Below are 228,649 nucleotides of genomic sequence, written 5' to 3' on the forward strand. Positions count from 1 at the left end.
ATAAAAGGTATGGCAACACGTAAGGTCACTCTCTCACTCGACAGTGGTGCGCTCGAGTTCGCCGAGCGGGCCGCGAAGGCACACGGGATCTCGGTCTCGTCGTGGTTGTCCAAAGCGGCCCGCAGGGAGGCCGTGCGCACCGGATACACCCCGCAGCGCGCCCCGGTCGAACCGTCCGCCGAATCGGACGAGGCCGAGCTGACCGCCGCGGAGAAGGATCTGCGTGCACAGGGGTGAAGTCTGGACGTACCACCCCCCGACCGAACCGGCACGGCAGCGCACCGTCGTCCTGCTGTCCTCGGACGGGGTGAACGAATCCGAGCGGCCGTGGCTGCTCGGCACCGAACTGCTGGACCGTGATCCGCAGGACATCCTCGGTGTCGCCGTCGACGCGCGGTACTGGGTCTCCACGCTGAACCTCACGCGCCTGTACCGGCCGTGGTTCGACGAGAAGATCGCGGAGATCGACCAAGAGGTCCAGGAGCGCATCGACATCGCGTTGCGCGCCGCGCTCGATCTCTAGCGCACGACCACCTCGGGCGCCGCGTGCAGTTTGCCGTCGGGGCCCGAGAGGCACGACGCGTTGCCCGCGCGTGCGGCGAGGAACTCGTTGAGGCAGTTCGCGATCTGCGCGTGGCCGTTGGCGTTGGGGTGGAAGGACTCCTGCAGCGCGTGGCTCGCGCGGTCGACCTGGCCGAGGTCGCGCAACTGCAGGGTCAGCCTGCTGAACCACTCGTTCGCCGGTTCGCTGCTGCACGCCTCGTGCCCGGCGCCGGCTCGCGAGAGGTCGAGGAATCGCGCGCTGGTCGCCCTCGAGGCCTGTTTGAGCCCGTCCGACAGGACGGAGACGCCGTCACGGCGCATCCACTCCAGATCCTCGGTGCGGAACGGGCAGCCGTTCAGGCTGCGCAGCGCCTCCGGGATCTGCGGGCCGACAGGCGAGGCGTACGACATCAGCACGAGCTGGTAGTCCGCCGGGACGTAACCCGCCTGCGCCAGCACCTTCTTGACGTCGGCGACCGCGTTGGTCACCTTCGGCACCATGGCGTCCACTTTGGACTTCCAGGTGGTGCGAAGCGCCGCGCTGCACGGCGGGTTCTGCGGCGAGAACCACGCCTTGAAGCATTCGTTGACCTGAGCGGAGAACTTCGGCTCGTCGTTCGCGCCGACCGCGATCACCACCGCGGCGACCCGGTGATCCTTGATCAGGTTCGCGAGTTGCTGCGCTTGCGACGGCTCCGTCCACTGCTTGGCATCGCCCAAGGCGATCTGTTCCGAGGGCGCTCCCGAACACGCGAGGTTCACGCGGGCGGTGACGTCCGGGATCTTGATCTGCTCGACGAAGGCGTTGGGGGAGCGGTGACACCAATTGCCGCCCTGCCCGTTGGTGGTGGGCGTGTAGTCGCCCGCGCCCTCACCGGAAACGGTGCTGTCGCCGATGGAGACGACCGTCAGCGGCCCCGTCCCCGGCGGTCCTTGGCGCGGGGACGGCTGCCCTGGGCGGCTTTCCGACCCGGTAAAGGCAATGAACCCGACGAGAACCACCACGAACGTGAGCGCGAGAGCACCCCACCACCACCGGAAACGTCGCATCGTCACCGGATTCTACGGACCCCGTGGCCCGAGAGGGTGATCATGGCGGTGTGACGGTCGCGATGCCCGGTCAGCCCGCCTCCGTCAGATCCGTTCCGGCAGCCAGGTCCGTCACGATGTCGAGCACGCCGGGCAGCGCGGGTTTGTCGTTCTCCGGCGACCAGGCCGCCACCGTCCGGGCGGTGTCGCCCGTCAGCGGGACGAACACCACCCCGCTCCGGCGCAGGCTGCGCGAAGACCGGGCCAGCCTGGTCACGCCGATACCCGCGGCGACGAGACCGAGCAGTCCTTGTACGGTCGCGGCCCGCTGGACGACGCGCGGCGTGAAGCCCGCCGCCTGGAATTCGCCGTCGTAGCGGCGATGCCAGGGCTCCCAGGAACTTCGTGGCGTGAGCACCCACGACTCGTCCGCCAGGTCCGAGAGCTTCAGTTCGGTCGCGGCGGCGAGCCGATGTCCCTCCGGGAGGACGGCGCAGACCTTCTCGATGATCAGGGTGCGGGTCTCGAAGCCCTCGATCAGCGGAGGCCGCGTGAAGATCAGGTCGTAGCGGCCGCTGCCGAGTCCGTCGACGAGCGGCGCGATCTGGGTGTCGTCGGTGGTGAGGGTGAGATCGGGGAGACGCTCGCGGACCGCGCGCACCACCGGCGGGAGCAGATAGTTGGCCGTGGTGGTGAGGAAACCGAGATGCAGCGTGCCGAGTTCGCCGCGCACCGCCCGGTCCAGTACCGCCAGCGCCTCGTCGTTGCGAGCCAGGACCGCTCGGGCCTCCGGCAAAAACAGCGAGCCGATCTCGGTGAGCCGGGTTCCGCGGCTGTCGCGTCGCAACAGTTTCGCGCCGAGAACCCGTTCCAGCACGGTGATCTGCTGCGAAAGGGACTGCTGGGCGATGTGCAGGCGCCGTGCGGCCTTGGTGAAGCTCGCGTCCTCGGCGACGGCGACGAAATAGCGCAACTGCCGCAACTCGGGGGTCACAGGCTCTGACTGTAGCCGCACCAGGGAACCGGTGTTGGCGGTACAGGCGCGGCCTTCGCAGGATGGGTCGCAGGAACTTCACTGGAGGAAACAGGAATGACGAAGGAAACCGACGGCCGCGTCTGGCTGATCACCGGCTGCTCGTCCGGGTTCGGCAGGCACCTCGTCCTGGCCGCGCTCGACGCGGGTGACCGCGTGATGGCCACGGCGCGCCGTCCGGAGACGCTGGCGGAACTGGAAGCCCTCGGCCAGGGCCGGGTGCGCACCGCGGCGCTCGACGTCACCGACCCGGCACAGATCGAGGCCGCCGTGCAGGCGACGCTCGCCGAGTTCGGCCGGATCGACGTCCTGGTCAACAACGCCGGCCACGGTTCGGTCGGCGCGGTCGAGGAACTGACCATGGCCGAGCTGCGGTCGCTGATGGACGTGATGTTCTTCGGCGCCGTCGAGGTGACGAAAGCGGTCTTGCCGCATCTTCGGGCGCAGGAAAGCGGTGCGATCGTGCAGATGAGCTCGATGGGCGGTCAGCAGAGCCCGCCCGGCTTCGGGGCTTACTGCTCGGCGAAGTTCGCGCTGGAGGCGATGTCGGAGTCCCTGGCCGCTGAAGTCGCACCGTTCGGCGTGAACGTGCTGATCGTGGAGCCCGGCGCGTTCCGGACCGAGTTCGGCGGCAGCCGGTTGCACCGCTCCCGGGTGATCGACGCCTATCGCGAATCCACGGGCGAAATCCGGGATTTCGTCGAAGGGATGGACGGTTCGCAGCCCGGCGACCCGGCGAAGGCCGCCGCCGCGATCCTGAAGGTGCTGGACAGCGACGACGCTCCGCTCCGGCTCGCGCTCGGCGACGACGCTGTCGACGGGCTGCGCGCCACGCACGAGGCGAGGGCGGCGGAGCTGGCCGCCTGGGAAGAGCTGAGCCGCTCCACCGCCCTCTGGATCAGCCGAGCCAGCGCTGGATCGCGACGTCGAGCAGCTTCCGCGCGTGGTCGGACACGTCGGCCCAGGCGATGATCCCGTCCGGGCGCACTAAGAGACTCGGCTGTGCGACATCGGGATCCGCCACGCAGGCGACTCGGTCGTCCATTCCGGCGGCCGCGTCGGAGTAGCGCCCGTCGGCCGAGCGGTCCACGAGTACGAAGCGGCCGTCGTGAGCGTGGTCGGCGAGCCTGGTCCCCGACGCGAGTTCGACGTCCCCGGCGATCGAGCCGATCGGGTCAGAGGAGTCGTCGGCCACGTCGTACCGCTGCAAGATCCCCGAGGAGAGCGCGATCATGCGGTTGGTCGCGCCGGGGACCGCGAAGAGTTCGTCGCCGACGACCTCGCGCAGCCGGGCGGTCCGTTCGTCGCCGCGCATGAGCGCGACCTGTGCCCGGGTCCAGTCCAGGACCCACGCGCCGATCGGGTGCCGCTCGTCGTGGTAGGTGTCGAGCAGCCCCGCCGGGGCGTGGCCCTGGACGGTCGCGGCGAGCTTCCAGCCGAGGTTGACCGCGTCGCCGATGCCGAGGTTCAGGCCCTGTGCGCTGAACGGCGAGTGCACGTGGGCGGCGTCGCCTGCAAGGAGCACCCGGCCGCGGCGGTAGGCCCGTGCCTGTCGTGCGTTGTCCGACCATCGCGTCGCCCGCCCCCGCAGGCCCGTGATCGTGACCGGGACGCCGGTGACGTCCCGTACCGCGTTCTGCAGTTCGTCGACGGTCACGGGAGCGTTCTTGTCCTCGGGTTGGGGCGCGAACCTGGCGACGAGGATGCGCCCCGGCACCGGGCCGTAGGTGTAGATGCCGCGAGGCGTCCAGTTCCACCCGCGGCGCAGTTCGCTCGGGTCGTCGAAATCGGCGATGGCCTGATAGCCCACCAGTTCCGGGTCCGTGCCCACGAAGTCGACACCGAGCCGTTTGCGGACGACGCTTCGGCCGCCGTCGGCGGCGACGACCCATCCGGCCCCGAAGTCGCCCGCGCTGGTCTCGACGACCACATCGGCATCGTCGTCGAGACCGGCGCCGGTGCTCCGTAGATCCCGCACCTCGACGCCGCGACGGATTTCGACGCCCAGCCGGGCGCAGTGATCGCCGAGCAGCAGTTCGAGATCGTGCTGCGGCACCAGGATCCCGTTGGCCGCGGCCGTATGCGCGGCCAGCACCGGATCGTCCTGGTCGACGAGGCCGTGCTGGAACATGATCCCCGCGAAGTGCCCGAGGACGGGGAACCGCCGGGAGGCCTGGCCCGCCGCGTCGGTCAGTTCGCGCACGGTCCGGTTCGAGCGGCCGCCGGTGAAGCCCTTGGCCTCGGCCAGCCGACGGCGCTGCACGTCCTCCGCGGCGGGCAGGAGGCCGCGCCTGTCGAGGATCTCGGCACTGGCGACGTTGATCGAACCGGATTTGATCGTCGGATCCGGTTCCGCGAGCCGCTCCAGCACGGTCGTCCGCACGCCTCGCAAGGCGAGCTCGCTCGCGAGGTATAGGCCGGTGGGCCCCGCTCCGACCACGATCACGTCGGTCCGCTCCATGATGACTCCAAGCTTTACTCAGTAAACTTACTCGGTAAGGTTACTGAGTAAAGGTACGCTTGTCACATGGCGAAGCGAGGAGATCGGGGCGGTTCGAAGACGCGGGCGCATATCGCCGAGGTCGCGACAGGACTGTTCGTGGAGCGTGGCTTCGACGACGTCACGGTCGCCGAGGTGGCCGCCGCCGCCGGCGTTTCGAAGGTGACGGTGTTTTCGCATTTCGAGCGCAAAGAGGATCTCGCGCTCGATCGGCTGCCCGACGCCGTCGGTATCGCGCGGGCGACGATCCGGGACCGGCCGGACGGCGTGGGTGTCGTCGAGGCGTTCCGGCGGATGACCCTCGCGCTCGCGGAAGAGCGGCATCCGTTGTCGGGGCTGAGCGAGGCGGGCGAGCCGCTCGCGCGCACCGTCGCCGGGTCGCGCGCGCTCGTTTCGCGGTTGCGCGAGTTCGAGCACGAGATCGAGGCCGAGGTGGCCGACGAGCTCGAAAGCGACGGCCGGTTCTCGGGTGACGGTGAGCTGGCCGCAGCGCTGATCGTCGCCGCGTACCGCACCGTCGCCGTGGCCACGACGCGGCGACGCCTCGCCGGGGACGATCTCACCGAAGTCGCCGCCGTCCATTGCGAACGGTTGAACACGGCCTTCGGCGCGCTGGCCAAGGCTTTGTGATGCCCTGAGGGCGGGCTTAACCGTCCATTCTGGACGCGAGAATCGCCGCTCCGGGACCGGAAAGTTCGTCCAGCGCCACGTCCCGGCCGGCGATCGACAGCAGGACCGCCTCGCCGGGGCCGCGGACTTCCGGTCCGGATCCGGCCGACCAGTCCAGGTCCGTGGCGACGAGCCGGAGTCCGCGTGCGCGCTTGCCCGCCTTGGCCGGCGGCGCGTAGCGGGCGAAAGCCAGCGCGTGACGCAACCTCTCCGGCGGCACTTCGCGGGGAAACCCCAAAGCCGCAACCCGTCGCGCACTGTCCACTCCGAACACAAGGTCGGTGCGTCCCAGCGTCCGGAGGAACGCGGCGAAGTCCACCCGCTCGTCCCTGGCGAGTCGCGCGACCGTGTTCATCGGCGGCCTCCTGTGGTCATTCGTAGCCGAGCCACCCGCAAACGTAGTAGTTCGTGTCCTCGTTCCGCTCGACGTACCAGGAATAGACGACGTCGCCCGCGAATTCGCCGCCGCGCGCGTTCCGCTGGGTGACCTTGGCCTGGACCGTCACGAACTCCTGTCCTGACGGGACGGAGTACGGCAGCATCTCCCAGCGCTGGACGTAATGCCCGTGGAGTTCGAAGCCGAGCAGCGTCGACCGCAGGCGCGGGCAGGTCCCGCTGCGCAAGGCGGTCATGTCGTGATTGGCCAGCCCGTTCATGTAGACCTGGAACACACGGTCGATCGCGGCGGGTTCGAGGCCCGGCGCGGATGACGTGGACGGCGCTGTCGGCGTTGTCGGTGCCGGCGTCGTCACGGTGAGGGTCCGGGTCTCCGGCGGGGGAGACGCTTCGGGTGGGAGGTCGGAGCGCGAGATCGGGAAGCCGCCGCGGCACGCGGACAGCGCGATGCCGAGGCCGATCAGGAGCACGCACGCGCGGGCACGCGAAGTCGAAGGTCTCACGGTGGCGACGCTAAGCGGCGTTCATGAAATTCGCATGAAAGGCTTTGGGCGGTCGGCCCAAGTGTGTGAAGGCCCCCTTCACTGTGCTAGATGCCAGGGTTCCGGCGAAGTCGCATAAGCGCTGATCAATGCCACTCCTGGAGATTCTGGCTGGACCTCCGAACGGGGCAGATGTCAGGAGCTTGACCGTCTATTGTCCATAAAGGACACCAATCGACAGGTGAATGTCCGTTTGATGCATATCTGCCCGGTTTTCGAGTGGGTCGTGAGTGTTTTGTGTCGTTAGAACGACACAAAACACTCACGACCCCCTCGTAAAACGCTCAAATCGGGCACGATCACCTCGGAATTGTCCCCTATGGACAGTCGAGAGGGGTGTGAGGCCACTATGACGAGCCCCCTTCGTCACCGCTTGACCAGCGGATGGCGACTTTGCCGGGTCCCTGGCGCTAGACGCAATGAAGGGGGCCTTTCACGTACTTGGGATGGTGTGGCTCAGCAGTTCTCCAGGAAATGGCGCAGCACCCGCGTGCCGAACCGCAGACCCTCCACCGGGACCCGCTCGTCCACGCCGTGCGCCATCGCCCGGTACGGGAAGCCTTCCGGCAGCAGCAGAGGGGCGAAGCCGTAGCAGTCGATCCCGAGAGGACTGAACGCCTTCGCGTCCGTTCCGCCGCCCATGCAGTACGGGACGACGACGGCTTCGGGGTCCTCCGACCGCAAAGCGTCGGCCATCGCGTCGAACCACGGCGAATCCACCGGAGCCTGGACCGGCGGCTGGTGCGCGACGAACTCGCGCGTGACGCCTTCGCCGAGCATCGCGTCGATCTCGGCGAGCAGCTCCGGTTCGGCGCCGGGGAGGACGCGGACGTCCACCTGTGCCTCGGCCGAAGTCGGGATCACGTTCACCTTGTAGCCGGCGTCGAGCATGGTCGGCGTCGTGCTGTTGCGGACCGTCGGCACCACCAGCGCCCCGGCGGGCCCGAGTCGCGCGATCGTTCCGTCCACATCGGACAGATCGACCGGGACGCCGAGCGCTTCCCCGGTGCGTTCGAGGAAGGCTTGGACGGTCGGGGTCAGCTGCACCGGCCAGCGGTGCGCGGCGATCTTGCCGAGCGCCGTGACCAGCCGGGTGACCGCGTTCTCGTCGTTGGGCCGCGAGCCGTGCCCCGCGCGACCCTTGGCCGTCAAACGCAGGTGCGCGGTGCCGCGCTCGGCCGTCGCCACCGGATAGAGCCGCACGATCCGCCCGTCGGCGGCGGGGACGTGGTAGGTGTACGCGCCCGACTCGCTGATCGCGGCCGCGCAGCCGTCGAACAGGTCCCGGTGCGCCGCGGCGAGCCAGTGCGCGCCGTACTCGCCCTTGTCCTCCTCGTCGGCCACGAACGCCAGGACGATGTCCCGCCGCGGCCGGACGCCGGTGGCGAGGGCGGCGAGCACCATCGCGCAGAAGTCCTTCATGTCGACGGCACCGCGGCCCCAGAGGAACCCGTCGCGGATCTCGCCGGAGAACGGGTCCACCGACCAGTCGGCGGCGTCCGCCGGGACGACGTCGAGATGCCCCTGCACGAGAAGCGCGGGCAGGCTCTGATCGGTGCCCGGAACCCGGGCGATCACGTTCGCGCGGCGGGGCGCGGACTCGATGATCTTCGAGTCGATCCCGAGCCCCGACAGCAGCGATGCCACGTACTCGGCGGCCTCGCGCTCGCCCTCGGAGTCCCCGTTGCCCCGGTTCGTGGTGTCGAACCGGATCAACCGCGAACAGACTTCGACTACGTCCAACTCAGCCATAGATACCCTGCACCGCCCCGGCCGCGATCGCCGTGACGATCTTGAACGCCTTCATCGCTTCGGTCATGTCCGGCGCGTCGAAGCCGACCCGCCGCACACCGATCTGTTCCACCGTCGGGATCACCGCCGCGGCCTGCGCGAGATGGCTCGCGTCGAACTCGACCTCGATCCGGTGCGGAGTGGTGTACCGCTCGACCCGGCCCGCCCGGTTCATCGAGTCCGCCGCGGCCGACGACAGCAGTTCGGCCGTCCTGGCGGGCGGCAGGCAGATCGCGGCGTAGCGGCTGACGCACTCCTTCACCGTGACCAGTTCGGCTTCGGGCGCGTAGTCCTGGGCGTCGTCGCAGGCCTTGTCGTCACCGGAAACGACGAGCACCGGGACGCCGTACTCGGCGGCCATCGCCGCGTTGAGCCTGCCTTCGCTGGCGGGGACGTCGTCGAGCCAGACGCCGGTGATCTGATTCTCCAGGTACGTGTGGGACAGGACGCCGTCGAAACCCGCGCCGGCGTGGTAGCCGAGGAAGACGACGCCGTCCACGCCACTGTCGATCCCCTGCATCATCGAGAGCGGCTTGTGCCTGCCGGTGAGCATGCGCGCCCGGCCGTCGAGGTCTTCGAGCAGCAGGTTCCGTTGCGAGGAATGCGCCTCGTTGACCAGCACGTCGGTGGCGCCGGAGTCGTACAGGCCCGCGATGGTGGCGTTGACGTCACCGGTGAACAGGCGGCGGAATCGTTGCCACTGCTCGGTGCCGGGGATGACGTCGTCGGTCCAGGTGACGCCGGTGGCGCCCTCCATGTCCGCCGAGATCATGATGCGCATGCGGGGCACCCTAGCCGAGGCTCTTTGCCCTCGCCGCCGGGATCAGGGCCAGGATCCGGACCGCGGGTAGACCGCCCAGGCACGCTCCCAGGCCGCGGCCCGCTGCCGGTCGAGCACCAGCCGGACGACCCGCTGCACCAGGACGAGCGCGGCGACCACCGCGAACCAGAGCCACAGGCCGACGAGCACGGAATCGAACACGGCCGTCGACGCGGTCCTCGGTGCGGTGGTGAGCTCACCGCGGGCGTCGATCCAGATCGGCATGGCCGATCCGGCGGGGCTGCCCGGCGCCGCGAGGACGCCGCCGGTGTGCCGGGCGCCGCGCGAGTCGGTCCAGGTCGCCTCGGTGGTGGCGGTGTCGGTCCCGACGCTCTCGCTGTCGACGATGCGGACGGGAGCCGCCTTCAGCAGATACGCCGTTGCGGGTGTGCGCCCGGTCGAGTCGGCGGCGGCCGCGGCGACCTGCCTGCCGTGGTTGGCCGAGCCGACGGCGGCCGCGACCGGGATGGCGAGCAGCGCCGCGAGGATCACGAGCTTGAGAAGAAGGGCTTCGAACCGGTCGGAGCCACGAGCCAGCGAATTGTGACCAGGGAAGAGCCGTCGCCGGAAGCGGGCGATCGGACCACTGGACCCGTGCACGAGGAACCCCATTCCCTCAGACCGCGAAATACCTCCATCCTCGATTCTCGTTCACCGGGGCGCCGCTGTCGCGGTATGGGGACACAGAACACTCTGTGAACCCGTACACAACCTTTTATTCGTTTTGCCCGTCCGGGTTCTCCCGCTACCGTCTTCGGCATGGGGATTTTCTTCACTCTGTGATTCTCGCCTTCGACGCGGCCCTGGCGTAGAGCCTTCGCTCCGCCGGGTCGCGTCCTTCCTCGTTGCTCTTCTTCCCCGCGAGAATCAGGAGGACGCCCCTGTGCGTACCCCGCATCGAAATCCGGGAACACAACTCGTGCTCTCCGGTGTCACCAAACGCTTCGACGACCACGTCGTGCTCGACCAGATCTCCTTCACCGTCAAACCGGGGGAGAAGGCGGGCGTCATCGGCGACAACGGCTCGGGCAAGTCCACCCTGCTCAGGCTGATCGCCGGCCGCGACCGGGCGGACAACGGCATCGTGACCGTCACCGCGCCCGGTGGCGTCGGCTATCTCCCGCAGACGCTGGACCTGCCCGAAACCGCCACGGTGGGTGACGCGATCGACCTCGCGCTGGCCGACATCCGGGAGCTCGAATCCCGGCTGCGGACGGCCGAGAAGTCGCTCGAAACCGCCGAGGACCTGGCCGCGTACGGCGACCTCATGACCGCTTACGAAGCTCGCGGCGGTTACGAGGCCGACGCCAGGGTGGAGGTCGCCCTGCACGGGCTCGGGCAGCCGGGCCTCGATCGCGGCCGCGCGCTGGGCAGCCTCTCCGGTGGCCAGCGGTCCCGGCTGGCGCTCGCGGCCACCCTGGCCGCGTCGCCCGAACTCCTGTTGCTGGACGAGCCGACCAACGATCTCGACGACGACGCCGTCGCCTGGCTGGAGAACCATCTCCGCGGGCATCGCGGCCGGATCGTCGCGATCACCCACGACCGGATGTTCCTCAGCCGGGTCACGACGACCATCCTGGAGGTCGACGCCGACCGAAAGACCGTGCAACGGCACGGCGACGGGTACTCGGGTTACCTCGCGGCGAAGGAGGCCGCGCGGGCCCGATGGGTCCGGGAATACGAGGAGTGGCGGCTGGAGAAATCCCGCTACGAACGGATGGCGGACGTCAACATCGACCGGTTCTCGGCGATCCCGCGCAAGGCCCCGGCCGCCTTCAGCGGGGCGGGCGCGTTCCGGGCCCGCTCCCGGGCGCACGGGGCGATGAGCAGGATCCGGTCGGCTCGCGAGCGGATCCAGCGCCTGGAGGCGAACCCGGTATCGCCTCCGCCGGAGCCGCTCCGGTTCACCGCGCGGATCGCCGCGGGGGAGACGGAGGCGGGCCAGTACGTGGTGAAAGCGGACGACGTGTCGGTCGACGGCCGTCTGCCGCGGACGTCGCTCAGCGTGCTGCCCGGCGAACGGGTCCTCGTGACCGGTCCCAACGGGGCGGGCAAGACGACCTTGATGCGCGTGCTGGCCGGCGAGCTCGCGCCGTCGACGGGATCGGCGGAGCGGGCGGGCCGGGTCGGGTTCCTGCACCAGAACGGCGGGCTCGCCGCCGACGCACGGACAGTCCTCATGGTCTTCGCCGGGGACGGTGACGAGGACGAGGCGGCCGAGAGGTTGCTGTCGCTGGGCCTGTTCCGGGCGCCGGATCTGCGCAAGCCGGTCCGGGAGCTGTCCATCGGGCAGCGGCGCAGGCTGGAACTGGCCAGATTGGTGACCGCCAGGACCGATCTGCTGCTGCTCGACGAGCCGACCAACCACCTCTCCCCGGATCTCGTGGAGGAGATGGAGCAGGCGCTCGCGACGTATTCCGGCGCGCTCGTGGTCGTCACCCACGACCGGCGGATGCGGCGGACGTTCGAGGGCAGGCGGTTGGAGCTGGTCACTTCAGCGACGTGAGCGGTCCGTCCACTTTGGCCGGATTGAGGCAGCTGTTCAGCCCGTCCACGAGCGAGCAGAGTCCTGGCCCGCGCTTGAGCCGGTAGCCCGGCGGCACGCCACCCGCGGTCACCAGATCCTGGTACGCGGGAACGGCGTCCGTGGGGCGCCGGGTCAGCGCGGGATCGGCCAGAGCGTCCACTGTGTACAGTCCGAACCGGGCGCGGTAGCTGCCCCATTCGTAGTTGTCGGTGAGGCTCCAGTAGTTGTAGCCGATGAGGTTCATCCCGTCGGCCTTCGCCCGCTGGAGCCAGTACACGGTGTCGCGTACGTGATCGCCGCGCGTGTAGCCGGCGTCGCGGAGCTTCCCGTTGTCGGTCGCCATTCCGTTCTCGACGATGTAGAGGGGCAGACGGGGGAACCGGTTGTGGTAGCTGCGCAGCGCGTAGTAAATGCCTTCTGGCTGGAGCTTCACGTCCCAGAACTTGTCGCCGGCGGCCGCGAACACCGTCCAGTTGTCGATGCTGAGGCCGTAGTAGTAGTCGATGCCGATGAAGTCGAGCTTGTCCTTGACCTGGTCGAGGAAGAACCAGTCGGCCATCCCGTTGACCCCGGTGATGTAGGCCTGGTTGCTGGTGACCTTCGAGGTCGGGTCGAGTTCGTGGATGAGGTCGTAGGCCCGGCGGTGCGCCTGGACGACGTTGGACTGGGCCGCGAAGTACCGCGTGGCGTCCAGGGCGCCGACCTTCTGCTCGTTCCGGAGGAAGATGAGCGGCTCGTTGAACGTCACCCAGAGGACGTCCTGCCCGGCGTAGCGCTGGACGATCTTCCGGCTGAACTCCAGCCACGCGCCGGCCGTCCGCTTCTCGGCCCAGCCGCCCTGGTCGAGCGCCCAGCCCGGGTAGACCCAATGGTTGAGCGTGATCATCGGCGTCATGCCCGCGGCGCGGACCTGCCGGAACACGTCGTCGTAGAAGGCCAGTCCGGTCTCGTCCCACCGGCCGGGCGAAGGTTCGACACGCGCCCACTCGACACCGAAGCGATAGGTGTTGACGCCGAGACGGGCCGCGAGGCGGATGTCGTCGGCGTAGCGGTGCCGGAAGTCCACGGAGTCGCGGTACTCGTCGACGCCGTCCTTGCCGGCGGAGCGGTCCACGAACCGCTTCCAGTTGCTGTCCGGGGCGTTGCCCTCGGACTGGTAACCCGACGACGCGACACCCCAGTAGAAGTCCCGGGACCAGTCGTCATCCTGCGATGCGGACGCGTTCACGGCCGAAAGTGTCGCGCATAGTGAGACGGCGACCACCGAGGACAACACCCGGCGTAACCTTCTCCGATGCTCCGGCCACTTCGTCGATCGTTCACCCTCGTCCGCCATCTTCCGGACGCTAACGTGGGTGAACGGCGTAAACAAGCGGCCGTCCGGGGACTTCGACGATGACGTTGGGGAGATGATCGACTTGACCGGCAGCACGGTCCGCCATGCCGTCTATCTGCCGCCTTTCGGCCCGTTCGGTGAGCCGGGAGTGCTCGTCGACCTCGCCGTGCGCGCCGAGGCGGCGGGCTGGGACGGGTTCTTCCTGTGGGACCACGTGGTCGCGGACACCATGCCCATCGCGGATCCCTGGACGACGCTCGGCGCCATCGCGCACGCGACCAGCAGGCTGTTGTTCGGCCCGATGATCACGCCGCCCGCCCGGCGCCGTCCGTGGGTGGTCGCGCGGCACGCGTCGACCGTCAGCCGCCTTTCCGGTGGTCGGCTGATCCTCGGCACCGGCCTGGGTTCGGACGAATCCGGTGACTTCAGCCGATTCGGTGAACAGACCGACCTGCTGACCCGGTCGGCGATGTTCGACGAAGGCCTCGACGTCATCCGCGCGATCTGGTCCGGCAGGCGGTTCGACCACGACGGCGCGCACTACCAGGTCGCGCTCGCCGAGGCGCCGCCCGAGCCGTTCCCGATCCCGATCTGGGTGGCGAGCTCCACCGACAACCCGCGCGTCGTCCGGCGGGCGGCGCTGTGCGACGGGATCTTCCCGAACCCGGAGGACCACACGCCGACCGCCGAGGAGATCGCCGAGACCCACCACGCGCTCGGTCTCGCCGGGCTGGAACCGGGCCGTCCCTTCGACGTCGCCGTGGCAGGCAACGCGAGCCCGGCGTGGGAAGAGCCGATCAAGGTCGATCTACCGGCGCTGGGGCAGGCCGGGATGACGTGGTGGATGGAGTCGCTGATGCATCTCGACCCGCTGGAGCTGTCGCAGAAGATCGTGGACGCCGGTCCGCCTCGGTGGTGAGCGGCCGCTCTGCCTCGTGAGTGGTAGGGCGGTTCTAACGACCCAAAAACACTCACGAGGCGGCACCTGCGACCGAACCGCCGCTCCCGTAGCCGGCCTGGGCGAAGGCTCCTTTCGTCGCATCAGACTCGGTGAGGGGAGCCTTCACCCCGCACCACTCCGCTAGTGCCTACTGACGCAGGTTGGATCAGCCGCAGCCGCGCTCCGCGTAGGTACTTGACGCCGCAGCCCTTTGCTCGCCCCCTGTACTTGGCCGCGCGTGAAGGGGCCCTTCACGCGCGGCCGTCGTGACTGTTGGTGCAGATGGGGCGTATGTGGCGATCATCGCGTCCGTGAAGGCCTCCTTGAGGGATCCAGAGTCCCTCAAGGAGGCCTTCACGGACTGGCCGGGTAAGCGCGTCTGTCCATAGTGGACTGGCGCTGCGCCGTCCGTAGGATTCCGTTGCTCCGAACGACTTCATCGCCCTTGCGGTCCCGCTCGCCTTTGATAGCGTCACCGCGGGCGTCCTGCGAACCAGTGACGCGCGGGGGAGGGGGCGAATGGTGGACGAGCCCGACGGGCATCACGCGATGCGGCTGGAAACCGGGGTCGCGCTGATCAACGCGTTGACCGGGGACCACGTCCACGGCAGGCCGAAACCCGCGCTCGGTGGCCACGATCTCGTCCGCGTCGCCACCGAAACGCTCGGCAACGGGCAGATCGACCTGCTGACCGCGGAGCGGTTGCGGAATCTGGCGTCGCGGCTGCGGGAGATCATCGAGTCGTTGTCCCGGCGGGAACACGACGAGGCGGCGGGGCTGCTCAACCGGATGCTCGAAGACAGCAAGGCGCGCCCGTCCCTGCAACGCCACGGCGACGAGTCCTGGCACCTGCATTTCCATGGTCCCGAAGCCGACCTCGTCCAGCAGTGGGCGGCCGGGCTCGCGGTGTCGGTGGCCGCGGCGTTCGGCGAGCACATCCCGCATCGCGTCGGGTTGTGCGCGGCGCCGCGCTGCGATCAGGTGTACATCGACGCGAGCCAGGCGCAGATCAAGCGGTTCTGCGGGCTCGCCTGCCAGAACCGGGTGAAAGCCGCCGCGTATCGCGCCCGCCGGTCAGGATCGTGAGCCGCGCGGTGTCGCGTCGACGTACCACTCGCGGTTGAACACGAGGCCGAAGAGCGGCGCCGGGAGCCGGGTCACGACACGCATCAGCGGCGCCAGCCTGCCGCTTCCCTTCACCTGTGAGGAATGCGCGGCGATCGCGGCCTGTTTCTGACGCGCGAAACGCCGGACGTCGAAGGTGTGCGTGATCTCCGAGCGGGCGCTGTACGCGCGGAGAAGCGCGTCGACGTCGTAGCGGAAGGGGATCCGCGCCAGGCGCACGATCCTCACCAGGCGTGCGACGACGTCGCGGGGGATCGTCGCCTCCAGCAGCCGGACGTCGCCGGCGAGTTCCACCGCGCGCTTGCCGACCTCGTGCACCTTGACGTGGTCGCGGTGGCCGTAGCCGCCGTTGCGGTCGTAGCTCAGCAGGACGGACGCCTTCTCCTCGCGCAGGATCGCCACGAGCCGCGCCGCAGCCTCGTCCGTGCTCGCGCGCACGAACCGGACCCAGCCCGGCGGATCCGGGTAGAGGATCGCGCCATGACCACTGCCCGCGTAGCCGAGATGGACCACTCGCTCGACGCCCAGCACCTTCGCGCTCGCTTCGAGTTCGGCCCGGCGTGCCGCGTCGGCGCCCAGCATGTCGATGGTGGCGACCACGAGGACCACCCGGTGGCCGTCCGCGGCGGCGCGGGCGAGGGTGCCGCCGGTCAGCAGGGCTTCGTCGTCGGGGTGGGCGTGGAAGGCCACGATCGTCGTCACGCTCCGAGCATGCCCGAGGTCGTCGGAACCGTCGGTGGTCGGCTCTTGACCGTCCGTCGACCCTGTGGGTAATCTTCCCTTTACTTTCCAATAGTAAGGAAAGTTTCCTATTTAACTCCGCCGCCCTGACCGTCGGCGCGCCAACGTCGGTGCCGTCGACGCGAGAGGAGAAGCCGAATGCGTTGGGACAAGATCCGTCTCCGGGTGACGGCCGCACTGGCCGCCGGGCTGCTGGCCCCGGTCGCCGCCGCGAACACCTCGATGGCGACCGAGACCGCGGCAGAACCCGCAACGCAGGCCGCCGCCGCGCTGCCGCCGGGCAGTCCGGCGGCGATCAACGGACAGCTGAAGGTCTGTGGCCTCCAGCTCTGCAACTCCGCCGGCAAGCCGATCCAGCTCCGGGGCATGAGCACCCACGGGATCCAGTGGTTCAGCCAGTGCGTGAAGACCGCTTCGCTCGACGCGCTGGCCAACGACTGGAAGGCCGATGTCCTCCGGATCTCCATGTACATCCAGGAAGGCGGCTACGAGACCAACCCGCGCAAGTTCACCGACATGGTGCACGGGTACATCGAAGAGGCCACCAAACGCGGGATGTACGCCCTGGTCGACTGGCACCAGCTCACGCCGGGCGACCCGAACGCGAACCTCAGCCGCGCCAAGACGTTCTTCACCGAGATCGCCCAGCGGCACAAGGACAAGACCAATATCATCTACGACATCGCCAACGAGCCCAACAACGTCAGCTGGGACCGCGTCCGCAGCTACGCGGAGCAGATGATCCCGGTCATCCGCGCCCAGGACTCCGACGGTGTCGTGCTGGTGGGCACCCACGGCTGGGGCTCGCTCGGTATCTCCGACGGCCGCAACGAGACCGACATCATCAACAACCCTGTGCGTGCCAGCAACTTCATGTACACGTTCCATTTCTACGCGGCGTCGCACAAAACGGAGTACTTCAACGCACTGAGCCGCGCCGCGAGCAAGATCCCGCTGTTCGTGACCGAGTTCGGCACCCAGACCGCCAGCGGTGACGGTGGCAACGACTTCACGAACTCCCAGAAGTACCTGGACTTCCTGGCGTCGAAGAAGATCAGCTGGACCAACTGGAACTTCTCCGACGACAGCCGTTCGGGCGCGGTGTTCAAGCCAGGCACCTGCTCGGGCAGCTCGTTCACCGGCACGGCTCCGCTGAAGCCCGCCGGTGTCTGGATCCGGGACCGCATCCGCACCGCGGACAACTTCCCGACCTCCTGATCCCGGCAGCACGCACGTCAGGAAAGGGTCGTTCAGGACGAAAACGTCTTGAACGACCCTTTCCTGACACTTCAGCCGAGCGGTTCGAAGTCCAGCGTGGCGAGGCGGTCCGGGTCGGCGAGGATGTCGATCGCCGCGATCTTCCCGCCCGCGACGGTGAACGCGAAGACCGTCGTCGGCACGCCGTCCTTGGTGACGACCATCCCGGCCGCGCCGTTGACCAGCGCGGGCCGCAGCTCCCCGCCCTCGCCCGCGGCCCGGAACATGAGGGCCTGGCTCGCGATCTTGGCCGCCCCGCGCACGAAGCGCGACGTCCCCGCCGGAGCGGCGCCGCCCTCGGCGCGCAGGATGACATCCGGGTCGAGCACCGAAACGAGGGCGTCGAAATCGCCGCCCCGCGCGGCGGCGAAGAACGCGTCGACGACTTCCCTCTGACGGCCCAGATCCGCGTCCGGGACCGTCGGCGAACCCTGCAGACGACGGCGTGCGCGGCTGGCGAGCTGCCGCGTCGCCGCGGAAGACCGGCCCACGATCGGTGCGATCTCGTCGAACGGCAGGGCGAACATGTCGTGCAGGACGAACGCCAGCCGCTCGGCGGGGTCCAGCGTGTCGAGCACGACCAGCAGCGCCAGTCCGACCGAATCCGCCAGCAGGGCCTGGTGTTCCGGGTCGATCCCGCCCGCACGGCCGATGATCGGGTCTGGGAGCTGGGCGCCCACCGGCTCTTCCGGCCGGGACTTGCGCGAGCGCAGCATGTCGAGACAGATCCGGCCGACGACGGTGGTCAGCCAGCCGCCGAGGTTGTCCACCTCGCCGGAATCCGACCGGCTCAGGCGCAGCCAAGCCTCCTGCACCGCGTCGTCCGCCTCGCTCAGCGAACCGAGCATCCGGTACGCCACCGCCCTCAAATGCGTCCGGTGCCCTTCGAAACGCCGCGCCAGCCAGTCGTGTTCGTCCACGGTCCCCATCCTTCATCGCTCGGTCGTAACCCTGACGCGTGGGGGAACGGAGATGTGACAGGCCTTCAGCCGCGGGTGCCCGCCTGGATCGCCGGGGTCCGCATCGCCTTCGCCGCCGCGCCCACGTGCGAACCGAGCGTCAGGACCACGGCGATGCCGACGACGGCGAGATAGACCCCGATCGTCTCGTCCGGCACCGGGCTCCCGGTCCTGGCGACGCTGTACGGGACGACGGTGACGACGGCGGAGAGCGAGCCGAACAGGACACCGACCGCCACCAGGACGGTGCCTTCGGTGCCGACGAGCCGCAGGACCTGCGACGGTGTCGAACCGATGAGCCGTTGTTGCCCGAACTCGCGGCGGCGTCCGATTAGCGCGGCGACGACGGTGTTCACCAGCATCACGGCGGCGAACAGCGCGATCATGCCGACCACGACGTAGTTCAGAGTCTCGATGCTGCTCGCGATCGTCGCGGGCGCGGTGCCCACCGAGTTCTCGATGGCCTGCATGTACAGCGTCCCGGTCGCGATGCCGGTGAACAGGATGATCGGCACCAGCACCCCGGCCAGCCGGCGGCCGCGGACCCGCAGGTGCGCTGCCGTGAGATGACCGCTGACGCCCGCGCGCCGCAGCGGAGCGGCCAGCACCGCGGCGATCGGGCCGAGTAACGCGGGAGAGAGGAGCGCGAAACCGATCGCGGCGAGGATCGCGCCCTGGCCGCCGATCGCCATCAACGCGGGCTCCGTTCCGGTGAACGCGGTCATCGTCAGCACGCCGCATCCGAGCCCGGTGGCCAGGGCGATCGTGGCGCCGATCATCCGGAGCCGGCTGGTCGGCCGGGTGTCGATCCCTGCCTCGCGAACAGCCTCGTTGGCTCCGCGCCGGGCCACTTGCCGTGCGGAAACCGTCGCGGCGACGAGTGCGGCGAGAAGGGTGATGCCGGTGCCCATGGACACCGCGATCGGGCCGAACTGTGCTTCGAGCCCGGCTGGTACGCGGCCGGTGTCACCGAGCAGGGTGACCAGCCACCGCCCGGCGAAGACCGAGGGCACGAGGGCCGCGGCCGCGGCGAGGACGGCGACGACCGCCGCCTCGCCCACGATCATCCGTCCGATCTGCGACGGGGTCGCGCCGGCGCTCTTCAGCAACGCCATCTCCCGGGCGCGCTGCCGGATGAGCAGGGAGAGCGTGGAAAGCGTCGCGAACAGGACGATCACCAAGCCCCAGCCGCCGACGACACTCGCCATGATCAGCAAGGTCTTCGCGGTCTCGGGATCGGCGGTCGCCCGAGTGTCCAAAAGGGACGCGAACGTCATCAGGATCGTGGCGCCGAGGAACATCGCGACGAAGCTCGCGACGAATCCGGTGGGACGGCGGCGGAGTGACGAGAACGCCAGCTTGGTCGCGATCATGGAAGGTCCTCCCCAGGCTTTGCCGTCAGGTTAGGGAGCACGGACGGCACCGGACAGGGGACAGGCCCCCGGACGCGGGGTAGGGGCGGCCCTACCGCCGCGGGTAGCCGCCGTCGACCTCCTTCACCGGTTTGTGGGGGAAGCGGCGTTCGGCGTAGGCCTTGGCCGGGGAACCTTCCCGCACGTACAGCGTCTCCACCTTGTCCTGCAAGGGTTTCACCACGGTTCCGAGGAAGCCGCGCCGGTCTTCGAGGTAAGGCCCGAGCACGTCCTCGCCCGCCGGGCAGACCGCCATGCAGTACGCGGCCTTGTAGTTCGGCTTGAACGCGAGGCTCTGCCACATCGACACGTTCTCCGAATCGCTCACCCTGGACCGGAAGTCGGCGGCGTCCTCGTTGTCGGCCACGGTCTGCGCCCAGTCGGTGAAGCCGCTCATGAACTCGCGGTAGTTGTGCGTCGAACAGGCGAGGAAGTCGAACTCGCCGGTCTTGGAGATCGCGCCGATCGGGCAGGCAGCGACACACAGCTTGCACTCCAGGCAAGGGTTGTAGTCGATCGCCTCGCCGTAGGTGGACACCTCGGCGTCGACCAGCAGGGTCGCCAGCAGCACGAAGTTGCCGAATTTCGGGTGGATGACGTTGCGATGCAGCCCCATGGCGCCGAGTCCGGCCGCGACGGCGACCGTCTTGTGCGCGACGACCCAGATCCGGCCGGGGTAGCGCTCCATCTCCATCGGGAACGTCGCCGACGGGTTGATCGCGCGGTACCCGGCGTCCTGCAGCGTCCGGACGATCGTGTGCCCCGCTTCGTTGATGATCTCGCCGCCGCGGTGGAACTCCTGGTTGGCGACACTGCGGGCGGGGGAGCGGACGTCGTCGCGGTTCATCCGCACCACGAGCGAGACGAGAGTTTTGGTGCCGGGCAGCGCGCGCTGGACGTGCTCGCGTTCGCCCGCGAGATCCGGGTGGTCGAGCGAGACGGCGGCCGCGTCGTCGGCGCCGGCGGCGAGGCAGATCTCCTTGAGCCAGGCGGCGTCGATGACCGGCGACGGTTTGTCCCGCGGTTTGGCGAGCACCGCCTGTACCGACGGATGATCGGCCAGCTTCTTGGGGAGCCGGTCGGTCACAACGCCTCCAGGATGGTCGCGTTGGCCTGGCCGCCGCCTTCGCACATGGCCTGCAGGCCGTAGCGGGCGCCGTGGTGGTGGAGCGCGTTGACCAGCGTGCCCATAAGCCTGGTCCCGCTCGCGCCGAGCGGATGGCCGAGCGCGATCGCGCCGCCGTGGACGTTGACCTTGGCCGGGTCGGCGCCGGTTTCCTGCTGCCATGCCAGCACGACACTGGCGAAGGCCTCGTTGATCTCGAACAGATCGATGTCCGCCAGGCTCAGCCCCGCGCGCCGCAGCACCTTCTCCGTCGCCGGGATGACGCCGGTGAGCATGAGCAGGGGGTCGGATCCGGTGACGGCGAAACTGTGCAGGCGGGCGCGCGGGCGGAGGCCCAGCCGGGCGGCGGTCTCGCTGGAGGTGATGAGCACGGCGGAGGCGCCGTCGTTGATCGGGCTGCTGTTGCCCGCGGTCACCGACCAGTCGATCTGCGGGAAGCGCGCGGCCACGTCCGCGTCCTGGAACGCCGGGCGCAGTCTGGCGAGGGTTTCGAGGTCGGTGCCCGGCCGGACCGACTCGTCGGTGGACACCCGGCCCGACGGCGTCTCGATCGGCACGATCTGGCTCGCGAATCGCCCGAGTTCGTGTGCCCGCGCCGCCTTCCGGTGCGAGGACATCGCGAACTCGTCCATCGCTTCCCGGCTGAGTGACCATTTCGCGGCGATGAGTTCGGCGCTGATCCCTTGGGGCACCAGGCCTTCCGGATAACGCTCCGCGACGCCGGGGCCGAGCGGATCGGTGCCCGGCAGCACGTTGGACCACATCGGGACCCGGCTCATGGACTCGACGCCGCAGGCGATGACGACGTCGTACGCGCCGGCCATCACCCCTTGCGCGGCGAAGTGCACCGCCTGCTGGCTGCTCCCGCATTGCCGGTCGACGGTGGTGGCGGGCACGGATTCCGGCAGTCCGGCGGCGAGCGCCGCCCACCGCGTGACGTTCTGGGCCTGTTCGCCGACCTGGTCGACCGCGCCGCCGATGACGTCGTCGATCAGTTCGGGGTCGAGCCCGTTGCGCTCGACGAGCGCCCGCAACGTGTGGGCGAGCAACTGGACCGGGTGGATCTCATGCAGGGCGCCACCGGGCTTGCCCTTGCCGATCGGGGTACGGACGGCGTCGACGATGACCGCGTCGTGCACGGCTGCCTCCAGTAGTGAGTTGGGATCTCCAACTTACTGTGACACCGAGTGGGTTGGAAATCAAGACTCACCGGGTTTATGCTGGTCGCATGACCGAAGGACCGAGGGACTGCTCGATCGCCAACGCGATGGAGGTGATCGGGGAGCGCTGGAGCCTGCTCGCGCTGCGTGAGGTGTTCTTCGGGGCGCGGCGGTTCGACCAGATCGTCCGCAACACCGGGGCGAGCCGGGACATCCTGACCGCACGGCTGCGGAAGCTCGTCGAGACGGGAATCCTCGAGAAGCGGCTCTACGAGGAGCATCCGCCTCGCTACGAGTACGTGCTCACCGAGGCGGGGCACGCGCTCAACCACGTGCTGCTGAACCTGATGGCGTGGGGCGACACTTATGTCACCGAGGGGCCGCCGCCGACGGTGTGGCGGCATTCGTGCGGTGAGGTGCTCGCGCCGGAGACCGTGTGCGCGCACTGCCATGAACCGGTGCGGGAGAAGGACATGACGCTGGTGCGGAGCACGCGCCGCTCTTGAGCGCCTCGTGAGCGGTAAGTGCGGTTAGGACGAACCCGTATTTACTCAAGGGGGCGTCGGTCTCGAAGCTGGGCGACAGCTGGATCTCCCCGCTCCCAGGCTCTGCCACGGCCAAAGGACGACGTCAAGACCGGTAGTAGGCAAATACAGGTCCACCAGAACCCGTCCTCGCCGCTCACGAGGGCTGGGGCTAGCCGCGGGTCTGCCACTCCCGCGCGATCATCCGCATGAGCGCCGGGTAGATGATCAGGTACCGGAACGGCTTGATGAATCCCATGTACACCTGGCCGAACAGGCCGTTCGGTTTGACCAGCACCGCCATCTGACCGCGGTATCCGCCCTGCCCGTCTTCGACCCACGCGATGTGCATGACGCCGTGCATGGTCCGGTTCGCCATTTCGGCGGCGAACTCGTCTTCGAGCCGGTAGAGCGGGGTGAACGGCAACCAGTCCTCATCCGGGCCGGTGGGTGTGTCGCGGAGTTCTGGCGGCAGCTTGCCGCGGAGCGATCCCACCCGGGTGTCGAGGCCGGAACTCCGCTTGTCCAGCCCGAGCAGTCCGCCGAGCTTCCATCGCAGCGCCCACAACGCCCGGACGGGGAGTGGTGACCCGTCCGGGAAGTTCCCCGACGAGAACTGCTTCACCAGCTTGCCGAAGTCGTCCGGCCCGCCGGGTGTTCCGAGCGCCCAGACGTCTTCGAGGTCGAAGTCCCCGGCGATCTCGTGGATCCGCCACGAGCGGGTGGTGTGGGCCGTTTCCGCGAGTTTCATGCCGTCACCACGAATCCGACAGTCATCGTCGTAGTTCCTCCCAGTGCTTCCGCCATCTGTACGGTAGCGTATATATCGTCTTCGTGGTGCTGGAGTGACGGGAGATACGGTGATCCCATGGCCGCCGAAACCCGGACCCCGCCGAGCGCCTGGATTGACGCGGGGCTGACCGCCCTCGCCGCCGGAGGTCCCGACGCGGTCCGCGTCGAAGTGCTCGCGAAAGCCTTGGGTGTCACCAAAGGCGGCTTCTACGGTCATTTCGCCGATCGGGGCACGCTGCTGCAGGAAATGCTCGCCACCTGGGAACGGATGAGCACCGAGCTGCTGTTCGAAAGCGTCGAGAGCGAAGGCGGTGACGCCAGGGCGAAGATCCGACGCGCGGGGCTGCTCGCCGGCGAGCGTCTGCTGCCGATCGACCTCGCCATCCGGGACTGGGCGCGGCGCGACGCGGCGGTCGCCGACCGGCTCCGGCGGGTCGACAACCAGCGGATGGACTACCTGCGTTCCCTCATGCGCGAGATCTTCACCGACGAGGACGAGGTCGAAGCCCGCTGCCTGCTCGCGTTCTCGCTCCTGATCGGCAAGCATTTCATGGCCGCGGACCACGACGGCCGGTCGCGGGAGGAGGTCACCGAGCTGGCCGGGGCACTGCTTCTGGGCGGCGGACCCGGTCATGGAATTTGAGACGGGGCAACGGCTCCTCGCTTTCCTGCGCGAGCTTCAAGCGGTGGAGGTCGCGGAATCGAGGTGGGAGCTCGGCGGCTCGGGCTGGCATGCCGTCGTGGACGTCGAGCCGCGCCGATGGCTCGGGCTGGCGTTCGAGGCATTGGACCCCGTGACCGGCAAGTGCGCCACCTACGACATCGACACCGACCTCTACGACCTGACGCGGGACGATCAGCGCGAGTTCGCGCAGGAGATCGAGCGCGACATCATCGAGTTCCTCGACAACCTGAGAAAGGGAGCGGTGCTGCGGGGAAACGCCGGGTCGAAGTTCGTGGTCGTCTTTCCCATGGACGGGGCCTACATCCGCGTCGTCCAAGGTCGCTTCATGGGAAGCGCGTCCACGCACCCTGATCTCACCGCGGCGCTGGCCGGCGGTGACTACGTCCCGCTCAGTCGTCTTCATCCTCGGGAGTAGTCGGGACCTGCTTCCGTGCGACGTAGATGAGCAGCCCGATGATCACCACGGGGCCGACGAAGATCAGGATCTCGTCCCAGCCGCCCTGGTGCATCATCACCACCCGCGCCGCGATGCTCATGAGCCGGAGACCAGCGCGATCCCGAGCGCGGTGTAGCCGATCATCAGCGCCAGCATCGGGTACTGGCCCACCTTGACGTAGTTCGCGCGCAGCACGCCGACGGAACGGTCATGTGCCGAGGTTACGGCCAGCACGTGCCCGGCGACGATTCCGGCGATCTGCACCAGCGCGATCACGCCGGTCGACAGGACCGTGTAGTCGATCGCGCGGCCGAGGCCCTGCTGCCCTGAGAACACGGCGAACGAGAAGTAATGCGCGACCGTGTAACCGACCATGATCGGGATCAACGACGGCGCGAACGCGGGATACGGATCGAATCCGCGGCGCAGGTATGGCCTGGTCAGGCTGATCGCGCCCGCGTAGGCGCCGTAGGTGAGCGCGATACAGACCGCGAGACCGGCGGAGCCGCCGAGGACCCCGGCATCGAGCGACGTCCAGAACGGGAGCCGGGTCAGGCCGTCGAACGCCGTCGAGCCGAGCACCACCAGCACCAGCGCGGTCAGCCACGGCGCGGGGGAGATGGTGAGCAGGCCGTCCAGCGGATTCCGGACCACCAGACGTCCGTCGGCACGCCTGCCGAACGGGGAGAGGGCCGCGACCAGGCGCGCGTAGACCTCGAAAGCGTCACCGCGGTCGAACCAGCGCGGACCGAAGACCACACCGAACGCGATGTGTATAACGGCATACACGGTGCCGAAAAGAGCGATCGCGCGCGGCGAATCCGGGTGCGGGAACACCAGTTCCAGCCACAAAAACGCCAAGAGGCCGACGATCGCGGGCAGGTAGCCGAGCCGGTCCGGGAGTTCGCGGTGCCGGGACGGGATGAGCGACGCGACCGTCCTCAGTGGATTCAACCGCCGCCAGACCGGGCCGAACAGGAGCGAAAGCGGAACGAGCCCGACCCAGAACCAGACGTAGAACCAGGCGGGGGCCGGGTTGTCGGCCGAGCTGTCGGGACCGGCCCACGCCATCGCCAGAAACCCGGCGAACAACACCACCCCGAGCGCGCCCGACGCGACCCGCGAGAACGCGCTGTCGATGAACCGTTGCAGGCCAACGGGAAGAGGCCGCCCTGCGTCGGCGCCGCGCAGTTTGGGCTCCTTCCAGAGCGCGGTGAGTGCGAAGAACGAGACCACGACGGCCGCGGCTCCCGCGTAGAGCGCGAGCCAGAGCGGGACCGGCAGGTCGGACCGGCCGCCGAGCCCGTGCGCCAGGATCATCCGCTCACCCGGAGCTTGGTCACCGCCGCGCCGCTCTTGTGCAGTTCCACCTCGAAGATCCCGTCGATGTTCGCGGTGAAGGCGACCGTCCCCGGAGCGCCGGGGGAGAGCTGAGTGGCCTTGTCATAGCCGTGGACGTGGAGTTCGTCCGGCTGGTCGGATGTGACCTCGAGCGCGACGTTCTCGCCGGTGCGCACCGCGACCTCCTCGGGGCCCGCCGTGCGCTTGCCCTCGGTGATCGAGAACTTGACGGTCCGGGTGCCGGTGGCCGGCTCCGGGCCGGTCGTTCCCGAGCAGCCGGTCACGGCCAACAGTGCGGCCACGGTGATCCCGCCGATCCTCCGCATCGAGGTCCCTCCAAGTCGTACGCCCCGGCTTGCCCGGCCGGGACCTTGCGCCTATCGTGTTACCCCAAGGTAACAGTTACTCAGGTTAGCAGGAAGGCGAGAACGGTGTTCATGGCTCAGGAGAGCCCGCCTGCCGGCGGAGCGCAATTCGGGCAGATCGTCATCGCGGGCCTGATGTTCACGGCGGTCTTCCTGCCCTTGGCTCTTTTCGTGCTTCGCGAGCGCGCGGGGAAGCGGACGGTCTTCGGTCGCGTGGCGGACTGGATGGCCGGGCTCACCGGTCTGCCGCGCTGGGCGGCACTGCCGATGTTCGTCGCCTTCCTGTCCGGGATGTCGGCACTGATCGGCGTCTACTGGGACGTGCCGATCCACATGGAGCTCGGCCGCGACGAAGGCCCGCTCGCGAACCCGTCGCACTATCCGATCTACTTCGGACTGATGGGCATCTTCGCCAGTGGCGTGCTCAGCGCGACCCTGGCCACGAAGGATCTGCCCAAGCGCACGTTCAAGATCGGCCCGCACTGGCGGGCGCCGATGGGGTCCATCCAGATGATGGCGACCGGGCTGGTCGGCATCGCGGGCTTCCCGCTCGACGACGTCTGGCACCGTCTGTTCGGCCAGGACGTCACCGAATGGGGGCCGACGCACGTCCTGATGATCGGCGGCGGCGTGTGCGTCGTGCTGGGCCTGCAACTGCTGCTCGGCGAGGCGCGCCAGGTCGGTGCGACCGGACCGGTCGTGCGCCTGCTCGGCCCCGTCCTCGCCGGTGCCTGGATGATGGGCGCTTCGGCGTTCCTCATGGAGTTCGATCTCGGCGTCCCGCAGTTCCCGATGCTGTCGCAGGTCGTGCTCGTCGGCCTGATCGGCGCCTGGACGCTGACCTACGGCCGGCTGTCCTGGGGTCCCGGCGGCGCGCTGATCGTCCTCGCGGTCTTCCTCGCCTCCCGCGCTTCGTTCGCCGTCATCCCGCTGTTCGCCGACCTGCACGTGGCGTCGCTGCTGCCGTACGTCGCCGAAGCGGTGATCATCGAGGTCGTCGCCTTCGCGATGCGGAACCGGCAGGGTTACCCGTTCGCCGCCGTCGCCGGTCTGCTCGTGGGGACGGCCGGGATGCTCGCCGAGGCGGCGTTCACCCATTGGCTGATGCCGAATCCCTGGCCCACGGCACATCTGCCGCTGTTCGTCCTGTTCGGGACCGGCGCGGCGCTCGCGGGCGCGTTCATCGGGGTCTGGCAGTACCAGCGAGTGGAGGAGACGGCGACGCGGGTGCCCGTGGCCGGCCCCCGGCACTCGGTCGGGCTCGTCGGCGCGCTGGGTGCGGTCGCGCTGATGTCAGCGGTCGCCGTCCCGGCCGATCCGGAACCGGGGTTCACTGCGGACGTCCGGCTGACCGAGGCCGCGACCGGGCTGCCGATCTCGAACCCGCACGGCGGCGGCACGCCTCGTTGGGTCGACGCGACCGTCACGCTCTCGCGGCCCGACCTGGCCGACGACGCCGTGTGGCTGAACGGTTTCGCTTGGCAGGGTGGCGATTTCTTCACCGCGCCGCTGGAGAAGATCGGCGACGGGGTGTACCGCACGGCCCAGCCGCTGCCGGTGTTCGGCCAGTGGAAGACCGGGATCCGCGTGCACGTCCCGAACCGGGTGATGGGGCTCGCCCCGATCTACGCGCCCGCCGACCCGGCCGCGAACGCGCCGTCGATCGACGCGACGTCCGGCACGCGTCCGTTCATGTCGGAGATCGAGTTCCTGCAACGGGAGCGGAAGTCGGAGACACCCGCGGTGCTGTGGACGGTCGCGTACGTGACCGTCGGGCTCATCTTCGCCGGGATGTGGGCGCTGTTCGCGTGGCTCTACGCGGCCGCGGCCACCGCGCGGCGGCGTGAGGTCTCCGTCGGCTGACGTCCCCGCGTTTCGTCCTCTGAACGCGGTACTTGCGCGTGCAACGACCGCATCCAGAGGACGAAACGCTTTGCTCGCACTTCGTCGCACGTATCGATTGGGCATCATCGCGCGCAAGACTTCTGCAAGCCCGCTTCCCTTGAATACCCAGGACACTGCACGTGTCGCCGTTTCACGCGCCGAAATGGTGACGCACCGCAATGTCGGCAAGACGTAAAGTAGCTGTCGACCACGCGACGACATCCGCCGTGCACGATCGGTATTGGCGAGTCATTGCGCGGTTACCGCGACATGTGGTTACTTTTCCGCCTTGGGGGTTGGGTTACAGCGAGTTTCGATGGGGTGGTCTTCGTGCGCACAGAGCGTTTTCCGAGGCGACGGCGTGGTCTTCGCGTGGTCGCCGTCCTCGCCGCTTCGGCGGTCGCGACGGTGCCTTTCGTGCCCGCCGCGGCGGCACAGCAGCAGGGCAAGGTTCTCCGGGTGGCGCTCACGACCGGCATCGACCACCTGAACCCCTTCACCGCCCAGCTGGCGGCGTCGACCCAGGTCGGCCGGTTCAACTACGAGTTCCTGACCCTGCCTTCGGCCGAGGACACCCAGCCCACGGGCGGGATCGCGGAGTCGTGGAAGACGTCGGACGACAAGCTCACGTGGACCTTCGTCATCCGTCAGGGGATGAAGTGGTCCGACGGCAAGCCGATCACCGCGCAGGACCCCGCGTACACCTTCCAGCGGATGCTCGACGATGAGAACGCCCGCACCGCGAACGGCAGCTACGTCACCAACTTCGCCTCGGTGTCGGCGCCGGACGACAAGACGCTCGTCATCAAGACCAAGGCCCCGCAGTCGAGCATGACCTCGCTCGACGTACCGATCGTGCCCAAGCACATCTGGGAGCCGATCAAGGATCTCAACGCCCCGTCGACCGACGACATGGCCGTGGTCGGCGTCGGCAGCGGGCCGTACCTGCTGACCGAGTACAAGAAGAACGAGTTCGTGAAGTTCAAGGCGAACAAGGACTACTGGCGCGGCGCGCCCAAGGTCGACGAACTGCAGCTGCTGCAGTTCAAGGACGCCGAGGCCGCGGTCAACGCGTTGAAGCAGGGCGAGGTCGACGTCATCAACCGCCTCACGCCGACGCAGTTCGACGCGCTCAAGGGCGAGAAGAACATCACCACGAACAAGGCGCCGGGCCGCCGGTACAACGAGCTCATCATCAACTTCGGCGTCAAGAACGTGCTCGACCAGCCGATCGGTGACGGGAACCCGATCCTGAAGGATCTCCGCGTCCGCAAGGCGATCGCGCAGGCCGTCGACACCAACACCATCGTCGAAAAGGTGATGAACGGCTACGGCCAGGCCGGGACCGGCGTCGTGCCGGCGATCTACAAGGCCTACACCTGGACCCCGTCCGACGCCGAGAAGACCAAGTTCGACATCGCGGCCGCGAACGCCACGCTCGACCAGGCCGGCTACGCCAAGGGAGCGGACGGCATCCGCGTCGCCCCCGGCGGCGCGAAGCTGGAGTTCCGCCTCGCTGGGCACGCGAACCGGCCGTTCGACCAGCGTGTCGCGCAGTTCGTCACCGGCTGGCTCAAGGACGCCGGCATCGGCGTCAAGCAGGAACTCGTCTCCGACGACGAACTGGACGACCGCACCACGGCGGGCAACTACGACCTCGCGATCTCCGGCTACGGCACCTCGCCCGACCCGGATTACGCGCTGAGCCTGAACACCTGTGCCGGCCGCCCGAACGCGGAGGGCAACGGCGGCAGCTCGGCGACGTTCTTCTGCGACCCGCGCTACGAAGACCTGTACAAGAAGCAGCTGACCGAGTTCGACCCGGCCAAGCGCGCCGAGCTCGTCAAGCAGGCGCAGGCCGTGCTGGCGGGCGAGTACGTCGACGTCGTCCTGGACTACGACAACGTGCTCGAGGCCTACCGCTCGGACAAGTTCTCCTCGTTCACCAAGCAGCCGCAGCCCGACGGCGCGATCCTCGAGCAGTCCGGCTACTGGGGCGTCTACGGCGCCACCCCGGCCGACGCGGCCACTGCCGGCTCTGAGGAGAGCAGCAACACCGGATTGTGGATCGGCATCGGCGCGGTCGTGCTCGTGGTGCTCGTCGGCGGCGGTGTGCTGCTCGGGCGGCGCGGCAAGTCGGCCGAGGACCGGGAGTAAGAGCAGCGTTGACCGAAGCACTCAGTTCCCTCGACCAGTCCTCGGCGCTCGTCGATCCCGACGAGCGCCGGAGCGGGACCGGCACGGCCCGGTTCGTGCTCTCCAAGATCGGCGGCGCGCTGGCGAGTCTCGCCCTCGTCGTCGTGCTGGGGTTCTTCCTGTTCCGGACGCTGCCCGGTGATCCCGTGCGGTTCATGGTCCGCGACCGGCCGACCGACCCGAAGATGATGGCGGAGCTGCGCGCGCAGATGGGCGTGGACAAGCCTCTGCTGCAACAGTTCTGGGATTACGTCGTCGGCCTGCTCCAGGGCGACATGGGCGTCTCGTACCTGCAGCGGCGCCCCGTCTTCGACATGATCGGCGAGCGGTTGTGGCCGACGATCCTGCTCGTCGGCAGCGCGACGGTGCTCGCGGTCGCGCTCGGCCTGTGGCTCGGCATCCGCGCGGGCTGGCGCCGGGGGAGCGGGTTCGACAAGGCGCAGACCGGGATCGCGCTGACCCTGTGGTCGGTTCCGCAGTTCTGGCTCGGGCTCATGCTGCTCGTGGCGACCGACGGGCTCTTTCCCAGCCGGGGCATGCATTCCCCGGACGTCGCGCCCGGCTTCTTCAGCGAGGGGCTCGACGTCCTCCATCATCTGGTGCTGCCGTGCGTGACCCTGCTGGTGGTGTTCTACGCGCAGTACATGCTGGTCATGCGGTCGTCGCTGATCGGCGAGATGAACTCGGACTACCTCACCACCGCCAGGGCCAAGGGCCTGCGCGACGACCTGGTGCGCAAGCGGCACGCCGTGCCCAACGCCCTGCTGCCGACGGTGACGCTGGTCTTCATGCAGTTCGGCATGGTCGTCTCGGGCGCGGTCTCGGTCGAGGCCGTGTTCAGCTGGCCGGGGCTCGGGCAATTGCTCTACGAAGCGCTCCGCGGACCTGATCTGCCTGTCCTGCAAGGAGTCTTCGTCACCCTCGCCGGTGCGGTGGTGCTGATGAACCTGCTCGCGGAGTTGCTCTACCGCGTGCTCGACCCCAGGGTGCGGACGGCATGACCACAGCGGAAAAACCCGGTTCGATCGTCTGGCGCCGCCGCCGCGAGGCCGTGGCGAAGCGCTGGCACGAGTTCACGACGAACAAGGCGGGCGTCTTCGGGCTGGCCTTCCTCGGCATCCTCACCGCGCTGGCCATCCTCGCGCCGGTGATCTCGGACGAGTCCGGCCTCGACGTCACCAAGGCCCACGGCGGTTCGCTGAACCCGCCCAGCGGGGAATTCTGGCTGGGCACCGACATCGACGGCCGTTCGGTGCTGCTGATGACGTTCTGGGGTGCGCGGATCTCGCTGCTCGTCGGGTTCTCGGCGGCTTTCCTCTCGGTGCTGATCGGTACGATCATCGGGATCGCCGCCGCGCATTTCGGTGGCTGGCTGTCCGGGTTGCTGCTGCGGTTCACGGACTTCTTCCTGGTACTGCCGTCGCTCGTCCTCGCCGTGGCACTGGCGTCGGTGCTGGAACAGGGCGCGATGACGGTGATCGTCGCCATCGGTGTCACCGCCTGGCCGAGCACCGCCCGGCTGGTCCGCGCGCAGACACTGACGATCGAAGGCCGTCCGTACATCGAGCGCGCGAAGGCGCTCGGCGGCGGTCACCTGCACATCGTCGGCAAGCACGTGCTGCCCGGCGTCATGCCGCTCGTGCTGGCCAACACCACGCTCGTCGTGGGCAACGCGGTCATCGCGGACGCGACGCTGGCGTTTCTCGGTGTCGGCAATCCGAACACCGTCTCCTGGGGAGCCATGCTGCAGACCGCGCTGAACAACGGCGCGATCAGCAAGGGCGCCTGGTGGAACCTGCTGCCGCCGGGACTCGCGATCGTCGTGGTCGTCCTCGCCTTCACCCTCGTCGGACGCGCGCTGGAGACCGTGCTGAACCCGCGCCTGAAGGGACAGCACTCATGAGCCCCTTGCTGGAACTGAAGAACCTCGGCGTCACCTACGCCACCGGGAGCGGCGAGGTCGCCGCCGTCCGCGGCGTCGACCTCGTGCTCGAACCCGGCGACACCCTCGGCGTCGCCGGGGAGTCGGGGTCGGGGAAGTCGACGGTCGCGATGAGCGTGCTGCGGCTGCTCCCGCGTTCGGCGAAGGTCAGCGGCGAGATCCTGCTGGACGGCGAAGACGTCGCGGCGATGAAGTGGGGCAGGCTGCGCGCGGTGCGCTGGGCCGCGGCCTCGGTCGTGTTCCAGGGCGCGATGCACGCGCTCAACCCGGTGCGGAAGATCGGCGAGCAGATCGCGGAGCCGATCCGGCTGCACCCGCCCGGCGGCGAGGCGCTGTCGGACGGTGAGATTCAGGCCAAGGTCAAGGAACTGCTCGAACAGGTCGACCTGCCGCCCGGCCGGGCCGGGGCGTACCCGCACGAACTGTCCGGTGGGCAGAAGCAGCGCGTCATGATCGCGATGGCGCTGGCCTGCTCGCCGCGGCTGATCATCGCGGACGAGCCGACGACCGCGCTCGACGTCGTCGTCCAGGCCCAGGTGCTCGACCTGCTGGGCAGGCTGGTCGCCGAACAGGGGATCGGGCTGATCATGATCAGTCACGACCTGTCGGTGCTCGCCGCGACCTGCCGCCGGATCGCGGTGATGTACGACGGCGAGATCGTCGAGGAGCGGCCGAGCGCCGAGTTGATGAGCGCGCCGCACCACGAGCACAGCAAGGCGCTGGCGGCCGCGTTCCCGACCGTCGGCGATCCGGCGTCGCGGTTCGCGCCCGCGACCAGTACACCGCTGCCGCCCGAACCGGAACGCAGCGCCGACCAGCCCGCCCTGCTGGAGGCCGAAGACCTGCGCGTCAGCTTCCGCGATCGCAGCGGCAAGCGCATCGACGCCGTCGCCGGGGTGAGCCTGCAGGTGCGGAAGGACGAGATCGTCGCGCTCGTCGGCCAGTCCGGCTCCGGCAAGACGACGCTGGCCCGGACGCTGCTCGGGCTGCAGAAGCCCGATTCCGGAACGGTGCGCTACGACGGCAAACCGGTCCCGCTCGGCGGCGCCGGGCTCAAGGCGTACCGGCGGCAGGTCCAGCTCGTGCTGCAGGACCCGACGAGCGCGCTGAACCCGAACCACACGGTGTACGAGGCCGTCGCGGAAGGCCCGCGCATCCACGGAATGGGCGCGAACGAGCACGAGATCGTCGTCAAGGCGCTGGAAGCGGCCGAACTGCGGCCCGCGGAGAAGTTCCTCGACCGGCTCCCGCACGAGCTGTCCGGCGGGCAGCGGCAGCGGGTCGTCATCGCGGGCGCGCTCGCGCTGGACCCCGGCGTGATCGTGGCTGACGAGCCGGTGGCGTCACTCGACGCGTCGGTGCGAGGGGAGATCCTCGCGCTGTTGCTGCGCCTGCGGCGTGAACTCGGCCTCGCCGGGCTCGTGATCACCCACGACCTCGGGCTGGCCTGGAACATCGCCGACCGGGCCGCCGTGATGTACCGAGGAGAGCTGGTGGAGGTCGGCACGGTGGAGGAGGTCCTGCTGGACCCGAAGCACGACTACACGAAGTCGCTGCTCGCCGCGTTGCCCGGTGGAACCGCGCGGGAAACCCCCATTGCCGCGCACTCGCACAGGCGCGGTGTGTAACCTCCAATCTCGAAATGGCGACCACGACAGACCCCCAGCAGACGCCCTCGGCCGGTTCCCTCGGCGAGCGGCTACGGGTGCCTTCCCGGTTCCCGTACCGCACCATCGCGATGGGGACCATCGGCAGCACGCTGCTGATGCTGGCGGCGCTCGGCGCCGGTGGCATCCTCATTCGTGACCCGATCCTGGGGCACGGGCCACTGTCGTGGATCCGCTACGGCCACGGCCGCATCCTCGCCAACACGATGCTGTACACGGGCTTCGCGCTGATCATCTGGGCGTGGGTCCGGCTGGGCCGCTACGCGCTCGCCGGCCGGATCGGCAGCCGCCCGATCGTCATCGCCGCCGCCTGCTGGATGGCGCCGCTGCTGGTGTCGCCGCCGCTGTTCACCCGAGACGTCTTCTCGTACCTCGCGCAGGGCGCGCAGCTGCTCAATGGTCTCGACCCGTACGCCAACGGCCCGGCCGAGCTGGCCGTGCTGCCGGACGTCGTGCAGAACGTCCACCCGCTGTGGCAGACCACGCCCGCGCCGTACGGCCCGCTGTTCCTGCTGGTCGCCAAGGGGATCGTCTCGGTCACCGGCAACGACATGATCGCCGGTGTCATCGCGACCCGGCTGGTGCTGATGATCGGCCTGGCCGGGATGCTGTGGTCGCTGCCGCGGCTGGTCAAGCACCTCGGCGGCAAACTGCCGATCACCCTGTGGCTCGCCATCGCCAGCCCGATGACGGTGATCCACCTCGTCGGCGGTCCGCACAACGACCTGCTGATGCTGGGCTTCCTCACCGTGGGCGTGCTGGCCGCGCTGGAGCGCAAGCACGTCGTCGCGATCGTCCTGGTCACCATCGGCATGCTGATCAAGCCGACCGCGGCGTGGGCGCTGCCGTTCCTGGTCTGGGTGTGGGCGAACCACCTGCCCGGCGACCGGAAGGTGGTCAACTTCTTCCGCGCGGGCGCCGCGTCGGTCGGGATCTTCCTGCCGGTGTTCGTCGCGGGCACCTGGCTCTCGCTCGGCTCGGTCAACCTGGGCTGGCTGACCGGCCTCAAGGCGCCGACGCTGATCGCGAACTGGATGAACTTCCCGACCGGGATCGGCGAGATCTTCTACTCGCTGGTGAACCTGGTGATCGACGTCGAGGTCTCGCCGTTCGTCACGGTGTTCCGGGCGATCGCGATGGTCGGCCTGTTCGTCTTCGCCGGCTGGCAGTGGTGGCTGGCGCGCGACGGCGGTTACCCGGCGATCCACCGGATGGCGATCGTCCTGCTGGCGGGTGCGATCGTCCCGCCGCCCTCGCTGCCGTGGTACCTGACCTGGGGTTTCGTGGTCCTGTCGGCCTTCGAATGGCGTCGCCGGAACCTGGCGGTCGTCGTCGCGGTTTCGGTGTTCGTGACGCTGGTCTACTACCCGACGGGGGAGCAGGCGCTGTACGACTGGTGGTTCATGGCCGGTGTCGTCGCGGCGAGCGTGTACGCAGCCGCTTCGCTGCTTCGGCCGGATCCGCTGGGGATCATCGCGGCCTGGCGGGGGAAGCCGGTGGAGCAGTTCCTGCCGGCCGAGGCTCCTCGGTCGTCCTGATTTTTGGTACATGAAGGCCCCCTTCCTTGCGCTAGACGCAAGGAAGGGGGCCTTCATGTACTGAGGCAAGGATTTTCGCTGCGGCCACCAAAGTGTATAACGACCTATACGGCGTGGCGAAGGCCGTGTTGCCGTAAAGCGGCAACACGGCCAAAAAAGCTCAGGAAGAGCGCCATCCGCTCCAGGAGTGGACGAGCGTGGTGACCACGGCGTGCGGAGCAGGCTGCGCTTCGTACTGCGGGTACTTCTCCCGCAGCAGCCGCACCGACAGGGCCTGCTCGTCGGGATCCGTCAGCACCCGGGCGACGCCGTCCGCCCGGGCCCACCACAGCTCGGCCCAGTCCTCGTCGTAGCGGTCGGTCAGGAAACTGACGGCGGGGTTCTCCGCGATGTTCTTCAGCCGCCGCAACGCCGTCGTGCTCTTCGGCTTGTGATCGATCGCGAAGGCCACCGAGTCACCTTCGACGACGAACGTCACCGGCACGAGATGGGGGACGCCGTCCGCGCCGGCCGTCGCCAGTCGCGCGATCCGCTCGCCTTCGAACCGTGACCGGCCTTCGGCAGGCGTCATCCGCATGCCATGACGGTACCTAGCCCGAGCGGCGCACGCGGAGCACGTTGTCCGACCGCGTTCCGTGCTGTCCCTCCGGACCGGGGAAGTCGTGCGTGATCAGGTCCTGCCGCTCCACGGTCCATTCGCCGTCGGCCAGGGCCAGCGCTTCGAGGACCTCGGCGGTCGTCGGGAAATGGACGTCCTTGTGCGGCGGTTCGTCCATCCACGTCGGCCAGCCCGCGTGGCCGGCGACCACGAGGGTGCCACCCGGCGCGACGGCCTCGGCGGCACGGCGGAGCGCCTTGTCCCGCTCGCCGTCCTCCGCGACGGGCGAGTGGAAGAACTGGGCGGAGACGAGGTCGAAACGGCCTTCCGGGAACGATTTCGCCAGGTCGTGGCGCTCCCAGGTGATGCCCTCGGCGCCGGCCTCGGCCGCGTGGGCGGCGGCGCGTTCGAGTGCGACGTCGGAGATGTCGACGGCGGTGACGCGCCAGCCCTGCTGGGTGAGCCAGATGGCGTCACCGCCCTCGCCGCAGCCGAGGTCGAGCGCGGTGCCCGGCGTGAGGGCGGCGACCTCGTTCACCAGGATCGGGTTCGCCTTCCCGCTCCAGACCTGGTCCTTGTCCCGGTAGAAGTCTTCCCAGAACTGCTGTGTCGAATCCATGACCGCAAGATGCCCGCGGTCCGACCGGCTTCGCAAGTTCCGTTGCCGTTATGGCAAAACTTGGAGCGTTCCGGCGTCGGCGTCGAGGGTTGCCCGCGGTCCGAGGGGGATGGTCGGCGACGCCGGAACGTGTCCGACGCCGAAGTCCCACGCGATGGGCACGCCGAGCGGTCCGAGCCGGTCGAGCATCAGGGCGCGGATCTCCTCGGGATCGCCGCAGGACTTCCACGAACCGAGCACGAAGCTCCGGACACCGTCGAGCCAGCCGGAACGCAGCAGCTGGGTGAGCATCCGGTCGATCCGGTAGAGGCTCTCGGTGACGTCCTCCAGCAGCACGATCGACTCACACGCCGAGCCCTGTTCCGGTGCGCCGAGACCGGCCGTCAGCAGGGCGAGGTTGCCGCCGATGAGCGTCCCGGTCGCAGTGCCCGGCATCAGCGGTGACGACGTCGGCGAGGTGATCAGCCGCACGCTTTCCGGCTCGAACAGCGAAAGCCGCAGGTGTTCGGCGGCCACCGCGTCGAACAGGGTGGTCGCGGGCATGGGGGAGAACAGCGTCTCCAGTCCCAAGTGGACGTTCACCGCCCGGTGCAGCGCGGTGACGTCGCTCGACCCGGCGAACATCTTGGGTCCGGCCGCCTTCAGCGCCGCCCAGTCGATCAGGTCGAGCATGCGTTGCGAGCCGTAGCCGCCGCGGGCGGCGAGGACGCAGGTCACTCCCGGGTCCAGCCAGGCCCGGGTGAACTCGGCGGCCCGGGCTTCGTCGGAAGCAGACAGGTAACCGGCGGAGGTCGCGCGGACGCATTCGCCGACGTGGACCTCGACGCCCCAGCCGCGGAGCACCGGCAGCGCCTTCTCGACGAGGTCCGGCGGGACCGGGCCCGCCGGGGCGACCAAGGCGATCGTGTCGCCCGGTCGCGTCTTCGGTGGCCTCACCGGCTCAGCCGGAGCTTCGGCACGCCGGGTGTCTCGAAGCCGAAGACCTGACCGTAGAACGACAACTCCGCTTCGAGCGCGGCCACGATCGTCTCCGCCTTCCGGAACCCGTGCTGCTCGCCCTCGAACCGCAGGTACGCGTGCTCGATGCCGCGTCCGGCCAGCCCGGCGACGAAGCGGTCCGCCTGCTCGGGTGGGCAGATCTCGTCCTCCAGCCCCTGCAGGAACAGCAGGGGACCGGCGAGAGTGCCCGCGTTGTTGATCGGTGACCGGTCGCGGTAGCGCTGCTCGGTCTCCGGCAGCGGCCCGATCAACCTGTCGAGGTAGCGAGACTCGAAGTCGTGTGTTTCGCCGCCGTCGCCGGTCCACTGGGTGAGGTCGAGGATCGGATACATGACGGTGCCCGCGCGATAGGTCGTCGTGGTGGTCAAGGACGCGGCGGAGGTGTAGCCGCCCGCGCTGCCGCCGCGGATCGCGAGCCTGTCGCCGTCGACGGTGCCTTCGGCGGCGAGGGCTTCGGCGACGGTGACACAGTCGGCGACGTCGACGACGCCCCACTGCTCCCGCAGCCGTTCGCGGTAGGCGCGCCCGTAGCCGGTCGAGCCGCCGTAGTTCACCGTGACGACGGCGATCCCGCGGCTGGTGAAGTAGGCGATCTCGTGATCGAGCACCGCGCTGTCCCGGCCGGTGGGACCGCCGTGCGGATACACGAACAGCGGTGGCAGTTCCCCGTCCGGTGCGGCGAAGTCGGGGTTCGCGGGGAGGTAGAGGAAGGCAGGGATCCGGTCGCCGTCGTCGGTCTTGAAGATCCGCTCGACGGGCGTCGACAGGTAAGCGGGCGAAGGCGGTTCGGGTGCCGAAGCGAGTTCGGTCACCGTCCCACCGGCGAGATCGACTTTCACGACGGCGGCTTCGCGCTTCGGGCCCGCCGCGACGCCGACGACGCAGCCTTCGTGGACGGCCAAACCGTTGGTGGACCACGCGGTCAGGTCGGCGGCGGCCGCCACCGGGGTCAGTTCCCGCGTCGCCTCGTCGAGGACGGCGAGCCTGCCCGAGGCGATGACGGCGAAGCGGCCGTCTCCGAGCGGCGTGAACCAGCGGGCGCCGAGTTTCCACTGCGCACCGCCGATCTCCTGTTCGGCCGGGGCCAGGTTCGTGATGCCGCCGTCGAGTCCGACCCGGTGCAGGTTCCACCAGCCGTGCGGGTCGAGCAGGGCCAGCAGGCTGTCCGCCGACTCCCAGTCGACCTGGCAGACGGAGACGTCGGCCGCGCCGGCGAGCACGCTGTGCGGCCCGAAGGTCCCGTCTTCGCGGAGTTCGGCGACGCACAGTTCGGTGCCGTCCCAAGGCATCGCGGGGTGGTTCCAGCCGAGCCACGCCGCATGCTTCCCGTCGGGCGAGAGCTGCGGCGCGGTGAGGAAGTGATGGCTGGCGGTCAGCACGCGTTCCGGGCCGCCGTCGAGGGGCACCGCGATGAGGTCGCGGGCGATGTCGACGCGCCGGGGTCCGGTGCTGCGTTCGCGGACGAGCCACACTTCGCCGGGCCGGCCGGGCCGGAGGTCGCTGTAGCGGATCTGGTGCCGCGTCGCCGGTTCCGGGGTCAGTGGCGTCGTCTCGCCGGTGGTCAGGTCGCGACGGTAGACGCGCTGATCCGTCCAGTGGGTGAAGACGAGGACGTCGCCGAGGACGAGCCAGGGACGGCCGCCGTATTCGTGGACCCGGTTCCGGACGTTCCAGGGAGCGGGAAGGACGTCTTCGACCGTGCCGTCGGCGCGGGACCGCACGAGGGTCACGCGGCCGCCTTCACCTGTTCTCGCTTCGGCCCACCAGACCTCGTTTCCCGCCGTTCCGAGCCATTGCGCGCTGACTCCCGAGGCCGCGACGTCGGCGGCCGACAGGGGAGACGTCCAGGTGCCGTAAGGGGCGATCTCAACCACAGGGGAAGCCTAGGTTCGGCCCTTTGCCTATGACGGCTCGGGGCGCAGCGGTTTCGCCCTTGGCTGAACCGTGGGGCGGCGGATGCCGATCATGGGGCCGTGGCCTAGGGTCAAAGGTGCCATGTCTCGCGTAATCCACGTCTTCCGCCAGCCCGACCGGTTCGTCGCAGGAACCGTCGGTGAGCCCGGCGACCGCACGTTCTACCTCCAGGCGTCCGAGGACGTCCGCACGATCAGTGTGACGATCGAAAAACAGCAGGTCGTGGTCTTGGCCGAGAGGCTCAGCTCGCTGCTGGAAGAGGTCGCCAGCCGGTTCGGCGCGGACGTACCGGACGACGCGCCCGACGAGCTCCTCGACGTCGACCCCCTGACCGTCCCGGTCGAGGAGGAGTTCCGCGTCGGCACGATGGGGCTCGGCTGGGACGCCGACAGCAGCGCCGTCGTCATCGAACTGCTCGCCATGACGGAAGGCGAGGTGGACGAAACGGTCGTTCTGGACGACACCGAAGAGGGGCCGGACGCCGTCCGCGTCTTCCTGACCCCCGGCGCGGCGCGCGCCTTCGCGGAACGGGCGGACCGGGTGGTCAACGCCGGGCGCAAACCGTGCCCGCTGTGCGCGGAACCGCTCGACCCGGCGGGCCACATCTGCCCGCGCCAGAACGGGTACCGGCGCGACGTCGACGTCCTCGAGGACTGACGAGGTGACGGAGACTTCGCGGGACCTGGTGACGCGCGGCAAGATCGACGTCGAAGGCAGGCTCGTCGACGCCTCCAACGTCACGCTGTTCTGCACGATCGAGCTCGACGGCGTCACCGGCGATGTCGTGTACAAGCCGGTTTCCGGTGAGCGGCCGCTGTGGGACTTCCCGGACGGGACGCTCGCCGGCCGTGAGGTCGCGACGGCGATGATCGCCGACGCCTCCGGGCTCGGCGCGATCCCGCGGACGGTGCTGCGCGACGGTCCGTTCGGGCCCGGCATGGTGCAGCTGTGGATCGAGACCACCGACGAGGAACTGGTCGACGTCCGGTCCCCGGACAGCGTGCCGGACGATTGGCGCGTCGTGCTGCACGCGCACGATCGCGACGGCGAACCCGCGGTGCTCGCGCACGCGAACCGGCAGGGGATGCGGGAACTGGCCGTACTCGACATCGTGGTCAACAACACCGACCGCAAGGGCGGCCACGTGCTCGCCGGCGCCGACGGCCGTGTCTACGGCGTGGACCACGGGATCTGCCTGCACACCGACCCGAAGCTGCGGACGGTGCTCTGGGGCTGGATCGGCGAGCGGCTGACCGAAGACGAGATCGGCAAACTGCGTGGCTTGCGCGAGAAGCTGGACGGCGAACTCGGTGACGCGCTCGGCGAGCATCTCACCGGGTTCGAGATCCGCGCGCTGGCCGAGCGCACCGAACTGCTCCTGGCCGAGGCTGTGTTCCCGGAGCCGGGCGACGACTGGCGTGCCATCCCGTGGCCGTTGTTCTGATCGACGACGAGGCGCGTGCGCGGCTGATCAAGCGGTTCGGTGAACAGGTCGCGGTGTGGTGCGACGGGTTGCCCGCCGTCGTGGCGCGGCTGGCGGCGCGGTGGGGGCTCACGGTGGTCGACGCGAAACCGGGTAACACCGGGCGGACCCTGATCTGTGCCGGGGACGACGGGGTCAAGAAGGTCCTCAAGCTGACGCCGGATCACGCGATCGCCGCGTCGGAGGCCGCCGCGCTGCGGGCGTGGGACGGCTGCTCGCGTGTCGTGCAGGTGCTCGACCTCGAACTCGCCGACGGGGCGATTCTGATGGAGGGCATCAACCCTGGCACGCAGCTGCTGGAAGCGGGGGCGGACGTCCCGTGGGCCGAGGTCGGTGACCTGCTGGTCCAGATCCATGCGGTGGCCCCGCCACCGGAGTTCTCGACGCTGGAAGACCGTGTCGTCTTCATGTACGACCTCGCCGAGCGTGGGCTGCGGGGTTCGGTGGCCGAAGCGACGCTCTCGCTGGAGACGCTCGATCGGGCGAGGCGGCGGGCGCTCGCGCTGGCGACCGGCGGGGGAGGGAACGCGATCGTGCACGGCGATCTGCATCCGGGCAACGTCCTTGACGGGGGGCCCGGGAGGGGCGCGGTCGCGATCGACCCGCGGCCGAGTGTCGGTGATCCGTGGTTCGATCTGGCCGACTGGGTCACGTTGCCGATGCGCGACGGCGGAACGCTCGAAGACGGTTTCGACGCGATCGCGCCGTATCTGCCGGGTTTCGACGCCGAACGGGTACGCGCGTGGTGCGTCGCGCTCGCGCCGCTGTTCGTGATGCGCCCGCTGGAGCGGGGCGAGCGGACCCCGTTCATCGACGCGATGCTGCGGATGGCCGCCTGACCGGCGTGGCGGGGAGACGCCGACCCCTGGGCGCCGCTAGCGTCGGGCGCCGTGCGCTCCCATTCGTACGACGACGTGCTGTCCGGCCCGCGCAAGCGGAAGATCCCCGAGGTGCCCGCGGAACCGGGGCTCGTGGTCGAAGACCCCGCCAGCGGCTACTGCGGCGCCGTGGTGAAGATCGAGTACGGCAACGTCGTCCTCGAAGACCGCCATGGCAAGCACCGCGTGTTCCCGCTCAACCCCGCGGGTTTCCTGCTCGAAGGCAAACCGGTCACGCTGGTGCCGGCGAAGGCGGCCCCGAAGACCCCCGCCCGCCGGATCTCCGCGTCCGGGTCGGTGCAGGTCCAGGGACTCAAGGCCCGGGTCGCACGCGATTCGCGGATCTGGGTGGAGGGCAAGCACGACGCCGAACTCGTCGAGCGGGTCTGGGGACACGACCTGCGCGTCGAAGGCGTGGTCGTGGAACCACTCGATGGTGTGGACGTGCTGTCCGACCGTATCGACGAGTTCGGCACCGGCCCAGGACGGCGGCTCGGCGTGCTGGTGGACCACCTGGTCGCGGGCAGCAAGGAGTCCCGGATCGTCGACGCCGTCCGCGACGAGAACGTGCTGATCACCGGTCATCCGTACATCGACATCTGGGAGGCGGTGAAGCCGTCGGTGGTCGGTATCCGCGCCTGGCCGAAGATCCCGCGCGGCACGGAGTGGAAAGAGGGCGTCTGCGACGCGCTGGGCTGGGGCGAGCCATGGGAGGGCTGGCAGCGGATCCTGGCGGCCGTCGGCAGCTACCGGGATTTGGAAACGCCGCTGATCGGAGCGGTGGAACGGCTCATCGACTTCGTCTCCGACCCCGGCGAAGAGTCCTGAATGACCGATTTGCGCGAGGTCACTCAAGGTCACGCGTCGGTCACGTCGGTTTCGCTTCTTCGGTATGAATCGACGCGATCTGGGAGCATGAACGCATGACAGGCGCTCTCATCTGGCTGATCGCCGGCATCCTCTTGATCATCGCCGAGTTGCTCTCGGGTGATCTGTTCCTGCTCATGGTCGGCATCGGAGCCCTGTTCGGGGCGGGCTCGGCCGCCTTGACCGGCAACCCGTTCATCGACGTCGCGGTGTTCGCCGTCGTTTCGGTCGGGATGCTCGCACTCGTCCGGCCGGCCCTCAAGCGCCGGTTCCTCTCGGGGCCGGACATCAAGACCAACACCGACGCGCTGATCGGCGCGCGAGCGGTAGTAGTGTCCACTGTGGACGTCGAAAGCGGCCAGGTGAAGCTGGCGGGCGACGTCTGGTCGGCACGATGCATGACCGACGGGGAACCGATCGCCCCGGGGACATCGGTGACGGTGGTCGAGATCTCGGGCGCCACGGCGGTCGTTTCGGCCGCGCTGTGAGCCGGACAGGTTTCTACGTAAGGGGAAGGTAGTTGTCAGAGACAGTGGTGTTCATCGTCGTCGGACTGCTCGCGTTGTTCGTGGTCGTCGTCGTGGTCAAGGCGATCATGGTGGTGCCACAGGCGCAGTCAGCCGTGATCGAACGGCTGGGCCGGTTCCGGACGGTGGCTTCTCCCGGCCTGACGTTTCTGGTGCCCTTCCTGGACAAGGTGCGGGCGCGGATCGACCTCCGCGAGCAGGTCGTCTCCTTCCCGCCCCAGCCCGTGATCACCGAGGACAACCTGACCGTGTCGATCGACACGGTCGTGTACTTCCAGGTCACCGACTCGCGGGCCGCGGTCTACGAGATCTCGAACTACATCGTCGGTGTCGAGCAGCTGACCACCACGACGCTGCGTAACGTCGTCGGTGGCATGAGCCTCGAGCAGACGCTGACCTCGCGTGACTCGATCAACAGCCAGCTGCGCGGGGTGCTCGACGAGGCCACCGGCCGCTGGGGCATCCGCGTCGCCCGCGTCGAACTGAAGGCGATCGACCCGCCGCCCTCCATCCAGGATTCGATGGAGAAGCAGATGCGCGCCGACCGTGAGAAGCGCGCGATGATCCTGACCGCCGAAGGTCAGCGGGAATCGGCGATCAAGACCGCCGAAGGTCAGAAGCAGAGCCAGATCCTCGCGGCCGAAGGTGCCAAGCAGGCCGCGATCCTGAGCGCGGAGGCCGAGCGGCAGTCGCGGATCCTGCGGGCGCAGGGTGAACGTGCCGCCCGGTACCTGCAGGCGCAGGGGCAGGCGAAGGCCATCGAGAAGGTCTTCGCGGCGATCAAGGCCGGGCGCCCGACGCCCGAGGTTTTGGCGTACCAGTACCTGCAGACCCTGCCGCAGATGGCGCAGGGCGACGCGAACAAGGTCTGGATGATCCCGAGCGACTACGGCAAGGCCCTGGAAGGCTTCGCCCGCGCGCTCGGCGCCCCCGGCGACGACGGCGTGTTCCGCTACGAGCCGCCGAAGGAAGACCCCGTCGAGAAGCCGGACCTGGAGGACGAAGAGGTCCAGGGCTGGTTCGACACCTCCAGCGACCCGAAGGTCGCCGAGGCCGTCGCGGCCGCGGAAGCCGTGGCGCGCAAGGAAGTTCCGGCGCTGGGCGTCGCGACGCCGCGGCAGGAGCCGCCCGCTCCGCGTCAGGTCCCGAAGGCCGCTCCGGCTCCCGAGCCGGAGGCTGCTCCGGAGCCTCCGCAGGCCCCGCCGCCTTCGCGGCTGCCGCAGCCGCAGCCGCCCGCGGGTCCGCAGGGTGGTCCGTACCAGGGTCCGCCGTCGCAGGGGCCGGGCAGCGGGCCGTTCCCGCAGCAGGGTCCGTTCGGCGGTCCGCAGGGTGGTCCGCCGCCGCAGCGCTGAGCCGTTTCGACGTGAGAGAGGGTCGTCCCGTTCGGGGCGGCCCTCTCTCGTGTTCTCACGGGAGCTCGGCGAGTCCGTGAAGGCCTCCTTCACTACCCTCAGGGTAGGTAAGGAGGCCTTCACGGACTTGGTCCACGGGCGCTGGACCCCGGTCTGGAGAACCGTCCGGTGTTCCGCTGGACGAACCCCGAGGAAGCACCGTTCAGTTCCTGAGGAACTCGAGCGTCCGGTACTCGTCGACCACCGACGTGAGTTCGGCGATGCGGGCCTGCCCTGCGTCGATGAGCCGTTGCCCCGCGCGCGACCACTGCTCGAGATCGGGGGACATCGGCGGGATCTCGGCCAGGATCTCCGCGCTTTCGGCGAGGCTGAGCCCGACCCGCTGGGCGGCGACCGCGAGGCGGATCCGGCAGATGGCGTCGACCGTGAAGCGGCGTGCGTTGCCCGCGGTGCGCTCGGCGGTGATGACGCGGTAGCGCTCGTAGTACCGGACGGCGTTGGCCGAGACCCCGGCCTTGCCGGCGACCTCGCCGATGGTCAGGTGTGCACCGAGTGTCGTTGTCGTCATGCCGCGCTCCGTACCGTCGTGGGTTCCGCTGTCGGGGTGGTGGGCCGGGTCCGCAGCCTGACCACCAGGGCGAGCGCCATGACCGCGAGCACGCCGACGAGAGTCAGACGATACGCGTCGACGATCTCTCCGGTGAGCGCCGGCGAAACGTTCACCGCGGCGAGCCCCTGTCCTCCGGTGGCACCCGCGATCAGCCCGGTGAACACCGCGCTCACCGCCGCGGTGCCGACCGCGCTCGCGATGGTGCTGGCCAGCGGGAGGATCGCGGAACCGGACGCGAGATCCGGGCCCCGCAGGTCGCGGCCCGCGCTCACGATGGTGGGCATCATGATCGCTCCGGTGCCCGTACCTTGGAGTACGCCCAAGATCGCCAGCACCGTGTACGACGTGTCCGGCGCGAGGACGAGGACGGTCAGCGCGGTCGAGGCGACCGCCAGGCTCAGCCCGGTCCCGACGACGATCCGCGGGCCGAAGCGTTCCAGAAGGCGGGCGGCGAACTGGATGGCGATGCCCATCCCGATCGTGCCCGGAACCATCATCGCCGCGCTGATCAGGGCCGAGTCGCCGCGGATCACCTGGATGTAGGCCGGCATCAGCAGCATCGAACCGAAGTACGGCCCGGCGTACAGGACGAGAATGGCGGCGTTGCGCCCGAACGTCCGGTCGCGCAGGAGCCGGACGTTCAGCAGCGGTGCGCGATGGTGCCACGAACGGCGCGTGAACACCGCCATGAGCGCCAGCCCGACGGCGACGATCGCCCCCCGGAACTCGAGGCCTGCCGTCTCTTCGCTGAATCCGTATGCCACCGCGACGACACCGGGGACGAGCAGCAGACCACCGGCCACGTCGATCGGAGTGCGTTCCGCCGACGGGACGTCGGCGGGCACCCAGCGGAGCACCCCCGCGACGGCGAGCAGGGCGGGCGGAACGGTGATGAAGAACAGCGCCCGCCAAGACAGCGCGTCGAGCAGGATCCCGCCGAGCATCGGGCCGAGGATCGGCCCGATCAGCAAGGGAAGTCCGGTGATCGTGGTCATCCGGCTCCGGCGTTCCGGGGCCACCGCGCCGAAGCCGATGGTCATCCCCAAGGGGTTGATCAGGCCGCCGGCGAGACCTTGCGCGACCCGTGCGGCGATCAGCCAGCCCAGATCACCGGCCGCACCGGCGGCCACGGACGCCACCGCGAACACGAGCAGCGCGGCCAGATAGACCCGGCGCGCTCCCCACCGTTGCGCGAAGGTCGCCGCGAGCGGCATCGCCGCGACCATGCCGAGCGCGTAGCCGGTCGCGATCCACTGGATCGTGGTGAGCGACGCGGAGAAGGTGGTCATGAACCGCGGCAGCGCGACGGCGACGATCGTGGTGTCGAGAACGGCCATCAGCCCGCCGAGCGCGATCACCGCCGCGATGCGCAGCTCCCGTCCGGTCAGGCGGTTCATGACGCACTCACTTGAGCCGCGACGCGTCCGGTGCGCAGGGTGCGGGCCCACCAGCCCAGTTCGGTCATCGTGGCGGCCAGCGCGCCTCGTTCGCCTTCGGTTCCTTCGTAGCCGTTCGGGCCGAGACGGGTCCACGGAGCGTTCAGCAGGACCGCGTCGCGGATGGTGGTGGCGCGCAGTTCGGGGAAGATCAGCCGCAGTTGCTCGATCGCGCGGATGCCGCCCGATCCCGCGCCGTAGCCGACGAACGCGACGGGCTTGTACGCCCATTCGGTGAAGTGCCAGTCGATCGCGTTCTTCAGCGCCGCGGGGAAGCTGTGGTTGTACTCGGGGGTGACGACGAGGAAGGCGTCCGCGTCGCGCAGCCTGTCGCTGATCACCGTCTCGGTGCCGCCGGGCCGCGTTCCCTGCAACGGGAGGTCGATGTCGGCGAGGTCGATCGGATCGACCTCCACACCGTCGATCGTGGCGAGTTCGGTCAGCAGCCAGCCCGTGATGGCGTCGGCGAAGCGTTCGTGCCGGACGCTGCCGATGATGACGGCGAGGCGGATGGGGGACCGCGTGGTGGTTTCTGTGCTCATGGCGACGACGCTAAAAGTTCGTCCATAGGCGAACTCAAGCCGTTGCGGCGCTGGTCACGAACCCTGGACCTCTATCTATGTCGAGGTTGTACGGGCGCCGATGTGATAGGTCTTGGCTCATGGATGACTTCGGCGATGACCCCGATGACCTGGCGGAATGGGGCCTGCATTGCTTTTGTCTCGGTGCGCGCAGTACCCCACATCATGTTGTGAAGATGGACGACAATGGCCGCCTCCTCTTCCGTGCACGCCTGGGCGTCAGTCGTACCGAGCTGCGGCACTACGGAATCGATCCGTCGGACAGCCAGATCGCACTGTTGCGGGCTTATCACCTCATAACCGTCGAGGGCGATCGGCTGGTGACGACGTTTCCCGTACTCGGATCCGACGAGACAGCCGGATTGCGCACCCGGATGGCCGGGCTCGCCGAGGCGGTCGCGTCCGAGATCGCCGTCGATGTATCCGGCCTGGCCGCCGTATTGGCCGGCCAGGGACTGGCAGGCTGTGTTTACGGAGTGCTCTTCGGCTACGTGATCGACGGCCTCATCTGGGACCGTCTCCGGTCTGACGGCCTCCTCCCTTCTGGTGAGCTGAGTGTCGAGCGCCCCTACTGGAACGGTGCCTTTTGGGCGGTCTACCCGCCACGTGAAGGCGCGATGGGGACCAACGAGATCGAGGAATCCGGAGTCAGGTTGACGATGGTCTGGACCGACGAGACGGTGCGGTCCTTGAACCGGCTGGCCGATGCTCCGGCTCTGCGGTCGGCCTTGCGCGTGGTTTCTCGTGGAAGCCTTCCGAGGGCAGCGCTCGCGGTCGAGGGTGGGGATGTGTGGACGCTCGTCGACGACGAAGGGAGGCCGACGATTCCGATCATCAGGCGACGGGACTCCGATCCTGTCCACGGGACCGGTCTGCGGATCGCGGAGAAGGTCGTCTCCGCGTTGCTACGGGATCTGCCAGAGGCTGGTGTGGTCGCGTCGGCGCACGAGCTGATCTGGAGTCTCATGGACGCCTTGGAGGCGGCCGGAATGGTCCGGCGGCCGGGGACGTTCGACGATCCCGCCGCGGGTCTCGACTCTCTCGGTGTCCAGATGTTCCTCTCCGTCGAGGGCGCCGAAGTTTGACATGTAGGAAATCTCCTACGTATAGTCGGGCTATGAACATCGACCGCATCCAATTCCTCGCCGTGCCGGTCTCCGACCTGACCGAGGCGCGGGACTTCTACCTCGGCAAGCTCGGCTTCGACCTGCTCGTCGACGTCAGCGGCCCGCACGGTCCGTTCGTCATGGTCGGCCCCAAGGGGGCGGACACCGGGCTCGTCCTCGTCGATCGCGCGGTCGGCGGGCTGGATCACGACACGCGCGTGCATTTCCAGCTGACCACCACGGACGTCGATGCCGACATCGCGGAGCTCCGCGCCCAAGGCGTCGAAGTCGGCGACGCGGAGGAGATGCCGTGGGGGCGGGTGACGTCCCTGAAGGATCCTGATGGCAACGCGATGGGGCTGCTCGAAGCTTCGGGCTACGGGAACTGGCCGCGCTAGTGCCGGTCAACGACGACGTCTTCGCCGCGCTCGCCAATCCGGCCCGGCGTGAAGTGCTGGGCATCCTCCTCGACGGTCCGCGGGCGGCGGGGGAGATCGCCGAACGGTTCGACATGCGACGGCCGAGCCTGTCGGAACACCTTCGGGTGCTCCGTGAGGCCGGGCTCGTCCGGGAGGAGAGGCAGGGCCGCAATCGCGTCTACTCTCTGGACGCCGCGCCGCTGCGAGAGGTCTCCGACTGGCTTTCGCCGTACGAGCGGTACTGGCGCGGCAAGCTGGGGAACCTGCGCGACCTGCTGGACGAGGAGGACTTCTGAACGACGACGATCCGACGGCCGTTCACGTCGACCAGTTCCTGGCGCATCCGCCGCGCAAGGTGTGGCGCGCGTTGACCGAACCGCAACTGCTGGAACGCTGGCTTCGGATGCCGAACGACATCAAGCCCGTTGTGGGACACCGGTTCGAGCTCCTCGCGGATCCTGTTCCCGCCGCGGGTTTCGCGGGCGGCCCGGTCGCCTGCGAGGTATTGGCCGTGGAGCCGGAGCGGCTGCTCAGCATCAGCTGGGGTCCGGAGTGGACGGTCAGCTGGCGGCTCGAACCGGAGGGGCGCGGGACTCGGCTGTTCCTCAGTCACGAGGGCTTCGACCCGGACGACGACTTCCAACGTATGTCGCGCCGGATCATGGGCGGCGGCTGGCGGACCGGGGTGCCGAAGGCCCTGGCGCGCGTGTTGGACGAGATGCCCGACTAGGCGCTCGACAACGGGTCTAGGATCCCCGCTGTGACGGACGAGAAACCGCTCCGAGCCGATGCCCGCCGTAACCGCACACGGGTGTTGGAGGCCGCGGAGCGCGTCTTCGCGGCCAAAGGCACCAGCGCGCCCACCGAAGAGGTCGCCCGCGAAGCAGGCGTCGGCGTCGGTACGGTGTTCCGGCACTTTCCGACGAAAGAAGCGCTGCTGGAAGCGGTGCTCTTCGCGCGCCTACACCGCTTCGTCGACGAAGCGGAGGCCACGGTGGCCGCCGACTCGTCCGACCCGGGCGCCGCGTTCTTCGGCTTCCTGACCGGCTGGATCGAGATGTCCGGCGCCAAGAACGCCTACTTCGAAGCCCTGTCGGCGGCCGGCGTCAGCGTGCCGTCGGCAGGGTCGGTCATCGGTGTCCGCCTGAAGGACGCGCTCGGCGTGCTGCTCCGCCGGGCGCAGGACACCGGCGACGTCCGCAAGGACCTCGGCGTCGAAGAACTGATCGCGGTCATCATCGGAACCGCGAAGGCGGCGGAGCATGCCGGAACCGAATTCCGGGCCCGGACGATCTGCATCCTCTTCGACGGGCTTCGGCCGCGTCAGGTGTAGGGGTCCATCGTCGGCCGCTTCGGCATGAGCGCGTCGCCCGAGGACTCGCCCCGCAGCCTGCGCTTGATCCACGGGACGGCGTGCTCCTTGCCCCACTGCAGGTTTTCGGTTCGCCGCGCCTGCGGGCTCAGCGACGGCCGCGGCCCGAGCGTGGCGGGCGTCAGCTTGTGCGGCTCGCCGAGCGCGTCGAGCACGGCGATGGCGATCTCGTTGTGCCCCAACGAGTTCAGGTGCAGACGATCCGGCGCCCAGAGTCGCCTGTCCCGCAACTGGCGCATCGCCCACATGTCCACCAGAAGCGCTCCATGGCGTGCGGCGATCCCGCGGACGTGCTCGTTGTAGATCGCGACGCGGCCCCGGATCCTGCGGAACAACGCGTCTTCGACCCCGTCGACACCGGTGAACAGGACGACCCGTGCCCCGGTGGCGACCACCTTGCCGACCGCGACGTCGTAATCCTCGATGAGAGCGTCGATGTCGACCTTCGGCCGCATCAGGTCGTTGCCGCCGGCGTAGAGCGTCACGAGATCCGGGTTCAGCGCGAGCGCCGGGTCCAGCTGCTCCGTGAGGACCTGACCGAGGAGCTTGCCGCGGATCGCGAGGTTGGCGTAGCGGAAGTCCTGGTGGTTCGCCGCGAGCGTGCCCGCGACGCGGTCGGCCCAGCCGCGGACGCCGTTGGGGGACGACGGGTCCTCGTCGCCGACACCCTCGGTGAAGGAATCACCGAGACAAACTAAGCGGTTGGTCATGCCTCGATGTTACCGGCGCGGCGCCACGTGACGACCGACACCTACAGGCGAGGTGGTGATGCGCAGCGACGCCTGAGCGGCGTCGAGGGTCCGCGCGCATTCGGCGATCGAATCGGCGACCGCGGTGACATAGGCGACCCGGCCCCACACCGTCCCTTTCGGCGGCGGGGACATCACGGCGCCGGGCTGGGCGATGGTGACCGCTTGGTCCAGGTTCGACGGCAGGATCGCCGGATCGAAGCGGATCGCCGCGATGGTGGTGTCGTCCCGGTCGACGTAACAGAACCGGATCCCGGCCACTCGCCGCCGGGTGGGCCGGGTGTCCAGCTCGTGACCGCAGGCCGCCGCGGCGGCGAGGAGACCGGGGTCGATGCCGGTCGCCAGCTCGCCGAGGTAGGGGATCAGGTCGCCGCCGAGCCTGCCGTTGACCTCGATGAGTTTCGGGCCCGTCCCGGTCAGCATGTACTCGGTATGCGTCCAGCCGTCGCGGAAACCCAGCGCGGTATGCGTGGCTTGCAGGATCGAGGTGAACGCGGTGTCGGTGAGCAAGGGATCGTCCGCGTCCACGTAGTGGCCGACCTCTTCGGCGTAAGGCGGGAAACCGACCACCTTGCGGGCGAGGAAGAGCGGCGTGACCTTGCCGTCCGCGACGACGGAATCGATGCTGACCTCCTCGCCGGTCACGCACTGCTCGACCAGGACCGGATGGTCACTGGCGTAGACCACCGGATCGGGAGCCTTGGTGTCGCGGGTGAAGGCGAACATCTCGCGGAGCCGCTCCGGGCTGTCGACCCGGACCACACCGAGGCTGGCGCCGAGGCCGCGCGGTTTGAGGATGGCCGGGTAGCCCACCTCTTCCGCCGCGGCCAGCGCCTGCGCGAGGGTGCCCACCTTGACCGACCGCGGCTGGGGAACACCGGCCTCGGCCAGCGCGGCGCGGGTCTGCGCCTTGTCCCGGAGCCGCCAGATCATCGCCGGGTCGCCGCACCGCAGCCCGAGCGCTTCGGCGACGTGGGCGGTGGCGTGGATGCGGCCCTCGTCCCAGCACAGCACTCCGTCGAACGGCCCGGCGTCGTTCAGCCGGACCGCCTCGCGGGCCATGGCGGGACCGTCGATGGTGCTGGACAGCACGGTCCAGCCGGTGATGTACTCCCGTTCCCAGGTCGGCTCCGCGGTGTGGAACAGGTGCACCCGGAACCGGGTACTGATCGATCGCAGCAGGTACTCCCGGAACACCTGCCAGCCGGTCGCGATCAGCAGCAGTCGTGGTCGCTCACTGGACATGGAACCCCTTCTCTCGTACGCGTTCCTCCTCCGTGACGGCGATCCGGCCCACCGCGCGGCGCAGGGTCGGCGGCGCCATCAGCGAGGTCACGATCGCCACCAGCACGATGATCGTGTAGGTGGCGGTGGTCAGTACGCCGAGCCGCAGGCCGACGATCGCGACGATCACCTGGATGACGCCGCGTGCGTTGAGCCCGCTGCCGAGCGCCAGCCCCTCCCAGTGGCTGAGCCCGCCCACCCTGGCCCCGAGGTAGGCGCCGGCGAACTTGCCGAGGACGGCGACCACCAGCACCAGTAAGGCCGAGCCGAGCACGGCGGGGTCGCGCAGCGCCGTGAGGTCCATCCGCAGCCCGGCGGTGGCGAAGTAGATCGGGGTGAGCACGGCCAGCACGATCGTGCGCAACGGGGCCAGCCGCGCGAGGTCGACGTGTTTGGACGACCCGATCAGGATGCCGCACAACAACGTCCCCAGCACCGGTTCCATGCCCATCGCGTGGGTGCCCGCGGCGGCCAGCAGGAGCAGGACAACGACGGTGGCGATGCCTGGCCCCTGCTCGGACGAACGGCTCGCCAGGCGCAGCGACGCGTTGACCAGCGGCCGTCCGGCGACGACGGTGAGGACCAAGACCACCAGCAGACCGGCGATCGAGAACGCCACCTGACCGGCGACCAGCCCGGTGACGGCCAGCGCCGACACCACCGAGAGCAGCAGCCAGCCGACGATGTCGTCCACGGCCGCGGCGCTGACGATCAGCTGGCCGATGTCGCGATGCAGCAGCCGCATCTCCAGCAGGGTCTTCGCGATCACCGGGATCGCACTCACGCCCATGGACACGCCGAGGAACAACGCGAACACGGCCCGGTCGGTTCCGGCCGGGATCAGCGAGGTGGGCAGCACGAAGCCGAGCCCGATGCCGAGTCCCAACGGCACCAGCAGGCCGCCCGCGCTGGTCCAGGCGGCTGGTCCGCCCTTGCGGCGCACTAGCTTCAGATCCATGTGCATCCCGGTGATCCCGACCAGCAGCAGGACACCGAGCTGCCCGACGGCGTCGAGCAGATTGAGCTGGGTGGCGTCGTGCGGCAGCAACCAGGCCGACAGACCTGGCGCCAGATGCGCGAGCACCGACGGTCCGATGAGGACACCGGCGGTCAGCTCGCCGACCACCGCCGGCATCTTCAGCCGGATGGCGAGCCGTCCGAGGGCGAAGGCGAGCCCGAGCAGCAGTCCCAGCTGGAGCAGGAACAGCAGCATGCCGTGCGCGCTGATGGGAGCGACGGGGTCAGCCATCGACGTAGTACCAGTTCTCCGGGCTGATCATGCCGAACGGATTGACCGGTTCGAAGCCGCGCAGGGAGCGGGCGACCTCGAACAACCGGATCGGGAAGTTGGGGTTGAAGACGACCGGAACCTGCTCGGCGATGTAGTCCTGGTACTCGTAGAGGACTTCCGGATCGTCGGTGGTGACCGTGCGCTCGATCAGCTCGTCGGCCACCGGGTCGTGGTAGTGGCCGAAGTTGCCGCCCGCGTCGGTCCTGAACAGGATCTCGCCGGTCGGGTGGTGGTAGACCCAGCCGCCGTTCCAGCAGCACATCTCCCAGGTACACGGGGTCTCGTCGGTGGGGTAGCAGGGCGCGTCCTCCGCGACCAGGATCGAGCCGTAGACCTCTTCGAGCCGCAGCTCGATACCCGCGGCGGCGGCGTCACGTTGGTACTGGGTCATCAGCCGGGTCAGCGCCGGCCGTCCTTCCACGTAACGCAGCCGGAAGCTCAGCTTCGTACCGAGCGGGATCCCTTCGCCCGCGAGCTCCGGGTCGACGCACACCGCGGGCGTGACGCTGGTGTCCCAGCCGTTTTCGGTCAGCAGTTTCCTGGCCCGTCCGGGATCGAAGGGCAGCGGCCACGCTCCGCCGCGCTGCGGCGGCGACACCAGGTCGGTCGCCGGAAGCATCGGCATCGGCCCGTTCTGGCGGTAGGCGTAACCCTGGTAGATGTCCCGGACCGCGGCGTCCTGGTCGAGCGTGCACTGCAGCGCCTGGCGGAGGTAGGTCTGGGCGAACATCTTCCCGACCACGGTGGGATTGTTGAAGTTCAGGCTGGTGTACCGGATGCAGTACGCCACCTGCGGCACCATCGTGTAATGCTCGGCCAACGGGTTGACGCCGCCCTTGGTGGGATCGTCGGTGTGCCCGGTGGCGAAGCTCAGCGGCAGGTACCCCACCTGGACCGCGTCCTCGCCGTCCGGCCCGTTCTCCAGCCTGCGGTACTCCTCTTCGTCGGAGGAGAACGGGATCTGCCGGAATTCGTCGAGATACGGCTTGTTCGGGCCGGAGTAGTGCTCGTTGGGCACGAACGTCACGACCCCGTCCAGGGTGTAGCTCTTCAACCGCCACGGCCCGCTCACGACACTCCACACAGGACTGTCGGCCCAGCGGGTGCGGTGCTCGTTGCCCTCGTCGATGATGTCACCCTGCTCGGCCATCAGGTAGTCGTAGACCGCCTCGACGTCGGCGAGGTCGCCGGAGGCGTTCGCCGGGCCCGCCGCGGTGCGATCCCACGCCTTCGGCAGCGGGATGATCAGGCTGAGCTGGTTCATCAGGACCCAGCGCCGGGAATAGACCTTGTCGAAGGTGAAGTAACAGGTGTCCTCGGACAGCTTGCCGTAGTCCGTGCAGTTGTCGGGGAAATAGCCGGGGGTGTATTCGCCGTACCGTTCGCCCTTGACCTTGAGCAGGTTCACCCAGAACAACACGTTGTCGGCGCACAACGTCTCGCCGTTCGACCATTTCCACGGTTTGATCTTGACCGTGACGGTCAGCCCGTCCTCGCTCCACACCGGAGGCTCGCCGATACTGGAGGCGTAGTCGACCTCCGGTGTGCCGTCGCTGCCGAAGAAGTACAGGGTGCGGTACATGAGGGCCTGGAACTCCAGGACGTTGCGCATGCCCATGCGTTCCGCCGGGGTGAACGGGAAGATCACCGCCGGCGGGAAGCCGGGCGCGCAGGCCCAGGTGACCGTGCCGCCGCGGCGGGGCTCGCCTTCGCGGACCGACGGCATCGCGCTGGTGCGGGTCATCGCCGTCACCGGATCTCTTGCAGGCGGGAGACGCCGACGGACTGATGCGGGCCGTAGCGCTGCCACACCTCGTCGAGCTGGATCCGGCCGTCGTCGAGAATCCGCGGGATGCTCGTGCAATGGCCGGAGATCACCTCGCCGCTCTCCAAGACCATGCAGTACGCGAAGTCGAGTTTCCCGTCGGGGCCGCAGGTCCCGGTCAGCGAACCGTGGCGGGCCTTGCCGCCGGAGAACTCGCCCCAGATCAGGTCGCCGTTCTGCCGGTAGACCGCCACCCGGTCTTCGCTGCCGTCGTCGGTGCCGTCGACGGCGACCGGGCTGAACCGCCGTCCTTCGTAGTTGATCATGATGGCTCGCGGCGCCTTTCTGTGGAGGGGAGGGGTTCGCGGAGCTCCAACGCGCAGCATTTGGCCGCTCCACCGGCCTTCAGGAGTTCGGACAGGTCGACGGCGATCGGAGTGAAACCGGCCGCTCGAAGGCTTTCGGTGAGATGGACGGCGGACTGGGGGAGCAGCACGTGCTCGCCGTCGGAGATCGCGTTGAGGCCGAAGGCGGCGGCGTCCGCCTCGTCGGCCAGGATCGCGTCCGGATACAGCTCCCGGAGCACTGCCTGGCTGTCCGGCGAGAAGGCGCCGGGGTAGTACATGATCTCCTCGTGGTCGAGCACCGCCAGTGCCGTGTCCAGGTGGTAGAAGTACGGGTCGACCAGGTGCAAGGTGACCACCGGCAGCCCGAAATGGTCCGCTGCCTCGACATGCGCGCGATGGTCGGTGCGAAAGCCGGTGCCCGCGAGGATCCGGGCACCGGTGGGCAGCATGTCGCCCTCGCCCTCGTTGACGAACCCGGCCTGCCGGACCGGATAGCCGTGCTCGGCGAACCAGGCCTGATACGCGGGTTCCTCGCCGGACCGTTGCGGGTGGCGGTACCTGGCCGCCAGTACCCGCCCGTCGATCACGGTGGCCGCGTTGGCGGCGAACACCATGTCGGGCAGGCCGGGCCGGGGCGGCACGACGTCGACCCGGTGGCCGAGCGAGACCAGCCGGGTCCGCAACCGGTCCCATTGCACGAGCGCCAGCGGGGCGTCGGTCGGTTTGTCCGGCTCCATCCACGGGTTGATGGAGTAGCTGACCTCGAAATGTTCCGGCGGGCACATCAGGAACCGCCGCGGACGGGCTGTTCTCACCGGTCACCTTCCAAGGTGACGGTGATCTTCCCGGCCAGCTCGGTCATCAGCCCGTAAGCGTCCTCTTTGGACGTTCCGGTGGTGCCGAGGAAGCCGAAGATGGTGTTGCCGTCGGGCGGCCTGAGGATCACGTCGCCGGGGCGGGCGGTGATCTGCTGGAGGAAGACCCGATCGGACTCGGTCACCTCGGGCGGCACCTCGATGTTCTCGACGACGCCGCCCTCGCAGATCAGGCACATCGCGGTGATATGCGTCCCGGTCGGCCAGTAGTGGCGGACGGGCGGTTTGACGCCCCGGCCGACGTCGACCACGGACCGGATCGGGTCGTAGTCCGCGGTGATCCTGGCGATGGTGTCCAATCCGCCGCCGCCCACCCTGGCCGCGATCTCCAGTAGATGCGGTTTGCCCTCGTGGTAGCGCACTTCCGCGTGCATCACGCTGCGCCGGAGGCCCTGTGCGCGGGCGGCCGCCTTGACCGCGTGATGCACCCTGGCCAGTTCCTCGGCGGGCAGGGAGGTCGGCGCGTGGTGCACGTCGTCGTCGAAACTCCTGCCCTCCGCGGTGATCCGGTCGACGACCGAGCCGAGGTAGACTTCGTCGTCCCAGGCGAGCGCCTCCATCAGGTACTCGGGTCCGTCCAGAAAGGACTCGACGAGCAACCCGATCGGGCCGAGGTCGACGTCGTCCGCCTCGGCGTTGATCCAGAACATGTTCCGCAGGCCCTCACTCGCCGTGGCGAAGTCCCGCGCCATTTCCTGCGGACCGTCCACCCGGTAGACCAGATGGCTCCCGGCGCCCAGGGTGGGCTTGAGGATGACCGGATAGCCGAACTCGGCGCCCGCCGCCAGCGCGTCGTCGAGTTCGGTGACGTACCGGAAGGCGGGGATCGGCACGCCGGCCCGTTCGTAAGCCTGGCGCATCAGCAGTTTGTTGCGGCTGTTGCGTGCCCCGTCGACGCCGATGCCCGGCAGCCCGAGCGCCTCGGCCACTGAGGCGACCGCGATCACCGCCGCCTCGGAGAAGGTGATCACCCCGTCGAAATGCTCGGTGGCGTGCCATTCCTCGGCGCAGGCGATCATCTCGTCGATCTTCTTCGAGCCGACGAGCCGGTAGTGGTCGGCGGGCCAGAAATCGGCCGTCCCCTCACCGTTCATCACGTACAGATCGACGCCGAACGCCTGCACCTGCCGATAGCGGGAGTGGTAGTAGGTCAGGTACTGACGGGTCTCGATGGTCAGCAGCTTCATGGCCAGCCTCCTCGGGCAGCCGCGGGAGTCGGAACACGGGAACAGAAGTGGGCGTTTCGGCCGTGAGGGACAGGTCGGCCCCGGCCGCGGCCGCCGCGCCCGCCGCGTCGATCAGGATCGGGGCGGCGCCCGCCAGCAACGTGCGCGCCTCGAGCATCAGGTCGCCCGCGGCGATCGCCGAGCCGGCGGCCAGGTCACGCAGCCGGTTCAGGTGGGTGAGCACCGTTTCGGCGGCCCGATTCATGCTGTAGCCGGGCAACTCGTAGCAACCACGGAACCGCTGCACCATGGCCGCGGCGCGCCGCCGCCCGTCCGGAGTCACCGGCACCGCGCCGGAAAGCCCGCGAGCCGTCTCCGAGATCGCCTCCGACAGCCCGTTCCACGGGGTGCTCAGCCGCCGGTACCCGTTGTCGCGCAGGCCTTCCCGGGTGAAGCCGGTGCGCGACAACTCCGGCGCGGTATACGCCAGATGGAACCGGACGAGGTCGCGCGGGACCTCGGCGAGCAGGTCGCCGGTCCAGATCAGATGGTCGCGGCTGGTGGAGAACTTCTCGCCGGCCAGGTCGTAGAACTCGTTGCAGACGTTGGCCGACGGCGTGACGTACCGGTCGCCGTGGGCCAGCAGGAACACGAGATCCATCAGGCCCCAGTGGTAGACGTTGTCGTAACCGTGGAAGTAGACGACGTCGGCCTCGTGTTCGGCGCGCCAGTGCTCGTCGAGCGGCAGCGTGGTGTCGCCGACCGACCACCAGGTGCTGTACATGACCGCGGGCATCGCCTCGATCCACGGGTACAGCATCTGCCCGGGGGTCTCCGGGAACGGCGCGGGAATTCCCCACGCCGCCGGGATCGTCACGGGAACGTCGGGCAGCGGCTTGGCCAGCAACTCCCCGATGAGCTGCATCGCGTGCGGCCGCCACCGTCCTGCCTGCGCGGTGTAGTAGGCGGTCAACCGGTCCCGGTACTCCTCCATCGGCAGCACCAGGATCTCCGTGTCGCGGTAGGCGACCGGGTCGTCCGGGTCCATTGTGGAGTGCGGGTCGAGCAGCTCGTCGTAGTTGTTCGGGTGCCCGCAGGCCTCGCACACCCCGCCGCTGCTGCCGGCCAGGCACACCGGGCAGGTTCCGCTGACCAGTCCGTCGAACAGGTAGGTCCCCGAACGCGTCGCGACCGGCAGCCGCACCGTCCGCTTCCGGAACCGGCCCGCGTCGTACAGCGCGGTGACGAACTCGAGCACCGCGCGCCGGTACACGTCGTCGATCGGCGGGAGACCGGTCGTCGAGATGCCCATCGCGGAGAGCGAACGGGCGATCGCCTCGGTCGACCCGGCGCACAGTTCCCTCGGGGTGGTGCCCGACCGGCGCGCGGTGGTGACCACATAACTCTGACTGTCGTCGGTGCAGGTCGTGTAGATCACCGAGGCGCCGGTGGCCCGCAGATACCGGGCGTACACGTCGCCCGCCAGGTACGGCCCGGCCATATGTCCGATGTGCAGGTCGCCGTTGGACGTCGGCGTCGCGGCGACCACGATGGTCGTGGACATCTACACGCCGGCCTCGTCGCGGGTGGTGAACCGCCCGGCCATGTCCTTGTCCCACCAGACCGCGTACATCCGGAACTCCTCGGATCCGCTGTTCACCACCTGATGGTGCGAGCGGGGTGGGAAATGCACGATGTCCCCGGCGGCGAACGGCGTCCGGTGCCCGTCGCAGACGATCTCCGCGGATCCGGTCATGGCGACCCAGATCTCGTACTCGTGGTGGCTGTGCGCCCCGGATTCGGCGCCGGGCGGCACCACGCACCAGGAGCCCTCGAAGGGCGCGTTCAGTTCCGGCCACGGCAGCAGCCGCGTGGCGGCCAGGCCGTTGTCCGGCTTGAGCCGCGCGCTGTCGAACTTGCGGATCTCCATCATGGTCACTGCGCTCCTTGGGTGGCGGCGAGCGGGCGGGCTTCGGTGACGGCTGGCAACGGCGGCATCCGGCGGTCGGCGAGCAGATCGGTGACGATTTCCGCCGCCCGCGCGGCCAGCACGCTGAGCAGCGAATCGGCGATGCCGTGGGTGGCCTCGTTCACCCCCTGCAGATGGCAGGTCCCGCTGAACGACGGCGGCAGGCTCATCCGGTAGCTGCGGTTGACGGTGATCTCGTCCACCCCGACCGCGGACGCGAGATCCTTGACGATCCCCGGCATCCGCTTGGTGAACCCGGTGCCGAGCAGCACCACGTCACAGCGCTGCGTGAACCGGCGGCCGGATTTGCGGTCGACGAGGGTGAGCACGATCTCGCGACCGTCCATCTCGGCGCCCGCCACGTCGACCATCGGGATCATCTCGATGCGCTCGGTGCCGGTGAGCCGTTCGATGTACATCTGGCGGTACAGCGTGTCGAGCATGTCCGGGGCGAGGCCGGCGTAGTTGGTCCGGTGCATCTCGCGCAGCAGCTGTGCCCTGGCCTCCGGCAGCGCCGAATGGAATTCGTCCACAAAGGACGGGTAGTACAGCTCGTTGGTGAACTTGCTCGCCTCGTAGGCGTTGAGGCCGATCGAGCGCATCACCATCGTGCACCGTGCCCCGGGGAACGTCTGGTGCGCCGTCCAGAGCATCTCGGCCGCGCTCTGCGCCCCGCCGACGACGACGATCCGGCGCGTCCGTTCGGGATCGAGTTCGCCGATCCTGGCCGCGAACTCGGTGCTGTGGATCATCAGCTCGCGCGGGATGGCCGAGAAAGTGTCCGGGATGTAAGGATCCCGCCCGGCCGCGACCACCAGATGACGACACACCACGGCACTGCCGTCGGCCATCTGGACCAGCCACTCGCCGGCCCCGTCCGCGACACCGAACGGCCGGACCGAGACACACCGCCGCCCGTAGTCGATCCGCACGTTCGGCAGGGATTTCGCCACCCAGCCCAGATATCCGGAGATCTCCATCCGGTACGGCGTGAAGCTGCCCAGGTTGATGAACTGGTCCAGCCGTCCCACCGAGTGCAGGTAGTTGACGAAACTGAAGGCGCTGCGCGGATTCCGCTGGGTGACCAGGTCCTTGAGGAAGGAGACCTGGCTCTGCGTCCACGGGATCAGCATGCCGCGCTGCCAGACGACGTCGTCCTGCTGCTCGACGATGAGCGTGTCCTTCGCGAGCTCCGCCTTCGCGAGCTCTTCGACGGCGACGCCGAGGGCGAGGCCGGACGGTCCCGCCCCGATCGCCAGCAGCTCTACTTCTTGAAATCGCACCGCAATCCTCCCCGGTTATCCGCGCCGTCCGGCGCCCGCGTTGCTCGTCGCGGCGGCCGCGACGAGGTCGATCAAGGCCGTCACCGTGTGGGCGGCGTGGTAGGCGCGCAGATCGAGCGTCACCGCCAGCCTGCTTTCCAGCCGGGAGAGGGCTTCCAGCGACGAGAGGCTGTCCCAGCCGTGCGTGGCGAGCGCCTCTCGGGCCAGCAGCTCGCCGATCGGCTTGCCCAGCACTTCGCTCAGCGTGTTCAGCACGACGGACGCCGTGTCATCCAGTTCGGTCATCACTCGTCTCCGGGGTAGGCGATCCAGGTGGGCAGGCAGGTCGGCGCGGTGGCGGGTACCACGGTGTACGTGCCGTCCTCGTCGGACGGGGTGAAGCCGGCCTTCTCCCAGAAGCCGTCGGCCACCTTGTTGCGCTCGCTCGGCACGTAGCGTCCGGCCACGGCGGTGGCCCCGGCCTCGCGGGCCCGCCGCACGATCCAGTCCGCGATCGCGAACTCGATGCCCCGGCCGAACACCCGGCAGCTCAGTACCAGGTTCAGCACCCACCACACCCGGCCGCGGCTCTCGATCCACGCGGCGCCGACGATTCCCTCGTCGCCGAACCGGTCCGACACCGCGAACGAGGCGACCAGCCGGTCCGGGTCGGCGCACATCGCGGTCGTCGCGCCCTCGTCGAACCGGATCCCGGTCAGGTTGAACTGGTTGGTGCGGGCGGAAAGCTGGGCGACCCGGCCGATCTCGAACGTGGTGACCGGATGCGCGATCAGCCGCGTCCGCAGCGCGTGCAGGTAGTCCTCCGAGGAGGCGAACCCGGTGGAGAAGCCGGTGCGCAACGCCCGCGAGCGGTACAGCGCCGGACGTTTCAGGTCGGTGTCCGTCAGCTCCGGTACGTCGAACCAGCCGGGGCGCAGCAGCGAGCGGACCAGGTGGGCGGGGTCGCCGTCGGCCGCCACCACGGCCATCCCGGGAAGTTCGGCGGCCACGTGCCCGCGTTCGAACGGGGAGTCGTCCATGAAGACGAACGCGTTCGCGGCCAGGTTGAGCGTCTCGGCGGCGTGCCGCAGGTTGTCCGCCTTGGCCGACCAGTTCACCGCGCGGACCGCGAAATCCTCGGGCCGCAGCAGCATCTCCGGATGGCGGGTCAGCACCTCGTCCACCGGCCCGGCGTCGTTCTTGCTGGCCAGCACGAGGATGACGCCTTGTTCGCGCAGACGGCGCACGGCTCGCTGAAGGTCCTGGTAGCAGTTCCCCGGGTACAACCCGCCGAGCTGCAGCCTCGCCTCGCCCGCCTCGCCGAGCACGCCACCCCACAGGGTGTTGTCCAGATCGACCGCGAGCACCTTGCGGGACAACCCGGATCGGGCCGCGGCCACCCTGGCGACCCGCCGCGCCAGCGTGAGCAGCGCGCCGTCGGTGTACGGCAGGTCGGCGTACCGGTGCAGCCGGTCGTCCCTGGCCGCGACCGCGACGTCGGCGAGTTCGCCCGCCAGGTCCACGACCGTGATCCGGCCGTCCTCCTCCGCGAGACCGAGGAGGTCCGCGTTGAGCCGGTGCCAGGCCCGCGCGGCCGCGGCCCGCGCCCGCCAACTGATCAGCGAATCGCGCAGCTCGGCCGGAACCGGCACGGTGTGCAGCACGAAGGTGCCCGGCGTACGCCGCAGGCAGGCCAGAATCGCTCCCCGGAACTCGGCGAACCGGGCCTCGATGAGCGCGGCCAGGCCTTCGGTGTCGACGGCGCTCCACTCGCGCGGCAGGAAGTACCGCTCGTCCATCAGGCAGGTGACGAGGTCGGGGGAGCCGTCGATCTCACCCGCGGCCAGCGTGAGGTCGAACGTGCCGTAGTCACCGAGGAGCAAGGTGGGCTGCGCGCCGACGGCGACCATCGCGGCGCGCAGCAGGGGTTCGAACGGGCCGATCGTGCAGGTGGCCAGCACGGTCACCTTGATCGGCCGGAGATCCGGCTCGACCGAGGGGAGATCGGCCAGGACGTGGCCCGCACGGCGCATCGGCGCGGGGTCCTCGACCTCCGAGAGGAGCTGTCTCACCCCCGGTGCCGGTGCCGTCCGGCCGTCCACCGCGGCTCGCAGGCCGTCGAGCAATTCCGTGAAATCGTTCATCGACCCCTGCCTAGACTCGGAAAATCGTGCAATACCAGCGCATGCCGATGGAGATTCCGGCGAGCGCGACGAGATCCCCGGAATTCAGTTCACCGCGATCGAGGTAGGTCCCGACCGCGATCAACTGGTCGGCCGCTCCCATATGGCCGTGTTCGGCGGCGAGATCGTGGTTCGTCTTCGCCAGTGGGATATCGATCAGGCCTGCCAGTTCGGCGATGCCGTCCGGATCGTTGATGTAGACGAACCGCGCGAGATCCGCCCGCCGCACGCCCGCCCGGCGGCAGGCCCGGTCGATCACCTCGACGACCCGCGTGTTGAGCTGCTCGCTGAAGTGCGCGAGCCGCCGGGGGTCCTTCCGGAAATGGGCCTGCACGCGTTCGGTCCCGCTCGGCGCGGTCGCGCTCGACCAGCCGGGCGGCGGTACCGGCGTGACACTGCCGCCGACGTCGGTGCGGAACCAGTCGCAGAAGTCGGAATCCGTGAACTGTTCGGTGGCCAGCCAGGTGACGCGGTCGTGGCCCCGGCGCAGGACCACCGAGACCGCGCCGTCGCTGTGCACCGCGTTGTTGACGTTCATCCGGTTGCGGTGGAATTCGCTGACCCGGTTGACGGCGGTGAAGAGCACCGTGCCGAGTTCCGGTTGCAGCGTCAGCTGTCCGGCGACGGCGCCGAGACCGGTGACCCCGCAGGCGCAGCCTTCGGTCAGCAGCATCGTCTGCCGCTCCCGGATCTTCAGCTCCCTCGCCAGTGCGGCGGAGGAGTCCCAGTACGGGTACTCCGCCAGCTCGGAATTGGCCACCACCACCAGATCGACGTCCGCGGGATCCACCGACGCCCTCGCCAGCGCGTGGCCGGCCGCCTCCGCCGCCAGCGCGGTCGAGGTCACGCCGTCCGCGGCGCGGTGGAAAGTCCGGTAACCCCAGCCGACGACGCGTTCCGGGTCGGCGACGTAGGAACCGGCGGTGCGTTCGACGTCCTGGTCTTCGCCGAACGCGTAACCGAAGCCGGCGATGCCGAATTCGGCGAGCGGTGCTGCCATTTCTTCTCCTCATACCGAGCCGGTCGGTTGCCTGGTCTTCCGATGGGAAATCATGAGCCGATTTCGAGGGCGTCCGTATTCGAAAAACGCCGAGCGTCATTCAAGAACCACCTGGCGTTCTCGGGCAATGGCGGCCGGTTGCCGGGGTGCGACCCGGCGCGATTTCCGAAACTGTTTCGGATCCCCGAGGAGTGGTGACCGGGAATATTGCCGCACGCTTCGCGCGCCGACAACTGCTCGATGTTCAACTGTGTCCCCGGTGCCCGGTTGAACACCGGTCGTATTCACTCGCGGTATCCGGGTTATGACTTCTGCGTGCCGACCCGCTGTTCCAGTTGTCGCGCGAACTCGATCCACTCGTTGGCGCACCGGCGGGCCAATGCGGCGAGGACGTACACGCTGTGTGGCGGGACGGTGTCGACGAGTTCGCGCCACTCCTCCTCGGCGATCACCCGGTGGACGAGCCAGCGCAGGGTCCGGGTGCCGGACTGGGCGAACCGCAGCGACGGATCGCGTTCGAGGTTCCGCAGGACCGCGTTGCGCTCCTGCGTCGAGAGACGTTCGGTGTGGTCGTGCGCGGGCGGGCCGGCGTCGCGGCGGTCGGCCACCGTCTCCCGGACGGTGCGAGGACGGCGTGGCGGTACCGGATCCTCGCCGCGCTGGATCCGCTCCCGCACGTCACGGACGGTGGCCGGGGCGATCCCCGCCGCCCGCGCGATCGAACGCAGGGACGCGTCGGGGAAGGCCGCGATCAGCCGGCTCGCGACGCGACGGCCATCGGTGCTGTCCAGCGGGCGGACCCTGCCGTCGCGACCGAGCCGGGCCGTCGTCCGCGGCAGCCCGTCGATCCGGCCGCGAACCGCGGCGACGGTCCGGGGACCGAGGCCCGCGGCCGCGGCGATGGCGCGATCCGACCAGTCCGGATGGGAGATGACGATGCGGGCGACCGCGGCCTCGCGGTCCGCGTAGGACAGCGGCAGGCCGTGCGCGACGTTGGCCTTGACCGCCAGCACGAACGCGTCTTCCTCGCTGCCGTCGAAGAAGACCACGTCGATGGTGCTCTGGCCGCGCAGGCGGGCCGCGCCGAGCCGGTGCATCCCGTCGATGATCCGCATCGTCGACCGGTGCACCAGGATCGGCGGCAGCGCCCGGTCCGGTTCGGCCAGCACCCGGATGTGCTCGGCGTCCTCACCGATCAGCCGCGGCGAGTCCGCCGGCCGCAACGCGGCCACCGGGACGGTGTAGGTGACCTGATCCGCCTTCGGATACCCGGTCGACGGTTCGTCTTGGTCATTCGAATCAGCCGAATGTTCCTGGCTCGAGGCGTGGTCAGCTTGCCCGGTCAATGGGCACCCCCGTCGGGTTGTGTACGGCAAACCTGCGACTTACTCTTCAATGAGTCCTAGGCGCCTGAACCGATTACCGAATATCGACTTCTTCGCTGTTTTCGGGCATGGTCGCCTCAGGCCGGAAAGTTCGATTTGTACGGCAGTGCGAGGATGTCGAATCAACGACCGCCGCGTCCCCTCTGAAATGTCCCCATTGGACCGGCGTCGTTCAACTCATGAACTGCGTGATCAAAGTTTCCCCTCCCCGCGCTCCTGGTCAGAGGGTATGTCGTCGGTCGACGGTGAACTAGGTGCTCAAGTGAGTCCCCAACCCCGGTGTATCGGCGTCCGAGCGGGGTGCGGTGTTCAACTGGATCAGGCGGCACGGTTGCGCGGGGAATGCGCTGTCCGGCGGCCGGGGGATTGTCTATTCGGCGGCCGCCTGAGCTGTTCGGCGGCCACGATGCAGCTATTTGGAGGGCCGAGGAAATGCCCAGTCTGACGCAGACCGAAGCGAAGGAGCGCGGCGTATTGCTGCGGATCCGGTCGTATCGGGTGGATCTCGATCTGACGACCGGCGACGAGACCTTTCGATCGACCACGAGAATCGTCTTCGACGCGAGCCCCGGTGCCACGTTCCTCGACGTGCGGCCCCGCGAACTGCGCTCGGTGATCCTCAACGGCCGGGAACTGGACCCGGCCGCACTCGACGACGGCCGGTTCCCGCTCGACGGCCTCGCCGAGGAGAACGAGCTCGTCGTGGTCGCGGACATGGCCTACTCGCGGGAATGCGAAGGGCTGCACCGGTACAGAGACCCTGCCGACGGCCGCGTCTACCTCTACGCCTACGTGTTCATCGACAACGCGCCGCGGATCTTCGCTTGCTTCGACCAGCCCGATCTCAAGGCGCCCTTCACCTTCGACGTCACGGTTCCGGACGACGACTGGCAGGTGCTCGGCAACGCGCCGTCGACCCGGCTCGGCCCGGGGCATTGGCGGCTGGCCGAGACCGCGCCTCTCGCGACCTATCTGACGACGCTGGCCGTCGGACCGTACGAGTCGTTCCACGCCGAGCACGGCGGAGTGCCGCTGGGCCTGCATTGCCGTGCCTCGTTGGCGGACGGGCTCAAGGCCGACGTCGAGGAGGTCTTCGAGATCACCGGGCAATGCCTCGACGAGTACCGGCGGCTGTTCGGCGTGCCCTACCCGTTCGAGAAGTTCGACCAGGTCTTCGTGCCGGAGTTCAGCGTGCTCTCGCTCGACCATCCCGGTTGTGTGCTGCTGCGCGAGCTGTACCTCTTCGGCTCCGCGGTGCCGCGGAGCGAACGGGAGACCAGGGCCGTGGTGATCGCGCACGGCCTGTCCCTGATGTGGCTCGCCGGTCTGGTCACCAACACCTGGTGGGACGATCTGTGGCTCGGGCAGGCCTTCGCCGACTACATGGCCCATCGGGTGACCAGTGACGTGACGAGGTTTTCCGGCCCGCTGACCACGTTCGCCGTCCGGCGCAAGGCCCAGGCCTACGTGGCAGATCAGCGGCCGTCGACCCATCCGGTGAGCCTGGCCGGACCGGACGTGCGGACGGTGCTGCTGGAACTGGACCGGATCTCCTACTTCAAGGGCTCATCGGTCCTGCGGCAGCTGGCGGCCCGGGTCGGTACCCCGGCACTGCGCGCGGGCCTGAGCACCTACTTCACCCGCCACGCGTACGGCACGGCGACGTTCACCGACTTCCTCACCGCGTTGAGCGAGGCCGCCGGAACGGATCTGACGGAATGGGCGCGGGTGTGGTTCTCCACCTGCGACGTCGGCACGCTGACCCCGGAGATCACGGTTTCCGGCGGGGTGATCACGGCGGCCGCCGTCCGTCAGGACGTCCCGGAAGGGCATCCGGTACCGCGGCCGCACACCCTGGACATCGGCTGCTACGGCGAGGAGTCCACGACGATCCGGGTCACGATCGACGGACCGCGAACCGGGCTGCCGCAACTGGTGGGCCGTCCGGTGCCGGAATTCCTGCTGCTCAACGACGGCGACCTGACCTACGCGAAGATCCGCTTCGACGATCGTTCCCGCGCCGCGCTGCCCGGGTTCCTTCCCCGGCTGTCCCCGGTCAACCGCGCGATGGTGTGGTGCGCGCTGCTGATGGCGGTGCAGGACGGCGTGTACCCGGCCGCGGATCACCTCGAGCTGGTGACCGGGATGCTCGCCGTCGAAACGGATCCGTCCATCGTCGTCGAGGTGCTGGAGCAGGCTCGTATCGACGTCGCCGACCGCTTCCTGCATCCGGAGCGGCGGCCCGCCGCGCTCGCCGCCGTCGCCGGTGCTCTTCGTGACCGGATCGCCGAGGTCGAGCCGTCCGACGAGATCTGGTTGTGCCTGTGCCGGGGACTCGTCGAGTTCAGCACGGACGTCGACGAGCTGCGTGGCTGGCTCGACGGCACCCGGCTGCCCGCGGGACTCGTCCTCGACGCGGATCTGGCCTGGCGCACCAGATACCGGCTCGCCGTGCTCGGCGCGCTCTCCGAGGACGAGATCGCCGCGGCCCACGCCGCGGATCCCAGCACCCGCGGCGAGCAGTTCGCGGCGAAATGCCGGGCGGCCAGGCCGGATCCGGCGGCCAAGGAGGCGGCGTGGGAGGTGATCGTCGGCGACACCGAGATGTCCAGCTACGGGCTCTGGGCGCTGGCAGAAGGATTCTGGCAACCGGAGCAGGCCGAGCTGACCGCCGGCTACGTCCCGCGGTTCTTCGCCGAGATGCCCGCGGCCGCCCGGTCACGCGGTGACCTCGTACTGGACGTGCTGGTGCGGTTCCTCTACCCGCGCTACGCCGCCTCGGCGGAGACCTTGCGGCTGGCCGACGAACTGCTGGCCCGCCCCGACGTCGAACTGCCGTTGCGCAGGCGGGTCGCGGATTTCACCGGCGACCTGCGCCGGGCCGTGGCCGCCCGGACCGGCGTCACCGGCTGAGCCGGGGAGGGAGGTCACCGTGCGGGTGGGAATCGTCGGCGGCGGTGTCGCGGGCGCGCTGCTCGCCTGGCGGCTGCGCCAGGCGGCGCCGCGGAGCACGATCGACGTGTACACCGCCCGGTCGACCGACGGCGACGCGACGAGCGCGTCCGGTGGGCTGGTCCGCGGCTTCCAGCGGCTGGAGCACGCCGGACGGCTGGCCGCGACCGGTCTCGCCGAACTACGTGCCAACCCGGCGTTGCGGGCGGCGTCGGACTACCGGGAGGTCGGCTCGGTGTACCTGGCGCTCTCCGGGGACGGGCTCGCCGACCCGGTCCGGGTGATCGAGGAAGCACTGCCCGGTTCGGCGACCTTGCTCACCGCGCCCGAACTGGCCGCCCGGTATCCGTTCCGTGGCCTGCCTTCCGGGGTGACCGCAGTGGTCGAACGGCACGCGGGATTCGTGTCGCCCGCCGGGCTGCGGGACGCCGTGCTGGGCTGGCTCACCGACCGCGGCGCCTCGGTCCGGCGGATGCCGGTGGTGACCGTGGACCCGGCCCCGGCGTTGCGGCTGGCCGACGGCGCGACCGCGGGTTACGACGCGGTCGTGGTGGCCGCCGGTCCGTGGACGCCCGCCCTGCTGGCGGCGAGCGGGCTGCCTGCCGGAGGGCTGCGCGTCAAACAGATCCAGTACACCGTCTACGAAGGAGGGCCCGCGGGGCTCGGCACGTTCGTGTGGGAGGGCACCGGAATGTGGGGCCGGCCGGCGGGCGACGCGGGGTTCCTGCTCGGACTGCCCAGTGACCACTGGGACGTCGACCCGGCCGGTCCGCGGCCGGACGTCGCGCTCATCGACCGGGTCGCGAGCGAGGCCCGGCGCCTCCTCGGCCATCCGCTCGCCGAGCACTGTCCACATCGGACGACCGTGTCGTCCGACTGCTATCACGATCCGCCCGGCCTCGAACTACGCGAGGTCGCGCCCGGCGTGTTCACCTTCACCGGAGGATCGGGCGGTGCGGCGAAGACCGTGGTCGCGGCGAGCCGGGTGGCGGCCGCCGAATTGCTCGGGTGAGCTGCCGTCCCCGTACTGGACCAGTTCCACCAGCAGACCGGCGGGCCTGGCCAGGTATGTGAAGGCGACCAGCATGCCGGGCCGCGCGCCGGCACAGGGCTCGCGGTCGACCGGGGTGAACCCCGCGCCGCGCAAGCGGTCCAGCTCCGGTTCGAGGTGATCGACCTCGATGGCGATGTGGTGCAGCCCTGGGCCGGACCTGGCCAGGTGGCCGTCGAGCGCCGAACCGGGGCCTGCGGGGGAGACCAGCTCGATCAGGGGGCGGCCGCCGGGGCCGGGTGGCTGCCAGAACTCGCACGCCACCCGATAGGCGGCGGCGACGCCACTGTCCAGTTTGGACATCCCGAGCGCGGTCATGGCGGGAAGTAGCCCCGCGGGTTCTCCGGTGACGAGTCCGATGTGGTCGATACCGAGCAACATGGCCCGAGATTAACGCCGCCTGCGGCGTTCTATCGAGAGATAAGGCGAAGGTGGCGTTTGCAGCATCGCAAACTGTCCACAAGGGACACTTTGCGACGACTTTCCGTCCGATTTATGCCCGTGTAGGTGAATCTGTGCGAGGGTCGTGAGTGAAAAATGCTGTTAGAACGATCATTGCCACTCACGACCCCCGCGTGAAGCGCCCAAACCGGACACTCTGACGAGAACTGGCGTCTCTTGTGGACAGTTGACGTCTTGGCTGCTCCCCGCCCAGTACCGCCTCCCGGCGTTCGATTCACCGTGCAGCTGACCGGGTCTTTTTCCGGCCGCCGCGCCGTACGATCCGATTCATGAAGAACAATCTTCCGGCGGAGGCCGAATTGAGAGCGGCCGTCGAACGGGAAATGGCCCCGGCGCGAGCCGATCTTGAGCATCTGGTCCGCATTCCCGGAATAGCCTTTCCCGAATTCGACCACGCGCAGGTGGACCGTTCCGCGGAGGCGGTGGCGACGGTGCTGCGCGGCTGCGGGCTGGAGACCGGCATCGTCCGGGCCGGCGGGCAACCGGCCGTCATCGGCCGCAAACCCGCGCCGCCCGGCGCGCCGACCGTGCTGCTCTACGCGCATCACGACGTCCAGCCGCCGGGAGACGAGGCGCTGTGGGACAGCGACCCGTTCGAGCCGGTGGAGCGCGACGGCCGGCTCTACGGCCGGGGCGCCGCGGACGACAAAGCCGGGCTCATGGCGCATGTCGTGGCGCTGCGGGCGCTCGGCGACGCCCTGCCGGTCGGGGTGGTGGTGTTCGTCGAAGGCGAGGAGGAGTACGGCTCGGCGTCGCTCTCCGAGCTGCTCCGGCTGCATCACGACAGGCTTCTCGCCGACGTCGTCGTGATCGCCGACTCGGCCAACTGGGACGTCGGGGTGCCCGCGCTGACGACTTCGCTGCGCGGGATCGTCAACTGCGTGGTCGAGGTGCGTACCCTGCGTGACCCGGTCCACAGTGGAATGTTCGGCGGCGCCGTGCCGGACGCGCTGACCACGCTCGTCCGGTTGCTGGCGACGCTGCACGAGGACGACGGCGACGTCGCGGTGGAAGGTCTCGCCATGGGGCCGGAGTCCACTGTGGAGCTTCCCGCCGAGCGGGTGCGGGCCGAGGCGGGGATGGTCGACGGCGTCCGGTTCACCGGCACCGGTTCGCTGGCGGATCGGTTGTGGACCAGGCCTTCGCTCTCGGTCCTGGGTGTCGACGCGCCGTCGGTTCTCGAGTCGGGCAACGCGCTGGTCCCGGCGGCCAGGGCGAAGATCAGCGCCCGGCTGGCCCCCGGCGACGACCCGGTCAAGGCGTTCGCCGCGCTCCGGGACCATCTGGAGGCTTACTGTCCTTGGGGCGCAGCCATCTCGGTCTCCCTGGACGGTGGCGGTGCGCCGTGTGTCATCGACACCACCGGATCACGGTATGGAACGGTCCGGTCCGCGTTGCGTACCGCGTGGGACGGGGTTTCGCCGGTCGAGATCGGGGTCGGTGGCTCGATTCCTGCCGTTTCGACGTTCCAGGCGGAGTTCCCGGACGCCACGATCGTGGTGACCGGCGTGGAGGATCCGCAGACCCGGGCACACGGTCCGAACGAGAGCCTGCACCTCGGCGAGTTCGCCCGGGTCTGCCTCGCCGAGGCGCTCATGCTGGCCGGGCTGAGCCGCCCTACCGGATGAGCGGGCCCAAATCGTGCCCCGCGGCGAACACCGACGTGTCGTAATCGTCGATCATCGACGAGACCGGGCCGTCGTATTTCGCCAGCCATTCGTCCGTGGCGTAGAGCGACTGGGATCGTTCGACCCGCTCTTCCTCGGACGGAAAGGCGCGCAGCAGGAAATAGCCGTTTTCGTTGTTCAAGGACGGGCCGTGCGCGAGGACCGTGATCCCCAGGCTGCGCATCAGCGGAATGGTGCCCTCCCGGCTGATCCGGTCGAATTCCGCCCGGGTGCCCGGCTTCACCTTGAACAGCCGGATCTCCAGCAACCATGATTCAGCGTTGTCCATCCTGCACCTCACCCTCGGTATTCCGGAAGGGCGAGTAGAGCACCGGAGAATGGTGGTCGTCAATTAACGGCGAAGCGAACGAGTCATCGTCACCGGCCAGGTTCCGGTTCCTCGGCCCGCTCGAATTCTTCGACGGCGGGCAATGGTCCTCGATCGGTGCGCCGAAGCAACGGGCACTGCTGGCCGTCCTGCTGATCAACGCCAATCGCGTGGTTTCGGCGGATCAGCTCATGGCGGAGCTGTGGGGTGAGCGGCCGCCGCCGAGTGCGGCCGGTCTGCTGGCGGGCTACGTCTGGCGGCTGCGCAACGGTCTCGGCGATCCGGGAGGCCGGATGCTGAGCACGAGGGCGCCCGGCTACCGGCTCGTGCTGCCCGCGGGCGCGACCGACGTCGACGAGTACGAGAAGCTCGTGACGGCGGGCCGGAAGAGACTCGCCGAAGGTGACTTGCCCGCCGCGGTCGCCGCATTGACCGAAGGGCTCGGGATGTGGCGCGGCACGCCGATGGCGGACGTGGCCATGGTCCCGTCCGTCCTCGCCGAGTCGGCGCGGCTGGAGGAGGCGCGCCTGGCCGTGGTGGAAGCGCGGATCGAGGCCGAGATCGGGCTCGGCGGACACGAGACTCTGCTGCCCGAACTGAAGCTGATGATCTCGCAGTTCCCGCTGCGTGAACGGCTGCACGCGCAGTTGATGATCGCGCTGTACCGCTCGGGCCAGCAGGCCGAAGCCCTTGGCGCGTACCGGGATCTGCGCGGACTGCTGGTCGAGGAGCTCGGTGTCGAGCCGAGCAAACCACTGCGGGAGCTGCAGGGCCGGATCCTGCGGGACGACCCGCTGCTGCTGGAGACGCCGCGGCGCGCGACACCGGCGACCGCGATCCTGCGGCCTGCCGTGCCGCGCACGCTTCCGCCCGACGTGCCCGCGTTCATCGGCCGGGAGCGGGAGCTTGCCTGGATCACCAGCCGGTTGGCGAGCGGGGAGCAGCGCTGCGCGGTGCACGGCATGGCGGGCACCGGCAAGACCGCGTTGGCGGTGCACGCCGCGCACCGGATGACCGGGTCCTTTCCGGACGGTCAGGTGTATCTGGGGCTCGGAGCGTCCGCGGCGCACGGTCCGGCGTCACCGGTGGACGCGGTCGGGCGGCTGCTCGCCGCGCTGGGCGTACCGGCCGCGGACATCCCGCCGGGGGAGGAAAGGGCGGGCGCGCTGCTGCGGACCGTGCTGGCAGACCGGCGAGTGGTCCTCGTCCTCGATGATGTCGCGGACTCCGCTCAGATCCGGCATCTGCTGCCCACCGCGCCGGGCTGCGCGGTGATCCTGACGAGCCGTCCGGCCTCCACCGCGGTGGACGGGGCGGGACTGCTTCGCCTCGGCAGGCTCCCGGCGACGGCCGCGACGGCGTTGATCCGCCGTTACGCCGGCGCCGCCCGGGTGGACGCGGATCTCGCCGCCACCGTCCGGCTCGCCGGGCTCTGCGACCATCTGCCGCTCGCCCTGCGGGCCGCCGCGACCCGGCTCGCGCGGCGTCCGGAGTGGACGGTCGGCGAGTTCGTTTCGAGGCTGGCCGATCCCGGGCGCCGGTTGGACCAGCTGACCTGCGACGGGCTCAGCGTCCACGCCGCGCTGCGGGCCGGTGTCCGTTTGCTGCGGCACTCCGCCGATCCGCTACCGACGCGCGTCCTCGGCAGGCTCGGGGTGCTGGACCTGCCGGTGGTCTCGACGGCGGTGCTCGCCGCCGCGCTCGACATTCCCGTCGCCTCGGCCGAATCGGCCGCGGAGCGGCTCGTCGACGCCGGGCTCGTCGAGACGTTGCGGATGGACCGGTATCGGGTGCCGGGGCTCGTGCGGCTGTTCGCACTCGGCGAGTACGTCACGGCGGACGAGGAACGCGCCGCGACGCACCGCGTCCTCGGGTACTACGAAGGCGCGGTGCGCGACCAGCTTTCCCGCCTCGCGGAGAACCGCGGGGCCGGCCTCGCTTGGTATCGCGAGGAATGCCTGACCTTGCGGGCGCTCGCCGCCCGTGCATCGGGCACCGAATTGCCCGGCCTGGTCAACAGGCTCTCCTCGGAGCTCAGCGGAGCATCGACCGGTCGGTGGGGGTGAGCATCAGCCGCTCGATCCGGTCCGGGAGGCGAGGCTCGACGTCGTCCCGCCACTCCGGGAGCGCGGCCAGCCGGGCGGTGTGCTCGGCGTAGGCGTCCTGCCCGGGGAACGACGCGAGCACGACGAGCACATGCTCACCCGTGCGAACCGGCAGACCGGTGAAGTCGTTCTCCGCGTACTCCGTCCGCAGCAAGGCGAGCGGTGTCGCGCCGGCCTTCGCCAGCAAGGGGAGAACGGTCTCGTCGAAGAACCGGACGAACTCTTCGTCCGGCGGCGAAGGAAGATAGTGGATCGTGGCCGTGACCACCGACGAAGCGGGCGTGTCCCGGACTGCCGGGTCGAGGCCGGGCAACACACCCTGGCGGACCGGTCGCAGCAGCAGCACGTCGTCCGTGTCGATCATGGTGGCGTTGGCCGCCGCCGAGTTGGCCTTCCAGGTCGGACCGGTGTAGAAGCTCGTCAGGGCCTGGAACCTCGCGGGCATGCCGGGGAAACCCCGCAGCCACACGAAATGGTCCGGGCGGTCGAGGTCGCGGAACTGCCCGAGGACACGCATCCCCGTGGCTTCCTGGGTCTCGACGAACTCCCGGTCGAACAGCTCGATCAACACCTCGCGCTGTCCCGGCCGAAGGGTGTACTGCCGCAGCTCGATAACGTCCGTCACCCGAAGAACCCTAAGGCATTCAGCCGGTCAGGCGTCGAGGATTCTGTCGAGGGTGATGGGGAGGTCGCGGACGCGGCGGCCGGTGGCGTGGTGAACGGCGTTGCCGAGGGCGGCGGCGATGCCGACGGTGCCCAGCTCGCCGATCCCGCGGACACCGAGGGGATTGAAGACGGTGTCGGGACGTTCGAGGAAGCGAACGTCGATCGGCGGGATGTCGGTGCCGACCGGGACGACGTAGTCGGCGAGGTTCGCGTTGGCGATGCGGCCGGTATCCGGTTCGACGTGGGTGTTCTCGAGGAAGGCCTGGCCGACGCCGAAGATGACGCCGCCGACGATCTGGCTCCGCGCGGTCTTCTCGTTGACGATGGTGCCGGCGTCGATGACCGTCGTCACGCGGCGCAGGCGGGGTTCCCCGGTCCAGCGATTGACCGCCACCTCGCAGAAGTGCGCACCGAACGAGGTGAAGGCGAACCGCTCCCGTTCCGGCCCGAGCGCCGAGGTTTCGGTGGCGTCGATCCCGGCGCGATCCGTGATGCCGAGCAGGGTGCCGAAAGCGATCCGCCGCTTGGGGCCCACGACGTCACCGCGTTCGTAGCGCACCTGATTCCGGTCCATGCCGTGGAACGGGGATCTTTCGTGCGTCACGGCGAGATCGAGCAGCGCGCGGGTCGCGGACAGTGCGGCCGCGTGGACGGCCGGGCCTGAGCTCGCCGTCCCCGCCGAGGCGAACGCGCCGGGGTTGTCGGCCAGCGCGGAGTCGCCGAGCGCGGAGCGGACGCGGCTCACCGGGATGCCGAGCGCGTCGGCGCCGATCATCGCCAGCACCGTCCACATCCCGGTGCCCAGATCCGAGGTCGCGGTGGACACCACCGCCGTGCCGTCGGCCTGCAGCCGGACCTTCCCCGTGGTGCGGTACCGCGCGGCCGGGTAGGCGGCGGTCGCCATTCCGGTGCCGATCAGCCATTCGCCGTCGACGACCGCCCTCGGGACCGGGGCCCGCCGGGACCAGCCGAACGCCTCCGCGCCGACGCGGTAGCACTCGTCGAGATGTTTGCCGGACCACGGCACGCCGCGTCCCGGGTAGGTGGTGGCGTAGTTGCGCAGGCGTAACTCGACCGGGTCGATGCCGAGCCGGACCGCCAGTTCGTCCATCGCGGTTTCCAGCGCGAACGAACCGGCCTCCGGACCGGGCGCCCGCATCGGTGTCTGGGGCGGGACGTCCAGGGTCACCAGCCGTTGCCCGACATGGATGTTGGGCGAGGCGTAGAAGTAACGCGAGGTGGTGTGCGGCGCCGCTTCGTAGAGGTACCCGTCGCCGCCACTCGAAAGGCCGGCGTAGGCGTCGTGCTTGACGGCGACGAGACGCCCGCCGCGGTCGGCGCCGAGGGAGACCGTCTGGGACATCGCCGAGCGGTGGCCGGTGACGCCGAAGGTCTGCTCCCTGGTGAGCACGATCCGGACCGGACGGCCGAGCGCCTTGGCCGCCGCGGCGGCGAGGACGGGATGCCCCCAGGTGAGGATCTTGTTGCCGAACCCGCCACCGACGTGCGGGCTGAGCAGGTGCACACGAGAAGGGTCGACGCCGACGGTCGCCGCGATCGTCCCGGCGGCCAGCTGCGGGGCCTGCGCACCGCAGTAGAGGGTGAGGTAGCCGTCGCGCCAGACCGCGATGGCGGCGTGGGGTTCCATCGCGCTGTGGTACTCGATCGGCTGGGTGTAGGTGGCGGTGACGACCACTTCGCTCGCGGTGAGGGCCTGGTCGATGGACGCGACACCGTCGGCGAGCAGATCAAGCAGCGGCGGCTCGCCGTTGACGTCCTCCGGCAGGGTGGCGCCGGGAATGCCGTCACGCAGCGACGTCCGCGGCCGGACACTCGCGTAGTCCACCCGGACCAGCGCGGCGGCGTCGCGGGCCTGCTCGAAGGTTTCGGCGACCACCAGGCCGATGATCTGCCCGTGGTAACGGACCTGGTCGTCCCGCAAAGGAAGCCAGTTGTAGCCGATGCCGGATTCGGCCCCGCCGAACAGCGGCAACGGGTCGGCGTGCGTGTACACGGCGAGGACGCCGGGGGAGCGGCGCGCGGCGGTCGTGTCGATGCCGCGGATGGTGCCGCGCCCGATCGTGCTCAGCACCAGGTAGCCGTTGGTGAGACCGTCGACCGGGTAGTCGGCGGAGTAGCGGGCGGCCCCGGTGACCTTGAGCCGTCCTTCGACGCGGGAAATCGAATTCATGGCCGGTCCGCCAGCTTCATCAGGGCACGGGTGACCGTGCGTTTCAGCAAAGGCACCTTGAAACCGTTGTGGGCCAGCGGACGGACTCCTTCGGTGGCCGCGGCGGCCTTTTCGACGACTTCGAGCCGCAACGGCCTGCCGCGCAGCGCCTCCTCGACCGCGGTCAACCGCCACGGCCGCGTGCCGACCCCGCCCGCGGCGAGTCGCACGTCCCGCACGACGCCGTCGCGGACCAGCACCGCGGCCGCGACCGACACGAGCGCGAACTCGTAGGAGGTCCTGTCCCGCACTTTGACGTAGGCCGACCGATCGGCCCAGCCGAGCCGGGGCACGGTCACCTCGGTCACGAGCTCACCCGGCCGGAGTTCGTTCTCGAGATGCGGCGTGGTGCCGGGCAGCCGGTAGAACCCGTCGAGCCGGACGTCGCGCGTTCCTCCCCGGCCGGTCAGCCGCACCGAGGCATCCAGCGCCACGAGGGCCACGGCGAGGTCACTCGGATGCGTGGACACACAGGAGTCGCTGGTGCCCAGGATGGCGTGCGAGCGGTTGGCGCCCGCGATCGCCGGGCAGCCGGAGCCGGGGGCTCGTTTGTTGCACGGCGTGGCGGTGTCCCGGAAGTAGCCGCATCTGCTGCGCTGCAACAGGTTGCCGCCGATGCTGGCCATGTTGCGCAGCTGAGGTGACGCACTGGCCAGCAGCGCCTCGGCGAGCACGGGATACCGCGCACCCACCAGCGGATGCGCGGCGACGTCGCTCATCCGCTCGAGCGCGGCGATGTGCAGCCCGTGCCGGTCCGTCCACACCCCGGTCAGCGGCAGGCGGTTGATGTCGACCACCCGGCTCGGTGTCAGCACTTCGAGCTTCATGAGGTCCACCAGCGTCGTGCCGCCCGCGAGATAGGCCGCGCCCGGCGCGCCGCCGCGGTCGAGCGCCTCGGCCACGCCGCGGGTGACCGTGAAGTCGTAGGGCCGCATCAGTCCGCCGCTCTCACGGCCCGGATCGCGTCGACGATGGGGCCGTACGCGCCGCAACGGCAGATGTTGCCGGACATGTGCTCCCGGATCTGCTCCGGCGAACGTGCCTGACCTTCCCGGAGGACGGCGACCGCCGACATGATCTGCCCGGAAGTACAGAAGCCGCACTGGAAACCGTCGTGGTCGAGGAACGCCTGCTGCACCGGATGCAACGCGGAGCCGCGCGCCAGCCCTTCGATGGTGGTGACCCGTCTGCCGGTGACGGAGCCCGCCAGCGTCAGGCAGGCCAGCACCCGCCGTCCGTCGACGTGCACCGTGCACGCCCCGCACTGGCCGCGGTCGCAGCCCTTCTTCGTCCCGGTCAACCCGAGCCTGTCGCGTACCGTGTCGAGCAACGTCACCCGTGGATCGAGCCGCAGCCGCTCCACGCGCTCGTTGACCCGCAACTCCACGTCGACGAGACCGTCTCCCCGGCCGTCCGGCTCCGCGCTCGCCGCGTCCGGTCCGCCGACGGCCAGCGCCGCGGACGCGGTCGCGGTCCGCGCGAGGAAGCCGCGCCGGGAGAGCCCGGCCTCGTTCGAGTCGTCACTGCTCACTGAACCCTCCAGAACTTGCTCGGCGGTCAGGAGATGGAGTCTCGTGGATCGCCTCCGGATCCGATATCGCTCAGGTGAGCAGGCGCCTCGGGTAGAGTCCGCGGCATGCTCGAGATCAGGCCGAACTGCGAGTGCTGCGATCGGGATCTGCCGCCCTCGGTGGACGCGCGGATCTGTACGTTCGAGTGCACCTTTTGCCCTGGCTGCGCGGAAGACCGCTTCGGCGGCGTCTGCCCCAACTGCGGTGGTGAACTCGTACGGCGCCCCGTGCGGCCGGCCGCTCTGCTCGAACGTCACCCGCCGTCGGCGCGGCGAGTGGTCAACGCGCACGCTTCCTGCACGCAGGCCTCGTGAGTGTTTTGGGTCGTTAGGGCCAAGGCTGTCTTAGGTATCTACTGAATGTGGGTGGCCGACGGACTGCACGGGGCGCTCTGGTCCTGGGTACTCACGAGGGTTCTAGGCGGTACATGAAGGCCCCCTTCCTTGCGCCTAGCGCAAGGAAGGGGGCCTTCATGTACTTGGGAAGGTGTGAAGGACCAGTCCCACGAGATGCTCGCTACTTGTGGTCCACCCGGATCCGCATCGAAGTACCGTGCTGCGAAAGCACCCGGATCGTGGTCCCGGTGGCCGGCAGGAGCACACCGGCGTTCGGCTGCTCGGGGAACAGGAACGTCCCGGTGTCGTCGAACAGCGGTACGGCGTCCTGCCCCCGGATGTAGCTGGGCTTTCCGTTGACGTGAAGCGTGAACGAGTCGGCCTTGCGGAGGGAGAACGGCATGTCGTAGCCGGCGATCCGGGATCGCCACGGCACACCCTCGATGTTGTAGATCGGCGCCGGATGCGCGTCGATCGGGAGGATCAGCCCGGAGCCGAGATGCTCACTGGTGTTGTTGTCCATTTCGGACGTGTCCCAATAGGACACCACGAGCCCGGTCTGATACGGGAAATGCTCGACGAACGCGGGCTTGCCCGGGAACCCGAAGTTGTAGGGACCCGTACGCAGATACCGCCCATAAGACTCGTAGGTACGGTTCGACGCGAGGTAGAAGTTGTCGAACGAGCGGGTCTCGGTGGCGCCCGCGGTCCGGAAGCCGTCGAGCTGCCAGCCGTTCGCGCCGTTTTCCGCTCCGTCGGTCAGCAGCGTCGCGCCGTCCGCGACGATCGAGATCTCGTCGGCGAAGAACCCGTTACGCGCCAGAGCGCCGTCGGTGCGGTACTGGAACCGGGCCAGAGCCTTCTTTCCCGCCACGGCATCGAGCGACACGGTCATGTCCACCCAGTTCCCGCCCGAGCTGCTGGACAACCCCGGCTGACCGCTGAAATCCCGCTGAAACGCTGCGCCACCGGCGAGTCCGTCCAGTGAGGACCACGTGACGCCGCCGTCGGTCGACACCTGCGTGTAGAGGAAGTCGAAATCCGGTTGGATGTCGAAACGGGCCTTCAACCCCAGCGACGCCGATGTCTTGCCCGTCAGGTCGATCGGCCGGGTCATGGTGGTGGACAGATTGTTGCCCTTGGTGCTCCACCACTGGTTCGGCCCGGCGAACGGCTGTCCATAGTGGAACGTCTTCTGCTTGTCGGGCAGCACGACCACGACACCTTGCGCCTTGGCAGAGTTGTATTCGTGCGGGCCGAGTTCGAGGGTGCGGGTCCGGCCCGCCACCACGACTTCGTAGTCGAGCCAGCCGAGCTGAAGTTTCGACCACGCGTCCAGATCGTTGATGCGCGTGCCGATGACCTCGCCGGGCCCGGAGACGCGTTGCTGCGCCATCGGCGACCACCAGCTGACGTTGTTGGCGCCGCCGTTGGTGTCGTACAGGTCGGGCAGCCCGAGGTCGTGCGCGAATTCGCGGCAGAACACGCTGATGCCGCCGTTTTCCGGCTGGATGGTGTAGTTGCCGACCCAGATTCCGCTGTCGCCGATCTGGGTCCCGCCCCGCCGGTTGCCCTGGGGTCCGGTGGTGGTGTCGGCGAACGCGTAGGCGCTGTGGCTGTAGATGGCGTCCTCGCCGTGGACCCGGTCCCCGTCGGCCTGATCGGCGCCGGCGTGCACGATCTGGAAGTGGTCGAGGTAGCCGTCCGGCTCGTTGAAGTCGCCGTCCCGGTCGAAGTCGTCACGGTCCCAAACGTCGAAGGTGGCGAGGTGGGCGCGGATCTGTTCCGGTGTCCGGCCGGCGGCGCGTTGTCCTTCGTACCAGGCGTTGGCGGCGTCGGTCACCAGGTCGAAGGCGTTGGCGCAGACGACGCCCGCGCACGGGAAACCGTTCGACCGCCCGTAACGGGCTTCGTTGAACGGCACCGTGGTCCAGTCGGTGACCATGCCCTCGACCGAAAACCGGCCGGAAGACTGCTTCCGGTAGTAGTTGGCGACCGAGTCGGCGCCGGGAGCGGTGGAGAAGTACAGGTCCTGGTAATGGCGGCGGTCGTAGTCCGGTTGCCAGATGGTGGTGTTGTCGACGCGCCGGTCGGGCTCGGGGATCTGGTCGCGACGCGGGCCGTCGAAGCGCACCGGGCCGGGAATGGCCGGGTCGGTGTCGACGTCGGGGTAGGACGGATGCCGCCGGTCGCCGAACTCGGCGAGCACCACGAAGATCCGGTCGGTCGACTCCCGCGCCAGCTCGACGTACTCGTCGACACCGCCGTGGCGCGTCTTCGTCACGGTGCTCGCGCCGCGTCGCTCGGCGACTTCCTTGCCCTTCAACACCTCCGCGAGGGCCTGCTGCCGCAGTTTCCGGCGCTGGACGTCGCCGGGGCCGGGCAGGTCGTCCCCGCCATGGGGTTCGGCGGTCACCGCGACCGTGGGTGCCGCGGTGGCGGCCGGGATGCCGGGTACGACGCCGGCGACGAGGACGACGGCGCACAGGCCGGCACAAAGTCTTCGTGACAAGGGATTCCCTCTCGAACGGACCGGAGGTCGTGAGTGGAGATTCGGGTGCCAACCTCCTTACCACGCACGCCCGGCCCGGCCAATCGAGCTCGGCGACCCCGCCGCGCTCGACGCGGGAACACCTTGCGCCACAAGCCGTTCCCGTGAACCATCGGGCTCCTTCGTTCAACTGGACCCGGAGCGGCAGTTGAACGGGCGAAGGCGCCGTTCGAATCCAAGGAGACTGACATGACCGAGAGCGGTCGCCGCTGGCGGATCGTCGTGGACCAGGACTCGTGCATGGGTTCCGGGGTGTGCGTGGGTGATCTTCCGCACCGGTTCCGGATCGTCGGCGACCGCTCGCAGCCGGTCGACGCCGAGATCGGAGCCGACGAGGAAGTGCTCGCCGCGGCCGATTCCTGCCCACGGGAGGCGATCCGCGTCGTGGACGTGGCGACCGGCGAGGTGCTGGCGCCCCTCGAATGACCCTGCCTCGAACAAGACACCGTGTCCGGCCCGCCGGACGCGTGGAGGACGTTGATGCAAAGCCGTCGAACGACGAACGTCGAAAGGCTCTCGGCCGACTTCGTCCAGGATTCCTACACGTTGTACGCGCGGTTGCGGGAAGCGGGCCCGCCCCGGCAAGTGATGATGCCGCACGGCATCAAGGTGTGGATGGTGACCCGCTACCACGACGCCCGCGCCCTGCTGGCGGACCCACGGATCAGCAAGGACGGGCGGCGGGTCAATGAGTTGTTCGCCCGGCACGCCGAGTCGCCCGACAAGGCGCCCGCGTCGGTCGACGACGAGCTCGCCGCGCATATGCTCAACAGTGACCCGCCGAACCACGTCAGATTGCGGAGACTGGTCGGCAAGGCCTTCACCGAACGCCGGGTGAAGCTCCTCCGGCCGCGGATCGAGGAGATCACCGAGGAACTGCTCGACAAGATGGCCGGTGCGCGGGAGGCGGAACTGATCGAGGATCTCGCCGCCCCGCTGACCATCACCGTGCTCGCCGAACTGCTCGGTGTTCCACCCGAGAACCGGAAGGTCTTCCGTACCTGGACGAACACGCTCGTCGGCGCCAATCACACGCCGGAGGAAGTGGCCACGGCTTCTGCCGCGGTCGCCAAGTTCACCGAAGACCTGATCGACGCGAAACTCGCGGACCCGGGCGAAGACATGTTCAGCGCCCTGGTCCAGGCGACCGAAGAAGGGGACAGGCTCAGCAAAGACGAACTGGTGGCGATGGTGTTCCTGCTCGTGGTGGCCGGGCACGACACCACGTTGAGCATGGTCGGCAACGGGGTGTACGCCTTGCTCCGCCATCCGGACCAGCTCGCCCGGTTGCGAGCGGATCCGTCGCTGCTGCCCGCCGCGGTCGAGGAACTGCTGCGCTACGAGGGTTCGGTCAGCCTGGCGACGTTCCGCTTCACCACCGACGACATCGCCCTCGACGGCGTGACCATTCCCGCCGGCGAGATCGTGGTGGTGGCACTGGGCTCGGCGAACCGGGACACGGAGAAGTTCGCGAACGCCGACAGCCTGGACATCACCCGCGGGCTCGGCAGCCATCTCGCCTTCGGGCACGGCATCCACTACTGCGCCGGCGCGCCGCTGGGCCGGTTGCAGGTCGAGATCGGCATCGGCAGGCTCCTGGAACGGTTTCCGGACCTGGCGCTGGCCGTCGAACCGGAACGGCTCCGCTGGAAGACCAGCACCATCATGCACGGCCTCGTCTCGCTGCCGGTTTCCCTGCACGGCTAGCTCGCGTCCGCACGCCCCGCCGCGAAAGCCCAAGGCCTTCGCCGCGGGGCGTGCTACCGTTTCCGCATGGGCGATTTCGATTTCCTCGTAGGATCGTGGAATGTCCACAACCGCCGCCTCGCCAAGCGATTGGCCGGCAGCGACGACTGGGTCGAATTCACCGCACCCGCGAAGTGTTGGAGCCTTTTCGAAGGAAAGGCGAATGTCGACGAGATCGTTTTCCCGGACGGCGTGCGGGGCCTGACCCTGCGCCTGTTCGACCCCGCGACCGAGAAGTGGTCGCTGAACTGGTCGAGCAGCGACACCGGGAGGCTCTTCCCGCCTGTCGTCGGCAGTTTCAGCGACGGCCGCGGGGTCTTCCACGGCGACGACACCGAGGGCGGCACCCCCGTGCGGGTCCGGTTCGTCTGGTCGGACATCACCGACGATTCGGCCCGCTGGGAACAGGCCTTCTCGGTCGACGGCGGCGAGACGTGGGAACTCAACTGGATCATGGATTTCCGGCGGGCCTGACGATCATATTTCCGTGAGCGGCGATTCGCGGTGTGCAATCGTCGCCGCGTGACCGGAGCGGTCGCGGTCTGCTTCTCTGGCCCGCATGCAGCAACGCATCGAAGCCTCTCAGCTGATTCCCGGACGCGGCGCACCGATCGTCGACGGCGTCGTGATCGTCGAGGGCGACAGGATCCGCTACGCCGGTCCGCGTGACGAGGCGCCGTCCACACCCGGCGCCGACGTCACCCGCGGGCATACCGTGATGCCCGGAATGTGGGACTGTCACGGGCATTTCATGGGCCTGCGCAGTGCGGACCTGCATGATCTGATGCACGAGCCGATCGCGTTGCGGTCGGCGCGGTGCGTGTCGGATCTGCGGGCCTGCCTCGACTCGGGCTTCACCTCCATTCGCGAGGTCGGCGGTCTCGGCATCCATCTGGCCCGCGCGGTCGCCGAGGGCACCATCGAAGGACCGACGATCTACAGCGCGGGCACGGCGTTGTCGACCACCGGCGGCCACGGTGACGTGCACGGATTCCCCGTCCCGTGGATCAACGACTTCGGGCATCTCGGCGGCGAACTGCGGCTCGCCGACGGCCCGGCCGAATGCGCGCGGGCCGCTCGCGAGCAGTTGCGCAACAACGCCAGACTCATCAAGGTCTTCGCCTCCGGTGGCGTTCTGTCCGAAGTGGACCATCCGCATCACCAGCAGTTCACCGACGCCGAACTGGCGGCGATCGTCGAGGTGGCCGGCCAGGCCGAGCGGGTGGTCGCGGCGCACTGCCACGGCAAGCCGGGCATCATGGCCGCGTTGAAGGCGGGGGTGCGCACCATCGAGCACGGCACCTACCTGGACGAGGAAGCCGCCGCGGCGATGCGCGAGACCGGCGCGATCCTGGTGCCGACCCGCGCGATCATGCATCTGCTCCTCACCAGCGACCTGGTTCCGCCTTATGCCAAGCGAAAGCTGGAAGAGGTGGCCGGGCGGCATCTCGACGCGATCGCGCTGGCCCGCGAGGCGGGCGTCACCATCGCGCTGGGCACCGACCTCGCGATGACCGGTCCCGACCGGCCGACGCAGTGGGGGAAGGGCGGCATCGAGTTGTCGCTGATGGTCAAGGGCGGCGCCACGCCGCTGGAGGCGATCGAGATGGCCACGGCCGTCGCGCCCGACACGCTCGGCCCGCAGGCGCCGCGCTCGGGGCAGCTGCTGGCCGGCTACGACGCCGACGTGCTCCTGCTGGACGCGGATCCGGTGCTGGACATCGGTGTCCTCGCCGATCCGGCGCACGTGACCGACGTCTGGAAGTCCGGCCGCCAGGTGAAAGGCGGCGAATCCGGGCAACAACAACGGCTTTAGAACCCGAGTACATCGAGAGAACAGCCGCGACGGCGATGGTCTCGGTGACGAAGCCCCGGCCCCATGGAGAAAATGCCCATGAGTGACACGATTGTCGATTTCGACGCCATCATCACGCGGTACGCGACCTTCACCTTCGACGACTCGACGCCCTTGCTCGACGCGGGCCTGGAATCACTGGCGTTGCTGCGTCTCGCGGTCGACGTGGCGGGTGACGACGACGCCGAGATCGACGCCACCCGGCTGGTCGATCTGCACACGGTCGCCGACTTGAAACGCTGGCTGGCCGATCTGGCCACCGTCGGCCAGGACGGGGGCGCGCGATGACGACACGCAGGCTCTTCGACTGGTTCGGCGACACGGTGGCGGGTTCCGGCTCCTCGACGGCGATCGAGGTCGCCGGGCTCACCTTGAGCTACGACGAACTGCGGGCCGCCGTGGAGCGGATGGCGGTACGTCTGGTTTCGGCGGCGGGCAGGCGGCCGGACCGCGTCGGGCTGCTGACGTCTCGCAGCCTCGCGAGCTACGTGGGTTACCTGGCGATCCAGCGGCTCGGTGCAGCCGTGGTGCCGCTCAACCAGGGCGCGCCGGTCGCCAGGAACCTGGTGATCACCAAGGACGCCGGCCTGGACGTGACGATCGTCGACGACACCTCCGCCAAGCAGTTGCCCGAGTACCCGCGGCAGTCGGGGATCCCGATCGTCGACCTGACCGGCGACCGGTGGCGGGCCCTGCTGGAGGGTGGCGAGCCGCTGCCCGAGATCGGTTCCGGCGACGGCGACGTCGCGTACATCATCTACACCTCCGGCTCGACGGGAAGCCCCAAGGGCGTGCCGGTCACGCACGGATGCGTCTCCTCGTTGCTGGAGGACAACATCCAGCGGTTCGGTTTCGCCGACGACTGCCGGGTTTCGCAGACCTTCGAACTCTTCTTCGACGGTTCGATCGTCGAGCTCTTCGCCACCTGGGGGACCGGCGCGACCCTGTGCGTCCCGCAGCACAGCGAGGTGTTCACACCGGTGCGCTTCGTGAACGAAAAACGACTCACCCACTGGCTTTCCGTGCCGTCGATCATCTCCTTCGCCCGCAGGCTGCGCGCGCTCGCCCCGGGCAGCATGCCGAATCTCCGCCGCGGCATGTTCGGCGGCGAGCCGCTGAACCTCGAACAGGTCGAGGTGTGGCGCGCGGCCGCCCCCAACGCGAAAATCCACAACTGTTACGGGCCGACGGAACTGACGGTCATCTGCACCGGTTACGAGGTGCCCGCCGAGCGCGCGGACTGGCCGGTCACCTCGAACCGGTCCATGCCGATCGGCGAGATCTTCCCGCATCTGGACTACGTCCTGCTCGACGAAGACCTGCGGGAGTGCTCGGACGGCGAGCTGTGCGTGCGCGGCCCGCAGCGTTTCCCCGGCTACCTGGACTCCGGCGACAACGCCGGGCGATTCCTGTCCTTCGACGGCGAGCGGGGTGCGGTCTACGACGGCTCCGAGCCGCTGACACCGGCGCACTGGTACCGCACCGGTGACCGGGTGCGCCGGGAGAGCGGCGAGCTGGTCCACCTCGGCCGCGTCGACGACCAGATCAAGGTCCGGGGCAACCGGGTCGAACTGGGCGAGATCGAATCGGCGCTGCGGCGGCATCCGTCGATCGCCGAGGTGGTCGTGGTGGCGCTCACGGCGGCCGACGGCGAGGTGGACCTGCACGCGGTCTACGCGGGCGATCCTGTGGACGAGAGCGAGTTCGTCCGGCTGCTCGACGAGCTCCCCGTCTACATGCGCCCGAGGGGCTACCACCAGCGCGACAGCATTCCGTTGGCCGCCAACGGGAAGGTCGACCGCAAGGGACTGACCGAAGAGATCCTGCCGATCGTCCGCCGATAACCGGAAAGGAATTCCGTTGAACGCTCCAGTCGCGACGGACACCGGCATGTTCCCGGCCAGTGCCCTCATGGAGATGCTCTGGTGGATCCACCAGAGGGCCAAGAACAAGTCCGTCTACAACCAGACCTGGCCGCTGAAGGCCGACCGGCCGCTGGACTTCGACGCTCTGCGGGTCGCCTGGCAGGCCGTGGTGGACCGATACGAGGCGATGCGCGCGAGCCTGCACCACCGCGATGGCGCGATCATGGTGTCCATTGTGGACCATGTCGAGGTCGAGCCGCAGCGGATCGAGATCGAAGATCCCGGTTCCGTTCCGGTGGAGCCCCTGCTCCGTTCGATCGCGGGGGAGATCCAGGAGCGTCCGCTCGCGCTGGACGTGGCCCCGGCGGCACGGCTGGTGGCGGTGACCGTCGGTGACCAGTACGAGCTGCTGGTCACCGTCCACCACGCCCTCGTCGACGGCTGGGGGATGCAGTTGCTGATGGACGACTTCGCCAAGGCCTACGCGGCCGCGGTGGCGGGCGAGGAGCCGGAATTCGGCGGCGAGCCCCAGGTGTCGTTCCGCGAGCACATCCTGGCCTCGAACGCCGCCCGCACCGACGGCCGCTGGGACGCGAGCCTGAAGTACTGGCGCGAGAAGCTCGACGGCGCGGTGACCACGACCCTGGTCGCGGACCGGCACACCTACACCGGCACCGGCAACAAGGGCGGGATGGTGCGGTTCGTCTTCAGCAAGGAGGCCGTCGACGGCATCGGAACCTTGGCGAAGCGGTACTTCACCACGCCGTTCAGCGTGCTGTTCGCCGCGCTGCAGACGGTGCTCGCGCGGGGCGGCGCCGGGCCGGAGGTCTGCACGGGCCTGGTCAGCGCCAACCGGATGACACCCCAGGACCAGGCACTGGTCGGGTATCTGGCCAACGTCCTGGTCACCAGGACCGTCGTCGAGGACGGCGATTCGTTCGGCACGGTGGTCGAGCGGGTCCGCGACGGCATGTGGGACAGCCTCGCGCACCAGACGGTGCCCTTCTCCCTGGTGTACGGCGCGCTCACCGAATCGGCGCAGGCGCGGCTACGGGACGCGATCCCGATCCTGGTCACCTGGTACGGGTCGATCGGGGTCGGGCTGCGGCTCGGCGACGTCGAACTGACGCTGCAACGCGCGCCGAACCGGGCCGCCCGCACCGACCTCGGGTTCGGGGTGTTCGACTTCGACGGCGAATACATCGTCGAGTCGGAGTACAACGTCGGCCGGTTCGACCATTCGACCGCGCGTCGTCTGTTCCAGGACATCGACCTGGTCCTCGCCGAGGGCGGCCTCGACCCGGAGCTGCCGGTGGGCACCATCGAGGTCGGGTCCCGGACGGCGCCCGCCTATCTGGAGCACACCATCACGACGGCGGATCTGGACACCACGGAGATGCCGGAATCCGCGTCGCTCGACCAGGTCCGCCGCGTTTGGACCGAAGTGCTCGGCACTGCGCCGACCGGAGCCGACGAGGACTTCTTCGCCACCGGCGGCCGGTCGCTGAAGGTCGTCCAGTTCGCGTCGGCCCTCGAATCCGAAAGCGGCGTGACGCTGGACATCACCGGATGGCTCACCGAGCCGACCCCGCGCAAGGCGGCCGAGCAACTCGACGGCGGCGCCGGCGTCGACGACGGGAGCACGCTGGTCGTCCTCCAGGACGGCGAAGGCCCGCATCTGCATCTGCTGCCCGGCGCGGGCGGCACCGTGCGGGACTACCGCGAGCTGGTGGCCGAACTGCCGTCGGACTGGCGGGTCACGGCGTCGCAGGAACGTGCTCCGCTGGACTCGATCCCGGCCATGGCCGCGAGATTCCGCGCCGATCTCGACGCCGAGGACCTGCGCCCCGACCTGCTCGGCGGCTGGTCGATGGGCGGGCAGATCGCGTTCGAGATGGCGGCCACCGGCCACGGGACCCCGCCACCGGTGGTGCTGCTCGACTCGACACCGCCGGTCGAGCACGACATTCCTCGCGATGTGCGGGACGCGGTGGTGTACGAAGTCTTCAGCGAGAACATGGCCGCGACCTTCGGCGCGACCCTCGACGGCACGCCCGCCAAGACCACGCCGGGGGATCCCGAACTGGCGATGCGGGCACTGGCCGCCAGGCTGGCCACGGCGAGCGGTCAGCCGGTTTCGGTGGCGATGCTCCTCGAGCGCTGGACGACGTTCAATCGGCACACCGACGCGGTCGGTTCGTACGTCAGCGAACGCCCGCTCGAAGCGCCGGCGCTGCTCGTCCGAGCGGAGCTGGCCGACCACCAGGTGGATCAGTGGACTGGCCGGTTCTCTGCGCCACCACGGTTGATCGAGGTCGAGGCCGACCACTACGGGATGCTCCGAGGCCCGGCGATCGCGGAGATCGCCCGCGCGATCGTGGGGCTCCGGACCACTACCACACCGTCAGCGTGATCTTGGAGGAGCTGTGTCCGAGCGACCCTCGACCGTGCCCGCCCCCACGACCGGGACCGGGTCGTCGCCGCGGCGCAACGAGTGGCTGCTGATCTCGTTCACCGGCACGACCAACACCGCCGACGCGGTGATGCGGGTGGCGCTTCCGTTGCTGGCGACCACGGTCACCGATTCACCGGCGTCCATCGCCGCCGTGGCGATGATGCTGACCCTGCCGTGGCTGGTCACCGCGCTGCACATCGGTGTGCTGGTGGACCGCAAGAACCGGCGGTCGCTGATGGTGGGTGCCGAATTCGCCAGGATGGCCGCCATGGCGGTGATGCTGGCCGCGGTCGCGGTGGACGTCGTGAACCTGCCGCTGATCCTTGCCGTGGCACTGGTACTGGGGGTCGCCGAGGTGGTCGCGCAGCTGTCCGCGATGTCGATCATCCCCTCGGTGACCCCGAAGAACCGATGGCAGGCGCTGAACGCGCGGCTCACCGCGACCGAGTACGTCACGTTCAGTTTCCTGGGCGCGCCGATCGGCGGATTCCTGGTGGCCGCCGGGTTCGCCGTCGCGCTGGGGGCGAGTGGCGCGGTGTACCTGTTCGGCGCGTTGCTGTTGACGCTGCTGGTCGGCGACTTCGCGGTGAAGCAGCCGAAGGAGCGCCGTCCGGCCAGGGCGGAGATCCGTGAGGGCCTGGTCTTCCTGTGGCGGCACCGGTTGCTGCGGACGATGGCGGCGCTGATCACGGGCATGGCCGGCTGCTGGGCCGCCTGGTATGCGCTGATCCCGGCGTACGCGGTCGGCGGGCCGCTCGGCCTCACCCCGGCGCAGTACGGGTTCCTGTTGACCAGCCTCGGCGCCGGCGGTGTGCTCGGCACGGTGCTGGTCGGCCCGGTCAACCGGCTGATCGGCAGGCGCTGGGCGATGTTCGTCGACATCGTCGGCACGGTGCTGATGGTCGGGGTCCCCGCGGTGATCCCCGCCGGTCCGGCCGCTGTCTGGCCGGTCGGGGTCGCCGCGTTCCTCGCCGGTGTCGGCGGGACGATGTGGACGGTGAACTCGCGGGTGATCAGCCAATCGCTGGTACCCAACGAACTACTGGGCCGGTTCGGCGCGGCGAGCAGACTGCTCTCCTGGGGGATGCTCCCGGTGTCCGCGGCCGTGGCGGGCGGTCTGGCCGAATTGTTCGGGTTCCAGATCGCGTTCGGGGTCTTCGCGGTGGTCTGTCTGCTGATGGTCTATCCGTTCCTGCGGGTGATCACCGCGGACGCGGTCGCCGAGGCCGACGCCCCCGCCGCGGAAGGCAGCGGGAAGTGATCGATCCACAAGGGACGATGTACGGCTGGTTCCTCGACACCGTACGGAGATTCCCCGATGCGACCGCGATCGAGGTCCAGGACCACGCTTTGAGTTACCGCGAACTCCGGCTGCTCGCCGAAAGGCTGGCGGCCGGGCTGGCGCGGGCGGCGGGTGGGCGTCCGCACGCGGTCGGCCTGCCCGCCACGCGCGGCCTGGCCACGTACGCCGGCTACCTCGCGGCGCTGCGGCTCGGCGCGATCGTCGTCCCGCTCAACCCGAAGTTCCCGCCTGAGCGCAACCGGGCCATGTGCGTGGCGGCCGGGGTCGACGTCGTGGTGGCCGATGACGTCGACGCGGCGGAGGTGGCGGATGGCACCGGTGCGGTCGCACTGCCCCTGCTCGGCAACTGGCCCGAGCAGCTGCCCGAACCGTGGAGCCCGCCCTACGAAGGCGATCCCGAAGCGGTGGCGTACCTGCTGTTCACCTCCGGGTCGACCGGGACACCCAAGGGCGTGCCGATCCGGCACCGGAACGTGGCCGGATATCTGGCGCACTGCGTCGAGCGGTACGCGGTCGAGCCCGGCTGCCGGCTGTCCCAGACGTTCGACCTGACCTTCGATCCGTCGGTGTTCGACCTGTTCGTCTCGTGGAGCACCGGCGCGACCTTGGTGGTGCCCGCCGAAGCGGAGGTGCTCACCCCGGCGCGGTTCGTCACCGGCAAGCGGATCACCCACTGGTACTCGGTTCCGTCCGTGGTGTCGCTCGCCGGGCGGTTGCGCGGACTGCGTGCCGGGGCGATGCCGGATCTGCGCTGGAGTGTCTTCGCCGGCGAGCAGCTCACCATGGATCAGGCCAGGGCCTGGGCCACGGCCGCGCCGAACAGTGTGGTGGAGAACGCGTACGGTCCCACCGAACTGACCGTCACGGTCACCGCGTACCGGCTGCCCGCCGATCCCGCGTCGTGGCCCGAGACGTCCAACGGCACCGTGCCGATCGGCCGGGTGCACGACGCGCTCGACGCGGTGCTGGTCACCGAAGACGGGCGCGCGGGCGAAGACGGCGAGCTGTGCGTCCGTGGCGGCCAGCGTTTCGACGGCTACCTCGACCCGGCGGACGATCACGGCCGTTTCTTCCGCGGCGAAACGTCCTTCGCCGTGGCCGACGGCGCGCCGCGGGCGGATGACTGGTACCGCACCGGCGACCGGGTCCGGCGGGAACACGGCGAGCTCGTCCACATCGGACGGTTGGACGATCAGGTGAAGATCCGTGGTTACCGCATCGAACTCGGCGAGATCGAGGCCGCGCTGCGGACACATCCGGGCGTGCGCGACGCGGCGGTGCTCGCCGTGCCGTCGCGGGGCGGGCCGACCGTACTGCACGCCCTGCACACCGGTGAGCCGGTCGACGCCGACGAGCTGACCGCCGCGGTCGCCCGGCGTCTTCCCGAGTACATGGTTCCGGCGTTCGTGCACCACGTGGACACTTTTCCCGTCAACGCGAGCGGGAAGATCGACCGGCGGCGGCTGGCCGCCGAGGCGCGGGACTCCGCTCGGGTGAGGTGGTCGGCGGATCGCGCGTGAAGGCCCCTTCCCTCGGCTCAGCCGAGGGAAGGGGCCTTCACGCGCTCCTCAGGTGGGGAGATCTGCGGTACCGAGTGGGGTTGCGTCTCGTGAGTGGTGAGGACGTGCCCTGCCGGTCCGTGAAGGCCTCCTTGCCTACTTTGAGGGTAGGGAAGGGGCCCTTCGCGGGCTTCTGCCTATCGGACGTGTCGCGAAAGCCACTTTCGGGACATCAGGCGTCTCGAAAGTGGCTTTCGCGACACGGGCGCCTGCGGCGAGGTGGTCGTCTCGAGTGAATGGCCGGGGCGAAGGGGGCCTTCACCGCATTAGGCGCGGCGAAGGGAGCCTTCAGCCCACCAGCGGCCCCGCCCACGGACACATTCGACTTACCCCTCGATAACCGTCCTCACCAGTCACGAGGGCCTTCACCCAGCGATTCGCCGGGCGAAGGTCGCGCACAGCGAGTCGATGTCCCGCAACGTTTCCGGCGTCAGATCCTCATCACCGAGTACCACCCCCAGCCGGGCCTCGGCCCGCTCGATGATCTCGACCAGCCTGAAGGAGTTGTAGTTGGGGAGGTCGCGCAGGCCGGTGGCGGCACGGACGGTGGATTCGTCGATCCGCAGCACCTCCTGGATCGCGGCGAGCACCGCCGCCCACGCGGCGAGCCGGGCGGCGATGGCGACGTCCTCGTGGAGCAGGCGGCCGAGGTCCGCCAGCACGGCCTCGGTCGGTGCGCCGTCAGGGGACCGGCGTGCGGCCACGAAGCTTTTCGAGGCCAACGTCAGCCAGGCTTGGACGTGCGCGTCGACCTCGGGGCTCGGCCGGTCGTGCCGGGCGAGCCAGGCGGCGTGCAGCAGCCGTGACCGGCCGAGCAACCAGATGTCGAGCACCAGATCTTCGCCGTGGTCCGCCGAAAGGTAGGCGTCGATCGCCGGGACGGCGTCCGCCATCGCCCGCGCGTTGGCGGTGAGCGCGTCCGGCGGTTCGGCGACCGGCTCGGTGGTGAACCGCAGCGCGGTGGCCGACGCCGGCAGGGCGTCCAGTTCGGCGGGGGAGAGCCGCCACACGCCGGGACGGCACGGGCCCCACGGGGTCTCGTCGTGGTAGGCGTCGACGACGGTGTCCGATGTGGACAGAAGAAACGTGTGCTCGGTGTGACGGCGGCCGGCGTACGGCGTCCACGCCAGGTCGTAGGCGTCGGCGATCACGTACAGCGGATCGGCCCCGCCGGCGAGCTCACGCAACCGGGCGCCGTCGACGCCCTCCCATCGGCCCGCGACCCGCAGGCCCAGTTGCTCGTGCGCGGCGGCCAGCCGATAGGACAGCGACGCGGCCACCCGTGGCCCTGGTTCGACGTCGAAACGCATTGGGGCGCCGAGAGCCAGGTGCGTGCCCTCCCCGCCGTGCCGGTCGGCCAGCACGGCGAGGTTGGCTTGCACACAGTCCAGTGCGTCCGCGCGGACGGTCTCCAGCAACGGAGACCAGACCCGGTCGTAGGTCTCGGCCACGGCGGTCACGATTCCCGCTCCCGGCCGAGGAACACGTCGATCTCCTTGGTGAGCCGCCCCAGGTGCCGTGGCTCGAACACCTCGTAGTGCCCGGCGTCCAGTTCCGCCGCCCGCAGGTCCGGCGCGAGTTCTTCCCATCGCCGCAGGGCGGCGGCCCGGCCGGAGATGCCGTCGTCGGCGTCCGCGCACATCAGCAGCAGTGCCCGGCCCGGGTATTCGCGTTCGGTGGCGTACTCGGCGAGTGCGTGCACCTGCGCCCGGAACGCGCGCTCCACCCGGGCGACGGTCTGTTCGTCCGGCCGCGGCCCGAGACCCGCCAGGATGAGCTTCCTGATCCGTTCGTCTTCGTCGGACGAGGCGTGCCGGGGCAGCGGCGAACTGTCCACGATCACCAGATCGGGCCGCTGCCCTTGGTCGGCCAGGCGCACGCACAGCTCCCAGCCCACGGTGCCGCCCAGCGACCAGCCGAAGACGAGGGCGGGGGAGCGGCCGTCGAGCGCGGCCAGCGCGGAGTCGGCCATCTCCGCGATGCTGTCCTCCGGCGTGTCCCCGGGTACCAGCCCGGCCGCCCGCACGGCGTAGACGCTGTAATGCTTGCCCAGGTGGGAAGCCAGCCGCAGATACGGGTTCAGGCCACCGCCCGCTCCGGGCAGCATCACGCACACCGGCCGGTCCTTGCGCCGCACCAGGGTGACCAGTCGTTCGCGTACCGGCGCGCTCATTGCCGCACCAGCGTCGCCAGGGTCGCGACGGTCGGCGAGCGGAAGAACTCGACCAACTGCACGGCCACCCCGTACCGCTCCTGCACCTGGCCCACGACGGTGAAGATGTTCAGCGAGTGCGCGCCGTACTCCAGCACCGGGCGGTCCCGCTCGACCTGGGGCACGTCGAGCACTTCGGCCCAGATCGCGGCCAGCTCCCGCTCCAGGTCGTCGGCGTACTCCGCGGTGGGAGCGGGCGACTCCGCGCGCCGCGCGCTCAGTTGCTCCGCCAGCGCCACCAGCGCCGCCCGGTCGGTCTTGCCGCTGCGGGAGGTCGGCACCGACTCGATGTCGACGATGTCCGCGGGCGCCATGTACGACGGCAGCCGTTCGGCGAGCACGGTCCGCACCCGCTCGTGGTCCGGTGTCACGCCCGGCTCGGGCAGGAGGAACAACAGCGGCCGCCGATCGATCCCGTCGCCGCGCACCGCCGCCACCGCCTGCCGGACGTCCGGCAGGCCGGCCGCCACGGCCTCCAGTTCACCGAGTTCGACCCGGTAGCCGCGGATCTTGACCTGCGTGTCGTTCCGGCCGAGGAAGATCAGGGCGCCGTGTTCGTCCCGCACCACGTGATCACCGGTGCGATAGACCGTCTCGCCCGGCGTGAACGTGCCGGGCTGGAACCGTTCGGCGGTGCGATCCGGGTCGTTGACGTAGCCCGCCGCGGGGGCGTGGCCGCCGAGCAGCAGCTCACCCGGCACCCCCGGCGGCGCGAGATGGCCGGTGCCGTCGACGACGTACGCCGTCACGTTCGGCAACGGGAGGCCGATCGGCACATGGCGTGCCCACGGCGGGTCGGCCGCGGTCAGCCGCCAAGTGGTCGCGGCGTTGGTTTCGGTCGGGCCGTAGTGATTGACCAGTGTGCACTGTGGATGGTCGCTGGTGAATGCGCGGATCTCGTCGTCCGCCAGCAACTGCTCGCCGGACACGCACAGGAACCGCAAAGCGGGGAGGTGTTCCCTCCTGGCGCGCACGGACAACACGAACGGACGCAGCGCCGCGACCGGGAGATAGAGGTGGGTCACCTCGGTGTCGACGACCCGGCGCACCAGTTCGGGGAAGTCGCGCCGGTCGGCGGGTTCCCTGGACACCACGGTCCCGCCCGCGAGCAGCGTCGGCAGGATCTCCTGGAACGACACGTCGAAACCGGCGGGCGCGTATTGCAGGAACCGGCTGTCCGCGGTCATGTCCAGCGCGGAGATCTGCCAGGCGGCGAGGTTGAGCAGTGGCCGGTGGCCCATGAGCACGCCCTTGGGCAGGCCGGTCGAGCCGGAAGTGAACATGACGTACACCGGGGCGTCGGCCGTCGCCGCGACCTCGGTGTCCACATCGGACTCGAAGTCGGCGGCCGGTGCGACCTCGACCCCGTGCAACGTGACGCCGGAGCCGATCACGACCCGGCAGCGGGACTGCCGCACCATGTACGACATCCGGTCGGCGGGCAGACTCGGTTCGAGCGGCAGGTAAGTGGCGCCACGCCGCAGAATCGCCAGGATCGACGTGACGGTCTCGGTGAGTGAGTCCAGCCGCAGCCCGACGACGTCCCCCGGGCCGACGCCCCGGCCCGCCAGCCCCGAGGCGATGCGCTCGGCGGTCAGGGAAAGTTCGGCATAGGTGAGCGTGCGGCCGGGTTCGGTGACCGCGACCGCTTCCGGGGTCCGGCGCGCGGTTTCGGTGAACCATTCGTACAGCGTCGGTGCCGGTACGTGCGCCGGATACCCGTCGTGACGTCTGCTCGGCACGGCCGAGGCGTCGTCGAACAGTTCGGCCAGGGTCAGGGAACCGTCGGTGACCGCGCGAGACAGGGCCGTGCGCAGCGATTTCAGGAGTCCATCGGCCACCGCGGGCGGGATCAGCGCGCTGTCGTATTCGAGCTCGAGCAGCCACCGGCCGTCGACCAGGGTGGCACCGAGCCAGAGGTCGAACTTGGCCGTGCCGTTGCCCGGCTCGTACGCGCCGACCACCGCGCCGGTCCCGGTCGCCGGATCGAACGTGTCCTGCATGGCGAGCATGCAGGAGAACAGGGGGTTGCGGTCACTCGGCCGGTCCGGCTGCACCTGCGCCACCAGCTGGTTGAACGGGACGTCCACCGCGGCGCGGCAGTGGTCCACCGCCGCGCGGACGGTCTTGTCGAGATGCTCGTCGACGGTGCGGGTCCAGTCGACGTCGACGGTGACCGGCAACGTGTTGACGAAGAAGCCGCACAGGTCGTACGACCCGATGGTGCGGCGCGCCGTGAACGGGCTGCCGATCAGCACCCGCGGCACTCCGCCGTGCCGCGCCAGCACCGTGCCGTACACGGCGGACAGCAGCACGAACGGGCTGACCCCGAGACGTTTGCAGGTGGCCTGGAACCGCTCGGATTCCGCCGCGCCGAGCGTCCAGGAGATCCGCTGCCCGGCGAATTCGGTCTGATGTGGACGGTCGGGGCGCGGGTACAGCACGAGGGGCGGGACTTCACGCAGGCTTTCCGCCCACGCGGTGACCTGGTCGGCCGTGCGTGTCGAGCCAGCCGCCCGGTTCTGGGCCTTGAGTTCCTTGACCAGTGCGGCTTCCCGGCTCACCCGCACCGTGTCGACGTCGATCGGGCCGGCGAGGGCGCGGTCGAGGTCGCGCACGATCGGGCCCATGGACACCCCGTCGCCGACGAGGTGGTGCCCGCAGATCAAGATCGCCGCGGCGCTGTCGTCGTTCGCGCGCACGAAGCCGAACCGGTGCACCGGCCCGGTCTCCAGATCGAACGGCGCCCGGCCGATGTCGCGGCCGAGCGCGGCGAGGGTCGCGGCGTACTCGGCGGGCGGCACGGAGACCGACTCCAAGGGCAGCTCGTCGGCGGTGGGCGGTGGGCGCAGCACGGCGTGCATCTCCGGATGCAGCCGGAAGACCTGGCGCAACGCCGGTTGGACGGTGACCAGGGCGACCAGCGCCCGGGTCACCGTCTCGGCCAGCGGGGCGACGCATTTGGCCGGATCGAGATCGAATTGGATGACCTGGTTGTAGATCTGCTTCGTCGGCACCAAGCTGTCCACCACCAGCAGTCCCTTCTGGGACTCGGTGAGCGGCAGGGTCGCCGTGTCGGCCAGCTGGAGTTCTGCTGTCATGCCGAGAGAGTCGCCGGATCCGATGTACCGGCGATGTTCCGGGGATGCAGCCGTGCTGTGCCGCGACCCACCACGGGGCGGTACACCGCCGGCGTATCGCGAACACATCGGTACTACATCGGCGGCGGCGAGCATCTTCCCCATGTCGACCAACAGCTTGCCCGTCACCGCGAGGCCCGCCGAAGACCTGGTGCCGCAGGAGGGCCGGGTGGTGCTCAAGATAGGCACGTCCTCGCTGATCACCGACGGCGGACTGGACCCGGTCAAGCTCGACAGGCTGTGCGAGACCGTCCACAGAGGAATCCTCGCGGGCCTGCGCCCGGTGCTGCTCGCTTCCGGGGCCATCGCGATCGGCCGGCACCTGCACCCCGCGCTGGCCGTGGACGATCCGGTGGCACTCCAGGTTTCCGCCGCGCTGGGCCAGTCGCAGCTCTATTCGGCCATCCACGCCGCGTTCGCCGAACGCGGTGTGCAGACCGGCCAGCTCCTGCTCACGCCGCCCGACCTCGTCGACGACGACCGGGGCGGCGGTGTCCGGCACACCCTGCACACGATGCTGGCGCTGGGCATGGTGCCGGTGGTCAACGAGAACGACGCGCTCGGCGTGCGCAACAACGACGTGCTCGCCGCGCTGCTCGGCGGTTGTCTCCAGGCCGAACTGCTCCTGTTGCTGACCAACGTGCCGGGGCTCTACGACAGCAACCCGAAACTGGCCTCGGGCGCCCGGCACATCCAGGAGGTCCCCGTGCTCACGGCCGAGACCGAGCGGCAGGCGGGCGGCGCGATCGGCGACGGCGGCACCGGCGGCATGCTGACGAAGCTCGGCGCCTGCTGGATCGCCACGTTCAGCGGCGTCCGCACCGTCATCGCGGAGAGCGCGGATCCCGACGTGCTGATCGCCGCGCACGGTGGCCGTCCCACCGGCACGGTGTTCCATCCGCGTGCGGTCACCGGCGCGACTCCCGGCATCGGAACGCTCTGGCGCGCGTTCCGGACCCCGCCGTCCGGGGCGCTTCACTGCACCCCGGCAGGCCTGGAAGCCGTCCTCCGCGGGGAGCCCGTATGCCAGCACCACGTCGCGGCGGTACACGGGGCCGCCGCGCCGGGCGACGTGGTCGACATCTGTGACCGGAAAGGACGCCCGCTCGCCCGCGGCCCGCTGAGCCGCGCGGTCGAACCCGGCGGCCCACCGACCGCGCCCGTCGTCGAAGGCGGCGACTACGTACAGATCATGGAGGATCTGCCATGTCAGTGACCGACGTCTGCCGCGCCGCGGCCGAGGCGTGGACCGAGCTCAAAGGGCTGACGACCGAACGGAAGAACGCGCTGCTGCTGGACATGGCCGGCGCGATCGAGGAGCACCGCGACCGGATCATCGCGGCGAACGAGGCGGATGTCGCCGCGGCCCGCGAAAACGGCGTCTCGGCGACGCTGGTCGACAGGCTGACCTTGACCGACCGGCGGATGGCCGGCCTGGTCTCGGCCATCCGGACCATCGCTGATCTGCCCGATCCGGTCGGCCAGGTGGTCGACGGCTGGACCAGGCCCAACGGCCTGCTCATCGAGCGGGTCCGCGAGCCGATCGGCGTGGTCGCGGTGATCTACGAGGCGCGCCCCAACGTCACCGCCGAGGTCGCCGCGCTCTGCGTGAAGTCGGGCAACTGCGCGGTCCTGCGCGGTTCCTCGATGGCCATGGCGACGAACACGGCGGTCATGGCCGCGCTGGACAGCGCGATCGCCCGGCACGACGCGGTACCCGCGGCCGCCGTCCAGCTGGTCACCGATCCGTCCCGCGATGCCGCCCAGGAACTGATGCGCGCCAAGGAGTTCGTCGATCTCCTGGTGCCGCGCGGCGGCCCGGAGCTGATCGCGTCGGTCGAACACCACGCCACGGTTCCCACGGTGATCGACGGTGCGGGCAACTGCCACGTCTACATCGATCGTTCGGCCGACCCGGCGATGGCCACCGCGGTCGCGATCAACGCCAAGACCTCCCGGCCCAGCGTCTGCAACGCCATGGAAACCCTGCTGGTCCACGACGAACTCGCCCAGGACTGGCTGCCCGGCGTACTCGACGAGCTGGCCGCCGCCGGCGTGGAGATCCGCGGTGACGCGACCGTGCGCGAGGTCTGGCCCAAAGCGGTGGCCGCGAGCGAGGAGGACTGGGGGACCGAGTATCTCGACCTGGTGCTGGCCGTGCGGGTGGTGCCGGACGTGGGCGCGGCGATCGCGCATATCGACCGATGGGGCACGTCCAACGCCGAGGCGATCGTCGCGCGCGACATCGACGTGGCGCGCCGGTTCGCCCGTGAAGTGGATTCCGGCAGCGTGTTCGTCAACACCTCGACCCGCTACTCCGACGGCGGCGAGTTCGGCTACGGCGTCGAGATCGGCGTGTCCACCCAGAAACTGCATATTCGCGGTCCGATCGGGCTGACCGCGCTGACCACCGTGAAGAACGTCGTCTGGGGTACCGGACAGACGAGGGTCGTGTAGGGGAGCGAGTCCAGTGTCCAGTGTCCGAACCGAGTCGCCGATCCGCCCGTCGTCCCTTGTGGACAGTACGGCGCAGGCGCTGTCCATCAAGTACAACAACCTGGTCTACGAGCTGAGCGCGGCCGGGCGGGACATCATCACGCTCTCGCTCGGCGAGGCGTTCTTCGGCCTGCCGCTGCCCCGCTTCGACGATCTGGCCGCGCACGGCCTGCATCACTACTCGCATTCGCGGGGCCTGCCGGAGCTGAGGCAGCGGCTGGCCGGGTACTGGGCCGATTTCGACGTCCCGGTCGACCCGGACACGGAGATCGTCGTCACCGCCGGTTCCAAGGTGGCGATCTACATGGTGCTGCTCGCGCTGCTGGAACCGGGGGACGAGGTGATCGTGCCGGAGCCGTTCTGGCTGAGCTACCCCGAACAGGTACGGCTCTGCCGTGGCGTCCCGGTGATGGTGCCGCACGACGTGAGCGTGTTCGACCTCGCTCGTTACGTCACGCCGCGGACCAGGGCCATCGTGATCAACAATCCGAACAACCCGTCCGGCCGGGTGCACACGGACGCCGAGCTGGAGTTCGTGCACGATCTGGCGGACGCGCGGGGCCTGGTGGTGATCGCCGACGAGGCGTACCACGAGTTCGTGCCGCCGGAGACCCCGTTCCGGGCCTGCGGTTCGTTCGACCCGGAACTGCGGCACACCGTCACGATCAATTCGATGTCCAAGAACTACGGGGTTTCCGGCTGGCGGATCGGTTATCTCATCGCACACCGCACGCTGGTCGATCAGGTGCTGAAGATCAACCAGCACCTGATCACCTGCGCGCCGACCATCCTGTCGTGGTACCTCGCCGAGCACTTCGACGACATCCTGGCCGTCACCCGGCCACAGATCCGCCGGGTCGTGGAGCTGCGCCGTGAGGTCGCCGGTCAGCTCGCCGACATCGGCATCGAGACCTTGCCGGGCTCGGCGACGTTCTATCTGTTCGCCTCGCTCGGCAGGTCCACTTTGGACTCCATGGAGTTCGCCACCCGGCTGCTGAGGGAAAGCTCCGTCAGCGTGGTGGCGGGCATCGCGTACGGCGATTCGTGCGACCGGCACATCCGCGTCTCCGTGGGCACGGAGTCGCCGTACCGGGTGGCGAGGGGTATCGCCGCGATCCGGGACCTGATCGACGCGACCACTTCTTGACAGCTCCCGGCGTCGTTCATACATTCATACAGCCAATGTCAATCTGTATGAATGACGCTGGGAGTTGGTCCGCATGCGACTCGGCAAGACCGCCGTCGTCCTCGGCGGCAGCGCCGCCGGACTCTGCACCGCGGGAGCGCTCGCCCCGTACTTCGACGAGGTGGTGGTGCTCGAACGCGACGAACTGCCCGCCGAGGCCGAACATCGGCGCGGGGTGCCGCAGAGCAAGCATCCGCATTTCCTGCTGAACTCGGGCCGTCGCGCGATCGGCGCGCTGTTCCCCGGCTTCGAGGACGACCTCATCGCGGCCGGCGGGCTGCATCTGATGCCGTCCATGGACGCGGCTTATCTCGACGGAAAGGGCTGGTCGGCGCGCAAACGCAGCGCGATGACAATGATCTACGGCTCCCGGATCCTCATCGAACGCGTGCTGCGCGACAAGGTCCGGGAGCTGCCGAACGTCATGATCCGCGACGGTGTCGCGGTGAGCGGCTTGACCACCCAGGATGGCGAAGTCACCGGGGTCACCCTCTCCGATCGCGACGAGCACATCGATGCCGACTTCGTGGTCGACGCGATGGGCCGTGGTTCCTCCGTCTCCGCCTGGCTGGTGGCGGCGGGCTGGCCCGAACCGGAAGTCCGGACGCTCGACGCCAAGGTCACCTACACCTCGCGCTGGTACGACCTGCCGTCACCCGAGGAACGGCCACCGTCCTGGTGGTGGCGGCATCTGGTGATCATGCCGACCCCGGACAAGGGCGCGCATCCGGACGAGCATGAGTTCCTGGTGAACTTCTTCCCGATCGAGGACAACCGGGTCATCGCGTGCATGGGCTCGTGGGGACTCGAAATGCCGCGCACCACCGAGGCGTTCGCCGAGTCCGCCCGCCGCGTGCGGGCGCCGTTGTTCGCGGCCGCGATGGACCGGTCCACCCCGACTTCCGAGGTGCATCTGACCCGCTCGACCGGGAACAAATGGCGCCGTTACGACCGGCTCCGCACCCCGCCGCGGCGCCTGGCGTTCGTCGGCGACTCGATCTGCGCGTTCAATCCGTTCTACGCGCAGGGCATCAGCTCCGCCGCGGGTTCGGCACTGCTGTTGCGCGAGCACCTCTCCCGTGCCGAGCGCCTGAGGCCCGAGTTCTCCGCACGGTTCCTGGCGGCGCAACGAAAGCTGCTCAACGTGCCGTGGAGCCTGGCGATGGCGAGGGATCAGGGCTACGCCTGCGCGGTGGGCACCGAGAAGGCGCCCGAGTGGAGGCGACGGCTGCTCGAAGCCGTATCCGGCCCGGCGTTCAGGCTCATCGTCGGTGCCGCCCGGGAAGACGACGTCGTCGACGAGCATTTCGCGAAGGTGTTCAACCTCGACGAATCGCTGCGCGACATGATGACGAACCCGCGGGTGATCGCGGGGCTCGTGCGCTACCGGATTCGGGCAGCGCTGGGGCGGCACCGGGTCCCGTTCGACTTCGACGCCCGGGCCGAACCGCCGGTCACGGACTACTCGCCGAAAGGCGCCGCGCAGCAGGCGGTCGCCCGGTGAGCGCGGTATGCGGGCCCGACGCGGAAGCCGTCACCCGCGGGCTCGGCTTCGACTGCCATGACGTCTCCCCGTGGCTCTCGGTCCGCGCACCGTGGGCGGAGGCGCACTGGACGATGCCGCTGCTGGAACTGCTCGTCCTCGGCGGAGCCGTGTTCGCGCTGGTGCACGCCGTCCGACGGCACCGCCAGGGCGACTCGACGAATCTGGCGTTGTGGTGCGCTTCGCTGGTCTACCTCTTCGTCATCGAACCGCCGCTGTACTTCCCGGAGTGGTTCGGCCTGGAGCGTCAGTACGGGTTCATCTTCGCCCACAACCGGTTCACCGTGCAGTTCATGTGGGATCGGCTGCCGCTCTACATCGTGGCGTTCTATCCGATGATCAGTCAGCTCGCCTACGAACTCGTCCGGTCGCTCGGGATCTTCCGCGCCCGCGGAGCCTTGATCGGGTCGGTGGCGGTCGCCTTCGCCTGCCAGATCTTCTATGAGGTCTTCGACCAACTCGGCCCGCGACTGAAATGGTGGGCCTGGAACGACGACAACCGGATCGTCAACCATCCGGCGCTGGATTCGGTCCCCATGACCAGCATGCTGCTCTTCGCGTCCGTGTCGATGGGCGCCATGACGTATCTGGTGGTGCGGTTGGCGGGCGGAGCGCGGCGAGGGTGGTCCCTGGCGGCACGCATCGGGCTGGCCGGGGTCCTCACCCCGCCGAGCATGGCGATCGCCGGGCTGCCGTCGAGCCTGCTCGACGGCAACGTGACCGCGCAGGCTTGGGTTCTCGCCGTCGAGCTGGCCCTGCTGTGGCTGGCCGGCATCTGGATCTTCGTCCGGCACGGACGTCCCGAAGAACCGTTGGCGCCCTTCGCCCGGTTCTATCCCGCTGTCTATCTGGGCGGGATGGCGGTGTTCTGGATAGGCGGCGTCATCGAAAACGGCACCTCGACCGGGAGTGGCCTGTACGCGCTGGCCTGCTTCGTGGCCGCCGGACTGATGCTGACCGCGCTGTACCGCGTTCGCCGCGCGGCACCTGCCACCGTCTGAGATTCTCCGTTCGGGGAAGATGAGCCGTATGGGGCACCACGGATGGCGGGGGAACCCGCCCGGAACCGAGCGCGAGGCGCGCCGCCGGATCGTCGAGGCGGCGACGGCTTGCATCGACCGGGTCGGTCTCGCCAAGACCAGCCTCTCGGACGTCGCCGCGGAAGCGGGCGTGACCCGGCAGACCGTCTATCGCTACTTCCCGAGCCTCGCGGACATCCTCAGCGCGGTCGCGCTGGACCGGGTCGAGGAGTTCGCCGGGCGGATGGAACGGCATCTGGCCACGTTCGCCGATCCCGCCGAAGTCGCCGTGGAGTCGGTGGTGTTCGGCGTCCGCGCGGTGCCCGACGAACCGTATCTGGGGTTGCTTCTGAAAGCGGGGGAAGCCGACGTCTTCACCGTCGCGGTGACTTCGGCGCAGTCGTTCGCGCTCGGCGCGCGGATCCTCCGGAACGTGCCGGTCGACTGGGCGGCGGTGGGCGTCACGACCGACGACGACTTCGAGGGGCTCGCCGAAATGCTGATGCGGCTGTTCCTGTCGTTCCTGCAGTACCCGTCGACGCCGGCGCACACCGACGAGCGGTTGCGTGCCATGGTCCGCCGCTGGCTCGGCCCCGCGCTGACCGCACGGCCGTGACAATCGAAGTCCGTGAAGTATCAACGCGAATGGTAGTTATTCACCGACAATAGCCGGGGTTCTTGTCTGACCTTCACGATGCTGCCACCCTCGCCGAAGACGATCATCGGCGAAAGGGGAGTGCATGGGGTGGTGGTGGCAAGCATTCTCGGCCGCCGCGCCGTGGTCGCTGCTCGTCGCCGCGGCCGGTGCGGGCGTCGCCGAATTCGTCGCGCGCCTGAGCGGAAAACGGCGCGGCCCGTTCGTGGTCGCCCTGGATTTCGCTTTGCTGGCAGCGCTTTCGGCGGTACTTCTGATCGTCTTCGTACCCGCGCCGACGGCGGCACGCGGTTCGTCGGTGAGTCTTCACCTGCTGGCGGACGTCCTGCCCGTCTTCAGCGACCGTCCGCAACTCGCCTTGTTCCAGTTGGCGGGCAACGTCTTCCTGTTGATGCCGCTCGCGATCCTGGTGCCGGTGCGCTTCGGCTGGGCGAAACCCGTGTCACGGATCGTCCTGTCGGCATTCCTGGTGTCCGTGTCGATCGAATGTCTTCAGGTCTGGCAGGACGCCGGCCGCGTGGGCTCGCTGGACGACGTCCTGTGCAACACGGCGGGTGCCGCGTTCGCGGCCTGGTGCGCCAGCCGGTGGCGTGGCCGGACGGCGACGGCGGGCAGTGTTCGCGTATGGCATCGGTCGGGGATCGAGGTTCGGCGTCCCGGTGTGGTGCACGCGCGCCGCGGGCAGCGGTTGATCGGCCGCGTGACCTTGAGCGACCTGCCGCCGCTGGCCGAAGGCGCGACCCTCGAGATCACCCTGTCCGAATCGGACGGTGGAGCACTTCTCGTTTCCGCGCAGGCGTCGGTGGCGGCGTGAACCGCGTGCGCTACCTCGGCCGGACGGCGGCGAGGACCGCGTCCAGGCTGGGAAGCCAGCGCTGCCGAGGGTCCGGCGCCGAGAGCCATTCGGCGTGGGCCTCGGCGCGCCCGGAGTCGGTGGGCAAGGGGAGCTGTGTGCCCCAGGCGAGTACTTCGACGTGCTGCGGCAGCGAGATCCGCGGGGGAATCAGGCCGTCGGTCTCCGCGAGGATGGCCACGCGTGGACCCTGCTGAGTCAGCACGGCCATGGCGGGACCTCCGCAGCCGGTGTCGGCGAGCCGGGAGAGGACTTGGGCACCGTTGATCTTGGGCAGCGTGACCGCGCAGATCCCGCCTTCCAGTACCAGGAACGGCTGCGGGCCCCGCCATTTCAGCGACCAGCCGAAGAGACGGCCGTAGAAGGCGTCGCCGCGGGGGCGGATCGAGCGTGACTCGACCGGGAGCACTTCGTGGTCCAGCGACATCGTCGGCGCCTTCCGAGCGGGGAGTGAGGACTCGGCACAGCCTAACGGCACTCAGTGCCACTAGCAAGTGGCTGCTACCGTCCCGCTATGACCGATTCGCCGCGCCGAGCGCCGGTGACCAGAGCCGGCGCAACCCCCGCGGGGAGGCGCAAACTGCGCCGTGCGCTCGCCGCGGCGGCCGTTGACCTGTTCGCGGCCAAGGGCTACGAGGCCACCACGGTGGACGAGATCGCGGCCGCCGCGGGAGTGGGCCGCCGGACGTTCTTCCGGTACTTCGACGCCAAGGACGACGTGCTCTTCGCCAACCACGACGAGATCGTGGCCGAGATGGAGGAGACGTTCGCCGCCGCGGACCCGGATCGTGATCCGGTGGAGGTGGCCTGTGAGGCCGTCGGTCTGGTCCTCGACTCCTACGCCGCCGAACTCGACGTGTCGCTCAAACGGTTCACCCTCACCCGAACGGTTCCGTCCCTGCGGGACAAGGAGGTCGCGACCGTCGACCGCTATCAGCGCGTGCTCGCCCGCTACCTGCGGGCGCGTTTCACCGAGCAGGGTGACGAGACGGCGAGCCTGAGGGCGGCGGTGGCCGCCGCGGCGATCGCGGCCGCGAACAACCACGTGCTGCGGAGCTGGCTGCGCAGTGGCGGGCAGGACGACATCGCCGCCAGCGCGGCGGAGGCCTTCGCGCTGGTGATCGACGCGTTCCGGGTCGAGGAGCCCGCGGCCGAAACGACGGTGGTGGCGGTGATGACCACGGCGACGCCGCTGCACGCCGTCATCGCCAAGGTCAACGCCGCCTTGAACGAGTCGTAGGTCTCATCTGGCACTCAGTGCCATCGGTAGGGTCGTACCTGATGATCGACCGTCAGCGGCTGTGGTTGGCCGCCCTGCGCTACACGGCCTACGCCGGAACGGATGCCCCGCCGAAGCGTTCGGCGGGGCTGCGCTGGCTGCGCGCTCTCGCGATCGTCGGTTGTGGACTGTGGGCGGGTTTCGTCACGTTCTCGACGGTTTCGGTGCCGGCGCCGGTGAAGACGTTCAACGTGCTCATCTCCGTGCTGCCGTGCCTGCTGGCGGTGCGCTCGCCGCTGTGGGGTTGGCGCCTGCTGATCGTCGGCATCATCAGCACTCCGCTGACCTTGCCCGGAATCGCCGGATCGTGGGGCTGGCCGTGGGCGCCGGGCTTCGCGCTCACCGCGGCCCTCGTCTTCTACCTGGTGGGGGAGAGCAACGATCAGCCGGAGCTCGCCTGGGCAGGGCTGATCTCGTTCGGTGCCGCCGCCCCGTTCCTCCGCGACTGGCGGGACGCGGCGTTGCTCGTGCTGCTGGGCGGGATCCTGTTCTTCCTCGGCAACACGGTGCGTCAGCGCAGGCTCGCCGAAGAAGAACGCGCGGCGCAGCAGGAACGCAGGCTCGCCGAGGAGACCCGGGCGGCTCTGCTGGAGGAGCGCGCGGGAATCGCGCGGGAGCTGCATGACGTGGTCGCGCACCACATGTCCGTGCTCGCGCTGCGCGCCGACTCGGCGCGATTCCGTTTCGCTGATCACGGCAAGGCCGATCGCGAAGCCGAAATCTGGCAGGAGTTCGCCGACCTCGCCGGGACCGCCCGCGAGGGCTTGACCGAGCTGCGCAGACTGCTCGGTGTGCTCCGGTCCGAGGAACACGCGCCGGCGATCGCTCCGCAGCCGGGATTGGGCAAGGTGGTCGAACTCGTCGAAGGGGTCAAGGCCGCAGGCACCGCTTGTGCGCTCGACCTGCGCGGCGACCTCGGCACCGTTCCGGTCGGGGTCGCGCTGTCGGTGTTCCGGATCGTGCAGGAGGCGCTCAGCAACGCGATCCAGCACGCGCCAGGGGCGGCGATCTCCGTCGAACTCACGGCCGATCCGGGGTCGGTCCGGCTGCGCATCGACAACGGCCCCGGCGACGGTCCGAAAAGGACAGAACAGGCACGAAGCGGGCACGGTCTGGTGGGGATGCGGGAGCGGGCCGCTATGCTCGCGGCTGATCTTGAGGCAGGGGAGCGCACGGACGGCGGTTTCCGCGTCGCCTTGACCGTTCCGCTCGATCGTGAGGGGCGTCCGGAACCGTGATCTCGGTGGTCATCGCCGACGACCAGACGATGGTCCGGCAGAGTTTCCGCGCGGTGCTCGACGCGCAGCCCGACATCCGGGTGGTCGGGGAGGCCGCGGAGGGGAACACCGCCGTCGCGCTGTGCATCGACCTCGGACCGGATGTCGTGCTGATGGACGTCCGCATGCCCGAACTCGACGGTCTCGAGGCGACCCGGCGGATCGTGGCGGGCAGGCCGGAGGTCCGCGTGCTGATCCTCACCACGTTCGACATCGACGAGTACGTGTTCGGCGGGCTGCGGGCGGGCGCCAGCGGGTTCCTCCTGAAGGACTCGCCCCTGGACGACCTGGTCACCGCCGTCCGGGTGGTGTCCGCGGGCAACGCGCTCTTCGCGCCGACCATCACCAGGCGACTGATCGGCGAGTTCACCCGCACACACGCCTCGGCGCACACTGGGCGTTCTCTCGTGACCGAGCTGACCGCGCGGGAGACGGAAGTGCTCAGGCTGATCGCGCGTGGCCTTTCCAACGCGGAGATCGCCGAAGCGCTGGTGATCGCCGAGCAGACCGCGAAATCCCACGTCAGCAGGGTTTTCGCGAAACTCGGCGTGCGCGATCGCGCGCAAGCGGTCATGGTCGCCTACGAAGCCGGGCTCGTCGTGCCGGGAAGCACGCCCTGATACCGGGGTAGGGGTCCGCGCGAGATCGGGTACCGGGGTAGTGGTGCCAAGACGGTTCCGCGGGGCGATGCCTTCCGGCCAGGGTTCGGGAGATCGTTCCGCCATGCATTCGTCAAAAGGGCCGCGCGCAGACCCGGCGTTGATCGTCGTCGGCGGAGCCATGGCCGTTTTCGTCGTGGTCGCGCTCGTCTGGTGGCTCTCGGATACGCCGCTCGGTGCCGATTCGGCGGTCTACCGGGCAGGCGGATTCGCCGTGGTGCACGGGGAAAGCCTGTATTCGCCGCTGCGCGCGCTCCCCGAATGGGCGCCGGAGCTCCCGTTCACGTATCCGCCGTTCGCCGCGCTGCTGTTCACCTCGCTGACCGCGTTGCCCGCTCAGCTGTCCTGGGGCCTGCTCGCGCTGGCCGCCGCACCGTCGCTGTACGTCGCGCTCCGGCCGTTCGCCCAGCGGGCCTACCTTCCGCTGCTGCTGCTCGGCGCTTTCGCGTTGCAACCGGTGTGGCAGACCGTCGGCCTCGGGCAGGTCAACCTCGTTCTCATGGCCGCCGTGGTCGCGGACATGGTCCTCCTGCGTGATTCGCGCTATCGGGGGATCGCCGTCGGGCTCGTCGCCGCCGTCAAACTGATCCCGCTGATCTTCCTCGTCCACCTCCTGGTGGTCAGGAGGACCGCGGACGCCGTCCGTGGGCTCGCCGCCTTTCTCTGCGCGACGACGTTCGCGATGGTCGTCCTTCCTTCGGACTCCGTCCGCTACTGGACTTCGGCGATCTTCAACGATCACTTCGCCGAGATGAAGGGCTGGGTGGGGAACCAGTCATGGCAAGGTTTCATCGCGCGGACCGTCCAGGAAGGACGGACGGCCACGGTGGTGATCGTGGTGTTCGGCGCGCTGTGCGCGGCCGCGGCGATGTGGCTGGTGCATCTGCTCCACCGCGAGGGGGACGATCGTGCGGCGTTGCTGGTCACGGCGGGTTGCTCCCTGCTGCTCAGCCCGATCTCCTGGACCCACCATTGGGTGTGGGTGGTGCCCACGCTCGGCCTTCTCGTCGCCAGGGGAGGGCGCAGGACGGCGCTCGTGGTCGCCGTCCTGTTCACCGGTTGGACGGTCGCCGTGGTCCCGAACGGGGGAGGAGCCGAACGCGACTGGAGCGTCGTGGAGGCCGTCATCGGCAACGCGTACCTGATCTCCGCCCTCGTCGCGGGGCTCGTCCCCCTCTTCAAATGTATAACGACCTATACAGTCGGGCGACGTAAAAGATTGCAACTACTCGGCAAGGCCGAGGAAAAAATCCTCGACGTCGGCGGCCAGTAGATCCGGAACCTCCATAGCTGCGAAGTGGCCGCCACGGTCGAATTCCGACCAGTGCCTGATGTCGAACAACCGATCGGCCAGTGGGCGGACGGACTGCGTGATGTCGTACGGGAGCACGGCGACGCCGAGCGGCACGCGGCAGGGGAGGTTCACCTTTCCGGCGTCGTGGTGCAGCCGTGCGGACGAAGCCGCGGTGGCGGTCAGCCAGTACAGCGAGACGTCGGTGAGCATGCGGTCGTCGTCGACCGGCGTGCGCGGGTCCGTCCACTGCGCGAAACGTTCGGCGATCCATGCCAGCTGGCCGACCGGCGAGTCGGTCAACGCGTAGCCGATGGTCTGCGGAGTGGCGACCTGCAGGGCCTGATACGGCGGGCGATTCGCCATGAGCCGCTTCACCTTGTCGAGGCGGGCTTCGTCCTCTTCGGACAGTTCGATGCCGGCTCCGGGATCCGGCCGGGTCGGCAGGTAGTTCACGTGCACGCCGACCACGTGCTCCGGTGCGACTGCGCCGAGCGCTGTCGAGATGCCCGAGCCGAAGTCGCCGCCTTGGGCGCCGTAGCGCTCGTAGCCGAGGCGGCGCATCAGCTCGGCCCAGGCCCGGGCGATGCGCTCGACGCTCCAGTCGCGTTCATGGGTCGGCCCCGAGAAGCCGTAACCCGGAATCGAGGGGATCACCAGGTGGAAATCGCGCTCCAGCGGCTCGATCATGCCCAGGAACTCGAGGAACGATCCGGGCCAGCCGTGGGTGAGGACCAGCGCGAGGGCGTCCGGGTTCTCCGATCGGATGTGTACGAAGTGGACGTTCTGGCCTTCGATCTCGGTGGTGAAGTGCGGCAGCTTGTTGAGTTCGGCTTCGTGGGCGCGCCAGTCGTAGCCGGTTCGCCAGTATTCGGCGAGTTCTCTGAGTCGGGCGAGCGGGAAGCCGTAGTCCGAGCCCGCGTCGGCGACCTCGTTGGGCCAGCGGGTGTGGGCGAGCCGGTCGGCGAGGTCGTCGAGGTCGGCCTGGGGGATGTCGATGTGGAAGGGCTTGATCACGGCGGATCTCCTCGGTTCGTTGGGTCGCTAAACGTTTGGTGACCCAACGATACCGCAATCGTTCGGGCGCCCAACGATTCGTTAGACTCGTCACATGGACGACCCCTCGGAACCGCGTGGCGGCTGGCGAACGCTGCCAAGCTGGCTGCTCACCCAGACCGCGAACCACGCGCATCGCCTGGTGACCGACGGGTTCTCCGCGGCCGACGCCCGCGGCTACCACTACCGCGTGCTGGCGACGCTGGACGAGTTCGGGCCTGCCAGCCAGGCGGCGCTGGGCCGCCGGAGCGGCATCCACGTGAGCGAGATGGTCGCGACGATCAACGAGCTGGCCGAGCGCGAACTGGTCGAGCGTGCCCCGGATCCGGCTGATCGGCGGCGCAACGTCGTCTCACTGACGACGGCGGGCAAGCGGCAGCTGCGACGGCTGGAGAAACAGCTGGCCGAACGCCAGGAAGAACTGCTGGCACCGCTTTCGTCCGACGAGCGGAAGCGGTTCACCGATCTGCTGTCGAAGTTGCTGGATCACCACGACCGGCGAAGCGGTGAGGCCGGCTAGGGTCCTGAGTTCTCTGGCCCCGGGGTGGCTGAAGGGGGCTTTCATCGCATGCGATGAGGTGCTCTCGACTGTTCTTAAGGGGCGATCACCGACCAGCAGGGCAACGGTGGCGCCTTATTGAGGGATAGGTCAAGCGTGTCGTGTTCGCGGGCGGGGCCAGCGATGGCGCGAAGGCTCCCTTCACCACGTCTAATGCGGCGAAGGGAGCCTTCAGCCCTGGCCAAGCGCTGGTCGTGAGTGGCGTTCGGGTTAGCACCCGAAACGCCACTCACGACCACCCGCACCGACCACGACACCTTTGCCTCACCCCTCGATAGAACCGTCCTCACCACTCTAGAACCCCTGAGCGGAAGCCAAAAATCCCTGACGGGCGTCGGAAGTGCTGTGCTGCGGCCAAAGGGCTTGCAGGGGTACGTGCACGGCCGGGTGCAGCTCCCTGACCATGACCGCGCCGCCCGCCGCCGGGCCGGGTGGCGCGGTCACGAAGGCGACCGCTTCGCTGTCGAGGACGGCGGTGACGGGTGGCGTTCCCTGGATGGGGTTGCGGCGGACGTGTGGTTCGAATCCCGCGTCGCGGCAGAGGTTGACGAGCAGATCGGTGTATCCGGACCGGCCGGGGTGGCCCCAGACGGTGATCTCTTCGCCGTCGAGGTCGCTCAACCCGAGAGTCTCGCGGTCGGCGAGGCGGTGACCGGCGGCGACGGCGACGTTGAGCCGCTGCCGGATCAGGGTGGTCCCGACCAGGCCGTGCGCGAGGGTCAGCGCGCGGCCGAGGCCGAGGTCCAGTTGTCCGCCGAGCAGTTGTGCGACGAGTTCGTCGGGGTAGCGCTGGTTGACGTCGATGACGAGGTCGGGGTCGGTCTGGTGTTTGCGCAGCAGGGTGGTGACCTCGTCGCCGGTGACGGCGGGGGTGTGGCCGACGCGGAGTCGTTCCGGTTCGCTCCGGCCGATGCGGCGGGCGCGCTGGACGGCGGAGTCGGCGATGCCGTGGAGGAGGTGGGCGTCGGCGATCAGTGCCTGGCCGGCGGGGAGCACGGTGACCCCGGTGGCGCTTCGCTCGAGGAGAGGGACGCCGACTTCCCGCTCGAGCGTGCGCACCGAGGTCGACAGCGCCTGCTGGCTCAGGTGCAGCCTGGTCGCCGCGCGGGTGAAGCTGCCTTCTTCGGCGACGGCGATGAGGTGGTTCAGCTTGTACAGGTCCAGGCCCACCCCGGGGTTCCCCTTCGTTTCCGGTCTACGGCGTCTTGGTCAGGGTAAGGGTCAGCGCGTGGTGTAGCCGCCGTTCGGGAACATCGTCTGGCCGGTGAACCAGCCGCCGTCGGTGGTGAGGAAGCGGATGATCGGCACGATGTCCTCGATTTTCGTCAGTCGTCCGCCCTTGGCCTGGGACTTGTGGAATTCGACCCGCTCGGGGGTTTCCTGCGGGTAGAAGAACGGGGTGTCCATCGGGCCGGGGGCGACGACGTTGACCGAGATGCCGCGGTCGGCGAACTCCTTGGCGGCGGCCCTGGTGAAGTGTTCCAGCGGGGCTTTGCCGCCCGCGTAGGTGGAGTAGCCGTCGGTGAAGGCCGCGAGCAGTGAGGTGCCGAGGCTGATGATCTTGCCGTTGTCGGAGAGGCGCCGTCCGGCTTCCTGGATGAAGAAGTAGGCGGCTTTCGCGTTGACCGCGAACATGCGGTCGTAGTCCTCTTCGGTGGTTTCGAGGATCGGCTTGCGCAGGACCATGCCGGTGGTGTTGACCGCGATGTCGGCGCCGCCGAAGGTGTCGACGGCGGTGTCGAAGAGGCGGCGGACGTCGGCGACCTTGGTCAGGTCGCCTTGGACGGCGACGGCTTCGGAGCCGGAACCGCGGACGGCCTCGACGGTCTTGTCGGCGTCGGCCGCGGAGGCGTCGCCGTGGTAGTGGACGACGACCTTGGCGCCGGCTTCGCCGAGTGTGGTGGAGAGGAGTCCACCGAGGTTCTTCGCGCCGCCGGCGATGATCGCCACTGTTCCGTTCAGGTTCTGTTCGCTCATGACTTCGAACGTAGGAGCCGGGGGCGGGGGCTGGGAAACACAAGATCGAGGTGGGGTCACAAGCGGGGTTTGTGGGCTTTCCCACCTGCGTGGAGCTGGGAATCTCCGGGATCGAACGGCGAGATGACTTCACATTGTGGACACTCTGATCGTGCTCCGAGAAGTCGACGACCTTGATCAGCCCGCTGCCCCCGAGGAGGCGACCCGGCAGGGGCGTCCGGCGCGTGTGTTCGAGAGAGTCCTCGACAGACTGGCGCGGTCGCCTTATCCGAGGGCGATCCTGCTGTATCTCGTGATCCGCACGGCGAGTGTCCAGTTGCTCGATCTGCTGGCGGCCCGGCGTGGTGCGACGTTGACCGATCGGCTGACGGCGTGGGACGGGCAGTGGTATCTGCGGCTGGCGGTGCACGGGTACGCGGATCTGCCGGGGACGCTGGACGCGGCGCGGCAGCCGTATCCGGACGCCCCGATGGCGTTCTTCCCGTTGTATCCGAAGCTCGTCGGTGCGGTGATGTGGCTCGGGCCCGATGTCGTGACGGCGGCGCTGACGGTGTCGGTGCTGGCCGGGCTGGTGCTGGCGTGCGGGCTGATCCGGTTCGGGCGGGCGGTGTCGCCGGAACGGGGTGACCGGACCGGGTTGCTGCTGGTGGCGTTGTGGGCCGGTGCGCCGATGGCGATCGTGTTCTCGATGGCTTACACGGAGGCGGTGTTCTGCGCGCTCGCCGTTTGGGCGCTGGTGGGTGTGCTGGAACGGCGTTGGTTGCTGGCCGGCTTTTGTGCTTTCGGGGCCGGGTTGTCGAGGTCGACGGCGGTGGTGCTGGTCGCGGTGGTGGTCGTGGCCGCGTTGATCGAGGTCTTCCGGCGTGGTGAGAAGCGCTGGTGGGCGCTCGCGGGTGCGGTGATCGCTCCGTTGGGGGTGGCGGGGTATCTGGGGTTCGTCGCGTACCGGACGGGGAGTTGGACCGGCTGGCAGGACATCGAGTTGCGGGGTTGGAACACCGAGTTCGACTTCGGTGCGGAGACCGCGGATTCGGTGCTGGCGCGGTTGACCGGGGACGAGTCGGTGTTCAGCACGCTGACGGTGTTGCTGCTGCTGGGTGCGGTGGCGTTGGTGCTGGTGGCGGCGTTGATCCGGGTGCCGTGGCCGTTGACGCTCTACGGGGCCGGGGTGCTGTTGCTGGCCATCGGCACGCGGGGGCTGCCGGATGCGAAGATCCGGTTCATCCTGCCTGCTTTCCCGGTGCTGGTGCCGATCGCGATCGGGTTGTCGAAGCGGCGGACGGTGACGGCGGTGGCGGCCGCGGTGGCGTGGGTGGTGCTGGGTGCGTGGTTCTCGGCGCACGCGCTGACTGCGTGGCGGTACGCGATCTAGGGCGTGTTTCACGCCCTAGATCGCCTGCCGGGTGCGGTGGTCGGCGACGTGGACCCTGGTGGCGCAGCGGGTTGAGCAGAACCGGCGGCGGCCGTTGCGGGAGACGTCGACGTAGACGGTTTCGCAGCCTTCGCGTGAGCAGACGCCGAAGCGGTCCGGGGCGTCGCAGACGAGGTGCGCGAGTCCGCCTGCGGTGTAGGCCCGGACCCGGGGTGCGGTGCCGGCCTGTGCGTCGACGTAGTGCAGGTGGGGTGCTTTGCCGTCGTGGGTGGAGATGTAGGGCTTGGACGCGGAGTCGTGGAGCAGGGCGTTGACCAGGTCGACGCGGGTGTCCGGGTCGGCTTCGAAGACGCGTCGGAGTCTCTTGGTCCAGGCGACGATTTCGGTCGCTTCGTGGTCCTGTACGGCGGAGACGGTCATGCGGTCCTTGAAGATCGCGGTGAGCGTGGCCGGGTCGGCGGCGTCGCCCAGGTTGACCAGCTCGGCGGCGATCTGCGAGGCAGCCCCGCCGTAAGGGTTGAAGTGCATTGACTCATTACAGCACGATCGGGGTATGGAAGCGAACAAGTGCCCGCGGTGTGGCTGGCCGCTGGCCGAACTGCCTGGAAGTGCGACGACGTCCCAGCGGGTCTCCCAGGGGAGGCTGGAGTACGTCCGATGTCTGTGCGGGAGCTGGCTCGCGCGGGTGGACGGTGTGGTGATCGGGGCGACGAGGTCGCAGCTGGGGTCGGCTCGGCTTTGACGGGGTCGTGAGTGTTTTGGTCGTTAGAGCCAAGGGTGTCTTAAGTACCTACGCGGAGCGCGGCTGCGGCTGATCCAACCTGCGCGGGTCGGCACTAGCGGAGTGGTGTGGGCTGAAGGCTCCCTTCACCGAGTCTGATGCGACGAAAGGAGCCTTCGCCCCCGGTCGGCTACGGGGAGCCGCGGTTCGGGCGCAGGAGCCGCGCCCCTCGCTGCCATCGCCGCCCTTACTCGGTTCTGCGGTACATGAAGGCCCCCTTCGTTGCGTCTAGCGCAAGGAAGGGGGCCTTCATGTACCGCGGCCAACTGCCCCACATTCAGTAGGTACCGAAGGCAGCCTCGGCCTTAACGACCCAAACACCCGGCTCTAGGTGTAGTAGCCCTCGACCGGGACGCGGGCCTCGTCGTACAACGACGGACCATCCAGGCGAACCGGCGGCGCCGTGGCCGGCGGTTTGAGCGCGGTGACCTGTTCGCCGGAAAGGGCGAACACGACGCGGCCCAGGCCCGAGCGTTCGATGGCGCCCTGGCACATCCCGCACGGCTGGCAGCTGGTGTACATCGTGGTCGCCGCGGCGACGGCGGGTTCGAGTTCGCGCGCGGCCCACACGGCGAGTTTCAGCTCCGGGTGCAGGCTGATGTCCGATTGGGACACCGTGGTGTTGTGGTCCTCGGCCAGCACCGTCCCATCGGGGCCGACGAGCAATGAGCCGAAGGGCGGATCGCCGTCGGCGCGGGACTTCGCGGCGAGCTCGATGGCGCGGCGGAGGAACTTCTCGTCTTCGTCGGTCATGGTCGGTCCTGTTCGGTTCGGTATCGGCCCAGTTCCCAGTGTGCGGCGACGGTCGCCAAAGCCTGCCACGCGGATTCCGGCCGCAGGGTCTCTTCGGGATCACCGGAGAACGGGTCGAGGACGACCGTCTCGGCGCCGAGGTGGCGAAGCCGGTCGAGGTCGTCGACGATCTGCTCGATCGTGCCTTCCCCGGCCGCGCGATCGGGTGTGGTGACCGGGCGTTCGGTGATGTTCAGCAGGATCCGCGGCGTGAACGCGGGGACCGGCCGGTCGTGTGCGTCGGCGATGGTCTTGACCCTGGTGAGCGCTTCGGTGAGCCAGGGGAGGGTGGCCCGCAGCGGATGCCAGGCGTCCCCGACCCGGACGGCGCGGCGGATGCCGGCGTCACTGTTGCCGCCGACCCAGATCGGGATGTCGCCGGCGCGGTAGTCGGCGTCGTCGGCCCAGGCCTTCCGGACGGCGTCGAGGTGGTCGTCGGTCAGCCGTCCCCGTTTCTCGAACGGGACGTCGAGGGCTTCGAACTCCTGGCGCGCCCAGCCGGACGCGACGCCGAGCACCAGCCGTCCGTCGCTGAGCTGGTTCAGATTCGCGGCCATGCGGGCGATCAGCAGCGGATGCCGGTACGGGACGATGAGCACGGTGGTGCCCAGCCGGATCCTGGTCGTCACGCCGGCGAGCCACGACAGCGTCGTGAACGGTTCGTAGAACGGCGCCGGGTACTGCTCGGCGACGTCGGGGGTGATGGCGACGTGATCGGACACCATGAGCAGGTCGTAGCCGAGGCCTTCGACCGTGGTGGCCCAGCCGCGGAGGATCCCGGGGTCGGTCCCCGGGCCGAAGTTCGGGACGTTGACACCTATTCGCACAGGTCAAGGCTATCGGCGAGGCGGAAACCCCGGAAGGGATCTTTCCCGGCGTATGGCGGCTTCCGCCGTGGATCTGCCGGTATTCTGGCCGGATGGCCGAGACTCTCGACGCGACGGACTGGGCGATCCTGGTGGAGCTCCAGAAGGACGGACGCCTTCCGCTCACCGAGCTGGGTAAGCGGGTCAGCTTGAGCGCGTCGGCGACGACGGAACGGGTCAAGCGGCTGGAGTCGGCCGGGGTGATCACCGGCTATCGCGCCGAGGTCGACCTGGAGAAGGCCGGGTACGTGGTGCTGGCGGTGGTGCGGTTGAAGTATCCGGGCAGCAAGCACGCGCCGTTGCACAAGCTCCTGGCCGAGCGGACGGAGATCCTCGAATGCCTCCGCACGACCGGCGACGACTGCTATTCGCTGAAGATCGCCTCCCCGTCGATGGGGCGGCTGGAGGAGATCGTCAACGAGCTCGCGCTGCTCGGGAGCACGAACACCAACATCGTCTACAACCAGACGTTGCCCTATCGGGGGCCGCAGGGCCCGTGACCGCACCGGCCACGGGCCCTGCGGATCACGCGGTCTCCCAGAGCCCCATGACGTTGCCTTCCGTGTCCTTGAAATAGGCGGAGAAACCCATGTCGCCGACCGCGGTCCGGCCGACGAGCGTCGCGCCGCCCTGCTTCTCGATGACCGCGAGCGTGTCGTCGACGCTGTCGACGTCGAGCACGATCACCGGGCCCGACGCGGGGCTGAACTCCTTCGCCAGCATGCCGCCGTTGATGTAGCCCGGCTCCGAGGGCATGCCGGTCTCGGCGGTCGGCCCCGAAGCGACCATCGTGTAGTCCATCCCGGGCATCGTGTCGGCCTTCCAACCGAAGACCTCCCGGTAGAAGCCACGTGCGCGTTCGCCGTCCTCGAACGGAATCTCGAAATGCACGACCCGTCCGGCCATGGTCATCAACTCCTGTCGTGGCGTCGGATTCGGAACGCCACCAGCCAATAACCGCCGGACCTGGCGCGCTAGAGGACTTCGCCCTCGCCGAACCACCGGCGCAACGCCTCGGCCAGCTCGTCCTGGTCTTCGCCGACCCAGGCCACGTGTCCGTCCGGGCGCAGCAGTACCGCAGGTACCTCGAGTTCCTCGCTGGTGTCGACGACGTGGTCGACCCGATCCGCCCAGCCTCGCGCCGAGAGCGAGCCGGTCTGGTCGAGCAGCAGGCCGCGGCCGCCGCGGGTCAGTCCGTAGAGATGGCCCTGCTTGAGCTCCAGGTCGCGCATGCGGCGGCCGAGCAGTTCGTGTCCCTCGCCGAAGTCGTAGCGGATCGCGGTCGCGGTGATCTTCTCGGTCAGATACCGGCTGACGTCCTCGAAGTCCATCAGTTCCGCCAGCAGCCGCCGGACCGCCTGCGAGCCCGGATCGAGCGACATCAGCTGCATTTGCGCGCGGGTGTTGTCGAGTACCGCGGCGGCCACGGGATGCCGTTCGGTGTGGTAGGTGTCCAGCAGGTCGTCCGGCGCCCAGCCGTTGATCGCGCCCGCGAGTTTCCAGCCGAGGTTGAACGCGTCCTGCACGCCGAGGTTGAGCCCCTGCCCGCCGACCGGCGGGTGGATGTGCGCCGCGTCGCCCGCCAGGAACGCGCGTCCCGCCCGGTAGCGCTCGGCCAGCCGCGTCGCGTCGCCGAAGCGGGAGAGCCAGCGTGGCGAGTGCACGCCGAAGTCGCTTCCGGCGACCGCTTTGAGCTGTCGTTTGATCTCGTCGAAGGTCGGCGGGATCCGCGGGTCCTCGGCGAGGCCTTCGGCGGGCACGCCGACCCGGTACACCCCGTCGCCGATGGGGGAGAGGCCGAACCGCAGCTGGGTCTTGCGGACCTCGGTCATCACGGCGAGCACAGTTTCCCAGTCCTCGGTCAGTTCCATCTCGCCCAGGAGTGTCTCGGCGGTGGCGGGCTCGCCGGGGAAGTCGATCCCGAGGAGCTTGCGCACGGTGCTGCGGCCGCCGTCGCAGCCGACGAGGTAGCGCGAACGCAGCTTCGTCCCGTCGGCCAGTTCGACGTCCACGCCGTCCTCGTCCTGCGTCAGGCCGGTCACTTCGCAGCCGCGCCGGATGTCGACGCCGACCTCGGCGGCGTGGTCGATGAGCAGGCGGTCGGTGACGGTCTGGGGGATGCCGAGGATGTAGGCGTGCGCGCTGTCCAGCACGGGCGCCGGTTTGATGATGCCCGCGAAGGAGCCGCCGACCGGATACTTCTTGCCGTATTCGAGGAAACGCTCCAGCAGACCGCGCTGGTCCATCACCTCGATGCTGCGCGCGTGCAGGCCCATCGAGCGGACGACCTTGGACTGTTCCGGATCCTTTTCCAGGACGACGACCTGCACGCCGTGCAGTCGCAGTTCGGCGCCCAGCATCATGCCGGTCGGTCCGCCGCCGGCGATGATCACGTCGATCAAGAGTTCCCCCGATTGTCGAGCTCGTGTTGTCCGGCGGGGGATTCTGCGGCATGACCGGGGTCTTGCCGCAAGCCCCCAGGTGCGTTATACGTTAGAAGTGGCAGGGAGAGTCGATCTCTCTGCCGTTGTCGTTTCAGTCCGCGGTGGACGGACAAACCCCCGTTAGAGGCAGCAGGGCATCATTGTGACCTGTGACGAACTTGTTCGTAACGAACATGTTCGTTACAGTGGTGGCATGGCACCTGCGAAGAGCCGCCGGGAGCGACCGGCCAAACCCGCGCTGACCCGCGACGGCATCGTCGCCGCCGCGGTCGCGATCCTGCGCGAGGAAGGCCTGCGCAAGGTCACGATGCGCCGCCTGGCGCAGGAACTCGACACCGGCGCGGCCTCGCTCTACGTCTACGTCCGCAACACCGCGGAACTGCACGCGGCGATCCTGGACGAACTCCTCGGCACCATCACGCTGCCGCCGGCCGAAGGCTCCTGGCGCGACCGGCTCGAACGGCTGCTCACGGCCTACACCAAAACGCTGCTGGAGTACCCCGGTCTCGCCCTCTCCGCGCTGGTGGCCCGCCCGAGCGGCGAGAACTACCTCGGCCTGGTCGAGAACCTGCTCGCCCTGCTCGCCGAGGGCGACGTGCCCGCCGAGCGGCGCGCCTGGGGGATCGACATCCTCCTGCAGCACGCGACGTCGACCGCGGCCGAACACGCCGAGCAGGACTCGCCGGACGACTGGGACGCACTGGCCCGCGCCGTGCGGGACGCCGACGAGACGACCCATCCCCAGATCGCCGCCCATGCGGCCGACCTGCTCACCGGACGGCCCGAGCAGCGGATGTCGTGGGGACTGCAGGTGCTGATCACCGGAATCGCGCACACCGGCCTGCCGCCGGAAAGGAACCCGACATGACCACACACCACCCCATCGCGATCATCGGCGCCGGCCTCGGCGGACTCACCCTGGCCCGCGTCCTGCACGTCAACGGCGTCGAGGCCGCGGTCTTCGACCTCGACGCGTCACCGTCCGCCCGCACACAGGGCGGCATGCTCGACATCCACGAGGATTCCGGACAGGTCGCGTTGCGCGCCGCCGGTCTCCACGACGAGTTCCGCACGCTGGTGCACACCGGCGGCGAGGCCATGCGCATCCTCGACCGGCACGCGGTCGTGCACCTGGACGAGACCGACGACGGGGACGGCGGGCGCCCTGAAGTCGCCCGAGGCGACCTCCGCGACCTGCTGCTCGGCTCCTTGCCCGACGGCACCGTGCGCTGGGGCGCCAAAAGCACCGGCGCACGCCCGCTCGGCGACGGCAGGCACGAGGTGTCCCTGGCCGACGGCGCATCGTTCACCACGGACCTGCTGATCGGTGCCGACGGCGCGTGGTCCAAGGTCCGCCGCCTGGTCTCCGACGCCGAACCTGCCTATGAAGGCATCTCCTTCGTCGACATCCACCTCCACGACGCCAAGGAACGTCACCCCGCGAGCGCCGCGCTCGCCGGCGACGGCATGTTCTTCGCACTCGGTGCGGACAAAGGGCTTCTGGGACACCACGACAGCACCGGCAGCCTCCACGTCTACATCGCGCTCAAGGTCGCCGAGGACTGGATCTCCACCATCGATTTCAACGACACCACGGCGGCGAAGGCCGCCGTATTGGACCACTTCGACGGCTGGGACACCGGTCTGCGCACGCTGATCACCGACGCCGACGGCGAACTGACCCCTCGGCTGATCCACGCACTGCCCATCGGTCACCGCTGGGATCGGGTGCCCGGTGTCACCCTCATCGGGGACGCCGCCCATCTGATGTCGCCGTTCGCCGGCGAGGGCGCCAACCTCGCGATGCTCGACGGCGCCGAACTCGGCCTCGCGCTCGCCGCGCATCCCGGCGACGTCGAAGCCGCACTGAAGGCCTACGAGACGGAACTGTTCCCGCGCAGTGAGGCGTCGGCGGCGGAATCCGCCGAAAGCCTCGTCCTCTGCTTCGCCGAAGACTCCCCGAAGCCGTTGCTGGAGCGCTTCGCGTCCTACCGCTGAGCCGACCCCGCCGGCTGGGAGCGCCTGGCGTAGGCGCGGGCGGCACGGGCCCGGTCGCCGCAGCGCACGGAACACCACTGGCGCCGCCCGTTGCGCAGGAAGAACCGCGTGCACGGCGGGGAACCGCAGGCCGCGATCCGCTCCGCGTCCGGCCCGGTCAGCAGATCCGCGGCGTTGGCGGCGAGGGTCGCCAACGCGTACTCGACGATCTGGGTGATCGGATGCGACGCGGTGCGATACAGCCCCCGTGCCGGGTCCCAACGCAGCAGTTCGGCGGTGGGCGCCTTGCTCAGCGCCTCGTTGACGGCGTTGAGCGCGCTCTGCGGAGCCGGGTCCGAACAGGAACGCGACGCGAGCAAGATCCGCACCTGCTCACGCAACGAGCGGACCAGACCGGCGCACAGCTCCTGAAGACCGGCGTCGACCGGGGCGAGGCCCCGTTCGACGAGCCAGTCCGTCGCGGCCACCGGAGTGCCGAGCAAATCGGTGAACTGGCCGCCGGGCAGCGCGATCGTGGTGTTGGCGAGCGCCAGCGCGACGTACTGCTCGGCGCCCGGGGCAGGAGGAAGGGCAGCGGTGTCGTCCACGTTCTCATGGTAGGTGCTGAGTTCATCCATGAGAAACTCTCACGGAAGTAGTTGCGGTCTTCCGTGACAACTGGATAGGGTCACTCACGGAAAGAACAATACCTATCCGTGAGGTGGATGATGAACCAGATCAGCGACCAGCTCTCCGTCCAGGTCTTCGGCGGGCCGACCGCCCTGATCGAGTACGGCGGCCTGCGGTTCCTGACCGACCCGACCTTCGACGAGCCCGGCCACTACCCGAGGCCGAACGGGAGACCCGGCCTCACCAAGACGGCGCCGTCGTCGGCGAACCCCGCGGACCTCGGCCACCTCGACGCCGTCCTGCTCTCCCACGACGAGCACCCGGACAACCTCGACCACTCCGGCCGGAAACTGCTCGCCGACGTGCCGCTGACCCTCACCACGGCCAGCGGTGCGGGCAGGCTTGGAGGCACCGCGAAAGGGCTGGAGAACTGGGAAACCGTCGAACTGGACCGGCCGGGCGGAGGAGTCGTGACCGTGACCGCCGCACCCGCGGTCCACGGACCTTCGCCGGACAAGGTCAGCGGTGACGTCGTCGGCTTCGTGCTCACCGGCGACGGCCTGCCGACGGTCTACGTCAGCGGCGACAACGCCTCGCTCGACGTCGTCCGGCAGGTCGCGGAACGATTCGGGCCGGTCGACACCGCCGTGCTCTTCGCCGGGGCCCCGCGTCTGAAGCCGGTCTTCGACGGCGCCCTGCTCGTCCTCGACAGCGAGCTTGCCGCCGAGGCGACGCGCATCCTCGGCGCCCGCACGGTCGTCCCCGTGCACATCGACAGCTGGAACCACTTCACCGAAGGCCGCGACGAGCTGGTGGCCGCGTTCACCACGGCCGGGCTGGCCGATCGGCTGCGCCTGAGCCGAGCTTGATCGTCTACGTTCGGGGTACGCCGACGAGAAAGCGAGCACCGCCATTCCCTCCACCACGCTGAGCATCCCCACGCCCGACAGCCGGTCCGACGCCTTCGCCGCCTACCCCGGGCAAGGCGGAACGCATCCGGGTGTCCTCCTGTACCCGGACGCGTTCGGGCCACGCCCCGTCCTGTGGGACATGGCCCGCGAACTGGCCGACCACGGCTACTACGTCCTGATTCCCAATGTCTTTTACCGGCATCGCCCGGCGCCGGTGTTCGACCTTCCCGACCACATCACCGCCGAAGACCGCCCCGCGCTGTTCGGCCAGATCATGCCGCTCATCGAGGCGCACACCACCGAACGCGCCCTGGGCGACGCCGGCGCCTACCTCGACTTCCTCACTGCCCAGCCCGAGGTCGGCGCCGGACCCGTCGCCGCGATCGGTTACTGCATGGGCGCGGTCCTCGCGATGCGTACCGCGACGGCCCACCCCGACCGGGTCGCCGCCGTCGCGGGATTCCACCCCGGAGCCCTCGTCACCGACCAACCCGACAGTCCCCATCGGCAGATCCCTGGCCTCACCGCGAAAGTCCACCTCGGCCTCGCCGAGGGCGACATGACACCCGAGGCGATCACCGAGATCAGCCACGCGTTCGACGCCGCAGGAGTCGACTACAGCTGCGAGATCTATCCCGGCACGGTTCACGGCTACACCATGTCCGACACCGATGCCTTCGACGCCGCCGGATCGCGACGCCATTGGGAGAGGCTGCTCGCCCTCCTCGGGAGCACGTTCAAGGCGTGAGTTCTTCTGGGCGACAGCGCAATCTCTCCGTGACGCGGTCGAGCGGGGAGGATTCGGGACGTTGAGCGTCCCGAATCCTCCCCGCTCGAATCACCTGACCGGTCCGATGTTGGCTGCTCGGCGTGCCAGGTGCCGACGATGTGGGAATTGGGACGTTGAATGTCCTAATTCCCACATCGTCGGGGGCAGCACGGGTCTCGAAGCTTGATCAACGGAGGATTTGGGACGCTCAACGTCCCGAATCCTCCGTTGATCAAGCTCCCGCCCAGCGGGCGGGCAAATACAGGTCCACCAGAACCGTCCTTGCCACTCACGACCACCCAGCGGAGTGCCAGGTCAGGGCGCGGCCGACGGAAGATCCAAGATGCCGGTGGCCTGCGACCAGACACAACGCCACATGCCGCCGGCATCGGTGTACACGTCGGTGTGCCACGCCTCGTGCCGCGGGATGTCCGCGCCGTCGACGGTGAGTTCGATGGCGCACCGGTAGCGGAGGACGACGACGTCGGTGCCGACGATGGCGTCCACGTCACCGATCAGCGCCAGTTCCCGGTAGACGACCCGCCCGGTGGTCAGGAGATCCAGGTATTCGGCCTTCGTCCACACCGTGCCGGTCGGGTTGCACAACCGGTACTCCTCGGCGTGCAAGCGGTCGTAGGTGCCGCGATCCACGTCGAGGAGACATCGGATCCGGTCCTGCTCGGCCTTGACCACCCGGCCGGCCACATCGTCGGTCATACCCGCTCCTGTTCACTCGTTCTTGGTGACGGCGAGAATGAGCCGGTCGGCGGCCCACAACGCGACGCCGATGACGCTGGGCCAGGTCAGCCCGACGGCGATCAACCCGGCTCCGACGCCGAGAAACAGCGCCGTTTCCAGGATGAACCGGATCGACTCTGCCAGCACGAAGCGTGCCTTCTCAGCGAGGAACAGTCCCCAGAACACCGCGACGGCGAGCGGAGCGAGGACCACGGCCACCCACCGCCATCCGTCCGGCCCCAGCCGCCAGGCGACGACCGCCGCACCGGTCAGCAGGGCGAGCTCGAGGAGGAACCGCACGATCAGCGCGGTTCCGCGCACACCGTGGAGTGGTTCGGACAGCTGCTCGCTCATGGCTTCCCCTGTGTGCTCAGCCGAGGTGGACAACGGTACCGAGCCCCTCCGCCCGGGCCTGCGCGGAGACCGCCGCGTACAGCGCGACGTCGAGGACTCCCATGCCGAACGGGTTCAGCACCACGTACGGCGACGCGACCCCGTCCGCGCTGTGCCGTCCCGTGAGGATTCCGCCCAGCGTGCCGTCGAGGGGACGTGCGGACCCGGCGGAACCGGGGCGTCCGAACATGCCTTCCGCCATCAGGCGGCCCAGCGGCCGGCGCGGGTTGTCGGCGACCAGGTCCACGTCGTCGACGTACACCGCCGCCGCGTCGCGGAACGCCGCGTCCGTCAGGTCGCCGAGGGAGACGTTGATCAGCAACGCGCTCGGTGACGCCCAGTCCGGCTCGACGTAGCCCACGTCCATCGTGGTCGTGAACACGGCGATCTCGGCCGCGGACACCGCTTCCCGCGCGGTCGGGCAGACCTGCACCGAGATCCCCGGCAGAGTGTCGGCCAAGGCCCGCGCGGCCTCCGGAGACCGGTCGTACAGCGTGACCTTCCGCAGTGACGGCAGCCGTTCGGCGAGCAGCGCCGCGTGCATCCGGCCCTGTGCGCCGCAACCGACGACGGCCAGCGAAACCGCGCCGCCGTACCCGAGTGCGTCCACCCCCACCGCGCTCACCGCCGCCGTCCGGACCGCGCTCAGCAGACCGGCTTCCATGATCGTGGTGATACGGGCGGTCTCCGCGTCGAAGCACAGGCCGATCCCGCCCGCGCGTTCCAGCCCGCTGGCCGGGTTCGACACGCTGGCGTTGATGATCTTCATGCCGTACGCCGACCGCACCGCGCCCGGCATCCCGATCGACCGGGTGTAGGCGCCTTGCGAGTTCTCCCAGCGCAAGTACGCCTCGGCGGGCAGGAGACCGACGCCGCGGTCGTGGTCGGCCAGGGTCTCGCGGACGACGCCGACCGGGTCGACGTTCGTCAGGCATTTACGGACCTCGTCGCGGGACAGCATCGTCACCTCGCCCGCACCGGCCAGGCCGCTGTCGGCCACGTCGAACCAGCTCATGCCAGGTCCTCCCCGCCACACCACTCGAGCGCGGCCATCGCGCTGTACAGCTTGTTCTCCGCCTGGGCGAAGGCGATGGAACGCGGCCCGTCGAGCACGTCGGCCGTGACCTCCTCGCCCCGGTGCGCGGGCAGGTCGTGCAGGAACACCGCGTCCGGGCTGGTCCGCCACAGGTCAGCGGTCACTTGGAACGGCGCGAACACCGTGCGCCAATCGGGGTCCGGTTTGGCCGTTCCCGTCGTCTGCCATCGGGTGGTGTAGACGATGTCGACGCCGCCGGGCAGATCGTGGACATCGTGTCGCTCCACAAGGGACGAACCATGCCGGGCGGCGTGCTTGCCCGCGCGCTCCAGGACGTCCCGGTCGACGCCGTAGCCCGGCGGGGTGCGAAGGTGCAGTTCGGTGCCGGGGAACCGGCTGAGCGCCAGCGCCAAGGCCGCCGCCGTGTTGTTGCCCTCGCCGACGTACAGCATGCGGACGCCGTCGACGCGGCCGAAACGCTGGACGATCGTCGTCAGATCCGCCAGCGCCTGGGTCGGATGCTCGTCGGCGCTCATCGCGTTGACGACCGCCATCCGGTCCTGCGCCGCGATGGCCCGCAGCTCAGCCGGATCGCCCGCGGTGCGCGCCACCAGGAAGTCCAGCATCGACGACAGCACGCGTCCGGTGTCCTCGATCGACTCCCCGGTGTTGGTCTGCAGATCGTTCGGGCCGTACGCGATGATCCGGGCGCCCAGCCGCAGCGCACCCGCGGAGAACGCGGTACGCGTGCGGGTGGAGGTCTTGCGGAAGTGGATACCGACGACCGCACCGTCCAAAGTGGAGTACGTCGCGCACGGCCGTTCCGCCAGCGCGACCGCCCGGCGGACGATGGCGCGCAGATCGTCGTCGGTCAGGTCGTCGAGTGAGATGAGGTGACGCAAGAGAAGGCTCCTCAGGAGATGGTGGCCAGGGCGCGGGGGCTCACGTCAGGCACTTCGCCGAAGTGACCGCGGACCCACGCGTCGGAGTAGATGGTGTCGAGATAGCGGTTGCCGTCATCGGGGAAGACGAGCACGCAGCGGGAGCCGGGCGGGATGCGGTCGCGCAGCTTCGCGAGCGCGGCCACGGTCGCCCCGGAGGAACCGCCCGCGAGGATGGCTTCGCGCGCGACGAGCGTCCGGCAGGCCCGCACGCATTCGAGATCGGTCACGTGCACGACCTCGGCCACCGCGGACGTGTCGACCAGCGGCGGCCGCCGTCCGGCGCCGTGGCCCGGGATCCGGCGTTCCTCCGTCGGCACGTGGAAGATCGCGCTGCCCGCGGCGTCGACCGCGATCAGCTTCGTGCTCAGCCCTTCGCGCCGGATGTGGTCGGCGCAGCCGCGCATCGTGCCGCCGGTGCTGACCGCGCAGAACAGATAGTCGACGCGGCCGTCGAGCGCGTCCGCGATCTCGCGCATCGTGTGCTCGTGCGCCGCCGGGTTGAGCGGATTCGCGTACTGATCGGGCCAGAACGCGTCCGGCAGCAGCGCGAGGAGCTCCCGCACCCGGGCGATCCGGGCGCCGAGCAGATCGCCGTCCAGCGGGGCGGTGACGACCTCGACCGTGGCGCCGTAGGCCCGCAGCAGCGCGAGGGTCTGCGCGGTCGTGCGGGTGTCGACCACGCACACCAGGTCGAGCCCGAAGTACGCGCACATCTGGGCGAGGCCGACGCCGAGATTGCCCGACGTGGACTCGACGACCACCGATCTGCCCGGCACGAGCCTGCCGGAGCCGACCTCGCCGCGCAGCATGTTCAGCGCGGTCCGGTCCTTCACGCTGCCGCCCGGGTTGAACTTCTCCAGTTTCGCGAACACCCGGGAACCCGCCAGTGGGACGACCCGGTCCAGGGCGACCAAGGGAGTGTTCCCGATCGTGGCGAGCACACCGCCGATTTCAGCCGTGCTCAACGGACACCTGCTCTCTCCTTGCCCCCGGTGGTGGCGCGGCGACGTTCCCGCCGGAGACGACGGCGACCGTCGCCCTTCCCTGCGGCCCGGCGCGCCCGGTCAGATGGGCGGCGGTCGCCACCGCACCGCTCGGTTCGGCGACCACGCCGAACCGGTCGAACAAGAACGCCTGCGCGGCGACGATGCTCTCCTCGTCGACCGTGACGACGTCGTCCACGAGCGTCTTGACGTGCTCCCACGCCAGTTCGCCGAGCACCGGGGCACGCAAGCCGTCGGCGATCGTCCGGTAGGTCCGCGAGACCGGCCAGCGCGTCAGGCGGCCGGTGCGGAACGAGTCGGCCGCGTCGGCGGCGAGTTCGGGCTCCACGCCGACGACCCGCGTGCCCGGCGAGTACGCCTTGACCGCGACGGCGACGCCCGCGAGCAGGCCGCCGTTGCAGACCGGGACCAGGACGGTGCCCGCGTTCGGCAGCTCCGTGACGATCTCCGCGCCGACCGTGCCGTGGCCGGCGATCACCGCGAAATCGGCCGACGTGATCAGGGTGGCGCCGGTGCGGGCCAGCAGTTCGGCCGTCGCGGATTCCCGTTCGCCCGGTGGCACGACGACCACCTCGGCGCCGAGCGCGCGGACCGCATCGACCTTCAACGCGGGCGCCGTTTCGGGCAGCACCACCGTGGCCTTCACCCCTTGGCGTGCCGCGGCGTAGGCGACCGCGCGGCCGTGGTTGCCGGACGACTGGGCCAGGACGTGGCCCGTCAGCCCGGCGACCGCGTTGAGCGCACCGCGGACCTTGAACGAACCGGTCCGCTGCCGGTTCTCCGGTTTGATCCACAGTCCGTCGACCGGCCCGAGTACGGGTGTGCGGCGCACGGAGTACCGGATCCGGTCGGCCGCCCGCGCGACGTCGTCCCCGGTCACCAGGCGCGTCATCGGGCCACCGCCCGGTCGGCCAGCGCCTGGACGCGGTCGAGGTCGGCGTCGACCTCGGTGGGCGGGGCGGCGTCCGGCAGGAGGTCCTCGATGTCCCGCAACCGCCGGTACCGCAGCCCGAGCACACCCCAGACGACCAGGACGATCCCGGAGAACACCATCAGCGCGGCGACCCCGGCGTGGGCATCGTTGGCCGTGACCGGATCCAGCGCGCCGATCCCGCGGGCGAGCGGGCCGAACCAGTCGGACAGCGCGCCGGCGGTGAGGAACCCGAGCGGCGACATGGCCGTGGCCAGCATGACGTTGATGGCGAGCACCCGGCCCTGCAGATGCTGGCCGACCTTCGTCTGGATGATCGACAGCCAGTGCGCGTTACCGATGCTCATACAGGCCAGCCGGACGAACAGACCCGCGGCGATGACCAGCGCCGACGGCCAGGCCCCCATCAGCAGCACCCCGAGACCGGAGCCGATGACGAACCCGATCATCCCGGTGGCCCGGCGTTTCGTTCCGCCCCACCAGATCACCACCACGGCTCCCACCGCGGCACCGACACCACCGGCGGCGCTGACGAACCCGAGCTCGCCGGGACTCCCGATCGACAGCACCAGCGGCGTGATGACCACCCACATCAGCGCGGTGAAGTAGTTGACCACGGCGAAATAGCCGACCATCGCCAGCAGGGGTTTGCGACGCAGCACGAACAGGAAGCCGCCGGTGAGCGCCTTGCGGAATGGCTCCTGGCGGGTGAAGAAGAGCCGGTCGGGGAAGCGCACTGCCAGAAGTGTCACGACACCGACGGCGAAGGTGGCGGCATCGACCACGACGACCGAGGTGAGACCGGACAGTCCCATGAGGACACCGCCGAGGATCGGGCCGAGCACGGTGCCGAGCCCGATCCCGATGTCGGCCAGCGCGTTCGCCTGCGGCAGGTACGGCTTCGGCACCAGCTGGGCGATCGCGGCGAGGTACGCGGGCCGGTGGAACGCCGACGCCAGCGACGTCACCCCGACGATCACGCAGACCGTCGGCAGGTCCAGCCGCCCCAGCGCGACGAGGAGGGCGAGCGCGACCATCGCCGCCCCGCTCACCAGATCGCAGGCCAGCATGATCCGGCGGCGGTCGAACCGGTCGGCCAGCGCGCCGCCGACCGGAGTCAGCAGCATGCTCGGCAGCCGGGCCAGAAGCACCACGAGCGCGAGGTCGAACACCCGCCCGCTGCGTTGGTAGGCCCAGACACCGAGGGCGAACGAGCTGAGTTCGTTGCCGATCATCGACATCGCCTGGCCACCGGCGACGGTGTAGAACGCCCGCAACCCGCGGCGGCCGTCGGTCACCGGGACGTCGTCCACCCGCGGCGGCAGTTCCCCGGCCGCCCACTGGGTAAGCCGCGTCCGCAGGATGCCGGCGACCTCCGCGGCCTGGTGGCGAAGGAAGTAGTGGCCCGCCTTCGGGAGGACGGCGAGGTCGACGCGGTCGGCGAAGGCACCCCACTCCCGGTGCCGTTCCCGGTACAGCTCGGTCGCCGGGTCGCTCGCCCCGACCACGCACAGGATCGGCGCGGACAGCCGGGTTTCGGTACCGAGTTCGCGGCCGAACCAGGCCTGCGCCTGTGCGGCGTCGTGCCGCAGGCCCCGCAGCATCGCGGTGCTCGCCTTCTCGTCCATGTCGTCGAGGAGGCCGCCGCCCGCGCGGAGCGTGTCGCGGTAGAGCCGGTCGGACACCCACCGCTCGCGCGGGAACTTCCGTTGCAGCCAGGCGGAAAGACGGCCAGGCAGGCGGGCGGCCGGGAAGCTGCCCGCGACGACCACGCCCAGGACGGTCCGGCCGTCGGCCTCCAGCCGCGCGGCCAGTGCCGTGGCGACCGCGGAGCCGACGCAGTGCCCGTACACCGCGACGGGCCCGGTGACCGTCCGGCCGATCTCGTCCGCGAGGGCGGCCACGATCTCGTCGATCGTGCCGAACTCCTCGTCCGGGCGGGCGACGTCGTGGCCGGGCAGTTCGACCGCACGGACGTCGACGCCGTCCAGCTCGTTGGCCAGGGGCTGGAACACCGCGGCCGAGGCACCGCCGTACGGCACGCAGATCAACGTCGCCTCCGCCGCGCCCGCCCGCGCCGGGGAAAGACGGTGGAGCATGCCGCCGGTCTCCTCGCCCGCGTCGAGGTAGGCGGCCAGTTCGCGGACGGTCGGGCGCAGGAACAGGTCGATGACGCGCAACCGCTCGTCGAGCAGCCGCACCGCGCGTACCGCGGTGAACGAATGCCCGCCGAGCGCGAAGAAGTCGTCGTCGACGCCGACTTCGGGCACGTCGAGCACCTGAGCCCACACCTGGGCGACCCGCTGTTCGGACGGGGTCGCCGGAGCGCCGCCTCCTCGCTTCGCCGCGGTGGGGACGACCGTTTCACCGGGGGCGACCGTGATGCCGACCGTGGCGTCCACATCGGACAGAAGGACTTCGAGGAGGCTCTGGAAGTCCGCGACGATCCGTTCGGCGGTCGAGGCATCGAACAGATCGGTCCGGTACGCGAGTTCGCCCGAGTAGGTGTCGCCGTCGTTGACCAGCGCCATGCTGAGGTCGAACTTCACACGTTCGGTGGCCGAGGGCAGCGGCGTGACGTCGAGGCCGGGGATGACCGGTTCGGGCGCGGGCTGGTCGAGGACGTTCAGCAGCACCTGGAACAGCGGCGTCGCGGACATCGTGCGGTCCGGTCTGAGCCGCTCGATGATCGCTTCCAGTGGCGTTTCCGCGTGCGCGAACGCGCCGAGTACGGTCTCCCGGACCCGGCCGAGGAGTTCGCGCACGGTCGGTCCGCCACTCAGATCGGTGCGCAGCACGAGCGTGTTGACGAAGCACCCGACAGTGGCTTCGACGCCCGAGTGGTGGCGTCCGGCCTCCGGTACGCCGATGGCGACGTCGTCGGCGCCCGCGAGCCTGCCGAGCAGGACCTGCCAGCCGGCGAGCAGCACCATGAACGGGGTCGTGCCCGTCTCGCCGGCGACACGGCGGAGCGTCGCGGTGAGACCGGCGGGGAACGTGTAGCGGACGTGCCCGCCGGACCAGGCGGCCACCGGCGGTCGCGGCCGGTCGGTGGGCAGGGTGAGGAGGGGCGGAAGCCCGGCGAGACGTTCGCACCACCAGTCGAGGTCTTCCGGACGTTGCCGCGTGGCCTGCCAGGCCGCGTAATCCGCGTACTGCACGGGAACCGGGTTCTGCGTCCGGCCGCTGTAGGCGTCCGCGAGGTCGGTGCCGATGATGCCCCGCGACCAGTTGTCGGTGGCGATGTGGTGGATGGTGATCGCCAGGACGTGGTCGTCCTCGGCGACACGGAACAGCTTCGCCCGCCATGGTGGCTCACGGTCGAGCGCGAAGGGTCGTTCCACCTCGGCCTGATACGCGGCCATGGCGTCATCTGTATCCACAATGGACAGTCCGATCGCGTCCGGGGGCAGCGGGACGGCCATCGGGGTGCCGTCGCGGTCTTCGATCAGGCTGCGCAGCACCACGTGCCTGGCGGCGACCTCGCGCACCGCGCGGGCCAGGGCGTCGGTGTCCAGTTCGCCGCGCAGGTGCAGCACGATGTCCCTGTTGTAGGCGGATCCGGGCTCCAGCAGATCGAGGAACCACAGCCGGGCCTGGGCGGAAGACAGCGGAGCAGGCGCCTCGGGATCGGGGCGCACGGGGATCGGCGCGCCGCCGGACACCCCGCCGGTGTCGGCCTCCAGCACCACGGCCAGATCCGCGAGCACCGGATACTCGAACAGCGTCCGCACCGACACCTCCCGGTGCAGCGCCTCGCCGAGGCGTCCGGCGACCCGGACCGCGGCGAACGAATGGCCGCCCACGGCGAAGAAGTCGTCGTCCGCGCCGGCGTCGGACCGGTCGAGGACCTCCGTCCAGACCCGGGCGACCAGCCGCTCCGCCGGGGTGGCGACCGGGCGGCGCACTGCCGGGACGGGCGCGGAGGCCTGAGGGAGCGCGGCACGGTCGATCTTGCCGTTGGCGTTGAGTGGCAAGCGATCCAGCATGGTCAGCGAGGCGGGCACCATGTAGTCCGGCAGGCGCTCGCGCAGTGTCCGGCGCACGGTCGCCACATCGAGCCCCGGCCCGACGAGCCACGCGGCCAGACGCCGGTCGAGGCCGTCACCGACCGGAAGCACCACGGCCTCGGCGACGCCGTCGACGTCCCGCAGCGCGGCGGTGACCTCGCCGAGCTCGACGCGGTTGCCGCGGACCTTCACCTGGTCGTCGGCCCGGCCGCGGAACTGCACGGTGCCGTCGGTGCGCACACGCAGCAGATCCCCGCTGCGGAAGCACCGGACCCCCGCGCCGAGCGGATCCGGCCGGAACCTGTCGGCGGTCTGGGTGTCGTCGCCGAGATAGCCCCGCGTGATCTGCGGACCGCCGATCACCAGCTCGCCGGTCATCCCGGGCGGCACCACCGCACCGGCGCGGTCGACGAGGTAGCCGACCACGCCGGGCAGCGGCGTGCCGAGCGGTACGTAGCCGTCGCGCTCGTGGCCAGGAATGGCGGCCACGTCGCAGGTCATCGAGATCATCGTGCTCTCGGTGTGCCCGTAGTGGCTCTGCACCCGCAGCCCGGGCCGGGCTGTCTCGACGCGCTCGACCAGTGACCATGGGCAGGCCTCGCCCGCCAGGATGAGTAACGCGCGAGGCAGCACCGAGGCCAGATCTCCGTGGCGGGCAAGGAGTTCCAGGTGACTGGGCACGCATTTGAGCACGTCGACCGGGTGCCCGGCCAGGTAGCGGGCGAAGGATTCCGGGTCCATCGCGGTGTCCCGCTCGACCAGATGCACCGTGCCGCCGGTGGTGAGCGCGCCATAGACGCAGGTGAGGCCGAAGTCGGCGGCCGGAGTGGAGACCACCGCGAACGACGCGCCCGCCACATCACCGAGCCGGGGCAGCATCCCGGCGAGGTAGTGCGCGACGTTGCGGTGCTCGACCGCGACCCCCTTGGGGGAGCCGGTCGAACCGGACGTGAAGATGACGTGGATCAGGTCGTGCCCCGCGACCGGGACGACCGGCCTGGTGCTGGGCTGGGCGGCGACGGCTTCGTCGATGGTCAGGGCGGTGACATCGGGAACGGTGACTTCCAGACCTGGCTGGACGAGCAGGATCCGGGCCTTCGCGGTGCGAAGGATGGCGGCCACGCGCGACGGCGGATAAGTGGTGTCCATCGGCAGGTACGCCCCGCCCGCCTTCATGATGCCGAGCACCGCGACCGCGACGTCGGTGCCCTGCTCCAGCAACATCCCGACCGGCTCGTCAGCGCGCACGCCCAGTTCACGCAGCCGATGCGCGAGCCGGTTGGCCCGCTCGTCGAGCCGGCGGTAGGTGAGCGAACCGGTCCCGCCGACCACCGCGACCGCGTCCGGGCAGCGGTCGGCGGTCCGCTCGATGAGCACGTGCACCGGCGGGTATTCACCGGTCTCCGGTGCGGGCCCGGCGAGCACGGGGCCGGTCACCGTTTCGAGGGGGACGCCGGCGACCGGCCGGTCGAGGTCGGCCGTGACGCCATCGAGGAGCGCGACGAACCACCGGGCGATCCGTTCGGCCGTGCCGGGATCGAACAGGTCCGTGCGGAAGGACAGCCCGCCGCGATAGGCACCGTCCACTCGGGACAGTGCGAGGTTCAGATCGAATTTGACGCCGCGCACCGGCGCCGGGAGCACCCGCGCGTCGAGCCCTGGCCACTCGGGTGTGCCCGGCGGGTCGTCGAGGACGTTGAGCATGACCTGGAAGATCGGCGAGGCGTCGAGGCTCCGCTTGGGCGCGAGCCGTTCGACGATGCGCTCGAAGGGCACGTCCGGGTGCGAGAAGGCGTCGAGCACGGTGTCGCGGACGGCGGCGAGCAGCGTGCGGCCGGTGGTGACGCCGGAGAGATCCGTGCGCAGCACGAGGGTGTCGACGAAACAGCCGACGACCCGTTCCGACCCGGGCTGCCGCCGTCCCGATTCCGGAACGCCGACCGCGACGTCGTCTGTGCCCGCGAGACGTCCGAGCAGCGCCTGCCAGCAGGCGAGCAGGACGGCGAAGGGCGTGCAGCCGGCCTCCCTGGCGACGTCCTGGATCCGGTCGGTGAGCGCCGGCGGGATCTCGACGGGCACCTCGGCGCCTTGGCCGGAGGCGACGACCGGACGCGGCCGGTCGACGGGCAGTTCCAGCACCCCGGTCCCGGCGAGCCGGCGGCACCACCAGGCGAGATCGTCCTCATGCGGCTGGGAGGGGGTGAAGTCCGCGTACTGGCGGTCCGGCGGTTCGGGTGCGGGACGGAGGCCGAGCCGGGCGGCATAGCAGGCGGCGAGGTCATCGAGCACGACGTCGACCGAGGCGGCGTCCATGGCGATGTGGTGGAAGGTCAGTTCCAGCAGGTGACGGTCTTCCGCGGCCTGGAAGAGCGTGGCCCGCATGGGCGGCTCGTCGGCGAGCGCGAAGGGCCGGTCGGTTCCCGTACCAAGGACGTCCACAGTGGACACAGGGATCTCGTCGGCGGACCGGGGAACGGCGCGGGGTTCGCCGTCGATCTCCCGATGGACACTGCGGAGGACGACGTGCCGCCGTGCGACGTCCCGGACGGCGGCGAGGAGCGCGCCGGTGTCGACGGGTCCGGTGAGTTCGAGGGTGACGGGGATGTTGTAGGCGTGCCCGTCGGGTTCGAAGCGGGCGAGGAACCACAGCCGGGCTTGCGCGGGGGAGAGCGGCGTGGGGCGCTCAGTGGTGTCGCCGCGCAAGGCGGCTGCGGCGCGCTGCGCGAGAAGGCTGGAAAGGTGCGGTGCCGCGGTCATGTGGTGCCTTTGGTCGATGGTCATGCCGTGCCGCCCGTGGGCACGGATTCGAGGGCCGTCATGGCCATGGCGTTCAGTGCCTTGGCGAACTCGCGCAAGACCGGGTGCTCCAGCACGCTCCCCGCCGGGATCGGGAAACCGAGCGCCGCCGACAGGCGGTCCGCCACCTGGGCGGCCTTCGCCGGATCGCCGCCGAGTGACGGGAAGTCGTCCAGCGCGCCGACCCGGTCGTGGCCCAGCGTCTGGGCCCACACGACCGCCACCAGTTCTTCGACCGGACCCGCCGGTTCCGCGCGCAGGCCGCCCAGCTGGGCGGTGAAGTCCGACAGCACCGGATGGTCGAACAGCGTCCGCACGGTGATCCGGTGGACCGCCCGCTCACGCAGCGTCCCGACCACCCGCGTCGCCGCCAGGGACCGGCCGCCGAGGGCGAAGAAATCGCTGTCCGGGCCGATCTCGCCGACGTCCAGGCAGGATCGCCAGACCTCGGCGACCACTTCCTCGTCCGCTGAGAGCGGGGCCGCCGCGGCGGTCGTGGCGGACGGCACCGGAGGCAACCCGCGCCGGTCGAGCTTCCCGTTGGGCAGCAACGGAAGCGCGTCGAGCGTCAGCCAGCGGCTCGGCACCATGTATCCCGGCAGCAGCCGTCCGACGTGTCGCTGGGCAGCCGACGGATCGGCCGACGCCGGCGTGAGGTAGCCGGCCAGATGGGCGTCGACGCCGTCCGCGATCACCGCGACCGCCGCGTCGTCCACATCGGACAGTGACCGCAGGGCGGCCTCGATTTCGCCGAGCTCGAAGCGGTTGCCGCGCACCTTCACCTGATCGTCGGCGCGACCGAGGAACTCCAGCGTGCCCTCCGGCCGCCACCGGACGAGGTCGCCCGTCCGGTACCAGCGGCCGTCCTCCTCGGTGACGAGCGCGGCCGGCTCCGGGTGCCCGCGGTAGCCGCGCGCGACGCCGCTTCCGCCGATCCACAGCTCGCCGATCGCACCCGCCGGAACGGGTCTGCCACCGGTGTCGCGTACGGACAGGCGGGCGCCGGGCGTCGGTCCGCCGATCGGCACCCAGGTGTCGCCGGGAGTGACGCGGTGCGCAGTCGCCGCGACCGTCGCCTCGGTCGGGCCGTACCCGTTCCACAGCTCGCTCACCAGCGGCAACACACGTGCGGCGAGGTCGGGATCGAGTGCTTCACCGCCGAGCAGCAGCCGCAAGGACGGGTCACCCGGCCAGTTAGCCGCGAGCAGCATCCGCAGACTCGTCGGCGTCAAATCCGCGATGGTGACGCCGTTTTCTGCGATCCACCGGGCGAGTTGGTGGCCGTCGACGGCTCGGTCGCGGTCGGCGATCACGCACCGCGCGCCCGCGGCGAGCGGCCACCACAGTTCTTCCACGGAGACGTCGAATGCCAAGGGCGCGATCGCCGCCATGGTGTCGCCCGGTGCGATGCCGTGCGACATCTGGCGAGACTGGACGAAGGCGTGCAGGTTCGCGTGCGTCACCTCGACGCCCTTCGGTCGCCCGGTCGAGCCGGACGTGTAGAGCACGTAGGCCAGCGAGTCATCACTCGGCACGACCAGCTCCGCCTCGGCGTCGGGGACCGAATCGGCGTCGAGCATCGTGCCCGGCAAGGCGACGTCGCGCGTGCTGCCGCGCGTGAGGACGACGTTCACACCCGCCTCGGTGACGAGCTGGGCGAGCCGTGCGGGCGGCAGGTCAGGGTCCAGCGGCAGATACCCGGCACCCGCCCGCCACACGGCCAGCAGCATCGCAGGGAGCAGTTCGTCGCGGGGCAGGCACACCCCGACCGCGTCCCCTCGCCGGACGCCCGCCGCGACCAGGGCGCGGGCGGCCCGGTCGGCACGTGCGACCAGCTCGCGATAGGTCAGCGTGGACACTGCGAGCGCGTGCGGCGCGCGTTCGGCGTGGCGCAGGACCGCGTCCGGGACGCTGATCGCTTCGGACGGCGGCAGCGGGGCGCCGGTGCCCCAGTCCGTGAGCTCCGCGCGTTCGTCGTCGCCGATCAGGTCCAAAGTGGACAATTCGACGTCCGGAGTGGACAGTGCGGACCGCAGGATGTGCAGCAGGGACCGGGTGAACCATCGCGCGCGAGCGGGAGAGAGTAGCGCCGGATCGTGCTCGAGGATCAGCTCGCCGCCGTCGACGTGCTCGTTGACGAAGACCGTCAGCGGGGCGTGGCTGCCGCCGGTGGGCAGTTCGCCGAGCAGGTCCAGCCGGGTGCCCGGCCCGTGCACCGACACCGGCATCCCGGCGGGCTGCACGGAAAGCGACACCGGGGTGAGCGGCATCCCCGCCGGACGGTCGCCGCCCCAGAGTTCGGTGAGCTCGCCCGACGACAGGCCGCGGTGGTCGATGGCCCGCACGGTGGTCGTCATGGCGGTGCGCAGCAGGTCGCGGAACGAACCGGCCGGATCCGGGCGCAGCCGGACGGGAAGCACGTCCACCAGCGGGCCGACCGTATGGGCGAGATCGGCGGAATCCCGCCGCGCCGCGGCCGTCCCGAGGAGGACGTCCGAGCCGTTCACCAGCGAACCGGTCAGCACACCCAGCGCGGACAGGTAGACCGCGAAAGGCGTGACCCCGGAGGCCGAGGCGAGCCGGTCCACCGCCGTGCGCAGGGTTTCGGGCAGGGGAACGGTCACCCGCTCGCCGAGGAACCGTTGTGTCCCCGGGGCGGGGCGGTCGAAGAGCGCGTCGGGCGGAACCGCTCCGGCCAGTTCGGCCGACCAGTAACGCGTCAGCCGGTCGTTCCGCTCGAGTGCCTGTTCGCGGAGGGCGACGTCGCCGATCTGCGCCTCCGGCTCCGGGGCGTCCGCACCCGCCAGACCGGTCATGAGCTCGCCGATCGAGACGCCGTCGGTGGCGATGTGGTCGGAAACGACGATCAGCTCGGTGACTTCGTCGGAGACCCGGAGCGCCGTGATACGCAGCAACGGCGTTTCGGTGCGCAGATCGAACGCGTGCCGTGCTGCGGCCGATTCCTCGCCTGCCTGGAGGACCTCGAGAGGAACCGGGGCCGGGGGACCGATGACGAGCACCGGCTCGCCGTCGTGATCCTGGACGGTGCCGCGCAGCGCGTGATGCCGGGCCACCAGCGCGTCCGCCGCGCTCTGGATCGCCTCGCGTGAGAACGGGCCATGGTGACGCAGGCGCCAGGCGGCCGTCGTGGCGGTTCCCGTCGGACTGAGCTGGGCGAGGGTCCACAGGTCGCGTTGCGTGTGGGTGAGCGGGAAGACCTCGCGGCGCGGGTCGCTGAGCGGTTTCACCGCCGGTTCGACGACCGGGGCTTCGTCGAGCCGCCGCGCGACGGCGGCCACCGTGCCGTCGGTGAGGAAGTCCTCCAGGCTGATCACACGGTGGGTCGTTTCGCGCAGCCGTGCCACCGCTCGCGCCGCGGCGAGCGAGTGACCGCCGGAATCGGTGAACCGGTCGTGCACGCCGATGTCCGCCAGCCCGAAGGCCGCCGTGACGGCTTCGGCGACCAACCGTTCGGTGTCGGTGCGCGGAGCGACGAACTCGGCCGACGCGTCGCGATCGAACACCCAGGCCGCCAAAGCCGCCCGGTCGGCCTTTCCGGTGGTGCCGAGCGGGATCGCGTCGAGTACGGCGATCCGGGACGGGACGAGGTGTCCGGGCAGTCGTGCGCGCAGCCAGGCGAGCAGCGCGGCTTCGGTCGGCCGGTCGCCGTCCGGTTCGGCGAACCCGATCAGCCGTCGTTCCCCGGATTCGTCGGCCGGGGCGAGCACGACCGCGTTGCCGACCGCCGGATGGGTCAGCAGCACCGCCTGAACCTGGCCGGGTTCGACCCGGAACCCGCGGACCTTCACCTGATCGTCGGCACGGCCCGCGAAGTGGTAAACGCCGTCCTGCCGCCGGACGAGGTCGCCGGTGCGGTAGTGCCGTACGCCGTTCTCGGTCACGTACTTGCTCGCGGTGAGCTCGGGCCGCCCGAGGTAGCCCCGGGTCACGAGCGCGCCGCTGACCCACAGCTCGCCGGTTTCGCCGTCACCGAGTGGACGGCCGTCCCGGTCACGTACGGAGAATTCCGCGCCGGGCAACGGGGTCCCGATCGGCGGGTCCGTCCGTTCGTCGTGGCCGACCTCGTACGACGAACAGTTGACGGTGGCCTCGGTCGGGCCGTAGCAGTTGACGATCCGCCGGACGCCGTCGTTGCGGTGGATCCGGTCGACGAGCGCGCGGCTCAGCGGTTCGCCGGCGATGGCGACGGTCCGTACCCAAGGCGGGAGCGGTGTGCGGGTCAGGACGGCGAGCACGGACGGGACGCCTTGCACGAACGTGACTTCGTCGTGAAGAGCGGGCAGCGCCAGCAGATTCTCGGCGAGGACGAGGCTCCCGCCGGTGACCAGCGGCGGGAACAGCTCCGCGACCGACGCGTCGAAACACACCGAGGCGGCGCCGAGCACGCCCCGCAGTTCGTCGTCGGAGTAGGTGGCGGCCGCCCAGCGCAGCAACGCGAGCACGTTGCGGTGTTCGACTTCGACGCCCTTGGGCCGTCCGGTCGAGCCGGACGTGTAGATCACGTAGGCGAGGTCCGAACCCGCACCGGTGACGCCGGGGGAGGTGGTGCGCGTGACGTCGATGTCCGCGACGGCGAGGACCGGAACCGGTTCGTCCGCGCCGGGTTCGTCCACCACGACCAGCCGCAGCCCGGAGTCCTCGACGATGTCGGCGACCGCCGCAGGCGGGGCGGCCGGGTCGAGCGGCACGTACGCGCAACCGGCCTTCAGTACCCCGAGCAGCACCGGCACCAGCCACGGTCCGCGACGCAGGTGCACGCCGACCAGGGCGCCGTGCGACATCCCGCGTTCCAGCAGCGCGTGCGCCACGGCGTTCGCGGCCTCGTCCAGCTGCCGGTAGGTCGTCCGCCGGTCTCCGGCGACGACCGCCACGCGGTGCGGGGTCCGGCCCGCCTGGTCCTCGAACGCCTCGTGTACCCGGCCGGCCCTGCCCAGTTCTGCCCGCAACTCCGCCGAACTCCTTTACGCCCCAGTCGGTCCGAAGTGGACCTCGGCCGATTCAACTGGGGCCGGACCGGCACGGTCCATGAACAACCGACCGGAACTTCGACGCCGGAAGTTCCGGTCGGCGAACCGCGCTCACCAACCGGAACCGCGGGCACACGGACCGCGATCGAGCAGCGTGATTGAACGGCGATCACACGTGATTAGACGGCGATCATGCGTGATTGGGCGGCGATCATCGTGTTCGCCGTCTAATCACGCGAGTTCCGCTTCCAATCACGCGTGTGCGCTTTCTGATCACGCGTGATCGCCTATTGGTCAGCCCGAGATGCCCATGGCGTCGTACAGGGCCCGTGCGCGATGGCGGTACGGACGGGCCTTTTCGGTCTCGCCGGCGTCCTCGTAGGTCGCCGCGATGCCGTCCAGCGCCCGCGCTTCCTCGTGCTGCTCGCTGGTCAGCTGGGCGACGTCGCGGGCCCGCAGGTAGTGCGCCAAAGCCGCCGCACGGTCGCCGCCTGCCCGGGCGTTGTCGCCCAAGCCGTTGTGCGCCAGCGTTTCCAGCGGACGGATACCGGTCGCGGCGGCGATTTCGAGGGCCTTCTCCTCGTACTCGCGCCCGGTCACCGGGTCGCCGAGGTGCAGGTGCACCAGCCCGAGATACACCAGCGCGTAGCCCTCGGCCTCGCGGTGGCCCGCCGCCCGGCTCACGATCAGCGACCGGTCGAGGTGCTCGCGAGCTTCCTCGTAGCGGCCGAGCGCACGGTAGACGTCGCCGACGTTGTGCAGGGAGATCGCAACAGCGGCGTTGTCGCCGATCCGCTCCGCGATGTCCAGCCCCCGCTGATAGCTCCCCAGCGCGGCGTCCAGCTCTCCCAGATGTTCGTGGACGAACCCGAGATTGCCGTAAGCCCGGCCTTCGTTGAGCGTGTCGCCGACCTCGCGGGCCAGTTCGACGGCCTCCCGCAGGTGGTGTGCCGCTTCCGGGTACCGGCCCAGTTGGGCGTACACCGTGCCCAACGTGGTGAGCGCGCGTGCGGTCGCGGTCCGGCTGCCCGGTACTTCGAGGCAGGCGGTGAGCCGCTCGACGGCTTCGTCGTACCGGCCGACGCGGGCGCAGATGGCGGCCACGTCGGTCAACGCCTGCTGTTCGCCGAACGGGTCCCCGGCCCGCCGTGCCTCGGCGAGCGCGAAGCCGTGCAGCGTGTGCAAGGCGTCGTAGTGGCCGTGGAGACGCAGCGCCTGCCACAGCACGGTGGACAGGTCGCGGGCGTACGCGGTGCCGCCCGCGCCCGCCGACTCCTCGGCGATCGCGAGCAGCGTGGGCAGTTCGGTGGCCAGCCAGGAAGCCGCCTCCTCGGAACCGGAGAACGTCCGGCCGCCGACCTCCGGGGTCAGGAGCGGCCGCCGGTTCGGGTCCCTCGCCGCGATCGCGTCCGCGGCGGCGGCCGCGCCGGACAGGTAATGCCCGGCGAGACGACGCATCGCGGCCGGCCGCCGACGGTCGGCGAGGCTGCGCGCGTAGTCGCGGACCAGGTCGTGGAACTCGTGACGCCCGTCCACGCGGTGCTCCAGGAGATGCCCCGCCACCAGCGCCCGCAGCAGCCGCCGCGTCTCGGCCGCGTCGGCGTCCAGCACCACCTCCGCGGCGGTCACGTCCCAGTGCTGCCCGGGGTGCAGACCCAGCAGCCGCAACGCACTCGCGACGTCGCCGGGCAGCGCTTCGTACGACCACGACAGCACCGCCGGAAGCGACGTCCTCGCCTCCTCCGTGGTGAACGCGTCGAGCCGGTCGTTCGTCGACCGCATCGCCGCGGCCACCTCCGCCAGGCCGCGGTCGTGCGCCAGCCGTTCGCCGACGATCCGCAACGCGAGCGGCAGCCCGCTGCAGCCGGACACGACCTCGGCGAGCGCGGTCTCGTCGGCGCCGAGCCGGGCCCTGCCCGTGAACCGGCCGAGCAGCGCGACCGATTCGTGTTCGTCGAGCGGCGGCACGGTGACCCGGTGAGCGTCGTCGCTGACCGCCAGCCCCTGCAACGTCGAGCGGGTCGTCACGACCACGACGCAGCCGGCGTGCCCGGGCAGCAGCGGCCGGACCTGGTCCGCCGACCGCGCGTTGTCGAGGACGACGAGCACCGAACGCGTGGCCAGCACACTGCGCAGCAATGCCGAACGGCCGTCGAGGTCCGCCGGAACCTCCGCACCCGGCACGCCGAACGCGCGCAGGAACGAATGCAGCACCTCGGCCGGGTCGGCAGGCGCGCCCGGGCCGTAGCCGCGCAAGTTCGCGAACAGCTGACCGTCCGGGAACTCCGCGCGGACCGACTGCGCCCAGTGCACGGCCAGCGACGTCTTGCCCACCCCGCCCATGCCTTCGAGGACGGCGACGACCACGGCCCGGTCACGCCGGGCGGCCAGGTCGTCGAGCATCGCGAGCTCGTCACGCCGTCCGGTGAACGACGTGCTGCCGGACGGCAGTTGGGCGGGCACGGAAGCCGAAGGAGGCGCACTGGCCGGCCGCGGAGCGGGGTCGGCGTCCGGCAGATAATGCCGCACGAATCCGGCGATCTGGTCGTTCCGCAGCCCCAGCCCGCGAGCCAGGGCCTCCAGCGACCGCCGCCGCGGCCGGGCGACACGGCCGCGTTCGATGTTGCTGATCCCGCGCACCGTCAGCCCAGTCCGTTCCGCCAGCTCCTCCTGCGTCAATCCGGCCACACGCCGCAGTTCTCCGAGCAGGTTCGTCCCAGGCTGACCGTCCACTGCGGCAGGCTAGTCCGCTTTCGCTGCGGTACAGGGGAAAACGGGCCGATCCGGCCGCCGCGTGACCGTCCGCAGCCGGTCCGGCACCCTCAGCCCGTGACTTTCGACGGATGCGCCGCCAAAGGTGTGACTTCGATGTCCATATAGGGAAACAACGGCAAACCGGACAAAAGCGTATGCAGCTCGTCGTGATCCGCGACGTCGAGGATCGAGAAGTTCGCGTATTCGCCCGCGATCCGCCAGATCTGCGGCCACTTCCCTTCGCGTTGCAGGCGCTGGCTGTACGCCTTTTCGCGCGTGATGATGTCGGTCCGTTCCGCCGGATCGAGGTCCGGCGGCAGGCGAACGTCCATGCGAACGTGGTAAAGCATCGATCACTCCAAAAAGGACATTCGGGTCAGGAACGTTCGGGGTCGAGGACGAAGCCGTACTCGATGGCCTCGCCGTCGCCCGACGGACGCGGGTCCAGCACCAGTTCCGGTTTGACCGCCGAAGCGATGTCGTCGTCGTTGTGCTGGTCGCCGGGGAAGTACAGCTGCGCGGTGAGCAGTTCGTGGCCGGGCGCGGAAACCTTGACGTGCAGATGCGCCGGACGCCACGCGTGCCAGCCCGCCGCGGCGATGAGCTTGCCGCAGGCGCCGTCGGTCGGGATCTGGTACGGGGCGGGGCGCACGGTGTGGATCTCGAACCGGCCGTCGTCATCGGCGGTGAAGCTCGCGCGCAGGTTCCACTCCGGGATGTTCGGCGCGAACTGGGAGTAGAAGCCGTCGGCGTCGGCGTGCCACAGCTCGACCTTCGCGCCCGCGAGCGCGGATCCGTCGGTCGAGGTGATCCTGCCGGTCCAGACGAGCGGCGTACCGGACTCGTCCTCACGCATCGGGACCGAACCGCGGGCGCCCTGCTCGGGCGCGTCGGGCACGTAGTACGGGCCTTCGATGGTGCCCTTGTTGCCCTCACGGTGCTCGGTCGCGACCTCTTCGACGACGTGCTCCACCCACACGTCGAGGAACAGCGGCCACTCGCCGTCCTCGCCCACGCTGATCAGCCACGCTTTGAGCGCGTTGTACTCGTCGTAGGTGACCTTGTGCTTCCGGATCGTGCCGTGCACGGCCTCCAGCACCTCGCGAGCCAGCAGGCTGACCCGTTCCTTGGGCGTTCCGGCGACCCCGGCGAACTTGTCGCTCTTGAACCGTTCGGTCGCGTTGGCGCCGGACGCGGCCGCGGTGGCCGTCTCGTGGATGGCGGTCATGAATCCTCCTTGATTCGTGGTGGGCGTCAGTGGTCCTGGCGGTAACGCCGGAGCTTTTCGGGATCGATCTCGGCACCGAGGCCGGCGCCGGGACGGACGGTGAGCTCACCGTCGGTGATGCGCAGCGGCTCGGTGAGCAGGTCGTCGCTCATGTCGAGGAAGTTCGACAGCTCGCCGGGACGACGGGACGTCAGCTCGTAGGCCGAGCCGAACGCGACCGTGCACAGCGAGCCGAGCTGGCCGTCGATCTGGTTGCCCATCACGACCTCCAGGCCGAGTCCCTCGGCGAGGTGATGCGTGCGCTGCGAACGGGTGAAGCCGGTGCGGGCGGTCTTGATGCTGATCGCGGTGGCGGAGCCGCCGAGCACCTCACGGGTGACGTCGGCCGGCGTCACCGCGGATTCGTCGGCGATGAACGGAACGCCGATCTGCCCCACCAGCCAGCGCCTGCCGAGAACGTCGTCGGCCGGGCACAGTTCCTCGGCGAAGAGCAGGTCGAGGTCGGCCATCTCCCGCATCGCACGGGCGGATTCGGCGGCGGTCCAGCCGCGGTTGCCGTCGATGTAGAGGTCGACGCCGTCGCCGAAATGCTCACGCAGCGCGCGCACGACGGCGGTGTCGAGCGACACGGGGCGCCGGCCGACCTTGACCTTGAAGGTGCTGATGCCGTGGGTGTCGCGCATCTTCTCGGCTTCGGCGACCATCGCGGACGGCTCGTCGAAGCCGAGCATGTGGGCCACGCGCATGCGGTCGGTGTAGCCGCCGAGCAGTTCGGTCACCGACACGTCGAGGCTGCGGCCGAGCGCGTCCCAGATGGCCATGTCGATGGCGGATTTGGCGGTCGGGTTGCCGACCGTGCGGGCGAGCCGGGTGTGCACCGTTTCGCGGTCGAGCAGGCTGAGGCCGACGATCTGCGGGGCGAACAGGGAGTCGATCACCGCGATGATGCCCGCCTGGGTCTCGCCGTAGGTGAACGGCCGCGGGGGTGCCTCGGCCACGCCGACGATGCCGTTGTCGGCGTGCACCCGCACGAGGACGTGCTCGGCGACGTGTACCTCTCCCGAGGCGAACTTCAGCGGCTTTCGGTACGGGATGGCGAACGGGATCGCCTCGACTCGGGTGATCTTCATCAGGTGCCCCCTGTGGACGATGCGGTGGAAGGAAAGACGTCCTCGAGCGCGTCGAGGACGGTCGTGACAAGCGGGGACGGGGTCTCGCGGTGCCAGGCCAGCGCCAGCTCCACGGTCGCCGCTCCGGCGAGATCGCGGAACACGACACCGGCCAGGGGGAGGGCACGGGCCGAGGCGGGGACCACGCCGACTCCCAGCCCACCGGCGACCAGTGCCAGCAGGACCGCGGTTCCGGAGGCTTCGTGCAGCTGATGGGGCGTGAGCCCGGCCTCGCGGCAGCTGCGCGCGACGGCTTCGTACACGACCGAATTGCGCCGGTCGTAGGTCACGAGCGGTTCGGTCCGCAGATCCGCCATCGCGACGACGGGTTCGACGGCCAGCCGGTGGTCGGCCGGGACGGCGAGGATCAGCGGTTCGCTCTCGATCACCCGGAAGTCGATGTCGTCCCCGGTGACCGGCGGGCGGAGCACCCCGATCCCCAACGTGCCCGTGCGCAGGCGTTCGCACTGCTCGGCGGTCAGCAGATCGGCGCGGATCTCCAGCTCCACCTGCGGCACCCGCTGCGCGAGCGCCCTGGCCAGATGCGGCAGATGCGAGAACGCCGCCGTGCCGGTGAACCCGACCCGGAGCAGGCCCAGCTTGCCTTCGCCGATGCGCCGGACCCCGCGGACACCCACGTCCAGCCCGGCGAGCACGCGCCGGGCTTCGTCCAGGAAGAACTCACCCGCCGGCGTCACCCGGACCTGCCGGGTGGTCCGGGCCAGCAGGACGACACCCAGTTCGTCCTCTAACTGCCGGATGGTGTGCGAGAGTGCCGGCTGTGCGACGTGCAGCTGCTCGGCCGCCCGGCCGAAGTGGCATGTCTCGGCGACGGTGACGAAGTAACGCAGGTGACGAAGCTCCATGAGACGTCTCCTCCCTGCCTCTGCCGCCGATTCGTTCACGGTAGGAAGCAAAATCATCGAAGACAAAGACTTTATTGCGTGCTATTGATAAACAGCGATTATCAATAGCACCCTAGGTCTTGCCACTCACGAGGCGTGCGGCGGAGGACGAGCGACAGGAATCCCCAGGTCTCCCGGTAGGCACGCAGCCATTCGGTCCGGCGGATGGTCGCCATCGAGAGCGCTTCCTTGCCGTCCGGGTCTTCAGGATGGTCAAGGGCCCACGACGCCAGTGATCCCCAGCATGCCCACTCGTACTCGTCCAGTTCGTGGCGTGTGCTGACGTGTCCGTGGATCGGGGTCCATCCGTCGGCGACCACACGGTCCACTGTGGTGGCGAGGTCGGCGAAGTCCCCGAGCATTTCGACGGCTTCAGGGGAGGGCGTGCGGCTCCAGAAGCCCTCTCCGATCAGGACACGGCCTCCTGGAGCCAGATGACGCCGGGCCGCGGCCAGGGTGGGCAGCAGTCCGCCGAAGGCATGCGAGGATCCGACGCTCAGTACCAGGTCGAACGGCTGTGCCGAGACGAAACCTTCGGCCTCGCGGTGGTGGAGGACGAGGCGATCGGCGACGCCGCGATCGTTCGCCGCGCGACGCGCGTCTTCCAAGGCGCCGCCGGAGATGTCCACGCCTTCGGCGAGCAGATGTGGCCGCGTCGCCAGGGCGCGCAGGAGCCATTCCCCGGTGCCGCATCCGAGATCGAGGACGCGCTCGTCGCCCCGGGGAAGGCTTCGGTTCAGGAGCCGGTCGACCGACGCGTCGTCCAGTGGCGACTTGATCGGGTGATCGGCATGGGCGATACGGGAGATTTGTTCGCGGTTCACGTGTGGGTTCCTTCGACAACGGGTTCGGTGCTGGGTCGCTTCATGCCCGGTTTCGTTGTCGACCACCCGCGAGGGGCGTCGCGTGGCGGCTCAGGATCGAGACACCCTGTGGCTCATCGCGAAGTGCGGATCGCCGAAACCGGGTTCGACAGCTCGACATGTGTGCGCATGTGCTGCACACCTCCCTTTCCGCGATGGTCCGGCCTGATGCGGTCGGCCGGACCCTAGCCAGGCGAGGAACGGGCACGCAATCGAGATTCCGGCGGCCCGCCCGGCTCACATCCGGCGGGGCGGTTTCGTCGTAATGCCGAGAACGCTTCCCTCATCCCGCCAGGAGCCCAGCATGACGACCGTGACCCCGCTCAGCGAACTGACCGGCGACTACTCGCTCGACGCCGCCGGTACGACGCTCGCCTTCATCGCCCGGCACACCATGGGAAGCCGGGTGCCGGGCCATTTCGACGAATTCGACGGCAGCGCCCGCCTCGACGGCGACGATCCGGCCAGGTCCAGCGTCCGGCTCACCATCAAGGCCGCGAGCATCGACACCGGCAACCAGAAGCGCGACGACCACTTGCGCACCGCTTTCTTCGACGTGGCAGGACATCCGGTCATCACCTTCGTCTCGACCGCCGTCCGGCACGTCGGCGGCAGCGGGTTCGAGGTCACCGGCGACCTGACCATCCGAGGTGTCACGAAACCGGTCCGCGTCGCCATCGAACTGGTCGACGCCAGGCCTGGCGCGGACGGTGTCCGTACCGGCTTCACGGGCGCTGTATCGCTCAACCGCCTCCACTGGGGTGTGAACGAGAACCTCGCCACCAGGCTCATGGTCGGCTCGAAGGTGACCCTGCAGCTGACCGTCGCCGCGAGCCGCCAGGACGGTTCTCCGGTGCGCTGAGCACGAAGCGTGCCGATACGCCGTTCGCCGTAACGCCTGGTCGTGGGCGGACGACAACTCAGGCACGAAGAGCCGATCGGTGCACGCGACCGCGGTGGAGGTCACTGATGCTTACGGACGATGTGACCGGCACCGTCGGAGGTATTCCGATGGGCATGGCGCGCGTGCCCGGCCGCTCGGTCCTCGAGGGCGCGTTCGCGTTGCTCGAGGTGCTCGCCGCGGCCGACGCCGGCGCGGGTCTGGGGTTGACCGAGGCGGCGCACCGGGCGGGCCTGCCCAAGTCGACGGCGCACCGCCTGCTGGAGCAGATGTGCGGGATCGGCGCGGTCGAACGGCTGTTGCGCGGCTACGTCGTCGGCCCGCTGGCGGGCAGGCTCGTCCAGGGCCGGGGACGGCTGCACGCGAGGATCCGCGCCGCCGCGGGGAAACCGGCGATCCGGTTGGCGAAACTGACCAGGACCGACGTCGCGGTCTGCGTGCTGGCGGGGTCCGACGTCCTGGTCGTCGCGGCGGTCTCGGGACACTCCGCGAGCGTGCCCGCCGTCTCGCCGGGGACGGTGCTGCCGTCCTCGACCGCGGTGGCCGGGGTGCTGCTCGGCGGTGCCGCGCACGGTGCCGCCGCCCCGATCCGCTGCCCGGAAGGCCGCATCGTGGCCGCGATCGGCCTCCTGACCGTCCCGGCGCGCGACCTCGCGGTGATGCGGAGGCTGGTCGACGCCGCCGCGATGGAGGCCGGTCACGAGTTGACCGAATCCGCACACTGATGGCCGGGAAGTCACCAGTCCGCTGAGCGGACCGCCCTCTTCACGTGGATTTCACCTTTGGTCAGCCTTCTCCGAGTGAACGGCGCGTCGTCGCGCGCCCGTGAACGGGGAGGTGCCCGATGGGCTCACGTACCGGCTCAAGGTGGCTCGCGTCGGCGACGGCGTTCGTCGTCGCGATCGGGATGGGCGTGGTCATCAGCCCACTTCCGGCACGGGCGGCCAGCCCTGGCGTCGGCACGCTGGTCAACGCGTTGGCCGGGCCCACGAACAGCTTCGCCACCTGGAGCAAGGGCCTCGGCACGATCGGGCAACTGGCGAAGGCGCTGCCGGCCGTGCAGACCAGCCCCGGCGCCGCGCTCGGGTTCGACACCCTGGCCCAGGAGGCGTTCAACACCGGCGCCAAGAAGCTCTCCGCCGCGGTCGACGACGCGGATCTGGACATCGACCAGCCGATCACGTTGTCGGCTGACCGGGCCGGGACGCTCAAGACCACGCTGAGCACCGTCGGCGAGGACAAGAGACTCGATCTCACCTTGACCGTCTCCCGTGTGCTGCAGAACCAGGCGCTGAACATCCCGGTCCCGATCGGGGAGGGCGGCAACGCCCCGCAGTCGGCGTTCTCCTCCACCGGCGGCGTGCGGCTCACCGTCGGCACCACGGTGAAGCTGACCCTGATCTGGGACAAGGCGCACGACAAGGCCTACATCCTCAACGACGGCACGACTCCGGCGTTCACCGTCGACGCTTCGGCCGACTTCCCCGACGCGAACGCGATCAAAGCCGTCAACGCCGCGATCGGTGTCCTCGGGGTGAAGCTCGTCGAGGCCGACACCTCACTGGACCTGAAGGCGCATTTCGCCGCCACGATCAACGACCCGGACAACGACGGGCGGCTGGCGTTCCTCAACAACGACGGCACCGCGGGCGAGCTGGCCCAGAACGGGTCGCTGGCCGGTCTGGTCAGCTTCGGTTTCGCCGGCCCGGCGGGATCGCTGAACGGTTCGCTGCACCTCGCGGCCGCGCCCGCCGCTTCCTTCTCACTGAACCTTCCCTCGGTGGACGCCAAGATCGGCCTCAGCTGGCCGGACATCGCCACCGGGGCGCCGGAGATCAAGCCGGAGGGCATCGGCACCGTCGGCCCGTTCCTCAACCTGACCCCGCGTGATCTGGCCACCGGCCTCGCGCAGCTGGCGACGACGCTGACCTCGATCCAGCGCGCGAAATGGGGCGACGCGGCGAACCCGATCGGCAACCTCGACCTGCCGTTCCTCAAGGGCACTCTCGCCGACGCGATCCAGCTCAACGAGTCGATCAAGAAGTTCCTGCAGGACAACACGAAGACCGCAGCGGACCCGACACAGGCCGGTGAACCGCTGTTCGTGTCGCTGCAGCAGATGCTCGACAAGCTCAACACCGCGGCGAACCTGCCCGGCGGCGGCAAGATCGGCATCTCCGACGTCCACTTCCCGCCGGGTTCGACCAAACTCGACTTCAAGATCACGCTGTCCCGCAAGGCCCCCGCGACGGCGGTGGATCTCAACGCGGCCGCCGCGGCGGCGTCCGGACCGGCGGGCAACCCGGCGAAGACCAGCTACACGCAGACCACCCTCAAGGACGAAAACCAGACCTGGAAGCCGGGGGAGTTCGCGGGGCGGCGCGTCGTCGCCGGCGAGGCGGGGGCGACCGTCGAGAACAACGACGGGAACACGCTCTTCCTGCAGGCACCGGGCTGGACGCCGGTGATCCCGGCCGCCAACGCGCCGTACACGATCTCCGGGATGCAGGGCGACGTCGGCGTCGTGCAGCTCGGCAACGATCTGAAGACCGGCGGCCGCGGCGTGGGCGAGGCCAACGCCGTCAACGCCACCGCGAAGGTCAAGCCCAGCTACGACGCCGCGGTCACCCTCGTGCTCGACCTGCAGAACCCGACCGTGCACAACCCGCCGATCGAGCAGAAGAACCCGGACGGCAGCACGACCCTCGTCGGCGCGACCCCGACCGGGCCGGACCGGGTGCTGCTGCGCACGTCCGGTGCCCCGTCGCTGTTCACCGCCGACTTCCCGATGGACGCGGGCATCGACCTGTTCGCCAACGCCGGATTCCTCCAAGTGCAGCTGAAAGGCGCGGCGCACGTCTGCCACCCGAACGCGGGCGCCGACTGTGCCGGGACACCGGGCGCGGACGACCACATGGCGCAGGTGAAGTTCAAGGACCTCGGTGACCTGACCTTCGGCGCGGTCGTGGACAAACTGCTGCACGACCCCGGCGCGCTGCTCGACTTCCAGGTGCGTGTCCGCGGTGCCGGCGGCGTCGACGCCAGCGCGCCGGGTACGGGCGACTTCCTGAAGGGCGCCTCGGCGCACGCGGGATTCACCTGGAACGACCTGACCAAGACGACCGGTCCCGACGGGCCGCAGTTCAGCACGAGCGACCTGTCGGAACTGGCGAACTTCGACTTCGACCCGGCCAACCCGAAGGCGCTCTTCTCGATCCTTCTGAAGACGCTGCAGACGCTCGACGCGTCTCTCGGTGATGCCTCGCCGTCGGGCGCCGCGGTGTTCGGCACGAAGATCCCGCTCGTCGGCCGTTCGCTCAAAGACCTGTTGCGGGCCGACGAATCCGGCTCCGGCCCGACCGTGAGCTACGGCCCGAACTCGGTGAAGGACATCGCGCGCACCGTCGAGAAGGGCAACGCGTTCCCGCCCTCGCTCGTCGGCCGCACGGTCGTCGCCGGTACCCAGGTGGGCATCGTCGGCAGTGTCACGCCGGACACGCTCGTCCTGGCCGGACCGTGGGCCAGCCGGCCCTCGCCGTCGACGTCGTACGTGATCCGGTCCGAGCTGGACGACGTGATCTCGTTGCTGGAGGCGGCGCCGTCCGACAACCTGCAGCGCCTCGTCCAGACCATCAACACGCGGTTCAAGGACAGTGTCCCGGTGACGTTCGAGTACGCCGAACCCGGCGGAACGCCGTCGCTGATCATCCGGCTGGACTGGAAACGCGCGTACCACACCAGCACACCGGTGCAGTTCGACTTCAGCCTGCCGTCCGGCGGCCAGCGGGTCGCCGGGGTGCAGGGCGACGGCTCGGTCTCGCTCGGCGTCGGCGGTCAGGTCAAGATGGGCCTGGTCGTCCCGCTGGAGCCCGGTGCGGGCCCGGCCGACGCGAACGCGCTGCGCGTGCTCGACGACTCGAAGATCGGCGTGAAACTCGACGCCACCGTGGAGAACGCCACCATCGCGACCACCCTGGGCCCGCTGAGCGTGTCACTCGGCGACCCCAAGTCGGCGGACAAGGCGACCGCGAAGGCGTCCTACTCGATCGACCTCGCCAAGGGCGGCGGCACCGGCGCGCCGGTCAGCTTCACCGACTTCCTCGGCGCCGTCGGCCCGACGATCAACGCCGGGAGCACCGCCGTGGGCTGCGGCCTCGACGGCGGGACACCGCTGGCCCTGTGCGCGAAGCTGCCGTTGTACATCAGCGAAGACGGCGGTGCGACCTACAGCAAGGTGATCACCGACGCCACGAAGTCGAACAACTTCGCCTTGCGCCTGCCCAAATCGACCGCGGCCGACGACTACTTCAACCTCGGCGGCGCGGCGATCGACGGGCATCCGCGGCTGGAGACCCCGGATCCGGCACTGCTGGCGGACGCGCTCGCGGCCAAGCTGATCGACTTCGGCAGGCTCGACGGCCTCGACAGCTACCTCAACCTGGTGGAGCAGGCGCTCAACACCGCCAGTTTCGGCGGCAAGCTGCCGCTGCTCGGTGACGACCTCCAGCAGGGCGCGGACTTCATCGGCAAACTGCGCGCCGCGATCCACACCGCGCTGGACCAGCTGCCGGCGAACGGCCACTTCACCGACATGGCGGCGGTGCGCGGCTGGGTCAACGACCAGCTCGGCGGGAAACTCGCCGCCGCGGGTCTGAACCCGGACACGGTCACCGTGGACACCCTGTGCAAGACGCCGCTCGGCACCGTCGGCGCGCCGACGGTGAAGCTGCACGAAGGCGCCACGGCGGCGGACAAGACCCACCGCTACGTCGTCGCGTCGTACGTGATGATCGACGGCGCGAAGAAGCAGGCCAAGGCGAGCGACCCCGGCGAGATCACCACCGGCCCGGCCGCACTGTCCACAACGGACTCGCTCGACGTCGCCTGGGAACCGGTCACCAACGCGGCCGGCTACCAGGTGTTCCGTGAAGAAGGCGGTGCCTTCAAGCTGATCGCGGACGTCACCGACGCCAAGTTCACCGACGTCGGGGCCGCTTCGATCGGCGGGGCACCGGAGAACCCGGCCGAGAACCCGCGGCCGCACGATTGCTCGTACAACGACCTCGACGCGGTCACGATCAGCCTGAACGTCAGCCAGGGCGACTTCAGCGGTGACCTGCTGAACTGCGCCGGGCTGCCGTCCGGCCACGAATGCCTCAAGAAGACCGTGCCGCTGGACCTGGGCATCCCCGGGTTCTCGTTGAAGGCCGACGGCGGCGCCGGCCCGGAGGTCCAGCTCGGCTGGCGGCTGCACCTGGCCATGGGCATCAGCCGGAGCGAGGGATTCTTCGTCAACACCAAGGATTCCGCGCAACCGGAGTTCGCGGTCGGGCTGAACGTCACGCTGCCGAAGAAGATCGACGCGCAGCTCGCGTTCATCAACATCACCGCGGAGAACTGCACGAAGCAGAAGAGCGTGGACGACTGCGACCACGCGGCGGCCCCGGCGAACGACGCGGGTGTCCTGCCGCTGTTCGGCGGCGCGTTCAAGATCGACCTGGTGGCGCCGGACGACCCGACCAACGGCAGGCTGCACCTGACCGATCTGCAGAACGCCGGGCTGGACCGGCTCGCCGACATCAAGCTGCACGCGAGCGCGGACATCAACTGGCTGCTCAAGGCACGGCCGGGTGAGGACGCCGGATTCCCCGGTATCCAGGCGAACTTCCGGCTGCACTGGGCATGGAACAACGTCAAACCGGGGACCAACAACGCCGACGGCGGCAACTCCCCGCTGACACTGGCCTTCGACAAGGTCGCCATCGACAGCGGCGAGATCTTCGGCAAGATCCTCGGCCCGATCGTGAACAAGATCAAGCAGGTGACCGGTCCGCTCGACCCGGTGATCAAGACGCTGTACGCGCCGATCCCGGTGCTTTCGGACCTGTCGCACCTGGCGGGCGGCGGCGACGTCACGATCGTGTCGATCGGCAAGGCGTTCAGCACGATCGCCGGCGGCCCGGACCTGAAGTTCGTCGACACCATCGCCGGGGTCGTGAACTTCATCAACCACTTCCCGAGTTGCACCACCACCTGTCTCATCCCGCTCGGGTCGTTCGAAATCGGCGGTCAGAAGGCGCTCGACACCACGGTGACGCCGGACAACACCGAGAGCCTGATCAGCGCGAAGAAGGACGCCGGTGGAGGTACCGCCTTCACCCCGATCCTCGGCGCGATCAACGGCAAGAACCAGAACAACGACCCGGAGTCGGCCAACCCGATGACCAGCAAGGCGTCGGCGGCCGGGTTCAGCTTCCCGGTGTTCGAGAAGCCCGCTTCGCTGTTCAACGTGCTGCTCGGCGGGGACGTGGACCTGGTCAAATTCGACTCCGGTCCGCTGCGTCTCGGCTTCGACTGGCGTCAGCAGTTCGGGCCGGTGTACGCGCCGCCGCCGGTGGTCATCACCTTGCACGGTTCGGCGTCGGTGACGCTGCGCATCGTCGCGGGCTTCGACACCTTCGGCATCCGCAAGGCGTTCGAAGCGGCTCGTGCCGGCCAACTCGACCTCGGAACCGTGGGGCAGGCGTTCCTGCAGAGCCTGTTCTTCTACACCACCGAAAACGGGAAGCCGATCCCGGTGGTGTCGTTCACCGGCGAACTCGCGGCGGGGGCGGCCGTCACGGCGGTGATCATCACCGTCGGCATCGAGGGCGGGGTGGGCCTCACGGTCTCGTTCCTGTGGAACGATCCCAACCACGACGGGAAGTTCCGGATCACGGAGTTCCTGCAGACGGCGTTGAACAACCCGATATGCCTGTTCACCGTGTCGGGGCGGCTCTATGTCTTCCTCAAGCTCTACGTGACGGTCGGATTCGGCCCGTTCTCGGTGTCGTTCAGCTTCACGATCGTCGACGTCACGCTGCTCGACTTCACCGCGACACCGAACTGCACGCCACCACCACCGAAACTCGGCGGGCTCAGCGGTGACGGCAAGACACTCGTGGTGTACGCGGCCGCGCTCGGCCACACCGCCCAGCGCGGTGGCGGCGCGGGTGACCCGTACGAGTCGGACAAGCAGGAGAAGGACACCGTCAAGATCACCTCGTTGCACGACTACGCGAACCCGGCGAACCCGGCGTTCACCGGCGTGGCCGTGGACATGCTCGGGATCCGGCGCGAGTTCCGGAACGCGAGTATCGAGCGGGTGGTCGTGGACGGCCGCGGCTACGGCAAGCCGATGAGCGTGACGTTCATCGGGGACGCCGAACAGGACACCGCGAAGGACGGCCCACCGCCGCCGACCGCGCAGTTCGACCGGGACGCGATCGTGTTCGGCGGCGAGAAGAACGACCAGATCAAGACCGGTATCGGCAACTCGTGGGTCGATGGCGGCAAGGGCGACGACGTCATCGTCACCGGTGACCGCACCGTGCTCGCCGCGGACCGGAAGAGCTACGTCCGAAACGAGGCGAAGGCGCGCGTCGCGGGTGGCCCCGGCGTCGACAGCATCACGGTCGGCAACGGCCTGGACGTCGTCGCGGGCGACTCGAGCCTCGGCGCGCCTCCGGTGACCTCGATCGGGTTGAAGGAGCTGAAGAACGACGGCCGTGACGGTGGCGACCCGATCGCGGACGGCACCGGCGGTCCGACGGTCTCCGTGCCGAACTGGGCGATCCTGCCCGATCCGGCGGGCGGGACCGGAAGCGGCGACGGCGGCGACACGATCAAGGTCGGGCTCGCCAGGTCGACCGCGTTCGGCAACGGCGGTGACGACACCCTCGGTGTCGCGGCCGACGATCCGCTGAAGGACGTTCCGACGGTGCCGCAGGCGCTGTTCGTCTCCCCGGGTGCGATCCTCGTCGGTGGCGACGGCAGCGACCGCTTCGCCGGTGGCACCGGGCCGGACGAGATCTACACCGCGGACCAGGTCGACCCTGGCATCGACGGCTACGGCTCGGCCGACGCCAACACCACGGGCGGCCCGGCGGGCGGGCCGATCAACACCGTCGACACCGGTTCCGGTGACGACAAGGTGTTCGGCGGCAAGGGACAGGACCGGGTCACCGGCCACTCGACGAAGACGCAGAAGGACGACTTCCGCGGTGGCGGCGGCAACGACATCCTGTTCGGCGGATTCGGGGCGGACACCCTCTACGGCGGGCCGGACGACGACTACGTCATCGCCGAACCGTCCACTTTGGAATTCCCGGACCCGGCGAAGACCGACGACTACGGGCCGCTCTACTTCGTCACGCACACGCCGCTCCCGCAGGGGGTGAGCCCGTCGCACAAGACGCTGGTCGGCGGCCTCGGCCGGGACCACATCATCGGCGGCGACGGCGGCGCGGACGTGTACGGCGACAAGCAGACGTCACCGTGCAAGGCCGGTTCGCCACTTCCGTCGACCCCGGTCGACGAGACGGTGAACGACGCGCTCGACGGCAACGACCGGGTCATCGGCGGCGCCGGGGTGGAGAACGTGCGGGCAGGCGGCGGTGACGACAATGTCGACGCCGAGGCCAACGAAGATCTGGTGTGCGGCGAGAAGGGCAAGGACGTCCTGCACGGCGGCCGCGACGCGGACCAGGTCTGGGGCGGCTCGGACGACGACGCCGTCTACGGCGACACCGGGACCGACACCCTGTACGGCAACGACGGCGTCGACACGATGTTCGGCGGCGACGACCCCGACACCATCGAAGGGAACAACGGCAAGGACTGGATCTCCGGTGGCCTGGCCGGTGACGTGATCGTCGGCGGCACACGGGCGGCGGGACAGCCCGACGACGGCGACAAGCTGTTCGGCGACGGCGGCACCGACACGATCATCGGTGACAACGGCGATCCCGCGGCGGCGGGCGGGCCGGTGTTCGACCTGGCCACCAGCGCGGACGCCACGCTGGGCGGCGACGACACCATCGGCGGCGGCATGGACGCCGACGCGCTGTACGGCGGGCTGGAGAACGACACCGTCTCCGGTGGGAAGGATCCGGACCATATCGAAGGAAACCCCGGTGCCGACACGCTGAACGGCGAAACCGAGGCCGACGACATCATCGGCGGCAGCCACCAGACACCCGGCGACCCGGCGGCGAAGAACGCGGCAGGCTATCCGGACGCGGGTGACACGATCTCCGGCGGCGACGCCGACGACGTGATCACCGGTGACAACGCCACGATCACCGGTACGGGTGGCGCGGACTCCGGCGACCCGGTCACCCGTGGCCGCGGGCTGTCGGCGGGCAGGCACGTGGTCCTGTTCGACCTCGGCCACGCCCCGAACCCGGCGAACTCCGGCGGCGACACCATTTCCGGCGGCACCGCGACAGACGTCGTCTACGCACAGTCCGGAACGGACACCGTGCACGGCGACGCCGGGGACGACTACGTGGAAGGCGACCAGGACGCCGACAAACTGTTCGGCGACTCCGGTCAGGACGATCTCGTCGGCGGTTCCTCCGCCGTGGAGATGGGCGGCGGCCAGGGCACCGTCGGCCAGCTCGACACCGGGGACACCATCTCCGGCGGCGAGGACGCGGACGTGATCACCGGCGACAACGCGCTCGTGACCAGGGACGCGGGCATCCCGAAGAGCCCGATCACCCAAGGCCGGTTCGACACGGACCTGCCCGGCGCGGTCCCGATGACGCACCGCAGCATCCAGCTGTACGACCTCGGTGACACGCCGGTGCCGAACACCTCCGGCGGCGATGACATCACCGGTGACAACGGATGCGACGCGATCCTCGGCCAGTCCGGGAACGACCGGATCAAGGGCGGCAACGACGGCGACCACGCCGAAGGCGGCCCCGGCCGGGACTGGATCGAAGGCAACAACGGCGACGACGACCTCGTCGGCGGCAGCTCGACGATCCACGGCGACGACACCGCGCTGACCACCCAGGGCCAGCCGGACACCGCGGACGTGGTCTTCGGCGGCACGGGCGACGACGTCGTCCTCGGCGACAACGCGATCACCGACCGCATCGCGCCGCCTTCGCCGTACCTGCTGCGGGTGGGCAGCAACGGGACGTTCGAGACGCAGCGTTCGCTGCGGCTGCTGGACCTCTCGTGGAGCAACGGCTTCCTCGGCGCACCGTCCCGTCCGGTGACCGGCGGGGACCAGCTGTCCGGTGGTGGCGGCGTCGACGTGATGTTCGGCCAGGACGGCGACGACCAGATCTCCGGTGGCGCGCACGACGACTACGCCGAGGGCAACGGCGGGCACGACACGATGTTCGGCGACCGCACTCTCGCGGAGGCCGGGATCGCGATCAGCCCAGCGGAGCCGGCGTGGCCGGGTACGGCGTCGGACGACCTCGGTGACGTCTCCGCGCCGAACGGTCAGGACGACCTGATCGGAGGCAGCTCGCTGGAGGTCTTCCGCGACACGGCCGACGACGTGCACGGCGACGGCGCCGCCGACTTCATCCTCGGCGACAACGGCACCGCGGTGCGGGACATCGTGGACCAGACCGGCAAACCGGTGGCGCTCGGCGACGACCTGTCCAAGGTGTCGCTGCCGTTGACGAACCGGATCTACGCGAAGCGCTACTCGGCGTCTCCACCCGCCGGCGCGGCGTTCGTCCGCCACGGCGTCAACGGCGCACCGACCCGCTTCTGCACCACCACGCAGGCCACCTGCGAGGCACTCGGTGCCTCCGGCGGCGACGACCTGTGGGGCGACGCGGGGGAGGACACCCTGTACGGCCAGGACGGCGACGACCTGATGTACGGCGACACCGGCACGACGACGGCTCCGGGTGACGGCGCCGACGACATGTACGGCGAGCTGGGCGGAGACCGGATGTGGGGCACCGGCGGCGAAGACGCCATGGTCGGTGACCGCGGCGGAATCGTGGACGTCTTCCAGAACGGGTCGAACCACTTCGTGATCGACAACCCACAGGTGCCCGCGATCCACTACGAGGGCTTCCTGGCGGGCTCGGTCACGCGGCAGGTCGATCTGCAGCACGACGTCAACGGCGACGCCTTCGCCGCACCCGGCAACGCCCCGGCGATGCCGCACCGCGGCGACCTCGAAGGCGGCGACGACCGCATCCGCGGCGGCGACGACCACGACTCGATCCACGGCGGCTTCGGCGACGATCTGGCCAACGGGGATTCGGGCGGTGATATCGTCTTCGGCGACGACGGCGCGGACGTGCTGTGGGGCGGCAAGGGCGGTACCGATCCGGCCAACCCGAACGACCGGGGTGTCAACGACTCGCTCGTCGACCACCTCATCGGCGGCAAGGGCGCCACGTCCGGTCCGTCGGTCGACCCCGGCACCGGCGCGCTGGGTTCGGATCTCCTCGACTGGCGCCCGCGTGGCACCTACGGCGCGCCGGGGCAGACGACCTGCACCGCGAACGCGTGGCCGCAGACCTTCGGCAACGGCAAGAACGCGGTCACGGTCGACCCGTGCTCGTGGTTCGAGATGACGAACCTCGACAACGCCGATGTCGCGGACAACCAGCACCACCAGGGCATCGACTGGATCTACGGTGGCTGGGACCGCGACGTGCTGCAGGCCGACGTCGCGGACAACGGGCCGAACCTCGGTGACCGGCTGCTCGACTGGGGCGGTGCGTACAACCTCTACACGCACTGCAACGCGGCCTACGGCGGCTACAACGACGTCCGGCAGCACAGTCCGACGCATCAGGAATTCCTGCAGCGGTGGGCGTACTCGCTCGGCGCCGGTCAGGTGGCCGGGGACGTGACCACGGAGGGCACGTCGGCGTACGACGAGCTGGCGCTGGTGTACCAGCCGGACATGAAGGACCACGGCACGGGACCGGCGTTCCCGACCACGCCGGGGCACTTCGACAACCCGAACGCGTGCGCACCGTGAGACCGGCGCGGTCTGGCCGGTGAGGAGCAGGCCGTGTGGGGAGGATTTCGGACGCTGAACGTCCGAAATCCTCCCCACACGCGTCGCGTCTCAGGAACACGGCGGGCTGTACGGCAGCTCGGCCGACACGAACTTGTCCCACATCTCGCGAGTGAGTGTGTTCCCCGTGATGGCGCAGATGCTGTTGATGGCCCGGGGGACGGTCATGTCCCACAGCCGCACGGTGTGGTCACGGCCGCCGGTGGCGAGGGTGGCGCCATCGGGGCTGAACGCCACCGTGTCGACGTCGGCCTGGTGCCCGGTGAGCGGCTGACCCGCCTGCGTCCGCTCGTCTGTCCGCCAGAGCCGCACGGTGTTGTCACTGCTGCTGCTGGCCAACGTCTGTCCATCCGGGCTGAACGCCACCTCCGAGACGGGGTTGGTGTGGCCGACAAGGGGTTCGCCGAGCGGTGTGGCGTGAGCGGGATCGGTGACGTCCCACAGCCGCACCTGCTCGTCGTCGCTGCCGCTGGCCAAGGTCCGCCCATCCGGGCTGAACGCGACCCGGCGGACGTCGTCCTTGTGCCCTTTGAGGGGGCCGGTCAGCAACGTGGGCTTGGCCGGATCGGAAACGTTCCACAACCACACCGCGACGTCGCTGTATTCGGTGCCCGTCGCCAGGGTTCTTCCGTCCGGGCTGAACGCCACCGCCAAGGCGTTGGCGTCCGGTCCGATCACGATCCTGGCCAGCAGCACGGGTTCGGCCGGGTCGGCGACGTCCCACAACCGCGCCGCGTTCTCGTCCTTCACGTCGCCGCCGGTGGCCAGGACGCGGCCGTCCGGGCTGAACGCCATCGATCGGACGCCGTCGGCGTGCCCGGTGATCGGCGCGCCGATGGGTGTGGGGTGGGCCGGGGCGGCGACGTTCCACAGTCGCACGGTCCGGTCGTCGCCGCCGGTGGCCAGGACGCGGCCGTCCGGGCTGAACGCCAAGGTGTTGATGTCGCCCTGGTGGCCGGTGAGCGGCCCGCCCAGCTGCCGGCGATCGGCCGTCGTCCACAACCGGACGGTCCGGTCGCCGCCGCCGGTCGCGAGGATGCGCCCGTCCGGACTGAACGCCAACGTTTTGACTTCGCTCGTATGTCCGGTTAGGACAGTGCCGGGGATGTTCCAGAGCCTTACCGCCCGGTCGCCGCCGGCGGTGGCCAGGACGCGGCCGTCCGGGCTGAACGCCATCGATCGGACGCCGTCGGCATGCCCGGTGATCGGCGCGCCGATGGGTGTGGGGTGGGCTGGATCGGCGACGTCCCACAGCCGCACGGTGTAGTCGTCGCCGCCGGTGGCCAGCGTCCGCCCGTCGGGGCCGAACGCCGCCGACCAGATCGCGCCGGCATGCCCCGTGATCGGCCGGCCCAGCACCACCGGGCGAGCCGGGTCGGCGACGTTCCACAGCCGCACCGTCCGGTCGTTGCTCGCACTGGCCAGCGTCCGTCCATCGGGACCGAACGCCACCGAATGAATGGCCCCGGTGTGTCCGGTCAACGGTGGCCCGAAGGGTTCGGCCCGGTCCGGCGCGGCGATGTCCCACAGTCGCACGGTCCGGTCATCGCCGCCGGTGGCCAGCGTCCGGCCATCAGGACTGAACGCCACGGAGTAGATGGTGTCGGTGTGCCCGCCCATCGGAAGGCCGAGTGCCGCGTGCCGAGCGGGATCGGCGACGTCCCACAGCCGGACGGTCCGATCGTCGCCCGCGCTGGCCAGCGTCCGCCCGTCAGGACTGAACGCCAACGACCGGATCGTCTTGGTGTGCCCCGTGATCGGCGGGCCGAGCGCCTCAGGGCGGGCTGGGTCGGTGACGTTCCACAGCCGCACCGTGTTGTCGGCGCCGCCGGTGCCCAGAGTGCGGCCGTCCGGGCTGAACGCCAGCGCACGGGTCGCTTCGCCGTGACTGATGGTTTCGTTCAGCAGCACCGGACGGGCCGGGTCGGCGACGTTCCACAGCCGCACGAGTCTGTCACCGCTGCCGCTGCCGGTGGCCAGCGTTCGCCCATCGGGGCTGAACGCCACCACACCGGCGCCCTTGCTGCCGGAGGGCAACATGGCGGACAGCGGCGCGTTCGCGTCGACGATCAAGTGGGTGCCCGTGTCCGGATCGGTCGTGCGCATCCGGTGGGCGACGAGATCGAGCTGGGCCGCGAGCGACACGTCGATGGCCCGTATCCGGTTCGCCTCGGCGGTGACCTTGTTGAAGATCGCGGCGTCACGTTGTTCTTGGGCGATATCGCGTTGCTGGAAGGCGTACACAGCGGCAAGGGACGCGACGAGGCCGAGAACGGCCAGCATGGTGACCGCGGTCCGGCGAACTCTTGTCCGTCGGCTCTCGTGCCGGGTCGACGCGTCGAGGAAGGCCGCTCCGAGCGGCGTGAGGGCGGCGCGGTGCTCACTCCTGGACTGCCACCCCCTCGCGACGGCCAGCCGATCGCCGCGATACAGCGATCCGACCGGTCTCCCTTCTCTCTCCCATTGTTCGGCGGCCTCGATCAACTGCTGCCGGACGACCTGATCGTTGCGGCCCGTCTCGATCCAGGTGCCGAGCTGCGGCCACGCCCGCAGCAACACCTCGTGGGAAAGCTCGACGGCGTTGTCGTCCAGCGTGACCAGACGTTTCTCGATCAGCCAGCCGAGCACCGTCTCGGCGGTCCGCGGTGCGTCGAAACCCTTGACGAGGTCGGCCGGGTCCGCGCGCCGCCTGCCAGGCGGCGCGTCGTGCCTGACCACGACCAGATGCATGAGGATGTGCTGGAAGATCACGCGCTGCTCGGCCGTGGAGCAACGCGCGTAGGCCTCGTCCGCGGTAGCCGCGATCGCGCCTTGGATCCGCCCGGTCCGGTCGTAATCCGCCAAGGTCAGCTTGTCGCCCGTGCGCCGCTGCCAGGTGACGGCCAACGCGTGGGCCAGCAGGGGGAGCCCGCCCGCGTCCGTCCCGACCTCGTGCAGGAGGACCTCGACCAGACTCGGCTCCACGTCGACGCCGATCTGCCGAGCAGGCCGCTCGATGGCCGCTCGCAACCCGGCCGGAGTCATCGCCTGGAGGTTGAACTGGCTTGCCGGCAGGAACTTCGCGAGCTGATCGTCGGCGAGGCAGTGGTCGTAGAAGTCGCCCCGCACCCCGAGAACCGCACGCATCGCGATCAGCACGGCGATGAAACGCCGCCGCTCGGCCTCGCCGGCGCAGAGGGTGAACACCTCTTCGAACTGATCCACCACGACGACGGTCCCGTCAGGCAGCATGCTCGCCAGCAGGGCAGGATCGGACCTGACCGCCGAGAGCACGGCATCCACGTTGCCGCCGATGAGCTGCGCGACCTGCTGTGCCAGTGTTTCGCAGGGCTCCTTCGCCGGGGTGAGCAACAGCCATGGGCGTCCGCTGCCGGCCACCGCGGTCGTCACGCCTGCTCGAAGCAGCGACGACTTGCCGACGCCGGACGGTGCGACGACGAAGACCGGCCCGCCGCGGTGATCGATCTTGTCCATCAAGGCCGACAAGGTCGCCTCGCGGCCGAAGAACCACCGCGCTTGGTCAGGTTGGAACGCGCGCAGACCCGGATAGGGGCAGACGTCCTCCGGCCACTCCGCCTGGCTGACGTCGGGCGGATACGGGTCGTCCGGCAGGCAGATCCACCCCAGCGCCTCCGTTTCCTTGACCCGGATGCGTTGGGGCCGATAGCGGGTCTCGTCGGCGGCGCTGTGCCAGACCACTTCACGGAACAACCAGTCGGAGGTGATCACCGCGAGCACGCCTGCCGACCCGGCGAGGGCGTCCTTCAACGGCGACGCGTCGAGCAACCGGAACGTGTGGTTGATCGCGACGCCGGTCGCGCCGTGCGCGTCGAGCAGAACCTCCCCGGCGTGCACCGCCATCCTCAGCCGGATCTGCTCGCCGGTCCCGTGTGTCCGGTTGTGCCTGTTCAACGCTTTCACCAGACGACCGGGCACCTGCTCGACGAACAGCTGCTTCGGAACCTCCGCCGGTGCCAGAAGAAGCACACCGTCACCACGGTCTTCGCGATGGCAGGTGCTCCAGTGCGAGCCGAGCGCGTGAGCCAAGGCCGCATAGAGGGCGCTGCGCACGTTCCTCTGTTCCGGGTTCTTCCGGCCGCTGAATCGCTCCACGTCCACAACCAGAACAGTGTGATGCAACGCATCAGGCGACACGAAACCTCCGCAGATCACGTCACGTCGGCCAAAGATGCCGCCCATAGTCCCCGCAGCCGCACAGGGCCTGATGAGCTTTCACTCGTTCGCGTGAACCGATTGACGTTCGGCGGAGCGGAGGGGGCGTTCAAAGCTCGCATGAGCCTGAACGCCCCCTCCGGGACCTATCTGACGAGCCGGCCGGTCAGGCCATCGGGGGCTGCTCGCGCCACCAGCGCTGACCGGCTTCGGGCAGCGTCGAGATCGGGTCGTAGTACGGGTACCGCCGCTGCAAGGCTTCCGGGTCCTCGTGCTCGATCCCGGTCCGGTAGTTCTTGGTCCAGTACGAAATCCCGAGCTCGCGGTCGTATTCGGCGAGCTGGTGGACCCAGCGCTTCCCGACATACGGCACGTCGCAGACGATCCGCGGGGTCGCGTAGCCGGGCAGGTAGCCCATGATCGCGTGCTGCAGTTCCTGCGCCTCGTGCACGGAAACCCTCCAGTGCTCGGCGTTGGGGATCATGTCGCACATATAGAAGTAGTACGGCAGGATGTTCGCCTCGCCCTGCAGCGCGAAGCACAGGTCCAGCAGGTCGGCCGGGGTCGCGTTCACGCCCTTCATCAGCACGCCCTGGTTGCGCACGTCGCGGACGCCGACGTCGAGCGCGGTCCTGGCGGCTTCCGCGACCAGCGGGGTCACCGACTGGGCGTGGTTGACGTGGGTGTGGATCGCGAGGTTGACGCCGCGGCGCTGCGCGGTGCCGGCGACGCGTTCGAGACCTTCGACGACCTTCGGCTGGATCCAGTGCTGCGGCAGGGCGGCGAGCGCCTTGGTGGCGAGCCGGATGTCACGGACGGTGTCGATGTCCATCAGCCGCATCAGGAACGATTCGAGCTGCGGCCACGGCACGTTCGCGACGTCGCCGCCGGAGACCACGACGTCACGTACGCCGGGGGTCTTCTTCAGGTACTCGATCATCGCGTCCTGGCGGTCGACCGGTTTGAGCGAGAGCTTGTGCTTCTCGACCTGTTCGGTGGAGTTGCCGACCAGGTCCATCCGGGTGCAGTGCCCGCAGTACTGGGGGCAGGTGGAGATCATCTCGGCGAGGACCTTGGTGGGGTAGCGGTGGGTCAGCCCCTCCACGACCCACATCTCCGCCTCGTGCAGCGAGTCCCGCTCGGAGTGCGGGTGGCTCGGCCACTCGGTGTCGCGGTCGCTGCGCACCGGGAGCATGTAGCGGCGGATCGGGTCGGCGTACCAGGCCTCGGTCACCTTCGCCGGGTCGGTGCCCGCGTTGGGCGCCATCGTGTTGATCATCTGCGGCGGCAGGAGCATCGACATCGTGGCCATCTCGCGCTGGTCGGCGAGCATGTCCTCGTAGAAGCGTTCCTCGAGCTGATCGCCCATCAGGGCGCGCAGCTGCTTGGCGTTACGGATGCAGTGCACTCGCTGCCACTGCGCGTCGCGCCACTCTGCCTCGGTCACGTCGTGCCAGCCGGGGAAGCGGCGCCAGTCGGGTTCGGTCAGCTCGACACGGGTGTAGTCGTAGGGCTGATCGTAGGCGGCCACCGGCGAGGTCGGTTCCTGGATCACAGTCACTTGTACTCCTCGTCGTCGGAAACGCGTGAAAATATCCTGTCACATCGTTCGGAAGACGTAAATATTCCTGTCCTGCGTGGTGTGTCGAAATGTTGCCGACCCGCCGGTCACGTGGGCTTCCGCACGCTGCAAACTCAGGAGGGTGACGAACGCGCGAACGACGCTCCTGCTCGGCGGGCGCATCTACAGCCCCTCGGCTCCCGACGCCACCGCCATGGCGATCACCGACGGCATCGTCGTCTGGGTGGGGCAGGACGGCCCGGCCAAAGCACTGCATCCCGACGCCGAACCGGTCGACCTCGACGGCGCCTTCGTCGCCCCGGCCTTCGTCGACGCGCACGTCCACGCCACCGCGACCGGGCTGCACCTCACCGGCCTGAATCTCGCGAACGTCCGCGGCGCGGGCGAACTGCTGGCCGCGGTCCGCGACGCCGTCCGGCCCGGCCAGGTGCTGGTCGCACACGGCTGGGACGAATCCCGCTGGACCGACGGCAGGCTGCCCAGCCGCGCCGAGATCGACGAGGCCGCGAACGGCGCCCCGGTGTACCTGAGCCGGGTCGACGTCCACTCCGCACTCGTCTCCAGCGCCCTCGTCGCGCTGGCCGCCGGCGTGCACGAGGCGCCGGGCTGGTCGCCCGACGGACCGCTGACCCGGGACGCCCACCACCTCGTGCGGGCCGCGATGCGCGACGCCATCACCCCGCGGCAGCGCCGCGAGGCCCAGCGCGCGTTCCTCGCCGAAGCCGCCGCGCGCGGTGTCGTGAGCGTCCACGAATGCGCGGGCCCGGACATCTCCGGCGCGGACGACCTCACCGACCTGCTCGCGCTCGCGTCCGAGCCGGGACTGCCGGAGGTCGTCGGCTACTGGGGTGAGCGCGGCGGAGTCGACACCGCCCGCGCGCTCGGCGCCAGGGGAGTCGCGGGCGATCTGTTCGTCGACGGCGCGCTCGGCTCCCGCACGGCCGCGCTGCACGAGCCGTACGCCGACGCCCACGGCACCACCGGAACGCTCTACCTCGACGCCGCCGCCATCGCCGAACACGTCGCCGCCTGCACCGAGGCCGAGCTGCAGGCCGGTTTCCACGTCATCGGCGACGCCGCCGTGGCCGAGGTCGTCGAAGGATTCCGGCGCGCGGAGAAGATCGTCGGCCGTCGAGCGCTGGCCGCCCGGCACCACCGGCTCGAGCACGTCGAAATGATCGACGCCGGTCAGGCGAAGGAGCTCGCCGGCTGGGGCGTGGTCGCGTCGGTCCAGCCGCAGTTCGACGCGGAATGGGGCGGCGAGCACGGCATGTACGTCGACCGTCTCGGCGGCGAACGGGCTCCGAAACTCAACCCCTTCGCCGCCATGGCCGCCGAAGGGCTCCTGCTCGCTTTCGGCTCCGACGCTCCCGTCACGCCTGTCGACCCGTGGGCCACCGTCCGCGCCGGGACCTACCACCGCACGCCGGGCTCGGGGCTGTCCGCTCGTGCGTCCTTCACCGCCCACACCCGCGCGGGATACCGCGCCGCCGGAGTGAACGACGGTGTCACCGGCAGCCTGGTCCCGGGCGCTCCCGCGCACTACGCGATCTGGGACGCCGAGGATCTCGTCGTCGCGACGCCGGACTCGCGGGTGCAGCGCTGGTCGACCGACCCACGCGCGGGGGTGCCCCCGCTGCCGAACCTGGCCGAGGGGGCGACTCTGCCCCGGTGCCTGCGCACGGTCCGCGACGGAGAGGTCATCCACGATGTGTTCACCCGCACGGCCTAGGGTTCAGGGGTGTCCTCGACCGTGACCGATCCGGACCCCGAAGCGGCGCCCCGGAAGCGGTTCTCCCGCGCCTGGCTCCTGCGTTTCCTCGTCGCCGCGGCGTCGGGTTTCACGCTGTACCTCAGTTTCGCGCCGCGTCCGCTGTGGTGGCTCGCGCCGCTGGCGTTCACCGGCTTCGCGCTGGTGGTGCACGGACGCAGGTTCCGGGGCGCGTTCGGCTACGCGTTCGTGTTCGGGATGGGGTTCTTCCTCCCGCTGCTGACGTGGCTGCTGGACTTCCTCGGCCCGGATTTCGGGCCGTGGCCGTGGATCGCGCTGTCGATGGCGCTGTCGGTGTACCTCGGTTTCGGCGGCGCGTTCGCCACCGTGGTGTGGAGGCTTCCGCTCGGACCGCTGTGGGCCGCGCTGGTGATCATCGCGCTGGAGACACCGCGGGCCTGGTTCCCGTTCGGCGGTTTCCCGTGGGGCCGGGTGGCGTTCAGCCAGCCCGAGGGCGCCTTCGTCTCGCTCGCCTCGATCGGCGGCGCGCCGCTGGTCGGTCTCGCCGTCGTGGCGACCGGTTTCGGGCTCGCGGCGCTGTGCCTGCGGCTGAGGGGCGCCGATCCGCGGCGTTCCCTGGTGGCCACGTCGGCGCTGACGCTGGTGCCGGTGGTGGCGGGTCTCGCGGTGTGGCCGACGATCGGCACCGAAGCCCAGGACGGCGAACTCACCGTCGCCACGGTGCAGGGCAACGCGCCGGACATCGGCCTGGCGCTGGAAGGCCGCCGCGACGAACTGCGGAGCAACCACCTCACCGAAAGCGCCCGCCTGCTGGAAAAGCTGAAGGCGAGCAACACCAAGGTCGATCTGCTGGTGTGGCCCGAGACCGCGATGGCCATGCGCACCGGTGACGCCGGCGTCGACCAGATGGTCCGCGACTACGGCACGCAGGCGATCATCGGCGCGCTGGTGCGGCTGCCCGACGGCACCGCCCAGAACTCCGCGCTGGTCTGGGATCCGGCGACCGGCCCGGGACAGCGTTACGCCAAGCAGCAGCTGGTCCCGTTCGGCGAGTACGTCCCGGCCCGCGAGGTCGCGAAGCTGGTGACGCCGTTCGTCGACAGCGTGGCGAACATGACACCGGGTGACGGTGCCAACGCCGCGCTGTCGGTCGCGGGTACCAAGGTCGGCGTCTTCATCTGCTACGAGACCGCGTTCGACTACCCGGCCCGCGAATCGGTCGCCGACGGCGCGGAACTGCTCGTCGTGCCGACCAACAACGCCTGGTACGGGCCGGGGGAGATGAGCTACCAGCAGCTGGCGATGTCGCGGCTGCGGGCGGTCGAGCACGGGCGCGCGGTGATCGTTTCGGCCACCAGCGGGGTCAGCGCGATCGTCGCGCCCGACGGTTCGATCAAGGCCTCCACCAGCCTGTTCACCGCAGACTCCCTGGTGGGGCGCGTACCGCTGAGGCAGCAGACTACGCTGTCGGATCTACTCGGTGTGACGACGGAGTACGGGCTGCTGGCCCTGGCGATCGCCGGGGTTACCGGCGGGTACGTACTCCGTTTCCGCACCCGGCGCGCGAGCGCCGCCAAGGCAACGAGGGAAGCGGCGGGCTGACCCGCCGGAACACGGAGGAAAAGCGGATGGCGCAGGCGCCGCGGGGGGCCCAGGGAATCGACCCGGTGCTGGTGGTGGTCCCGACGTACAACGAGCGGGACAACATCGGCCCGATCCTGGAACGTCTGCTCGAAGCACTCCCGGACGTGCACGCCCTCGTCGTCGACGACGGCAGCCCGGACGGCACCGGTGACGTCGCCGACGAACTCGCGAAGGCCGACGAGCGGATCCACGTGATGCACCGCACCGAGAAGGCCGGCCTCGGTGCCGCGTACGTCGCGGGATTCCGCTGGGGGCTCTCCCGCGACTACGCCACCATCGTCGAGATGGACGCCGACGGCTCGCACGCGCCGGAGGATCTGCCCCGGGTGCTGGCGGCACTCGAGGACGCGGACCTGTCCATCGGCTCCCGTTACGTTCCCGGCGGCAGCACGGTGAACTGGCCGTTCCAGCGCAAGGCGCTGTCGTGGATGGCGAACTTCTACGCGAGGGTCGCGCTCGGCACGAAGATCAAGGACATCACCGCCGGTTTCCGCGCGTACCGCCGCACGGTGCTGGAGAAGCTCCCGCTCGACGAGATCGCGTCGCGCGGCTACTGCTTCCAGATCGACCTGGCGTTCCGTACGGCGCTCGCCGGGTTCGAGGTCGTCGAGGTGCCGATCACCTTCACCGAACGCGAGGTCGGTCAGTCGAAGATGAGCGGCTCGGTCGTGCGCGAGGCGATCGTCCTGGTCGGGCTGTGGGGGCTCAAGCGTCGCTGGCAGCAGCTTCGCGGGCTGGCCAAGAAGGGCTGACGCCCAGCACGCTCACGCCGAGTTTCCCCAGTTCCTTCACCGTCGGCTCGTCCGGCGCGGCGTCGGTGATCACGCCCGCGACGTCGGACAGGGGGAGCACGGTGAACGGCGAGGCCGCGCCGATCTTCTCGGAACTGGCCAGCACGTAGGTGTCTGCCGCCCGTTTGGCGAGCGTGCGTTTCATCGCGGCCTCGTCGGAGTCGCCGGTGGTGAGCCCGGTTTCGGGGTGCACCCCGGTGACGCCGAGGAAGAACAGATCGGCGTTGATCCCCATCGCGGCTTCCGCCGCGGCCGCCCCGCAGGTGACGGCGGAGTGTTTGAAGAGCCGCCCTCCGATGAGGAACACCTCGACCCTCGGATGAGTGACGAGCGCGGCCGCGACCGTGGGGCTGTGCGTGACGATCTTCGCTTCGAGGTCGACGGGGAGCGCCTTCGCCAGCGCGAGCGCGGTCGTCCCGCCGTCGAGGATGGCCGTCGAGCCGAGCCGGATCAACGCTGCTGCACGTTTCGCGATCCGTTCCTTGCCCGCGACGCTGACCGCCATGCGCGTCGCGTAGTCCGCAGTGGCGGGTGAGACCGGCAAGGCTCCGCCGTAGACCCGTTGACAGAGTCCGGCGTCCGCGAGTTCCCGCAGGTCACGGCGAATACTGTCCTCCGACACGCCGAGTTCGGCGGCGAGGTCCTTGGCCACGATCCGGCCTTCGGTCTTGAGTCGTTCCATCAGCAGGTCTCGTCGCTGCGCAGCCAACATGTGCACGTTCCTCCTTGTTCCTGCCGATTGTTGCACATTATGCTTCGTCGCATGAGCAAACCTCTGATGATCCTCATCGCCGGACCGTTCCGTTCCGGCACCGGCGACGACCCAGAACTTCTCGCCCGCAACCTCGCCCGGCTCGAGGAAGCGGCCTGGCCGATCTTCCGCAGCGGGCACGTGCCGATGATCGGCGAATGGGTCGCGCTGCCGGTGCTGCGCGGCGCGGGCGGGAAGACCGTCGCCGATCCGGTCGCCAAGGAGGTCATGTACCCGACGGCCGACCGGCTGCTGCACCACTGCGACGCCGTCCTGCGGCTGCCGGGCGAATCCACCGGCGCCGACCAGGACGTCGCCATCGCCCTGTCCCGCGGGCTCGACGTCTACCACCGCGTCGAGGACATCCCTGGGTATCAAGCCGCATAATGCGTGACTTGATCGAATGTGACGTTTTGAGGGGAAGGTGAGCCGTGACCGGGAAGGTCTGCGGGATATGCGAAGGCCCGCTGCCGTCGAAGGCGGATTCGCGCGGGCGCACGGCCGTCTACTGCTCGGCCGCGTGCCGCCAGCGGGCCTACCGGTCACGGCGCGAACCCGCCCCTGACGTGCAAGCCCTCATCGCCGAGGTCGGCCGCGTCGCGAACCGGCTGACACCTCGGCCGCCGGAGGCGTTCCTCGCCGATCTCACCTCGCTCACCTCCGACGTCGGCAAGCTGCGGCGCATCGCTCGACTGGCTCGGCGGACCAAGGCCGAAAACGTCACACCGGCGCCCGTGACGGAAACCGTGGACGAGGTCGCCTTCGCCGGGAGCCTCGAAGAGCACCAGCGAGAGCTGCGCGTGCATTGCTACCGGATGGTCGGGTCCTACGACGACGCGGAGGACCTGGTCCAAGAGACGTTCCTGCGAGCGTGGCGCGGCCGCGCAGGGTTCGAAGGCCGGTCGAGTTTCCGCGCCTGGCTCTACCGCATCGCCACCAACACCTGTCTCGATTTCCTGCGGCGCAACAAGAGGGTCCCGCGCCCCTACGACCCGATGCCCGGTGTCGACCAGCTGGGTGAACCGCCTCAGTTCCTGCCCTGGTTGCAGCCGTTTCCCGACGACGTCGCGGAGATCGCCGAGACGAGGGAAACGATGGAACTCGTCTTCCTCACCGCCATCCAGCACCTTCCGCCGAAGCAGCGGGCCGTGGTGATCCTCAACGACGCACTCGGCTGGAAGGCCGCCGAAACCGCGGACCTGCTGGAAACCACCGTCGCATCGGTCACCAGCGCCCTGCAACGCGCACGCCCCACGCTGCGCGAACGCCTGCCCGAACGCCGCGCCGACTGGGCCCGGACCGTGCGGCCGACCGAGGAGGAGCAGGCGATCCTGCGGCGCTACATGGCCGCCGCCACCGCCGACGGGGACAGCCGGGTCATGGCCGAGCTGCTCAGGGAGGACGTGCTGGTCACGATGCCGCCGAACCCGCTGTGGTTCTCCGGCCGCGACGTCTTCCTGAAGTTCGTCGCCAAATCCCTCGATCCCGCCTCGCCGATGTACTTCGGGGAGTGGAAACACCTTCCGGCCGTTGCCAACGGGCTTCCCGCCGCGGGCGGCTACGTCCGGCGGCCCGGCACCCGGGTCTACCGGGCACAGGTGCTCGACGTGCTGCGCATCGAAGACGGGAAGGTCGCCGAGATCACGGCCTTCGAGCCGCACCTGTTCCCCGCGTTCGGTCTGCCGCTGACGATCACCTGAGGACCGATGAGCCCCACGCCCCTTCCGCGTCTCAATGGTCGAACCGACCAAGCGGAAGGAAAACCCATGAGCCTCCAGAACAAGAACGCGATCATCTACGGCGCCGGCGGGGCGATCGGCAACGGCGTCGCCAAGGAGTTCGCCGCGCGCGGGGCCCGCGTCTTCCTCACCGGACGGCACCTGCCGGCGTTGACGAAGCTCGCGGGCGAGATCGAACAAAGCGGGGGACTGGCCGAAGTCGCGGTGGTCGACGCCCTGGACGAGACCGCCGTCGACGAGCACGCGGCGGCCGTGGCCACCGAGGCGGGCAGCCTCGACATCTCGCTCAACCTCGTCCCGCGCGGCGACATCCAGGGCATCCCGCTCGTGGAGATGGCGGTCGAGGACTACGTCCGCCCGATCACCACCGGCATCACGACGAACTTCATCACCGCACGGGCCGCCGCCCGGCACATGACCGCCCAGGGCTCCGGCGCCATCCTCGCCCTCGACAGCGGATCCGCCCACGGCAGCCCGATGATGGGCGCCACGGGCTCGATCGACGCCGCGCTGGACACCTTCATCCGCAATCTCGCCGTCGAGATCGGACCGCACGGTGTCCGCGCGCTCGGCATCTGGGTCGCGGGTATCCCGGAGACCCTCACGCCCGAGAAGCTCTCCGCGGTGAACGACCAGCTGCCGGCGAGTCCCGAGATGGTGCAGAACGTCCTCGGCGGCCTCGCCGAGGCCCGGCTGACCAAGCGCTCACCGCGCCTCGCCGAGGTCGCCTCCACGCTGGCGTTCCTCGCCTCCGACGACGCCATGGGGATCACCGGCACGTTCGTCAACGTGACCAGCATGTACCCCAGCTGACCGAGCCGCCCCGAGCTCCGTCAGCACCGCCCGGATCGCGGGACTCGACTCGGCACTGCGGCGCCACGCGGCGTGCACCTCGCGCGTCGGCGGGCGCCGCAGCGGCCGGGCGACGAGCCCCTCGGCCAAGGGCGGGCGCGCCAGCCGCGGGATCAACGCGACGACCTCGCCCGAGGCGACCAGCGACAGCTGCGTGGAGAAGTCGTCCACCAGATGCCGCACGTCGGGTTCTTCCGGAAGGCCTGCGAACACACGCCGGAACCACTGGTGGCAGACCGTGCCCGGCGGACTGGTCACCCACGCGTGCCCGGCCAGATCCACGCCGTCCAGCGGCGGCAAGGACCGGGCCAGCGGATGGGTCTCGGCCATGACGACGTCGCCGAGGTCGGTGTGCACCAGACGCCGCGACAGCGCGGGGGACAGCGGGACCGGCAGACCGTCGGCGTCATGCAGGAGCGCGAGGTCGGCCGTCCCGGCCTCGACCGAATGCAGAGCCTGGTCGGGATCCTGCTCGGTGATGTGCAGGCGGAGGTCGGGGTAGCGCGCCAGGAGCCGCGGATGGACGGGGGCGAGCAGTCCGCGGATACCGGTCGAGAACGCGGCCACCCGCAGGACCCCGCGCGGCGCGCCCTCCGCGACCGACTGAGCGGCCTCGGCGCACCGTTCGAGCGCCTGGAACACCTCCAGCGAGGAGTCGACGACCGCCTGGCCCGCCGGAGTCAGCACGACACCGCGGCCCGCCGGAGCGAGCACCGGCATCCCGATCTGGCGTTCCAGCCGCTTGATCTGCTGCGACACCGCGGACGCCGTGAAGCCCAGCTCGTCCGCCGCCCGCGCCAACGTCCCCAACGCGGCCACCGACCGCAATGCCCGCAGGGCCCCGACCTCGATCATGAAGCCAGGCTACGCAATACCATCCAAAAACCATCACTGGACCGCAGGTATCGGCACGGACAGGATCGACCGCATGACCGGAACACTCTTCGGCTCCAACCTCGTCGCCATGGTCACCCCGATGGAACCCGGCGGCGCGCTCAGCGAACCCGGCCTCGCCGGCCTGATCGACCACCTGCTCGCCAACGGCTGCGACGGCATCGTCGTCGGCGGAACCACCGGGGAGTCACCCACCCTGACCGACGCCGAAGCCGCGCGGCTCGTCCACACCGTGGCGAACCGCGCCGGGAACCGCGCACGCGTGATCGCCGGAGTCGGCACCTACGACACCGCCGCCTGCATCCGGCGCGCGAAGGAAGCCGAGGCGGCCGGCGCCGACGCGCTCCTGCTCGTCTGCCCCTACTACTCCAAGCCGACCCAGGCCGGGATCGTGGTCCACTGCCAAGCGGTCGCCGACGCCACCGACCTGCCCGTCATGCTCTACGACGTCCCGGCCCGCACCGGAACGGCCATGGAAGCGGCCACCCTGATCGAACTCGCCCGCCACCCCAGGATCCGGGCCGTGAAGGACGCCAAGGGTGACCTGTTCGAAGCGATGACCGTCATGGCGCACACGCCGCTGGCGTATTACTGCGGCATCGACGAACTCAACCTGCCCTATCTCGCCGTCGGCGCCACCGGCCTGGTCAGCGTCGTGGGCAACGCCTTCGCCGACCGCAACGCCGAGCTCATCCGAGCCGTCCGCGGGGGAGACCTCGACACCGCGCGCTCGCTCAACGCCGGGTTGCTTCCCCTGGCGGAGGCCGTCATGCGCACCTCACAGGGGGCGATCATGGCCAAAGCCGCACTGGCCGAACTCGGCATCATCCCGCACGCGACGGTCCGGCTCCCGCTGCTCGAATCGCCGCCGGAGCACCTGCGGCGCCTTCGCGACGCCTTGACGTCCCTCGGCACCGCGGCTCTCGCGGTGTCTGGGCGATGGGCTCGATGCCCCCAATGTGGCATTGGGGACACCGAGCGTCTCCAATGCCACATTGGGGGCATCGAGCTGCGAGGAGGAGCGTCTCGGGCCCCTCAATGATGGTCGTCGGTAGGTAATGAAGGCCTCCTTGAGGGACCCAGAGTCCCTCAAGGAGGCCTTCACGGACCGGAGGATCGGTCACGTACCTATGCCGAGCAGGACCCCGAGACACGGCGAAGCCCCCGCGGAGGGAGGTCGCGGGGGCTTCGCCGGTTCGTGGTGGGGCTAGCTACTTGTGCCGTGCGTCAGGCGGACCGGGTGGTCCTGCGTCCCTTCAACTCGGCGAGACGTTCGTTGAGCAGATCTTCGAGCTCCGGGATCGAACGGCGCTCCAGGAGCATGTCCCAGTGCGTCCTCGGGGGCTTGACCTTCTTCTGCTCCGGCTGCCCGCCGTCCACGATCTCGGACTCGCTGCCGTGCAGCCTGCACTCCCACACCGAAGGGATCTCGGCGTCGTCGGAGAAGGGCACCTCGAACTCGTGGTTCTTGGGGCAGGCGTAGCGCACGGTGCGCCGAGGCGCGAGGTCGTGGTTGCGGTCGGTCTCGTAGCTGACCGCTCCCAGCCGGCTTCCACGGAGAACACGGTCGGCCATGATGGGGGTCCTTTCAGTCAGCTCCGGGTGGAGCCAGGGTGATGCTCACCCTATGCAACGACGATGAGCCCCTGGAGATTCCCTGGACAGCATGTCCTTGCTCACGATGAGCTGTGTCACCCGGTGGCAACAGCTTCTCCTAGTAGGAGTGGTTTCGCGCTCTGGCGTGACGTCAATCCGGCCATCTTGGTGCGGATATCCCCCAGATGGGCTAGTAGTACGCCTGTCACGTCAACCGTAACTGACCGTGTTGGGCTGAGGTGGGCCCCAGGTCGCCCAGTCGAAAGTGCCGACGGCACAATACCTGATAACGGACCGTGTTCGGCTCAGCCTCGGAACGTGATGCCGATGAAGTTTCAACTAGCGACTGCTCGGTATCCGCGACCACCACGGTGTCCCCGGCCCGCAGCACCTCGCCATCGGAAACCCGCGCGTTGAACCGTCCCGTCTGCCCGCACCAGCACAACACCTCGACCTGGACCGGCTGCAACTCGTCCGCCAGCTCGAACAACCGCGCGGCACCCGGGAACAACATGCTCCGGAAATCCGTCGCGATCCCGAAGCAGTACACGTCGATCTGGACGTCATCGGCCAGTTCAGCCAGCTGATCCACCTGATCGGGCGACAAGAACTGCGCCTCGTCGACGATCAGGTAGTCCACATGCCGCCCGGCCGCCCACTGCTCACGCACCAGCAACCGCAGATCGGTCTCGTTCCCCACCTCGATCGCCTTGCGCGTCAGCCCGATCCGGCTGGTGATCTGCGGCTCCCCGGACCGGTCATGCCGCACCAGCACCATCCCGCGACGACCCTGCCGCGCGTGGTTGTGGTCGATCTGCAACGCCAGCGTCGACTTCCCGCAGTCCATCGGCCCGTAGCAGAACTTCAACTTCCCGACGACCGGCACACCCCGCCGTGAACCCGCCACCGGCACCGACGACAACGCGTCCGTGGGATCCGGGCCACTCTCCTTCAGTACGGTCACGACGCTCGACCCTATCGGCACGCTCCCACGTCACAGCACCGCCGGTGGTCGGTTACCCGCCGCCTCGATCGCCCGGCGCACCGGGACCAGCCACACGAACACGAAACCGAGCACGAAGAAGATCACCAAGGCGATGATCGCGTACCGGAACGAACCGGTGATCTGCCCGACCGCGGCGAACAACAGGGGACCGAGCCACGACGTCCCCCGCTCACCGACCACGTACAGCGAGAAATACTGCGCGTCCTTGCCCTCCGGGATCATCTGCCCGAACAACGACCGCGACAACGCGTTCGTCCCACCCAGCACCAACCCGATCCCGACCGCCACCGCGTAGAACTGCAACGGCTCACCGGCCTCGATGAAGTACGCGAAGCACAACACGACCACCCAGGCCACCAGACTGCCCAAGATCGTCTTCTTCGCCCCGATCCGGGCCGCGATCGCACCGTGGATCATCGCGCCGGCGTAAGCCAGGAACTGGATCACCAGGATCGTGACGATCAGCACCTGCGTGCTGTACTTCAGCTCGTCCTTCCCGTACTGCGCCGACACCGCCACCACCGTCGTGATCCCGTCGGTGAAGACCAGGTAGCTGCCGAGGAACGCCAGCGTCAAGGGATACGCCTTCGCGTCCTTGATCGTCCGCCCCAGCTCCTTGAACCCGGCCGTCAGCACCGACAGGCCCCGCTCACCCGACTTCGGCACATGAGTCTGGGGGAGTGCCCGCACCGCCGGGATCGTGAACACCGCCCACCAGATCCCCGACGTCAGGAAGCAGATCTGGATCGCCAGCCCTTCGCTCACCCCGAAGAACTCGTGCCCCATGAAGAACCCGAGCTGCAACGCCAGCGCCAGGCCACCGCCGAGGTACCCGAACGCCCACCCCTTCGACGACACCGCGTCCCGCTCGTCCGGCTCCGCGATGTCCACCAGGAACGAGTAGTAGACGACCAGCGCACCGCCGTAACCGATGTTCGCCAGGATGAACGTCCAGACACCGACCTCCCAGTTCGTCCCCGCGATGAAGAACATCAGCGCCGAGGCCACCGCGCCCAGGAACGCGAACCCGCCGAGGATCCGCCGCTTGTGCCTGCTGCGGTCCGCGATCGCACCGGCGATCGGCAGCACCAGCACCTGGGTCACCGTCGCGATCGACAGCAGATATCCCCACAGCGAACCCGCCGGGAACTGCAGCCCGAACAACGAGACGTCGCAGTTCTGCAGGGTGCTCGAAGCTCCACTCGAATCGGTGCACGCCCTGTCCCCGTTAAGGGTGAAATTCGCCTTCGCGTCCGCGGACGCGATCTCGCTCAAATAGAGCGCTCCGAAGACGGTGATCACCGACGAATAGAACGGCGAATTGGCCCAGTCGTAGAGGTACCAAGCCCGCCACACCCGCTTGCGTTCACGGGTCACGGCCACCGTCATGCACAGCTCCTGAAGTAGAGAACGTCGAGGTCAGCGGGAGACTACTGGTGATCACACCCACCTGTCCGGCACGAGTCCGGACCGTGTTCGTTTCGACGCGAGACGAACCCTTGCCGGACACCTTCCCGACCATCGTCGGCGTGTCGCTGCCACGATCCCCGTGTGTTTCGTGTGAGGCTGGTGAGCGAGCTGTGACTCTTGTGAAGCAAGTGTCCGGTATTTACTGTTCCGCTCATGAGGACCCATCGCCTTCGCACAGCACACCGCGTAGTGGCGAGAACGCTCCTGCTCGCCCTCGCCGTAACGGGCCTGCAGATCGCCACCACCGGATCCGCCGCCGCGGATCCCCACGGCACCTACTGGTCCAAGCTCCGCATGTGTGAATCGAGCGGGCGCTACAACATCAACACCGGTAACGGCTACTACGGCGCCTACCAGTTCGACCTGCCCACCTGGCGCAGCGTCGGCGGCCAAGGACGACCCGACCAGGCCACCCCTCGCGAACAGGACTACCGGGCCCTCTACCTGTACCGCATGCGCGGCTGGCAACCCTGGGAATGCGCCGGCAAGCTCGGCTTCCGCAACGACAGCGACGGCCGCAGCAAACGCGTCCCGTCCTACGCCGACTCCGCCTACATCGGCGGGGGAGGACAGCCCGCCCCGCCGCCCGCACCCAAACCGAAGCCCACCCCGCCCGCTCCGCCCGGCGGCCCCAAACCCGCCTGGCCCGGCGTCGTCTACGCCTACGGCGACTGCGCCGTCGCGCTCAAGCAGTTCCAGCTGCGGATGAACGCCTTCGGCTACGGCTTCACCGGAACCGGCTGCTACTACGACAAAACCCGCGAAGCCGTCCTCGCCCTCCAACGCGCCAACGGCATCAACGACTCAGGACGACTCGGCCCCAAGACCTGGGACGCCGCCTGGAACGGCAAACCACCCCGCTGACCCCCAGGCGTTTAGTCCTCTGAATGCGTGTGAGCGCATTCAGAGGACTAAACGCGGGATCAGGAAGGCCACGAACCCCGCTCCCGAAGCACCTCACGCAGCAGATCCGGCCGATCCGTCACAATCCCGTGCACCCCCAGATCCAGCAGCAACCGCATCTCCGCCGGATCGTCCACCGTCCACGTGTGCACCTCGAAACCCCCACGCGTCGCCTGCCGCAGGAACGCCCGGTCCACCACCTTCAACCGCCCCTGCCGCACCGGCACCTGCGCCATCGCACCCCGCGACAACGCCCGCAACGAGAACAGCGGCAAGAACCCGTTCGCCCACATCACCGCCACCGAACGCGGACCCATCGCCGTCACCAGCTTCGGCCCCGCCAGCTTCCGGATCCGGGCCAACCGCGCGTCGGAGAACGACGCCGCCGCGACCCGGTCATGCGCACCGGTCCGCTCGATCGCCCGGACGAACGGCTCCACCGCCTCGTTCGACTTCACATCGATGTTGAACCGCGCCTCCGGCAACTCCTCGAGCACGTCCTCCAGCCGCGACAGGGGCGCACGACCCCCGATCTTGACCGTCCGCAGCTGCGCCCACGTCTGCCGCGAGATCAACCCCACGCCATCGGTCGTCCGATCCAACGACGCGTCGTGATGCACGACCACCACACCGTCCGACGTCGCGTGCACATCCGTTTCGAGATAGCGGTAACCCTCCGTCACCGCCTGCTGGAACGCCGGCAACGAGTTCTCCAGTCCTTCCAGGTCACCGAGGTGCCAGCCACGATGGGCGAAGGCACGCGGAAGCGGATCGGCGAGGTACGGAAACAGTGTCGGCACCCCACTAGTGTGCACTTCGGTCGTGGCCCCGGCATGATCGTCGGGTGGCCAGCTAGGGTCTGAACCGTGAGGGAAGTGGCCGAACACCCGAAGACGTCCGCCGAAGAGGTGTCCGAGCTACGCCGCGCGGGGGCACCCAAACACTGCGGATGGTGCGGCCGACGCCTCGAACAAGGCGGCAACGTCGGCAGGCGCCGCCGTTACTGCGGGCAATCGTGCCGCCAGCGGGCTTACGAACGCCGGACCGCCCTCCAACGCAGCGGCCTCCCCGAAGACGCCGTCGTCCTCTCCGACACCGAGATCGCCACCCTCCAGGACCGGCTCTTCCAGCTCCGCTGCGCCGCGGAAGACGTCGTCACCGCGGCCGACGACGGCGCCTCCGTCGCCGAACTCCGGAACCTGGCGGGCGAAATCGCCCAGGCAGCCAAGGACCTCGAACAACTCCGCTGACCTACACGATCCCGTCCAGCGCCCGGTACGTCCGATTGCTCGCGGCCGCCGCCCGCTGCTCACGACCGGTCGCCTCGATGTAGTTCTGACTGGTCGCAAGGCTCGCGTGCCCCAGCAGCGCCATGATCTCCGACGCCGTCGCGCCGTCCTCCGCCAGCCGGGTCGCGAAGGTGTGCCGCAACGCGTGGAGATTCGCCCCGACCGGCACACGGTCGTGCAGGCCGGCCCACCGGTAGCAGGATCTGACCAGGTACTCCAGCGCCCCGCGGCCGATCGGCTCGCCGGCGCGATCCCGGAGGAGGGGAGTGGAGGGCCCGAACCGCTGCTGCGGGAACCGGCGGCGGCAGGAGGCGAGGTACTCCTCGATGATCTTCTCCATGATCGGCTGCACCGGGATCGACCGGTCCCGGCTTCCCTTGCCGTGGACGTGCAACCGCATCTCGCCCTGACGGCCGACCAGCGACCGCGCCGTCAGCGCCCGCATCTCCGCGGCACGCAGCCCGGCGACCAGCCCGAGCGCGATCACCAGGACGTCCCGCTCCGGCCACGGATCCCGGGCCCGCCGCGCGCCGTCGGCGGCGGCCGCGAGCAACTGCTCCGGGGTTTCCTCACCCCGCAAGGGTTTCGGCGTCAACGGAGGCGCCTTCGGCCGGGCGACGGCGCCCATCGGATTGCCCGCGAGCAGCCCGTCGGACACGCAGAAGGTGAGGAACTGGTTCCAGGTCGACCACGCACGCAGCACCGAACTCTTCGCGTGCGTGTCCGCGAAGGCACCGAAGGCGTTGCGGAGTGCCTGGGCGGTGAGCATCTCGACCGTGAGGTCGTCAGGGGAGCGGTCCAGCTCGCGGAGCAGAAGAGCGGTGATGCCGGCGAGGTCGCGGCGGTAGGCGTCGGTGGTGTGAGGAGAATCCTTACGGGGACGACGTGCGGCGAAAAAGGCTTGCTGTGCCTCGGAAACCCTCATGAACATCTTGTACCGCATGGCACCGACAGTCTTACACTGGGTTATATTCCGTTTCATGCATAATAGTGATTATGCATGAAACGGAGTGATGGGTCCGGAAACTCCTCGCGGGGGATCTCGGCACTCCTGTCGCTCTCCGATGTGTCATGAAAGGGTCGTTCCTGACGTTTTTCGTCCTGAATAACCCTTTCATGACACATCGGGCCACCAAGGTGCTCTGGGGCCTGCGGAGGTCGCCGACTAGGACGACTCGGCGAGATCTGTCCGCGACTGACGCCTCCGTTGATCATCATCGGCCGGGACATCCGGATCAATTCGTCACAGTGACGTATTGGGGTCGGGTGATCGGACATCGGTTCCTCGTCCTCTGGGGGCGTCCTGAGATGTCCTGAGCCTCAGGGGTCGGCCTCGCAGGGAGAGTCGAAGGGAGCGATGCCCGCGTCGAGTGCGGCGAAGGGCGCTTTCGCTGCGTGACATGCGGTGAAGGACGCTTTCAGCCCACGTCAGGGCTCCTCTCGACCGCCGTTATCCAGGCCGGCCAAAGTGCCGATAATGTACATTATGTCAAGTAAGCGTCATGAGCGTCTTCCCCCGCGGCGTGTGGTTCGATGCCCCGATGACTCCGACCGAAGCCGACCTCGCTGACGCCTTGACCGCGGCCACCCGTGCGGCTGTCACAGAACTGTTCCGCGACAACCCCGGCCACACCTTCTACTACGTCACGCTGACGACGACTGGCGAAGCGTTCGGTCCGGCGCTGTCCGCGTGGTCGCACGAGGCGCTGGCTCAGCGGGCCGAGGCCGACGAGGTCCGCTACTCCTATGCCGATTCGCCGTTTTCGATCTTGGGTGAGGAACATCTGAAGCCGGTACGTGACCTGTTCGCCGCCCGGCCGGCGGTCTTCGAACTCGACGACGAAGAGTCCGATGCCGAGTTCGACCTTCGACTGCGTGCGATGGAGACGGCACTGCGCCGGCTCTCCGACGAAGGCCTGTTCGGCGTCGGCGAGACTCGCGGGGAAATCCTGATTCTGGCTGAGGTCGTTCCTGAGGACGAGGACAACGTCGCCCGGGCTCGTCGGCTCAACCCTCCTGGGCCGGCGCTGGATGCCTGGCTGACCTACTGGGGCGTCGGCTGATACACGACACAAGATGTCGCATATTGAGTGGAATGGTCCTGTCATGGAATCTCGACTCAACCCGTACATCAGGTTCAACGGAAACGCGCGACAGGCGATGGAGTTCTACCAGGAGGTCTTCGGCGGCAAGCTGGAAATCGGCACGATCGCGGATTTCGGTGTGCCTGACTCTCCCACCGCCGACAAGGTCGTGCACGCTCAGCTCGACACCGCGAACGGTCACACGTTGATGGCCTGCGATGTCGATGGCCAGGTCGAGGACGTGCCCCACTCCCCTGGCAACAACGTCGCGGTCTACCTCGGCGGCGACGCCGAACTTCGCGGCTATTTCGAGAAGTTGTCCGTCGGCGGCACCGTGACGATGCCTCTGGAGAAACAGCTGTGGGGTGACGAAGCCGGCGCGCTCGTGGACGAGTTCGGGATTTCCTGGATGTTCAACATCACCCTGCAGCCGGAGCCACTCGCCGGGTGATCCGGTCGAACAGTTCGACCAGCGGCTCACTGACGTCCCGGCCGAACTCGGTCAGTCCGTAGGTCACCTGTGGCGGCGTCGTGGGCTCGACCTGTCGCCAGATCAGGCCGTCCTGGACGAGTGCGCGCAGGGATTGGGCGAGCATCTTCTCGCTGATCCCCTGGATGCTTTCGCGTAGCTCGTAGAAGCGGAGATCGTTGCGCTGCAAGGAGATCAGTACCCAGATCCCCCACCGGCTGGTGACGTGACCGACCACGTCGCGGGCGGCGCAGTCAGTGTGAAACACCTCATAACGCGGCTCGGTGTCGGCCGGTGTGAACTGCGCGCCTCCTGCCATGGGAGGAGCTTACCTCTGGGTATGTACTTACGAAAAGTTAGCCGCGCTCCCTAGCGTCGTCGCCACAGGAAGATCGAGCGAAGGAGTGGGCCATGATCGTGGTGACCGGGGCTACGGGGAACATCGGTAAGCCGTTGACGAGGGCGCTGGTCGAGGCGGGCGAGCAGGTGACGGCGGTGTCGCGGCACGTCGCGGCGGCACCGCCCGGAGGCAGGCACGTGGTGGCCGATCTGGCGGAGCCCGTCACTCTCGAACCCGCCTTGGCCGGGGCGAAGGCGTTGTTCCTGCTGCTTTCCGGCGATCTGCACGCCGTCGGGGCGAACCCGGCCGACATCATCGGTCTGGCCGCGGCGAGCGGGGTGCGCAGGGTCGTCCTGCTCTCGACGTTGGGTGTGGCGACCAGGCCTTTCGGCACGACGCGGATGGCGATGCGTGAGCTGGAGGACGTGGTGCGGGAGTCCGGTTTGGACTGGGCGATTCTGCGGCCGGGTGGTTTCGCCTCGAACGCGTTGTGGTGGGCGGAGTCCGTGCGCTCGCGGCAGGTGGTCGCGGCGCCGTTCGGGGACACCGGGGTGCCGATCGTCGATCCGGCGGACATCGCGGAGGTCGCGGCCGCTTGTCTGCTGGACGATCGGCATCTCGGTGAGGTGTACGAGTTGACCGGTCCGGCGGTGATCACGCCGCGTGAGCAGGCTGCTGCGCTCGCTGCTGTTTTGGGCTCGCCTGTGGCTTTTCAGGAGCTCACGCGGGAGGAGGCGAAGGCGGGGATGGTCTTGAGCATGCCGGCGGAGCTGGCCGACGACACCTTGGACATCATCGCTTCGCCGACTCCGGCCGAGTTGCGCGTGAGTCCGGATGTGGAGCGGGTGCTCGGTCGCGCGCCGCGGTCGTTCGCCGAGTGGGCTGCCAGGAATGTCGCGGCGTTCCGCTGACGGGTCGCGCTAGGGTCGTCTCCGGATACCGAATCTGGGGGTTGCCGAAATGTCCGAGAGCACCGCTGTGCGTGTCGATCCGTCCAACGAGCGGATGTTGAAGGCGTGGGATGGTGACGACGGCTCGTTCTGGGCGAAGCGTGCGCAGCGGTTCAACGACGGTGTCGCGGCGTACCGGGATCTCTTCTTCGCCGCGGCTGATGTCCAGGCGGCGGACCGGGTTCTCGACGTCGGCTGTGGTGCCGGTCAGACGACGCGGGACGCGGCCCGGCTGGCTGCCGAGGGTTCGGCGCTGGGTGTCGATCTCTCCGGTGAGATGCTCGGTGTCGCTCGTCAGCTGGCCGAGAAGGAGCGCGTTCTCAACGTCTCGTTCGAGCAGGCGGACGCGCAGGTCCATCCGTTCGCCGAGGCCCGGTTCGACGTGGTGATCAGCAGGCACGGCTCGATGTTCTTCGGTACTCCCCTGGCCGCGTTCGCGAATCTGGCCAGGGCGACCCGGCCGGGTGGCCGTCTGGTTCTGCTGACGTGGCAGCCGTTGCGGCTCAACGAATGGATCACCACGTTCCGGACGATCTTCGCGGCAGGCCGTGAGGTTCCGTCAGCGAATCTGGCGCTCAGCGATCCGCGGGAGATCGAGGAGTTGCTGACCTCCGCCGGGTACGTCGACGTCGAGTGCACCGCGGTGAACAAGCCGATGTTCTTCGGTGAGGACGTCGACGACGCGGCCGAGTTCATCGTCGAGCAGCACGGTGGCAGGTTGAGCGGCCTGGATGACGCCGCGCGCGACGGTGCCATCCAGGCCTTGCGGGCGGATCTCGCCGAGCACCAGGCCGACCAGGGCGTTTTCTACGGTTCGGCGGCCTGGCTCGTCGAGGCGCGGCGTCCTTGAGCTACTGCTTGCGGGCGATCAGGTAGGCCTGTGGGGTGCTTTCGAATTCCTCGGACGGCTCACGGACGAGGGTGGAGAGCAGGCTGAAGCCGGCCTCCCCCAGCTGTTCGGCGATCTTCTCGGGTACCAGCCGGTACGCGTCGCAGGAGATGTCGTGGCCGTACGCGTGCTCGATGTGGCGTACTTCGTCGCCTACCTGGAAGGCGAGCAGCAGGTGGCCGCCCGGGGCGAGGATGCGGTGGAAGTCGGCGAAGATCTCCGGCAGCCGCTCTCGTGGGGTGTGGATGATCGAGTACCAGGCGACGGCGCCGGCGAGCGCACCGTCCTCAAGGGACAATCCGGGCATCTCGCCGAGCTGGAAGCCCAGATGTGGGTACCACTTCCGGGCGACGGCGAGCATTCCCGGCGAGAGGTCGACGCCGTGGATGTCGAGCCCGAGCTGGTGGAGGTACTCGGTGATGCGGCCGGTTCCGCAGCCGATTTCGGCGACGCGGCCGCCGCCGGCGGCCTGGACGAGCTCGGTGTACGCGCCGAGGACGGCGCGGTCCCAGGTGGATCCGGCGAGGTGGTCGCGGAGGAGTTCGGCGTAGTCGGCCGCGACCGTGTCGTAGGCGGTGCGGGTCGTTTGGAGGTAGTCGGTCACGGCGGCGACCCTAGACCCGGGCACCGACAACAATCGTCGCGTACAGGTCTTCGTCGGTGATCACTTCGGGGGTCAAACCGTGGTGTGCCATGGCTTCCGCGGTGCTTACGGCTTGGCTTTCGCCGGTTTCGATGAGCAGGTGCCCGCCGGGTGCGAGCCAGTGGGGGGCTTCGGCGGCGACGCGGCGGTGGACGTCGACGCCGTCGTGTCCGCCGTCGAGTGCGACGCGGGGTTCGTGGTCTCTCGCCTCGGGCGGCATCATCGCGATGGCGTCGGTGGGGACGTACGGGGCGTTGACGACCAGGATGTCGACGCGGCCTCGTAGCGACGTGGGAAGTGGTGCGTACAGGTCGCCTTCGAAGACCTCTCCCCCGGCTTGGGCGACGTTCTCGCGGGCGCAGCGGACGGCGGCGGGTTCGATGTCGGCCGCGTAGAGCCGGATGTCGCCGAGTTCGGCGGCGATGGCGGCGCCGAGCGCGCCGGTTCCGCAGCAGAGGTCGAGGACCACCGCTCCCGGTCCGGCGAGGGTGACGGCGTGGCGGACGAGGAGTTCGGAGCGTTGCCGTGGCACGAAGACGCCGGGTTCGACGGCGATGCGGAGTCCGTGGAATTCGGCCCAGCCGAGGATGACTTCGAGTGGTTCGCCGTCGACGCGGCGTTGGACCATGGTGTCGAGTTCGGCCGGGGTGCGGGCTTCGGCGGTGAGGAGCCGGGCTTCGTCTTCGGCGAAGACGCACCCGGCCGCCCGCAGCTTGTCGATGATGGTCACTTGTCCCGCAGTCTGGTGAGGATTCCGTCGAGGGCCTCGCGGACGGTGTCGGGGACGCCGTTGGTGCGCAGGTCGGTGAGGAACTGTTCGTTGAGCCCGCCGGGGGTCATGTGCTTGCCGGTGAGGGTTTCGAGGGAGCCGTTCTGTTCGGCGAGGGACTGGCCGAGCTGGCCGAAGATGTGGCTGGTGAAGGCGGTCGCCGTGGTGTCGTCGATGCCCTGGTCGGTCATCCAGGCGGCGATGGTGCCGAGGTAGTCGAGGTGGGCGGCGAAGGTGGCGGTGGCGCCGCTGAAGACGTCGAGGTCCTTCTCGGCGGCGGGGACGACGCTGCCGCCGATGCTGTCGAAGAGGGCTCGGGCTTCGGGGTTGTCGGGGTACATCGCGGTGAGGCTTTGGCGGCGCGCGGCGGGTGGCAGCGGGATGCTCCGGACGACTTCGCGGGTGGGGGCGGCCCAGTCGCGCAGCCGGTCGAGGGGGACGCCGGCGAGGGCGCTGATCAGGACGTGCTCGGGGCGGAAGGTGAGGTCGCGGAGGACTTCTTCGGCGATGGGCGGGCGGACGGCGAGGATGATCGTCGTGGCGCTGTCGACGACGGCTTGGTTGCTGTCGCGGACTTCGACGTTGGCGAAGCGGGCGGAGAGTTCTTGCCCGACACTGCGGCTACGGGGTGAGAGGAAGATCCGGGGCGGGTCGGTGACGTCCTTGCTGAGGCCTTCGACGATGGCGGCGGTGATCTCCCCCGCGCCGATGAATCCGTAGTCCATGGTCAGGCTCCCGTGTGGCCGTCGACGCGTTCGCGGATGAGGTCGGCGTGGCCGTTGTGGCGGGCGTATTCGCCGATCATGTGGACGTAGAGCATGCGGAGTGAGAACGGGTTTCCGCCGAGGTCGAAGGTGTCGTCGAGCGATCCTCCGGCGGCCGCCTCGTCGGCGAGCCGGATCTCTTCGAGGAGGATGTCGTAGGCCTCTTCGGCTTTGGTCGCGTCGAGGACTTCGAAGTCGTGGTCCTTGCCGAGGGCGGGGTCGTAGAGGGGTTCGATGTCCTGTGCGGCGTAGCGCAGGCGGAACCAGAAGCGTTCGACCTTGGCGAGGTGCCGGACGAGGCCGAGGAGGGTGAGGTTGGAGGGCGGGACCGACGCCGTGGCGAGCTGTTCCCCGGTGAGACCGGCGAGTTTGTGGAGGAAGGTGCTGCGGTGCCAGGTCAGCAGGGAGGGCAGGAGGATCCGCTCGTCGGCGGCGGTGTCGCCGGACGGCCGGGTGACCTCGGGGGCGGTCCATGTCATAGCGGCGATCATGCCATCGGGTGACGTGGGATTCGTGGTGCGCCGGCTGGGGTGAGCGGGGTCACGTGAGCGGGCTGAATCCTTTCGTGGGGTTCTCGGCTCTTGTAAGGGCCGGGACAAGCTCGGCGCGGGAGGAGGTTCGTCGTGGAGGCCGATTGGCCGCGGGATTCGTTGATCGTGGCGGCGCAGGGCGGGGACGCGTCCGCCATCGCCGCTCTGGTCTCGGGTTCCCATCCGCATGTGCAGCGGTTCGCGCGGTCGCTGTGCGCTTCGCCGGAGGACGCGGAGGATTCGGCGCAGGAGGCGCTGATCATCCTGTATCGGAAGATCGGCTCGCTGCGGGCCACCGGTGCGCTGGCGTCGTGGATGTTCCGGATCGTGCGCAACGAATGTCTCCGGCGGGCGCGCCGGGCGTGGCGTGGTGACGATCTGGCGGATTCCGTGGTGATGGTGTCGGCCGAAGAGGACGCCTTGGATCGGCTGGAGGCGCAGCGGGTGGCCGCGGCGATCGCCGAGTTGCCCTCTGATCAGCGTCGCGTCTTGATCATGCGTGACATCCAGGGTCATTCGGGCCGCGTGGTGGCCGACGCGCTCGGGCTGAGCCCGGCCGCGATGAAGTCCCGGCTGCATCGCGCGCGGGCGGCGGTTCGTGCCTCTCTCGACAACCCTGCTTCCTGACCTTCTGTTGAGGAGTTCTTCAATGCTGGAAATCGGTTCCGCCGTCCCTGATGTCGTTCTGGAGGACACGTCCGGTCAGGTCGTGCGGCTTTCGGAGTTCCGTGGCACGAGGAACGTGCTGATCTATTTCATGCGGTCGACCTCGTGCCCGGTGTGCAACGGCCATGTGAAGGATCTCGTGGGGCGCGCGGAGGAGCTGGCCGCCGCCGACGTGCGGGTGCTGGTCGCCGTCCCCGAGGAGCGGGCGGAGGCCAAGGCGTGGCGGGCGAAGCGCGGGGTGCCGTTCCGGGTGGTGACCGGTCGGGGCGGGACGCCGCACGAGGCCTTCGGGCTGGGGAAGAAGCTGCTGCAGCAGTCGGGCAGTGTGCTGTTCGACCGGGACGGGGTGGTTCGTCACGCGCATGCGGCGACGATGCCGACCAGTGCTTATGACAAGAAGGGCATCGTCAAGGCCGTCGAAGGGCTCGCCAAGGTGCGTTGACTGAAGGTGTGAATCGGTGCTTCACTTCTTGGGTGCCGTACCGACGTACACCGAAGGTCCAGGAGCGCTTGGACGCTCAGCGCGACGCCGTCCTCGCCGCCGCCATGGAGCAGTTGGCCGAGCGCGGGTACGCGGGCTGCTCGGTGTCGGCGGTCGCGGAACGGGCGGGGGTGGCGGTCGGCAGCGTGTACCGCCACTACCCCACCAAGGCCGCGCTGGTCGTGGAGCTGTTCCGCAAGGTCGTCACGCGTGAGGTCGAGGCTGTGCGCGAGGTGTCGGAGCGGCCCGGTACGCCCGCGGAGCGGGTTGTGGCGGTCTTCGACACCTTCGCGAGCCGGGCGTTGAAGACGCCGCGGATGGCGTACGCGCTGCTGGCCGAGCCCGTGGATGCGCCGATCGAGGCCGAGCGGCTGGTGTTCCGGCGCGCGTTCCGTGACGTCGTGGCCCAGCACGTGGCCGACGGTGTCCGGTCCGGGGTCCTGCCCGCTCAGGACGCGGACGTCACCGCGGCGGCGCTCGTCGGCGCGGCCGCCGAGGTGCTGATCGGCCCGTTGACCACCGGCAGTGCGGACGAGGTGTCCGGGCTGCGCACTTTCGTCCTGCGTTCCTTGGGAGGTTCCGATGCCGGTCACTCATGAGGTCACCAATCAGGTCCCGCCACTGGCGGAGTACGACGTCGCCGCCGATCCGGCCTTGCTGGAAGGGCTGGAGCGGGCGGGCGCGGGCTGGGCGGTGGCCGAGGTGCACGCCCTCGGCAGGCTCGCCGGGAGTGAGCAGGCGCAGGAGTGGGGCAGGCTGGTCAACGAGAACGAGCCGGTGCTGCGGACGCACGACCGGGTCGGGAACCGGATCGACGAGGTCGAGTTCCACCCGTACTGGCACGAGCTGATGGACGTCGCGGTGTCCTACGGGCTGCACGCGGCGCCGTGGCGGGATCCCCGCCCGGGCGCGCACGCGGCGCGGGCGGCGAAGATGTACGTGTGGGGGCAGGTCGACGCGGGGCACACGTGCCCGATTTCGATGACGTACGCGGCGGTGCCGGCGCTGCGGTTCAACCCCGAGCTTTCCGCGCGGTACGAGCCGATGCTGGCGGCGACGGAGTACGACTTCGGGCTGCGTGAGCCGAGTTCGAAGCGCGGCCTCATCGCCGGGATGTCGATGACGGAGAAGCAGGGCGGGTCCGACGTCCGGGCGAACACGACCACGGCGCGGCCGCTGGGTGACGGCAGCTATGTGATCGTCGGGCACAAGTGGTTCACCTCGGCGCCGATGTCGGACATGTTCCTGACGCTGGCACAGGCGCCGGGCGGGCTGTCGTGTTTCCTGCTCCCCCGTGTCCTGCCGGACGGCTCGCGCAACGGGATCCGGTTGCAGCGGCTGAAGGACAAGCTGGGCAACCGGTCCAACGCGTCGTCGGAGATCGAGTACGACGACGCGATCGGCTGGCTGGTCGGCGAGGAGGGCCGCGGGGTGCGCACCATCATCGAGATGGTGAACAACACCAGGCTGGACTGCGCGGTCGGGAGCGCCGCCGGGATGCGGTATGGAGCGGTGCGGGCGATCCACCACGCGCGGCATCGTCGTGCGTTCGGGGCGAATCTGGTGGATCAGCCGCTGATGGGCAACGTGCTGGCGGACCTCGTCGTGGAGTCCGAGGCGGCGACGACGGTCGGGATGCGGCTGGCGTCGGCCACCGACCGGCCGGAGGACGAGCAGGAGCAGGCGTTCCGGCGGCTGGGGCTGGCGGTGACGAAGTACTGGGTGTGCAAGCGCGGTCCGTCGCATGCGGTCGAGGCGCTGGAATGCCTGGGCGGGAACGGGTACGTCGAGGAATCGGGGATGCCGCGGCTCTACCGCGAGGCTCCGCTGATGTCGATCTGGGAGGGTTCGGGCAACGTCGCGGCGCTGGACGCGCTGCGGGCGATGGCGAAGCAACCCGAGTCGGTGGCGGCGTATTTCACCGAGGTCGAGCAGGCGTCCGGTGCCGACGCGCGGCTGGACGACGCGGTGGGCAGGCTGCGCAAGGAGCTGTCCGATCTGTCGGACATCGAGTACCGGGCGCGGCGGCTGGTCGAGTCGATGGCGCTGGTGCTACAGGGGTCGCTGCTGGTGCGGCACGGGACGCCGGCCGTGGCCGACGCGTTCTGCGCGTCGCGGCTGGGCGGCGACTGGGGTGTCGCCTTCGGGACGCTTCCGTCCGGAGTGGACACGCGGGCGATCGTCTTGCGCGCGGAGGTCTGAGCGGAGGCGTCGTGCGCGGGCGGCGATCTCGCGTGATTGAACGGCGCACTCGCGTGATTGAAGGCGGATCTCGCGTGATCAGGCGGCGAACACGGCCGGGACTCTCGGTGCCCGTATGACCACGTGCTGCGGCGGTCCGGTCGATTCACCCGGCCGGACCGCCGCCGAGCACTGCGAACAGCCGCAGGATTGCGGAATTCGGGTGCATGCAAGGGCTCTTGGGTCGGCTACGTTCCTCGGTCATGGTCGATCGCCGAAGATGCCTGGTCCTGGTTCCCGTGGCGCTGTTCGCCGCCGGCTGTGCGACGGCCGCGCCGACGCCGATCTTCGCGGCGGCGAGTTCGGCGCCTTCCGTGGAGAGCGCGCCGATGCTGGGGGCGGCGGCCCCGTCCGGTGCGCCGTTCGTGGCGGCGGACGGACGGGACCTGAGGTCCTGCGCCGACGGTGAGTGCGAGGTGCTCGTCCGGACCGGCGACCAGATCCCCAACGACGGCGGCGCCGGACCGCTCTCGGTCGCGGTCCAGGCCGGGAAGGTGGGGCTCGCCCCGGCCTCGGGCGGGATGGGCGCCGCGGTGTCCGGTCCGCCGGGGATGGCCCATCAGATCAACCGGCAGGTGATCGTCGTCGTCGCGGTGCAGGGCGACGAAGGGATCGTCCGGCTCAGCCGGAAATAGCCGCTCAGGTCAACCCGGCGACGAATTCGCTCAGCAGCCGGTTCGCCGTCGCGGAGCTGTACAGGCGGTCGAAGTCGGCGCGCGCCACTCGATGCCGGAACTCCCCTCGGTGGGACGGATCGCCGGCGTCGTGGACGGTGTCGGCGAACCAGGTCGCGAAGGCCTGGTAGTTCCACACCTCGCGCAGACGGTCGTCGGAGTAGGCATCGAGCGGACCCGTGTCGCCCTCTTTGTGGTAGTGGATCAGCGCGTCGGCGAAGGCGTCTGCGTCGTACAGCGCGAGGTTCATTCCCTTGGCACGCAACGGCAGTAATTGTTTCTCCACGATCGCGCCCGTTGTGGCGAGTGGTTCACCGAAGCGCGTTTCGAGTTCGCTCCAGATCCGTTCGTCCGGCCAGTCTTCGGTGGTGTCCTCGAGCGGGCACTGGAGGTAGAACCGGCTCGCGCGCGGACCCCGGGCGAACCGGGCCGCGAATCCGCGCCGGTGGATCGCCATCACGGTCTGGTGGGTGGCGGGTACGTCGGCGAGGACGACCAGCCACGCGTAGCCGTATTCGTGGGTGTGGCGGGTGATCCTGTCCTCGGGGATGGCGGCGCGGGAGGCGCCGTGGTTGCCGTCGCATCCGGCGATGAAGGCTCCTTCGACGATCGACCCGTCGCCGAGCCGGACGCGTGGGCGCTCGCCGATGTCCTCCACGGAAACCTCGGTGTCGAACCGCAGGTCGCCTCCGTCCTCCTCGAACGCGGCGAGGAGGTTCCGGACGAGGACCTGTTGAGGGCAGAGCCTGCCTTCCCCGTGTTCTTCGACGGAGAGCGTCAGGGGCCTCGGCTGTCCGTCGACGCGGAAGCCGAGCGTCGGCTTGATGGGAGTCCCGCCGACCACGCGGTCTTCGAGGCCTCGTTTCCGGAAGACGCGCGTGGCCCTGGTGTCGATGACCCCGGCGCGCTGCCGTCGCTCGACGTACTCGCGGCCGCGCCGTTCGAACACGACACAAGGGATTCCCTCGCGCAGGAGGAAGTTGCCGAGCGCGAGTCCGGCTACGCCCGCTCCGACGATCAGGACGGGTCTGTGCTCGTTTCCTGTTGTCATGCTTCGAGTTTCGGCAGCACCACGGTTTGGGGCGAAGACGATCTCTGTACCTACTAGTATGTACGGCATGCATGCGATGCAGTACGAGATCACCCTCCCCGCCGACTACGACATGGGCATCATCCGCGACCGCGTCGCCACCCGCGGACATCTGCTCGACGACTTCGGCGGCCTGGGGCTGAAGGTCTACGGGATCCGTGAGCGCGGCGTCGACGGCTCGACGCTGAACCAGTACTCGCCGTTCTATCTGTGGCACGACGAAGCCGGGATGAACGCCTTCCTGTTCGGCGGACCGTTCAGCGGCATCGTCGAATCCTTCGGGCGTCCCGCAGTGCAGCACTGGACCGTGCTCGGCTTCGAGGAAGGGCCCGCGTTCGGCTCGTCCCCGGTCGCGGCGGGAAAGCACGCCGTACGGATCCCCGACGAAACCGACCCGGTGGCCTTCCTCGGCGAGGCACTCGACGGGCTCCGCGAGCACCTGCGCCAGGACGGCGCGCATTCGGGCGCGCTGGCCGTCGACCCGCGGACCTGGCAGGTCGTCCGCTACAGCCTGTGGGCGGACGAGGCACCGGAATCCGACGAGGTCCGGTATCAGATCCTCCACCTGTCCTCGCCGCACCTGGATGAGCTGCGGCGAGGACGGCAGTGGGATCAGCCGAGCAACGCGGCGAACAACGCGCCGGGATCGGCTTCGGGCGGACCGGCGGGCCACTGATCCCGGTACGGGTACCAGAGCCCGTCCTTGCCCAGCCGCACCTGCACCCCTGTCCCGTGAACGGTGCAGTGGTTGCGTTCGACGTCCAGTCCTTCGCCGGGATCGTCCACGACCTCGGCGAAGGCGGCCCGTGCCCGGCCCATCGCCTGCGACGGCGGCGACCACGCGGTCTCCAGGACGTCGAGACCGGCGCGGCCGCCGTGCCGCCACGCGAGTACCGCGCGGTCGAAGTCCTCACCGTGCTCGGCCGGGCGCAGCCTGTCCGCGGTCTCCGGGCGAGTGGCGGCGAGGCGGACGGCGTCCTGCTTGCGGGTGAGCTTCGGCTGCGACGCCAAGAGCGCACCGGCCATCTGTCGCGCGTTGTCGACCAGCAGGGCGAAGGCCTCGGCCGGGATCTCGGGCGCCCCGGGCACGGTCGGGCCTCCGCTGGGCGCGAACGCGGCGAGATCCGGCAACGGACCGGGCTCGACGGCATACGCCCGCTCGGCGTCGATGTCGTCGTCCCCGGTGCGCACGAACCGGGGCGCGTTGCGCCGCTGCAGCTCGTCGAGCAGCTCCCGCTCCCCCTTGCCGCGCATCAGCAACAGCACGAACGGGTCGGCGTCGAGCAGCCACGACGCCTGGAACGACAGCGCCGCGGCGTGACGGCACGGCAGCTCCCAGCCGGGGCAGTCGCAATCCGGATCGAGGTCACCGATCCCGGGCAGCAGATGCACCCCGGCGTCGTCGGCGGCCTCGACGAGGTCGTGCGGCATGTCCCGGTCCAGCAACGCGGCGAGATGCCCGGCACGCGAGGCGACCCGGTCGAGGAAGCGGTCCCACTCGTCACCGGTCAGCTCCGCGAGCCGGACCTCGGTGCGGTACTGACCCTCCTGATCGTCGACCACCGCGGCGATCCGCCCCGGGCTGACCGTGATCGGACCGACCCGGCCCGCCGCCGCGTACTTGCGGCCCTGTTTGAGCTGCCGCAGATCCAGCGCGGTGTCCTCCATCGCGCTGATCCACGCGCGACCCCACCACGAGCGGGCGAACTGACCTCGTCCACCTTGGGCGCCGAAAGCGGGGAAACCGCGGACGCGATCTTCAGGCGTGTTCATCGGCGGCTCCTCAACTCGACCAGATCGGCCAGCTCCTCGTCGGTCAGTTCGGTCAGGGCGGCCTCGCCGCCGGCGAGCACCGCGTCGGCGAGCGCACGCTTCTCCCGCAGCATCGCCGCGATGCGGTCCTCGACGGTGCCCTCGGCGATGAGCCGGTGCACCTGCACCGGCCGGGTCTGCCCGATCCGGTACGCGCGGTCGGTCGCCTGGTCCTCCACCGCGGGGTTCCACCAGCGGTCGTAATGCACGACGTGATCGGCGCGTGTCAGGTTGAGCCCGGTGCCCGCCGCCTTGAGCGACAACAGGAACACCGGCACCTCGCCGGCCTGGAAGCGGCGCACGAGATCCTCGCGTTTGGGCACCGGGGTGCCCCCGTGCAACAGCTGCGTGCCGATCCCGCGCTGCGCGAGATGACGTTCCAGCAGCCGTGCCATGGCGACGTACTGTGTGAACACCAGCACCGCGCCGTCCTCGGCGAGGATCGTGCCCAGCAGTTCGTCGAGCAGCTCGAGCTTGCCCGACCGGCCGTCCAGCACCGCGTCCGAGGGCTCCTTGAGGTACTGCGCGGGATGGTTGCAGATCTGTTTGAGCCCGGTGAGCAGTTTGACGATCCGGCCGCGGCGCGCGATGCCCTCGCTCCCGGCGATCTCGGCCATCAGCTCGCGCACCGTCGCCTCGTACAACGCCGCCTGCTCGGCCGTGAGCGTCACCGGCCGGTCGGTCTCGGTCTTGGCGGGCAGCTCCGGCGCGATCCCCGGATCGGATTTGCGGCGGCGCAGCAGGAAGGGGCGGACGAGCCGGGACAGCCGCTCCGCCGCGTCCGGGTCCTTCCCGGACTCGACCGGTTTCGCCCATACCCGACGGAAATCGGCCATGGTGCCGAGCAGGCCCGGTGTCGTCCAGTCGAGGATCGCCCACAGCTCGGCGAGGTTGTTCTCCACCGGGGTGCCCGTGAGCGCCACCCGCGCCGACGACGTCAGCGTCCGCAACGCCTTCGCCGTGCCGGAACGATGATTCTTGACGTGCTGGGCCTCGTCGGCCACCAGCAGTCCCCAGTGGACGGACCCCAGCGGTTCCGGGTCCACGCGCAGGGTGCCGTAGGTGGTGAGCACGAAGCCGTCGCCGAGGTCGTCGAGTGAGCGTTCGGTGCCGTGGAACCGCCGCACCGGGACACCGGGGGCGAACTTGGTGATCTCGCGTTCCCAGTTCCCCAGCAACGAGGCCGGGCAGACGACCAGCGTCGGACCGTCCGCGCGATGCAGATGCAGCGAGATCAGCGTGATCGTCTTGCCGAGACCCATGTCGTCGGCGAGACAGCCGCCGAGCCCGATCGAGGTCATGGCGGTGAGCCACTGCAGGCCGCGCATCTGGTAATCGCGCAAGGTCGCGGCCAGGCCTCGCGGCGGCGCCTGCGGCTCCGGCGGGGCGAGCAGCCGCTCCCGCAACGCGGCGAGCCAGCCGTCGGTGAGGACGTCGACGCGTTCACCGTCGATCTCGGTGGTCCCGCTCAGGGCGGCACCGAGCGCGTCGATCGGCGTGAGCGGCTTCAGCGCACGATCCCGCGCCTTTGCCGCGAGAGCCGGGTCGACGAGCACCCACTGATCGCGCAGGCGCACGACGGGACGGTGGGCCTCGGCCAGCGCGTCCATCTCGGCCGCGGTGAGCGGCGCACCGCCGAGGGCCAGCTGCCAGTCGAACCGCAGCAGCGTGCCGCCGGCGAAGAACGACGGAAGATCGGCGGGCGGGGCGTCACCGCCGCCGACGACGGCCTTCGCGCTCAGGTCGCGGGCGAGATCGGCGGGCCAGTGCACGTCGATACCCGCCGTGGCCAGCAGCGGCGCCGCGGTGGTGAGCAGTTCGGTGATGTCGGTGTCGCCGAGGACGACCTCGTCGGGGACCGCCGCGCCGAGCAGGGGTTCCAGCGGCGGCCACACCTGCGCGGCCCGGCGCAGCGCCAGCATCACGTCGATCCGCGCCCTCGGGCCGAACCGGTCGTCACCCGCCCAGAGCGCGGCGGCGTCGGCCAGGACACCGGGGTCGGCCAGGCTGTGCACCTGGACGACCCCGCTGAACCGGCCGATCGTGAAGTCGTCTCCCGGCGCTTCGATCCGTATCGAGACCCGGACCCCGGAATCCAGCCCGGCCGCGACCTCGGCCGCCCAGTCCCGCAGCTGCGGAACGCGGTGCGAAGGCGCGGCGGCGAACGCCTTCACCCCGGCCGCCTGAGCGGCGGCGGGCGTGCGGGGAAGGGTGTCGGCCACGGCGTCGAGGAACGCGCGCAGCAACGGATACCGCGCCGGCAGGAGATTTCCCTCGCCCGGGATCGCCCGCGCCCGCGCAGGCATCGCTTCGGACAGCTCGCGCAGCCAAGCGGCATCGGCCGGTTCCAGCGGGCCGGCGCGCCAGGCGTCCACATCGGACTCCGTGAGCCCGGGAAGCAGCCTGCCCGCCTCGGCGAGCTTCAACGCCGCCGCGGCGGCCGTGCTCCAGAAACGCGCGGAGTCGTCGTCGCTCTCCTTGAGACGCAGCAGCGCCGGAAGCGCCTCGGCCATCGGCAGCCGGACGCACGGCACCGTGGTGATCTCGGGGAGAGCGACCGTCACCTCCCCGGTCCCCGGCGTGTTCCCCTCGGCGTTCCAGAAGACGAATCCGCTGGTCCGAGGGGGATTCTTCAGTTCGAAAGCGACACTGCCGAAGCCGTCGTGAGACGCCACTCAACCCCAATCTCTGTACGGTGTACAGTTCAGGATAACACAACTCTGTACACCGTAGAGAGAACGTGATGACGGACGCGGACCACACCGGGGCGGGCGACCCACGGCGGACCATCGAACTGCTCTGGGGCGTGCGCGAGAAACCCCGCCGCGGCCCCAAGCCCAAGCTCACCGTCGACGAGATCGTCACCACCGCGATCGAGATCGCCGACACCGAGGGCATCACCTCGCTGTCGGTGCGCCGGGGCGCGGAAAAGCTCGGCGTCTCCCCCATGACGATCTACACCTACATCCACAGCCGCGCCGAACTGCTCGACCTGATGATGGACCGGGTCCACGGTGAGCTGACCGATCCCCCGGCCAGTCACGACTGGCGGGTCACGATGACGATCCTCGCCGAGGACGCCTGGGAGATGTACCACCGGCATCCCTGGATGCTCCAGCTCACCACCGGCCGTCTCCCGCTCGGCCCGCACACCTTCGCGAAGCATGAACGCGAGCTGAAGGCCGTCGACGCGATCGGGCTCACCGACCTGGAGATGGACGCCGTCGTGGCGATGGTCAACGGCTTCGTCCAGGGCATCGCACGCGGTTCGGTGGAATCGGCGAGTCTCGTGCGGCGCTCCGGCCTGACGGACATGGAGTGGTGGACGGCCAGCGCGCCCGTGCTCGCGGAGATCCCCGAAGCCGACGCCGGCCTGTTCCCGCTGGCGGCGCGCATCGGGCAGGCCGCCGGGGAGACCCACGGTGCGGCGAGCGCGCCGCTGCACACCTTCCGGTTCGGGCTGGCGCGGATCCTGGACGGGGTCGAGCAACTGGTCACCGGTGGTTCCGGGACCTCAGGGACCGAACTTCCCTCCTGAGCGTTCTCGCGTGCTTGAGTGGACGACACGCGTGATCCGACGGACGACACACGTGATTGGACGGACGTGTCGTCCCTCCGGTCACGCGAACCGCCCGAATCAGGCCGTGGCCGGGTCAGTCACCGCGGCGGCGCAGCCGGCGGTAGAGCAGCCACAGCACCAGCGCGACCGGCGTCAGGACCGCCCCGAACAGGATTCCCGCGAACATCCCGTACCCATGCGGATCCGACGACAGCCCCGTCGCGCTGAGCACCGCGCTGCCGACGAGCAGCACGATCACCGCCACGACAACGACGAACGCGCCGAGCACGACGCGTCGCACCACCGTCCGCGAGGCCGTCATGCCGGATCGGGAGTGCAGACGGTCAAGAACGACTTCCGGTTCTCGCGCTGCACGGCCGCCGCGTCCATCCACCCGCTCCGGCCGAACAGGTAGCTCCCAGCCGGATGCCCGGCCGACTCACGCAGCACCTGGGCGACGTCGGCCTTGGCACCGAACGCCTTCGGACCGTCGACGGCGATGCTGACCGAGCCCGCCTTCGTCCAGTCGTAGGCCGAGGGCAACGGTGTCCGGACCTGGAGACCACCGGCGTCCGAAGAGGAATCACCCAGCAGGTCCAGCCGCTCGACCCGCACGCCCGGCCGCGGCGCGGCCCACACCTGCTCCGTGCTGTTCTGCGTACCGGAGTCGAAGGTCAGGCGCAGACCGGTGACGCCCTCGCAGGGGGTGCCCGTCCACAGTTTCAAAACACCGCCATCGACGCGGAACCCGGCCTCCGGCGGCAGCGACGGCGCGAACTGCGCCTTGGTGTCACACGCCGCGGTCACCGCCACCACGAGCAAGGCGGCGCAGACCCGCTTAGTGATATCCGCCATCGGTGAGTCCCGCGTCTTCCTCGGTTTCGTTGCCTCCGGTGACCTTCTCCCACGCGTAGGAGGCGAGGAAGCCGGCATAGCCTTCGCGTGCCCATTGCTGGGAGTGGCGCTCCTCGTGGTGCAGCAACCGATCCAGGTCGAGCGAGCCCTGGGACGCGCCGTTGTCGTCCTCGTACCAGGCGTGCCCCGACTTCGCCACCTCGCGCAGCTGCTGCGCCGGATCCTTCGCGTCGTCGATGTTCAGCATGAACGTGTCGCCCCAGGCGGTCCCGCCCTGCTGGCTGAACTGATCCTGGATGAGGTTCCCGCCCAGACCCATCATCATGCCGTTCGGGGTGGTCGCCAGCCGCCCGCCGTTGCCGTGCACGAAACCCACATCGTCGTCGTAGCTCCAGGAGTTCTCCCGCTGCCGGTCGGTGATCCGCCGCAGTTCCTCGGATCCGTACGGTGTCGGCGCGAAGTCGGTCTTCTCGCCTCCGGCGCCGTAGTCGGTGCCCGCGTTGAGGATGTAGGTCATCCGCACCGCCTTGGCGGCGTCGTCCCCGCTGACGTCGGTCGGCATCAGGAAGTACGACTTGTAGGTCCCGTCGCCGTCCTCGTCCTCGCGGATCTCTTCCATCCCGTCGAGGACCTTGAAGTCCTCCGGCGTGATGTCGTGGTCGTCGGCGATCTTCTTGATGGTGTCGATCGATATGCCCCGTCGGACGGCGTTCTCGAGCCACTGCCGGTAGTGGCCGGACGCGGGTGGCCCGCTCAGCAGCCCGGCGTCGCGCAGCGCCTGCTCCATCTCGACCACACCGGCGTCGATCTGCCCGGCTTTCTTGGCGCCTGCCAGGTCGGTCGCCTCGTGGTCGCTGATCTGGCCGTCCTGCACGAGCCGCATCACCCGGGCGAGGGCGGCGTCGATGCTGTTCGCCGTGGTGAGGATCGCCTTGGATTCCTGCTCCAGCTGCTTCCGGATGGTCTCGCGGTGCCTCTGGGCTTCGGCTCGCTCTTCGGCCTCGAACCGTGACTTCGGCGGCGGGTCGGCGGGTTTGCCGTCCACGATCGCGCCGTCGGCGGCGACGCTGAACTGGTAGGAACCGGCGAGGGAATCGTTGTTGGCGACCCTGGTCTTCAGCGCGGACACGTCGTCCGACGCGTTCTGCAGGGCACGTTCGACGGCGGACAGTTCCGCGATCAGGATCTCGGCCTTGTTCCGGGTGTCGCCCAGCGAATCGCGGGCGCGCTCGCCCGCGGGCCCACGCCAGTCGGGCAGTTTCCTCGCGTCGTCGAGTTCGTCTTGCAGCCCGATGAGTTTGTCCCGGCGGCCACCCAGATTGGTGGCCGCCGCGTGGAGTGCCTCGGCGTCCCATTCGCGGACGTCGTCGTAGCCGACCGTCATCCCCCGAACGCCTCCTCCGCGGAGTTCTCGTTCTCGGAGTACGCCTTGGCGGCCTTGGTGATCGATTCGCTCCAGCGGTCGATCTCCCCGGCCCACCCCTTCGCCCGCTCGGTGCACGTCGACGCCAGCGTGGGCGCGCTCTTCGCGGCCTCCCCGCCCGGCAACGCCGTCGCTATCGCACCCAAGCCGGTGCCCGGTTCCACGGCTCTGGCCTGGTCCGCGGCGGAACCCGCCGCCTTGGCCGCGGCCCGCAGCTGACCGATCTCGACCTCGTACCCGCTCACAGCCCGTGCCCCCCAACCCTGGATGGTGAGCGGCACTCTACGTCAGCTCGGAACGCTCCACAGCCGATTCGCGCGAAGGGGTGGCAAGCCGCCGGACGACGTCGTCGTACCGCGCCTGATCGGCGGCTGCGCGGGCGTGTGCCCGCTCCAGCTCCTCGGCGAGAGCCGCCGCCCGGGCTTCGGCGAGGCTCCTGGCCGTGTGTTCTTCCGCGAGCGACGCCCGAAGCCCTGCCGAGTCCTTTTCGGACACCGCCGCCCGCGCCTTGGCCTCGTCGAGCCGGTCCTGCAGTGCCGCGCGCTCCGCGGACGCCCTGGCCAATGCCGTGTCGCGCTCGGCCAGCTCCGTGGTCAGCCGGGTCTTCTCCTCACGCAGCGTCCGGAGCTCGGCGACCAGCTCGTCACGGGCACGTTCCGCCGCGACGGTCGCGGCCTCCGCGGCACCGCGGGCTCGTTCGTGGGCGGCGACCTCGGCCCACGAACGCTGCCGGGTCTCCCCTGCGTCCTTCAAAGCCTGTTCGGCGGCGCGTTCCGCCTTGACCTTCGCCGCCTTGTCGTCGCGGGACGCGGCAACCGCGGTCGCGCGCGCCGTGTCTGCCTTCACCGCCGCCTGCTGAGCGTCCTCGGCCTCGCGCCGGGCCGCCGCCGCGTCGGTCTCCGCTTCGGTCACCCGGCCCAGCGCCGCCTCTCCGGCGTCGTCGAACCGCGAACGCATCGCGTCCAGCAGTTCCACGAGCGACGCCGCCGCCGGCGTGAACTCGTCGGCGATCCGGCGGACCTCCAGCAGCGGATCGGCCACGCTCGCCACCGCGGCGGCCCGCCGGGCCCGCGAGGCGGCGTCGGCGTGGGCCTTGCCGCAATAGGCCGAGGGACGGCCACCCTTGCGTTTCCCCTCGGCGTCCACCGCGGGAGGCGGCAAAGGATTCTCGCAGCCTTCCAGCGCGCACAGCCGGACCTCGTCGGCGTCCGTATCGATCACCGCAGCAGGGTAGCGCCGCCACCCCGCCGATAGGGTCGCTGACATGCGTGTCCTGTTCACCTTCGCCGGCGGCAACGGCCATCTCCGGCCGCTGCTCCCCCTCGCCCACGCGCTCGCCGGCGCGGGCCACACGATCGCGTTCACCGGCGAGCCGCTGATGGTCCCGGTCGTCGAGGCGACGGGGTTCACCGCGTTCCCGTCGGGGCCGAACCTCGGCAGTGACGGCGGCGGACTTCGCCCGTTGCTCCCCGTCGACAGGGACCGCGAGGACAGCGACCTCCGTGACGGTTTCGTCCGCCGCACCGCGCCCCAGCGGGCGAAGGACGTCATCGCGCTCTGCGAGGACTGGGAACCGGACCTGCTCGTGTGCGACGAAGCCGATCACGGCGCGATGATCGCCGCCGAACGCCTCGGCCTCCCGCATGCCACCGTCCTGGTGATCGCGGCGGGCGTTCTCATCCGCGCCGAACTGATCGACGACGCACTCAACGAGGTCCGCGCCGTCCACGGCCTCCCGCCGCGACGAAACCTGGAGATGGCGTACCGGCACCTCGTGCTTTCCCCGTTCCCCGCGAGCTTCCGCGACCCCCGGTTCCCGCTGCCGCCGACCGCGCGGACGTTCCACAGCCCCCTTCCCGGCCGTGGACCGGCGCCGGAGTGGCACGTCGAAGGCCGTCCCACCGTCTACTTCACCCTCGGCACGATCTTCAACACCGAATCCGGCGACCTGTTCGCCCGGGCACTGACAGGCCTGCGGGAGGTCGACGCGACCTGCGTGGTGACCGTCGGGAACCTCGTCGATCCCGCCGAGTTCGGCCCACAGCCCGAGCACATCCACCTCACGCGGTACCTGCCGCAGGACGACGTCCTCCCGTACTGCGACGCGGTCCTCAGCCACGGCGGTTCGGGCAGCCTGCTCGGCGCGCTCGCCCACGGGCTGCCGATGGTGCTGCTCCCGATGGGCGCCGACCAGCCCCACAACGGCGATCGGGTTACCGAACTCGGGCTCGGCGCCGTCCTCGACGTCATCGACGCGACACCGGGTGACATCCGCGACGCCGTGTCCACGGTGCTGAGGGAACCGTCCTACCGGGAGGCGGCCGGGCGGTTGCGGGACGAGATCACCGCGTACCCGGCGCCGGAGGAGATCGTGCCGCTGCTGAAAGGACTCCTCAGGTGACCACCGAACTCGACGCCGCGATCACGCGGGCGTTCCGCGAGGAATCGGGACAGGTCATCGCCACCTTGATCCGCGTCACCGGCGACTGGGACCTCGCCGAGGAATGCCTCCAAGAGGCGTTCGCGCTCGCGTTGCGCACCTGGCCACGCGACGGCGTCCCGGCGAAACCCGGCGCCTGGCTGACGACGGCGGCCCGCAACCGCGCCACCGACCGGATCCGGCGAGAGGCCGTCGGCGCGGCGAAACTGCGCGAAGCCGCCGAGCTGAACATCCTCGCCGAGCCGGATCGGGACGAGAGCGGCGTCCACGACGACCGGCTCCGGCTGATCTTCACCTGCTGCCACCCCGCACTGCCGCTCGAAGGGCAGGTCGCGCTCGCCTTGCGGACCCTGGCCGGGCTCACCACCGCCGAGATCGCCCGCGCCTTCCTCGTCTCCGAGGCGACGATGTCGCAGCGCCTGGTCCGGGTGAAACGGAAGATCCGCACGGCGGGCATCCCGTACCGCGTCCCACCCGCCGATCTGCTGCCCGAACGCACGGCCGCGGTGCTGGGGATGCTGTACCTGCTGTTCAACGAGGGCTACTCGGCCAGTGCCGGCACAGATCTGCTCAGGCCCGACCTGTCCGCGGAGGCCATCAGGCTCACGCGGATCCTCGCGAGCCTGATGCCGGGAGAGCCGGAGGTCCTCGGGCTGCTGGCCCTGCTGCTCCTGCACGACGCCCGCCGCGCCACCCGCGTCGACGCGCAGGGCACGCTCGTCTCGCTCGAAGACCAGGACCGCGGCGGCTGGAACACCGCCGAGATCGCCGAGGGCACGGAGTTGCTGGAGACCGCGCTCCGTCTCGGTGTCGCCGGGCAGTACCAGATCCAGGCCGCCATCGCCGCCTGCCACGCGACGGCCGCCCGCGCCTCCGACACCGACTGGGCGCAGATCGCCGCCCTCTACAGGGAACTGCTGCGGTTCGTACCCTCGCCCGTCGTCGAACTGAACCGCGCGGTCGCCGTCGCCATGGCCGAAGGGCCCGAGGCCGGGCTCGAACTGGTCGACAAGCTCACCGCGGACGGCGCTCTCCCCGGATACCACCTGCTTCCCGCGACCCGCGCGGACCTGCTCCGGCGGCTCGACCGGCTCGACGAGGCCGCCGGCGCGTACCGCGAGGCGCTCACGCTCGCCGGTACCGACGCCGAGCGCGCCTACCTGTCGGGCAAACTCGCCGAAATCTCCTGACTCCCGGCTGTCTGTCCGCGGCGTCACCGTTCGTCGGTGGGCGACAAGTCCGAAAAAGGAAGGGGTCATCCGATGGCCGTTCTCGACGTCCCCGGCGCCCGGCTGCACCACACCGTGACCGGCAGCGGCCCGGTTCTGCTGTGCATTCCCGGTGGCGCGGCTGATTCCGCGATGTTCGCGCCGATCGCGGGCCTGCTCGCGGAGCACTACACGGTGATCACCTACGACCCGCGCGGGATCTCCCGCAGCACGCTCGACGATCCGGACGGAGAGCAACGGATCGAGGACCACACCGGCGACGCGCTGCGCCTGCTCGACAGCGTGAGCACGGAACCGGCGGTGATCTTCGCGTCCAGTGGTGGCTGCATGCAGGCTTTCGACCTCGTCACCCGCCATCCCGGGCGGGTCAAGACGTTCCTGGCGCACGAACCGCCGCTGACGACCTTGCTGCCGGACCCATCCGACGTTGGCCCGGACGAACTGCAGCGCCTCCACCGCGAACAGGGCATCGAAGCGGCGATGGCGAAGTTCATGGCCGACGCCGGTTTCGAGATGGACTGGAGCGCGCTCCCGCCGGAGATGCGGAAGAACATGGAATTCTTCGTCGTGCACCTGATGAAGATGATCGGGGAGTTCACCCCGGACTACGAAGCGCTGAAGGCGTCGGAGACCCGGATCGTCGTCGGCGTCGGGAAGGACTCGGCCGGGCAGCCCGCGCACGAGGCGGCGGTGCTCGCGGCCGCCCGGCTCGGCGTGGAGCCGGTCTACTTCCCCGGTGACCACGGTGGTTTCGCGGCGGAGGCCGTCGCGTTCGCGCCTCAGCTTCTGGCGCTTCTCGACGCCTGATGTCAGGAAAGGGTCGTTCAAGACATCTTTGTCCTGAACGACCCTTTCCTGACACGTGTCAGGCGCGGACGTGCACGATCAGCCCGCCCACCAGAGCCCCGAAACCGCCGATCGCGGCCAAGGTCCGGACCAGATTCCACCGTTCCCAGACACCCTCGAACTTCGCCCGCAACGCCTCGAAGTCGGTGCCGTCGCCGTCGAAACCCGCTTCGAGCGCGTTGTTCAGCGGCACGTTGATCGCCATCGTCACGATCAGCATCACCAGCAGCAGGGCGAACCCCGCGATGAGCCACGGCAGCGCGGGCCGCAGTTCCGCCCTGAAATGCAGTGCCGCCGCGGCCGCCGCGAGCAACGGCGCGCCGCCGAAGCTCAGCGCGAACCAGCCGTTGAGGATCGCGATGTTGATCTCCCGCATCCCCGTCACATAGGTCCGGGCGTCCGCCCGCCCCAGCCCCGGCATCACCGAGCACGTGTACGCGTAGAACAAGCCGGCGATCAACCCCGCCGTGATGACGGCCGCGATCAGGACGATCTGGCTCAGCGTGGCCATTCCTGTCGCCTCCCTTCCGATTCCAGCTCGTTTCATCGATTCCAGACCCCAGTGGCCGCAGCTTTCGCGGCGTATTCGGAGAAGTCCCTCGCGGGCCTGCCCAGCACCCGCTCGACGTCGCCGGTGAGCGAGGAGTTCCGGCCGTCGAGGATGCGCGTGAACAGGTCGGTCAGGCCCTCGATCTCCTCCTCCGGCACGCCCTGTTCGGCCGCTCCCGCCGCGAATTCCGCGGCGGAGACCGGAACGTACCGGACATCCCGCCCGGAAGCCTTGCCGATTTCCGCCGCCGCGTCCGCGAAACCCAGCAACCGGGGGCCGGTCAGCTCGTAGACCTCGCCGTCGTGCCCGTCGGTGGTCAGCGCCGTCACCACCACGTCGACGATGTCCTCGACGTCGATGAACGGCTCGGTCACCGACCCGGCGGGCAGCACGATCTCCCCGGCGAGCACCGGTTCCAGCAGGAAGTGCTCGCTGAAGTTCTGCGCGAACCAGCTGGCCCGCACGACCGTCCACTCGGCACCGGAGTCCCGGACACCCTGTTCGCTGACCACGGCTTCCTCTTCGCCGCGGCCGGACAGCAGGACCAGCCGCCGCACCCCGTGGTCCACGGCCAGCTTGGAGAAGTCGCGGATCGCTTCGGCGGCACCGGGGAAGGCCAGGTCGGGGTAGTAGGTCAGGTAGGCGGCGCTGATCCCGGTGACCGCGGCCGTCCAGGTCGAAGGGTCGTTCCAGTCGAACACCGGCCGCGAGGCCTTCCGGACGCCGATCCCCAGATCGGTCAGCCGCTGCGCGACCCGGCTCCCCGTCTTGCCCGTCGCGCCGAGGACCAGGACCGTCTCGTTGTTCTTCGTGTTTGTCATGGCACTAGTCAAGCGCCTACGAATGAGACGCAACATAGCTCAAAGGCTCGGTTCCATGTTTCATCGTCTACACTTGCGCTATGGATCCCCTCGCCGGTCTGCTCGACGGACCCCGCGCCCGCGGCGCGTTCCTGCTGAAGTCGGTCATGACCCCGCCGTGGTCACTGCGGATCGAGGACGAGGCGCCGCTGACGGTGATGGCGCAGGTCCGCGGTGAGTCGTGGGTGGTGCCCGATCGCGGGGACGCGGTCCGCCTCGGCACCGGTGACATCGCCATCGCCCGCGGTCCGGACCCGTATCTCGTCGCGGACGACCCGGCCACCCCACCGCAGGCGATGATCCTGCCGGGACAGGAATGCCTGACGCCCGACGGGAAACACCTCACCGAGCTGTCGGATCTCGGCGTCCGCACCTGGGGCGACGACCCGGACGGCCCCGTCGTCCTGCTCACCGGCACCTATCCGCTCGAAGGCGAGATCAGCAAACGGCTCCTCAACGCGCTGCCGTCGCTGCTGGTCGTCCGGGACGACGAATGGGACAACCCGCTGGTGACGCTGCTCGCCGGCGAGATCGTCAAGGACACGCCCGGCCAGGAAGCCGTCCTGGATCGCGTGCTCGACCTGCTTTTGGTCGCCGCGCTGCGGACCTGGTTCGACCGGCCCGACGCCGCCGCACCCGCCTGGTATCGCGCGCACAGCGATCCGGTCGTCGGGCGCGCGCTGAAACTGTTGCAGCACAAGCCTTCCGAACCGTGGACCGTGGCGAGCCTCGCGGCCGACACCGGCGTGTCCCGGGCCGCGTTCGCCCGCCGGTTCACCGCCGCCGTCGGCGAACCGCCGATGGCCTACCTCGCGAGCTGGCGGATCGCGCTCGCCGCGGATCTCCTGCGCCAGCACCCCGACGTCACCATCGGCGCGGTCGCCCGGCAGGTCGGCTACGGCAGTTCGTTCGCGCTCAGCACCGCGTTCAAACGCGAACACGGTGTCAGCCCGCAGGGTTACCGCGCCGGGGTCGCGTAACGCTCGACCAGTTCCGCGCCGATCCGCGCGAGTTCCTCCTGGACCGACTCCGGGCCCAGTACGTCGATCATCGAACCCCAGCCCGCGAGCTGCTGCGCGATCATCCACGCCACCGGCGCCGACACCGTCACCCGCACACGCCCGTCTTCGAGCGTCTCCTCCACCCGTGCCTGCCGTCCGAAGTGGTCCTGGAGGATCGGCAGATGCCGCTCGGCGATGAGCACGGTCGCGTCCAGCCCCGAACGCCGTTGCTCGACCCGGTCGACCACCTGCTCCCACGCCCGCGACAGTTCGAAGTCGTCCGGCCGCCCCGCGGGCAGGTCGCTGACCTCGGCATCGGACATGCGATCGACGCGGAAGGTGCGCTGCCCCTTCTCGGTACCCGCGATGAGGTACCAGATGTCGTCCTTGTCCACGAGCCCCCACGGATCCACGACCCGCTCGACCGGCTCCACGCCCTTCTTCGCGTAGCCGAACCGAACCTTGCGGCGGCGCACGATCCCGGCCTGCAGCACGGTGAGCAACTCGGGCCGTTCCTTCTCCCGCTCACCCCACCGCGACGGATCGATGACGACCGCGTCCGCGGCGGCCTGCGCGTCGGCGCGGAACGTGTCCGGCAGGGCCCGGACCAGCTTCCGCAGCGCGGATTTCACCTCGGGCGAGATCGACGCGGCCGGACCGGCGAGCAGGAACAGCGCCTGGGCCTCCGAAGCGGACAGTCCACTGAGGTCGGTCCGCGCGCCGCCGACGAGCGACCAGCCGCCGCCCCGGCCGGGCTGCGGGTACACCGGGACACCCGCCGACGACAACGCCTCGAGGTCACGCCGCGCGGTGGCGACCGAGATCTCCAGTTCGTCCGCCAGTTCGGAAGCCGTGACGCGGCCACGCGCCTGCATCAGCAGGAGGGTGGCCACCAGGCGATCGGCACGCATGGCGCCCAGTCTCGCAGGCAAACCGCTCATCCGGTGAACACTTTGTGGCGCGGACTTGACCTTCACATCGATGTCAGGCCCTACGGTCGGCGCACCCACTCAGAAGGAGAAGCACATGGCAGGCGCAGTGATCATCGGCGCGGGACCGGGTATCGGCCGCTCGGTCGCGCACCGCTTCGCCAAGGAAGGGCTGCCGATCACCTTGCTGGCCCGCCGTTCGGCGACCCTGGAACCGCTGGCCGCCGAACTCGGGACCGCGGTGGCACTCACCGCCGACGTCACCGACGAGGCTTCCCTCAAGGCCGCTCTCGACACCGCGGTGCGGGAACACGGCGAGCCTGACGTCGTGGTCTACAACGCGGCGATCATCCAGGCCGACGCCCCCGGCGAGCTGTCCGTCGAACGGCATCTCGCGGCGTGGTCGGTCAACGTCATCGGAGCGATCACCACCGCGGCGCACGTCGCGCCGGGGATGGCGGAGCGCGGATCGGGCACGATCATCGTGACCGGCGGGATGCCGGAAGCCGTACCCGCCTACACGAGCCTCTCGCTCGGGAAAGCGGGCGTGCGGGCGCTGGTTTCCCTGCTGGACAAGGAATTCGGCCCCTCAGGAGTGCACGTCGCCACGGTGACCGTCGCCGGACCCGTCGCGAAAGGAACCCCGTTCGACCCCGACGACATCGCCGAGCACTACTGGCGGCTGCACACGCAGCCGCGAGAAGACTGGGAGCAGGAGATCGTCCACACGGCGTAGCAGGCCTACCAGTGCGCCGGATGGGAAAGCGAGTCCGGCAGTTTCGTCGTCGCGTCGCCCTTCGCCGCGTCCAGTTGCGACTGGAGGAGGAAGAGCGTGTCACGGAAGTCCGCGCCGCGGATGTCGGCGTCACGCAGGTCCGCCCCGGTGACGTCGGCCTGCCGGAGATCGGCCCCCCGCAGGTCCGCGCCGATCAGATACGCCCCGCGCAGCAGCGCGCCGCGCAGGTTCGATCCCTTGAGCTTCGCGCCGATGAGGTCGGCGCCGCGCCGGTCCTTCTTCTTGCCCGGCACGGCGGCGCGGGCGAGCTCGCTCGCGCGCAGCAGCAGCCCGTTCACCGCGCCCCGATGCGAATGGACGTCCAGTTTTCGCAGCACGCCGGGCGTGTCCAGCGTCATCCGCTCGGTCCGGTCGATCATCTCGGCCAGGTCGTCACGGATGGGCGCGGACGTCGGCAGCGAGGCCGCCTCGGTCAGGTAGTAGAGCAGCTCCTGCAGATCCCGCATCACCGGGAAGACCGCGAACATCGTCTTGGCCGTCTTCGGTGACTTGCGCCAGTCCTCGCCGTCGAAGGTGACCTGGGAGACCTTCTGGCCCGCGCCGAAGCAGTCGTAGACCGTGCAGCCGGTGAAGCCCTTCTTGCGGAGCTTGTCGTGGATTCCGCACCCGGAGTCCTCGCGCAGGTTCGGGCACGCCTGGCCCGCCGGTTTGGTGATCGCGAAATCGGCCGACGCCGCGAAGGCCGGGACGACACAGCACAGGCCGAAGCAGTTCTCGCAGTCGGCTCGCAGGCTGGAAAGGGCTGGCACGGTGGTTCGGACTCCAGAAGCTCGGCAAGGTGTTCCAGCCACAGGGTACGGAGCACACTTTCCGTGCAGGGCACCCGCCGCCAATGGCCGCCAGACGAAGGTCGGGTCCTGCCCCATTCAGTCGATTCGGACATGTCATGCGCTCAATAACCTCGATCCCCGTGGGAATCGGCAGGTGCCGTCCCATGCGGTCGAGCTGGACCGCCTTTCCGCCGCTGTGGTCTTGACCGGCCGGTCCCCTGCGAACGACAGGACGAACACATGCGAGAGACGAGACAAGCGCGTTGGCTGTCACGTGCCGGGATGGCGAGCGCGGTCGCGGTGGCGATCAGCGTGACCGCTGCTCCCGCCCAAGCCGCCGAAGGACAGATCCTCGCCGCGGGATCCGCCGAAGCGATCCCGAACAGCTACATCGTCACGCTGAAGGACACCGGCGTCGTGGGCGCGCTGGCGAACCGCTTCGGCGCGAAGGTGGAGCAGGTCTACAGCAACTCGCTCAAGGGCTTCTCCGCGACACTGTCGGAGCGGCAGGCCAAGCGCCTCGCCGCCGACCCGTCGGTGGCGTCGGTCGAGCAGAACCAGGTCGTCCACGCGGACGCGACCCAGACCAACCCGCCGTCCTGGGGCCTCGACCGCGTCGACCAGCGCAACCTGCCGCTCGACAACAAGTACAGCTACACCAGCACCGGCGCGGGCGTGAACGTCTACGTCATCGACACCGGCGTGCGGATCAGCCACCAGACCTTCGGCGGCCGCGCCCGCAACGGCTACGACTTCGTCGACAACGACGCCGTCGCGCAGGACGGCAACGGCCACGGCACCCACGTCGCCGGCACCATCGCCGGTTCGCAGTACGGCATCGCCAAGGGCGCGACCGTCTACGGCGTCCGCGTGCTCAACAACTCCGGCAGCGGCACCACCGCCGGGGTCATCGCGGGTATCGACTGGGTCACCAAGAACCACGTCAAACCGGCCGCGGCCAACATGAGCCTCGGCGGCGGTGCCTCCAGCACGCTCGACGACGCCGTCCGCCGGTCGATCGCCGCGGGCGTCACCTACGGCGTGGCCGCCGGGAATTCCAACTCGAACGCGTCGGGCTTCTCCCCCGCCCGCGTGACCCAGGCGATCACCGTCGGCTCGTCCACCAACACCGACGCGCGCTCCAGCTTCTCCAACTACGGCAGCGTCGTGGACATCTTCGCGCCGGGCACGAACATCACGTCGTCGTGGAACACCAACGACACCGCGACGAAGACCATCAGCGGCACCTCGATGGCGACCCCGCACGTGGTCGGCGTCGCGGCCCGCTACCTGCAGAACAACAAGAGCGCCACGCCCGCGCAGGTGGCCACCGCGCTGATCAACGCGGCCACTCCGGGCAAGGTGACCAACCCGGGCTCCGGTTCCCCGAACCGGCTCCTGTACTGGTCGCCGACCGCGTGACCTGAGGCCTCGTGAGTGGTAAGGACGGTTCTAACCGTCCTTACCACTCACGAGGGGAGGTTCGGGGACAGTGGACGTCCCGAATCCTCCACGCTCGACCGTGCCGCGGTGGGTAGGCGAATCCACAGAGGGCACCTTCCGGGCGGCACATGCCTGCTTTGTGCCTATAAGTCCAGTTTTGCGCGGGGTCGTGAGTGGCAAAGAGGGTTAGAACGACCATCGCCACTCACGACCCGCGGGCAATACTGCGCAAAGTGCCCGAATCGGGCGCTTTGATCTCGAAGAGTGACCTTTTTGGACAGTCCAATGGGCGTGCTAGGCATCGGTGGCGAGCCACCACTCACGAGACGTGCCCCGTCGACGGCGCTACAGCACCTTCCGGATACTCGGCACCACGGCCGCGAGCCCGGCGGCGTTCGGGTGCAGCGGGGCGAAGCTGTTGTTCACCACCGACGGGATCAGCCCTTCGATCCATTTGACGCCGATCGGCTGGCAGGCGTCGTGCCCGATACTCGGCGTCCGGATGTCGACGTACTTCGCACCGTGCGCGGCGGACTGCTCGGCCATCCGCGCGTTGAGCCGGTCGATGTTGGCCTGGATGTAGTCGGCGTCCTGCGGCAGGACCGGGACGAGCGGCCAGCAGCCGCCGGATTTGATCCCGGTCGGATAGCCCACCATGACGATCTCGGCCCGCGGGGCGCGCTGGCGGATCTGCTCGATCACCGTGCCGTAGGTCGCGGCGAAGGCGTCGATCCTGGTGGCGTACTTGTCCACCCCGCCCGTGGTGTTGGCCGCCTTGCACGAAGCACCCACCGGCAGCAGGTTCACGCACGACGTCGCGAGCCCGACCAAACCGATGTCGTTGCCGCCGATGCCGACGGTCACCAGTGTCGTGTCGGCCGAGAGCGCGTCGTACTGCGGCGGGTTCGTGCCGGAGATGATCCCCTTCTGTGGGTTGGTGAAATGGGCCGTGGTCGCGGCGCCACAGGTGACGTCGCGCAGTTCGTCGACCTCGATCTGCTTCGCCAGCAGACCCGCGTAGTTGATCGCCGACCGGGCGCAGGTGAGCAGATCGGACTGCGGCAGCACCACCGAGCCTGCCGAGAACGAGTCACCCATCGCGACGTACACCTGCCGCTCCGCCGAGGCGAGGGCCGGTGTCCCGATTCCGACGAGGGTCAGTGCGGTGCCCGCCACCGCGGCGATCCGGGCGATTCTTCCCCAGCGTGTCACTGCCGCCTCCTGCATGCGTCGTCGAATGCTGCGGTCAGCGTCCGCCGGAGCGGGGAGAACCACTAGAACGGAGGCGCGCGTTCTCGATCGGAGTTTTGTAGGTTCCCTCTATGACGAAGGCGTCGGCACAGCCCTGGCGCAGGCTCGACGCCTCGGTGCTGACCCGCCTGGAGCCCGACACCGCCGCGATCGCGTCCGCCGCGATGGACCAGGTCCGTGCCGGGCTGCGGACCCCGCTGGACGACCGGACGGCGGCGAACCTCCAAGTCACCCTCGACGTCGCGTTGCACGCCTTCTTCAGCGAGATCGGCCATCCCGACATCACCACCGACCGGGAGGTCTACCGCGCGCAGGGCCGGGCCCAGCACACCGCGGGCCGCAGCCTCGAGGAGATGCTCGGCTTCTACCAATCCGCGGCACTGGGCGTATGGCGGCAGCTGACCTCGGCGGCACCGGCGGTGGATCTGCCGACCCAGGCGATCGTCGAACTAGGTGAGGCGCTTTTCGCTTTCATCGCGGAACTCTCGGCCGCGGCCGCCGACGGATACGCCGAAGCACGCTCACAGGCGGCGCGGGCCGGGCAAGCGCGGCGGGACCGGCTCCTGGGTCTCCTGCTCGCCGAACCGGCCACCGCACGGGACCTGCTCGAAGACGCCGCGAGCCAAGCCATGTGGGTCCTGCCCGGCAGGCTCGTCGTCGCGGTCACCAGCGCCGATGTCGCACCCCAGCTGCTGGACCGGATGCCGGGGCGGGTGCTGGTCGGCCGTCATCACGACCTGACCGCGGTGGTCATGCCCGCCGACCGGCTGGAGTGGTACCTCGGGCGGTTGCGGGACCTGCTCGGTGACGACCAGGCCGGCGTGGGCCCGGTCGTGCCGCTCCGCTCGGCCGCGCTCGGTGCCCGCCGGGCGAGCGCGCTCTGGCGGCTGACCCGCACCGGCGCGCTCGGTGACAGTCCCCTCGTCCACACCACCGATCACCGCATCGATCTGCTGCTGACCGCCGATCCCGAACTCGCCGCCGAGTTCTCGGAAGACGTCCTCGCGCCGTTGGCCGGTCTCCCGGAACCGGCGCGGCAACGGCTCACCACGACCCTCGCCGCCTGGCTCGCGCGGCCTGATCAGCCACAGGCGATCGGCGTCGAACTGCATGTCCACGTCCAGACCGTCCGGTACCGGATCCGGCAGTTGCGGACGCTGTTCGGCGGCACGATCGACGACCCGGCAGGCCGCTTCGCGCTCGCGACCGCGCTCAGGATCGACCCGCTGGTATCGAGGGAACCTACAAAACCATCAGAGCGGAGCGTCCATCCGCTGCGTCCCGACGACGGATAGCAGCCGCAGCGCGTTCTCCGACGGAGTGCCGGGATCGGCGGTGTAGATCACGACCTGCTGGTCCCGGTCGCGGATGTCGAGGACGTCGCAGTTCACGCTGACCGGGCCGACCACCGGATGCTGGAACGTCTTGCACAGCGTGGGCGCGGCGCACACGTCGTGCGCGGCCCAGAGCCGGGCGAATTCCTCACTGCCGTCGAGGAGTTCCCGGATCAGCCCGGCGACTTCGGGGTCGTCGGGATAGCGGCCGGCGGTGACCCGCAGATTCCGGACCGCGCTCGCCGCGAACTCGTCCACATCGGACACCCCGTACAGCCGCCGCCCCGCCGGCCGCGGCCCGAGGAACGCGCGGCGCACGAGATTGCGGTCCCGCCGGGGCAGCGCGGAGAAGTCCTCCATCAGCGCCGCGGCGAGGTCGTTCCAGGCGAGCACCTCGTAGGTCGCCGACAGCACGATCGCCGCCGCCTGCGGAAGACGGTGCAGCAGCGCGAGAATGCTCGGCCGGACCTCACGCGACGGTCCGGGCGGTGGTCCCGGCGGCGCGCCGGCGAGATGGTGCAGGTGATCCCGTTCCACATCCGACAGCCGGAGTGCCCTGGTCAGCCCGCCCAGTACCTCACGCGAGGGCCGCGGACCGCGAGCCTGCTCCAGCCGCGTGTAGTACTCGGTCGAGATGTACGCCAGCTGTGCCACCTCCTCGCGCCGCAGACCGGGAGTGCGGCGGCGGGGCCCGGCGGGAAGGCCGACGTCGGCGGGTGTGATCCGCTCGCGCCTGCTGCGCAGGAAGTCCGCCAGTTGTCGTCTGTCCACCTCTCCAGTGTGGACGATCGCGGCCCGCCAGCCAGGTACCGCCGATGCCTGGATAGGCGCCGAAAGCGGGTGAACGCTCGATTTCATGACCACCACAACGACTGTTTCCGGCCTGCTCGACGGCAAGGTCGCCTTCGTCACCGGTGCCGGCCGAGGCATCGGCGCCGCCGCCGCACGGCTGTTCGCCAGGGAAGGCGCCCGCGTCGTGCTCGCCGCCCGCACCGAGTTCCAGCTGAAGGCCGTAGCCGAGGAGATCCGCGCGGAGGGCGGCATCGCGGACCACGTCGTATGCGACCTCGGCGACGCGTCGAGTATCCGCGCGGCCGTCGACCGCGCGGTGGACCTGCACGGCAGGCTCGACGTCGCGTTCAACAACGGCGCGACCAACGTGCCGCCCGGCCCGATGGACCAGGTGACCGAGGCCGATTTCGACCGGATCTATGCCGTGAACCTGAAGGGTCCGTGGCTGGCCATGGTCGCCGAGATCGGGGCCATCCGTGCCACCGCGAAGACCGGCGCCATCGTCAACAACACCAGCGTCGGCAGCCTGATGGCCAATCCGGAACTCCCCGCGTACGGCGCCATGAAACGCGGCGTCAACAGCCTCACCGCGTCGGCCGCCGCCACCTACGGTCCGGAAGGGATCCGGATCAACGCCGTCGCACCCGGCACAACGTTGACCGAGATGTTCTCCGAGTGGGTCGAGAGCTCGCCGGACATCCTGCAGCGGCTCAACGCTCAGACCCCGCTGGGGCGGGTGGCCGAGCCCGAGGAGATCGCGCAGGCCGCGGCGTGGCTGCTGAGCGATCGCGCCTCCTACGTGACCGGGGTGGTCCTGCGGGTGGACGGCGGCATGCTGGCCTGACCTCGGGACAGGGGTGGGTGATGCGGGGGAACCGGTGTCGGCCTTCCGACGTCTGAACGCGCACGCCCACCCTGACCAGGGGTTTGCCCGAGGAGAAGCCGATGCCGTTCCTGGATCCCGAACCGCTCTACGCCAAGCTCACGTCGGGGGACGCGGCGGGCATCGCCGAGGTCGGCGCCACCATCGCCGACGCCAAGACGTCGTTGCAGACCGTGGCGGACGGGATCTCCGACGGCGCCCTGCGAGCGGCCCGGTCCTGGCGCGGGAAAGCGGCGGCGGAGTTCGTCGGCAAAGCGAAACAGTCCTCGCGAACCGTCGCCGAGGTCTACACCCAGCTCAACACCGCCGAGGCGGCGGTCAAGGGCGCCGCGAAGGCGTACTCCGCGCTGCGGACGTCGGCCGACACCGCCATCGGCCCCTGGCGCAAGCTCGGCCTGACCGACCTCCTCGAAGCGCCGGAGATCGCGATGAAGACCATCCGGGCCCTGACCGTCGCGCAGCAGACCTACGAAAGCCGGCTCACCGCGCTGGCGGCCACTACCGACGGCGGCGGAAGCGGGGGCTGGGACAGCGACGGCAACGCCGACATCAGCGGCGTCAACCCAGGCGAGCCGTGGACTTCGCAGGGCTTGGCCTACGACGGCGAGAACCTGCTGGTGGGCTCGTACCACGACGGTGATGGGGACGGCTCCGGCGACAGCCCCATCGGACCCGGACTGACCCCGAGCAGGCTGACCTACGTCGACTACGAGACCGGCGTGGAAACGGGGAACGTTTACCTCAACGGCAACGGCGACGTCGGTGCGCCCACGCACACCGGCGGCGTCGCGACGGACGGCGAGCACGTCTGGGTGTCGTCCAACGGATACGTGTACGTCTACGACAAGGCCGAACTCGACGCCGCGCAGGACAGCGGAAAACCGGTCAACGCCGTGGACGTGGTCGACACGCCCGCCCACAGCTACGTCACCTACGCGCAAGGCAAACTCTTCGTGGGCGACTACACCAACAACCGGCTCTACGAAGTCCCGGTCGGCCCGGACGGCTCACCCCGGCCGGACGAGGCCGGGGATCCGATCGAGACGCCGAACAACGTCCAGGGTGTCGTGGTGCGCGACGACGAGTTCATCTTCTCGTCCTCCGACGGGCACAGCGGCAAGTTCTACCGGCAGGACCGGACGCCGGAGTGGTACGACTTCAACGATCGCGAAGAGATCGAGCTGAAGGGCGGCGAGTCGGGCAACGAGGACGGTTACGACTCCCACGGCGTCGAGGAGGCCGTCGAGATCGACGGGGAGATCGTGCTGGCGCACGAATCCGGCGCCTACGGCTACCAGAAGAACCCTGGCTCGAAATGGGACGAACCGGAGCTGACCAGGATCTCCCTGGACGAACTCGGCCTCGACCCCGACGGTGCGCTCTCCCCCGGCGACGCCGGATACGAAACCGATCCCGACTCGCTGGTCGGTGCCGCGGGCGTCCTGGACGGGGCGACGTCGACGTTGAGCACCGCGGCCGGCGCGATGTCGCGGCTGCAACTGGTGCCGCACTTGCTCGGCGACGTGCCCGCGGCGACCACCTTCAGCGACGCGCTGACCAAGCACGTCACGGCGGCGGGCGACCGGCTGACGGCGGGAGTGGAAACGGTCGGCGGCATCGCGGACGGCCTGGTCACCGGGGCGGACACGTACCGGCGCGTCGAGGACGGGGTCAAGGAAGGGCTGGACAAGCTCGGCGGGTTGTTCAGGTAGCTCGCTTCCGGCGATCACGCCACCAGCGTGTAAGCGAGTGACGGCACGAACTCGCCTGCAGAACTGGTGGGAGCTTCTCCACACGGCCCGTCGGAGACTCCTGGCGTGGTGAGCCAGAGCAGTTGCAGCTTGTCGCGCTCAGGCCTCAAGACCTGGTTCTGCCCCACCTGTGCACCGGACGGATTGCAATCCCCGTTCGTCGGTGCTCCGTTGCGGCTGCTGTCAGCCACCATCAGGTAGTCGTTCCGTCCTGTGGCAGCCAGCAGCCGGTCTCGGACACCGTTCGCCGTCGCGGTCGCGGCGCCCTCGGTGGCGTAGCCGCGCACGTTGACCGCGAACCCGTCCACAGTTCGTCCCGCCGAAGCGATCATCTCGGCGGCTGCGGATGCTGAGATCGCGTCCGAGACATCCAGAAGGACGATGGTGCGGGCAAGCGCGCCGAGGGTTTCCGCGGCTGAGAGAACAACTGTTGCCGTGATTCGGTAACGGAGCACCCCTTGGCCGCCCGGATCACCACCAAGGCCGGTGCCCCGGCGATACCGGCCGCGATCCCGTCGAGCCATGCACGGTGGCCCATCCCGCACGCTTCCGGCTGGTCCGGGGCGATCGTGAAGATCGACATCGTGTTGGTGGCACCAGCCCGGCGGACGGCCTGTTTCACCTGTTCGGCCGTGCGTACGACCTGGGCGGCCGGGCGTGAGGCGATCCGATCGCGAATGACGTCGGCTTCGGGCCCGGTCGGCACCGAGCGCACCCAGACCGCGGCCGGGTTGTCCTCGTCGACCCGGAAGTCGCGCGCGGGGCCGAGTATCGGAACCGGCGCAGCGACGCCGCGTGGGTCGATCGCACGTCCGCCCGGATCGCAGGCTCCCAGCACGGTGAGCAGGACGATGAGGGGCACCAGGGTCGACCAGCACTGGTTGTCCCTCATCCTCATCCCCACCCGTCTCGTCCGGTCCCGAGCTGGTGCAACTTCACCGGCTGATTATTCCCGGACCACACGCGTCTCGGTTGCGTCTTCGCCCAGGAGAATCGTCAGCAAATCGTGCCGCAGCGGCGCCGATGGTTCGTCCGTCGCGGCGAGGGCGCGTTGACGGATACGCGACAGGGTCACCGTGACCTCGTCGTGCACCGCCTGGGATTGGGCGACTCGGAGTTGAGCTGCGGCGAGTTGCTCGCGCGCGGCGGTCAGCTCGGACTGGGCGTTCCCGAGTTCTGTCCGTGACGCGGTCTCGCGTGCCGCCTGCTCGGCAAGAGCTTCCCGATGGCGGACCTCTTGATCGCTCAGCTGCGCACGGACGGCGTCCAACTCCGCGGTCAGTTCGCGCTTCTGCGTGTCCAGGAGTCGCTCCCACGTCTTGCGACGCTCGTCCGATTCGGCCAACGCGGTCCGTGCTGCGTCTCGTTCCGCGGTCCGGGTCGCCAGCTCCTCGCCGCGGGCGGCGAGCGTGGCAGCCAGCTGGTCGGCGCGGTTTCGCTGGGTCGCCGCTTCTTCGGCTGCTTCCTGTGCGTGCTCGGTGATCACCGCGGTGGCCGACTCCGCTTTCGCCTGAGCCAGCTGGGCCGCTGCCCGGGCCTCGACCGCCTCGTCCGTGGTCACCTTGGCCAGAAGCTCGGCCTGCTGAGCCGTCCGGGCGGCTTCCTGCGCTTCCTCGGCGGCGGCTTCGGCCTCGGCTGCTCGTGCCAGCGCGGCCTCCCGTTGCCGGTCGGCTTCCGCGGCGGCCTCATGGGCAGCCTCGGCCTGAACGACGGCCGTCGCGATCTCATCGCGTAGATGGGCGGTGACCGCGTCGAGCGCGTTGCTCAACGTGCGGAGAGGGCCGGTCAGCGCGGCGGCGGCCTGGTCGAAGGCCTGTCCGGCGTCCGCCAGCGCCGCGGACGGCACGCCCTCGTCGCCCAGAGCCTCCCGTAGCGCCTGTTCTGCCGAGGCCAGTTGCTTGCAGCTTTTTCCGCCGGGCCATGTCCGGTCTGGGCAGAACTCGTAGGGCCTGCCTCCACGCGGTCCGGGTGGCGGCAGCGGCTCCCGGCACTTGCGAAACCCGCATCGTGCCTGCTCCGGCGCACTTTCCTCGGCTACCGCACTCGCGTTTTCGACCATGTCCGGAGCTTACCTTGTTAGTTGCATAACCTCTAACTGGAGTAGCGGTAACTATAACTACAACCTAACTTAGCTACAGAAGATACATTTTGTAGCTAAGTGGTTCGCGGAGGTCGATCTGGAGGCGTGAGCGTCCGGAGACGAAGAATTCGGGGCGTCTGAGGCGCTGCCGAAAACTGGGCAAGCGATCAACGCCGCTACGGTGTGCGGATGATCGTGACTGGTGTGGCGCAGGACGACAGCGTCGCCAGGACCGGGCTATCCCCCGCCGGCGCACTCACCGACGAGGTCTGGCCGGGACTGGCGGATCCGGCGGGGCTGCTGTCGGGAATCACCGACTGGCTCACCGGCTACGGCAACCGTCAGACTCGTCGCACCTACGCCGAAGGGCTCGGACTGCCGGTCAGTGCGGCCGACATCGCCGCGGCTTGGACGCCGAGCGGCGCTCCGAGCGACGCTCGCTGGAGCGCGGCGGTGGCGGCTTACGCCGACGCCGTGCTCACCGCGCCCGCGTCCGGCCGGGCGGGGCCTCCGCCGGCGGGTCGCGGCAGATTGCGGTCCTGGCATTGGCTGCGATGGTGCGCCACGCGCGGTATCGACCCGACGGCTGCGACGTCGGCGCACGTGAAAGCCTGGCTGGGAGAACTGGATGAGGCGGGCGCCGCGCCGTCGACGCGGGACCGGATGCTCGCCACAGTGAAGACGCTGTACGCGTTCCTGGCCGATGCGGGACTCGTGGCGGCGAACCCCGCGGCGCTGGACCGGCGGCGACTCGGACTGACAGCGGCCGCCGCGAGCACGTCGGCGACGATCACGTTGACCTCCCGGCAGGTCGCGGCGCTGCACCGGGCGGCGGGTGCGCCGCGGCGTGGTGCCGGCGCGTGCGATGTCGCCCGCGCGGTCGCGATCGTCTCCCTCTTCACCCTGGGGTTACGAGTGAGCGAGCTGTGCGGGCTCGACGAGGCGGATCTGCACGTCACGCGGGGGCGCCGGGCGCTGCGGGTGCGAGGCAAGGGCGGGAAGGTCCGTGTCGTGTATCTGAGTGTCCCCGCAGAGAACGCGGTGCTGGAGTACGCGAATTTACGTGGCGACGGCGCGGGAACCGCGATCGTGGCGGGGGTCGGCCGGGCCGGTCGTGGCGGCGACCGGCCGCTGCTGGTGACGCGCGGCGGACGTCGTTTCGCCCGGCAGGCGATCTGGCAGCTGCTGCGCCGGGTCGCCGCGGCCGCGGGCCCGGAGCTGGCCGGGGTCGCCGAGGTGATGCATCCGCACGCGCTGCGGCATTTCTACGTGACCGCGGCGGTGGAGGCGGGTGCGTCACTGGAACATGTCCAGGCCGACGTCGGCCACGCCAGCATCGACACCACCAGCGCGGTCTACGACCACGCGGCCCGCGACCCTGCCCGCAGTGCGGTCGACCTGGTCGCCGACGCCTGGCACCCCACCTCCTGATCCGCCTCGAGAACGAAGAACAGGAAACTCAGGAAGGCGGTCTTGCCCGCGAGCTCCTCCGGGAAGCGCTCTCGCGCTCCCGGCGCCGGGTGGGGCTCGCTGACGACGGACGTCCGGAAACCCGCCGCGGTGAAGGCGTCGGTCATCGCGTGCAGGGGCCGATGCCAGTACGTCAGAACGGCTTTCTGGCCGCTGAAGGTGTACTCGTCCGACCACTTGACGGTCTTGAAGTAGTCGCCTTCGGGGTGGACCAGCTTGAAGATGATCGGGTGGTTGACGGCCATGATCAGCCTGCCGCCGGGTTTCAGCACACGCCGGATCTCGGCCAGCGGTGCCGTCCAGTCTTCGAGGTAGTGCAAAACGAGGGCGGCGATGACGTCGTCGAAGGCACCGTCGGGATAGGGCAGCGGCTCACCGATGTCGGCGACCCGCAATGCGGCGTCGTCACCGAGGCGTTTCCGGGCCAGCTTCAGCATTTTCGCGCTGGAGTCGAACCCGGTCACAATGGCGCCCCGATCGCGCAGCGCCTCGAAAAGAGGACCCGCCCCGCACCCCGCGTCGAGGATCCGCCTGCCGGTCACGTCGCCGGCCAGATCGAGGATGGCGGGCCGCGTGTAGTACGCGTTGATCAGGCTGGTTTCGTTCTCGGCCGCATACGCCTCGGCGAAGGTGTCGTAGTCGTTTTCCACCAACCCAATCTATCGAGGGGTAAGGCGAAGGTGCCGTGGTCGTCAGCTGGGCTGAAGGGGCCTTCGCGTCGTGCTGGTCGATAGAACCGACCGTGTCTCAGCTACCCGCAGCCGGGCGGTTTCGCGTGACCACAGGGACGACACACGTGATCAGACGGACGACACGCGTGTCCAGGCGGACGACTCGTGACGGGACCCGGCCACGCCACCTTTGACTTACCCCTCGATAAGTCACGACGAGGACTTGCCGAGGCCACCCGTGACCGACGGCGACGACGCGAGCGGAACCAGCAGTCGCGCCGCGCCACTGCCGTCCGCGGGCACGGCCCAGATGTCGCTTTCCTTCCCGTTCCCGCGCGGCAGGCTGTACCCGATGGTGTCGTTGTCGAGCCACACCACCTGATCGTCGACACTGCGCGTTTCCGCCAGCGGGGTCTCACGCATCGTGGCCAGATCCAGCACGTGTTCCCGCCACGGATTGACGTCCCCTTCCGCCACCCGCTTCTTGAACGCGAGTTTCTTCCCGTCCGGCGACAGCGAAGGACATTCCGCGTTCTCCCGCAGCGTGCGGGCGTTCCACGCCGTGTTGTCGCCCTGCACCAGATAGGTCCGCCCGCCGGTGGCGACCGTGGCAAAGAACGTCCGCTCGTCCGCCGCGAACGTGACGCCCCAGTAGTTGACGTCCTCGCCACGATGGGGCACGTCCCCGATCCGCAACGGGATGCCCTCGATGTTGCTCGACAGTTCGTTCAGCTCGCGATCCATGATGGCCGTGCGCGTCGAGAAGGTGCCGGGCGTCGAGTAGGAGTCACCGGTGACGAAGGTGGTCCAGCTGCCCATCCGGCCACCAGGTGAAAGCTTCGCGCGGTTGGGGATTCCGGGCACGTCGACTCGTTTGACCTCGCCGAGCGTGGCATCGACGAACCGGGCGACCGCACCCGCCATCGGCGTGGAGTCCTTCGCCAGGCACAGGCCACCGTTCGCCACGGTGTAGAACCGTTCACACGTGAGCGAGCTGATCCGTCGCGGCCCTCCGGGATCGGAGACGGGGACCGAGGCGACGTTGCCGTACCCCGGCCCCGAAGCGCCGTTGCGGAACAGCAGCCTGCCCTGCTCCCCCAGGCCGACCTGCCCCGCGGAATCCACCGCGACCGTCGCGTCGGCCGCCTGTCGCTCGGGGCTCTTCGCCTTGGCCTGCACCACGTACACCACCGAGGCGGCGGCAAGCGCGGCGACACCCGCCAGCGCGACGACGAACTTCACCGGAAGCTTCATCCCGTCTCCTTCCCCGTCACCGGCAGCGGTACGGGCCTGCTTTGTCGAGCAGTTCGCCGTTGGTGCCGATGATCTCCCAGGAATAGGTCTTTCCCTTGAGGACCAGCTTCATCACCCCGTGCTTGCCCAGGATCTTCTCGACGCCTTCGCGGGCTTTGTAATCGAGGTACAGGCTGTCGCCGCCGATGCCGGCGATGACCGAACGCACGCCGTTGGCCTCGTCGACGTGGCCGTTGACGTCCAGCGGCTTCGTCCGCTCGTAGTGGTGATCGTGCCCGGCGAACACGACGTCCGCCTTCGCCCTGGCCAGCTCGTTCCACAACGGCGCCACACTCTTCGCGTCACCGGAATTCCCCGAGTTGAAGCGCGGGTGGTGCCAGTAGCCGGCGATACAGGACTTCTTCGTCTTCGCGAGGTCCTTGCGCAGCCAGGCGACCTGCTCGGCGCCGCCGCCGTTGTACACCGGGTCCGAATCGAGCGCGACGAAATGGAAGGCTCCGACGTCGAAGCTGTAGTACGGCTTACCCTTCGGCGTCGCGATCTTGCCGAAGTACTGTTTGTACCCCGCCAGCTCGTTGTTCCACTCGTGGTTGCCCGGTGTGGGTTTGGTGATCTTCTTGAACCTGCCCCACGTCTTGTCGTAGTAGGACCGGAATTCTTCGATGGTGCCGTCGACGTACTGGTTGTCTCCGACCGTCAGCACGTATCGAGGCTTGATCTTCGCGACGAGCTCCGCGGTCTGCTGGTGCTCGGAAGGCAGCTCCGGTTTGGCGATGTCGCCGGCGAGCGCGATGACGATGCCGTCGGACGGGGTCGGCCGGGTGGACGCCTTCACCGGCGCGGTCGACCCGGACAGGTTTCCTGCCGCGTCCCGCGCCCGCACCGCGTAGTGGAAGTCGAAGCCCGAAGCCAGCGACGTGTCGGTGTAGGACGTCGTGGCGGACCTGCCGATCACATTGCCGTTGCGCAGGATCTCGTACTCGACGACTCCGACGTTGTCGCTCGCCGGGTTCCACCCGAGCGTGATGCTCTCGGTGGTGGACGACGCCTGCCGGAGCCCGGACGGCACCGACGGCGGCTGGATGTCGCCGTCGCCGGTCCGGACGCCGTAGACCTCCAGTTCCCACAGCGAGTACCCGTAAACGGTCGCCCGTGCCGTGCCGAAGATCCGGACGTGCCGGGCGGAAGTGTTCAGATCGGTGAACTCGTCGAGTCCGCCGTCGCTCCCGACCACGGTCTTCACGTCGCGCCAGTTCTGGCCGTCGTCGGACGCCTGGACCTGGTAGTCCTTCGCGTGGGCCGATTCCCAGAAGACCTTGACCCGGCTGATGTCCGCCGGGCCGCCGAGGTCGACGGCGATCCACTGTGGATCACCCTCCAGGCTCGCCCAGCGGGTCGTCGAATCGCCGTCGACGGCGAGAGCACCGCTGAAGCTCTCGTTCTCGACGGTGGACGTCGTCGTCCGTTTGTTGACCGACAGCAGTGATTCCACCGGTCCGGCCGTGGCGCCGGAAGCGATCACGGGCTGAGCGAGCAGGACGATCGCCGCGATCGCGGCGGTGCCCGGCTTCACCATTCGATTCACCTGTACTCCTGGATGTGCTTACGTCGTCGTGAACCACGGACCGGGGTCCGGTGCCGCGGACGGCACCGGACCCCGGCTGTCAGCGGCAGGTGTACGGACCCGCCTTGTCGAGCACGTTCCCGTTGGTGTCGACGATCTCCCAGGAGTAGGACTTCCCGTTCAGCATCAGCTTCATGACGCCGTGCTTGGCGAAGATCTTCTCCACCCCTTCACGTTCCTTGTAGTTCGTGTAGAGGTAGTCCCCGCCGATACCGGTGATGACCGAACGCACGCCGTTGGCCTCGTCGACGTGCCCGTTGACGTCCAGCGGCTTCGTCCGCTCGTAGTGATGGTCGTGCCCGGACATCACCATGTCCGCCTTCACCTTGGCCAGCTCGTTCCACAACGGCGCGATCTGCTTCTTGTCGCCGTATTCGCCCGAGTTGAACCGCGGGTGGTGCCAGTACCCGATGACGCAGGCCTTGGTGTTCTTCGCCAGGTCGTCGCGCAGCCAGGCCACCTGCTCGGAACCACCGCCGCCGTAGATCGGGTTCGAGTCCATCGCGACGAAGTGGAACTCGCCGATGTCGTAGCTGTAGTACGGCAAGCCCTTCGGGTACGCGATCGCGCCGAAGTACTCCTTGTACCCCCTGAGCTGATCGTCCCATTCGTGGTTGCCCGTCGTGGGCTTGGTGATGCTCTTGAACTTGCCCCATGTCTTGTCGTAATGGGCGCGGTACTCGGAAATGGTGCCCTTGTGGTACTGGTTGTCCCCGACGGTCAGCACGTACTGCGGGTTCATCCTGGCGACCTGGTTCGCGGTCGCCTGATGCGTCGAGAACAGCTCGGGGTTGGCGATGTCACCCCCGACCGCGATGGTGATGGGACCGGTTCCGCCGGGCTGGGTGGAGGCCTTGACCACCGAACTCGCCGCGGAGACGTTCCCGGCCGCGTCCCGTGCCCGCACCGAGTAGCCGAACTCCGCTCCGGATGCCAGCCCGGAGTCGGTGTAGGTGGTCGTCGCCGTGGTTCCGACGACGTTCCCGTCGCGGAGCACCTCGTACTCGGTGACCCCGACGTTGTCAGTGGACGCGGTCCAGGCGAGTGAGACGCTGTTGGTGGTGGTGCCCGTCGCGGCGAGACCGGTCGGCGCCGTCGGTGCCTGCGTGTCTCCGCTGCCGGAGCGGTCACCGTAGACTTCCAGCTCCCACAACGAATAGCCGTACGACGTTCCCCTGGCCGTGCCGTGGATACGGATGTGGCGCGCGGACGCGTTGAGGCCCAGGTGTTCGTCGATGGCGCCGTTCCCGCCGGTGACCGACTTGATGTCGGTCCAGGTCCGGCCGTCGGCCGAGCCCTGGATCTTGTAGGTCTTGGCGTAGGCGGCTTCCCAGTTCAGTTTGACCTTGGTGACGGTCGAGGTCCCGCCGAGGTCGACGGCGATCCATTGCGGATCGACCCCTTCCTCGCTGGCCCATCTGGTCGTGGTGCTGCCGTCGACCGCGTTGCCACCACCGAATTCGGCGGCCTCGACCGACGACGTGGTCGTCGGCTTGCCCGCCGACAGCAGGGATTCCGCTTGCGCGGTGGTACCCGACGAAATCAAGGTCTGCCCCAGCAGGGCCAGGGTCGCCACCGCGACACCGGCCAGGGGTGTTCTCCGTTTCATGCGAACTCCTCGACGTTGCGGAGTCGGCGAGTACCGGCGGTGGGCGGCGACTGTCAGCCGGAGTCGCTTAGTTAAGTAAGTTTCCTAACGATCGCAGTGTAAAAGGTTCTTAAACTCACAGTCAACGGGTGATCGCGCGGTGCCCGGCACCATTTGATGGCAGGGTCGCGGCCATGGTGACGCTGGATCGGCTCGTGAACGTCCTCGGTGGATACGGGGCGCGGTTGTGGTGCTGCCCGGTGTCGCGCGAGGCGGCCTTGCGCGACGTGGTCATGCACGACCCCGCCGACCCCCGCGACCTGCGCGGGGACGTGTATCTCGCCGTCGGCGCGGAGTCGGTCACGGCCGCCGTCGAGCTGGCCGCGGCCGCACAGGCCTCCGTCGTCCTGGTCCGCGGCTCATCGCCGGATCCGGAGGCGGCCGAACGGGCGGAACGCGGCGGCGTCGCGGTGCTGCTGGTGGACCCGGACGTGTCCTGGGGACAGCTCGCCGGCGTGGTCTACGGCCTCGTGCTGGAGGGCCGCGAGACCGAGTCGGGCCGCGGGCCGACCGACCTGTTCGCGCTCGCCGACAGCCTGGCGGACGCGCTCGGCAGCGCGGTGACCATCGAAGACCGGCTGTCCCGCGTCCTCGCCTACTCCAGCCGCCAGCATCTGGCCGACCGGGCACGGCTGGAGACGATCCTGGGCAGGCTGGTCCCGGAGCCGGTCCGCGAACTGTTCGAACGGCGGGGCGTGTTCCGCCACCTCGCCGAATCCGACGAGCCGCTGTTCGTCGAGGCCGATCCCGAGCACGGGCTGACCGGACGCATGGTCGTCGCGGTCCGCGCGGGCCGCGAGCTGCTGGGTTCGATCTGGGTGGAATGCGACCGTCCGCTCTCCGACGCCCGGCGGGCGGTCCTGCGGGACAGCTCGCGCACGGTCGGCCTGCACCTGCTGCGCTCACGGGCGAGCGCGGATCTGGAGCGGCAGGTCGAATCCGATCTGGTGATCCGGCTGGTGGAGGGCACACCGGACGCGGCGGCCGTGCTCAGCAGGCTCGGCCTCCCGCCCGGACGGTTCCGGGTGATCGCGCTGCAGGCCCATATCGGCGACGAGCGCCATGCCGCGCTGCTGCTCGCGTTCGAGCGGGCGACCACCGGTTTCGGCTGGTCACGCCCCGGCCGCAGCACGCTGTTCAGCAACACCGTCTACACCGTCCTGCCCGGGGACGACGTCGAGGCGGCCAGGGCGTGGGTCGGTTCGATCCGCGAGGCGCTGCCCCGGCAGGTGACGATGCTCGCCGGCATCGGGGCGGGTGCGACGTCGGCCGAGCTGCCCGCCAGCAGGCTGGAAGCCGACGAATGTCTCGCGCTGCACGGCGTGCGTCCCGGCACGAAATCCGCGATCGCCTACGACGAGGCCTGGGACGACATCCTGGTGCAACGGCTGCGGGCCGCCGCCGCGTCCGGCCGGGCACCCGCCCGCGGCCCGATCACCGAGCTCCGGCGGTACGACAGCGCGAACGCCACCAGCTACGTCGCGACGTTGCGCGCCTGGCTCGAGGCGCAGGGGGATCTCGCGGAGGCCGCCGAGCGGCTGGAGGTGCACCCCAACACGATCCGCTACCGGCTCCGGAAGATGGCCGAAGTGACCGAACTGCGCCTCGACCAGCCCGCGAAACGGCTGGCGATGATCATCGAGCTGGCCGTGTCCGACCCCGCCCCTTGACCGTTCCGGCCAAAACGATCCGCCCAGGTTGTCGGATCCGGACAATCGACACCGCCTGAATCCGAGCCATCCTGACCGCGACAGCACCACTCGTAGCGGAGGAACTCATGGGCGATCTCGACCGGATCGACGGCGGACCGCGTTCGGCGATCGTGATCGGAGCCGGCGTGGTCGGCCTGTCGGCCGCGTGGTTCCTGCAGGAACGCGGCGTCAGTGTCACGGTGGTCGACCGCGCGGGTATCGCGGCGGGCGCGTCGTGGGGCAACGCCGGTTGGCTCTCCCCCGGGCTCTCGATCCCGCTCAACGAACCCGGTGTACTGCGCTACGGACTGCGGACGCTGCTGGACCGGCAGGCGCCGCTGCACGTTCCGCCGTCACCCGATCCGCGGCTGTGGTCGTTCCTCGCCCGGTTCGCCGCGAACTGCACCGGCCGGTCGTGGAC

204 protein-coding genes (1 of these 204 running past the window's edge) are annotated in these 228,649 nt (G+C 69.5%); 96 read left to right on the plus strand and 108 right to left on the minus strand.

Annotated features, from left to right (window positions below; all coding sequences use genetic code 11):
• The first annotated feature begins 9 nt into the window (after window positions 1-9).
• Window positions 10-237 carry a hypothetical protein gene (locus tag ACSMFO_RS02325; protein WP_007035425.1) on the plus strand — a complete coding sequence of 76 codons (228 nt, stop codon included), beginning with the start codon at window positions 10-12 and terminating at the stop codon, window positions 235-237.
• Window positions 224-523: a hypothetical protein gene (locus ACSMFO_RS02330; protein WP_005150941.1), complete on the plus strand. Its 300-nt coding sequence runs from the start codon at window positions 224-226 to the stop codon at window positions 521-523. Before ACSMFO_RS02325 ends, ACSMFO_RS02330 begins: the two co-directional genes overlap by 14 nt.
• Here ACSMFO_RS02330 and ACSMFO_RS02335 read toward each other — a convergent pair.
• Window positions 520-1,593: a GDSL-type esterase/lipase family protein gene (locus tag ACSMFO_RS02335; RefSeq protein ID WP_436456676.1), complete on the minus strand. Its 1,074-nt coding sequence runs from the start codon at window positions 1,591-1,593 to the stop codon at window positions 520-522. The genes ACSMFO_RS02330 and ACSMFO_RS02335 overlap by 4 nt on opposite strands.
• A 70-nt stretch (window positions 1,594-1,663) precedes the next feature.
• Complete coding sequence (locus ACSMFO_RS02340) at window positions 1,664-2,566, minus strand: LysR substrate-binding domain-containing protein (protein WP_436456677.1); 903 nt, start codon at window positions 2,564-2,566, stop codon at window positions 1,664-1,666.
• A gap of 96 nt (window positions 2,567-2,662) precedes the next feature.
• Between ACSMFO_RS02340 and ACSMFO_RS02345 the strand changes: the two genes are divergently transcribed.
• A complete protein-coding gene (locus tag ACSMFO_RS02345) occupies window positions 2,663-3,577 on the plus strand; it encodes an oxidoreductase (RefSeq protein ID WP_436456678.1) in 915 nt (304 codons plus the stop codon).
• Here ACSMFO_RS02345 and ACSMFO_RS02350 read toward each other — a convergent pair.
• On the minus strand, window positions 3,504-5,066 hold the full coding sequence (locus ACSMFO_RS02350; protein ID WP_436456679.1) for an FAD-dependent monooxygenase: 1,563 nt from the start codon (window positions 5,064-5,066) through the stop codon (window positions 3,504-3,506). The two genes, ACSMFO_RS02345 and ACSMFO_RS02350, sit on opposite strands and share 74 nt — an antisense overlap.
• A 66-nt stretch (window positions 5,067-5,132) precedes the next feature.
• On the opposite strand from ACSMFO_RS02350, the gene ACSMFO_RS02355 reads away from it, so the two are divergent.
• Window positions 5,133-5,735, plus strand: coding sequence for a TetR/AcrR family transcriptional regulator (locus ACSMFO_RS02355; protein WP_436456680.1), 603 nt, complete (start codon window positions 5,133-5,135; stop codon window positions 5,733-5,735).
• A 16-nt stretch (window positions 5,736-5,751) separates the two neighbouring features.
• On the opposite strand, the gene ACSMFO_RS02360 is transcribed toward ACSMFO_RS02355, so the two are convergent.
• From ACSMFO_RS02360 to ACSMFO_RS02380, 5 genes are all read right to left on the minus strand, one after another.
• Window positions 5,752-6,129: a hypothetical protein gene (locus ACSMFO_RS02360; RefSeq protein ID WP_436456682.1), complete on the minus strand. Its 378-nt coding sequence runs from the start codon at window positions 6,127-6,129 to the stop codon at window positions 5,752-5,754.
• A 16-nt stretch (window positions 6,130-6,145) separates the two neighbouring features.
• On the minus strand, window positions 6,146-6,673 hold the full coding sequence (locus ACSMFO_RS02365) for a hypothetical protein (protein ID WP_436456683.1): 528 nt from the start codon (window positions 6,671-6,673) through the stop codon (window positions 6,146-6,148).
• Between the two features lie 495 nt (window positions 6,674-7,168).
• Window positions 7,169-8,464, minus strand: a complete 1,296-nt coding sequence (locus tag ACSMFO_RS02370) for a M20/M25/M40 family metallo-hydrolase (protein ID WP_436456684.1) — start codon at window positions 8,462-8,464, stop codon at window positions 7,169-7,171.
• The gene (locus tag ACSMFO_RS02375; protein ID WP_436456685.1) at window positions 8,457-9,284 is read right to left on the minus strand and encodes a M55 family metallopeptidase; all 828 of its coding nucleotides are present in this window, start codon (window positions 9,282-9,284) and stop codon (window positions 8,457-8,459) included. The genes ACSMFO_RS02370 and ACSMFO_RS02375 overlap by 8 nt, the downstream gene beginning before the upstream one ends.
• 42 nt (window positions 9,285-9,326) lie before the next feature.
• On the minus strand, window positions 9,327-9,923 hold the full coding sequence (locus ACSMFO_RS02380) for an Rv1733c family protein (protein ID WP_436456686.1): 597 nt from the start codon (window positions 9,921-9,923) through the stop codon (window positions 9,327-9,329).
• A 283-nt stretch (window positions 9,924-10,206) separates the two neighbouring features.
• On the opposite strand from ACSMFO_RS02380, the gene abc-f reads away from it, so the two are divergent.
• Window positions 10,207-11,829, plus strand: a complete 1,623-nt coding sequence (gene abc-f / locus ACSMFO_RS02385) for a ribosomal protection-like ABC-F family protein (protein ID WP_436456687.1) — start codon at window positions 10,207-10,209, stop codon at window positions 11,827-11,829.
• On the opposite strand, the gene ACSMFO_RS02390 is transcribed toward abc-f, so the two are convergent.
• The gene (locus ACSMFO_RS02390) at window positions 11,813-13,078 is read right to left on the minus strand and encodes a glycoside hydrolase family 1 protein (RefSeq protein ID WP_436456688.1); all 1,266 of its coding nucleotides are present in this window, start codon (window positions 13,076-13,078) and stop codon (window positions 11,813-11,815) included. The genes abc-f and ACSMFO_RS02390 overlap by 17 nt on opposite strands.
• 181 nt (window positions 13,079-13,259) lie before the next feature.
• Here ACSMFO_RS02390 and ACSMFO_RS02395 point away from each other — a divergent pair, with 181 nt between their 5' ends.
• Window positions 13,260-14,105, plus strand: a complete 846-nt coding sequence (locus ACSMFO_RS02395) for an LLM class flavin-dependent oxidoreductase (protein WP_436456689.1) — start codon at window positions 13,260-13,262, stop codon at window positions 14,103-14,105.
• 540 nt (window positions 14,106-14,645) lie between these two features.
• Window positions 14,646-15,212, plus strand: coding sequence for a CGNR zinc finger domain-containing protein (locus ACSMFO_RS02400; protein WP_436456690.1), 567 nt, complete (start codon window positions 14,646-14,648; stop codon window positions 15,210-15,212).
• On the opposite strand, the gene ACSMFO_RS02405 is transcribed toward ACSMFO_RS02400, so the two are convergent.
• Window positions 15,201-15,953, minus strand: a complete 753-nt coding sequence (locus ACSMFO_RS02405) for a PIG-L deacetylase family protein (RefSeq protein ID WP_436456691.1) — start codon at window positions 15,951-15,953, stop codon at window positions 15,201-15,203. The genes ACSMFO_RS02400 and ACSMFO_RS02405 overlap by 12 nt on opposite strands.
• A 177-nt stretch (window positions 15,954-16,130) precedes the next feature.
• On the opposite strand from ACSMFO_RS02405, the gene ACSMFO_RS02410 reads away from it, so the two are divergent.
• A complete protein-coding gene (locus tag ACSMFO_RS02410; protein ID WP_436456692.1) occupies window positions 16,131-17,210 on the plus strand; it encodes a glycoside hydrolase family 5 protein in 1,080 nt (359 codons plus the stop codon).
• Between the two features lie 71 nt (window positions 17,211-17,281).
• Here the strand turns inward: ACSMFO_RS02410 and sigJ are convergent, their stop codons facing one another.
• From sigJ to ACSMFO_RS02430, 4 genes are all read right to left on the minus strand, one after another.
• Complete coding sequence (gene sigJ, locus ACSMFO_RS02415) at window positions 17,282-18,169, minus strand: RNA polymerase sigma factor SigJ (RefSeq protein WP_436456693.1); 888 nt, start codon at window positions 18,167-18,169, stop codon at window positions 17,282-17,284.
• 65 nt (window positions 18,170-18,234) lie between these two features.
• Window positions 18,235-19,581, minus strand: a complete 1,347-nt coding sequence (locus tag ACSMFO_RS02420; RefSeq protein ID WP_436456695.1) for an FtsX-like permease family protein — start codon at window positions 19,579-19,581, stop codon at window positions 18,235-18,237.
• Window positions 19,582-19,672: 91 nt separating this feature from the next.
• Window positions 19,673-20,707: a 4Fe-4S binding protein gene (locus ACSMFO_RS02425; protein ID WP_436456697.1), complete on the minus strand. Its 1,035-nt coding sequence runs from the start codon at window positions 20,705-20,707 to the stop codon at window positions 19,673-19,675.
• Window positions 20,704-21,885, minus strand: a complete 1,182-nt coding sequence (locus tag ACSMFO_RS02430) for a thiolase family protein (RefSeq protein WP_378416007.1) — start codon at window positions 21,883-21,885, stop codon at window positions 20,704-20,706. The genes ACSMFO_RS02425 and ACSMFO_RS02430 overlap by 4 nt, the downstream gene beginning before the upstream one ends.
• Window positions 21,886-21,974: 89 nt before the next feature.
• Here ACSMFO_RS02430 and ACSMFO_RS02435 point away from each other — a divergent pair, with 89 nt between their 5' ends.
• On the plus strand, window positions 21,975-22,412 hold the full coding sequence (locus ACSMFO_RS02435; RefSeq protein WP_043848115.1) for a winged helix-turn-helix transcriptional regulator: 438 nt from the start codon (window positions 21,975-21,977) through the stop codon (window positions 22,410-22,412).
• A 190-nt stretch (window positions 22,413-22,602) separates the two neighbouring features.
• Here the strand turns inward: ACSMFO_RS02435 and ACSMFO_RS02440 are convergent, their stop codons facing one another.
• Window positions 22,603-23,181 (minus strand): DUF2867 domain-containing protein, encoded by a 579-nt coding sequence (locus ACSMFO_RS02440; RefSeq protein ID WP_436456699.1) that lies wholly within the window; start codon window positions 23,179-23,181, stop codon window positions 22,603-22,605.
• Window positions 23,182-23,298: 117 nt separating this feature from the next.
• On the opposite strand from ACSMFO_RS02440, the gene ACSMFO_RS02445 reads away from it, so the two are divergent.
• Both ACSMFO_RS02445 and ACSMFO_RS02450 read left to right on the plus strand, forming a co-directional pair.
• On the plus strand, window positions 23,299-23,865 hold the full coding sequence (locus ACSMFO_RS02445) for a TetR/AcrR family transcriptional regulator (RefSeq protein ID WP_436456700.1): 567 nt from the start codon (window positions 23,299-23,301) through the stop codon (window positions 23,863-23,865).
• A complete protein-coding gene (locus ACSMFO_RS02450; protein ID WP_436456701.1) occupies window positions 23,855-24,322 on the plus strand; it encodes a hypothetical protein in 468 nt (155 codons plus the stop codon). The genes ACSMFO_RS02445 and ACSMFO_RS02450 overlap by 11 nt, the downstream gene beginning before the upstream one ends.
• Here the strand turns inward: ACSMFO_RS02450 and ACSMFO_RS02455 are convergent.
• The 3 genes from ACSMFO_RS02455 to ACSMFO_RS02465 are packed head-to-tail and all read right to left on the minus strand — an operon-like array spanning window position 24,297 to window position 26,010.
• A complete protein-coding gene (locus ACSMFO_RS02455) occupies window positions 24,297-24,443 on the minus strand; it encodes a hypothetical protein (RefSeq protein ID WP_198941625.1) in 147 nt (48 codons plus the stop codon). The genes ACSMFO_RS02450 and ACSMFO_RS02455 overlap by 26 nt on opposite strands.
• The gene (locus ACSMFO_RS02460) at window positions 24,440-25,663 is read right to left on the minus strand and encodes a hypothetical protein (RefSeq protein ID WP_436456702.1); all 1,224 of its coding nucleotides are present in this window, start codon (window positions 25,661-25,663) and stop codon (window positions 24,440-24,442) included. The genes ACSMFO_RS02455 and ACSMFO_RS02460 overlap by 4 nt, the downstream gene beginning before the upstream one ends.
• The gene (locus ACSMFO_RS02465; protein ID WP_436456703.1) at window positions 25,660-26,010 is read right to left on the minus strand and encodes a hypothetical protein; all 351 of its coding nucleotides are present in this window, start codon (window positions 26,008-26,010) and stop codon (window positions 25,660-25,662) included. Before ACSMFO_RS02465 ends, ACSMFO_RS02460 begins: the two co-directional genes overlap by 4 nt.
• Window positions 26,011-26,121: 111 nt before the next feature.
• Between ACSMFO_RS02465 and ACSMFO_RS02470 the strand changes: the two genes are divergently transcribed.
• From ACSMFO_RS02470 to mptB, 6 genes are all read left to right on the plus strand, one after another.
• Window positions 26,122-27,912 (plus strand): hypothetical protein, encoded by a 1,791-nt coding sequence (locus ACSMFO_RS02470; protein ID WP_436456704.1) that lies wholly within the window; start codon window positions 26,122-26,124, stop codon window positions 27,910-27,912.
• 393 nt (window positions 27,913-28,305) lie between these two features.
• Window positions 28,306-30,090 carry an ABC transporter substrate-binding protein gene (locus ACSMFO_RS02475; protein WP_436457059.1) on the plus strand — a complete coding sequence of 595 codons (1,785 nt, stop codon included), beginning with the start codon at window positions 28,306-28,308 and terminating at the stop codon, window positions 30,088-30,090.
• A gap of 8 nt (window positions 30,091-30,098) precedes the next feature.
• The gene (locus ACSMFO_RS02480; RefSeq protein WP_436456706.1) at window positions 30,099-31,130 is read left to right on the plus strand and encodes an ABC transporter permease; all 1,032 of its coding nucleotides are present in this window, start codon (window positions 30,099-30,101) and stop codon (window positions 31,128-31,130) included.
• Window positions 31,127-32,032: an ABC transporter permease gene (locus tag ACSMFO_RS02485; protein ID WP_436456707.1), complete on the plus strand. Its 906-nt coding sequence runs from the start codon at window positions 31,127-31,129 to the stop codon at window positions 32,030-32,032. Before ACSMFO_RS02480 ends, ACSMFO_RS02485 begins: the two co-directional genes overlap by 4 nt.
• Window positions 32,029-33,699, plus strand: a complete 1,671-nt coding sequence (nikE, locus tag ACSMFO_RS02490; protein WP_436456709.1) for a nickel ABC transporter ATP-binding protein NikE — start codon at window positions 32,029-32,031, stop codon at window positions 33,697-33,699. Before ACSMFO_RS02485 ends, nikE begins: the two co-directional genes overlap by 4 nt.
• Before the next feature lie 14 nt (window positions 33,700-33,713).
• A complete protein-coding gene (gene mptB / locus ACSMFO_RS02495; protein ID WP_436456710.1) occupies window positions 33,714-35,276 on the plus strand; it encodes a polyprenol phosphomannose-dependent alpha 1,6 mannosyltransferase MptB in 1,563 nt (520 codons plus the stop codon).
• 160 nt (window positions 35,277-35,436) lie between these two features.
• Here mptB and ACSMFO_RS02500 read toward each other — a convergent pair whose 3' ends face one another.
• The 4 genes from ACSMFO_RS02500 to ACSMFO_RS02515 are packed head-to-tail and all read right to left on the minus strand — an operon-like array spanning window position 35,437 to window position 39,366.
• On the minus strand, window positions 35,437-35,853 hold the full coding sequence (locus ACSMFO_RS02500) for a TIGR03668 family PPOX class F420-dependent oxidoreductase (protein ID WP_436456712.1): 417 nt from the start codon (window positions 35,851-35,853) through the stop codon (window positions 35,437-35,439).
• 13 nt (window positions 35,854-35,866) lie between these two features.
• Complete coding sequence (locus ACSMFO_RS02505; protein WP_436456713.1) at window positions 35,867-36,493, minus strand: class I SAM-dependent methyltransferase; 627 nt, start codon at window positions 36,491-36,493, stop codon at window positions 35,867-35,869.
• Window positions 36,494-36,541: 48 nt separating this feature from the next.
• Entirely contained in the window at window positions 36,542-37,429 is an 888-nt protein-coding gene (locus ACSMFO_RS02510) for a S66 peptidase family protein (RefSeq protein WP_436456715.1), read from the minus strand.
• A complete protein-coding gene (locus tag ACSMFO_RS02515) occupies window positions 37,426-39,366 on the minus strand; it encodes a S9 family peptidase (protein ID WP_436456716.1) in 1,941 nt (646 codons plus the stop codon). The genes ACSMFO_RS02510 and ACSMFO_RS02515 overlap by 4 nt, the downstream gene beginning before the upstream one ends.
• A 121-nt stretch (window positions 39,367-39,487) precedes the next feature.
• Here ACSMFO_RS02515 and ACSMFO_RS02520 point away from each other — a divergent pair, with 121 nt between their 5' ends.
• The 6 genes from ACSMFO_RS02520 (at window position 39,488) to ACSMFO_RS02545 (ending at window position 44,513) form a co-directional block, all read left to right on the plus strand.
• Entirely contained in the window at window positions 39,488-40,063 is a 576-nt protein-coding gene (locus ACSMFO_RS02520) for a DUF3090 domain-containing protein (RefSeq protein ID WP_016334235.1), read from the plus strand.
• 4 nt (window positions 40,064-40,067) lie between these two features.
• Window positions 40,068-40,850: an SCO1664 family protein gene (locus ACSMFO_RS02525; RefSeq protein ID WP_436456718.1), complete on the plus strand. Its 783-nt coding sequence runs from the start codon at window positions 40,068-40,070 to the stop codon at window positions 40,848-40,850.
• The gene (locus ACSMFO_RS02530) at window positions 40,835-41,728 is read left to right on the plus strand and encodes an aminoglycoside phosphotransferase family protein (protein WP_436456720.1); all 894 of its coding nucleotides are present in this window, start codon (window positions 40,835-40,837) and stop codon (window positions 41,726-41,728) included. The genes ACSMFO_RS02525 and ACSMFO_RS02530 overlap by 16 nt, the downstream gene beginning before the upstream one ends.
• Before the next feature lie 51 nt (window positions 41,729-41,779).
• Window positions 41,780-42,595, plus strand: a complete 816-nt coding sequence (locus ACSMFO_RS02535; protein WP_436456722.1) for a DUF3097 domain-containing protein — start codon at window positions 41,780-41,782, stop codon at window positions 42,593-42,595.
• Window positions 42,596-42,690: 95 nt separating this feature from the next.
• A complete protein-coding gene (locus ACSMFO_RS02540; protein ID WP_436456723.1) occupies window positions 42,691-43,122 on the plus strand; it encodes an NfeD family protein in 432 nt (143 codons plus the stop codon).
• Window positions 43,123-43,166: 44 nt separating this feature from the next.
• On the plus strand, window positions 43,167-44,513 hold the full coding sequence (locus tag ACSMFO_RS02545; RefSeq protein ID WP_016334240.1) for an SPFH domain-containing protein: 1,347 nt from the start codon (window positions 43,167-43,169) through the stop codon (window positions 44,511-44,513).
• Window positions 44,514-44,715: 202 nt separating this feature from the next.
• Here ACSMFO_RS02545 and ACSMFO_RS02550 read toward each other — a convergent pair whose 3' ends face one another.
• Genes ACSMFO_RS02550 through ACSMFO_RS02560 form a run of 3 tightly spaced genes read right to left on the minus strand, consistent with a single transcriptional unit; the run spans window position 44,716 to window position 47,101 of the window.
• Window positions 44,716-45,081, minus strand: a complete 366-nt coding sequence (locus tag ACSMFO_RS02550) for a MerR family transcriptional regulator (protein ID WP_436456725.1) — start codon at window positions 45,079-45,081, stop codon at window positions 44,716-44,718.
• Window positions 45,078-46,520, minus strand: a complete 1,443-nt coding sequence (locus ACSMFO_RS02555) for a DHA2 family efflux MFS transporter permease subunit (RefSeq protein ID WP_436456726.1) — start codon at window positions 46,518-46,520, stop codon at window positions 45,078-45,080. The genes ACSMFO_RS02550 and ACSMFO_RS02555 overlap by 4 nt, the downstream gene beginning before the upstream one ends.
• Window positions 46,517-47,101, minus strand: coding sequence for an NADPH-dependent FMN reductase (locus ACSMFO_RS02560; protein ID WP_436456727.1), 585 nt, complete (start codon window positions 47,099-47,101; stop codon window positions 46,517-46,519). Before ACSMFO_RS02560 ends, ACSMFO_RS02555 begins: the two co-directional genes overlap by 4 nt.
• Before the next feature lie 119 nt (window positions 47,102-47,220).
• Between ACSMFO_RS02560 and ACSMFO_RS02565 the strand changes: the two genes are divergently transcribed.
• Genes ACSMFO_RS02565 through ACSMFO_RS02585 form a run of 5 tightly spaced genes read left to right on the plus strand, consistent with a single transcriptional unit; the run spans window position 47,221 to window position 49,998 of the window.
• The gene (locus tag ACSMFO_RS02565; RefSeq protein WP_436456729.1) at window positions 47,221-48,225 is read left to right on the plus strand and encodes a hypothetical protein; all 1,005 of its coding nucleotides are present in this window, start codon (window positions 47,221-47,223) and stop codon (window positions 48,223-48,225) included.
• 32 nt (window positions 48,226-48,257) lie between these two features.
• Entirely contained in the window at window positions 48,258-48,644 is a 387-nt protein-coding gene (locus ACSMFO_RS02570) for a VOC family protein (RefSeq protein WP_436456731.1), read from the plus strand.
• Window positions 48,644-48,961: a metalloregulator ArsR/SmtB family transcription factor gene (locus tag ACSMFO_RS02575; RefSeq protein ID WP_038513714.1), complete on the plus strand. Its 318-nt coding sequence runs from the start codon at window positions 48,644-48,646 to the stop codon at window positions 48,959-48,961. Before ACSMFO_RS02570 ends, ACSMFO_RS02575 begins: the two co-directional genes overlap by 1 nt.
• Window positions 48,958-49,395: an SRPBCC family protein gene (locus ACSMFO_RS02580; protein ID WP_436457060.1), complete on the plus strand. Its 438-nt coding sequence runs from the start codon at window positions 48,958-48,960 to the stop codon at window positions 49,393-49,395. The genes ACSMFO_RS02575 and ACSMFO_RS02580 overlap by 4 nt, the downstream gene beginning before the upstream one ends.
• Window positions 49,396-49,425: 30 nt before the next feature.
• Window positions 49,426-49,998 carry a TetR/AcrR family transcriptional regulator gene (locus tag ACSMFO_RS02585; RefSeq protein ID WP_436456733.1) on the plus strand — a complete coding sequence of 191 codons (573 nt, stop codon included), beginning with the start codon at window positions 49,426-49,428 and terminating at the stop codon, window positions 49,996-49,998.
• Here ACSMFO_RS02585 and ACSMFO_RS02590 read toward each other — a convergent pair.
• From ACSMFO_RS02590 to ACSMFO_RS02655, 14 genes are all read right to left on the minus strand, one after another.
• A complete protein-coding gene (locus ACSMFO_RS02590; protein ID WP_436456735.1) occupies window positions 49,989-50,747 on the minus strand; it encodes an SGNH/GDSL hydrolase family protein in 759 nt (252 codons plus the stop codon). The two genes, ACSMFO_RS02585 and ACSMFO_RS02590, sit on opposite strands and share 10 nt — an antisense overlap.
• A gap of 9 nt (window positions 50,748-50,756) precedes the next feature.
• Window positions 50,757-52,031, minus strand: a complete 1,275-nt coding sequence (locus ACSMFO_RS02595; protein ID WP_436456737.1) for an ATP-grasp domain-containing protein — start codon at window positions 52,029-52,031, stop codon at window positions 50,757-50,759.
• Window positions 52,021-53,319: a cation:proton antiporter gene (locus tag ACSMFO_RS02600; RefSeq protein ID WP_436456738.1), complete on the minus strand. Its 1,299-nt coding sequence runs from the start codon at window positions 53,317-53,319 to the stop codon at window positions 52,021-52,023. The genes ACSMFO_RS02595 and ACSMFO_RS02600 overlap by 11 nt, the downstream gene beginning before the upstream one ends.
• Window positions 53,312-55,105, minus strand: a complete 1,794-nt coding sequence (locus tag ACSMFO_RS02605) for an ABC transporter substrate-binding protein (RefSeq protein ID WP_436456739.1) — start codon at window positions 55,103-55,105, stop codon at window positions 53,312-53,314. Before ACSMFO_RS02605 ends, ACSMFO_RS02600 begins: the two co-directional genes overlap by 8 nt.
• A gap of 5 nt (window positions 55,106-55,110) precedes the next feature.
• Window positions 55,111-55,452 carry a hypothetical protein gene (locus tag ACSMFO_RS02610; RefSeq protein ID WP_037337764.1) on the minus strand — a complete coding sequence of 114 codons (342 nt, stop codon included), beginning with the start codon at window positions 55,450-55,452 and terminating at the stop codon, window positions 55,111-55,113.
• A complete protein-coding gene (ddaH, locus tag ACSMFO_RS02615) occupies window positions 55,449-56,258 on the minus strand; it encodes a dimethylargininase (RefSeq protein ID WP_436457061.1) in 810 nt (269 codons plus the stop codon). The genes ACSMFO_RS02610 and ddaH overlap by 4 nt, the downstream gene beginning before the upstream one ends.
• Before the next feature lie 26 nt (window positions 56,259-56,284).
• Complete coding sequence (locus tag ACSMFO_RS02620; RefSeq protein WP_436456740.1) at window positions 56,285-57,535, minus strand: ATP-grasp domain-containing protein; 1,251 nt, start codon at window positions 57,533-57,535, stop codon at window positions 56,285-56,287.
• Window positions 57,432-59,078, minus strand: a complete 1,647-nt coding sequence (locus ACSMFO_RS02625; protein ID WP_436456741.1) for a class I tRNA ligase family protein — start codon at window positions 59,076-59,078, stop codon at window positions 57,432-57,434. Before ACSMFO_RS02625 ends, ACSMFO_RS02620 begins: the two co-directional genes overlap by 104 nt.
• Window positions 59,079-59,447 (minus strand): cupin domain-containing protein, encoded by a 369-nt coding sequence (locus ACSMFO_RS02630; protein ID WP_436457062.1) that lies wholly within the window; start codon window positions 59,445-59,447, stop codon window positions 59,079-59,081.
• Window positions 59,448-59,449: 2 nt separating this feature from the next.
• Entirely contained in the window at window positions 59,450-60,766 is a 1,317-nt protein-coding gene (locus ACSMFO_RS02635; RefSeq protein WP_436456742.1) for a lysine N(6)-hydroxylase/L-ornithine N(5)-oxygenase family protein, read from the minus strand.
• A 15-nt stretch (window positions 60,767-60,781) separates the two neighbouring features.
• A complete protein-coding gene (locus tag ACSMFO_RS02640; protein WP_378414766.1) occupies window positions 60,782-61,051 on the minus strand; it encodes an acyl carrier protein in 270 nt (89 codons plus the stop codon).
• Complete coding sequence (locus ACSMFO_RS02645) at window positions 61,051-62,889, minus strand: HAD-IIIC family phosphatase (RefSeq protein WP_436456743.1); 1,839 nt, start codon at window positions 62,887-62,889, stop codon at window positions 61,051-61,053. Before ACSMFO_RS02645 ends, ACSMFO_RS02640 begins: the two co-directional genes overlap by 1 nt.
• Before the next feature lie 10 nt (window positions 62,890-62,899).
• Entirely contained in the window at window positions 62,900-63,928 is a 1,029-nt protein-coding gene (locus tag ACSMFO_RS02650; RefSeq protein ID WP_436456744.1) for a 3-oxoacyl-[acyl-carrier-protein] synthase III C-terminal domain-containing protein, read from the minus strand.
• 302 nt (window positions 63,929-64,230) lie between these two features.
• Window positions 64,231-65,160, minus strand: a complete 930-nt coding sequence (locus tag ACSMFO_RS02655) for a ParB N-terminal domain-containing protein (RefSeq protein ID WP_436456746.1) — start codon at window positions 65,158-65,160, stop codon at window positions 64,231-64,233.
• 585 nt (window positions 65,161-65,745) lie between these two features.
• Between ACSMFO_RS02655 and pepN the strand changes: the two genes are divergently transcribed.
• On the plus strand, window positions 65,746-68,226 hold the full coding sequence (pepN, locus tag ACSMFO_RS02660) for an aminopeptidase N (protein WP_436456748.1): 2,481 nt from the start codon (window positions 65,746-65,748) through the stop codon (window positions 68,224-68,226).
• 19 nt (window positions 68,227-68,245) lie between these two features.
• Window positions 68,246-69,277 carry an NAD(P)/FAD-dependent oxidoreductase gene (locus ACSMFO_RS02665; RefSeq protein WP_436456749.1) on the plus strand — a complete coding sequence of 344 codons (1,032 nt, stop codon included), beginning with the start codon at window positions 68,246-68,248 and terminating at the stop codon, window positions 69,275-69,277.
• Here ACSMFO_RS02665 and ACSMFO_RS02670 read toward each other — a convergent pair.
• Window positions 69,170-69,697: a VOC family protein gene (locus tag ACSMFO_RS02670; RefSeq protein WP_436456750.1), complete on the minus strand. Its 528-nt coding sequence runs from the start codon at window positions 69,695-69,697 to the stop codon at window positions 69,170-69,172. The two genes, ACSMFO_RS02665 and ACSMFO_RS02670, sit on opposite strands and share 108 nt — an antisense overlap.
• 350 nt (window positions 69,698-70,047) lie before the next feature.
• Between ACSMFO_RS02670 and ACSMFO_RS02675 the strand changes: the two genes are divergently transcribed.
• Complete coding sequence (locus ACSMFO_RS02675; protein ID WP_436456751.1) at window positions 70,048-71,406, plus strand: dipeptidase; 1,359 nt, start codon at window positions 70,048-70,050, stop codon at window positions 71,404-71,406.
• Here the strand turns inward: ACSMFO_RS02675 and ACSMFO_RS02680 are convergent.
• On the minus strand, window positions 71,396-71,734 hold the full coding sequence (locus ACSMFO_RS02680) for an NIPSNAP family protein (protein ID WP_436456753.1): 339 nt from the start codon (window positions 71,732-71,734) through the stop codon (window positions 71,396-71,398). The genes ACSMFO_RS02675 and ACSMFO_RS02680 overlap by 11 nt on opposite strands.
• Before the next feature lie 152 nt (window positions 71,735-71,886).
• On the opposite strand from ACSMFO_RS02680, the gene ACSMFO_RS02685 reads away from it, so the two are divergent.
• On the plus strand, window positions 71,887-73,839 hold the full coding sequence (locus tag ACSMFO_RS02685; protein ID WP_436457063.1) for a BTAD domain-containing putative transcriptional regulator: 1,953 nt from the start codon (window positions 71,887-71,889) through the stop codon (window positions 73,837-73,839).
• Here ACSMFO_RS02685 and ACSMFO_RS02690 read toward each other — a convergent pair.
• The 4 genes from ACSMFO_RS02690 to ACSMFO_RS02705 are packed head-to-tail and all read right to left on the minus strand — an operon-like array spanning window position 73,808 to window position 78,161.
• Window positions 73,808-74,503 (minus strand): NIPSNAP family protein, encoded by a 696-nt coding sequence (locus ACSMFO_RS02690; protein WP_436456754.1) that lies wholly within the window; start codon window positions 74,501-74,503, stop codon window positions 73,808-73,810. The genes ACSMFO_RS02685 and ACSMFO_RS02690 overlap by 32 nt on opposite strands.
• A gap of 27 nt (window positions 74,504-74,530) precedes the next feature.
• Complete coding sequence (locus ACSMFO_RS02695; protein WP_436456755.1) at window positions 74,531-76,735, minus strand: xanthine dehydrogenase family protein molybdopterin-binding subunit; 2,205 nt, start codon at window positions 76,733-76,735, stop codon at window positions 74,531-74,533.
• The gene (locus tag ACSMFO_RS02700; RefSeq protein ID WP_436456757.1) at window positions 76,732-77,709 is read right to left on the minus strand and encodes an FAD binding domain-containing protein; all 978 of its coding nucleotides are present in this window, start codon (window positions 77,707-77,709) and stop codon (window positions 76,732-76,734) included. Before ACSMFO_RS02700 ends, ACSMFO_RS02695 begins: the two co-directional genes overlap by 4 nt.
• Window positions 77,709-78,161 (minus strand): (2Fe-2S)-binding protein, encoded by a 453-nt coding sequence (locus tag ACSMFO_RS02705; protein WP_436457064.1) that lies wholly within the window; start codon window positions 78,159-78,161, stop codon window positions 77,709-77,711. The genes ACSMFO_RS02700 and ACSMFO_RS02705 overlap by 1 nt, the downstream gene beginning before the upstream one ends.
• Window positions 78,162-78,410: 249 nt before the next feature.
• On the opposite strand from ACSMFO_RS02705, the gene ACSMFO_RS02710 reads away from it, so the two are divergent.
• Window positions 78,411-78,659 carry a DUF1272 domain-containing protein gene (locus ACSMFO_RS02710; protein WP_350597785.1) on the plus strand — a complete coding sequence of 83 codons (249 nt, stop codon included), beginning with the start codon at window positions 78,411-78,413 and terminating at the stop codon, window positions 78,657-78,659.
• Between the two features lie 202 nt (window positions 78,660-78,861).
• Here the strand turns inward: ACSMFO_RS02710 and ACSMFO_RS02715 are convergent, their stop codons facing one another.
• Complete coding sequence (locus ACSMFO_RS02715) at window positions 78,862-81,192, minus strand: immune inhibitor A domain-containing protein (RefSeq protein WP_436456759.1); 2,331 nt, start codon at window positions 81,190-81,192, stop codon at window positions 78,862-78,864.
• A 228-nt stretch (window positions 81,193-81,420) separates the two neighbouring features.
• On the opposite strand from ACSMFO_RS02715, the gene ACSMFO_RS02720 reads away from it, so the two are divergent.
• The 9 genes from ACSMFO_RS02720 (at window position 81,421) to ACSMFO_RS02760 (ending at window position 91,975) form a co-directional block, all read left to right on the plus strand.
• Entirely contained in the window at window positions 81,421-81,657 is a 237-nt protein-coding gene (locus tag ACSMFO_RS02720; RefSeq protein ID WP_037337791.1) for a ferredoxin, read from the plus strand.
• Between the two features lie 54 nt (window positions 81,658-81,711).
• Window positions 81,712-82,938, plus strand: coding sequence for a cytochrome P450 family protein (locus ACSMFO_RS02725; protein WP_073843024.1), 1,227 nt, complete (start codon window positions 81,712-81,714; stop codon window positions 82,936-82,938).
• Between the two features lie 66 nt (window positions 82,939-83,004).
• Window positions 83,005-83,451, plus strand: coding sequence for a hypothetical protein (locus ACSMFO_RS02730; RefSeq protein ID WP_436456762.1), 447 nt, complete (start codon window positions 83,005-83,007; stop codon window positions 83,449-83,451).
• Between the two features lie 85 nt (window positions 83,452-83,536).
• On the plus strand, window positions 83,537-84,793 hold the full coding sequence (locus ACSMFO_RS02735) for a metal-dependent hydrolase family protein (protein ID WP_037337798.1): 1,257 nt from the start codon (window positions 83,537-83,539) through the stop codon (window positions 84,791-84,793).
• 78 nt (window positions 84,794-84,871) lie between these two features.
• The gene (locus ACSMFO_RS02740; protein ID WP_436456763.1) at window positions 84,872-85,120 is read left to right on the plus strand and encodes a phosphopantetheine-binding protein; all 249 of its coding nucleotides are present in this window, start codon (window positions 84,872-84,874) and stop codon (window positions 85,118-85,120) included.
• On the plus strand, window positions 85,117-86,676 hold the full coding sequence (locus ACSMFO_RS02745; RefSeq protein ID WP_436456764.1) for an AMP-binding protein: 1,560 nt from the start codon (window positions 85,117-85,119) through the stop codon (window positions 86,674-86,676). Before ACSMFO_RS02740 ends, ACSMFO_RS02745 begins: the two co-directional genes overlap by 4 nt.
• A 16-nt stretch (window positions 86,677-86,692) precedes the next feature.
• Complete coding sequence (locus ACSMFO_RS02750) at window positions 86,693-89,110, plus strand: condensation domain-containing protein (protein WP_436456765.1); 2,418 nt, start codon at window positions 86,693-86,695, stop codon at window positions 89,108-89,110.
• Between the two features lie 13 nt (window positions 89,111-89,123).
• Window positions 89,124-90,413, plus strand: coding sequence for an MFS transporter (locus ACSMFO_RS02755; RefSeq protein ID WP_436456766.1), 1,290 nt, complete (start codon window positions 89,124-89,126; stop codon window positions 90,411-90,413).
• Window positions 90,410-91,975 (plus strand): amino acid adenylation domain-containing protein, encoded by a 1,566-nt coding sequence (locus tag ACSMFO_RS02760; RefSeq protein ID WP_436456767.1) that lies wholly within the window; start codon window positions 90,410-90,412, stop codon window positions 91,973-91,975. Before ACSMFO_RS02755 ends, ACSMFO_RS02760 begins: the two co-directional genes overlap by 4 nt.
• Before the next feature lie 404 nt (window positions 91,976-92,379).
• Here the strand turns inward: ACSMFO_RS02760 and ACSMFO_RS02765 are convergent, their stop codons facing one another.
• The 3 genes from ACSMFO_RS02765 to ACSMFO_RS02775 are packed head-to-tail and all read right to left on the minus strand — an operon-like array spanning window position 92,380 to window position 97,327.
• On the minus strand, window positions 92,380-93,474 hold the full coding sequence (locus ACSMFO_RS02765) for an acyl carrier protein (RefSeq protein WP_436456768.1): 1,095 nt from the start codon (window positions 93,472-93,474) through the stop codon (window positions 92,380-92,382).
• Entirely contained in the window at window positions 93,471-94,187 is a 717-nt protein-coding gene (locus ACSMFO_RS02770; RefSeq protein ID WP_436456769.1) for a thioesterase II family protein, read from the minus strand. Before ACSMFO_RS02770 ends, ACSMFO_RS02765 begins: the two co-directional genes overlap by 4 nt.
• Window positions 94,184-97,327 carry a non-ribosomal peptide synthetase gene (locus ACSMFO_RS02775; protein WP_436456770.1) on the minus strand — a complete coding sequence of 1,048 codons (3,144 nt, stop codon included), beginning with the start codon at window positions 97,325-97,327 and terminating at the stop codon, window positions 94,184-94,186. The genes ACSMFO_RS02770 and ACSMFO_RS02775 overlap by 4 nt, the downstream gene beginning before the upstream one ends.
• A gap of 142 nt (window positions 97,328-97,469) precedes the next feature.
• On the opposite strand from ACSMFO_RS02775, the gene proB reads away from it, so the two are divergent.
• The 7 genes from proB (at window position 97,470) to ACSMFO_RS02810 (ending at window position 105,079) form a co-directional block, all read left to right on the plus strand.
• Window positions 97,470-98,582, plus strand: coding sequence for a glutamate 5-kinase (gene proB / locus ACSMFO_RS02780; protein WP_436456771.1), 1,113 nt, complete (start codon window positions 97,470-97,472; stop codon window positions 98,580-98,582).
• Window positions 98,573-99,823, plus strand: a complete 1,251-nt coding sequence (locus ACSMFO_RS02785) for a glutamate-5-semialdehyde dehydrogenase (RefSeq protein ID WP_436456772.1) — start codon at window positions 98,573-98,575, stop codon at window positions 99,821-99,823. The genes proB and ACSMFO_RS02785 overlap by 10 nt, the downstream gene beginning before the upstream one ends.
• Window positions 99,824-99,836: 13 nt before the next feature.
• Window positions 99,837-101,009: a pyridoxal phosphate-dependent aminotransferase gene (locus ACSMFO_RS02790; protein ID WP_125734053.1), complete on the plus strand. Its 1,173-nt coding sequence runs from the start codon at window positions 99,837-99,839 to the stop codon at window positions 101,007-101,009.
• A gap of 73 nt (window positions 101,010-101,082) precedes the next feature.
• Window positions 101,083-102,552, plus strand: a complete 1,470-nt coding sequence (locus tag ACSMFO_RS02795; RefSeq protein WP_436456773.1) for an FAD-dependent oxidoreductase — start codon at window positions 101,083-101,085, stop codon at window positions 102,550-102,552.
• Entirely contained in the window at window positions 102,549-103,592 is a 1,044-nt protein-coding gene (locus tag ACSMFO_RS02800; RefSeq protein WP_436456774.1) for a hypothetical protein, read from the plus strand. Before ACSMFO_RS02795 ends, ACSMFO_RS02800 begins: the two co-directional genes overlap by 4 nt.
• A gap of 28 nt (window positions 103,593-103,620) precedes the next feature.
• Window positions 103,621-104,226 (plus strand): TetR/AcrR family transcriptional regulator, encoded by a 606-nt coding sequence (locus tag ACSMFO_RS02805; RefSeq protein ID WP_436456775.1) that lies wholly within the window; start codon window positions 103,621-103,623, stop codon window positions 104,224-104,226.
• A 124-nt stretch (window positions 104,227-104,350) separates the two neighbouring features.
• On the plus strand, window positions 104,351-105,079 hold the full coding sequence (locus ACSMFO_RS02810) for a VanZ family protein (protein WP_436456776.1): 729 nt from the start codon (window positions 104,351-104,353) through the stop codon (window positions 105,077-105,079).
• Window positions 105,080-105,089: 10 nt separating this feature from the next.
• Here the strand turns inward: ACSMFO_RS02810 and ACSMFO_RS02815 are convergent, their stop codons facing one another.
• The gene (locus tag ACSMFO_RS02815) at window positions 105,090-105,545 is read right to left on the minus strand and encodes a glycogen operon protein GlgX (RefSeq protein ID WP_436456777.1); all 456 of its coding nucleotides are present in this window, start codon (window positions 105,543-105,545) and stop codon (window positions 105,090-105,092) included.
• 87 nt (window positions 105,546-105,632) lie between these two features.
• On the opposite strand from ACSMFO_RS02815, the gene ACSMFO_RS02820 reads away from it, so the two are divergent.
• The 4 genes from ACSMFO_RS02820 (at window position 105,633) to ACSMFO_RS02835 (ending at window position 109,606) form a co-directional block, all read left to right on the plus strand.
• Window positions 105,633-106,358 carry a TetR family transcriptional regulator gene (locus ACSMFO_RS02820; RefSeq protein WP_436456778.1) on the plus strand — a complete coding sequence of 242 codons (726 nt, stop codon included), beginning with the start codon at window positions 105,633-105,635 and terminating at the stop codon, window positions 106,356-106,358.
• Between the two features lie 41 nt (window positions 106,359-106,399).
• Window positions 106,400-107,635 (plus strand): histidine kinase, encoded by a 1,236-nt coding sequence (locus ACSMFO_RS02825; RefSeq protein ID WP_436456779.1) that lies wholly within the window; start codon window positions 106,400-106,402, stop codon window positions 107,633-107,635.
• Window positions 107,632-108,294, plus strand: coding sequence for a response regulator (locus tag ACSMFO_RS02830; protein ID WP_436456780.1), 663 nt, complete (start codon window positions 107,632-107,634; stop codon window positions 108,292-108,294). The genes ACSMFO_RS02825 and ACSMFO_RS02830 overlap by 4 nt, the downstream gene beginning before the upstream one ends.
• 103 nt (window positions 108,295-108,397) lie before the next feature.
• Window positions 108,398-109,606, plus strand: a complete 1,209-nt coding sequence (locus ACSMFO_RS02835) for a glycosyltransferase 87 family protein (RefSeq protein ID WP_436456781.1) — start codon at window positions 108,398-108,400, stop codon at window positions 109,604-109,606.
• Here the strand turns inward: ACSMFO_RS02835 and ACSMFO_RS02840 are convergent.
• The gene (locus tag ACSMFO_RS02840; protein ID WP_436456782.1) at window positions 109,559-110,641 is read right to left on the minus strand and encodes an epoxide hydrolase family protein; all 1,083 of its coding nucleotides are present in this window, start codon (window positions 110,639-110,641) and stop codon (window positions 109,559-109,561) included. The two genes, ACSMFO_RS02835 and ACSMFO_RS02840, sit on opposite strands and share 48 nt — an antisense overlap.
• Window positions 110,642-110,735: 94 nt before the next feature.
• Between ACSMFO_RS02840 and ACSMFO_RS02845 the strand changes: the two genes are divergently transcribed.
• A complete protein-coding gene (locus ACSMFO_RS02845) occupies window positions 110,736-111,200 on the plus strand; it encodes a MarR family winged helix-turn-helix transcriptional regulator (protein ID WP_378415782.1) in 465 nt (154 codons plus the stop codon).
• A gap of 333 nt (window positions 111,201-111,533) precedes the next feature.
• On the opposite strand, the gene ACSMFO_RS02850 is transcribed toward ACSMFO_RS02845, so the two are convergent.
• A complete protein-coding gene (locus ACSMFO_RS02850; protein ID WP_436456783.1) occupies window positions 111,534-112,409 on the minus strand; it encodes a LysR family transcriptional regulator in 876 nt (291 codons plus the stop codon).
• Window positions 112,410-112,460: 51 nt separating this feature from the next.
• Window positions 112,461-113,216 (minus strand): SDR family oxidoreductase, encoded by a 756-nt coding sequence (locus ACSMFO_RS02855; RefSeq protein ID WP_436456784.1) that lies wholly within the window; start codon window positions 113,214-113,216, stop codon window positions 112,461-112,463.
• Between the two features lie 151 nt (window positions 113,217-113,367).
• Here ACSMFO_RS02855 and ACSMFO_RS02860 point away from each other — a divergent pair, with 151 nt between their 5' ends.
• Complete coding sequence (locus tag ACSMFO_RS02860) at window positions 113,368-114,588, plus strand: hypothetical protein (RefSeq protein ID WP_436456785.1); 1,221 nt, start codon at window positions 113,368-113,370, stop codon at window positions 114,586-114,588.
• 15 nt (window positions 114,589-114,603) lie between these two features.
• On the opposite strand, the gene ACSMFO_RS02865 is transcribed toward ACSMFO_RS02860, so the two are convergent.
• Window positions 114,604-115,116, minus strand: a complete 513-nt coding sequence (locus ACSMFO_RS02865; RefSeq protein WP_436456786.1) for a CGNR zinc finger domain-containing protein — start codon at window positions 115,114-115,116, stop codon at window positions 114,604-114,606.
• A gap of 25 nt (window positions 115,117-115,141) precedes the next feature.
• Between ACSMFO_RS02865 and ACSMFO_RS02870 the strand changes: the two genes are divergently transcribed.
• Window positions 115,142-115,330 (plus strand): hypothetical protein, encoded by a 189-nt coding sequence (locus ACSMFO_RS02870; protein WP_037337860.1) that lies wholly within the window; start codon window positions 115,142-115,144, stop codon window positions 115,328-115,330.
• 366 nt (window positions 115,331-115,696) lie between these two features.
• Here the strand turns inward: ACSMFO_RS02870 and ACSMFO_RS02875 are convergent, their stop codons facing one another.
• The gene (locus ACSMFO_RS02875; protein ID WP_436456787.1) at window positions 115,697-116,122 is read right to left on the minus strand and encodes a nucleoside deaminase; all 426 of its coding nucleotides are present in this window, start codon (window positions 116,120-116,122) and stop codon (window positions 115,697-115,699) included.
• The gene (locus tag ACSMFO_RS02880; RefSeq protein WP_436456788.1) at window positions 116,119-116,988 is read right to left on the minus strand and encodes an LLM class flavin-dependent oxidoreductase; all 870 of its coding nucleotides are present in this window, start codon (window positions 116,986-116,988) and stop codon (window positions 116,119-116,121) included. The genes ACSMFO_RS02875 and ACSMFO_RS02880 overlap by 4 nt, the downstream gene beginning before the upstream one ends.
• A gap of 92 nt (window positions 116,989-117,080) precedes the next feature.
• On the opposite strand from ACSMFO_RS02880, the gene ACSMFO_RS02885 reads away from it, so the two are divergent.
• Window positions 117,081-117,527: an Lrp/AsnC family transcriptional regulator gene (locus ACSMFO_RS02885; protein ID WP_436456789.1), complete on the plus strand. Its 447-nt coding sequence runs from the start codon at window positions 117,081-117,083 to the stop codon at window positions 117,525-117,527.
• 25 nt (window positions 117,528-117,552) lie between these two features.
• On the opposite strand, the gene ACSMFO_RS02890 is transcribed toward ACSMFO_RS02885, so the two are convergent.
• On the minus strand, window positions 117,553-117,933 hold the full coding sequence (locus ACSMFO_RS02890) for a VOC family protein (protein WP_038523413.1): 381 nt from the start codon (window positions 117,931-117,933) through the stop codon (window positions 117,553-117,555).
• A gap of 68 nt (window positions 117,934-118,001) precedes the next feature.
• Window positions 118,002-119,429, minus strand: coding sequence for a rifampin monooxygenase (gene rox, locus ACSMFO_RS02895; protein WP_436456790.1), 1,428 nt, complete (start codon window positions 119,427-119,429; stop codon window positions 118,002-118,004).
• Between the two features lie 235 nt (window positions 119,430-119,664).
• On the opposite strand from rox, the gene ACSMFO_RS02900 reads away from it, so the two are divergent.
• Window positions 119,665-120,339 carry a TetR/AcrR family transcriptional regulator gene (locus ACSMFO_RS02900; protein ID WP_436456791.1) on the plus strand — a complete coding sequence of 225 codons (675 nt, stop codon included), beginning with the start codon at window positions 119,665-119,667 and terminating at the stop codon, window positions 120,337-120,339.
• Window positions 120,336-121,469, plus strand: coding sequence for an FAD-dependent oxidoreductase (locus ACSMFO_RS02905; protein WP_436456792.1), 1,134 nt, complete (start codon window positions 120,336-120,338; stop codon window positions 121,467-121,469). The genes ACSMFO_RS02900 and ACSMFO_RS02905 overlap by 4 nt, the downstream gene beginning before the upstream one ends.
• Here ACSMFO_RS02905 and ACSMFO_RS02910 read toward each other — a convergent pair.
• Window positions 121,460-122,086 (minus strand): CGNR zinc finger domain-containing protein, encoded by a 627-nt coding sequence (locus ACSMFO_RS02910; protein ID WP_436456793.1) that lies wholly within the window; start codon window positions 122,084-122,086, stop codon window positions 121,460-121,462. The two genes, ACSMFO_RS02905 and ACSMFO_RS02910, sit on opposite strands and share 10 nt — an antisense overlap.
• A gap of 90 nt (window positions 122,087-122,176) precedes the next feature.
• On the opposite strand from ACSMFO_RS02910, the gene ACSMFO_RS02915 reads away from it, so the two are divergent.
• Window positions 122,177-122,947 (plus strand): MBL fold metallo-hydrolase, encoded by a 771-nt coding sequence (locus ACSMFO_RS02915; protein ID WP_436456794.1) that lies wholly within the window; start codon window positions 122,177-122,179, stop codon window positions 122,945-122,947.
• Between the two features lie 43 nt (window positions 122,948-122,990).
• Window positions 122,991-123,737, plus strand: coding sequence for a dienelactone hydrolase family protein (locus ACSMFO_RS02920; RefSeq protein ID WP_436457065.1), 747 nt, complete (start codon window positions 122,991-122,993; stop codon window positions 123,735-123,737).
• Window positions 123,738-124,073: 336 nt separating this feature from the next.
• Here ACSMFO_RS02920 and ACSMFO_RS02925 read toward each other — a convergent pair whose 3' ends face one another.
• The 14 genes from ACSMFO_RS02925 to ACSMFO_RS02990 form a co-directional block, all read right to left on the minus strand.
• Complete coding sequence (locus ACSMFO_RS02925; protein ID WP_436456795.1) at window positions 124,074-124,475, minus strand: nuclear transport factor 2 family protein; 402 nt, start codon at window positions 124,473-124,475, stop codon at window positions 124,074-124,076.
• A gap of 12 nt (window positions 124,476-124,487) precedes the next feature.
• Window positions 124,488-124,850, minus strand: coding sequence for a YrdB family protein (locus tag ACSMFO_RS02930; RefSeq protein ID WP_436456796.1), 363 nt, complete (start codon window positions 124,848-124,850; stop codon window positions 124,488-124,490).
• A gap of 16 nt (window positions 124,851-124,866) precedes the next feature.
• Entirely contained in the window at window positions 124,867-125,904 is a 1,038-nt protein-coding gene (locus ACSMFO_RS02935) for an ornithine cyclodeaminase (protein ID WP_436456797.1), read from the minus strand.
• A complete protein-coding gene (locus ACSMFO_RS02940; protein WP_436456798.1) occupies window positions 125,901-126,827 on the minus strand; it encodes an ornithine carbamoyltransferase in 927 nt (308 codons plus the stop codon). The genes ACSMFO_RS02935 and ACSMFO_RS02940 overlap by 4 nt, the downstream gene beginning before the upstream one ends.
• Window positions 126,828-126,838: 11 nt before the next feature.
• Window positions 126,839-127,834 carry a 2,3-diaminopropionate biosynthesis protein SbnA gene (sbnA, locus tag ACSMFO_RS02945; RefSeq protein ID WP_436456799.1) on the minus strand — a complete coding sequence of 332 codons (996 nt, stop codon included), beginning with the start codon at window positions 127,832-127,834 and terminating at the stop codon, window positions 126,839-126,841.
• The gene (locus ACSMFO_RS02950) at window positions 127,821-128,765 is read right to left on the minus strand and encodes a threonine ammonia-lyase (RefSeq protein WP_436456800.1); all 945 of its coding nucleotides are present in this window, start codon (window positions 128,763-128,765) and stop codon (window positions 127,821-127,823) included. The genes sbnA and ACSMFO_RS02950 overlap by 14 nt, the downstream gene beginning before the upstream one ends.
• Window positions 128,762-135,595 (minus strand): amino acid adenylation domain-containing protein, encoded by a 6,834-nt coding sequence (locus ACSMFO_RS02955; protein WP_436456801.1) that lies wholly within the window; start codon window positions 135,593-135,595, stop codon window positions 128,762-128,764. The genes ACSMFO_RS02950 and ACSMFO_RS02955 overlap by 4 nt, the downstream gene beginning before the upstream one ends.
• Window positions 135,592-140,577, minus strand: a complete 4,986-nt coding sequence (locus ACSMFO_RS02960; RefSeq protein WP_436456802.1) for an amino acid adenylation domain-containing protein — start codon at window positions 140,575-140,577, stop codon at window positions 135,592-135,594. The genes ACSMFO_RS02955 and ACSMFO_RS02960 overlap by 4 nt, the downstream gene beginning before the upstream one ends.
• Window positions 140,578-140,892: 315 nt before the next feature.
• On the minus strand, window positions 140,893-143,331 hold the full coding sequence (locus tag ACSMFO_RS02965; RefSeq protein WP_436456803.1) for an ATP-binding protein: 2,439 nt from the start codon (window positions 143,329-143,331) through the stop codon (window positions 140,893-140,895).
• A gap of 89 nt (window positions 143,332-143,420) precedes the next feature.
• Window positions 143,421-143,702: a muconolactone Delta-isomerase gene (catC, locus tag ACSMFO_RS02970; RefSeq protein WP_360093345.1), complete on the minus strand. Its 282-nt coding sequence runs from the start codon at window positions 143,700-143,702 to the stop codon at window positions 143,421-143,423.
• Between the two features lie 26 nt (window positions 143,703-143,728).
• Window positions 143,729-144,580, minus strand: a complete 852-nt coding sequence (gene catA, locus ACSMFO_RS02975) for a catechol 1,2-dioxygenase (RefSeq protein WP_436456804.1) — start codon at window positions 144,578-144,580, stop codon at window positions 143,729-143,731.
• A gap of 26 nt (window positions 144,581-144,606) precedes the next feature.
• Entirely contained in the window at window positions 144,607-145,710 is a 1,104-nt protein-coding gene (locus tag ACSMFO_RS02980; protein WP_436456805.1) for a mandelate racemase/muconate lactonizing enzyme family protein, read from the minus strand.
• A complete protein-coding gene (locus ACSMFO_RS02985) occupies window positions 145,710-146,615 on the minus strand; it encodes a LysR substrate-binding domain-containing protein (protein ID WP_436456806.1) in 906 nt (301 codons plus the stop codon). The genes ACSMFO_RS02980 and ACSMFO_RS02985 overlap by 1 nt, the downstream gene beginning before the upstream one ends.
• A gap of 101 nt (window positions 146,616-146,716) precedes the next feature.
• The gene (locus ACSMFO_RS02990; RefSeq protein WP_436456807.1) at window positions 146,717-147,478 is read right to left on the minus strand and encodes an SAM-dependent methyltransferase; all 762 of its coding nucleotides are present in this window, start codon (window positions 147,476-147,478) and stop codon (window positions 146,717-146,719) included.
• Window positions 147,479-147,821: 343 nt separating this feature from the next.
• On the opposite strand from ACSMFO_RS02990, the gene ACSMFO_RS02995 reads away from it, so the two are divergent.
• The 3 genes from ACSMFO_RS02995 to ACSMFO_RS03005 all read left to right on the plus strand — a co-directional run bounded on the left by ACSMFO_RS02995 (window position 147,822) and on the right by ACSMFO_RS03005 (window position 160,215).
• Window positions 147,822-148,379 carry a YceI family protein gene (locus ACSMFO_RS02995; protein WP_436456808.1) on the plus strand — a complete coding sequence of 186 codons (558 nt, stop codon included), beginning with the start codon at window positions 147,822-147,824 and terminating at the stop codon, window positions 148,377-148,379.
• A 107-nt stretch (window positions 148,380-148,486) separates the two neighbouring features.
• The gene (locus ACSMFO_RS03000; RefSeq protein WP_436456809.1) at window positions 148,487-149,143 is read left to right on the plus strand and encodes a helix-turn-helix domain-containing protein; all 657 of its coding nucleotides are present in this window, start codon (window positions 148,487-148,489) and stop codon (window positions 149,141-149,143) included.
• A gap of 119 nt (window positions 149,144-149,262) precedes the next feature.
• On the plus strand, window positions 149,263-160,215 hold the full coding sequence (locus tag ACSMFO_RS03005) for a calcium-binding protein (RefSeq protein WP_436456810.1): 10,953 nt from the start codon (window positions 149,263-149,265) through the stop codon (window positions 160,213-160,215).
• Between the two features lie 90 nt (window positions 160,216-160,305).
• On the opposite strand, the gene ACSMFO_RS03010 is transcribed toward ACSMFO_RS03005, so the two are convergent.
• Together ACSMFO_RS03010 and ACSMFO_RS03015 are read right to left on the minus strand one after the other, a co-directional pair.
• Entirely contained in the window at window positions 160,306-164,373 is a 4,068-nt protein-coding gene (locus ACSMFO_RS03010; protein WP_436456811.1) for an NACHT and WD repeat domain-containing protein, read from the minus strand.
• A 220-nt stretch (window positions 164,374-164,593) separates the two neighbouring features.
• Entirely contained in the window at window positions 164,594-165,988 is a 1,395-nt protein-coding gene (locus tag ACSMFO_RS03015) for a KamA family radical SAM protein (RefSeq protein ID WP_436456812.1), read from the minus strand.
• Between the two features lie 142 nt (window positions 165,989-166,130).
• Between ACSMFO_RS03015 and ACSMFO_RS03020 the strand changes: the two genes are divergently transcribed.
• Genes ACSMFO_RS03020 through ACSMFO_RS03030 form a run of 3 tightly spaced genes read left to right on the plus strand, consistent with a single transcriptional unit; the run spans window position 166,131 to window position 170,137 of the window.
• Window positions 166,131-167,741, plus strand: a complete 1,611-nt coding sequence (locus tag ACSMFO_RS03020) for an amidohydrolase (protein WP_436456813.1) — start codon at window positions 166,131-166,133, stop codon at window positions 167,739-167,741.
• A 9-nt stretch (window positions 167,742-167,750) separates the two neighbouring features.
• Window positions 167,751-169,343: an apolipoprotein N-acyltransferase gene (gene lnt / locus ACSMFO_RS03025; RefSeq protein ID WP_436456814.1), complete on the plus strand. Its 1,593-nt coding sequence runs from the start codon at window positions 167,751-167,753 to the stop codon at window positions 169,341-169,343.
• Between the two features lie 26 nt (window positions 169,344-169,369).
• Entirely contained in the window at window positions 169,370-170,137 is a 768-nt protein-coding gene (locus ACSMFO_RS03030) for a polyprenol monophosphomannose synthase (protein ID WP_038513525.1), read from the plus strand.
• Here ACSMFO_RS03030 and ACSMFO_RS03035 read toward each other — a convergent pair.
• Window positions 170,091-170,888, minus strand: a complete 798-nt coding sequence (locus ACSMFO_RS03035; protein ID WP_073843109.1) for a DeoR/GlpR family DNA-binding transcription regulator — start codon at window positions 170,886-170,888, stop codon at window positions 170,091-170,093. The two genes, ACSMFO_RS03030 and ACSMFO_RS03035, sit on opposite strands and share 47 nt — an antisense overlap.
• 51 nt (window positions 170,889-170,939) lie before the next feature.
• Here ACSMFO_RS03035 and ACSMFO_RS03040 point away from each other — a divergent pair, with 51 nt between their 5' ends.
• The 3 genes from ACSMFO_RS03040 to ACSMFO_RS03050 all read left to right on the plus strand — a co-directional run bounded on the left by ACSMFO_RS03040 (window position 170,940) and on the right by ACSMFO_RS03050 (window position 173,479).
• Window positions 170,940-171,314, plus strand: a complete 375-nt coding sequence (locus ACSMFO_RS03040) for a DUF4406 domain-containing protein (RefSeq protein ID WP_228708280.1) — start codon at window positions 170,940-170,942, stop codon at window positions 171,312-171,314.
• A gap of 44 nt (window positions 171,315-171,358) precedes the next feature.
• Window positions 171,359-172,627 (plus strand): RNA polymerase subunit sigma-70, encoded by a 1,269-nt coding sequence (locus tag ACSMFO_RS03045; RefSeq protein WP_436456815.1) that lies wholly within the window; start codon window positions 171,359-171,361, stop codon window positions 172,625-172,627.
• Between the two features lie 66 nt (window positions 172,628-172,693).
• Window positions 172,694-173,479 (plus strand): SDR family NAD(P)-dependent oxidoreductase, encoded by a 786-nt coding sequence (locus tag ACSMFO_RS03050; RefSeq protein ID WP_360126172.1) that lies wholly within the window; start codon window positions 172,694-172,696, stop codon window positions 173,477-173,479.
• On the opposite strand, the gene ACSMFO_RS03055 is transcribed toward ACSMFO_RS03050, so the two are convergent.
• Window positions 173,372-174,373 (minus strand): LysR family transcriptional regulator, encoded by a 1,002-nt coding sequence (locus tag ACSMFO_RS03055; protein ID WP_436456816.1) that lies wholly within the window; start codon window positions 174,371-174,373, stop codon window positions 173,372-173,374. The two genes, ACSMFO_RS03050 and ACSMFO_RS03055, sit on opposite strands and share 108 nt — an antisense overlap.
• A gap of 73 nt (window positions 174,374-174,446) precedes the next feature.
• Between ACSMFO_RS03055 and dapA the strand changes: the two genes are divergently transcribed.
• Window positions 174,447-175,454, plus strand: a complete 1,008-nt coding sequence (dapA, locus tag ACSMFO_RS03060) for a 4-hydroxy-tetrahydrodipicolinate synthase (RefSeq protein WP_436456817.1) — start codon at window positions 174,447-174,449, stop codon at window positions 175,452-175,454.
• A 185-nt stretch (window positions 175,455-175,639) separates the two neighbouring features.
• Here dapA and ACSMFO_RS03065 read toward each other — a convergent pair whose 3' ends face one another.
• The 3 genes from ACSMFO_RS03065 to ACSMFO_RS03075 all read right to left on the minus strand — a co-directional run bounded on the left by ACSMFO_RS03065 (window position 175,640) and on the right by ACSMFO_RS03075 (window position 178,403).
• A complete protein-coding gene (locus tag ACSMFO_RS03065; RefSeq protein WP_005151365.1) occupies window positions 175,640-175,987 on the minus strand; it encodes an RNA polymerase-binding protein RbpA in 348 nt (115 codons plus the stop codon).
• Between the two features lie 226 nt (window positions 175,988-176,213).
• Complete coding sequence (locus ACSMFO_RS03070; RefSeq protein WP_436456818.1) at window positions 176,214-176,972, minus strand: thymidine kinase; 759 nt, start codon at window positions 176,970-176,972, stop codon at window positions 176,214-176,216.
• Between the two features lie 30 nt (window positions 176,973-177,002).
• Window positions 177,003-178,403 carry an MFS transporter gene (locus tag ACSMFO_RS03075; protein ID WP_436456819.1) on the minus strand — a complete coding sequence of 467 codons (1,401 nt, stop codon included), beginning with the start codon at window positions 178,401-178,403 and terminating at the stop codon, window positions 177,003-177,005.
• 270 nt (window positions 178,404-178,673) lie between these two features.
• Between ACSMFO_RS03075 and ACSMFO_RS03080 the strand changes: the two genes are divergently transcribed.
• Window positions 178,674-179,348: a transglycosylase family protein gene (locus tag ACSMFO_RS03080; RefSeq protein WP_038513504.1), complete on the plus strand. Its 675-nt coding sequence runs from the start codon at window positions 178,674-178,676 to the stop codon at window positions 179,346-179,348.
• Between the two features lie 59 nt (window positions 179,349-179,407).
• Here ACSMFO_RS03080 and ACSMFO_RS03085 read toward each other — a convergent pair whose 3' ends face one another.
• Window positions 179,408-180,187, minus strand: a complete 780-nt coding sequence (locus tag ACSMFO_RS03085) for a glycerophosphodiester phosphodiesterase (RefSeq protein ID WP_436456820.1) — start codon at window positions 180,185-180,187, stop codon at window positions 179,408-179,410.
• Window positions 180,188-180,253: 66 nt separating this feature from the next.
• Here ACSMFO_RS03085 and ACSMFO_RS03090 point away from each other — a divergent pair, with 66 nt between their 5' ends.
• Window positions 180,254-180,637, plus strand: a complete 384-nt coding sequence (locus ACSMFO_RS03090) for a hypothetical protein (protein ID WP_037337960.1) — start codon at window positions 180,254-180,256, stop codon at window positions 180,635-180,637.
• 1 nt (window position 180,638) lies between these two features.
• Here ACSMFO_RS03090 and ACSMFO_RS03095 read toward each other — a convergent pair whose 3' ends face one another.
• Entirely contained in the window at window positions 180,639-181,619 is a 981-nt protein-coding gene (locus tag ACSMFO_RS03095; protein WP_436456821.1) for a tyrosine-type recombinase/integrase, read from the minus strand.
• A gap of 559 nt (window positions 181,620-182,178) precedes the next feature.
• Between ACSMFO_RS03095 and ACSMFO_RS03100 the strand changes: the two genes are divergently transcribed.
• Both ACSMFO_RS03100 and ACSMFO_RS03105 read left to right on the plus strand, forming a co-directional pair.
• A complete protein-coding gene (locus tag ACSMFO_RS03100) occupies window positions 182,179-182,739 on the plus strand; it encodes a DUF4303 domain-containing protein (RefSeq protein ID WP_436456822.1) in 561 nt (186 codons plus the stop codon).
• Between the two features lie 43 nt (window positions 182,740-182,782).
• Complete coding sequence (locus tag ACSMFO_RS03105; RefSeq protein WP_436456823.1) at window positions 182,783-183,211, plus strand: VOC family protein; 429 nt, start codon at window positions 182,783-182,785, stop codon at window positions 183,209-183,211.
• On the opposite strand, the gene ACSMFO_RS03110 is transcribed toward ACSMFO_RS03105, so the two are convergent.
• Window positions 183,180-183,548 carry a winged helix-turn-helix transcriptional regulator gene (locus ACSMFO_RS03110; protein WP_378415860.1) on the minus strand — a complete coding sequence of 123 codons (369 nt, stop codon included), beginning with the start codon at window positions 183,546-183,548 and terminating at the stop codon, window positions 183,180-183,182. The genes ACSMFO_RS03105 and ACSMFO_RS03110 overlap by 32 nt on opposite strands.
• 92 nt (window positions 183,549-183,640) lie before the next feature.
• Between ACSMFO_RS03110 and ACSMFO_RS03115 the strand changes: the two genes are divergently transcribed.
• Window positions 183,641-184,480 carry an NAD(P)H-binding protein gene (locus ACSMFO_RS03115; protein ID WP_436456824.1) on the plus strand — a complete coding sequence of 280 codons (840 nt, stop codon included), beginning with the start codon at window positions 183,641-183,643 and terminating at the stop codon, window positions 184,478-184,480.
• A 49-nt stretch (window positions 184,481-184,529) separates the two neighbouring features.
• Entirely contained in the window at window positions 184,530-185,369 is an 840-nt protein-coding gene (locus ACSMFO_RS03120) for a class I SAM-dependent methyltransferase (protein WP_436456825.1), read from the plus strand.
• A 1-nt stretch (window position 185,370) separates the two neighbouring features.
• Here ACSMFO_RS03120 and ACSMFO_RS03125 read toward each other — a convergent pair whose 3' ends face one another.
• Genes ACSMFO_RS03125 through ACSMFO_RS03140 form a run of 4 tightly spaced genes read right to left on the minus strand, consistent with a single transcriptional unit; the run spans window position 185,371 to window position 188,075 of the window.
• A complete protein-coding gene (locus ACSMFO_RS03125; protein ID WP_436456826.1) occupies window positions 185,371-186,012 on the minus strand; it encodes a class I SAM-dependent DNA methyltransferase in 642 nt (213 codons plus the stop codon).
• Window positions 186,013-186,022: 10 nt separating this feature from the next.
• Window positions 186,023-186,781, minus strand: coding sequence for a putative protein N(5)-glutamine methyltransferase (locus ACSMFO_RS03130; RefSeq protein WP_436456827.1), 759 nt, complete (start codon window positions 186,779-186,781; stop codon window positions 186,023-186,025).
• Window positions 186,778-187,545: an NAD(P)-binding domain-containing protein gene (locus tag ACSMFO_RS03135; protein ID WP_436456828.1), complete on the minus strand. Its 768-nt coding sequence runs from the start codon at window positions 187,543-187,545 to the stop codon at window positions 186,778-186,780. The genes ACSMFO_RS03130 and ACSMFO_RS03135 overlap by 4 nt, the downstream gene beginning before the upstream one ends.
• A gap of 2 nt (window positions 187,546-187,547) precedes the next feature.
• Window positions 187,548-188,075 (minus strand): DinB family protein, encoded by a 528-nt coding sequence (locus ACSMFO_RS03140; protein WP_081975793.1) that lies wholly within the window; start codon window positions 188,073-188,075, stop codon window positions 187,548-187,550.
• A gap of 132 nt (window positions 188,076-188,207) precedes the next feature.
• On the opposite strand from ACSMFO_RS03140, the gene ACSMFO_RS03145 reads away from it, so the two are divergent.
• The 5 genes from ACSMFO_RS03145 (at window position 188,208) to ACSMFO_RS03165 (ending at window position 192,137) form a co-directional block, all read left to right on the plus strand.
• Window positions 188,208-188,741 (plus strand): RNA polymerase sigma factor, encoded by a 534-nt coding sequence (locus ACSMFO_RS03145; protein WP_436456829.1) that lies wholly within the window; start codon window positions 188,208-188,210, stop codon window positions 188,739-188,741.
• Window positions 188,742-188,763: 22 nt separating this feature from the next.
• On the plus strand, window positions 188,764-189,222 hold the full coding sequence (locus tag ACSMFO_RS03150) for a peroxiredoxin family protein (protein WP_436456830.1): 459 nt from the start codon (window positions 188,764-188,766) through the stop codon (window positions 189,220-189,222).
• A gap of 32 nt (window positions 189,223-189,254) precedes the next feature.
• Window positions 189,255-189,860, plus strand: coding sequence for a TetR/AcrR family transcriptional regulator (locus ACSMFO_RS03155; RefSeq protein WP_038513474.1), 606 nt, complete (start codon window positions 189,255-189,257; stop codon window positions 189,858-189,860).
• Window positions 189,844-191,463 (plus strand): acyl-CoA dehydrogenase family protein, encoded by a 1,620-nt coding sequence (locus ACSMFO_RS03160; RefSeq protein WP_436456831.1) that lies wholly within the window; start codon window positions 189,844-189,846, stop codon window positions 191,461-191,463. Before ACSMFO_RS03155 ends, ACSMFO_RS03160 begins: the two co-directional genes overlap by 17 nt.
• Window positions 191,464-191,705: 242 nt before the next feature.
• Window positions 191,706-192,137: a hypothetical protein gene (locus ACSMFO_RS03165; RefSeq protein WP_052120558.1), complete on the plus strand. Its 432-nt coding sequence runs from the start codon at window positions 191,706-191,708 to the stop codon at window positions 192,135-192,137.
• Window positions 192,138-192,141: 4 nt separating this feature from the next.
• Here the strand turns inward: ACSMFO_RS03165 and ACSMFO_RS03170 are convergent, their stop codons facing one another.
• Window positions 192,142-193,227 (minus strand): FAD-dependent monooxygenase, encoded by a 1,086-nt coding sequence (locus ACSMFO_RS03170; RefSeq protein ID WP_436456832.1) that lies wholly within the window; start codon window positions 193,225-193,227, stop codon window positions 192,142-192,144.
• 67 nt (window positions 193,228-193,294) lie between these two features.
• Between ACSMFO_RS03170 and ACSMFO_RS03175 the strand changes: the two genes are divergently transcribed.
• Entirely contained in the window at window positions 193,295-193,942 is a 648-nt protein-coding gene (locus tag ACSMFO_RS03175; RefSeq protein WP_436456833.1) for a DUF4865 family protein, read from the plus strand.
• Here ACSMFO_RS03175 and ACSMFO_RS03180 read toward each other — a convergent pair.
• Both ACSMFO_RS03180 and ACSMFO_RS03185 read right to left on the minus strand, forming a co-directional pair.
• Window positions 193,879-195,039, minus strand: a complete 1,161-nt coding sequence (locus tag ACSMFO_RS03180) for an SWIM zinc finger family protein (RefSeq protein ID WP_436456834.1) — start codon at window positions 195,037-195,039, stop codon at window positions 193,879-193,881. The two genes, ACSMFO_RS03175 and ACSMFO_RS03180, sit on opposite strands and share 64 nt — an antisense overlap.
• A complete protein-coding gene (locus tag ACSMFO_RS03185) occupies window positions 195,036-197,753 on the minus strand; it encodes a DEAD/DEAH box helicase (protein WP_436456835.1) in 2,718 nt (905 codons plus the stop codon). The genes ACSMFO_RS03180 and ACSMFO_RS03185 overlap by 4 nt, the downstream gene beginning before the upstream one ends.
• Window positions 197,754-197,821: 68 nt before the next feature.
• On the opposite strand from ACSMFO_RS03185, the gene ACSMFO_RS03190 reads away from it, so the two are divergent.
• Window positions 197,822-198,616 carry a TetR/AcrR family transcriptional regulator C-terminal domain-containing protein gene (locus ACSMFO_RS03190; protein ID WP_436456836.1) on the plus strand — a complete coding sequence of 265 codons (795 nt, stop codon included), beginning with the start codon at window positions 197,822-197,824 and terminating at the stop codon, window positions 198,614-198,616.
• 115 nt (window positions 198,617-198,731) lie between these two features.
• Here the strand turns inward: ACSMFO_RS03190 and ACSMFO_RS03195 are convergent, their stop codons facing one another.
• The 5 genes from ACSMFO_RS03195 to ACSMFO_RS03215 are packed head-to-tail and all read right to left on the minus strand — an operon-like array spanning window position 198,732 to window position 202,136.
• The gene (locus ACSMFO_RS03195; RefSeq protein WP_436456837.1) at window positions 198,732-198,959 is read right to left on the minus strand and encodes a hypothetical protein; all 228 of its coding nucleotides are present in this window, start codon (window positions 198,957-198,959) and stop codon (window positions 198,732-198,734) included.
• Complete coding sequence (locus ACSMFO_RS03200; RefSeq protein ID WP_436456838.1) at window positions 198,956-199,492, minus strand: hypothetical protein; 537 nt, start codon at window positions 199,490-199,492, stop codon at window positions 198,956-198,958. The genes ACSMFO_RS03195 and ACSMFO_RS03200 overlap by 4 nt, the downstream gene beginning before the upstream one ends.
• Window positions 199,476-200,876, minus strand: coding sequence for a WXG100 family type VII secretion target (locus tag ACSMFO_RS03205; RefSeq protein WP_436456839.1), 1,401 nt, complete (start codon window positions 200,874-200,876; stop codon window positions 199,476-199,478). The genes ACSMFO_RS03200 and ACSMFO_RS03205 overlap by 17 nt, the downstream gene beginning before the upstream one ends.
• Complete coding sequence (locus ACSMFO_RS03210) at window positions 200,873-201,160, minus strand: hypothetical protein (RefSeq protein ID WP_016334296.1); 288 nt, start codon at window positions 201,158-201,160, stop codon at window positions 200,873-200,875. The genes ACSMFO_RS03205 and ACSMFO_RS03210 overlap by 4 nt, the downstream gene beginning before the upstream one ends.
• A gap of 37 nt (window positions 201,161-201,197) precedes the next feature.
• Window positions 201,198-202,136: a hypothetical protein gene (locus ACSMFO_RS03215; RefSeq protein WP_436456840.1), complete on the minus strand. Its 939-nt coding sequence runs from the start codon at window positions 202,134-202,136 to the stop codon at window positions 201,198-201,200.
• A 43-nt stretch (window positions 202,137-202,179) separates the two neighbouring features.
• Between ACSMFO_RS03215 and ACSMFO_RS03220 the strand changes: the two genes are divergently transcribed.
• The 3 genes from ACSMFO_RS03220 to ACSMFO_RS03230 all read left to right on the plus strand — a co-directional run bounded on the left by ACSMFO_RS03220 (window position 202,180) and on the right by ACSMFO_RS03230 (window position 205,391).
• Window positions 202,180-203,316: a glycosyltransferase gene (locus ACSMFO_RS03220; RefSeq protein ID WP_436456841.1), complete on the plus strand. Its 1,137-nt coding sequence runs from the start codon at window positions 202,180-202,182 to the stop codon at window positions 203,314-203,316.
• Window positions 203,313-204,545, plus strand: coding sequence for an RNA polymerase sigma factor (locus ACSMFO_RS03225; RefSeq protein WP_436456842.1), 1,233 nt, complete (start codon window positions 203,313-203,315; stop codon window positions 204,543-204,545). The genes ACSMFO_RS03220 and ACSMFO_RS03225 overlap by 4 nt, the downstream gene beginning before the upstream one ends.
• 72 nt (window positions 204,546-204,617) lie before the next feature.
• Complete coding sequence (locus tag ACSMFO_RS03230) at window positions 204,618-205,391, plus strand: alpha/beta fold hydrolase (RefSeq protein ID WP_436456843.1); 774 nt, start codon at window positions 204,618-204,620, stop codon at window positions 205,389-205,391.
• 58 nt (window positions 205,392-205,449) lie between these two features.
• Here the strand turns inward: ACSMFO_RS03230 and ACSMFO_RS03235 are convergent, their stop codons facing one another.
• Entirely contained in the window at window positions 205,450-205,941 is a 492-nt protein-coding gene (locus ACSMFO_RS03235; protein ID WP_037338022.1) for an anthrone oxygenase family protein, read from the minus strand.
• A 32-nt stretch (window positions 205,942-205,973) separates the two neighbouring features.
• Window positions 205,974-206,801 carry an NmrA family transcriptional regulator gene (locus ACSMFO_RS03240; protein WP_436456844.1) on the minus strand — a complete coding sequence of 276 codons (828 nt, stop codon included), beginning with the start codon at window positions 206,799-206,801 and terminating at the stop codon, window positions 205,974-205,976.
• A gap of 80 nt (window positions 206,802-206,881) precedes the next feature.
• Between ACSMFO_RS03240 and ACSMFO_RS03245 the strand changes: the two genes are divergently transcribed.
• Window positions 206,882-207,820 carry an AraC family transcriptional regulator gene (locus tag ACSMFO_RS03245; RefSeq protein WP_350594061.1) on the plus strand — a complete coding sequence of 313 codons (939 nt, stop codon included), beginning with the start codon at window positions 206,882-206,884 and terminating at the stop codon, window positions 207,818-207,820.
• On the opposite strand, the gene ACSMFO_RS03250 is transcribed toward ACSMFO_RS03245, so the two are convergent.
• Entirely contained in the window at window positions 207,799-208,752 is a 954-nt protein-coding gene (locus tag ACSMFO_RS03250; RefSeq protein WP_436456845.1) for a helix-turn-helix transcriptional regulator, read from the minus strand. The two genes, ACSMFO_RS03245 and ACSMFO_RS03250, sit on opposite strands and share 22 nt — an antisense overlap.
• 115 nt (window positions 208,753-208,867) lie before the next feature.
• Between ACSMFO_RS03250 and ACSMFO_RS03255 the strand changes: the two genes are divergently transcribed.
• A complete protein-coding gene (locus tag ACSMFO_RS03255) occupies window positions 208,868-209,506 on the plus strand; it encodes an SDR family NAD(P)-dependent oxidoreductase (protein ID WP_436456846.1) in 639 nt (212 codons plus the stop codon).
• 5 nt (window positions 209,507-209,511) lie between these two features.
• Here ACSMFO_RS03255 and ACSMFO_RS03260 read toward each other — a convergent pair whose 3' ends face one another.
• A complete protein-coding gene (locus ACSMFO_RS03260) occupies window positions 209,512-210,315 on the minus strand; it encodes a pentapeptide repeat-containing protein (RefSeq protein WP_436456847.1) in 804 nt (267 codons plus the stop codon).
• 261 nt (window positions 210,316-210,576) lie between these two features.
• On the opposite strand from ACSMFO_RS03260, the gene ACSMFO_RS03265 reads away from it, so the two are divergent.
• Window positions 210,577-211,758 (plus strand): S8 family peptidase, encoded by a 1,182-nt coding sequence (locus ACSMFO_RS03265; RefSeq protein WP_360131917.1) that lies wholly within the window; start codon window positions 210,577-210,579, stop codon window positions 211,756-211,758.
• A 366-nt stretch (window positions 211,759-212,124) separates the two neighbouring features.
• Here the strand turns inward: ACSMFO_RS03265 and ACSMFO_RS03270 are convergent, their stop codons facing one another.
• Window positions 212,125-212,991 carry an SGNH/GDSL hydrolase family protein gene (locus tag ACSMFO_RS03270; protein ID WP_436456848.1) on the minus strand — a complete coding sequence of 289 codons (867 nt, stop codon included), beginning with the start codon at window positions 212,989-212,991 and terminating at the stop codon, window positions 212,125-212,127.
• 110 nt (window positions 212,992-213,101) lie between these two features.
• On the opposite strand from ACSMFO_RS03270, the gene ACSMFO_RS03275 reads away from it, so the two are divergent.
• A complete protein-coding gene (locus ACSMFO_RS03275) occupies window positions 213,102-214,325 on the plus strand; it encodes a PucR family transcriptional regulator (RefSeq protein WP_436456849.1) in 1,224 nt (407 codons plus the stop codon).
• Here the strand turns inward: ACSMFO_RS03275 and ACSMFO_RS03280 are convergent.
• On the minus strand, window positions 214,284-215,135 hold the full coding sequence (locus tag ACSMFO_RS03280) for a helix-turn-helix transcriptional regulator (protein WP_436456850.1): 852 nt from the start codon (window positions 215,133-215,135) through the stop codon (window positions 214,284-214,286). The genes ACSMFO_RS03275 and ACSMFO_RS03280 overlap by 42 nt on opposite strands.
• An 85-nt stretch (window positions 215,136-215,220) precedes the next feature.
• Here ACSMFO_RS03280 and ACSMFO_RS03285 point away from each other — a divergent pair, with 85 nt between their 5' ends.
• Together ACSMFO_RS03285 and ACSMFO_RS03290 are read left to right on the plus strand one after the other, a co-directional pair.
• On the plus strand, window positions 215,221-216,000 hold the full coding sequence (locus ACSMFO_RS03285; RefSeq protein ID WP_436456851.1) for an SDR family NAD(P)-dependent oxidoreductase: 780 nt from the start codon (window positions 215,221-215,223) through the stop codon (window positions 215,998-216,000).
• A 101-nt stretch (window positions 216,001-216,101) separates the two neighbouring features.
• Window positions 216,102-217,751: a WXG100 family type VII secretion target gene (locus ACSMFO_RS03290; protein WP_436456852.1), complete on the plus strand. Its 1,650-nt coding sequence runs from the start codon at window positions 216,102-216,104 to the stop codon at window positions 217,749-217,751.
• 14 nt (window positions 217,752-217,765) lie between these two features.
• Here the strand turns inward: ACSMFO_RS03290 and ACSMFO_RS03295 are convergent, their stop codons facing one another.
• From ACSMFO_RS03295 to ACSMFO_RS03305, 3 genes are read right to left on the minus strand one after another with little or no spacing between them, the layout of a single operon-like run.
• Window positions 217,766-218,230 (minus strand): glycoside hydrolase family 6 protein, encoded by a 465-nt coding sequence (locus ACSMFO_RS03295; protein WP_436457066.1) that lies wholly within the window; start codon window positions 218,228-218,230, stop codon window positions 217,766-217,768.
• Window positions 218,119-218,682: a hypothetical protein gene (locus ACSMFO_RS03300; protein ID WP_436457074.1), complete on the minus strand. Its 564-nt coding sequence runs from the start codon at window positions 218,680-218,682 to the stop codon at window positions 218,119-218,121. The genes ACSMFO_RS03295 and ACSMFO_RS03300 overlap by 112 nt, the downstream gene beginning before the upstream one ends.
• Before the next feature lie 54 nt (window positions 218,683-218,736).
• On the minus strand, window positions 218,737-219,636 hold the full coding sequence (locus tag ACSMFO_RS03305) for a response regulator receiver protein (protein ID WP_436456853.1): 900 nt from the start codon (window positions 219,634-219,636) through the stop codon (window positions 218,737-218,739).
• Between the two features lie 423 nt (window positions 219,637-220,059).
• On the opposite strand from ACSMFO_RS03305, the gene ACSMFO_RS03310 reads away from it, so the two are divergent.
• Window positions 220,060-221,301: a tyrosine-type recombinase/integrase gene (locus ACSMFO_RS03310; protein ID WP_436456854.1), complete on the plus strand. Its 1,242-nt coding sequence runs from the start codon at window positions 220,060-220,062 to the stop codon at window positions 221,299-221,301.
• On the opposite strand, the gene ACSMFO_RS03315 is transcribed toward ACSMFO_RS03310, so the two are convergent.
• The 4 genes from ACSMFO_RS03315 to ACSMFO_RS03330 form a co-directional block, all read right to left on the minus strand.
• Window positions 221,226-221,993, minus strand: coding sequence for a class I SAM-dependent methyltransferase (locus ACSMFO_RS03315; RefSeq protein WP_436456855.1), 768 nt, complete (start codon window positions 221,991-221,993; stop codon window positions 221,226-221,228). The two genes, ACSMFO_RS03310 and ACSMFO_RS03315, sit on opposite strands and share 76 nt — an antisense overlap.
• Before the next feature lie 228 nt (window positions 221,994-222,221).
• A complete protein-coding gene (locus ACSMFO_RS03320; protein ID WP_436456856.1) occupies window positions 222,222-223,265 on the minus strand; it encodes a hypothetical protein in 1,044 nt (347 codons plus the stop codon).
• Window positions 223,266-223,281: 16 nt separating this feature from the next.
• A complete protein-coding gene (locus tag ACSMFO_RS03325) occupies window positions 223,282-224,841 on the minus strand; it encodes a discoidin domain-containing protein (RefSeq protein WP_436457067.1) in 1,560 nt (519 codons plus the stop codon).
• Window positions 224,842-224,929: 88 nt separating this feature from the next.
• A complete protein-coding gene (locus ACSMFO_RS03330) occupies window positions 224,930-226,498 on the minus strand; it encodes a discoidin domain-containing protein (RefSeq protein WP_436456857.1) in 1,569 nt (522 codons plus the stop codon).
• 173 nt (window positions 226,499-226,671) lie between these two features.
• On the opposite strand from ACSMFO_RS03330, the gene ACSMFO_RS03335 reads away from it, so the two are divergent.
• Both ACSMFO_RS03335 and ACSMFO_RS03340 read left to right on the plus strand, forming a co-directional pair.
• A complete protein-coding gene (locus tag ACSMFO_RS03335) occupies window positions 226,672-228,207 on the plus strand; it encodes a PucR family transcriptional regulator (protein ID WP_436456858.1) in 1,536 nt (511 codons plus the stop codon).
• 107 nt (window positions 228,208-228,314) lie between these two features.
• A protein-coding gene (locus ACSMFO_RS03340; RefSeq protein WP_436456859.1) for an NAD(P)/FAD-dependent oxidoreductase crosses the window boundary here: on the plus strand, window positions 228,315-228,649 show its start. 928 nt of this gene lie beyond the right edge of the window; the window shows 335 of its 1,263 coding nt (coding positions 1-335); its start codon is at window positions 228,315-228,317; its stop codon lies beyond the right edge, outside the window.

The sequence above is a fragment of the Amycolatopsis sp. w19 genome (genome assembly GCF_051373225.1).
Taxonomy (GTDB): Bacteria; Actinomycetota; Actinomycetes; order Mycobacteriales; family Pseudonocardiaceae; genus Amycolatopsis; species Amycolatopsis japonica.

Bases quoted from the DNA above. Each gene is read 5' to 3' on its own strand.
- ACSMFO_RS02325 (WP_007035425.1), top strand. From the start codon at position 10: ATGGCAACACGTAAGGTCACTCTCTCACTCGACAGTGGTGCGCTCGAG.
- ACSMFO_RS02335 (WP_436456676.1), bottom strand. From the start codon at position 1,593: ATGCGACGTTTCCGGTGGTGGTGGGGTGCTCTCGCGCTCACGTTCGTG.
- ACSMFO_RS02345 (WP_436456678.1), top strand. From the start codon at position 2,663: ATGACGAAGGAAACCGACGGCCGCGTCTGGCTGATCACCGGCTGCTCG.
- ACSMFO_RS02350 (WP_436456679.1), bottom strand. From the start codon at position 5,066: ATGGAGCGGACCGACGTGATCGTGGTCGGAGCGGGGCCCACCGGCCTA.
- ACSMFO_RS02355 (WP_436456680.1), top strand. From the start codon at position 5,133: ATGGCGAAGCGAGGAGATCGGGGCGGTTCGAAGACGCGGGCGCATATC.
- ACSMFO_RS02360 (WP_436456682.1), bottom strand. From the start codon at position 6,129: ATGAACACGGTCGCGCGACTCGCCAGGGACGAGCGGGTGGACTTCGCC.
- ACSMFO_RS02370 (WP_436456684.1), bottom strand. From the start codon at position 8,464: ATGGCTGAGTTGGACGTAGTCGAAGTCTGTTCGCGGTTGATCCGGTTC.
- ACSMFO_RS02375 (WP_436456685.1), bottom strand. From the start codon at position 9,284: ATGCGCATCATGATCTCGGCGGACATGGAGGGCGCCACCGGCGTCACC.
- ACSMFO_RS02395 (WP_436456689.1), top strand. From the start codon at position 13,260: ATGATCGACTTGACCGGCAGCACGGTCCGCCATGCCGTCTATCTGCCG.
- ACSMFO_RS02400 (WP_436456690.1), top strand. From the start codon at position 14,646: ATGGTGGACGAGCCCGACGGGCATCACGCGATGCGGCTGGAAACCGGG.
- ACSMFO_RS02410 (WP_436456692.1), top strand. From the start codon at position 16,131: ATGCGTTGGGACAAGATCCGTCTCCGGGTGACGGCCGCACTGGCCGCC.
- ACSMFO_RS02420 (WP_436456695.1), bottom strand. From the start codon at position 19,581: ATGATCGCGACCAAGCTGGCGTTCTCGTCACTCCGCCGCCGTCCCACC.
- ACSMFO_RS02435 (WP_043848115.1), top strand. From the start codon at position 21,975: ATGACCGAAGGACCGAGGGACTGCTCGATCGCCAACGCGATGGAGGTG.
- ACSMFO_RS02440 (WP_436456699.1), bottom strand. From the start codon at position 23,181: ATGAAACTCGCGGAAACGGCCCACACCACCCGCTCGTGGCGGATCCAC.
- ACSMFO_RS02445 (WP_436456700.1), top strand. From the start codon at position 23,299: ATGGCCGCCGAAACCCGGACCCCGCCGAGCGCCTGGATTGACGCGGGG.
- ACSMFO_RS02450 (WP_436456701.1), top strand. From the start codon at position 23,855: ATGGAATTTGAGACGGGGCAACGGCTCCTCGCTTTCCTGCGCGAGCTT.
- ACSMFO_RS02455 (WP_198941625.1), bottom strand. From the start codon at position 24,443: ATGAGCATCGCGGCGCGGGTGGTGATGATGCACCAGGGCGGCTGGGAC.
- ACSMFO_RS02460 (WP_436456702.1), bottom strand. From the start codon at position 25,663: ATGATCCTGGCGCACGGGCTCGGCGGCCGGTCCGACCTGCCGGTCCCG.
- ACSMFO_RS02465 (WP_436456703.1), bottom strand. From the start codon at position 26,010: ATGCGGAGGATCGGCGGGATCACCGTGGCCGCACTGTTGGCCGTGACC.
- ACSMFO_RS02470 (WP_436456704.1), top strand. From the start codon at position 26,122: ATGGCTCAGGAGAGCCCGCCTGCCGGCGGAGCGCAATTCGGGCAGATC.
- ACSMFO_RS02485 (WP_436456707.1), top strand. From the start codon at position 31,127: ATGACCACAGCGGAAAAACCCGGTTCGATCGTCTGGCGCCGCCGCCGC.
- nikE (WP_436456709.1), top strand. From the start codon at position 32,029: ATGAGCCCCTTGCTGGAACTGAAGAACCTCGGCGTCACCTACGCCACC.
- mptB (WP_436456710.1), top strand. From the start codon at position 33,714: ATGGCGACCACGACAGACCCCCAGCAGACGCCCTCGGCCGGTTCCCTC.
- ACSMFO_RS02500 (WP_436456712.1), bottom strand. From the start codon at position 35,853: ATGCGGATGACGCCTGCCGAAGGCCGGTCACGGTTCGAAGGCGAGCGG.
- ACSMFO_RS02505 (WP_436456713.1), bottom strand. From the start codon at position 36,493: ATGGATTCGACACAGCAGTTCTGGGAAGACTTCTACCGGGACAAGGAC.
- ACSMFO_RS02520 (WP_016334235.1), top strand. From the start codon at position 39,488: ATGTCTCGCGTAATCCACGTCTTCCGCCAGCCCGACCGGTTCGTCGCA.
- ACSMFO_RS02540 (WP_436456723.1), top strand. From the start codon at position 42,691: ATGACAGGCGCTCTCATCTGGCTGATCGCCGGCATCCTCTTGATCATC.
- ACSMFO_RS02550 (WP_436456725.1), bottom strand. From the start codon at position 45,081: ATGACGACAACGACACTCGGTGCACACCTGACCATCGGCGAGGTCGCC.
- ACSMFO_RS02555 (WP_436456726.1), bottom strand. From the start codon at position 46,520: ATGAACCGCCTGACCGGACGGGAGCTGCGCATCGCGGCGGTGATCGCG.
- ACSMFO_RS02560 (WP_436456727.1), bottom strand. From the start codon at position 47,101: ATGAGCACAGAAACCACCACGCGGTCCCCCATCCGCCTCGCCGTCATC.
- ACSMFO_RS02565 (WP_436456729.1), top strand. From the start codon at position 47,221: ATGGATGACTTCGGCGATGACCCCGATGACCTGGCGGAATGGGGCCTG.
- ACSMFO_RS02570 (WP_436456731.1), top strand. From the start codon at position 48,258: ATGAACATCGACCGCATCCAATTCCTCGCCGTGCCGGTCTCCGACCTG.
- ACSMFO_RS02590 (WP_436456735.1), bottom strand. From the start codon at position 50,747: ATGACCAACCGCTTAGTTTGTCTCGGTGATTCCTTCACCGAGGGTGTC.
- ACSMFO_RS02595 (WP_436456737.1), bottom strand. From the start codon at position 52,031: ATGTCCAGTGAGCGACCACGACTGCTGCTGATCGCGACCGGCTGGCAG.
- ACSMFO_RS02600 (WP_436456738.1), bottom strand. From the start codon at position 53,319: ATGGCTGACCCCGTCGCTCCCATCAGCGCGCACGGCATGCTGCTGTTC.
- ACSMFO_RS02605 (WP_436456739.1), bottom strand. From the start codon at position 55,105: ATGACCCGCACCAGCGCGATGCCGTCGGTCCGCGAAGGCGAGCCCCGC.
- ACSMFO_RS02610 (WP_037337764.1), bottom strand. From the start codon at position 55,452: ATGATCAACTACGAAGGACGGCGGTTCAGCCCGGTCGCCGTCGACGGC.
- ddaH (WP_436457061.1), bottom strand. From the start codon at position 56,258: ATGTGCCCGCCGGAACATTTCGAGGTCAGCTACTCCATCAACCCGTGG.
- ACSMFO_RS02620 (WP_436456740.1), bottom strand. From the start codon at position 57,535: ATGAAGCTGCTGACCATCGAGACCCGTCAGTACCTGACCTACTACCAC.
- ACSMFO_RS02625 (WP_436456741.1), bottom strand. From the start codon at position 59,078: ATGTCCACGACCATCGTGGTCGCCGCGACGCCGACGTCCAACGGCGAC.
- ACSMFO_RS02630 (WP_436457062.1), bottom strand. From the start codon at position 59,447: ATGATGGAGATCCGCAAGTTCGACAGCGCGCGGCTCAAGCCGGACAAC.
- ACSMFO_RS02640 (WP_378414766.1), bottom strand. From the start codon at position 61,051: ATGACCGAACTGGATGACACGGCGTCCGTCGTGCTGAACACGCTGAGC.
- ACSMFO_RS02645 (WP_436456743.1), bottom strand. From the start codon at position 62,889: ATGAACGATTTCACGGAATTGCTCGACGGCCTGCGAGCCGCGGTGGAC.
- ACSMFO_RS02650 (WP_436456744.1), bottom strand. From the start codon at position 63,928: ATGGCAGCACCGCTCGCCGAATTCGGCATCGCCGGCTTCGGTTACGCG.
- pepN (WP_436456748.1), top strand. From the start codon at position 65,746: ATGCCCAGTCTGACGCAGACCGAAGCGAAGGAGCGCGGCGTATTGCTG.
- ACSMFO_RS02670 (WP_436456750.1), bottom strand. From the start codon at position 69,697: ATGTTGCTCGGTATCGACCACATCGGACTCGTCACCGGAGAACCCGCG.
- ACSMFO_RS02675 (WP_436456751.1), top strand. From the start codon at position 70,048: ATGAAGAACAATCTTCCGGCGGAGGCCGAATTGAGAGCGGCCGTCGAA.
- ACSMFO_RS02680 (WP_436456753.1), bottom strand. From the start codon at position 71,734: ATGGACAACGCTGAATCATGGTTGCTGGAGATCCGGCTGTTCAAGGTG.
- ACSMFO_RS02695 (WP_436456755.1), bottom strand. From the start codon at position 76,735: ATGAATTCGATTTCCCGCGTCGAAGGACGGCTCAAGGTCACCGGGGCC.
- ACSMFO_RS02700 (WP_436456757.1), bottom strand. From the start codon at position 77,709: ATGCGGCCCTACGACTTCACGGTCACCCGCGGCGTGGCCGAGGCGCTC.
- ACSMFO_RS02710 (WP_350597785.1), top strand. From the start codon at position 78,411: ATGCTCGAGATCAGGCCGAACTGCGAGTGCTGCGATCGGGATCTGCCG.
- ACSMFO_RS02720 (WP_037337791.1), top strand. From the start codon at position 81,421: ATGACCGAGAGCGGTCGCCGCTGGCGGATCGTCGTGGACCAGGACTCG.
- ACSMFO_RS02725 (WP_073843024.1), top strand. From the start codon at position 81,712: ATGCAAAGCCGTCGAACGACGAACGTCGAAAGGCTCTCGGCCGACTTC.
- ACSMFO_RS02730 (WP_436456762.1), top strand. From the start codon at position 83,005: ATGGGCGATTTCGATTTCCTCGTAGGATCGTGGAATGTCCACAACCGC.
- ACSMFO_RS02735 (WP_037337798.1), top strand. From the start codon at position 83,537: ATGCAGCAACGCATCGAAGCCTCTCAGCTGATTCCCGGACGCGGCGCA.
- ACSMFO_RS02740 (WP_436456763.1), top strand. From the start codon at position 84,872: ATGAGTGACACGATTGTCGATTTCGACGCCATCATCACGCGGTACGCG.
- ACSMFO_RS02745 (WP_436456764.1), top strand. From the start codon at position 85,117: ATGACGACACGCAGGCTCTTCGACTGGTTCGGCGACACGGTGGCGGGT.
- ACSMFO_RS02770 (WP_436456769.1), bottom strand. From the start codon at position 94,187: ATGAGCGCGCCGGTACGCGAACGACTGGTCACCCTGGTGCGGCGCAAG.
- ACSMFO_RS02775 (WP_436456770.1), bottom strand. From the start codon at position 97,327: ATGACAGCAGAACTCCAGCTGGCCGACACGGCGACCCTGCCGCTCACC.
- proB (WP_436456771.1), top strand. From the start codon at position 97,470: ATGTCGACCAACAGCTTGCCCGTCACCGCGAGGCCCGCCGAAGACCTG.
- ACSMFO_RS02785 (WP_436456772.1), top strand. From the start codon at position 98,573: ATGTCAGTGACCGACGTCTGCCGCGCCGCGGCCGAGGCGTGGACCGAG.
- ACSMFO_RS02795 (WP_436456773.1), top strand. From the start codon at position 101,083: ATGCGACTCGGCAAGACCGCCGTCGTCCTCGGCGGCAGCGCCGCCGGA.
- ACSMFO_RS02805 (WP_436456775.1), top strand. From the start codon at position 103,621: ATGGGGCACCACGGATGGCGGGGGAACCCGCCCGGAACCGAGCGCGAG.
- ACSMFO_RS02810 (WP_436456776.1), top strand. From the start codon at position 104,351: ATGGGGTGGTGGTGGCAAGCATTCTCGGCCGCCGCGCCGTGGTCGCTG.
- ACSMFO_RS02815 (WP_436456777.1), bottom strand. From the start codon at position 105,545: ATGTCGCTGGACCACGAAGTGCTCCCGGTCGAGTCACGCTCGATCCGC.
- ACSMFO_RS02820 (WP_436456778.1), top strand. From the start codon at position 105,633: ATGACCGATTCGCCGCGCCGAGCGCCGGTGACCAGAGCCGGCGCAACC.
- ACSMFO_RS02825 (WP_436456779.1), top strand. From the start codon at position 106,400: ATGATCGACCGTCAGCGGCTGTGGTTGGCCGCCCTGCGCTACACGGCC.
- ACSMFO_RS02835 (WP_436456781.1), top strand. From the start codon at position 108,398: ATGCATTCGTCAAAAGGGCCGCGCGCAGACCCGGCGTTGATCGTCGTC.
- ACSMFO_RS02845 (WP_378415782.1), top strand. From the start codon at position 110,736: ATGGACGACCCCTCGGAACCGCGTGGCGGCTGGCGAACGCTGCCAAGC.
- ACSMFO_RS02855 (WP_436456784.1), bottom strand. From the start codon at position 113,216: ATGAGCGAACAGAACCTGAACGGAACAGTGGCGATCATCGCCGGCGGC.
- ACSMFO_RS02865 (WP_436456786.1), bottom strand. From the start codon at position 115,116: ATGCACTTCAACCCTTACGGCGGGGCTGCCTCGCAGATCGCCGCCGAG.
- ACSMFO_RS02870 (WP_037337860.1), top strand. From the start codon at position 115,142: ATGGAAGCGAACAAGTGCCCGCGGTGTGGCTGGCCGCTGGCCGAACTG.
- ACSMFO_RS02875 (WP_436456787.1), bottom strand. From the start codon at position 116,122: ATGACCGACGAAGACGAGAAGTTCCTCCGCCGCGCCATCGAGCTCGCC.
- ACSMFO_RS02885 (WP_436456789.1), top strand. From the start codon at position 117,081: ATGGCCGAGACTCTCGACGCGACGGACTGGGCGATCCTGGTGGAGCTC.
- ACSMFO_RS02890 (WP_038523413.1), bottom strand. From the start codon at position 117,933: ATGGCCGGACGGGTCGTGCATTTCGAGATTCCGTTCGAGGACGGCGAA.
- ACSMFO_RS02900 (WP_436456791.1), top strand. From the start codon at position 119,665: ATGGCACCTGCGAAGAGCCGCCGGGAGCGACCGGCCAAACCCGCGCTG.
- ACSMFO_RS02905 (WP_436456792.1), top strand. From the start codon at position 120,336: ATGACCACACACCACCCCATCGCGATCATCGGCGCCGGCCTCGGCGGA.
- ACSMFO_RS02910 (WP_436456793.1), bottom strand. From the start codon at position 122,086: ATGGATGAACTCAGCACCTACCATGAGAACGTGGACGACACCGCTGCC.
- ACSMFO_RS02915 (WP_436456794.1), top strand. From the start codon at position 122,177: ATGAACCAGATCAGCGACCAGCTCTCCGTCCAGGTCTTCGGCGGGCCG.
- ACSMFO_RS02925 (WP_436456795.1), bottom strand. From the start codon at position 124,475: ATGACCGACGATGTGGCCGGCCGGGTGGTCAAGGCCGAGCAGGACCGG.
- ACSMFO_RS02930 (WP_436456796.1), bottom strand. From the start codon at position 124,850: ATGAGCGAGCAGCTGTCCGAACCACTCCACGGTGTGCGCGGAACCGCG.
- ACSMFO_RS02935 (WP_436456797.1), bottom strand. From the start codon at position 125,904: ATGAGCTGGTTCGACGTGGCCGACAGCGGCCTGGCCGGTGCGGGCGAG.
- ACSMFO_RS02950 (WP_436456800.1), bottom strand. From the start codon at position 128,765: ATGACGCGCCTGGTGACCGGGGACGACGTCGCGCGGGCGGCCGACCGG.
- ACSMFO_RS02955 (WP_436456801.1), bottom strand. From the start codon at position 135,595: ATGACCATCGACCAAAGGCACCACATGACCGCGGCACCGCACCTTTCC.
- catC (WP_360093345.1), bottom strand. From the start codon at position 143,702: ATGCTTTACCACGTTCGCATGGACGTTCGCCTGCCGCCGGACCTCGAT.
- catA (WP_436456804.1), bottom strand. From the start codon at position 144,580: ATGACCGCCATCCACGAGACGGCCACCGCGGCCGCGTCCGGCGCCAAC.
- ACSMFO_RS02980 (WP_436456805.1), bottom strand. From the start codon at position 145,710: ATGAAGATCACCCGAGTCGAGGCGATCCCGTTCGCCATCCCGTACCGA.
- ACSMFO_RS02985 (WP_436456806.1), bottom strand. From the start codon at position 146,615: ATGGAGCTTCGTCACCTGCGTTACTTCGTCACCGTCGCCGAGACATGC.
- ACSMFO_RS02995 (WP_436456808.1), top strand. From the start codon at position 147,822: ATGACGACCGTGACCCCGCTCAGCGAACTGACCGGCGACTACTCGCTC.
- ACSMFO_RS03000 (WP_436456809.1), top strand. From the start codon at position 148,487: ATGCTTACGGACGATGTGACCGGCACCGTCGGAGGTATTCCGATGGGC.
- ACSMFO_RS03005 (WP_436456810.1), top strand. From the start codon at position 149,263: ATGGGCTCACGTACCGGCTCAAGGTGGCTCGCGTCGGCGACGGCGTTC.
- ACSMFO_RS03030 (WP_038513525.1), top strand. From the start codon at position 169,370: ATGGCGCAGGCGCCGCGGGGGGCCCAGGGAATCGACCCGGTGCTGGTG.
- ACSMFO_RS03035 (WP_073843109.1), bottom strand. From the start codon at position 170,888: ATGTTGGCTGCGCAGCGACGAGACCTGCTGATGGAACGACTCAAGACC.
- ACSMFO_RS03040 (WP_228708280.1), top strand. From the start codon at position 170,940: ATGAGCAAACCTCTGATGATCCTCATCGCCGGACCGTTCCGTTCCGGC.
- ACSMFO_RS03050 (WP_360126172.1), top strand. From the start codon at position 172,694: ATGAGCCTCCAGAACAAGAACGCGATCATCTACGGCGCCGGCGGGGCG.
- ACSMFO_RS03055 (WP_436456816.1), bottom strand. From the start codon at position 174,373: ATGATCGAGGTCGGGGCCCTGCGGGCATTGCGGTCGGTGGCCGCGTTG.
- dapA (WP_436456817.1), top strand. From the start codon at position 174,447: ATGACCGGAACACTCTTCGGCTCCAACCTCGTCGCCATGGTCACCCCG.
- ACSMFO_RS03065 (WP_005151365.1), bottom strand. From the start codon at position 175,987: ATGGCCGACCGTGTTCTCCGTGGAAGCCGGCTGGGAGCGGTCAGCTAC.
- ACSMFO_RS03075 (WP_436456819.1), bottom strand. From the start codon at position 178,403: ATGACGGTGGCCGTGACCCGTGAACGCAAGCGGGTGTGGCGGGCTTGG.
- ACSMFO_RS03095 (WP_436456821.1), bottom strand. From the start codon at position 181,619: ATGCGGTACAAGATGTTCATGAGGGTTTCCGAGGCACAGCAAGCCTTT.
- ACSMFO_RS03100 (WP_436456822.1), top strand. From the start codon at position 182,179: ATGAGCGTCTTCCCCCGCGGCGTGTGGTTCGATGCCCCGATGACTCCG.
- ACSMFO_RS03105 (WP_436456823.1), top strand. From the start codon at position 182,783: ATGGAATCTCGACTCAACCCGTACATCAGGTTCAACGGAAACGCGCGA.
- ACSMFO_RS03110 (WP_378415860.1), bottom strand. From the start codon at position 183,548: ATGGCAGGAGGCGCGCAGTTCACACCGGCCGACACCGAGCCGCGTTAT.
- ACSMFO_RS03115 (WP_436456824.1), top strand. From the start codon at position 183,641: ATGATCGTGGTGACCGGGGCTACGGGGAACATCGGTAAGCCGTTGACG.
- ACSMFO_RS03120 (WP_436456825.1), top strand. From the start codon at position 184,530: ATGTCCGAGAGCACCGCTGTGCGTGTCGATCCGTCCAACGAGCGGATG.
- ACSMFO_RS03135 (WP_436456828.1), bottom strand. From the start codon at position 187,545: ATGGACTACGGATTCATCGGCGCGGGGGAGATCACCGCCGCCATCGTC.
- ACSMFO_RS03140 (WP_081975793.1), bottom strand. From the start codon at position 188,075: ATGATCGCCGCTATGACATGGACCGCCCCCGAGGTCACCCGGCCGTCC.
- ACSMFO_RS03150 (WP_436456830.1), top strand. From the start codon at position 188,764: ATGCTGGAAATCGGTTCCGCCGTCCCTGATGTCGTTCTGGAGGACACG.
- ACSMFO_RS03160 (WP_436456831.1), top strand. From the start codon at position 189,844: ATGCCGGTCACTCATGAGGTCACCAATCAGGTCCCGCCACTGGCGGAG.
- ACSMFO_RS03165 (WP_052120558.1), top strand. From the start codon at position 191,706: ATGGTCGATCGCCGAAGATGCCTGGTCCTGGTTCCCGTGGCGCTGTTC.
- ACSMFO_RS03170 (WP_436456832.1), bottom strand. From the start codon at position 193,227: ATGACAACAGGAAACGAGCACAGACCCGTCCTGATCGTCGGAGCGGGC.
- ACSMFO_RS03175 (WP_436456833.1), top strand. From the start codon at position 193,295: ATGCATGCGATGCAGTACGAGATCACCCTCCCCGCCGACTACGACATG.
- ACSMFO_RS03180 (WP_436456834.1), bottom strand. From the start codon at position 195,039: ATGAACACGCCTGAAGATCGCGTCCGCGGTTTCCCCGCTTTCGGCGCC.
- ACSMFO_RS03190 (WP_436456836.1), top strand. From the start codon at position 197,822: ATGACGGACGCGGACCACACCGGGGCGGGCGACCCACGGCGGACCATC.
- ACSMFO_RS03195 (WP_436456837.1), bottom strand. From the start codon at position 198,959: ATGACGGCCTCGCGGACGGTGGTGCGACGCGTCGTGCTCGGCGCGTTC.
- ACSMFO_RS03200 (WP_436456838.1), bottom strand. From the start codon at position 199,492: ATGGCGGATATCACTAAGCGGGTCTGCGCCGCCTTGCTCGTGGTGGCG.
- ACSMFO_RS03205 (WP_436456839.1), bottom strand. From the start codon at position 200,876: ATGACGGTCGGCTACGACGACGTCCGCGAATGGGACGCCGAGGCACTC.
- ACSMFO_RS03220 (WP_436456841.1), top strand. From the start codon at position 202,180: ATGCGTGTCCTGTTCACCTTCGCCGGCGGCAACGGCCATCTCCGGCCG.
- ACSMFO_RS03230 (WP_436456843.1), top strand. From the start codon at position 204,618: ATGGCCGTTCTCGACGTCCCCGGCGCCCGGCTGCACCACACCGTGACC.
- ACSMFO_RS03235 (WP_037338022.1), bottom strand. From the start codon at position 205,941: ATGGCCACGCTGAGCCAGATCGTCCTGATCGCGGCCGTCATCACGGCG.
- ACSMFO_RS03240 (WP_436456844.1), bottom strand. From the start codon at position 206,801: ATGACAAACACGAAGAACAACGAGACGGTCCTGGTCCTCGGCGCGACG.
- ACSMFO_RS03245 (WP_350594061.1), top strand. From the start codon at position 206,882: ATGGATCCCCTCGCCGGTCTGCTCGACGGACCCCGCGCCCGCGGCGCG.
- ACSMFO_RS03250 (WP_436456845.1), bottom strand. From the start codon at position 208,752: ATGCGTGCCGATCGCCTGGTGGCCACCCTCCTGCTGATGCAGGCGCGT.
- ACSMFO_RS03255 (WP_436456846.1), top strand. From the start codon at position 208,868: ATGGCAGGCGCAGTGATCATCGGCGCGGGACCGGGTATCGGCCGCTCG.
- ACSMFO_RS03265 (WP_360131917.1), top strand. From the start codon at position 210,577: ATGCGAGAGACGAGACAAGCGCGTTGGCTGTCACGTGCCGGGATGGCG.
- ACSMFO_RS03275 (WP_436456849.1), top strand. From the start codon at position 213,102: ATGACGAAGGCGTCGGCACAGCCCTGGCGCAGGCTCGACGCCTCGGTG.
- ACSMFO_RS03285 (WP_436456851.1), top strand. From the start codon at position 215,221: ATGACCACCACAACGACTGTTTCCGGCCTGCTCGACGGCAAGGTCGCC.
- ACSMFO_RS03290 (WP_436456852.1), top strand. From the start codon at position 216,102: ATGCCGTTCCTGGATCCCGAACCGCTCTACGCCAAGCTCACGTCGGGG.
- ACSMFO_RS03300 (WP_436457074.1), bottom strand. From the start codon at position 218,682: ATGAGGGACAACCAGTGCTGGTCGACCCTGGTGCCCCTCATCGTCCTG.
- ACSMFO_RS03310 (WP_436456854.1), top strand. From the start codon at position 220,060: ATGATCGTGACTGGTGTGGCGCAGGACGACAGCGTCGCCAGGACCGGG.
- ACSMFO_RS03320 (WP_436456856.1), bottom strand. From the start codon at position 223,265: ATGAAGCTTCCGGTGAAGTTCGTCGTCGCGCTGGCGGGTGTCGCCGCG.
- ACSMFO_RS03325 (WP_436457067.1), bottom strand. From the start codon at position 224,841: ATGGTGAAGCCGGGCACCGCCGCGATCGCGGCGATCGTCCTGCTCGCT.
- ACSMFO_RS03330 (WP_436456857.1), bottom strand. From the start codon at position 226,498: ATGAAACGGAGAACACCCCTGGCCGGTGTCGCGGTGGCGACCCTGGCC.
- ACSMFO_RS03335 (WP_436456858.1), top strand. From the start codon at position 226,672: ATGGTGACGCTGGATCGGCTCGTGAACGTCCTCGGTGGATACGGGGCG.